The following is a 230,686-nucleotide window of genomic DNA, read 5'->3' as shown; positions in this document are numbered from 1 at the left end:
ACATCGAGTAAAGATATCTCGATGATGGAATTGAAAAACTTGGAAAAATTCGATGTGCTCGTCTTGAACAACACCAATTCCAAACCCGATCATCGAAATCTCTTTTGGGACAAGCTCAAAGAAACAGGTGCCGATTCTGCAACTGTTATGAAGCAGGCCTTGGAAATGGAGTCCAACTTAAGAAAGTTTGTCGAAAAAGGTGGAGGCTTATTTCTACTTCATGGTGCAAATACCACACTAAACAATTCCTGGGATTTTAGTCGGTTAACTGGCGGTAGTTTCGATTATCACCCCAAACAGCAAGCCATCCAGGTACGGTTGGAAGATCCAAAGCATCCTCTTGTCCAGGCTTTTCCAGCAGAAGGGTTTAATCATGTGGACGAACCCTATTTTTACAAGAATGCCTATGACGAACTTAATTTCAAACCTCTACTCTACTTCAATAACGCAGAGATCGAAGGCCAACGAAAAGGTCAGGAATTAACCGAAGGCAAAACCTATGTCGCTTGGATACGGGCTGAGGGCAAAGGAAAAGTGATGTACATCTCCCCTTCACACAATGCGCAAAGCTTCGAAAATCCCGATTTGCTACAATTCTATCTCGATGGGATGCAGTATGTGGCGGGTGATGTGGACTGTGATGAAACACCAATCAAGAAATAGTTCAACCACAGAAGACACAGAGAATTAGCGAGAGAAAGCAGAGGATTTGATAATCCAAACTCAAAGCATTTAGATCTTTATTGATTAAAAAAAAGCAGAAGCTTGTAACAAACTTCTGCTTTTTTTGCATCTGTGCCCATCTGAGTCATCTGAGAACTCAAATTTAGAAGAGCTTAGTGCCTTTTGGTCTTCGTGGCAAAAAGAGTTCATAGCATTCAACAAGGCTCTTCAATCCAGAAGGTTGCAACTTTTGAAGGGACAGGAAATGGCGAATAAAGGGCTAAACAGATACCATAAAAGTTTTCATCTCTTTTCGGGTCAAAATCCCTGATTCGGATAAATCCCCTCGTTGATTCTGGAATAGTTTCCAAAGTAAATACTTTAATCACATTAGAATAAGTTTCACCGTCATAATAGGAAATTGACTCACCCATTTCAACAGGGCTTTTGACTGAAACCAGCCATCCCCCACCACATCGATCTAATCCAATCATCTCAACCTCCAAGCATGCCGGATCAGAATCAGACTGACATCCCATGAGGAAACTTCCAACTAAGGCAATTGAAAAAAGTAAGATTTTCCTTACAAGGTTTGCGTGAATCATAATTTGAAAACGAATTACTATTGTAGTCCGCTACATGACCTAAATAAAAAAAAATCGTTCCTTCATCACTCGAAACAGTGCTATTTCCTTTTTATCCAGCAATTCATACTGGGCTTGCCTGAAGAAGGAAGGCTTTTCCAGGATGTGCCGTTGGCACTTGATGTAACACTCAAAAAGCGAAGCGCAAAATCTTTGTGAACTTGAAAAAGACCGATTGAGCCGAATAGTTTTAAAGTCCTAAGCAAGGTCTAATCTCTAAACTTTATTTGTTCAGTGTCCTCCGTGGTAAAAAATCAATGCGTCGGCATATAGCTATAAACCACCGCCTCTGCAGCTGTCCTTCCTGAGGTCATTGCAGCGTTGATCGAGCCATTGAGCAAGTAGTCCCCAGCCAAATATACATGATCTGTAATCTTGCACTCCGTCATCGGAATACTGTACTTCAGATCATCTACATTAGGCAATGCATACGAAATAGAATAAGCTTTGATAAACTTGAAGTAATCAGCTTTTATTCCTGAAATTTTCTCCAACTCAGCCTGAACAGCTTTGATCAGGTCTTTTTCTGCCAAATTGGATTCTAAAACAGATACAGAAAGCAGAGCTCTTCCATTGCTGGAATAGGCTTTGGACACATCGTCCATGAAGACAATATTATTGACTAGGTGATTTCCGGATACTAAGCCTATCATTGGCCGAAGCAAAAATGATTTTTGAGTGGAGAAATATAAGTTGATCACCCGGTGGGCAGGAGCAAATTGTCCCTGCAATTGTTTCATCACCTGATCCGGCTGCACAGCTATGATGATTCGGTCGGCTTGAAGTATCTCACCATTTTGGAGGTAGATGGTCTTGCTTTCTACTTTTTCCACTGGAGAATTGAAGTAGATCTGTGTCTTGCTGAGTTGACGCTGGATCATTGCTGGAATTTCACCCATTCCCTTTTCCGGAACAGCTGCATGTCCAAGGGAAAACATTTTAAACACAAACTCAAACATTCGTGAAGAAGTATTCAGGTTCTTTTCCAGAAAAATTCCTCTGAAGAATGGTTTGAAAAAGTTATCTATGATCTGGTCCGAAAAGCCGTATTCTTTCAGGTATTGATTCGTAGGAATAGAAGGCTCATTGAATATTTCTTCGTTGGTCTTCTTTTTGAGCTCCTGCGTAAGGGTAAACATTTTTACTTTATCCAAAAAAGTACCCACCTTAGAAAATGCCATCCCCACGATCTTCAGCGGGTTACGCATAGGATCTGTGATGATATAGGAATCTTTATCATCAAAAATGACTGCTCCAGGATCAAAGGTTTTCAGTCTCAAACTCTGAAAATCCAAATATTTCTTCGCTTCTGGATAAGCGGTATTTAAGACCTGAAATCCGTGATCCAACAAAAATCCATCTACTGAATCAGTCTTCATTCGTCCACCGATCTTATCTGTAGATTCTAGGATAATCGGTGAAAAACCAGCTCTCTCAAGTTCAAGTGAAGCAATCAATCCTGAAAGTCCTGCACCGATAATATAAATTTTTTCTTCTACCATTGATCTGCCAATTAGGGCAAAAATAGGTCATCAATCTTCCCAATCAAATGTGAAAATCAATAACAGGGCACAATTTAGTGAACCGTTGAGTCAAAAAAGTGTTTTTTGGATTTTTTGGTTTGGGAAAGTTTTATCTATAGCAGAACAATGCCCCGATTATTTACTAAAATCGCAAAATAACCTCCTTAAAATGATGAAATTCTTTTTCCTGCTTTGCTTTAGTTTTCTTTCATTTTCACTTTCGGCTCAGACTTATTTTCCCGATAAAAATAAATGGGAGGTAAAAAAACCAGCCGAACTCGGCTTGGACGAGGCACTGATCCAAAAAGCCATTGAGTTTGCACAGGACCATGAAAGTGACCAGGACCCAAATCTGAAAATTGCCCACTATGAGAGCGCCTTTGGTCGTGAGCCGTTTGGATATCCCATTGGTCCAATGAAAAAACGGGGTCCTGCTACCGGACTCATCATCTACAAAGGTTATGTCGTGGGACAATGGGGAGAACCTGAACGCGTGGATTTGACTTTCAGCGTGGCTAAAAGTTTTCTTTCCACCACTGCTGGGCTGGCAGTTGCAGAGGGATTGATCAAAGATGAAATGGATTTGGTTTACCCGGACATGGCGCCAATCTATCCTTACGACCCTGTAAAATCAATGATGAATAAATCGGATCATTTGTATGAAGATGATGTCTTTGAGCTATTTGACACCGAGCACAACCGAAAAATCCGATGGGATGATCTGTTAAGGCAAACATCCGATTGGGAAGGAAGCCTTTGGGGAAAACCCGACTGGGCAGATCGTCCAAGCGGTGAGGCCAACCAATGGAGAACACGTCCTCGAAATGCTCCCGGATCTGTATATGAATACAACGATACTCGAGTTAATGTGCTGGCTTTGGCCCTGATGAATGTATGGAGAAAGCCCCTTCCGGTAGTCTTGAAGGACAAAATCATGGATCCAATCGGTGCCTCAGACACTTGGAGATGGACAGGATATGAGAATTCCTTTGTGATTTTGGACGGACAAATCATGCAATCCATTAGCGGGGGGTCTCACTGGGGCGGTGGAATGATGCTTTCAGCTTGGGATCAGGCACGCTTTGGATATTTGACTTTGAGAAATGGAAACTGGAATGGAAAACAACTAATTCCTACCTCTTGGATCGACAAGTCCCGCACTCCTACTACTGCTCAGCCCGGATATGGATTTATGAATTACTTTCTCAACAATGACCAGAAAGAAGTCCCAGCTGCCCCAAAAACAGCATTTCTACATATCGGAGCCGGTACAAACATGATTTATGTCGATCAGGAAAATGATTTGGTAATTGTAGCTCGATGGATACCTAATGGAGACAAAGCAGAATTGGTCAGATTGGTATTGGAAAGTTTGAAAAAATAAATCGGGTAGCAGTATTGGCGGGGAAAAACTGAAAAACAAAGTAATTCCATCCTTTTTTAAACCTTACTCCGAGCTGTTTGTTAGGTTATTATAAACTCCAACAAACTATCAACATGAAAAATCTAAAAACTTTATCTTTTGCTGTGCTCGGCTTTGCCGCAGTTACGCTGATCAGTTGTAGCGCTCCAAAAGAAGAAACAGTAACTGAAGAGGCTGTAGTAGAAGAAGTAGCACCTGCAGAAGCACCCAAGACTGTCGTAGATATCGCTGTAGGGTCTCCAGATCATTCTACTTTGGTAACTGCCGTGACAGCTGCAGGATTGGTAGAAACGTTGAGTGGAACTGGTCCATTTACCATTTTTGCTCCTACTAATTCAGCATTTGAGGCATTGCCGGCAGGTACAGTAGAGAATCTATTGAAGCCTGAGAGTAAAGACCAATTGACTTCAGTACTTACCTATCACGTAGTGGCTGGAAACGTACTTGCAGCTGACCTTAAGGATGGACAGAAAGTAACTACCTTAAACGGACAAGAATTGACCGTAGCAATTAAAGATGGTGTAGTCACTATCAATGGCGCAAAAGTAACTGCTGCTGACCTAACGGGAAGCAATGGCGTCATTCACGTAATTGATGCAGTTCTACTGCCAAATTAATTTTTGGATTAGTTTAGTGTAAAAAGCCAATCGTATGATTGGCTTTTTTTATGGATTCGGCAATGCAATATTTTCTCTTATTTACCGAGGGTGTAGATTCGTAGCCCAAAGTTTGTGGGAAGAATCTGAATCAGAAAAAAAATGGAGACCTTATGATCTCTAGATTTTCCGTCACCCAGACCTCTATTTTTTCACCAAAGTCATTTTTCCGGTGACATCGATCTCTTCGGCAATTTTGGTAATCACTAGTGAGGGCACTTCAATATTATATGCCTCGGGTCTGATTTGGAATTTAAAATCCAATTTCAACGCACTTTCTGTTGATACGATGGTTCCTTTTACCGATACTGGCTTTGTCACTCCATGAATAGTCAGGCCACCTTCTGCCGTCACCACATAGGAGCCAGCCACAGTCAGATCTATTTGCTCCTTGATTTTCCCTTTGAAGACTGCCGTAGGATACTTCTCGCTTTCGAGATAGTTCTCGTTGAAATGCTCCTGCATTAACTTATTAGGAAAAACAAAATCTGAAATTTTCATCTGCACGGCCAATTCTCTGGAGCTAACATTGATGATGCTGCCTGTCTTTTTATTGACTGCTTCGATCGTCTCCAAAGGTGTATCCGAATAGAAAGAGACTTCACCGGCCGATGTACCATATAAGGTCTGCCCCCTGACAAAGCTAACTTGGACTACAAGCAGCAATAGAATTAAATTTACCTTGGTTCTCATTTGTCTTTGTGTTTGGCCCCTTTGTCAAAACTGAATGTCCTAGCAATATTAAATCCGTAAAAGATGTCTCCATCTCCCCAAGAGCCTGTAGTTTGACCAATAAAATGCCTTTCGATCATTCCTCGGGAGTTTGTGAAGTGTAGCTGAAACACATGACCACCTGTTTCGATATCCACTCCTAAAGAAATCGCGTCATGGTAGGGATAGGCTTTTCCTGTGCTTCCTTCAAATGCACCTGGATCTGCGAAGGAATGGTAATATTCCCCTGAAAGGGTAAATCTTTTTGTCAATTTATAGCGGCCACCTATTCCTAAAGCCACCAAGTTATTTGCTATAGAGGGGTCTTCCACTTTATTGTAATGGAGGTAGGTGGGCATGACTTGAAGGGAAAGATTCTCATTGAATTTTCTGGCGATTAGGACTTGCCCCCAGTACGAATACCTTTCCAGATTATCATTGAATCGCATTTCTGAACCTGACTCCATCACATACCCGGTCGGCATCGTATTGATAGCCCAGCCTCCAATACCCGTTACCGTGACTGGAAATTTGTTGGATTGCCGCAATACTTTGTACTTGGTGTAGAAGTCATAGGTCTTTTCCAGCGAACTCCTCCCCGCTCCAATCAACCAATTATCCGTAAGTCCATACTCCAATCCCAACCTGATTTTTGCCTCGTCTAGACCAAAAAAATTAGCCAAAAACCCGCTGTTAACAGCACCAAACCGGTGAGAAATCCAGAAGTTGAGGTGATTTTTTGAAATGGTTTCGATGGTTTGACCATTGATCAAGCGAGATGCTTTGAAGGTGGCAATGGTATAAGTAGGTTCTTTGGATTGTTCTGCTTCCAGCATTTGAAGCAGATCATCTTGAGCAGTAGCTTCTGCCACCCAAGTCATGGTAATCAGTCCGGCCAGACCAACGGTAAGCAGGAATTTTCTCACTACACCCATCATCATCCCAGTGTTACTTTAAGCGAGGTACCGGTTAATTCAGTAGGATAGGTTTTGAGACCTTTCTTTCCAGCAGAGTTTAGGCCTTTTCCATTGGTATCAAATTTCGCCCCATGTTCAGAGCAGTAAAATTCCCCAGATCGAAAGGTGACTTTTCTTTTTCCTTCATGGGAGCAAACTTGTGTGACGGCGGCAAATGCCGTTGTTGAAATCCTGGCAATGACGATTCCACTGACAATGACGTAGCTACCGGTGGTATTCAATTTGGAATAATTGGAGTCATTGAGATCCAGGATTAGCTCATTTGCATTTCCTCCAGTACCGGGTGGCAAAGTAGGATCCATACTTTCGTTGATACAACTACTCAATCCAGAGGCTGCACAATAGACGGCAAATAGAGATGCCCCTTTTAAACCTAAGGATTTTAAGAATTCGAGGCGATTCATTTTCTCATTCATGATTTTTTCATTTCGGGTGTTTGGTAAAATTGGTCTTAGCTTCCTTTGATTTTCCTTAGGTGGATCTTAAGATTTACTTAAAAGAAATTAAGAAAGGATCCGAATTTGCCTTTGGTACTCCCTGATCTCCGATTTGTAATCAGAATTTTCCTTTTTGTTTACTATTTTCTAATATCAGGGCTTTTGATAGAATTATTTTCTACCACTTCAGATGCGAAACTGAAGGTATATCCCAAAGCCACAACGGCCCCGATTTCTAGATCACATAAGTAGGTATTCTCAAAAAGAAAATTGGTATTGAAGGACTAGCATCCCTTTGCGGGGATCTGCAGCATTTTTTATCAGTTTTTCACTAGTTCCTTGGGTTAATACAGGTCTGCTTTGGTAATCCAATGAAAGTTTAGACCGATGTCCAGCCTGAAGCCAATTGATGCCGATATCGTAGACGGCCAATGGCTTTTCTACCCGCTCGTAGTCTGATAGGATGAGTTGCCCATAGGGTTGTAGGGTACCTAGTTTTCCCAAAAGATCCTTTTTCATTAGGTATCCGATCTGAGAATAATAGACTTGGCCGGTACCAATTAGTGGTATGTTATTACCGGGACCATTGAATGTCCCGCCTTGATTGACTCCGTTGGCAGGGTTCATTGCGCCGGCCACCCGGAGGTAGTTGGGACCAAAATCATAGTCTATTACTGCCGCATAGACCGTTAGCGCAGTGCCGGTTTGCTTATTCAGCGGAGTATCGTAGAAGAGATCCAATCCAAATTGATTCAAGGGTTTTTGAAGAACTTGGCTTGAACCAGATTCACGGTATTCTACCGCATGATCTTGAGTAGAAAACCCAGCCCCAATATTCAATACCCGTTTTTTACCCAAATAGGTACCTGTCATATAAGGGATCTGAGTAGTCTCACGATCCCAAAATTGCCAAAAGAAATATCCCTGGTAATTTAGAGCTGGAGCAGCAGTACTGAAGTATGCTGTATTGGTTACGTTTTCTGGTAATGTAGGCACAGGACTCAGGGCGGTTTGGATCGGAAAGGGATTGGAAGCCGAAACCCGATAATTCAGCCCACCTAATTGACCGTGGGCATAGATCCCCAATTTTCTTACAAACTGATCGGTAAGGTCATTGGTCGATTCCTCGATGTAGGGAAGATCCAAACCCAATATTGAACCGACGGAGGAGGAAGAAAATCTCACAGTCCCATTCCATCCATGAAGTCCTGCACCGAGATTGAATTTTGTCTTCACCACCGCATATTCAGCAGTCACATCGTGAAGAAACAAACCAGGCTTTCTCCCGGAAAGCGACCCAAAACTGTTGATTCCAAACTGGGTATAGACGAAGATCTGATCTGTAATTTGCCCCATCACTTGGTACCGGACTCTTCGAAGTCCCACATCAAATGTCTTGTCTTTGGGAGTGCCAAAAATGGTAGATCCGGGATTTAGGTCCGTGTATCTGACCCAGATTTGACCAAGCCCTGTCCCTTTTACCCAGTGTGTTTGTTCCTCATTTAGGAAAAGTTTGACTTCTTTGTCTGTTTGGGCTATCGCTGACAGCACGAAAGCCATGACTATCATTCCTGCCAAAAGAAGAATTTGAAGTATTTTTTTCACGTTTTTTTTCTTTAGGTTAGAAAATACGGTTTCAGGCTACTGTAAAACAGTACCCGATTCCGATTAAATAGGATTGGATTATTTCTTGTTGTAAGCTGGAATAGGCCTCAGGCTAACACGGCTAAAGTATCAGCTCCTCTGAGGATTGGGAGACCTATTCCTACCCACTTTATTGCCAAGCGTCAGGAATTGACCAGTTTTCTGGAAGCTAGTTTATGATCAGAGACAGGTCTATGGTTTTCCAGTCCGATGATTCTGACCGTTCCTCCATTTTCTTCGTATTCGTGTTGGAAATGGTGGAGATTTTCCATCACAGAATGGTCCACTAGTTTGGTGTTTTTGAGGTCGATGGTCACATTAAATCCGGCAGGGATTTCTTCCAATTTTCGTTTGATTCCGAGGAAATTGGAGAAAATGGCAGCTTTGTCGATCTCTACCAGATATTCATTTTTATCAAAAGAAACCACGGTCGGTGCTTTGAAGAAGGAACTGATCGGCGTACCGTTGATCACGTGTAGGATCATTTTCAGGAGTATACCTGCTCCGATACCAATCAGCAAATCTTCGAAAATAGTGAAGGCAATCGTGACAAGGAAAATAGCCAATTGCTCTTTTCCAATTTTGAAGGTGTTGACAAACTCTTTTGGATGAGCGAGTTTGATCCCCACCGTGATCAGCATAGCCGCCAAGGCTGCATTTGGAATCATTTCAATTACTGGAGTTGCGATAAGAACAAACACCAGAATGAAGAAGCCATGAAAGAAGTTGGCCCAGCGTGTTTTGGCTCCGTTATTCACATTGGCAGAGCTTCGGGCCACTTCTGAGATCATCGGCAATCCCCCCAAAAATGCACTCACCGTATTTCCCAAACCAACCGCAATAAGATCCTTGTCATTGTTTGATTTTCTTCGGAAAGGATCTGCCAAATCAATAGCTTTTACCGTAAGGAGTGACTCCAATGTGCCCACCAGGGCAAACATGATCACATATTTTACAAAAACACCTGTCTGCGAAATACCTGAAAAATCAGCGTTGTACTTCACATTTTCTACCAGATTCCCAATATGAAGCAAAGCATAGGGTGGTTCGGTGTGTGCAAAATCCATGGCCAATTCTGAAGGAATTGCCACTAATAGGACCATCAGAGGTGCTGGAATTTTACCCAACTTGAAATCTTTCAGATAAGGCCATCCCAGCATGATTGCTAAACTGTAAAACCCAATCAAAGTGGCCCGTGGATCAAAATTGGCAAGGAACGTAGGGATTGCTGAGATCATACCCACGATACTCATTCCTTTATACAGGTCAGGATTGACATCCAATAAGACTGGAATCTGCTTGACTATGATGATAATCCCAATGGCTGCCAGCATCCCGTGAATAGCTGAAAGCGGAAAGATATCTGCCAATTTGCCCAATTTCAATACCCCAAATAGCATCTGTACCAAACCAGCCACGACCATCGCTCCCAAGGCAAGTTTCCATCCGGTCTCTCCCCCACCAAAATCAGTCACCGAACCCGCTACCACTACGATTAATCCTGCGGCAGGACCCTTGATCGTCAGACGGGATCCGGAGATAAAACTCACCAAGATCCCACCGATGATCGCTGTGACCAATCCCATAATTGGAGGAAAATCTGAGGCCTTTGCAATGCCCAAACTCAGCGGCATGGCCAACAAAAACACTACAAATCCGGCACTTGCATCAGCACCGATATTTTCTATAAAACCTCTCCAGCCATCGCTAGGGGGTTGAATTTTGGTTTCTTTTTTCATGATAGTTATTTTTTTAGAGGCAAAATCCTCAAGATGATCAAATCGAATTTTTGAAAGTTGATTTTTTGAAGTTCACAGATGGACTTCCATAAAGCCTGAATCGACTGGAAAGCGAATCGCCAAGAGAAACCTCAGATTCCTGCCGCTTATTGCCTAAGAATAGGCGGGCAAAAATCCGGATGGCAGCGATTCCTTCCATGACAAATGCCAAGGCAGCAAAAAAGGCCAAAAGGTATTGGTCTTCATGAATATGACTGAAGAGCAAATCCTCTCCGATGAATGTTGGAGAAAGTGGAAAGCCCATCAATCCCAACACACTCAGGAGAAATAGAAATCCTAGTGCTGGGAACTTCCGGATGTAGCCGTGATAGGAAAAGAGCCCAGATTGACCGGTGTGGTTTTTCATCCAAGAAATCACCAATAGACCCGAAATCCCAAACAGAATAATCCCACTGAGATACATGGCTATTTCTTCGCCGGAAAAATTTTCATTTTCAGCTATCGCAAGGACCATCCAGAAATGATTCATAAGCAACATGATCCAGGCAAGCCGAGCGGACTTTCGCTCCGTAAAGGACTTGAGGACCATGAGCAATGCGATGAAAGCAAAAACCAAAGGAAGAAAGGAATGGATCTCAGGGGGAATTTTGTACCCTATCACCAGCAAAACCAAACCCACTAAGTAGCTGGGAACGAAGTATATCAGGACAGTTTTATAACTCAGGAAATCCAGACGGTGTCCGAGAGACTTCAATGGTCTAAAGACCAATTGATTGACAAATCGATCCAGATTCCACTCTTTCAAACTCCACACATAAAAGGAAATTTTCAATCTGGTAGCAAAACCGGATTTCTTCGTACCGAGCTTAGGTACGAATCCATAGAATTGCTCGCGAATCAAATAGCTCACCACAGAGGGAGACACCAGCAATTGATAGGTCCTTAGAAAGGCATTCCCTGCAAAGTGAATCAAGGCCAAAGCTTCAAGTCCAGCAGCCACTTCGATAAACATGATCCCGATTTGTGTGAGTGAGGCATAGCCAATCTGGGTTTTGACCGATGTCTGCACCCGGGCAATCATGGTGGAAACTATTGCTGTAAACAATCCCATGAGGGCTATGAGGATACGGACGATCATTTGATTTTCCCAAAATGGAAAAGTCCGCATCAATAAGAACACTCCCAAATGAACAGAAAGTGATCCATAGAAAATCGCCGAAGATGGAGTCGGACCTTCCATAGCACGGGGAAGCCATGATGAGAACGGAAACTGGGCAGACTTGGCCGCAGCTGCCAAAAGTAGCATCAGTGCAATGAACATCCCTATCCCAGAATGTCCTGCCAAATGCTCCGAGACCAGCTCTGCATTATTCAGTTTCAAAAACGTGATGTTTTCGTGCCAAAGGTGGTGACTGGCCCACATTGCCAGAATCAATCCTACATCCCCTATCCGATAGATCGAAAACACCTTGATGGCATTACGTGTCGGCAGATAATTTTCTCGGTAGAATGCCACCAACAGAAAGGAAGACAATCCAAGAATTTCCCAACCGATAAACAACGTTTCGAAATTGCCCGCGAGAACAGTGATATTGAATCCGAGGTAGAAGAAGAGCACCGTATTGAAAAACCGCTTGTAGCCACTTTCACGATGGAGGTAATACCGACTATAGAATGTAATCAGGAAAGTGAGCATCGCTCCGATCACCACATAGACAGCCGATACTCTGTCAAAGAAAAAGTCTACCAAAAACTCAAAATGCGAAGTTTTATACAGAAGAAATTCCTTGAGATTCAATGCTTCAAAACCTGCTATGGCCCAAAACACCAAAAACACCATCACACTGAGTAAATTAAGTCCAGCAGTGTAAAAGGCTACTTTGGAAAGCGCGGTTTCCTGTTTCTCAGGAATCAAAACACTGACAATAAAACCGACAAGAGGTATCCCAATCATCAGTTGGATCCATGCTGATAATTCCATCAGAGTGAGTCAATTAAGTAAACGGGAAGATTCTCTTTGGTACTCAAAAGCTTATCCTTGAGGTGATCGAGGTGCTCGATATTCGATTCAGGTCGATAGGCAATGAATCCTTCGTCTTTGAATTTCAAAAATGCCTTAGTACTTGGGTCAATGACCACAAAGTGCACCCAGTAATTTTTGATCCACTCGTAGGTTGCAGGGTTGGATTGAATCACGTTCAATACCACCTGTGGATCTTGCTCTACGATCATCAACAATCGAATTGGGTCATGTATTTCTACCATTTGGTAGGGAAGACCAGTTCTCAGATCACCATCTGCCCCATTGGCTACGCCGATGAGTCCCATGACATTGTGCGGAAGCTTGGTGCCTGCCCCGAGTTTGTCAGGATCCATTCTGGAGAAATAATATTCCAGATTGATTCCTCCGCAGACTGGAGCAGCAGCGCCTAGGATTTTGGTCAGCGCTTTCCCTTCAGGATCTTTTCTGTAATCATAGGAATTAAGAAATGCCCTTCGGTCAAAAAACAAACCTTTGATAGTCGATTTTCTAGAAATGATGCAAAGCGCGTTCGTGGCGTGATTGTATTCCGGACGAGGTTCAAACAGGGAAAAAGCCCGCTTTTTCACCGCTTCATGGATTGCATTTAGCGGTTTGCCCTTTTCCAAGGTGTCAAATCTCCGCGAGCGCTCCAAGGCATTCAAATCCAAGGCTTGAGTAAACTTGAGCTTATTCTTCTGATGCAGTAGCAGATTCTCAGGAGAAAGAACATCCTCATCAAAGTATTCGATTTCATCCTTAGTCGTATCATGCAATCCACCGATAAACTGGGTAGATGAAGGAATTTCAATACCTCGTAGGCTGAGCAATTGACGAACCTTGGCATGGTTGGCCATGGTAGCCGCGACGCGGGCATTGACCGAACCTGGTCGACCACAGCATGCTCCGCAGTCATATCCTGCATAGTGCGTATTGTTAATACTAGAAGCTCCGTGACCTATGAGGTACACTAAGGGTGAAAACTTCTCCAGCAGTCCAATGCTCCGAAGTAATCCCTCTACCCGATCGGCCATCTCTTCTACTTTGAATCCCACTTGCAGCCCATTTTCTTCCACTCCGCTGTATTCTACAGTCAGGGTTCCTTTTGGATCCATGTGTTTGAAAGAAGAAACCTCCAATGCAGAACTGGAAGGCTTGAGGATATTTCCCACCAATTTAAATGCTGACCAAAACCCAAGTGTCTGTGCGCTGACCCATCCTCGAACCAGCGAATGGCTGTTCTGATTGAAATGGGCATCTTTTCTTAGCTTCTTGTGATTAGCTGATTCTTTGATCAGGTATTTGGGGGTGACAGGTGCCGGGCAAGACTTGGTATGAAACCTGCCAAATTCAGGCTGGAAATAAAACTCGACATTGAAGAATCCCGGTGTTCCATAAGTAGCACATGCTGGATCAATGTATTCCAAATGTCTCCTGGTTGAGCATTCGCGGTCATCGATGCAAAACATCGCCTGAAAACTGGGTAATCCGGATGGCTTTGACTGTCCGTCTACGATAGAGATCCCAGCCAATACTTCATCGTAATAACTCCACTCATAGGCTTCCTGCCAGCATTGTAGCACCAGATCCAACTCTTCAAATGGACTGTTTTCAAACAATTCAGCTGTTTTGAAAGGAAATCTGTGTCCAATTGGATTCCAGTTTTGCTCAAACTTTTGATCCAACGCATCAATCTCCAAGAGGCATTCAAAGAGAATGACCTCCTTCAGGCAGATTGTTTTAGCATCAAGAAGGGATTCGGGCTGGGATTCCAAAACAGACACCATACCTGACCAGCCGGGATGCGCAAACTGCTGGTCAAATAAATACCAGCCGTAGCTTTCCTTATTTCCTACCAAAATCTCCAAAAGCATCTCCAGATTCAAATCCGGGTGAAACAGCAATTCCGAGGCTCGCTTTCCTCTAATGATGGACGATAAACTCTGAGCTTGCAGTTTTTTGATGGCATCTAGAAAACCAGTAGCCTCCACCGGAAATGACCAAATCGAAATCCCCTGGTCGAGGTAGGCAGACAGGATTCTGAAAAGAAATGGATGTACAACTTTATCTAAGTTGAAGTGATAGTCAGACTTCCAATGGGCTCTCAATTGACCAACTTTAGGAACTGAATTTTCCTCATAGGTTTGATCCAAGAGTTTGACTATCCAATGAATGGAATCTATCTCTCCAAAGTGATCTTCCAGCACATTTTTGAGAATATTCCCCTTTATTTTTCCTTCTCTATACAATTCTCGATAGGTTTCCAAAGGAAGAAAACCCCTGTACCCCATTTGATTTTTGGATTGCTTCAGGGCTTGGAAGAATGGCAAATGCTGAAAAGCATGCAAGGTATTGTGGTGGACAAAGTCCTTGAGCGGCGCTTGGGCGGGAAGAAAATGCCTGAGTTCTTGCACGATCTCCTCCACACCAAAAGCGTGACGCTTTGTGTGATGTTTCATGGTAATTATTCCTGAGTAAATGATTTGAAAATGGCTTTAGCGCCAAATGCACAGGCATTTCGCCTGAAAATCATTGCCTATTCGGCAAAAAAATTAACTCAGATGAGTCTTCCAGGAATGAAAAAGGTCATAAAGATGCTGGTTTCCCTGCAGGGCTTTATTTCCAAAAAAGGGATTGTAAAACGTTTTCGAATTTTGAGCAAATCCTGACTCATCAAATTGGTCACCGAGATCAGCTAGGGACTCTGTCTCTGATTCACTTTTTTCCTCTTCTTCAGCTTCGCAAAGGGCAAAGGGATCAGTTCCATCAAGATTTAAAACCGAATGAACCTGAAAATCATCGGCCTCGAGGGCATGGCAAACCTGATCTCCTGCTTGTTCTCCCGGCAAAAAAGACATCACTTGAGTCTGCAGAAGCAAAGTCAAGCGAAGTAAGAATGTTATCAAGCCGATTAGAGAAATCATTTGTTATTGAAAAACTCCGAAAGCTACATTATTTTGATATAAACCTATACTTTTTCAGATATTTTATGAATTCGAAAACAAATTCGTCAATTTTTTTCCAAAATTTCATCATAACTGAAATCCACATCACTCCTATTCAGCACCTTAAAAAAATAAAACCCCGGCTGATATCAACCGGGGTAAGGGGATTTTTACAACTTTTTCAGATCCTTTGATTTTCTCAGACTGACTAATTTCAAGGGAAATCTTCCTGATGAAATATTGACTATCGGTTCTTTTTTTAAAGGAGGTGCAAAGGTAATATTTATAATTATTTATTAATCAACAGATTAGAATTTTTTGACAAATATCAAACTGCTATAGAACTTACGTTCCATTCATGACTGGGGATTGATTGATCCTGATTTTGGCAGGTTTAATTTTTGATTTCAATTCTCCCACTTGAAACCGAACCGGAAATAGTCGCTGGTGCTCCATTGTCTATTCGTAGTGAACCCGTAGAAACACTTTGGCCCACGACAACTTGACCACTTTCGGCTTCAAAATCGAAATTGAAGGATTTAAGATCTGAAAAAGTCTGAATCAGAATTTTCCCTGAAGAGCTGATTAATTTAGTTTTCGGTCCCAATCCTATTCTATTGCCGGAGATAGCACCAGAACTCACCTTGAGGCGTTCGATTTCAGAGACTTCGTCCATTTGGAGATTGCCAGAGCTCAGCTCCACGTTAAGTTTCCCCATAATCCGCTTGACATTCAGTGATCCACTGGAAGACTCCACGTCCAGATTCCCCTGCAGCTGATCTATTTTCACATTCCCAGAAGAAATTTTCGTCTTAAGATTTCCAATCAATTGATTTCCCTCGATAGACCCAGAACTGGCGTGAAGGTAGATCGCTGAGGAATTGACATTGAAAAGTTCTATGGATCCAGATCCAGAGTTCAAATCCAACTTGGGAAACTGGATTCCCGAAACCACAGTTTTACCAGAACCAGAATTTACGATAAGATCCAGTTCTTTTGGTCCGATGAGGGTAATAGATGCTCGATGGTTGCCAGATCCTATCAAGTTTTTTCTATCCAGTTCGATCAAAAGCGAATTTCCTTCTTGTGAATAGCTAATTCTAAAATTTCCAGATCGGTTTGATTCCAAAATCCCATCCAATTCCACTGTGGTCTGACCTTCCTTTCCTTCGTAGTTTACATCCATAAATTCAGCATCTACCTCTATTCGTTCAATTCCCGAAAATTCTTCGTCAATGCGCTGAACTACTTCCATTTCTCCCTCGCAGGAAGTCAAAATTACCAAGGTACCTAGTACCATACCGAAATTTTTTGCAGTGTTTTTTAAGTTGATGAATTTCATAATTCGTTTGTTTTTAACTAGTTGGTTTGCTTTGTTTCAATCATTAATTCTAGGTTGATTTTACCTATTGGGTCATTTCCCAATCGAAATAATCCTTCCTATTTTAGCTAAGACAAGTCAAGTCCTTTTTACCCCTATTCGTGAAGAAAAAAAATGATTGCAAAAACTCCCTCCCCGCCCTACTATGCTGTAATCTTCTCCAACTTGCGCACTGAGATCAATGATGGATATGGAGAAATGGCCGAAGAAATGGTCCAACTAGCCGAGCTTCAGCCGGGATACTTGGGTCATGAAAGTGTCCGGGATGGACTTGGCATCACGATCTCCTATTGGGAAAGCATAGAATCCATCAAAAATTGGAAGGCGAATACAGACCACATGATCGCTCAGAAATATGGTCGTGAAAAATGGTACGCTGCTTACAAGACCCGAATCGCATTGGTCGAGCGGGATTATGGATTTGAAAAATAAAAGGGAAGATTAATTCCCTTTTTCCAATTGTAGCTTGAGTTCCTTTACTCTGTCTCTGATATTCAACTGTGCAATATCTCGGTTTCCTGAGGTGGCTTTCAAAAAGTCTAAAACAGCACCGGAGTGATCTGTGGATTTCCCTTCTGCCAAAGTAACATATCGCATGGTGGACCAGAGGACGGTTTTCAATTCTGTTTTAGAATCATCCGTCATGTAGTATTCCACCACAATGGTGTTGTGATTATGCCATAGAATCCTACTCATGATCCTGACCCACTCTCCGACCATCGCAGGTTTGACATAGCTGATGTTATGATTATAGACCACCCAGGCAGCCTTGTACGTTTTGATGAGATCGATGATTTCCAGACCGTAAAGTTTGGGAACTTGGTCTTCTCGGGCATTGAAAAAGTAATCAAAATACTTTGCGTTATTCAGGTGGCGGAGCGGATCACAATCCTGGAATCGGATGACGACACGGCTTTCTGTTTCTGAAGGATAATGTTTCTCCGGATTATAGTCAAACATGGCCTAAAGGTTTTTACTTGTTACAATTCGTATTCCTGCTTCCCTCATTTCTTCGATTGCTGATTCGCCATCCTTCGGTTGAAGATTCACTGCACGGGTAGCATCTGTGATCAAAAATGTGTCAAACCCCAAACTTTTAGCGTCAAGAGCAGTGAATTTGACACAATAATCCAATGCCAAACCACAAACAAATATTCGACGAACGCCTATGGATTTTAGGTAATTCCCAAGTCCGGTATCACCTCTTCTGGCATTGTCAAAGAATCCTGAGTAGGAATCCACCTGCGGATTTTTCCCTTTTTGAAAAATCTTCTTCCAGTGACTTTGGTTCAGATTGGGATGGAAGTCTGCACCCTGTGAACCCTGAACACAGTGGACGGGCCAGAGGATTTGCTTCAATCCGGCCAACTCAATGAAATCCCCGGGATTTTTCCCGGGATGATTCGCAGCAAAACTTCCATGGTCAGCAGGGTGAAAATCCTGAGTTGCGATGATCGTTTTGAAGTTTCCTTGCAATGTATTGATCACTGGCACCACCTGATCCCCTTCGTGCACTGCCAATGATCCTCCCGGAAGGAAATCATTTTGGACATCCACGATCAGAAGCGCGGAAGATTCATCAATCCAATTCATTTTCAAATTTTTTTGCTTTTAAAACCAAATCCATCCTCAAATGGTGCAGGTTTTCTTCTAAACCGACTGGATAAAGATGCGGATTAACCAATCGCTTGTGGGTCTTATCCAGAGATTCGAGTTGGTCTCCAGCACGTTTTCGGATTTGATCCAAAGAAGGAATTTGATAGACAAGCTGCCCTTTCTTAAAGATCGGCTTCAACAATATTTCCTCCTGATAAAAAGCCGGCATCAGCCGCTTCCTTCGTGTAGCATCTACTGGATCAATGATTATGACACTCTTGGGATCGATCACTTCATCCTCGAGGAAAATCATGTCTGCGACAGCCTTGTCTCTACTGAAATATCGCTTCACATTATGAAAACCTGGTATGTTGATTTTAAGTGATTGCTGTGAAACCTTGACTTTGGGCTCCCAACTGCCATCTTCCAATCTGATGGCAGAGAGCTTATAGACCGCACCCAAGGCAGGCTGGTCGTAAGCAGTGACTAGCTTAGTCCCAACTCCCCACACATTGATGTCTGCCTCCTGAGTCTTAAGTGACGTAATGATATGTTCATCGAGGTCATTGGATGCCACGATTTTTGCATCCGGGAATCCTGCCTCGTCGAGCAGCTGTCTGGCTTTAGTACTGAAATAGGCCAAATCGCCTGAATCGATCCGGATTCCGATCATTTCTTTTCCTTTGCTTCGCAAAATCTCCCCTACTTTGATCGCATTTTTTACTCCATGAAGTGTATCATAGGTATCTACCAAAAAGACACATTGGTCCGGAAAAGCATCTGCATAAGCCTGGAAAGCCTCCAATTCTGTATCGAAAGACATGATCCAACTATGGGCATGAGTACCTGCCACTGGAATACCAAATAGCTTACCAGCCATGACATTGGAGGTAGAAGCACAGCCTCCGATGTATGCAGCCCGACTTGCTGCCAAAGCTCCGTCTATCCCTTGAGCTCTTCTCAGTCCAAACTCCAAGACCGGCTCTCCTTGTGCTGCAATATTGATCCGGGCAGCTTTGGTGGCGATCAGGGTCTGGAAATTAATAATATTCAATAGCGGAGTTTCTAAAAGTTGGCATTGGATTAAGGTCCCCCGAACCCGGACCAAAGGCGCATTTGGGAAGACGACCGTTCCTTCTTCCACCGCATCGATGTCGCAGGTGAAATTGAGATTTTGGAGGTAATCCAGAAATGCAGATTCAAAAACCGGACTTCCATCCTTATTTTTCATCACTTCGAGATACTCCAGGTCTGCCTTTTCGAACTTAAAATTGCTGCAGAAATCTATGACATAATCCAATCCTGCAGCTAATGTAAACCCGCCTTCAAAGGGATGTTTTCTGAAAAAAAGATTGAAGACCGCTTCTTGTTCGCCCTTGCCGGACTTCCAATAGGCATACGCCATGGTAAGCTGATAAAAGTCAGTCAACAATACCAGATTACTTTGATAGAGGTCTTTGGTGATTTTCATAAATTGATGCAAAACTAAACTAAAGGTAGCCTGATCCGATTATCTGAGCAAGAAGTTGGCATTTTGACAAAGGATTAAAAAAAAATATCCATTTTGGGTTACATTTTTCCATCCACTTAAGACATAGCATTGACTAGCAGATGAAGCTACACAGAAGCCTTACTGATCAGGAAATTTTAAATCAAATCAGTACAAAAAAAGATCCTAATCAGGCAATCAGTCAGTTGTATTCCCAACACTATGGAATGTTGGAACACTACATATTACAAAACTCTGGTTCTGGTGATGATGCTGCTGATTTGATCCAAGAAGTTATGCTTGTTTTTATCAAAATGGTAACCGAAAAAAAATATCGTGGTGAGGCTTCACTCAAGTCCTTTCTCTACAGTATCTGTAGGAATCTCTGGATTACCGAACTCAGAAAACGGAAAAGTACCGCCGCCCGACATGACCGATACGAAGGTGAAAAGGATCAGCTGGACAGCAATATCAGCGAGCAGATCCAGCGAAATGAAAACCTGAAATTTGTAATGGATCTGTTTGAAAAACTCGGAGAGAAATGCAAGCAGATCTTGACACTCTTTTATTTTGAAGAGTATTCTATGAAAGAGATTGTAGAAAAATTGGACTTCAGTTCAGATCAGGTATTGAGAAATAAAAAATACAAGTGTCTACAAAGCCTCACTGACCAAGTCAAATCCTCTCCCGTCCTTCTGAAAAACCTCCAAAAAGCACTACGTCATGAATGAAAAATATACCATTGAAGAACTGGAAGCCTATCTCGTTGGCGATTTAGCTCCCGATCGAAAAAAGGATCTGGATGCAAAACTAGCGGCAGATGCTACTTTGCAAGAAGACCTGGAGGCGCTCAAAATCAGTCGGGAAGCAATTGAATTGGTTGGTTGGAAAGCGTTGATCTCCAAAAATCAAGAAGAATATCTAGCAACCCGTGAAGACTCAAAAGTAAAACAGATCCAATCCAGACCGTCTTCAATTGGCGTATGGCTGGGTAGAATTGCAGCATCCCTACTTTTTGTCCTGATCGGTTCTGTTTCGGTTTTGTTTTTCTCCACTACCCCTGACAGCATCATATCTGATCAATTGGAGTATAGTATCCCTGTTCTGAGATCTGCAGAATCTAATCTGGATCAGATCGAAAAAGCATTTCAGGCCAAGGATTTCGATCGAGTCTTGTCACTTTCTTCCTCGGTTCAGGAATTTGATGCTAAGACTTATTTTTTGATAGGACTCTCCTATCTAGAAAGTCAAAATGGTGAGAAAGCAGAAGAATTTTTGACACAAATCGAATCAAAAAATCTCCAATCCTCGGAAAGCAACTATGCCGACCAAGTGGATTATTATCTGGTAAAGGCCTACCTACTTCAGGATAAGCCGGAGGACGCAGAGATGCGGATAGAAAAGATTATTGACGATGAAAACCATACCTATCACGGTAACTTCAATCTATTCGATCGCTTACAAATCAAAATTCTGAAATTTAAATAATCTTTTTAAATCGCTATAAATGAGACAAATCCATTCGAAATGAATGGATTTTCTTTTTTTTATCCGAAACCTGGTTACAATTATTTCGGTTGCTTCTACCAATAGGAAACAAACCTAATCAAGTATGAAATCGAGCGTGACCGATAAAAAACATCAATGTAAAAATCGGACAAGCGAGATTCCATGTAACCATCAAAAAATAACTAAACACATGAAAACTTCAATCAGCACGTATTCAGTAGCACTTGCCATCACCAGTCTCGGTTTTTTTTCCTGTTCTGAAAACAATGATCCGGATGTGATCGGCGAAGGAGCTGTGCGAATAGGTATGGGTGTAAAACTTAAAAATGACGGAAACGCTGGAGCCAGAACATTGAATTCAGGCATCGACATCCAAAGCGGATTTCTTCAGATTAAAGAAATCGAACTCGAAACCGAAGGAAGAGATGAAAACGGAGACGATTTTGAACGAGAGCTGGAACTCAAATTCAATGAGATCAAAAAAATCGATTTTAATGAATTTGATGCTGGCGTGGATTTTTTCATCAATATCCCCGCTGGAAATTATGAAGAAATTGAATTTGAAATCGACCTGATTGACAACAGAAATCAGCCAAGCATCCAGTTGGACGGCATTTACAATTACCAAGATGGCACCTCTGTCCCCTTGAGATTTGAAGTGTTCGGCAATGACGATGATGATTTTGACTTTGAGGTCGAATTGGAAGGAGACGACGACGATGACTTGTTTTTTCTGGATGGGATCAATAACCCCCTTGCCCTCTTTCAGATCGATGCTAAAGGTTGGTTTAGAAACGTAAGCAGCTCCGAGTTGGAAAATGCCGAACTTACCAATGGGGTTCTTCTGATCAACAAGAATGTCAATTCCTCAATCTACAGAAAGGTAGAGTCTAGAATTAAGGATTCTACAGACATCGAATTAAAAATGAATTAATCATAACATTCCCCTTGGATAAGAAAAACCGGCCTCTACTCCAGGCCGGTTTTTTTGATTTCAGGCCTTCCGAATTGGAGCATTCCGCAAGTTTTTTTATCTCTCCCCCAGTTTCTACCTGAGCGACCAAGTATCAGGGTAAAAACTCATAAGTCTAATTCCAAAAAAGAAGAGGTAAAACCCTGGCAAATCAGTGGTGTCACCTCCTCAAGGGCATATATAAATAGGGCCCCAAAGCGGGGGAAGCAATATTTTCCAGCTAAAAACATTTTTTAATCATTTTTCTAAAAAATCTTTATTCTGGCGATTACATCCGGTGAATCCAGTGCGACAAAGTGTAGATTTTAACCCAACATCGGATGAAAAGCAACATCAAGTTTTCTCTTTTATTTTCTGTTTTTACACTGCTAATCGCACAGGAATCTTTTGCCCAATACAAGACCAGGCTTTGGAACAGTCTCAGTGTAGGGGCTCCACTTACTGAAAATCTAAGTATCAAAGCTTCCTATATGAAATCCCTTGATCTATCGAGCCCACAGCTCGAAACATCCTTCAATTGGTATTCATTAAAGCTGGGCTACCAAATCGACAAAGATTGGTCTGTAGACTTTGGCACCGCCTGGATGAACTTACCCGGATCAGGAAGGACAACCAACCGCATTTTTGCTGAAGGAAATCACCGAATCAAACTCAATAAAAAATTCAGCCTTCGAAACAGCCTTCAGGTTGAACGGCATAATGATCAGGAAGAGCGCTTTGATTACCGGTTTATTTTATCCTCACGAATCGGATTACGAAAACGCCTGGATTTCCTAAAGGTCGCACCATCCCTAAGCTACAGTCTTTTCTACAACATCGGCGGAGCACCAGTCCGATATTTCAACGAACAGGGCGAAGAGATTGCCAGAGATGCTGCTAATGGCTTTCACAGGGGCAGGATTCTGGCAAACTTCAACTTTAAAGTTTCCGATCCGATCCGTCTTTCAGTCTACTACATGAATCAGCACGAGTTTAACCTCGTCTTATCAGAAACTAATAAAATCAATGTAACCAATCCCAATACCGGCAGAGTCCAGCGGCCTTTCAACAATCAACACATCATTGGAATCTCACTTTCCTATCAATTCAAAGGACTCGATGGCGATGGCTTTTTACCTATCAACTTCTAAAACGAACAATCACTCTTAATCACCTGAAAAAATGGAAACTCGTATTAAAAAAGGAATTATCTGCTCCCAAGTTACCTATGATCAACTCATTGAACCTAGCGAATTACCCTCCACCTTTCCAATCAAAGCCGGAGATGTTGCCATCTTTGAAGTAACGGAAATTGGCAAGCATACCCAGATCCAGACAATAGGCCGAAACATGACTCTGGCTGTCGGAGACAGAATCATGGGCGCTTTTGGAGCCCGCTATGCGACCAATCAGTTTGAAGGCTATGTGCCCGAAAGCCTTCAAAATGAATATCACATGCTTGGAGGAGGCGGAGTGATCGGCATCTTGGAATCCTCTCATGCCAAATTTGAAAAAGAAGGGCCTACACGACTGAAAATGATCGGTTTTGCTGCTTCAGCTTCAGGATCAATCGTGAATACCATCAACGAAGGAGCACCAAAATTGAAACGGTTTGACGGTTCCAATTCTGCAAAAACCAAAGTAATCCTCTCCTTGGGTTCGTCCATGGATAGTGGCAAAACCACCACTGCCGCCTACCTCTGCCATGGTTTTGCGAAGCAAAGAAAAAAAGCAGCATACATCAAACTGACTGGAACTGCCTATCCTAAAGACAGAAATCTTGTCTACGATATGGGTGCTTGTATTGCTATTGATTTTGCGAAGTATGGTTTCCCGTCCACCTACCTCAGGAGCGAAATTGAACTGCTCAACCTCTATGAAACGCTGTTGGGAGATGTCTTACATGAAAATCCTGAGTACGTGGTAGTTGAGATTGCAGATGGATTATTTCAGCGGGAAACACGCATGTTGCTGAAAAACCCAGTATTTATGAGCACTGTTCACCAAGTGGTTTTTTCGGCAAGTGATAGCCTTGCCGCGGCTCAGGGCATCCATACACTTCAGAGCTGGGGAATCATGCCTGCAGCGCTTTCAGGACTTTTCACGGCCAGTCCCCTGCTTATCAAAGAAGTAAAAGAATACCTCTACGAAATGCAGGAAATTCTATTCATGCCCATTCTTAATCTGGAGGATCTTTCTCTGGGCAAATGGCCAATTCTACATGAGAATTTGGGCTTGCTTCAAGCCTGAATAAAAACCTAAGATCCACCATAAAATCAGCAGCCATGAATTGGTTTTCAAACAAAACACTAAGATTACATTGGTTTGGAAAAGACCTGAAAGTGGGTTTGTGGCTAGCATTGGGTTGGCTGGCCAGTCTCAGCACCTTTTTTCTCAGCTTGATGATCGGTTGGTTTTACGACCTCAAATTCCAAGAGGGAATCAGCAAATCAGAACTACTGAAGCGATTCGGACTTAATATTCAGCGCATTGACCTGTTTTTCCTCTTTATGGGAATAATTATTCTGTTAAAATTCAGTCTGCAATTTGCTGAGCGAATCGGAATCAATCGATCTGCTGATTTATTTATCCATCGGTTAGCTAGTCGACTCTACAGAAAACAAATTAATTGGCAACCGGAAGTCTTTGAAGGAAGACCATTCGGAAAGTACCTGCTCAGGTATAGCGGTGACATGACAGCTGTGAGAAACATGCTGATCCAGGGAATCCATCGAGGCTTGAGGGATGGATTGTTCCTTATTACAGGCTTAGGATTGCTTCTTTGGATCAATAGTACCTGGACCTTGTGGCTTTCTGCTTTAGCTCTTTTGGCCCTTCCTCTGTTTTTATATTTGGACCAAAAGCAGTTGGAAACCATTCCAGAAAAACGAAACAGCAAAAATGAATTGTTGAATTATGTGACCACGAGTTTTTCAAAACACCGGATCATTTCTGAAAAAGGCAATTCGGAATATAACTTTAGAGGATTTCGCAGGCGAAACAAGCGCGTCCTTGCGGCAGCAAATCAGTACCAAAAGTGGGAATCGATCCGACATGCGCTGATCAATGTGACAGGACCTGTTTTAATCGCATTTCTACTGGGGATATTATATTTCTCAAATCAGGTGACCACAGCCGGTGAGCTATTGACTTTTCTTTTGGTTTTGGCCGCTTTGGTACCGGCCTTTAGAAATGTAATCAAAGCCCCTAACCTAATTCAAAAAGGACTAATCTCCCTGTTGAAAATCGAAAAGCTGATTCGGAAAAATGGAGAACCTCAACTCCCCGTCAACTCTGCCGGTAGAATACCAGCCATACCCATATCCCGACGAACAGCAGAATTATAAAGCCTACCATGGGATAAAGCCACCCGCTAGAAGAAGAGGCTACACTTGGCTGTCCAATCAGTCGATAGTTTGCCCAGAAAAAAGGATGATGAAATTGGGCCATTTCTGGATCTCTTAGGAGGTCTAGTTTGGCCATCCGCAAAGCATTCGAAAAGCTCTCTCCATCAAGCGCATAGGCATAAAACTTATTGGCAAGATATGCAGACACTCGATCTTCGCTTACCCAAAGTGATATCACCATTTGCTCCGCACCGGCGAAGGAAAGACTTCTAGCCAAACTGATTAAACCTTCACTGTTGCTCAATTTGCCCACTCCAGTCTCACAAGCACTGAGGTAAATCAATTTTGCCTGATCCAAAGATTGGTAAGCAAGCTCAGGGGCAAAAAGTCTAAAATCATCTTCTTCACCATAGAAGGTAATAAAAGCCTGATTAGGATCCTCTGAAGAAGCTACTGCATGGGTAGCCAAATGTATCACTTGAGCACTTGGTGCATTGCCCATGAAAGAAGCTTTGGTGGCCTGTGGTCCCAACAAGGCACGGTCTCCAAAGGGCCGAAGCTCATCGGAGGAAGTTTGGAGCGATGCAAATCCATTTAATGAACCTGACTGGGAAAAAGGTGCATATCCAAGCATCCTCGACTGTTCAAATCCCAATGCTACAGGCTGGACAAACTGCGCTGAAAACTGATAACTCACGGGAAGCTTTTCAAGCAAAAGTTTACCCTCATGATCCGGTAAAAGCTCGAATGGAAGAGAATTAAAAATCCCTTGGGGAATGATAATTAACTCCTTGGCTGAAGATATCTCCGTAGTCAAATCGCCAAGTAATACATTAGAAAATTCGGTGATGCCTTCAGTCAATTGATACCGATTTCCACCTGAAATTTTAGCAATATCCTGAATCCAGGCATCGATTGCCTGAAGCTTAATCTGCTCCACTGAAATGGCTTTCCAGCTGAAATCTCCATCCAAAACATAAAAAGTGAACAGAAAATTTTCACTCATAAAAATGGACAAGAGTGCAGTTCCCGAAGGTAGGGAGACTATAAAAGAATCAGGATCAAAAAGGCTCTCCTGTTTCCCATCAAAGCCCGGAAACTCTTTAAACTTCTCCCTCAATCTGGAGAGCTTTACCTGAAGATCTACCATTTGACTTTCCAGTGCTTTGCGGGTTTCCGGACTCAATTCACCATACTGTTTTTGGTTTATCCTTGATATCGAAAAAAGAAGATTGCGTTCTTCTTGGATGAGCGCTTCGGGCAAGCCATGTGCCCGCTTAATGGACTCTTGCTTCGCTCCTACCTTTAACCCATTTGCCTTACTTTGCTCAGCCCATGCAAAAGCCTCACGCATGAGATCGGGCTGATTGGTTTGAATTGCAAAATGGTGCAGCAGTTCTATACCTTCTTCAAAGGCTTCCAAGGCCTTTTCGCCTAAAAATACACGCGCTTCATCATTGTCAAAATTCACAGCTATAAACTGCGCCAAGCCAAAGGCTGCCCTCCAAGTCTGAAGGCCCAGGTCAAAATAATTGGAATCCTTTTCTGCCAGCCACCAGGCAGTTTTAGCTTTTTTTACTAAAATCTCGAAAAGTGTAAATGAAGAGATTCCCATTGAAAATTCTGCTGGATTAGTCAGGACAGATTCGTCATCAAATCCAGGAAGCAATTGAACAATTGCTTTCTGATAAAATTCAAGTGCCAGCGGGAATTCACCGCGTTTTTGATGATAATCTCCCCAAAGAGACAGGAAAATGCCTCTCTGTAAACTGTGTCTGGAGATTTTGTCCTGTTCAAAGACTACCTCAGCCAAATCAAGGGAATTTTTGATTTGATCCATTTCATTCCTTTGCAGCAATGCTTTGATCATCAGGTTATGATACGAGGTAGATGCTTCGGCATAGGATCGGGAGACTGCTTCCAAGACTTGGATTGCTTTCTCGGTCTCTCCTGCCTCGATGAAAGTATTTGCTAAGTTAATTCGGATTTGTTCGGTATTGATTCCCAAATCCAGCAGGTGCGAATAGATTGATTGTGCGGAGTCAAACTTTTCCAATCGATACAATGCAGAGGCTTTGTTACTCAAAAAACTATACCTCGCGTATTTTTCATATTCACCCTGATCGGATCGCAAGTAAGACTCGGCCTTTTCGAAATACGCAATGCTTCTGATGTAATTGCCAGTTTCGAAAAAATAAACACCCAAGGCATTATTCAATCGTTCGGGCTGAGCAGAGTCGGTAATTTTCTCCTGCAATTTTTCAGCTTGTTGCAGATGGTAAAGTGAGCTGTCTAATTTGCTTAGACCAAATAATGCCTCGCCGAGATAAAGATGATGCGCATAGAGCAAGGTATCGGAAAGTTGATAAGCTCGCTTGAGAGTGAAACCTTTTCGATAAGATTTTACCGCCTCCTCTACCTTGCCATACGTTTGATACAGATTGCCGAGTCGCTCGGCAGCTTCTACAAAAGCTGAAGCCTCCAAAGGATCTGGAGCCAGGTCCAAAACTTGCTCATAAAGTAAAATAGCCAGCGAATCATCTTCCACCGATGGGGAGTCGGACAAATACAATAGATTGGCTTGATCCAGCTTTGGATTTTTATTTTGCGAGAATGACAACACCCAAACTGTCAAAAACAGTAGAATGAAAATCGAAACTGATCCGCATATTTTTAACATCCTAGAGCCTCATTCTACCGGCCCAGAAGCGTTATTGTAAGCTTGCCACTATAACCACAAATGGTGGGCGTGGTTTTCCTGCCGGTCTGACATTGTTTAAAAGTCTAAAATTAGAGTTTTTATCCAAGGGCAGCTGATTAATGAGATTACTTTTTTCTTCAATATCATCTAAAACTTCCTGCGGAACATCCGACAGCTTATCAAAGTAAAATACTCTAAGCGGAATCCTATTTAAGGCTAAAGCACTTAAGTCATTCAACTTATAGTATAGCTCCACATCTAAAACTGTCCCATTGACGGGCGTCGATCCAAAAGTGCCATTTTCTACAGTCTTCTGCAGGTCAATCACACCTTTACTTGATATCTCAAACCCAAGGTCTTCTAGCAGTTGTCCTGTAGGATTGTCCGCGTCAAAATCACAACTGCTATCGTCATCGTCGTCGTCATCGTCATCATCATCATCATCATCATCACACGGTAGAAGAAGGCCAGGCACTCCATTATAAACTGGTGCAGCAGTGGTCTCATTTTGACTCAAAACGTAGACTCCATCCAAGTAATTGACTCCTCCAATGGTTACAAAGGTCTCACAAACCTGGTCTGTACCCGTAGGTGTGAATGTTATTTTATATTTCAAGCCTGTTTCACTGGCATTGACATCTATTGCTCCAGTACTGGGGTTGATGGCCAATCCATCAGGAACTGAGGAATAAGTACCGTTTAGGGAATTTACTGGATTGATGGTATTGGCCTGTCCCGGTTTAATAAAATAAAGCGTATCTGGATAGGACAATTCATTGCAATCAATCTCAAGTGTAGGATCGATGGTCTCATCTGGATCCGAGATACAGGAGACTGCACTTAATCCGATAGCTAGTACCAGCAAAAGAACTCTAGCGGGTGAAGAATGGGTCATGGTGACAAGTTTATTGTTTTGTCGAATACGAAAACCGGATTGTAACCACATCTTGCAATTATTTTACCTTAAAATTCAATAAAATCCCCACTAACACCAAGCCCATCCCTACATAGGAAAGCAATTGGAAGGTTTCTCCGAAAAAGAAAAACCCAAAGATCAATGCATAAATAATTCCAATGTAACTGAGGCTCGAAACTTTAGCCACATTGGCATTTTGGTAAGCCAAGGTCATAAAATATTGGGCTGTTTGGGTACATATTCCAATCCAGAGGAGAAAAACCCAATCCCAACCCTGAGGTTGAACCCAGCCAAAATAACTGACAAGTGCCGCAAATGGCAAAGTAACCAAAGGGAAATAAAAAATGATTACCAGTGGATGCTCTGTATTCTTTAGCTTTCGGATGACATTGTAGGCAAGTCCTGAAAAAAGGGCAGAAATAATTCCTATTCCAGCATAGAGCAGATTCACTCGGGAATCGAACCCCTGAAGCACCAAAACTCCGGCAAATGAAATGGCGAAAAATAAAAATTGAATGGGCCGTACCCGTTCTTTCAAAATAAAAATGCCAAGGATTGATGTAAAGATGGGTGAAAGGTATTGCATCGTGACCGCACTGGCCAAAGGAATCTTTTGGAGGGTGTAAAAAAATGAAATCAGCCCAATTGACCCGACTACTCCTCTGATGATCAATAATTTTTTATTATTCCCAAATACATAGACGCCCTGACTTTTGAGTACAAAATAGCTGAAAATCAAACTGAAAACTGACCGAAACAGAATGATCTCGATCGCAGGAATATGAGGAATGTACTTCACAGACACATTCATCATAGCAAAAAAAATTCCTGCCAGAAGCATGGCTTTCACACTGGAAATTTTCAATTTGTTTGAGGTTAAGGCGGTTTTATCAGAAAGCTTCGGTGTTGTTCAAAAAGTTCAACAATACAAAAACTTGAGCATACTAAACCAATTCCAATTCTGAGAAGTTTAACCTGAAAAGATTCATCCTATGGCATTAGCCCTTGGAGCAAAAGCTCCGGACTTTACTCTTCCGTCTACTTCTGGTACTAAAATGAACATTACTAAGGATTATGCCGGTAAAGCATTGATTTTATATTTTTATCCTAAAGATTTCACCCGAGTCTGTACTGCAGAAGCCTGCGAATTTAGGGATCAGTTTGAGGCATTTAGAAACTTAGACATTCCTGTTTTTGGTATCAGCAGAGACGACATCCCTACCCATGAGCGGTTCAAGAAAGAATATAAACTCCCTTTTGATCTGCTATCTGATCAAACTGGGAAGGTATGTCAAGCCTATGACGCCTTGATTCCTCTGATCAAAATGCCCAAACGGGTCACTTACCTGATCGATCAGAGCCATAAAATCGCCGGTGTGTTCGCTGATATGTTCGAATCAAAAGGTCATATCGAGTCGATGCTTAAGAAGCTCCAGAAATAATCAACCTTGCACGATTAGACCGTCTTTCATCACCACTTGCCGGTCAGCCATTCCTGCCAACTCTTCATTGTGGGTGACGATCACGAAAGCCTGACTCAATTCGTCTCTGAGTTTGAAAAATAGCTCGTGCAGTCCTTTTGCATTTACTGTATCCAAATTCCCACTGGGTTCATCAGCAAAGACGACTGCCGGACTGTTAATCAACGCTCTCGCCACTGCTACTCGCTGCTGTTCACCGCCTGAAAGCGTGGAAGGCTTATGATCTAAGCGATGACTTATACCCAGGATTTCGGCCAGTTCCCCGGCTTTTGTCGCCAATTGAGTCTCTGCTGTACCTTTGATCAGACCTGGAATCTTAATATTCTCCAAAGCTGTAAACTCTGGCAATAAATTATGGAATTGAAAAATGAAACCGATCTGGCTGTTTCGGAAATCTGCCAGATTATCTCCCCTTAGGTTCAGAAGGCTTTTGCCATTCATACTCAACTCTCCATGATCAGGATGATCCAGAGTTCCTAAAATATGCAGAAGGGTACTTTTTCCTGCACCTGATGAGCCTACAATGGAAACAATCTCTGAAGTTGAAATTTCGAGATCGACTCCCTTCAATACATGTAAACTTCCGTAGGATTTGTGGATCTCTTTGGCTATCAGCATAGTACTATTTTTTGAATTTTTAAAAGTAAAACAAATCTCTCAAATACAGGAATTAAAGGCTTTTCTTGTAGAAAATTGAAAATTCTTGGCTTGATAAATCCACATCAGTACCTTATCTTCGCACAAAAATTTTGAAAGGATGAAATCTTGCATGGCCGAAAGGTATGCTCCCAAAACATCGGAAAGCAATGCGGGATTCCATGTGGCTCTTGATAAGAAAAACCCATACACATGAATATTCACGAATATCAGGCTAAAGAAGTATTAAAAGGTTACGGAGTCAAAATTCAGGAAGGAATCGTTGCAGATTCTCCGGAGGCTGCTCACGAAGCTGCAGTAAAACTTAACGCTCAAACCGGTACTTCCTGGTATGTGATCAAAGCACAAATTCACGCTGGAGGACGAGGAAAAGGTGAAGTTCAAGAAACCGGATCCAGAGGTGTAGTCCTTGCAAAAAAACTGGAAGATGTAAAGGAAAAGGCTGCGGCCATTCTTGGAGGCACTCTTGTCACGATCCAGACTGGCGCTGAAGGCAAAAAAGTAAATAAAGTGTTGATCGCTGAAGACGTGTATTATCCTGGCGCATCAGAGCCAAAGGAATATTACATGTCCATCCTTTTGGACAGAGCTACTGGATCCAATGTGATCATGGCTTCTACCGAAGGCGGTATGGATATCGAAGAAGTAGCTGAAAAACATCCTGAGAAAATCATCAAAGAATGGATCGATCCTAAAGTCGGACTTCAAGGGTTTCAAGCCCGAAAGGTTGCTTTTAAATTAGGATTGAGTGGCACGGCATTTAAAGAAATGGTGAAATTTATCACTGCACTTTACAATGCATATGTAGGCACGGATTCTTCGCAGTTTGAGATCAATCCAGTCCTCAAAACCTCCGATGATAAAATTCTTGCTGTAGATGCTAAAGTAAATATTGACGACAATGCGCTTTATCGTCATCCAAAATTGGCTGAACTGAGAGATTTGGCTGAAGAAGATCCATTGGAAGTAGAAGCAGGCAAGTCCGGTCTCAACTATGTGAAGCTAGACGGAAACGTAGGTTGCATGGTCAATGGTGCAGGTCTTGCTATGGCTACGATGGACATGATAAAGCTTTCGGGTGGAGATCCGGCCAACTTCCTTGATGTTGGAGGAGGAGCTAATGCAACCACAGTAGAAGCAGGGTTTAGAATCATTCTTCAAGATCCTAATGTCAAAGCTATCCTAATCAATGTTTTCGGTGGTATCGTACGATGTGATAGGATTGCTAATGGCGTGGTGGAAGCATACAAGTCTATCGGTGACATCAAAATCCCTATAATCGTAAGACTTCAAGGTACCAACGCCGAAGAAGGCGCCAAAATCATTGACGAGTCAGGTTTGAAAGTGCAATCTGCCATCACATTGAAAGAAGCTGCTGAAAAAGTACAAGCTGTACTGGAAGGCTAAAAATAATAGTAAGCACTCGTAGTTCAACTGGATAGAATATCGGATTTCGGCTCCGAGGGTTGAGGGTTCGAATCCTTCCGAGTGTACAAAGCTCAGACGAAAGTCTGGGCTTTTTTTTTGCCATTTTTTATGCTCTTTTTCCTTTGTGGCGACACAGCAGCCGAATGAAAAACTTTCGGCAACGGTAGAAAAAACCCAGATTCAATTGAAAATCAAAATCAAAATTACTTTTCTCCTAAATGGGATCTTACCACGGGAATTTAAAAAAAATTGAATTATTCCATGACCCAAAACAAAAAAGCAGGAGAAAATCTCCTGCCCTTTATTTGAAAACTAAACCAACTATTATTTAACTACCACAATGAATTCAAAAATAATACAAATCTGATTAAATCAAAATTCAGAATAATAATTTGTGTTTTTTTTATTTGGGGTCAGGAAAGTTTCCCCGCTTAAAGGCTACACCAAGTGAAAGTCCCTGGCTAAATTGGATTTTTTCGTCCTGATCAATATCATAAATGATTAAGGAACTTAGGCTGACGTTTACTGCCTTGGTGATTTTGGCGACCAAACCTAAATCTAGGCGATGATCCAGCGAATTAAACGCCAAAGTCTCCAGGTTGGCATAGAGCGAATAACGCATGGTAAATGTGAGATTTTCCGAAATTTTCTTATTCCAATCTGCCTGGACATTCCAAGCCAGCCATTCATAGCGAATCTTCTCTCCTATTTCCACGCCGTAATTGCTGGGTACCTGACGGTAAATAGTAGTATCGGTCATAAAGGTGATCCTAGGGGAAAATGGAGATAACCTTAGGCTGAATTCTGAATTGGGTTTATATTCAAAACCCAAACCAGTAGTCAGGTAGCCTGGATTAAGCCATTTAGAAATCAGTGCCTTGGGATCCTCATCAAAATTATATCCCGGCGCAAATTGCGAAAGGAAATTGGCCGCGAAATACACATTCCATTTGGAGCTCAGCTTATGTCCTAATTTTGTATCCAGGTAGATTCGGTCATTTGATTTCCTTCCATCCTCGTCTTGGTTTTTGACCACACCATAGATCAAGTCCAGCGTATTGTCCCAAGTCCACTTTCCCTTGGCATAATTAGCCCTTACTAGCAAATTTGTGCTGAAAGCTATTGAATTAACGCCCCCTCCAGTCCAGTTTCCACTGAATGAAGCTTGGTTGATGTTGAGCCCTCCAGATATTTCCTTTAGCCAATAACTGGTGTCTGATTTAGCAATTCCGAGAGAATCTTGCGCCTGGGCAATTCCTACTGAAAGGACAAATAGAAAAATTGTAAATACTTTTTTCATCTAGGTATAAGGTTAAGGTTTTAGGAATTACGCGGCCATAAGAAGTAAATTCACATCTTTTACCTGAGAGACCAATTGAATTTCACGGTTTTTGAGAAGGACTTTTCAACTTAAGGAACTTCACTATTTTTAATTTTAAAATAAGTAATCAAAAATAAGAATAGAATGACAGAAAAAAATTTTGAGCAGGAACTTATAGTCAGGGATTACCTGGCCCGTCAGCGGACCTCTCTGGCAAATGATCGCACATTACTCTCCTTCATAAGAACTTCTCTCTATTTCTTAGTCTCTGGGACGGCATTATTTGAAGTCAACAAACTTTCGCATGTTCGCCAACTCGGATACTTAGCTTTTGGATTGAGTTTTGCCTTTTTATTGGTAGGATTTATCAGCTATTTCAAAGTGAAGAAGAAACTAAAAAAGGGAAATTACCTGAACATGTAACTTATGCTGGAAGAAGTTTGGATTGTTTTTGGGATCATTTTACTAGCCGTAATTTTATTTTTTACAGAAAAATTCACGATCGACACGGTGGCCATCGGCGTGATGGTCCTTTTCATGGTGTTTGGTATTTTGGACTTGGAAGAGGGCCTGTCAGGGTTCGCCAATTCGGCAACGATCACTGTAGCAGCCATGTTTGTGATATCCCAAGCCATATTTCGGACGGGAATTTTAAACCAATTCAGCATCTACCTGAGCAATCAGGCAGAAAAAAGTGAGACAAAATTGATCCTCACCCTGATGGTCAGTTCGGGTTTGCTTTCCGCCATTATCAACGATACTGCCGTCGTTGCACTACTTATGCCCTCAGTGATTCATATCTGTCAGAAAAACGATATTCCCCCTTCGAGGCTACTCATGCCACTTTCTTTTGGGGCATTGATGGGGGGAATTTGTACCCTTTTGGGTACTAGTACCAACATATTGGTGAGTGGAATTGCTCAAAAAGCAGGATTACCAGCTTTTGGAGTTTTTGAAATGAGTGCCATGGGATTGATTTTTTTGGGTGCCGGAATTGTCTATATGGTTTTAGTTGGAAAATGGCTCCTTCCACGCAGAAAATCCAAATCAGGACTTTCTGATACCATGGATTTGGGGAATTATGTGGTAGAAATTTTCATTACCGAGGAATATGAAAGATTAAACGAGCCCATTTTAAACGAAAAAATTTTTAAAAGCGGGAATGTAAAAGCGCTGCAAATCATCCGTGAAACTGGCCAAAAAATAAAAGTATACCCCAATACTGCCATTCAATCCGGTGATGTAATCCGGATCATTGCAAATAAGGAAAACCTGAAGAAAATAAAAGAATTAAAAGGAATAGAGATCAAAGCAGAGCTTGACTGGAAAGAAGAATCCGTAACTGATGAGGAAGCTAAACTCTATGAGGCGGTCATCACCCCACATTCCTTTTTAATCAACAAAAGCATCAAATCCATCAATTTCAAACAACTATTCGATCAGGTTTTTGTGATTGGTATTCGACATAGAGCGGGGCTTTTTGATACGCTATTGTCAAAAACCTCCCTGAAACCCGGGGACATCCTTTTGCTCCGATCCACCGAGGAATCGATACAATCCGTGAATCAATCTGAAGATCTACTACTGATTTCGGCCAGAAAAGAGGAGAATTTGAACAGAACCCAAGTTATCCTAACCTTGACTACCTTGGCCTTGGTGGTGGGATTGGCGGCTTTTGGAGTTTTCCCAATCACCCTAACTGCAATGGCTGGAGCAATAGTCATGATCATCTTGCGGTCGATCAGTCCCGATGAAGCATATAAAGCCATTGACTGGAAGGTCATATTCATGCTTGCCGGAGTCCTTTCCATGGGTACTGCCTTGGAAAAAACAGGCGGAGCCGAAATGATTGGACAGGGAGTAGTAGATGTTTTTGGTTCGTTTGGGCCTCAGATTGTACTCGCCGTGATTTTTGGGCTGACATTTTTATTGACCAATATTATGTCCAACAATGCCACTGCGGCACTTCTCGCTCCGATATCGATCAGTATTGCCATGGGATTGGGTGTGGATTCCAGGCCTTTCTTAATGGCTGTGACTTTCGGGGCAAGTCTAAGCTTTATGACTCCGATGGGTTACCAGACCAATACCATGATTTACAACCCTGGAAATTATCGGTTTACAGACTTTGTAAAAGTCGGCACTCCGTTGAATCTGCTTTTCTGGATTTTGGCAACCTTACTTATTCCGGTATTCTTTCCATTTTAGAACTACATTTAACCCAAACTTCACTATACCCCAAATTACTATGAGAACTTTTGGAATTGTTATGGTCATTATTGGCCTGATCATGCTTTTTGTGCCAGGAATAAATTTCATCACCAAAGAAAAGGTCATCGACGCAGGCCCTATCCAAGTCACAGCAGACAAAAAAAATGAAATCGGCTGGCCAACTTATGCCGGTGGAATTGTCGCAGCAGTAGGGCTAGTGCTAGTGGTGATCGGAAGGAAAAAATAGTTTCCTGTTCTATACTTCAGTCTTTTGGGTTTAGGCCTTAAACTCCTTGGCCGAAGACATAAAAATCAAACTCATTTTGCATAAAAAAGCCCATTCGACTGATCGAATGGGCTTTTTTATTGGTGTCCATAGGCTTTAGACCAACTTCACATTCGCAACTTCCTCTGCATCAACGTTGAAGAATTCCTTGTGGACATTAAACTCAAGTTCATCCCCAGTGGGAAACTTGGCCTTGTAAGTTCCATCTTCCTGCATCACATAGGAATTGACATTGTCTCTCAAGTTATAGGAAAGAATGTTCATCAGTTGCTTTTCCAGTAATGGAGATTCTACTTTGAATAAAGATTCGAGCCTTTTATCAAAGCTTCTCACCATCATATCTGCACTACCAGAGTAGGTTCTAGTTTCTCCATTGTTGTGGAAATGGTAGATTCTACTGTGCTCTAGAAAGTCCCCAACCAAGGACAAGACTTCTATATTCTCACTTAGTCCTACTCTGCCTGGTCTCAGGCAGCAGATTCCCCTTACGATCAGTTTGACAGTGACACCCGATTGGGATGCCCTATACAAAGCATAGATAATTTCGGAATCTTCTAGGGAATTTACTTTGATAAAGATCCCTGAAGGAAGTCCATTTCTAGCATTTTCGGCTTCCGCTTCGATGTATTCAATCAATTGATTACGCATGTCACGGGGAGCAGTGATCAGATTTCGGTAGGTATTGGGTACCGAGTGGCCTGTGATAACATTGAAAAATTCGGAAACATCATTTGCCAAGGTCTCATTTGTAGTCAACAAACCGATATCAGTGTAGAGCCGTGCTGTATCCTCGTTGTAATTACCAGACCCCAAATGAACATATCGGGTAATTTCTGAATCATCTTTTTTGACGATCAAAAGTAGCTTGGTATGAGTTTTAAGATTGGAAATCCCATAAATAACAAAGCAGCCTGCCTTTTGAAGCTTTTTCGCTTCCCGGATATTGTTTTCCTCATCAAATCGCGCTTTTACCTCGAAAAGTACCGACACGTGCTTGCCATTTTCAGCTGCTCTTAGGAGTGTTTTGGTAATTCTGCTTTCCTTGGCGAGACGGTAAATGGTCATTTTGATCGCCATGACATCGGGATCATCTGCCGCCTTTTCGATCAAATCGAGAATAGAATCAATGTTATTATAGGGATGATGAAGCAGAATATCTTTTTCCTTCAAAATATCAAAAATATCTGCTCTCCCCTCTTCTGGATAAGAAAGTGGTTTGACAGGTTCGGGAATCTGAGGAAGCCTCTCCCGAAAACGTTTATTACCAACTATCTGCCACAAGCCGGTAAAATCAATCATACTCGATCTGGCGACTAAATACACGGAGTCAGTCTTGAGATTCCAACGCTCCAGAAGTGAGTTCAGCATCCATTTAGAATAGCCCTCCTCGATTTCGATACGAACCACCCGACCTGTCTTCCGCTCCATGAGTTTTCGCTTCACTTCCTCCAGAAAATTGGCATCCATGTCCTCGCTTTCTTCCAAAGTAAAATCCCCATTTCGGGTGATTCGGAAGAGACTGATGGATTCGATTTCTACATTTCGAAAAAGGGAAATAATATTTTCACGAATCACCTCTTCAATTGGAATCAGTAAGAGGGAGTTTTCCCGTTCGATTTCAAAAAAACGCGGAATATTAGCTGGAATCTGCACAAAACTCATCTTGCGCATGTCCTTGCGTTCTCCGGGACTGGTCGTGACGACCCCAAAGACCAATAGCTTATTCATCAAGATCGGAAATGTCCTATATCCATCGTAAACCATCGGCGTAAGCATGGGATAGATGGCTTTGAGAAAATATTGTTTGACGATCTCCTGTTCCTCAGCGGTCAGTTTGGAAACATTGTACAGAGAAATCCCCTCTTGATGCAATTCCGGTAATACCACTTTGGTAAAATGCTCATGTTGATCACGATGAAATCGCTGACAGTCCTTCATGAGCTTCTCTTTGAAAGGTTCTTCACGAAGCCCAGAATAGTCTACACGTTCCTTTTCGTAATCTAGATAATTGTACAGCGAACCCACTCGAATCATAAAAAACTCATCAAGATTTGATGCTGTAATTGCTAAAAATTTCAGTTTTTCAAAAATACTCCTACCAACCTTTTTAGACTGGTCGAGTACGCGTTCGTTGAATTTAACCCAACTCAAATCTCTGCTGATGAGATTACTTTTTTGGATTATGGATTCATATTTATCTCCAACTGCCAATTTCATAGTGTTCCAAATTCAGTTTAAACAAGGCTCGATAAAATTCGATTTTTTAGGTAATCGTTAAAAAAAGGGGCCAAAAAAGCCCCCATTTTTATGTGTCTATTTTTGCGTATTTCGCATTCTTCTCAATAAAATCCCGTCTTGGAGCTACCTCGTCTCCCATGAGCATGCTGAACAGGTGATCCGCTTCAGCAGCAGAATCGATATTTACTTGCTTGATGGTCCGGACGTTAGGATCCATGGTGGTCGTCCAAAGTTGCTCAGGATTCATCTCTCCAAGACCTTTGTATCGCTGGATACCTACACTGTCTTCCTTGCCATCCTTGGCCATTTCGGCAGTGAGAATTTTTCGTTCTTCCTCAGTCCAGCAGTATCGTTCGTCTTTTCCGCGCTTCAATAAGTAAAGTGGCGGCAAAGCAATGTATACGTAGCCTTTTTCGATAAGGGCCTTCATGTATCTGAAGAACAGTGTCAAAATCAAGGTCCTGATGTGAGATCCATCGATATCCGCATCCGTCATGATGATGATCTTATGGTATCTCAAGCCAGTCAAATCCAATTCCTTGTCATCGTTTGCTGTACCGAATTTCACCCCTAGAGCAGTGAGAATATTTTTGATTTCCTCGTTGTCGTAGATTTTATGCTCATGGGCTTTTTCGACATTTAGGATTTTGCCTTTCAAAGGCAAAATTGCCTGAAAATCCCGATCACGTCCCTGCTTGGCAGATCCACCCGCTGAGTCCCCTTCGACCAAGTATAATTCACAGACCGTAGGGTCAGAATTGGCACAATCGGCCAACTTACCCGGCAGACCTCCTCCACCTAGAACGCTCTTTCGCTGAACCATCTCCCGCGCTTTTCGTGCAGCATGACGGGCTTGTGCTGCAAGGATCACCTTACCCACAATAGTTTTTGCCTCTTTGGGATGCTCTTCCAGCCAGCTTTGCAATGTGTCTGAGACAGCACTGTCTACCGCACCGACTACATCGGAGTTACCAAGCTTGGTCTTGGTCTGACCTTCAAATTGAGGCTCAGCAACCTTAACAGAAATTACTGCAGTGAGTCCTTCACGGAAATCATCTCCAGATACTTCTAGCTTAAGTTTGTCCAACATTCCGGATTTATCCGCATAGGATTTAAGTGTCCGAGTCAATGCTCTCCTGAAACCTGTGACATGTGTACCTCCTTCGTAGGTATTTATCGTATTGACGTAGGAAACCACATTTTCAGAATAGGAACTGTTATAGTTCATAGCAACCTGAACAGGAACACCATTTTGATCTGATTCGATGTAGATCGGATAATCGATGATTTTTTCACGGGTTTCATCCAAATATTGAACGAATTCCACCAAACCACCTTCTGAGAAAAACTCATCCTGCTTAGGCGCTCCATCTTCCATTTCCCTCATGTCTGTCAAGGTGATGCGAATTCCTGCATTCAGGAAAGACATCTCTCGCAGACGGTTGGCTATGGTTTCGTATTTGTACTCCGTAATGGCAAATATGCTTGCGTCCGGCTTGAAATGGATCGTTGTACCACGTTTGTCGGTGGGTCCGATCTGTCTAGCAGGATATTGTGGTACACCTATTTTAAACTCTTGTTCAAAAATGACCCCATTTCGATGTACAGTTGCTTTAAGGTCACTGGACAATGCATTGACACAGGATACACCCACACCGTGAAGCCCCCCGGAAACTTTATAAGTATCCTTATCAAATTTGCCCCCAGCGTGCAATACAGTCAAAACTACTTCAAGTGCAGATTTCTTCTCTTTGGGGTGCATGTCAGTCGGAATCCCCCGACCATTGTCCTCTACTGTCACTGAATTATCCTCATGCACAGTCACATGTATCGTATCACAATGACCAGCAAGTGCCTCATCTATTGAGTTATCTACTACTTCCCAGATCAGGTGATGAAGCCCTTTGATACCAATATCCCCGATGTACATTGCAGGTCTCTTTCGAACTGCCTCCAGGCCTTCTAAAACCTGGATATTATCTGCTGAATAATCGGCAGAATTTTTAGCTTTTTCTTCACTCATATTTTTTGGAGAAAACCCTCAAATCGGGCTTAGAAAGGTGATTTTGTGTTCAAAATTACAAGTTGCAAGATAGGTAAAAAAAGTGACTTATGAGCAGTTTTTTCTCCGATCAGAGCGGAAAACTAGCCAGATGTGAAAATAACACAAGACGAAATTAAATTCTGATTTCAAGAAAAGGATCAAAATTATTTTTTGCTGTTCATCGTAATTTTTAGTGAGTATAAACTCAGAAAGAAACCATTGATATCGTTTTGTTTAATTTAAAGTTATAAACGTTAAACAAAAATTAGCAATTGAATCTTTAAGTGTTTGATAATTAACCAATTCTTAAACACAAAAATAACCCTTATGTATCTTACCCTAGCAGCGGAACTAGTAGGACTAGACCGCATTATCAACAGTGATCCTGTAGCGATCACATTCTTTATTGGCTATATGGCCATGTTTGCATCCTCCGTATTCTTCTTTGTGGAGCGAGGATCGGTCGACGGGAAATGGAAACTCTCTCTGTTGGTCTCAGGACTGATCACGGGAATTGCGGCGGTCCATTACTATTACATGCGGGATTTCTACATGCAGACCGGAACCAGTCCAACAGCCTTCAGATATGTGGATTGGACCTTGACTGTGCCTTTGATGTGTGTGGAGTTTTACCTGTTGACCAAGCCATTTGGGGCTAAAGGTTCCACCCTGTTTAAATTAATCCTAGCATCCTTGGTAATGTTAATTACCGGATATATCGGAGAAACATCTGGAATCGACAGCAACATCATGTGGGGCATCATATCTACCCTGGGCTACCTCTACATCGTGTATGAAGTTTTTGCGGGTGATGTAGCCAAATTAGCAAAGGAATCCAACAGCCCTGCTCTTGGCAACGCCATGTTCCTCCTCAAAATCTTTATCACTTTGGGTTGGTCTATCTATCCCATCGGGTATATGGTATTGCCCGGCAACTTATTGTCAGGGGCTTTTGAGGTAAGTTCCATCGATCTTTTCTACAACCTTGCAGATGCGATCAATAAGATCGGATTTGGTTTAGTAATCTATTCCGTAGCAGTGGCAGAGACTGCCAAAGGAAGAAAAGTAGCTGCATAAAATAACTTGGCTGTCTGCTCCATTTCAGCAGGCAGCCATTTGTCTACTTCCATGAAACATTACACTTACATTTTTGCAGGTGCTGGCTGTGCAGGGCTCAGCCTTGTGTATTACCTTCTGGAAAGCAGTTTGAAGGATGCCTCGATTCTATTGATCGAACCGCTGGGCAAATCCATTCCCAAAAAAACCTGGTGCTATTGGGCCGAAAAGCCTCTGGAAATACATCCGAAAGACCAGATCCATTCCTGGAAAAATATCAGCCTGAGCTCTGGGTCAGCCAAAATAACCGGAAGCATGGGAAGGTTAGCCTATTTCCACCTTAATTCTGAGGAGTTCTACACCTTCATTTATCAAAAAATTAAAAACCATTCGAATGTGACTTGCATCCAGGATGAAGTTTTGGATTTGCAGGAATTCGACAACCAAGTCAGGGTGAAAACTGAGAAAAACGGTCTCTTTCTGGCCTCCTTGGTTTTTGATTCCAGATTACAAAGAGCAGCCTCTGCAGAGCTATCCATTTTAAATCAAGAATTTACCGGGTGGAAAATAAAAACCGAACAGCCAGTATTCAACCCGGAAAGTGTGGTATTGATGGAGTTCCCTACTCTACCTTCTAAGACATTTGACTTCATCTATATCCTTCCCTTCTCATCCACTGAGGCTTTAGTAGAATATACGGCCTATACCCAAAAGTCAATTTCTGAGCCTGAATTAGCCTCCTCACTCCGGAAATATCTGAATGAAAACTTAAAAGAAATCCCTTACCAAATCACATTCAAAGAGCATGGCGTGATTCCAATGAGTACCCGGAATCAATCGTTCAGTTGCCAAAAAAATGTGATAAAAATTGGTACAGCTGCGGGATGGACTAAGGCTTCTACTGGTTTTACCTTTCATACTATTCAAAAGAATTGTCAAAAACTGGTCAAGGAAATGGAGACTGGGAAATCAAATCCAGCGATTTTACCAAGTTCAATTCGATTTTCATTTTATGACAATATTCTTTTAAACATTGCTTTCAAATGGCCCGAAAAGCTTCAAGGTCTATTCCTCAACCTTTTCGAAACCTCTTCTGCCGAAACCGTCCTCCGGTTTTTGAGTGAGGATACGAGTTTAGGTGAAGAATTTGTACTACTCATGAAGCTGAGATTTTCTATTTTCGTTAAAAGCTTGATGAACTATGAATCGCATTGAGCTGATTTTCAAGGTACTGGGACTAATTGTCTGCGTTGGGTTTATGCTTTTACCTGCTGACAACTCAACACTTCAATTCACGCTTTTTGGAACAATTTTACTCGGCATAGGCATCCCTCATGGAGCTATCGATCACCTGATATCCAACCCTAGCATAGACAAACCTGGCCTTTTGAGGTTTCTCCTGATCTACATTTCCCTGATTGCAGGCTATTTGGTTCTTTGGTATATTTTTCCTCTATTTTCCTTATTCGCATTTCTTCTTATGTCCTCCTATCATTTTGGACAATCGCATTTTTTGAATATCCAATCCCCAAAATCCAATCACTGGTTTCTCTACATTAGCCGTGGAGGATTTTTTTTGTTTGCGATCTTATTGGGCGATTGGGAGGCAACCAAATTAATTTTATCTGCTCTTGTTGATTTGAATTACTTAAATCAATCAAGAGCAGCAATTTTGGTTGTGCTTTTAGTTTCAACCCTCTTTTCCCAAGAAATATCTGGCCCAAAAATCACAAAAAACACGATTTTGGAATTGGTCATTTTGGGGCCAATATTATACATGAGCCCCTTGCTTATTGGTTTTATAGTCTATTTTGGATTTTGGCATGCCCTCCCAAGCATGCTGGAGGAGTATCGATATCTCAGAAAATTCGAGTCCTACAGTTCTATCAAAAAGTTTTCACTCCACCTGATGCCTTTTTCGCTGATTAGCTTTGCAGGCATTGGGTTGATTTTATTTTTAGGAATGAAATTCCTTGATAGCAACGAATTAATTTTGGTCTTTTTTGTGCTGATTTCGTTGATTTCTTTCCCACATATCCTCTATATGGATCACTTTCTGAAAAGTAAAAATCAAAATTGACCGGTACTGAGCATCACCAAATTGCAAGCTGGAACGACCTCGATTCCGGCAGCTTTGGCTGCTGTAAAAAAAAACGGGTTTTCTGTACCGGGGTTAAAAATGATCCGCTTTGGATTTAGGCTGATCAGGTAATCCATCCATTCATCTTGATGGGAAGGACCAATGTAAAGCGTTATGGTATGAATATCCTTCAGATCTGGTTTGGCTCGTAGATCAAGAATTTCCCGCCCAAAAACCTCTCCTTTTTTAATGCCAATCGGAATAAACTCCAACTCACGATCAGCAAACATTCCTGCAGCTGTGAAGGCATACCGGGTTTGATTGGTGGTAGCTCCTACAATGAGCGTTTTTTTATATTCTAGATTATCTTTCGCCATAATTCCTATCCCGGACAAAGGTATCCATGTGCCGGTGTTTTTTACTTTCGTAGATATCCGCCAAGGTGATCATGATACCCGTCTCTTCCACTTCGCCAAACTCATCATTCAATGCCGTACCAAACGTGCGCATCGTTGGGGATAAGTTCATGTAGGTATTGATCAGCGGAGGAATATTTTCTCCCAAGGATCTGATTTTTCCATTCAGATACTTATATCCTTCCTTATAATTCAGATTAATGAATGGGTTGGGGAGCTGCTCAATGCCGGTTTCATAGGTTAATTTAAGATTCACCTTTGGAGTGACAAGTGATTCATTATCAGGGAAATAATGATTCATAAAATAAAGCAAAAGATCTCGCCCTTCCCTATTGTAATGTGGGTACATGGTGACTTTACCAAAAAGGTATTTGACATCCGAATTGAGTAAAACCACTGCCCCAAGACCATCCCAGAGGTTGTCCAGACTGAAGATTCCCTTGCGGTTGTCTAAGCTTGGCTGATATTGTGGCTGTACAAAAGAGCGACCTAGTTCTAGGGTGTAGGGAATATATTCTTTGATAAATTTATCTGAAAAGTCAAAAAGATGGGTGGTGGAGAGATTGATCGAACCATCTGGATTTACGGCATTTTTACACATTATTACTCGATACCCAGCCACAATTTCTTCATCCTCAGGATTCCAAGTGATCAATTGATCGTAACACTTTTCGCAGGTATCGTTATCATCGAGATCCAGAGGCATGCCTGTACCTCCACCGGCAGCTCTAAAGGTCAGCTCCCGGAGGCGTCCGATCTCTTGGACCACATTGGGAGCATTATGGTGATTGACCAAGTAGACCAGGTTATCTCCATTATTGGCATATCTGAGAAAGCGATCTGGGCTCAACTCCTTTTTCAGAAGCATTCGATCCACAGCTGGTATGATCGGTAGAGTCTTAGTCATTCGCTTCGCCTAGTTTGTATACCAAATCTTTCATATACGCTGCCCATTGGGTGTCATTTTTTTCAGAATTAAAATACTGGTAAGATACCGGGTCGCCAACACGGATTACAACTTTTTTGCCCCGCTGCTTATACATTTCATCCACCAACCAAAACATTTCGATGTTTGCTTTAATCCCGATTTTTTTACGCCAGTTAGCAAGATTGTAAAAAAACTTAGAATTCTCCCCCTGTATATGGCAGGGAAGAACCTCCAGCTGATATTTTTTTGCCTTTGAAATAAAGCTTTTTTTCCATCCCAGATCTTTCACTATTCCCTCCTGCTTTCTCGATACAAGGCCGGCAGGAAAAATCAACACGGGATGCCGATTCGCAAATGCTTCCTCAATCTTCAGATTGGCATTCACAGAATTCTTCCCTAGGGTATTGACTGGCACGAAGATCGGTTGGAAATTATCAAAACTCATAAGCAGATCATTGACTAGAAATCGAATATCTGGTCTGATTTTGCCTATAGCGTACATCAATGCTATCCCGTCCATTCCTCCAAGGGGATGATTTGACGCAAGTATAAAACCTCCGACTTTTGGAATGTTTTCTTCTCCCATCAATTGAACATCCATTTGAAATTCTGAAATCAATGCGTTGACAAAATCCAATCCCTTAAGGTCAATGTGCTTGGTAAGTACAGAATTAAGCCATGTTTCGTGTGTCACCTTTTTGACATAATTCAACAAAAAACCCGGCATCCATTTCAAGAGCTTTGGGTTTTTGGAAGCAATGGCTTTTTCGATATCTATAAATTTCTTGGTCATTGGCCAAAAAAATTGTGCTATTCGGTTATAATTCGGAGTAAAAATTAAAATTTTCACAACAGATCAGTTCAAAAGTACGAAAATAAAGCCTCAGCTTTTCTACCAAAAAAGAGTCAAAAATTAGTTTCCTGAAAACCAAGCGCCTAGATTTTCAGTAGTCTCAATAAACTACGTAAAATATGAATTTAGTACTAACAGGAAGCACCTCCGGCATAGGCTGGGAAACTTTGAAGGAAATGTTGCCGCTGTGTGAGGTAGTAATTCTTCCGGTCAGAAATGAGGAAAAAGCTCAAAAAATGATTGGGACGCTATCTGGAAAAGAAAAAATCCGGATTGTCTCCATGGATCTCAGTATCATGAAGTCAGTCAAAAAGGCAGCAACCGAAATCTTAAAAATAACTGACCGAATCGATGTCCTGATCAACAATGCAGGCGGAATGTTTCCTGCTAAGAAGCTCACGGAAGAAAATCTTGATTTGACTTTTGCGACGAATCACCTCGGGCACTTTTTATTGACAAAGCAACTCCTTCCTGCGTTGATCCGTGGTAAAGCAAAAATCATCAACCTCAGCTCAGAAGCACATCGTATTTCGGGGAATCCAAAGCCTGATTTAAGCCTTAAAAAATCAGCCAATACAGTCACTGCATATGGAAAGGTTAAATTGTATAATATACTGTTTACCAATGAATTGAAAATCAGATTTGAAAGCGATGGAATAAGTGCTTATTCACTTCATCCTGGAGCAGTGAAGACCGCTTTTGGTTCAGAGACTTCTGGACTTGCCAAGGCAATAATACGCGTTACTCAACTGCTATTTATCAGCGCAAAAGCCGGCGCTCAAACAACCCTATTCCTGGCAAAAACTCCGAAAGAAAAACTCCGAAACGGTAGCTACTATGATCGAAAAAAACCAAAAGTCCCATCTTCAGCAGCCCTAAACCAACAGTTGGCCAAAGAGCTTTGGGAATATAGCGAGTCCGTTTTGGACGATCTGAAAATCTAAAATATCCAACCAAAACAGAGGCTGTAGCGCTTCAAAACCGGTAGACTCTTGCCTAAAAAGCCTAAATTGCGCCAATGAAAGAAACCATTCTCTCGCTTTGCCCTGGACCTTGGGCAGATTATGAACTCATCGATACCGGAGGATTTGAAAAACTGGAGCGCTTTGGCAAATTTATCTTGAGTAGACCGGAGCCTCAGGCCATCTGGGACAAGTCGCTACCAGAAACCGAATGGAGAAAGTTGGCGCATGCACACTTTGCCAAGGAAAAAAACAATCCAGAAAAAGGTCACTGGCAGCAAATCAAGCAGATGCCGCACAATTGGTCCATTGACTATAAAAATGAAGACGGACTGAATTTGACCTTGAACTTGGCGCAGACCTCTTTCAAACACATTGGATTATTTCCCGAGCAGGCTGTAAACTGGGATTATTTGTTCAAAAAAATCAAAGCTTTCCCGGGGCAAAAGCCAAAAGTCCTCAATCTTTTTGCCTATACGGGTGCAGCAAGTGTGGCTTGCAGAGCTGCCGGGGCTGATGTGACTCATCTAGATTCGGTCAAGCAAGTGGTCACCTGGTCCAAACACAACATGGAGTCCTCCGGATTGGACGGCATTCGATGGATGGTGGACGATGCAATGAAATTCATCAAGCGGGAAGCCCGACGAGGGAATAAATATCACGGAATCATTCTCGATCCGCCAGCCTATGGTCGAGGACCTGAGGGTGAAAAATGGATTCTCGAAGAGCAGATCAACGAAATGCTGAAAACCTGTGCAGAATTACTGGATCCAAAAGATCACTTTCTCCTGCTCAATATGTACTCTTTGAGTTTCTCATCATTAATCGCGGCCAACCTTATCCGATCCAACTTTGGAGAGGTCAAAAATCCCGAGCAGGGTGAATTGTATTTGGAAGAAAAACAGGGAAAAAAGCTTCCTTTGGGCATTTTCTTCCGTTTTTCAAGTTTTTGACCTGTATTTAAAAAATGAATAATCGTCAACTTTTTCTATCTCATCTGGCTCAGACTACGGATTTTCCTTTGCTTATCGAGGTAGAAAAAGCAGCGGGAATCTACCTCTATGGTCCAACCGGTGAGCGATACATCGATCTAATTTCCGGAATCGGAGTCAGCAATGTCGGCCATAGGCATCCTCGAGTAGTTGAAGCCATTCAAGCACAACTCGACAAATACCTCCATCTTATGGTATATGGAGAATATGTGCAGACTCCGCAGACTCGTTTGGCAAAAGCGCTTTGCGATACGCTTCCCGAGCACCTGGACAATGTCTACCTCGTCAACAGCGGTTCGGAAGCCATCGAGGGCGCGTTAAAACTTGCCAAACGCTATACCAATCGTCGGGAATTGATCTCTTGCGTAAACGCTTACCATGGTTCTAGCCATGGTTCGCTGAGTGTGGGTGGAAATGAAGTTTTCAAGCGGGCTTACCGCCCCCTTCTACCCGGCATTTCCCATATTTTTTATGGAAGTTTTTCTGATTTAGAAAAAATCACTTCCGAAACCGCAGCCGTAGTCATCGAAACGATTCAAGGTGAAGCGGGAATTCGAGTTGCATGTAGGGAATATTTTCAGGCATTGAGGAAGCGGTGTGATGATACTGGCACGTTGCTAATTCTGGACGAAATCCAGGCAGGATTTGGTCGCACGGGTAAATTTTGGGCTTTTGAGCATTTTGATATCGTCCCGGATATGATTGTGTGTGCCAAAGGAATGGGAGGCGGAATGCCAATTGGAGCTTTTATTGCCAATAAAAAAGTGATGGGCGCTTTCAAGAATAATCCACTTTTGGGTCATATCACCACATTTGGTGGGCATCCGGTAAGCGCAGCTGCATCATTGGCTACCATTCAAATCCTCCTGGAAGAAAAGCTTATTGAGCAGGTGGAAGGAAAAGCAAACCTTTTTAAAAGGTTATTAATTCACCCAAAAATCAAAGGTTTTAGGAATAAAGGCCTGATGATGGCGGTGGAATTTGAGTCCTTTGACGTGCTCAAACCTATCATTGATCGGGCAATTGAGTTGGGTGTAATCATTGATTGGTTTTTGTTTTGCGATGATTCCATGCGTATCGCACCGCCTTTGATCATTACTGAAGTTGAAATCCAAGAAGCCTGCGCCATTATCCTGAAAGCAATCGAAGAAAGCTAAATTCGTTTTTTAACCCTAAGTCAAAGAAATGGATCAGAAAAAGTGCCCTCACTGTGGAAACTGGTCATCGTGGAACCTCAACTTAAGTGATATCTGCGATCACTGTGGAAAAACGCTAGGCGGAAAGGATCTGGAAAATCAGGAAAAAAGGCTAGCTGATAAAAAGACCAACGAAGAAAACTGGATGTTCAATGTCAAGGAATCTGACTCTGACTTCAAAAAGGGTCTAAAGAAGGTCGGGAACTTCTTCTACACCATTTTCATGGCTATCATCAGCTTCATCCTTTGGCTGATTGCAGCCTTACCGGGTTGAGTACATGAAAGTCTTCAAAAACCCGTATTTTATCGTTCCAGTCCTGCTTTTTTCCGTCAATCAAATTCTGGAGCGATTCTTTAAGCTCTTTATTCCCTGGGTCCACTCCTACTTGGATGATCTTTTGGCTATACCGCTCATTTTGGGCATTACCCTTCAGATTTATCAAAAAATCCATCCAAAACGAAATGCGTTTTCATTTACCAAAGTCCAAATCCTGGTAGCCATAACCTATGTTGCAATTGTATTTGAATTGGTTTTACCCAGATTCTCTACAACCTATACCGGAGACTTGCTCGATGTTTTCTGCTATTTTTTAGGAGGATTTTATTTTTACTTTTTAATCAATCCACCTTTGGATATGGATTTGAATTAAAGAATAAACTGCAAAAGCCGACCCCTCACTTCTAGCTTTTTAATCTTTCGCTTATCTTTTCTTCAAATTTCACCCAATGAAATCGCGCTCAGCAAAAAAGCCATATTTCCTAAGATTTAATGACTTCGCAATAGGCTACCGAGGAAAAAATAGGACTGGCTATCTGACCTTTAAAAATCAAATTTAAACCCCATGAAAAAGATCCCGGCAATTTTTGGCTCATTACTATTAATCCTGATACTCGGAGTATTGCTATTCATCTTTTGGCTAAGCCCTCAATATGACGGAGAGGTAAAAATAGCCGGGTTAAATGAAAAGGTTGAGGTCCACTTTGACAAGTTTGGAATCCCGCACATCTACGCCCAGAATGAAACTGATGCCTACCAAGCTTTAGGATATGTGCATGCACAAGACAGACTGTTCCAACTGGAAATGATGCGGAGGGTCGGTTCGGGAACTCTTGCTGAATTTCTTGGAAAAGACCTCCTAGAGGTGGATCAATTTTTCCATACACTTGGCATTCCTAAACATGCAAAGGAAAGTACGGATGCTTTGCTGAGACAAGGTGATACCCCATGGAAAAAGGCCACTGAGGCCTATCTGAAAGGAGTAAATGAATTTATCAGTGCGGGAACGCTTCCTGTGGAATACCTCCTTCTGGGTGAAAAACCACGTCCGTACACACTGGAAGACATGCACTCCATCATTGGATATATGTCCTTTACATTTGCCATGGGTCTAAAAACCGATCCCTTGGTAACTAAAATGGCAAATGAATTGGGACCGGATTATTTAAAATCTCTCTCCGTCCAAACCCTTCCCGAGCACTACCGAATCCCAGTAAATTACCCGGATTCATTAAAAGGTCCAGACAATCAAATCCAAACAACATTCACCGCAATGCTGGAAAAATTACCCGTACCCATGCTTGAAGGAAGCAATGCCTGGGTGATCTCCGGAAGTCGGACCAAATCAGGAAAAGTTCTTTTCAACAATGACACCCACATCGGGTTTTCTTCACCATCTGTTTGGTACGAGGCACACATCGAATACCCGGGATTCAGTTTTTATGGCAATCACTTAGCCGGAATTCCCTTTGGCTTGGTGGGTCATACGCGACATCATAGCATCGGCCTGACCATGTTTGAAAATGACGATCAGGATTTCTTTGAAGAGAAGGTTAATCCAGCTAATCCCAATGAGATTTTAGTAGGGGATTCCATTTTCCAAATCACCACCCGAAAAGAAATCATCCAGGTGAAAGGCCAAGGTCCTGTGGAGTTTGAAATTCGAGAAACCCTCCATGGGCCTATCATGAACACCGTGGTGAAAGAAATTTCCGAACTGACGTCTAATCCAGTTTCTTCTTGGTGGGTTTACACTTTAGAGCCGAGCAAGGCGCTGGAGGCTATTTTCAAACTGAATCATGCCAATACAATCCAAGAAGTGGCAGAAGGGGCAGGCTTAATCCACGCTCCAGGGCTGAATATCATGTACGGGGATAGCTCAGGCAATATTGCCTGGTGGGCGGCTGCCAAACTTCCTATCCGGAGTGAAAAGGTCCATTCAAAGGTCTTTGCAGATGGGTCGGATCCTGAAACTTTGCCAGAAGGCTGGTATCCATTCACTGACAATCCTCAAAGTATTAATCCCGAAAGCGGCTTTGTCGCTACTTCCAACAATCAACCAGACACGATGCGAAATGGTGTCTTCTTTCCCGGCTATTATTATCCTGGAGATCGCTGGAACCGGATAGCGTCAACCATTACATCACGACAAGATTGGGATCTGGAGTCTATCCAATCTCTTCAGCTGGAGACCATCAACGAGACTCATCCCAAAAATGCACTTTTCATGCTCTCCCAAATCAATAAAGCAGATTTCTCAGGAAATGAAGAAATCATTGAACTACTTCAAAATTGGAAAGGGAATCATGATGTGGATGAAGTAGCTCCAACCGTCTATTACAAATGGCTATACCATACGCTACGGCTTGCGATGGCAGATGAGCTGGGTGATGCGGGATTCAAGACTTATTTGGAGACATTTCTGATGATACGGAGCACGTCACATTTTCTTAATCATTCGGAAAACCGCTGGTGGGATAACCGCTCAACTGAAGCAACAGAGACTAGGCAGGAACTAATCAGTGAAGCGCTGAAGATTTCGCTCGACGAACTTTCAGTACAGTTTGGCGAAAACGCTAAAAATTGGAAGTGGAAAAATGCAGTAGTCATAGCGCATCCACATCCACTCGGAAGCCAAAAGCCCCTGGATAAGATTTTCAATGTCCGGACCGAAGCAGTTCCTGCAAATGAAGAAGCGGTCAACAAATTAGCCTTTGATTTGAATGGTGAGGGAATCTATCGAGTTACTTCAGGACCTGCCATGCGGATAATTCTTGATTTCGGAAATGTAGAGGAATCTGTTTCCGTTCTTCCCACCGGGAACTCTGGCAATCGATTCAGTAAGCACTACGCTGATCAAAAGGAGATTTTTGCAAAGGGAAAATACCGGGCACAACTGATGAATGAACAGGACATCAAAGAGAAATCTAAAGGAAAACTTGTTTTTATCCCATCAAATTAACCCTATGAACCAATCCATCAAAGCTGCACTTTGGTGCCAATTCGGAGCAAGCATCGACATGTTAGAAAATGCGATTCGGATGTGCCCTGAAGAATTCTGGAATTCTGATCTATCTTTTTCCGGCAACGCTTACCATACCCTATTTTTCCTGGATTATTATCTGACCCTAGAACCAGTAGGATTTGGAGCTAGGTCTCCCTTTACACATTCAGAGTTTGAGGATGAGCCACCTTCGGTTCCTTTTTTGAAAATTGAAATCCTTAACTACTTAGAATTCAATCGAAACAAATGTCGTCACTTAATCATGGGTTTAACAGCTGAATTGAGTGAAAGTCGTTGGATTAATGAATCAAAAACGATGGATTACTCCATTTTTGAAATTCTACTGTATAACATGCGTCATGTACAGCATCATGCCGCACAGCTAAACATGATGTTGAGAAATCACCTAAATGATGCTCCCAATTGGGTGTATCGTGCCCAAGAGAATACTAAACTTTAATCGGAAATTATGGGTTTTGTAAAAAATGTCACTTATGAAAAAGAAAGAGCCTAAGAACTTCGAAATACAAAAATCAGATTCCGAATGGGAAGAAATTCTGGATCCTGAGTCTTTCCGTATCCTACGTGAAAAAGGCACAGAGAGACCTTTCACGGGGCAATATTACCTGAATAAAGACACTGGAATCTATGAGTGCAAAGCCTGTGGAAATGAGATTTTCCATTCGTCCGATAAATATGACAGCGGCTGTGGCTGGCCGAGTTTTACCAAGCCAGTAAATCCTGAGGCAATCGAAGTCACTATGGATTACAGCCACTTTATGATCCGGGAAGAGATCCTTTGCGGCAAATGCGGCGGACATTTAGGCCATCGCTTTCCCGACGGTCCCAAAGATCAGGGAGGCATCCGATATTGCATCAATTCCCTGAGTATGGATTTCAAAAAAGCATAAAATGAAAATGGGCTGAGCTTTGGTAATGGTTTTCCAATCCTCAGCCCCTCGTATTCCTTTTTCCTGCCTTAAATTTCAAATAATTCCTTTTTCAGGATGTTTCCCTGTGACCGTCCTTCCAAATGCTTTTAGTTCTTCTATTTGTCCATCCATGTCTCCATTTGGATAGATACAAGGGCCGATACCAGCTTCCTTTTTCTTATAATCCAAGTATCCAACAATGATCGGAACATTTGCTCCAAGAGCAATGTGGTAAAAACCTGATTTCCATTTCTTTACCGCACTTCGAGTCCCCTCGGGAGTCACCATGATGACGAGCTCGTCCCGTTCATTCAGCATATTGACCATTGCCTCGGTATAGGTTTGCTGCCGACCACCCGGGGTCCGCTTTCGGTCAATGGCAATAGCTCCGAGTCCTTTCAGCAGCCAACCCAAAGGGCCGACCATTACCTCTTTTTTGATAGTGAAACGCACCGGAATATCCATCAGGAAAAAGGCAGCCCGAGCATATAAAATGTCCCAATTGGACGTATGGGGGATGGCTATTAGAACAGCCTTTTTTAGACCTTCTGGCCAATTGTTGTTCAATGACCAACCTGAGATCCAAAAAACGAATTTGGAAAGGGACTTCATCATACGGATAAATGTTTTGCTTTGGGTTTGGCTAAATCTAAAATTGAAGGATTTTGCTCGATCACTTTCATTGCATGGTCATAGCCAGCCTGAAATAGCTCGGGTGCTTTTTTAATGTCAAAAACACCGTATTTTCCCAATCCCGGTGCTTCGATAAAGTAGTCACATTTTGCCTTTCGGCTGTAGACATTGTAATTCATCGACATGATCACCGCACGCTCGATCAGTTTTTTCATATTGCTGATGTTACTTTCCTCAGGCAAATGATTGCAATTGACCCCAATGACATAATCACAAATGCCCTCCAGCGGTTCGACGGGAAGATTGTTTAACACACCTCCATCGACCAGATGCTTCTTATTGATCAGAATCGGCTCAAACATCCCTGGAATGCTGCTCGAAGCCATGATCGGCTTGATCAGTTCACCCTCATCAAAATAGACCACCTTGCCGCGCTGAATATCCGTAGCAGCTACGGCTAATTCTATTTTAAGCTGCGCAAAGTCGTTGTGGGGAAGGTATAGTTTATACAATTCTCCAATACTCTCCATTTTCAAAATCCCATTCCAAGAAATGGCAGGGCGCATAAACTTGAAATAATTGGTCTCCAGAATGATTTTTAGGATTTCCTCCGGCTGGTATCCCTGGCAAAACATGGCACCCACAATAGCTCCTGCTGAAGTTCCGGAGATCTTGGAAGGTACAATCCCGATTTCATTCAGGGCTTTCAGGACTCCCAAATGGGAAATACCGCGAATGCCTCCACCTGACAGTGCTATTCCGACTTTCAATTTAGATTTCATAGGAGTACAATCTGTTTTAATAAGCCATATGGCCTTTCCCTATTTTTCCTCTGGAGAATCTCACTAAGCTACTAATCATATCAATAGAAAGTATCTCAGATTTACTCGATTTCATCGAGTCTGAAGGTTTGGTCAAGTCGTACTCCTTTGTCAGTCATTTTCACTGTACAGCATTCATTGACCGGATCGTGTTGGAGAAAAAGAATGTATTCCTCCCGAGCAGCTTCCTCTAGGAAGGTCTGCTTTTCGCTCATGGTGAGCAAAGGTCGTGTATCATACCCCATTACATAAGGTAAGGGAATATGACCAACTGAGGGAAGCAAATCCGCCATAAAAACGACCGTTTTCCCTTTGTATTTGATCTTAGGAAGCATCTGTTTATCGGTATGTCCATCAGCAGTTATGAAGTCAAATCCGGGAAACAGACTTTTTTGACCCAAGTCCAAAAACTGCAATTGTCCCAATTCTTGCATGGGTAGGATGTTGTCTGTGAGAAAAGAAGCCTTTTCCCTAGGATTAGGTATTGTTGCCCATTTCCAATGCTCAGCATTGGACCAATAAGTAGCCCGTGGGAAAGTCATTTCGTATTGACCATGTGATCCATAGCTTACTCCACCCCCACAATGGTCAAAGTGCAGGTGGGTCAGGAAATTGTCTGTGATTTGATGGAAACTGACCCCAAGTTTTTGAAGGTTTCCTTTCAGAGAATCATCACCATGAAGGAAATAATTAGAGAAAAATTTAGCGTCCTGCTTATCACCTATTCCATTGTCTATCAACACAATGCGATCCCCATCTACTGCTAGCAGGCTCCGCATTGCCCAGGTACAAAGGTTATTTTCGTCAGCGGGATTTGTTCGTGACCAGAGCGTATTGGGAACAACTCCAAACATTGCACCACCATCCAACTTAAAAAACCCCGTATTGACGCTGTATAATTCCATTTTGGGTTTGATCTTTTTGGGTTAAAAACTAAAAGCAACCTTTCCCAGGGTGGATAGATTGCTTTTAGTGTTATTTAAAGTATATGCGTTCCCGCAATCTCTAATTCTAGTGTTGACACTTCCACTACGCTCTGTGTGACAGTAGTCGAAACATCAAATTTTCAAGTTCTCACTCCACAACTACGCCCATGGAACAGAATTTCTCGATTCGGTTTTCAATCCGTTTTTCAGGTTTCTGTTTGTCGAGTTCTTTTAGGGACTGAATGATGGTTTCTTTAATCGTTTTGCCCATCCATTTCAGGTCTCTATGTGCTCCGCCAAGTGGTTCAGGAATGATATCATCAATGAGTCCGTTGCCTTTCATATCCTTGGCAGTAAGCTTCAGCGCTTCGGCAGCTTGCTCCTTGTAATCCCAAGATCTCCAAAGGATCGATGAACAAGACTCAGGAGAAATTACAGAATACCAAGTGTTTTCCAACATGAATACCCGATCTCCTATCGCAATACCCAACGCCCCGCCTGATGCACCTTCACCGATGATAATACAAATGACAGGCACTTTCAGCATAAACATCTCTTTAAGATTTCTTGCTATCGCCTCCCCTTGTCCTCTTTCTTCAGCTTCCAAACCAGGAAATGCTCCTGGAGTATCAATCAGAGTGACGATTGGTTTACCAAATTTCTCAGCCATTTTCATCAGCCGAAGTGCCTTACGGTAACCTTCCGGATTGGCCATTCCGAAGTTTCGCTCTTGACGCTGCTTGGTGTTTCGGCCTTTTTGCTGACCGATAAACATCACTGTGCGGCCATCAATATCACCTAATCCACCAACCATTGCTTTGTCATCTTTCACACTGCGATCTCCGTGAAGCTCGATGAAATCATTGGTGATCTCATAGATGTAATCCAGCGCATACGGTCTATCTGCATGCCTGGATAGCTGCACTCGCTGCCAGCGGGTGAGATTTTCAAAAGTCTCTTTTTTCAAAGCAAGAATTTTATCTTCTAAAGACTCAATATCACTGGTCAGATCAATGTTTCGACCTTTGGCAAGGTCTTTCATTTCCTGTAGTTTTTGCTCTAAATCAGCAATGGGTTTCTCAAATTCTAATACCATTTTGTTGATTTTTGGAAGGGACAAAGATAAGGATTATCCCATAGTGACAAACCTCAGATCGATGACTAATCACTTTCTATTGATTTAAAAATTATTCAACTGAATCCTAACCATATAGAAGCAGCTTTGAAAAATATTAATTTCTTGTATTGCAGAAAAAGATCAAATCCATACCTTTGCACCACTTCAAACGAGAAGTAACAAACGGAGTGGTAGTTCAGCTGGTTAGAATGTCCCGACACGTCGGGAAGGTCGCTGGTTCGAGATTAACGTTCTAAAATAGTACAAACAAAATGGAGTGGTAGTTCAGCTGGTTAGAATGCCTGCCTGTCACGCAGGAGGTCGCGGGTTCGAGTCCCGTCCATTCCGCATACGATTAAATTATAGTTAAACCATTAGGAGTGGTAGTTCAGCTGGTTAGAATGTCCCGACTTATCGGGAAGGTCGCTAGTTGGAGTTAATGACTCAAAAAAATTGGAGTGGTAGTTCAGCTGGTTAGAATGCCTGCCTGTCACGCAGGAGGTCGCGGGTTCGAGTCCCGTCCATTCCGCTTAAAGCCTTAGAGAAATCTAAGGCTTTTTTGTTTTTAAGGCTCAAGAATAAAAAAACCGCTAAGTCGAACTTTTCATTTTTTACTGAATCAAAGAGGGATATTCACAAATAATTCATTCCGGAATCTGCTTTTGATCCTCACAATTAGTAGCTTGTAAAAGCTTGCACGTAAATACATTACAGTTCTTTTTTTTAAAATTTGCCAATGAAAACTCTGCTCACTTTTGTCTTTCTTTTACTAGCCTTAGCCGCTGAGGTTTTTTCGCAGGAATCACCAGAAACCAAATTCTCCGGTACCTACCAAAGCACAGACATTCTCGAGCTTTCTTTGTCTGTCAAAAAAATGGAACAAACCTTTGAAGTGCAATTCATGACCAATGATCAACTTTACCTAGGTGCGGCGCGGCCTTTTCTCGGTGTACTTTCAGGGTCTTACAATTTTAACGGCAATCTGGTTCAGTTTACGATTTCGAGAATTATGGGACAATACCTCCTGACCTCTGAGGGGTACGATATTCCATTATCTAAAACTTCAGAAATAAGCGCTGATTTGTCACAATTGATTTCTAAACCAACGGAAACCGCTCCAAATCCATCTTCAAACCATCCAAAACCAAGAATCGAAACCGAGTCGACTCGACAAGTTCACCAACGAATCGCCGGAAAAAGATTGCTTTACCTTCACACTGCTAATGGAGGTTCGGATAAGAAGTTTTTTGATTTGTGCAGTGACGGTACTTTTTACTACTATTCGTATTACAGCTACCTCAGTGGAGAATTTTCCCAATCAGTAAAAGACGAAGATTTTGGGACATGGGAGGTAAGCGCCATCGGAAATGAGCTAGGATTGCTCATTTATACTCAAAAAGGTGAAAATTTCGAGATCATTCTATCACAGGGGAGTTCGGAAAATGAGCTGATAGGCAACGGAAGACGGTATTTTCTGACTACGAATGAAACATGCAAGTAAGCTGAACGCCACAAAAACTTATTTTCCTCTAATAAAACCTGCTTTTCAAATCAAATCACACTTTTATCGACCAGAACATCGACATTGGGATGCAGCCAAAGGAACGAAGCTGGAAATTGAAAATTGATTTCGGGATTTAGCAACTTTTGGAATGCATCTTTCTTTCCTGAACCAGAAATAAACAACAAGATCTTTTTAGACTTCAAAATCTCCCCCACTCCCATTGTCATTCCAAAAGTCGGTGGCTGTTTTAACGATTTAATCATCCCATTGGCTAAGGTAGACCCAGCCAATTCAGCGACATGAAATCCAAGCTGGAATACATCCGAAGGTTCATTTAGCGCAATATGTCCATTTACTCCTATCCCTAATATACAAATGTCCACGGGAGACTTTTCGAGCGCTGTTTTCATACGTTCACATTCCTCAGAAGGATTTGGAGTAAACGGATCTATTGTCAGATATCGATCTGCAGCAATTCCTAATGGCTGAATAAATTTAGTCTGCACGTCCACTTCTGATGTAAACGTGGAGCCCGGTTCCAATCCTCCCCATTCATCCAACTTTACCACTTGAAGTCTGGAGCAAAACCCGGGATTTTGTTTTTGATGACTGACCATCTCTGCATACAATCCAGAAGGTGAGCCACCACTAGCCACGCAGAACAATAAATCAGGCTTTTTCTCGATTTCAGACCTCACGATCTCAAATCCAGCCTTGCTCATGTCAAGGAAATTTGAAAAATATTGAATATTCATCTCGGTTGGCAGTTTACTAGTGCTGTCTTCTTTACTACTGATAAGTAAATCCTTTATTCCATCGAAAGGATTTCCTCAGGTCTTTGGCTACTTTTCTCTTCTTGGCTCTCTGCTCCCTTCAAACAATTCATATTTCAGGAGTCGGCAATCTATCGTACCATTCCAAAACTCAATTCTCCGACTGGCCTTCAACCCTACCTTCTTTGCCAATTCCAAGTTTCCGGTGAAAATATATCCTCTGTATCCAGCACACTTTTGCTTCATGAAGTCCCCCATACGCTTGTAGGTGATTTCCAATTCATCGTTTTCACCTAAACGTTCGCCATATTCTGGATTGAACATGATCACGCCCCGAGGTTTTTCTGGGATCTCGGTTTCAGCAAAATCACAGGTCTGGAATTCTATCATATGGTCAACACCCGCATAGGCTGCATTTTCCATAGCAAAAGAGATGGCTTGAAGGGAAATATCTGAAGCAATGATTTTCACTTCTATAGCCTCTACGATTTTACTTTCTAGTTTTTTCTTTTTTGCCAGAAAAGCCTCTTCCTGATAGCCCAAAATATGCTGAAATGCATACTGATCCCGAAACAATCCAGGGTACCGCTTAGTGGCCATCAAAGCCGCCTCTATGGCCAAAGTCCCCGATCCGCACATCGGATTGATAAATGGCACTCGTGTATTCCACTCGGTGGCATAGATGGTCGCCGCTGCCAAAGCTTCCATCATGGGAGCTTTTCCGGGAATCTTGCGGTAGCCATGCTTGGCTAGGGTTTCACCGGAGGTATTTAGGTAAACGGAGGCCTGAGTTTCTTTCCAATACACCTGAATCACCAATCCTGAAAAATCAGACCCTGAGTCTGGTCTCCTCCCCTTCAATTCCCGAAACCGATCCACAATCGCATCTTTTACTTTGACATTTACAATCAAAGGAGTGGTAATCGATTCATTTTCTGCTATTGAGTTTACCGAAAAGTACCCATCCACATCCAAATACTCTTCCCAAGGAATCGATTTGAATTTTCGGTAGATATCCTCAGCATTTTGCAGGTAAAATGATTTCAGCTCATAAAGCACATGGGAGGCGGTACGCAAGTGCAGATTGAGATCCATGCAATCCTCTAGGCTGGCTCGCAATTCGATTCCTGTTCGGATTACAGCTGTAGGCACAAAACCCAATTCACGGACTTCCTGCTCCAGATAGCTCACCGAGCGATCCTTGCAGGTGATGAAAACTTTTACTTTTTGGTTAAAATCAAGCATGCGCAAAAGTAAGAAAGTCGATGGGAGTTTTTCCGATAAAAAGCTCCAAAGCACCATTTATCCCATTTTTATAAAAAATACTCGCAATCGTTTCCGTAAATTGGAAATTGGACCTGTTGTCCCCCGTGGCATTTATGGGGAATTTTAACTTCAACCCAAAAAACAAAACTCAATGAACTATTCACTACGAAAGAGTCTCTTCTTTCTTTCCAGTCTTGCACTGATCAGCTGTTCCCAAGAACCAAAAACTGAAAATAATTGGACCGAACTATTCAACGGCAAAGATCTCAGCGGATGGAAAGTAGTAGCGGGAACTGCACCTTATGAAGTTGTCGGTGAGGAAATCATCGGCACCTCCGTTGCAGGTTCGCCAAACACATTTCTGATCACCGAAGCCACCTATGGTGATTTTATTCTGGAACTTGACCTTAAAATCGAAGATTTATCAAGCAATTCCGGAGTGATGGCCCGAGGTCAATATGATCCAGCGGCCCGAGACGGCAAGGGACTGGTTTTTGGCTATCAAATCGAAGCAGATCCGACCGAGCGAGCCTGGTCAGGCGGGATCTATGATGAGGCAAGAAGAGGTTGGCTGTATCCTTTGGAATTAAATCCAGAAGCTAAATCGGCTTTCAAAATGGGCGAATACAACCACTACAGAATAGAGGCGATCGGGGACGAACTCAAAACCTGGATCAATGGACAGGAAGTCGCCTATGTGGTAGATGACATGGACAAAAATGGGTTTATCGGCTTACAAGTGCACAGCGTAAGAGATTCTACTGAAGCAGGTAGAAAAACTTATTTCAAAAATGTTAAAATCCAAACTGAGAATCTTCAGCCCCAATCGTTCAATAAAGACCTATTTGTAGTCAATAACCGTCTCAACGAGCTGACAGATTATGAAATCGCAAATGGATGGAGACTACTTTTCAACGGTAAAACTAGCGATGGATGGAAAGGTGCCTACAAGGAAACCTTTCCTGAGTCTGGATGGAGTGTAAAAGATGGAATTTTGACCATTGCAAAAACTGACGGAAGCGAGTCCCAAAATGCAGGAGATATTGTGACTGAGGAGAAGTTTTCTGCCTTTGATCTAGCATTTGAATTCAAATTGACTGAGGGCGCAAATAGCGGTTTGAAATATTTTGTCACACTTTCTGAAGGAAACAAAGGCTCGGCTATTGGTCTGGAATATCAGATTCTAGACGATGAAAAGCATCCCGACGCCAAGATGGGAATCGATGGGAATCGTACACTTTCTTCGTTGTATGACTTAATTAAGGCCAATAAACAACCGCGTTTCATGAAGCCAATAGGCGAATGGAACAAAGGCCGTGTAGTGGTCTATCCAGACAATAAAGTAGAGCACTACCTCAATGGTGTCAAAGTCGTCGAATATGTCCGTGGCTCACAGGAATTCAGAGATTTGGTAGCCATCAGCAAGTATAAAATCTGGGAAAATTTTGGTGAAGCGGCAGAAGGTCATATTCTTCTTCAGGATCATGGCGACGAAGTGAGCTTCAAAAACATCAAAATCAAGACGCTTAACTAAATCAATACAAAATGAGTAAGCAAAACAGAAGAGCATTTATAAAGAAAAGTACAGCAGCCACTTTGGGGATTTCAGCACTTGGTGCAGTTGGATTTTCTGCAAAATCTTATGGAAGAATAGTCGGTGCCAATGAACGGCTGAATGTAGCTATAGCCGGTTTGGGAAGAAGACTCGGTGCTTTTTATGAGCCGATTGGACTAGAATCAAGCAATGTAAACTTACTTTACCTCTGCGATGCGATGCAATCCCAGATGCCAAAAGCAGCCAAAAACTTCGAAAAATACATCAGCTATGCTCCGAAACTCGAGCAGAACATAATGAAGGTATTGGACGATAAGGAAGTAGACGTTTTGATCAACGCAACTCCCGATCACTGGCATGCACCAGGTACTTGGTTAGCTTTGGAGCGAGGTAAACATGTATATGTGGAAAAGCCCTGCTCACACAATCCACGGGAAGGTGAATTACTCATTGCACTCCAGAAAAAGTACAACAAAGTTGTACAAATGGGAAATCAACAGCGATCAGCTCCGGAAAGCAGGGAAATCATCTCAGCGATCCACAACGGCGCCATAGGTAAAGCGTATATGGCTAAAGCATTTTACAGCAATAATCGGGGTGTAGTTCCCAATCCCAAAGCTCAGGCAGCCCCTACTGGATTGGATTGGGAGCTTTTTCAGGGGCCCGCTCCGCGAAAGCCCTACATGCATGATACTTGGGACTACAACTGGCACTGGTACGGCTGGGACTATGGCACTGCCGAGACTGGAAATAATGCCACCCACGAACTCGACGTGGCCAGATGGGCTCTTCAAGTAGATTATCCCAGCGAAGTAATGGTCGTGGCTGGCAAAATGCACTACCCCGAAGATGGATGGACCATGTATGACACCATGGACGCCACTTTCAAATTTGGGGACAATAAAGTCATCCAATGGGATGGTAAAAGCCGAAACAGCTATAAAACCTATGGGACAGACCGTGGAACAATCATCTATGGGACTGAGGGCTCAGTCTATGTAGACCGGGGTGGATACAAGCAGTTTGACCGAAGTGGAAAACTAGTCAAGGAAAACATGGGCGGAGGTTCAGAAGGTGGTACCCAACTTGGTGGCGGTGGAGACATGAGTACCACCCATGTCGTCAACTTCTTCAATGCTGTTAGAGGTTTGGAAAAACAAAATTCAAACATTGAAGATGGCGCCGTATCGACGCTACTGTGCCACTTGGCAAATATCAGTAGTAGAACTGGCGAAACCTTGATCTGTGATCCAAAAAATGGACATATTCAGAATTCCGAAAAAGGAAAGGCACTTTGGACAAGGGAATATCAAAAAGGCTGGGAGCCACCAAAAATCTAAAACAGAAAGTAAAAATTGGTTTTCTTTATTTTTAAACACCTGCATTTGGCTCAACTGCAGGTGTTTTTTTATTTAACCTTCAGGATAATTTAAAAAATTGAATACTTACAAAGGGCATTATTCTATTTAAAGAACTTTCTTTTTTTGACATTCATCCAACTCTATAAAACATACTATTTAATAGAATCCATTATTAATTATAAGAATTTTGGCTTTTAGGTGAAAAAATTATCTTTTTTCAAATGAAACGCCCATAAAATAATCGTTTTTAATTCTCCCCACCTAGTACATCATCTACCGAAATCCACTCGCAATCGATTCCGTAATTACAAGACGAGAGAATTTGATCATGGCTATCCTTCTGTCTACCTTTTATATTGAAAAATGATTGAATTTTTCCACTCATCATTTTTAAAAGCTTACCCAATGATCGAACCAATTCTATCTATAACAATAACCCCTTTTACTTATGCGTACAAAATTTTACACCTACCTATCGGTGGTGTTGATGCTGCTGCTTAGTGTAGGCTATACACAAGCACAGAATGTCCAAGTGACTGGTACCGTTTCGGATGAAACAGGATCTCCCTTACCAGGTGTGACCATTCTCCTCAAAGGAACCACAACAGGAACCACCACAGATTTAGATGGAAAATACTCCATCTCAGGTCCAGCAGATGGCGTGCTGGTATTTTCATTCATCGGGTATAATGCCGTAGAAGAAGCCATAGGAAATAGAAGTCAGATCAATGTGGGCCTCACCCCTGATCTAGCTGACCTAGACGAAGTAGTGGTAGTAGGCTATGGAACGCAGAAAAAGAGTCAACTTACTGGAGCTATTTCATCTGTGGGCAATAAAGAAATCCAAGAACTCCCAATCACAGATGCGAGACAAGCCCTTCAAGGAAGGGCAGCAGGTGTGGACGTAACTCAGGCAGGTTCCAAACCAGGCTCCGCTCCTCAGGTACGTATCCGAGGACGCCGTTCTTTCAACGCTTCCAATGAACCGCTATATGTAGTCGATGGAATACCTACTGTAGGGGGATTGGAAGATATCAATCCTCAGGATATCACTTCAATGGAGGTTTTGAAAGATGCTTCTGCAACCGCCATATATGGTTCAAGAGGTTCTAACGGTGTAGTACTGATCACGACCAAAAGAGGCAACGTAGGCAAAACGGTTGTTTCGCTGGACTCTTATTATGGTATCAATCAAGAGTTGGGTAGAATTGAGGTTTTTGACGGTCCTGCATTTGCAGAATATAAAAGAGAGTCTCGAAGAGCTACAGGAAGATATCCTGAAGGGCCTGCCACCACCGAAGCCGATGAAAAGATTTTTGAACCTATAGAACTTGAAAGTATTGCTTTGGGTAGAAGCACCGATTACGTAGGTGGACTACTTCGCACAGGCAACATTCAAAGTCACCAAATAGGGGTAAGTGGAGGAAGTGATAAAACCACCTTCTTTGTATCTGCTAACTATTTCAAAGACGTAGGTATCATTTACAACCAAGATTTCACACGGTATACATTCCGTATAAACTTGGACCATGCAATCAATAAGAAAATCAAAATTGGTACCTCTACACTTTTCACACGAAGTGATAGAAACGGGGAAAACTTCAATCCTATCGGGGGAGCCTTAGCAGAAAACCCATTGGGAAAACCCTATGATGATGAAGGTAATTTGATTTTCCTTCCTACTACAGACGGATTGCGAACTAACCCGTTTGCAGAGATTGTCCCAGGGGCACAAGTAGATGAAACTAGAAGATATCGTGCTTTCACAAGTTTCTATGGCAGCTGGGATATCGCAAAAGGACTTAACTACCGCGTAGTATTTGGTCCTGATTTGAATACCCGAAGAATAGGCCGATTCACCGGTTCTCAAACCAATGCCAGACGAGGCGGACCACCTACAGGAGCTGTAGAAGATCGATTCCAATTCAATTACACCATAGAAAACATCCTGAGTTATACCAAAACATTTAATGAAGTTCATAATTTAAATGTTACGGCATTACAATCTTTCCAGCAGGATAGAGAAGAGTTTACAGCAATCAGTGTTCAAGGAATCCCTGCCCCTTCTCAACTTTACCATAGATTAGGCGATGCTGCTCAGATCACAGGGGCCAATACCAACCTGATTGAGTGGTCGCTACTCTCTTACATGGCAAGGGTAAACTATACCTACAAGGACAAATTCCTCCTTACCGGTACCATCCGTGCCGATGGTAGTTCCCGATTCGGTGAAAACAACAAGTTTGGCTACTTCCCATCTGTAGCTGTGGGCTGGAATATGCATCAGGAAAACTTCCTGAAAAATTCATCTAAGGTGGATTTGATGAAGCTGAGAGTAAGCTATGGATCTATCGGTAACCAAGCGATTAATCCATACCAAACCCAGGCTTTGCTTGGAAGAACTTCTTATGCTTGGGACAATACCGCTGCCTTTGGCTACAGACCAAATACAATCGGAAATCCAGATCTAAGATGGGAAACCTCTACCACCTTCAATACGGGGGTTGACTTTTCCTTTTTCAAAGGTCGCATAATGGGTAGTTTGGAATATTATGTCACCAATACATCAGACTTGCTGGCTCCTCAGCCACTACCTAACTCCACTGGATTCGGCGGATTCACCACAAATATTGGAGAAACCCAAAACAGAGGTGTAGAACTTTCACTATCTACCCTGAACATTGAGAGTGGGGATTTCTCTTGGTCAACAGACATTATTTTCACCAAAAACAAAGAGGAAATCATATCTCTTCCTAATGGTGATGACATCGCTGCAGGAAGATTTATTGGGAAACCATTGACCATCTTCTTTGACTTGAAAAAAATTGGCATCTGGCAGCTTGATGAGGCGGATGAAGCCCAATCATTTGGCGATAAGCCAGGTGAAATCAAAGTTGAAGATCTAAACGGAGACGGAAGAATCAACTCCTTGGATCGTCAGTTCCTTGGTTCTGCTGTTCCTGATTTCACTTTGGGTATGACTAACAGATTTTCATACAAAGGATTTGACCTCTCCTTCTTCATCTTCACCAGACAGGGTTCCATGATACGCTCTCTGTTCCATCAGAGCAATAACAACCTATTTGGTCGATATAATAACTTGGATGTGGATTATTGGACACCTACCAATCCAACCAATGCTTATCCAAGACCAAATGAGAACCAAGAATTCCCTAAGTACAATAGCTCCATGTCTTTATTTGACGCGAGTTTTGTAAAGGTGCGAAATATCAACTTTGGGTATACTTTTGGAGAAAATGTGTTGAAAAAGATAGGAGTCAGCAGCCTAAGATTATACAGCAGTATTCAGAACCCGTTTATTTGGTCTGAATACCGTAGAGTTCACAAAGGAGTAGATCCGGAGACATTTATCGATGGTGAGCAGGGTGTAGAAGCTGGTGCAATTACTGCAAACGTGACTCCACCGGTAGTTCAGTACACTTTCGGTGTGAATGTGAAATTTTAATCTTTAAGCAAATTGAAATATGAAATCGAGCAAGGCCCACTTGTCAAAAAGCAGGATGAACCTAAAGCATTTGAGATTTCATATGGCCAATAAAAAATCAATCAGAAACACATGAAAAAAATAGCTAATATCTATCATATCAAATCCTGGATCAAAACCAGTGCATTGGCATTGACGCTTTCATTTGCGTATTCATGTCAGGATGCCCTCCAGGAGGACGTAATCTCCCAAATCGGGAATGATTACCTCAATACAGCAAGTGGATTCAATGACGGAGTAAATGCAGCCTATACCTCGCTTAGGTCTTGGTACGGAACTGAAAGAGGACATAACATGACTGAATTTGGTACGGACATTTATACCAATGGCGCCGATGGTTCTTGGAAATTTATGAATACCTATACGAATCAGTTTGATTCACAAAACGGTCACGTAAGAGAACTTTGGGACGAATTATACCGAGGCATCAATACCTGTAATGCCGTGATTGATCGAAGTGAAAATGTGACAGGTGTCAACGATGCCACAAAGAAGCAGCGAATTGCAGAGGTGAAATTTATCAGAGCACATCACTATTTCCTGATGGTTCAGCTTTTTGGTCCAATTGATCTTCAGCTATCGGAAAATACTGTACCAAACAAAGTGGTTTCCAGAGCTCCAGTATCTGCAATTTATGACGCAGTTATTGCTGACTTGCAGGCAGCTATTCCTGACTTGGAAGCCGCAAAGGCCTCTAGTCAATATGGTCGAGTTACCAGACCTGCTGCCCAGCACTTATTGGCCAAAGTATATCTCACCAGAGCTACCTCAGAAGCTGCTCAGGGGAGTGATTTTGCAAGTGCGGAGCCTTTGCTGAAGAGTGTGATTAACGATTATGGCTTTACTCTTCTACCTCAGTTTAGCCAAGTACACCAGTTTGGAAACGAACGAAACGATGAAGTGATCTGGGCCATCCAATATACCCGCGACCCATTGACAAATGGAGGTGGAAATAATTCTCACGTATTCTTCCTGATGGAATACGATGTCCAGGCAGGTATGCGTAGAGATACCCAAAACGGTCGTCCTTTCAAGCGGTACAGAATGACAGATTACGCGATCAATACCGTATTTGCTGATCGGGAAAACGACAGTCGATATAAGGCCTCGTTCATTGATGTTTACTATTCCAATAGACCCGGAACATTTAACACAAGTTTTGATCTTTCAAAGCCTTCTGTGACGTATGCTCTCGGAGATACTGCGATCTATATTCCAGGATTTGAAATGTCTCTAGAGGAGCGGGCAAAAAAGCCCTATCAAGTTTTGGTGCCAAGCCGATACGATGAGCGATTGTTTCCTGGATTGAAGAAGCACCTTGATCCAGGAAGAGCGGATTTGACTCAGTTTGAGGGAGGACGTGATTTCATTGCAATGCGATTAGCCGAAACTTACTTGCTATTGGCTGAGTCTCTCCTCCGCCAAGGAAAAGTAGCCGAAGCTACCGAGGCTATCAATGCGGTCAGAAGAAGAGCAGCATTCCCAGGCAAAGAGTCTGAAATGGAAATCACAGCAGCTGAAATGACCTTTGATTTCTTAGTGGAAGAGCGAGCACGTGAGTTGATCGGCGAGCAGTTCAGATGGTTGGATTTGAAGCGTTGGGGATTGCTTTTGGAGCGAGTAAGGCTTCACAATGCACAGGGAGGTCCAAATATTCAAGATTTCCACGTACTGAGACCAATTCCTCAAAATCAGATCGACAGAGCTGAAGGGGGCGCGTCTGGATTCCCACAGAACCCTGGCTATTGATTTGAAAAAACGCTTGAATTAGATTCAATAGAAAATTTTGACTTGTCAGGTTTTGTAAATCTGACAAGTCATTTTGAAATAGTTGAAAAAAAAAATGGCCTCGAACTTCGAGGCCGTTTTTCGTATTAAGAAAACCAAACAAATTATACTGCGATCGTGGAAGATCGAATTGTAATTTTCGAAGGAATACTGATCAGTTGATTTGGCAAATCCGGCTGACGGGGTTTGGTCAGCTTTTTAATCAACAGTTTAGCACATTCCTCACCAATGGTAAATGCCGGTTGGGTGATTGTAGTCAGTGAAGGTGTTAACAGACCTGCGATACTTAAGTTTGAAAAGAAACTGATAATCTTCAGGTCCTCAGGAATTTTTATGTTGGTTCGCTTGACAGCGTGATAAGTGGCCAATGCTAATTTTTCCACCGAAGAAACAAGCCCGTCCGGCCTGTCTTCAGACATAAGCATGGCCCGGATCGCTTCAATGTTGTTTTCTTCCTCATGCGCACAGGTCACTTGAAGAGAGGGTGTGGGAGAAAGTCCGGCTGCCTTCAATGCATCCAGATAACCACGGTATCGCTCTTTTGTAATAGACAGTTCTTTAGAAAGCATTAGAAAGGCAATTTTGCGACAACCCTGCTGGATCAGGTGCTTGGTACCCTCATAGGAACTTTCGTAGTCATTGGTGATGAACTTGGTGGTTGGAATTTCAGAGCAGATTCTGTCAAAAAAAATCAGTGGAAATCCACGCTCATGCAATCTCGCTAGGTGGGATATATCACTGGTCTGACTGGAGACCGACATCACGATGGCATCGGCTCGCCCATTCATCAGGAGGTTGACGATTTTCTTTTCCCGCTCCACATCTTCGTGTGTACTATAGACCAAAAGGTGATAGCCGTGCTGCTGGGTGACTTCTTCGATGCCGTCAATTACCTTTGCAAAAAAACTACTCATCCGCTCAGGCATCACCACTGCTATGGTTTTGCTTTTATTTTCCCTGAGACTTCTGGCAAACGGATTAGGCTGATAGTTAAGTTTTTCAGCCATAAATACGACCTTCTTTTTGGTCGCCTCACTGATCTCATAGCTATCATTTAAAGCTCGGGATACAGTGGATGGAGAAAGTTTCAACTCCGCGGCGAGCTCTTTTAGGTTGACACCTGTACTCATAGGAATTTTGGGTTAATAGTGCTTTTGACTTTGTCGAATAAATTCAACAGTTCTAAAATAAGGAAATTTATCCACTTAAATAATATCGCAAACGTTTCCGTATTTTAATGAAGCTTAGGGACTATTTCAAGGTAAATTTAGGATAGTATTACTAGCACAGAACCCATCCAACCTGTACCATGCTTTCTACTCAAACGCAAAATTCTTTCTTGACTGAGGATTTTTTACTGCAATCTGACTTCGCTAAAACACTCTATCACGATTACGCCAAAAACCTCCCCATAATCGATTACCACAATCACCTCCCACCTGCAGAAATCGCCGGAAACCGACAATTTGAAAACATCTCCAAGGTCTGGCTAGCCGGTGACCACTACAAATGGAGAGCAATGCGGACCTTGGGAATCAATGAGCATTTCATTACCGGTGGGGCATCAGATGTGGAGAAATTTGAAAAATGGGCAGGAACTGTCCCCTACACCATGCGAAATCCTTTGTACCACTGGACTCATATGGAATTGAAGCGATACTTTGGGATAGACGATCTGCTTACTTCCGCCAATGCAGAAGAGATTTTTCACTACACCTCACAGCAACTAAGGCAAGCAGACTTTAAAGCACAGGGATTGTTGGAAAAAATGAATGTTGAAACGGTATGCTCTACCGATGACCCCTGCGATAACCTGGAGTATCATGAAGACTATATCAGATCAGGAAAACCTGTGAAATTATATCCCGCATTTCGTCCGGATAAATCCTTTGCAATAGAAAATCCAGAAACCTATCGAGCCTATCTTCAAAAATTAGGTGGATTAGTCGGATTCGAAATCAATTCTTTTGACAAACTGATTGAAGCCTTATCCCTTCGAGTGGATTTCTTTCATAGCAGAGGCTGCCGGCTTTCCGATCATGGCTTGGAAAACATGGTGTACTCAAAGGATGAACAGCTTTCTTCTGATAGCATTTTGGTCAAAGCCCTTCGAGGCAATTCCCTTTCAAAAGAAGAAATCGAGCATTTCAAATTCAAAACGCTCCAAAAGCTTTGCAAAATGTATCATGCGAAAGGCTGGGTGCAACAGTTTCATCTGGGCGCTTTGCGAAATACTAATGTTCGAATGCTCGGAGTTTTGGGTCCGGATACAGGATTTGACTCTATCGGTGATTTTGACCAAGCAAGTGCTTTGGGAGCATTTTTGAATCATTTAGACACAACTGATCAATTAGCTCAAACGGTAATCTATAATCTCAACCCACGTGATAATGAAGTATTTGCCACGATGATCGGCAACTTCAACGATGGATCGATCAAAGGAAAGATCCAATTTGGCTCGGGCTGGTGGTATCTTGACCAAAAAGATGGGATGGAAAAACAAATCAATACCCTCTCCAATATGGGTTTGGTGAGTTGCTTTATCGGAATGCTGACCGATTCACGGAGCTTCCTCTCCTTTCCCCGACACGAATATTTCCGGCGGATTTTGTGCAATATTTTTGGAAAGGACGTCGAAAACGGAGAGCTTCCTTGGGATGAAAAATGGCTCGGAAAGCTCATCACGGACATTTGCTATCAAAACGCAAAAGATTACTTCAACTTCTCCCCTACTAACTATAAGATTTAATGTCGTTTACCAACCTTTTTTCGCTCGAAGGAAAAAAAATCGCCTTTTCGGGGGCTACAGGAGTTCTGGGTAAAACCATGGCCATGCACCTCGCCGATGAAGGCGCCGAGGTTCTAATTATCGGCCGTACACCTGACAAGGTCAATCAACTCGTTGATGAAATCAAAACCACGGGAGGAAAAGCCTTCGGCTATTTTGCAGATGTGACCGATGAAGAATCATTGGAAAAAGCTGCGAAAATCATTGCCTCCCAACATGGACATATTGATGTCCTTATCAATTCTGCTGGTGGAAATATGCCTGGCGCAGTCATCCGACCCGATCAGAATTTTCTTGATTTGAATACTGTTTCGCTAAGGAAGGTCATGGATCTAAACTATCTCGGAACTGTACTTCCTACCAAAATCTTACTTCCATTGATGCTCAAAGTAGGAAAAGGAAATATCCTCAATATCAGCTCAATGGCTGCTACTAGACCGATGACTCGAGTTATGGGATATGCATCTGCAAAAGCTGCTATTGACAACCTCACAAAGTGGCTAGCTGTCGAATTGGCCCAAAAACATGGCCCGGAATTCCGTGTGAATGCTATCGCGCCGGGCTTCTTCCTCACTGAGCAGAATCGAACCTTGCTGACGGAAGCAGATGGCAGTCTGACGCAGCGCGGAAACCAAATTAAATCCCATACGCCGATGAATCGCTTTGGAAAACCTGAGGACTTATTGGGCGCTTTGCAATGGCTTTGCAGTGATGCATCGGCATTCGTCACAGGTACCATCATTCCTGTGGATGGAGGTTTCAGTGCGTATTCAGGTGTATAAAAATCGTTAAAGGTTAAACGTTCAGCGTTAATTGTTCTCCCAAGTTCTTTTACGATTAACGTTTTAACGCTTAACTTTCAACACTCAACAACTAACTAATACCCATTTCCCAATAACCAAATCCCCCTCTTCCATGAGCTACAGAATGGAACAAACCATGCGCTGGTATGGCCCAAAAGACCCAGTAAGTCTACGAGATATTCTCCAATCAGGTGCTACTGGCATAGTCACTGCCCTTCATCACATACCAAACGGTGAGGTTTGGAGTCGGGAAGAAATTCAGATCCGCAAAAAAACGATCGAAGATGCCGGCCTGACTTGGTCTGTAGTCGAATCGGTGCCAGTTCATGAAGTGATCAAAACCAGAACAGGCAACTTCGAACAGATCATCGAAAACTACAAAGAGACGCTACGCAATCTTGCTGCAGAAGGTATCTTCACCGTTTGCTATAATTTCATGCCGATTCTTGACTGGACCCGCACTAATCTTGAGCATGAACTTCCAAACGGAGCCAAAGCACTATTTTATGAGAAGAAAGCCGTGCAAGCTTTTGACCTATTTATCCTACAGCGACCTGAGGCTTTTGAGGAATATTCAGAATCAGAAGTTCGGGAGTTAAAAGAATACTACGAGGCACTGACTACAGATGCCAAACAACTGATTATTGACAATATCTTAAAGGGACTTCCAGGGTCCGAAATCGGCTATACCATGGATGAATTCCGAGAAATGCTGAAAACCTATGAGGGTATCGATGCCAAAAAACTCGGAGAACATCTCAGACTTTTTTTGGATGCAGTTACTCCTGTAGCCGAAGAAGTTGGCGTTTATCTTTGCATTCATCCGGATGATCCACCGTTCTCATTGTATGGACTTCCAAGAGTGGTCAGTACCGCGGCGGATGCTCGAAGGATTTTGTCCGAGACACCAAGCCACCACAATGGATTGACATTTTGTACCGGTTCCTACGGAGTTCGGGCTGACAACGATCTTCCTGCTATGGTGCGTGAATTTGGGGACCGAATTCACTTTATCCACTTGCGAAGTACCAAAAGAGACGAAGCAGGCAACTTTTTCGAAGACAATCACTTGGAAGGGAATGTACCCATGGTAGCCGTCATCGATGAGATCCTGAAAGTTCAGGAGAAGCGGGGCAAAAGCCTTCCGATGCGTCCTGACCATGGGCATCAGATGCTGGATGATCTTCACAAAAAAACCAATCCGGGCTACTCTGCCATTGGTAGACTCAAAGGATTGGCTGAAATCAGAGGTGTAGAGGAAGCTTTGCTTTGGGTTAAGAATAAATAAAAGACCATAAACGAATGATGCATATTAGCAAGATTTGAAGCCTGATTCCATTTTTCGATTTGTCAACTCGAAAAAAATTGCTCAAAAAAATAGAACCCTTATAGATTGGACTAAAAAGATGACTTTTAAAATCCACTTGAGATTAATTCCAAGTGGATTTTTTCATTTTGAATTAAATTCAAATCCAGGCCCTTTAACTTTAAAATTAATGATTGAAATTATCAAACCTTTACCCAAACCCTATCTTGAAATCCAAAAGGCTACCGAAGAGAGTGGATTTACCATGGCTTCCGATTTAGCAGCAGGTTCCCTATTGCGCACATTGGCAAGCAGTAAACCTGGGGGTAAATTCTTGGAATTAGGAACCGGAACGGGTCTTTCTACAGCTTGGATTTTGGATGGGATGGACAACGGAGCCGTCTTGACTTCTATCGATTTTGATGAATCAGTTTTGTCGATTGCGGACCAATATTTAGGAATTGACCCAAGGTTAAAATTAGAGCTGATAGATGGAGAAGAATGGGTCAAAAACAACACAGCAGCACAATTTGACTACATTTTCGCAGATACTTGGCATGGAAAATACCTGATGCTGGACGAAGTGCTTTCGATGCTGAAAATCGGGGGACTTTACATCGTGGATGATATGTTGCCACAGCCTAACTGGCCGGAAGGACATGCTGAAAAGGCAGTGAAGTTTGTAGAAAAATTGGAATCCTTGCCGTTTTTGAATATCACCAAACTCAATTGGTCTACTGGGATCATCGTGGCGACAAGGAAATTTTAAGAAGTTCATTGATCATCCTGATTTTAGCAGATCATTAAATTTGCCTATGCCTATCCGTGAAATCTGTGAGAGATTTACCTAATGGAATCATGCAGAGATTTCCCCATATTTATCCAAAGCCCTAATCCTGATGACCTTATTTTATTCAAAACGAGATCTTCTTTTCCAACTTTTTGAAAATCAAAACTGTCTTGAATTAACCCAGATCCCCTATTTCGCGGATCATTCTGGGGAGACGTTTAGATTAGTCCTGGATTCGGCCGAGCAAATTGCCATAAAATCTCTCCGTCCGCTTCTCACTGAGATGGATCGAAATGAACCGCAACTTATTGACGGACAAATCCGGATTCATCCAGGAATGAAGGACATTATCCGTCAATTTGGTCAGGACGGCTGGATCAATGCACTTTTTTCCTATGCCGAAGGCGGTCAGCAGCTTCCTTGGACCATCCACATGGCAGCGGGATTTATTTTTCAAGCCTCAAATTACTCAGCAAGTGTTTTTCCATTTTTGACAACCGGTGCGGCAAACCTGATCCGTACCTTTGGATCCAGAGAATTGGTAGAAAAATTCACTCCAAAGCTCTATTCAGGTCTTTGGCAAGGAACAATGGCACTGACCGAACCAGATGCTGGAAGCTCGCTTTCAGACATCAGCACCACGGCTTATCCAACTGATAAACCAAATATTTTTCGGATCAAGGGCCAGAAAATCTACATTTCTGCAGGAGATCATGATGCCTGCGAAAACATCATCCATCTCATGTTGGCGAGAATTCAGGGGGCGCCTGCAGGCACCAAGGGTATTTCACTTTTTGTTGTTCCCAAAAATCGGATTTCCGGTGAACCAAATGACGTCCTGACTCAAGGAATTTACCATAAAATGGGATACAAAGGCGCTCCGATAGCCCATTTGATGATGGGTAGCAGTGATGGATGTGAAGGATATCTGGTCGGCGAACCTAATCAAGGCCTGAAGTACATGTTTCAGATGATGAATGAAGCCCGATTGGGTGTGGGAATGAATGGAGTCGCAATCGCATCAGCTGCCTATCAAGCATCTCTGGCGTATGCTAAGGAGCGTCCTCAAGGAAGAAAAGTAGGCGAAAAAAACCTAAATCAGCCGCAAGTTCCGATCATTGCCCATGCTGATGTCAAGCGGATGCTGCTATTCCAAAAAAGTGTGGTCGAAGGCTCTCTTTCACTTTTGATTTATTGCGCAATCCTTTCCGATAAAATCGCCCACCATCTTGATCCAGACCAAAAGAATCAAATGGAATTACTGTTGGATCTTTTGACTCCCATTGCCAAAAGTTATCCTTCGGAAATGGGCGTTCAGAGTACTTCCGCAGCGGTTCAAGTCTTGGGGGGAGCAGGTTACACCACCGACTTCCCTGTGGAACAATATTACCGGGAGGCTCGAATTCATCCTATTCATGAGGGTACGACAGGAATTCATGGCTTGGATCTTTTAGGCAGAAAAGTATTGATTCAGGAAGGATTGGCCTGGAAACTCCTCCAAAAAGAAATCCAACAAACTATTGATTCCTCAAAAGAATTCTCAGAATTGGATCAGATTCGCGGAAAATTTGAAGCTCAGCTGCGGCGGTTTACCCATGGTGCTGCGCAAATTCTCTTCAAAATGAATCAGGGACCAGAGGAGTTTTTGGCGGATGCCACGCTTTTCCTAGAGGCTACCGGAATCGCCTGTTTAGCTTGGATGTGGCTCAAGCAGGCACAATCGGCACAAAAAGCCTTGAATACTGGAGCTACTGAACAAGACTTTTACTTTGGAAAAATAGAAACTGCCAGATACTTCATGGACTACGAACTTCCAAAAATTAATGGCCTAATCGAGCGTTTTCATTCCAAGTCTTACCCCACGATCAAGATGCAGCCTTCTTGGTTTTGAACTTGAAAGAAGGACAAAATCCAGATACCAAACAGAAAAAAATCTCCTTAGTCTCATCATTTTCAAATTCTAAGCAGAATTGGCGAAGCATAATCCTTTGCTTTTCTGCCTGATCCACTGCCCAAAATCAAGCCTTTCTGCTTAAATTACCACAAATTCAAGGAGACAGAATCGTAGAAAATGAATAAAACCACCCCTATTTTCATCTTTTCATTTTTCATTTTTTTTTCACTAGGAACGCTGGCGATGGTTTCTTACCAGCCTGAACTAACAGAACGATTTAAAGAATCCTACGCCGACTTTCTCTCAGAACCCGTACCCACTGAACCTGCTGTTTTACCTGAACCTATTGCTCCAGTAAAATTTGATATCAGTCAACTACTGCCATTCAAAGGAAGGATTAAAAAGGACACTTATGAAGATCATTTGATTGCAGCTGAGGAAACAGGTGTTGGGACAATCAAAGACGAGGATCAACTCTTCAACTTGGTATGTGGAAACTTCCTGGTAGAAGCCAAAGTTGGCATTGGCTATAAAGTGGAACAGCTTACCCATAGTTTTCCTTACATGACCCCGAATTCGAAAAAAGTACTCGAAGAGCTTGGCGCAGCGTTTCAGGCCTTGTCAGGAGAGGGAAATTATTTCACAATCACTTCAGCTACACGCACGGAGGAGCAGCAAAAGAATCTAAAGCGAAGAAACAGAAATGCTGCTGATGGCAATAGTTCTCATTCATTCGGAGTATCCTTTGACATCTCCTATATCCGGTTTAATGGAATCAGGGAATGGAACCAAAAGGCCCAGAAAAATCTGGAAACAGTATTGAATCATTTTCAGCAGACTGGAAAAATCTATGTCATCAAAGAAAGAAAACAGAGCTGCTACCACGTGACTGTAAGGTAAACCGTCAAAAGGTAAGCGTCTGAAAAGTCCTCTAAATTTAAATCTCCATAAAAAAACCGCCTTCCAGCGGTTTTTTTCTTCTGTTTATTTTCTAAAGACAATTAATACCCAAGCACTTTTAGCATACTTTCCTCAGTCTGATCTTTTGCAAATAGGCGATGAGTAATTTTCCCTGTTTCATCCCGATCGATCAGCACGTGTTTCGGTGCAGGTATCAGGCAATGCTGAATGCCTCCATAGCCTCCCAATGATTCTTGGTAAGCTCCGGTATGAAAGAAGCCTATGTATTGCTTCTTACCAGGTTCGATTTTTGGGAGGTAAATATTGTATTGGTGCGCTTCTGAATTGTAGTAATCCATGCTGTCACAAGTCAATCCTCCAAGCGAAATTCCCTGATAGGCCTCATCCCAATTGTTCACTGCCAGCATGATATACTTCTGATTGAGTCCCCAGCTATCCGGCAGTTGAGTAATGAATGACCCATCGATCATGTACCAGAGTTCCTTGTCGTTTTGGAGCTTTTCTTCCAAAATCGAATAGAGCACTGCCCCACTCTCTCCTACAGTGTAGCTACCAAATTCAGTGAATATGTTCGGCTCAGTCGTGTTGTTTTTGGCACACATCCACTTGATGTTTTTGACGATCTGATCGGCCATGTATTGGTAATCGTAGTCGAAAAACACATTGGTCTTGATCGGCCAACCACCACCGATATCCATGGTATCCAGGGATGGAGCGATCTTTTTCAGATCGACATATTTCTGGATAAATCGGGTCAATTCTGACCAATAGTAGGCAGTATCCTTGATCCCGGAGTTGATGAAAAAATGAAGCATCTTGAGGCTGACCAAGGGGTGATCTTTAATTTTTTCCTCGTAAAGCTTCAAAATATCATTGTATCGGACGCCTAGACGAGAAGTGTAAAAGCCGAATTTTGGCTCCTCATCTGCTGCTATCCGTATTCCTACTTGGAAAGGCACTTTCACATGTTCTAGGTAGTAATCTATTTCACCGATGTTGTCCAGGATTGGAATACAATTGGTAAATCCATCATTCAATAGCTCGGAGATGTATTTTTTATACAATTCCCGTTTGAAACCATTGCAGATAATGAAGGTGTTTTTGTTGATTTTCCCTTTTGCATAGAGACTACGCACCAATGGAATATCAAAGGTCGAGGAAGTCTCAATATGGATGTCATTTTTCAGCGCTTCATCCAGTACAAAGCTGAAATGCGAGGACTTAGTGCAATAGCAGTAGGTGTATTTTCCCTGATAGTTGTGCGTTTCCATGGCGTTGCCAAAAAAAGTCTTGGCATTTTGGATGCTTTCCGAAATCTTCGGCAGGTAAGTCAGCTTGAGCGGCGTGCCGTAAGTTTCGATGATTTCCATCAGATTGACCCCGTTAAAGAAGAGTTGGTCATTTTCTACATGAAACTCTTTGGTTGGAAAGTCAAATGTCTGTTGGATAAGGTCAATATATCGGTTCATTTACCAGGGATTTTATTTCGTAAAGTAGGCTGCAAAAATTGCGCTTTTATTGGGGGATATCAAATGATTCGCGGTTAAATCCATCAGCGGGAGAGCTTGACGGGAGGAATTTAATATTCACATAATCTCAATTCAGGGGTTTTTATCCAAAAGACTTCTGTCCCATATCCGGAAAAGACAAGGCAGGAAAAGTTATTGAATTCAAAAAAGTGTCAAAATTGAATTCCGGGGGCTTTTGACTAGTTTTGGGCTTTGGTAAATCGCCCTGTTTAAACCCAAATACACTCAGAGATGAGAAAAATAAAACTAGTAGAAGTAAGATCCGAAATCGCCGCGGGCACCCGTGGAGCAAGTATGGGGATCGATGCACTCAAAATCGCCAGCTTGGACAAAAAATCGGGATTTTTCACCCAATTTGATCCTATAAACGTCCCCGATGCCAATAGTTTCCTCTGGAAAGGCAATAAGCATCCCCATGCGAAATACATTGACGGAGTATATCAAGTGCTAAAAAATGTCTACTCCACGATTGAGTCTTTGCGGTTGGAAAAACAATTTCCTATCGTATTGGCTGGAGATCACAGTACTGCTGCAGGTACCATCATGGGTATCAAGGCAGCTCATCCTGAGAAGCGTCTCGGTGTCATTTGGATCGATGCACATGCGGACTTGCACACCCCATTCACCACTCCCTCTGGCAATATGCACGGCATGCCACTTGCCATGACTGCTCAACTGGACAACCTCGAGTGCAAAGTCAATGAAGTTGGTCCTGAAACCATCACCTATTGGGAAAAAATTAAAAAAATCGGCGGAGACTTTCCCAAAATTGAACCCCAAGACATCGTTTTTATCACGGTAAGAGACACGGAATCTCCGGAAGATCATATCATGGTCAAATACGGAATCAAAAATTTCAGCACGCAGGAAGTCCGTGAAAAAGGAATTGAAAAAGTAGCAAAAGAAGCCTTGGAAGTACTCAAAGACTGCCAACAGATTTACATTTCCTTTGATGTGGATAGCCTGGATAGCTCCATTTCAGTCGGTACCGGTACTCCGGTTCCCAATGGATTGACGGTAGAAGAAGCCATCCACCTAAATGCCGCATTGATCAAGGACAAGCGCGTTTGCTGCTGGGAAATCGTGGAAGTAAATCCGACCCTAGATACCGAAAACACCATGGCCGAAGCCGCCTTTGAAGTCTTGGAGGTCACGACAAAGTCTTTGGTGGATAATTATTGACTTTTTTTAACCACAAAGACCGCAAAGGTTAAATTAGAGTTCGCAAAGTTTTGATTATGAGCTATTCGGATTTTTCAGAAGATGAACTGGCATCAAAAGTTATTGGGCATGCCATCCAAGTGCATTCCGCTTTGGGGCCAGGACTTCTTGAAAATGCATACAAACAGGTCTTAGCGAAGAAATTACTTAAAGAAGGATTTCAAATTGAAGTAGAAAAAATTCTTCCACTTGAAATGGAAGACATAAGAATCGAGGTTGCTTATAAAATTGACATCTTGGTTGAAAGGAAGCTTGTCTTAGAACTTAAGTCAGTCGAATCATTGTCAGACCTTCACATGGCTCAAACTATAAATTATCTGAAGCTTGGGAATTATAAACTTGGTCTTTTAATGAATTTCAATGTAACCCGCCTTAAATTCGGCCTCCAAAGAGTAATAAATGACAAAACAAGAATTGAATAACTAATTCACCCATCCAAGAATTTGAAGAAACTCGAGGCGTCGGATATTCACATAACCTTCTCTGCGTCCTCTTATTTACTCTCCGTGAACTTTGTGGTAAAAAAAAATGAACATTCAAGAATCAATCATACAAGGCATTCAGCTCGCATTTCAGAACATTTACAATCATGAGCTACCCCTGGATCAAATTGCCCTTGCCCCCACCCGAAAGGAATTTAAGGGAACATACACATTTGTTGTTTTCCCGTTTTTGAAAATATCACAAGCCAATCCTGAAGCTACTGCAACCCAAATCGGGGAATACCTCAAAGGAAATGTTTCGGGTATCACCGGTTTCAACGTGGTCAAAGGATTCCTCAACCTAGAGCTAAATGAACTCGTTTGGGTGGGCCTTTTCCAGCAAATCTATTCCAATCTGAACTTGGGTCAACTTCCGGCAAATGGGCAGAAGGTAATGGTCGAATATTCCTCACCTAATACCAACAAACCGCTTCATTTGGGTCATTTGCGGAATAATTTCCTTGGATTTTCTGTTGCAGAGATCCTCAAAGCCACCGGGTATGAAGTAATCAAAGCCAACTTGGTCAATGACCGGGGCATTCACATCTGCAAATCCATGGTAGCTTACCAGCATTTTGGAAATGGAGAAACCCCCGAGTCCTCGGGGTTGAAAGGTGATCACTTGGCCGGGAAATATTATGTAATTTTTGACCAGGAATACAAAAAGGAAATCAAGGAATTGGTAGCCCAAGGCCAGACTGAGGAAGAGGCAAAGAAGCATGCACCACTTCTACTTGAAGCTCAGGATATGCTTCGCAAATGGGAAGCAAATGATGAGGAAGTGGTGACGCTCTGGAAACAGATGAATGAATGGGTCTATGCAGGCTTTGATGCGACTTATAAAAAGATGGGAGTGACTTTTGACAAGTTTTATTACGAGTCAGACACTTATCTTTTGGGAAAAGACATTGTGGAAGAAGGCTTGGAAAAGGGAGTTTTCTTCAAGAAAGAAAACGGTTCAGTCTGGGTGGATCTGACTGATGAAGGCCTGGATGAAAAGCTAGTGAGAAGAGCAGACGGTACTTCAGTTTACATCACGCAGGATCTGGGAACAGCCGACCTAAAATATAAGGATTTCCAAATAGATAAATCTGTATATGTCGTTGGAAATGAACAAGATTACCACTTTGAGGTCTTGTTTAAGATCATGCGAAAATTAGGCAGATCTTATGGCGATGGCTTGTATCATTTGTCCTACGGAATGGTGGATTTGCCTACCGGCAAAATGAAATCCCGTGAAGGAACTGTCGTCGATGCGGATGACCTCATGCAAGAAATGATCGATACTGCAGCGCATCATACCAAAGAATTGGGTAAGATCGAAGGTTTCACAGAGGAGCAGGCGACAGAACTGTATGAAACATTGGGCTTAGGTGCGTTGAAATTCTTCCTGCTTAAGGTAGATCCTAAAAAGCGCATGCTCTTCAACCCTCAGGAATCCATCGAATTCCAAGGCTACACTGGTCCATTCATCCAATATTCCCATGCTCGGATAGCTGCCATTTTGAGAAAAGCCGATCAAATCGGGGTGAATTATGAAACGCCGGATTACTCGGGAATAGCTGAACTTGCAGAATCAGAATCCGCCTTGATTTTACTTTTGAATGATTTTGAAAAGAAAATAAAATTGGCTGCTGAAGAATTCTCACCGGCAGTCATTGCCCAATATTTATTCGATTTGGCAAAAGAATACAACAGATTCTATGCAGATGTTCCGATCTTTCATGAGAAGGATTTGGCCATTCAATCATTTCGGGTTGCACTTTCTTCCTTGACTGCCAAAACAATCAAAAAAGGAATGAGTTTGCTCGGTATAGCTGTCCCAGAACGAATGTAAATGGTTTATTGCAACTCCTCGCTTCCGCATAGATTGAAATCAAAAAATGTAAAAAATGAAAACACTACTTCTAATCCTCAGCATCACCTTTTTCGCTTGCGGCAAAACTTTGGAAAGGCCAGTTGATCAAGCGGAATTTCATCCCTCATTTGACCAAACTATGGAAAGTTCATTTTACGATTTCAAGGTAAAAGACATCAACGGAAAAGAAGTTGATTTCTCAGAATTCAAAGGCAAAAAACTATTGGTGGTGAACGTTGCGTCAAAATGCGGCTACACCAAGCAGTATGCACAATTGCAGGAATTGTATGCTACTCATGGCGATAAAATCCTCGTTTTAGGATTCCCGGCTAATAATTTTGGGGGCCAGGAACCGGGCTCTAATGAGGAAATCGCTGCCTTCTGCGATGCCGAATTCGGAGTGACTTTCCCAATGTTTGAGAAGATCTCAGTCAAAGGTTTTGACAAGCATCCGCTGTACAGGTGGCTATCTGATGCCTCACAAAATGGCTGGAACAATGAAGAACCAAGCTGGAATTTCTGCAAGTATTTTGTAAATGAAAAAGGGGAATTGGTGAAGTTTTTCCCATCTTCTGTGACTCCATTGGATGAGGAAATCCTCAAATTAATCGAGGCCTAACCGAAGCATTTTTCCATTGAAAAAAGAGATAAATTCCAAAAAAGAAGCCTGGCTGCATGCAGTCAGGCTTCGTACTTTACCCCTTGCTCTCGCCAGCATTTTTGCAGGATCTTTTTTGGCTGCGTGGAAAGATGCATTCCGGTTAGAAATTCTCCTGCTAGCTTCCCTGACCACAGTTTTTCTCCAGATCTTATCCAACCTGTCCAATGACTACGGAGATACCGTGCATGGAGCCGATTCAGCAGAGCGGCAGGGACCTGTCAGAGCGGTACAGTCCGGTTTGATTTCTCTAGCTGAAATGAAGCGTGCCATGTACATTTTTGGAGGACTTTCGATAGTCTCAGGACTTCTTCTTCTCTATTTTGCTGTTCAGAATTGGATTGTATTCACACTATTTTTGGGCTTGGGTCTCGCGGCCATTTGGGCTGCGATTTCCTACACCTCGGGTAAAAAACCCTATGGGTATGTCGGTTTGGGTGACATTTCAGTCTTTCTTTTTTTTGGTTTACTCGGCGTTTTGGGAACCTTTTTTCTGCATACCCTGAGTTTCGAGCCGCTTACTATTCTGATTGGGATCTCGATCGGATTGTTCAGCACTGCTGTTCTTAATATCAACAATATCCGAGACATCGAATCAGACCAAAAAGCTGGAAAACGCTCAATCCCCGTTCGAATTGGAAGGACGAGAGCAGTTCAATACAACTGGGCGCTTCTTGCAGGTGGCTACCTCAGTCTCTTTGTTTTTGCACTTTTCAGCGATCATTTGTTTTCTTTATTGGCAACTTTGGCCTGGCCAATCATGATGAAAGTAGGCTACGGTGTCCAGCATGCCAATAGCTCAGCTGAAACAGATCCCTACCTGAAAAAAATGGCCATGAGTACATTGCTTTGGGTGATTCTTTTTGGAATCGGTTTAATTATCTGATCAAAACCTGACGAAAATTAGTTTATTCATCCCCTATTTTGGCTAATTTGGTAGAAACTAAAAACCCCTAGCAATCATGATAAAAGTCTTGGTTCCCTACGATTTTTCACAAACTGCAAATCATGCTTTGAATTTTGCAACCGGATTATCCTCGAATTATTCCGGAATAGAAATCACCGTGCTTCACATCATCGAAACACCCGTCACCACTGGAATGGGTACGATGGGTGGAGGATTGGAGTCTGTACCTGAGTTTGAAAGCCAGATATACTTCATGGAATTGATTGAGACCCGCAAAAAGCAGCTCAAAGAGATCGATGAAAAATATGCAGATTCCATCTTTAATTTGAAAACCAAACTGGTCCTCGGGTCAGTCTTCAAAGGAATATCGGAGTCTATTGCTGATCAAAACCCCGACCTGATCGTGATGGGATCCAAAGGTGCCTCTGGCCTTGAGGAAGTCATCATCGGTAGCAATACGGAAAAAGTAGTCCGAACAGCTTCCTGTCCTGTAGTGACTATCAAAGCTGAGACGGATGTAACCAAGATGAAAAAGGTCGTATTTGCCTCTGATTTCCGGGATTCTGATGAAAAAGTGGCCAACAGGATCAAACGTATCCAAGCTGTATTCCATGCCCAATTTTACTTTGTCATCGTCAATACTCCGGGGAACTTTGAAACGACACGAGAGTCTATGAACCGCATCCGGACTTTCGTCCAAAAGCATCATTTCGAAAATATCAAAGCAGAAGTGTATAACTCGCTCTCCGAGGAATCCGGAATCATCGAATTTGCAGATGATATCGATGCCGATTTGATAGCTATGACGACACATGGACGTACGGGATTACTACATTTGATCACAGGAAGTATTGCTGAGGATGTGGTCAATCATTCCAAAAGACCCGTGTGGACTTATCGAGTTAAATAATTCACTAGCCTTATTGAAGCCTGCAGGTAGCTGTGGGCTTTTTCTATTTAATAATGAGCAAAAAAAACAACGACTGGAAAAAACGAGATGGTGTGGTCTACTCTACCAGTGATTCCTTTGAATACGATCAGGGAGATCAGGAGGAACAAGAAACACTCCCTTCTTCTCAACAAAAGCTAAAAGTGCTCCTGGATAAGAAATCCCGGGCAGGAAAACAAGTCACGCTAGTAGAAGGATTTGTGGGTTCGGATGAAGATCTGAAAGAGCTAGGAAAGCTTCTCAAAAATAAATGTGGCGTAGGCGGATCTACCAAAGATGGTGAAATTCTCATCCAAGGAGATCATCGGGACAAAGTTCTTCAGGTACTTTTAGCAGCAGGATATGGAGCTAAAAAATCTGGGGGTTGATGGTCGCTGAATACCACTTATTCAAGGCAAAACTCTATCCGGTTTTGCCTTTTTTGATTTTTCAGGCATTTCGAATCCGACAAATACGACCCCAACTTCCAGCATTATCCGAAAACTTAACTCTAGGAAATGGCAATCGGAAGCTTTTGATCCTGGGAGAATCCACTGCTGCGGGAGTGGGTGCATCAGCACAGAGATTCACTTTGGCAGGACAATTTTTCCAACATTTGGGGTCTGAATTTCAGGTGAAGAATCTTGGCAAAAATGGATTGCAAGTTCATCAGGTGACCTCACACTTCAACAAAGAATTGAATGCGATCCAAGATAGATTTGAAGGTATTATGCTATTCCTCGGTGCAAATGATTGTTTTAAATTAACGGCTCCAGATAAGTTTAGAATTGAATTGGACAAGCTCATTTCAGATTTGAAAAATCGGTTTTCACCGGACTGGATTTATTTGGCTGATATTCCTCCCGTCCACCTTTTTCCGGCATTCCCAAAGCTCATGCAATACTTCCTACAAGGCCAGCGAAATTTTTTACAGAAAGAAATGATTTCCATCTCTCAGAGCCAAAAAGAGGTTTTATTTGACAAAATAACACTCGATATAAATTCTGATTTTTTTGCCAGTGACTTGATTCATCCCGCTGATGAAGGTTACCAAAAAATTGCAAAATTCACTTTAGACGGCTTGTCAACTCGAGGGCTTCTCAAATTGGCTTAATCCTTTTCACCCTCGATCTCTGCCAACAATTCCTCATACCAGGCTTCTCCATATTTTCGGACCAAAGCATCTTTTAGAAAGCGATATAGCGGAACTTTCAGACTTTGACCCAATTGGCAAGCCGGATCACAGAGATGCCAGCGATCGTAATTCAGCGCATCAAATTGATCATATTTCGTAACTCGAATCGGATAGAGGTGACAGGAAATCGGCTTTTTCCAGGAAATTTTCCCATCCAGATACGCTTGCTCTATCCCGCATTTGAGAATGCCGCGTTCATCATATAAAGCATAGGCACACTCCCGATTGTCTCCAATGGTGGGCGTACCTTTATCCCCGTCCTTATCGATTACCCAAACGCCCTGATTTGCAATAACTTGCCTTCCTTCCTCCGTAATGTAATCTTTAACGATCGGATAGATCTCTTCAAGGATTTTGGTCTCCTCGTCTTCCAATGGCGCACCAGCATCTCCTTCTACACAGCAAGCCCCTTTGCAAGCTTCCAGGTCACAGACGAAAAAATTTTCCTTGATATCATCCGACAATACCGCATTTCCAACCAGAATCATAACCGCGTTTTTTTGTAAAAGTAATTCTTTCTACTCAAAGCTTCATTTTGAGTCAGACTTCCAGTTTTTTCTTTTTACATAGACACCTTTGGTAAGTTTCGCTATCAGTTGACCCTCAGCGCTTTTTACCTCGCAGGGAAATTCAAAAACATGTTTGCCTTTTTCATCGACAATATTTTTCACCTCAGCGATTTGATCAGGTGTCAGCTTAAATTCTGTAAAAACGGTTCCTTTACCCGGTTTGACAAAATCGATACTCGCATGCTTATCCCACACGATATATTCTTCACCCAAATGAATGATCAGAATAAACATGAAAAACGGATCGCACATCGAATACAGTGAACCCTCAAAAGCTGTCCCAAGCAAATTGCGATTGTACCAAGTCAGCTTAAGTCGGGTTTTGAAGCTAGAAAAATCTGCTGCATGATCGACCACTTTGATTCCTGAAAATAAGTAAGGTGGATACCAATTGATCGCCCGGATCAATCGCTTGAATTTTCGCTGAGTTGATTTTTCCATAGAAAAAGATAGTAGAAAAGGGGCAAAAAAAGAACCGCTCCTTTCGGAGCGGCTCAACCCAGCACTATGAAGAAAAGCTATTTAAAGCCTTTAATGATGTATAAACACCCAGCTTCAAGGATTGTTTTGAATTCTTGAAAAAAAATAAAAAAAGGCCTGAGCAAAGATCAATCTGTAATTCAAAAGAAAACCAATCGTTAAAATTGCCGTTCTTTGCAGCGTGCAAGTCGGCTTGTCGCTGTCCTGAAAACTATCAGGAGAGAGGAAAGTCCGGGCAACATAGAGCGCCATACTTCCTAACGGGAAGGATTTCTGTTGGTGACGACAGGAAGACAGACAGGGCCACAGAAACAAACCGCCAATCGACTTTGTCGGTGGGTAAGGGTGAAAAGGTGGGGTAAGAGCCCACCGTCCGAATGGTGACATTCGGGGCTAGGCAAACCTTATGGGTTGAAAGATCAAATAGGCCCCGGGCAAAGAGCTGCTCGTTCGATTTCTGCTTCGGCAGGATTCCGGGGTGGGTAGATCGATGGACCCCGATCGCGAGGTCGGGGCTAGATAAATGACAGGTATCGCTCAATTCTTTGAGAGAAACAGAACCCGGCTTACAGACTTGCACTTTTTTCTTTACTTTACACTATGCCAAAGATTCTCATTATTGACGACGAGCGGTTTATCCGCGCCTCCCTCAGGGAGATCCTCGAGTACGAAAAGTTTGATGTGACCGAAGCCCAAGACGGAGAAGAAGGTTTGGCCAAAATGCAAGAAGAGGACTTTGACCTGGTCCTTTGTGACATCAAAATGCCAAAAATGGACGGGATTGAGGTTTTGGATCAAGCCAAAGCGTTGGGACGCTCACCGCAGTTTATCATGATCTCCGCTCACGGAAGCATAGAAACTGCAGTAGAAGCTACCAAGAAAGGGGCTTTTGACTTTATCCCAAAGCCACCTGATCTCAATCGCCTACTTCTCACCGTACGAAATGCACTCGACAAAAAACAATTGGTCACAGAGACCAAAGTCCTGAAGAAAAAGCTATCGAAGAAATTCGATATGGTAGGACAATCTCCAGCTATCGCAAAAGTCAAGGAAACCATTGAAAAGGTAGCACCAACTGACGCCAGAGTACTCATCACCGGCCCAAATGGAACAGGAAAAGAATTGGTAGCACACTGGATTCACCAGAAAAGCAATCGTCAAGCAGAACCCTTTGTGGCTGTAAACTGTGCCGCTATCCCATCCGAATTGATCGAGTCAGAACTTTTTGGCCATGAAAAAGGTGCATTTACCTCTGCGCACAAGCAGCGGAACGGGAAATTTGAGCAGGCACAAGGTGGCACCTTATTTCTGGATGAAATTGGCGATATGTCGCTTTCTGCACAATCCAAGGTCTTGAGAGCACTGCAGGAAAACCTAATCAACCGTGTAGGTAGTGACAAGGATATCAAAGTAGATGTTCGTGTCCTCGCCGCCACAAATAAAGACCTAAAGAAAGAGATCGAAGGTGGAAGGTTTCGCGAAGATTTGTATCACAGATTGAGTGTGATCTTGGTTCAAGTACCTGCACTGAAAGAGCGAAAAGAAGACATCCCGCTGCTGGTGGATAAGTTTCTCGATGATATCGCCCAGGAAAATGGGGATGCAAAAAAAGGAATCACCAAGGAGGCCCTTCAAAAACTACAAGAATTCCCTTGGACAGGAAATATCCGAGAGCTTCGTAATGTTGTGGAGCGGTTGGTAATTCTCGGAGAACCGATAATTAGCCTAGAGGATATAAAAAAATATGCTGACTATTAAGGTCAGCATATTTTTTAGCTATTGGCTTTCTGTGCAGCAGGTGCTTTGGCATAAGCCGGGCAAGGTTTGCTGGAGGCACAAGCGCCCAAAGCTAAAATCCCAACCAATAGTGCAATTGTGGCTAATCTTTTCATTTGTATTTAGTTTGTTTTTTAATGCCAAATGGAATCTCGCATAATGATTTTCCACTTTTTAAGTTGGGAATGCGCGATTTCATGAGTTATTTTTTATCCTTTTCAAATATGTCTATTAAATTTTAAGATAGCAATTACTGCACCAACAAGTTGCAGCCACGAATTTCTGAATTGTCAAATCTGCCCAAGACTTCCAGAAACCCATCTGAATCAAATCTTCCCAAATCCTGTGTTTCGATAAATGCACACGAGTGAAAGTTTGCTAGATCAATCACATTGATACCACCTTGAGATCTCGAAGACCAACTCAAGGGATCATTCACATCCCGAAGCATAACATGCATAGTGGGGGGCAGCGTATATTTCCCCTCCCCTTTTGAATAGGCCTGCGACATGAGTTCGGTCATTCCATATTCTGAATGAATGCATTCGACTTTGAAATAGGCCTTTAAAATATCGTGAACCTCCTCCCGGATCATTTCCTTGCGTCTCCCTTTCATCCCTCCAGTTTCCATCACAATCAGGTTTTCCATTGGAAAAAAGTCTTTGCCAGATTCTGCCAAATCAAGCAGGCCAAATGTAACCCCTAGCAGCAAAACCTTTTTCTTGTCAGCACTAAGGAATTTCAATTTGCTAAGCAGCTCATCTTGGTTGTATAGGTAAAAACCGGAATGAACCGATTGAGAAGTTTCAATAAAATGCTTCGCCATGGAAACCAGACTACTGCCAGGTCGCTCGAGATAGGCTGGCAAAAGCGCCAAAACATGAAATTCAGATAAGTTATCGTATTGGGATTCAAATATTCGCTTTGCATGATCCAAATACCAAGCCTCTGACCAAATGTAATGCTTACTTGTAATCATCCCGGTGGTACCACTGCTGGAGTAAAATGCGGAATAGTCAGAAATCTTCCCAGAAACCACAGGGAAATCCTTGAAAAAGCGTATGGGTAGAAAGGGAATGTCTCTGATAGATTTAACCGCCTTAGTATCTATCTTTCTTGCTTTCAAATAGCTATTATACACGTCATTTTCCATTGCTTGATACTGAAACAATTCAAGTGCAAGATTTTCAAAATGACCGAAATCAAAAAAGGTCAGACTTTCCGAAAAACTTTTAAAATCCTGCATCGTTTTATAATTTGCGTTCACTGAAAAAAAACTAATGTACTTTTCGGAAGTAAATTTACCCTGAGCCAATGCGATTCAAAAACTATTCAGGATTAATGTTTGTCACAGCTATTGGCTGGACCTCCTGTATCAGTCCCCCTGATAACTTTCCGAGTACCCCCGAAATTGAATTTTCGACTATCGAATATGTTTCCACTTCAAGTCAGGATTCACTGATTGTAAGCGTTAATTTCAAAGATGCAGAGGGAGATTTAGGCCTTTCGGCCACAGACATCAATCCGCCATTCAACCCACTGATATACAAAAGAGACGCTGCTGGAAACCTAATCACTTACACCAATAGGCCTCCACAAGCCCCAAGTTATAATCCAATCGATTGGGTGATTGATCCAATTATCAACAACACGGTAGTTAAGGATACGATCTGGGTGGAGCAAAATGAGAATCAGTACAACATTTTCATTCGCTTTTATATTAAAAGAAATGGTCAATTCACTGAATTCAGATGGCAGGACCCTCCCTTTTTCACCACTTTCAATGGTAGATTTCCTCGGATTCTTATCTCTGAAGAAGGTCAATCTGTAGAAGGAAACATCAAATACCGAATGCTCTCATCAGGCTGGGAATCTATTTTCAGAACAGATACACTTCGAGTGGATGTTGAAATTCAAGATCGGGCGCTAAATCGAAGCAATCAAGTATCAAGCCCGGAAGTCACCCTAAGGCAAATCACAAGAAATTAATAATAAAAAAGCCCTCTCATCGAGGGCTTTTTTATTAGATGGCAGGAAATTTTTTGGGATTTGCCTCATGCATGATGCCGTATACTTTTTCCACCACATCGTCAACACTTGGCTTAGAAAAGTAATCTCCATCAGAAGAATAGGCGGGTCTATGAGGCTTAGCTGACAAAGTCTGCGGTTCAGAATCAAGGTACTTAAAGACCTGTTGACCTTCTATGACTTGCTGAAGCATAAAGGCAGAAGCGCCTCCAGGGACATCCTCATCAGCGAAGAGTACTCGATTGGTTTTCTTGATTGATTCCCCGATTATGCCATAGTTGTCAAAAGGAAGAAGGGTTTGAACATCAATTAATTCAACGGAAATACCCAGTTCTTCCAAATCTTGGGCTGCCTCTTCTACGATTCTGCACATACTACCATAGGTCACAACCGTGACATCATTTCCTGTCCTAAGAATTTCAGGTTTACCCAAGGCCACTTTATATTCTCCTAAATTCGCCGGCTTTTTTTCTTTCAGACGGTAGCCATTGAGGCACTCAATCACTATTGCTGGCTCATCGGAATCCAATAGCGTCTTATACATACCCGCTGCCTGAGTCATATCCCTTGGCACACAGACGATCATTCCTCGAAGTGAGGACAGAATCATGCCCATCGGTGAACCGGAATGCCATACACCTTCTAGCCGATGTCCTCTGGTCCTGACAATTAAAGGAGCTTTCTGCCCCCCTTTTGTTCTATATAGCAAGGATGCCAAATCATCAGAAAGCATCTGAAGTCCATAAAGTAAATAATCGAGATACTGAATTTCGGCCACAGGTCTTAATCCTCTGAGTGCAGTTCCGATTCCCTGACCAATGATCGTACACTCTCTAATCCCGGTATCAGCTACTCGATTCTCCCCATATTTTGCCTGAAGACCCGAGAAAGCTTGGTTCACATCTCCGATTTTACCAACATCTTCACCGAAGGCGAAGAATCTTGGGTCTTTTTCTAAGGTGTAATCAAAAAATGCCTGCAAAATCTCCCGGCCATCCACTAATGCAGACTTTTCATTGTAGAGGGGAGGAACCTCCTCTATTTTTTCTACTGCCCATTCTGTTTGGCTGTATAGATGACTATTGTATCGGTCAAAGTTTTTCTTCTCCTGAGATTGGTACCAGGCTTTCAATTCGCTCTTGATACTTTCACTGTCGAATCTCAACAATAACAAGGCCTTTCTTACTACAGTAATTGTATCTTTTCTAATCGGATTGAGCGTCTTGGAAAGATCGTCGGCCATTTGGTTGAGAACAACTTTTCGGGTGCTTTTCTCTGCAGCAGACTTCAAGAGATTGACCACCTCTTGAATTTCCTTTTTTATTTCACCTGAAAATTCATTCCAAGCCGCTTCTTTTTGTCTTTTGACTTCAGCCTTGGATTCCGCTTCGATTTGGTCTAGCGTATCGTCATTGGCAATTCCATTTGTGATGATATAGTCTCTGAACTTGGCAATACAATCCCAATCTTTTTCCCACTGAAGGCGTTCGGCTGATTTATATCGCTCATGTGAGCCCGAAGTGGAGTGTCCTTGAGGTTGAGTCATCTCTTCCACATGGATCAAAACTGGAATATGTGAAGTTCGGGCAAGACTACCAGCTCTAGTGAAGGCATTTTTCAATCCCTCATAATCCCAGCCTTTGACACGGATGATTTCAAAACCTTTTTGGCTCTCATTCCGCTCAAAGCCCATCAAAACCTCAGAAATACTTCCCTTAGTGGTATGAAACTCCTGAGGCACTGAGATGCCGTAGCCATCATCCCAAACTGAAATAACCATGGGAACTTGAAGTACTCCAGCCGCATTAATCGACTCAAAAAACATCCCTTCGGAGGTCGACGCATTGCCAATGGTACCCCAGGCGACTTCATTTCCATTGACCGAAAACTGCGTTAAACCTTTCAGTTCTTTCGTATTTCGGAAAAGCTTGGAAGCATAGGCCAATCCCAAAAGCTTTGGCATTTGAGCAGCCGTCGGAGAAATATCCGCAGCAGAGTTGTACATTTTGGTGAGGTCTTTCCAGGCACCAAATTCGTCAACTGATCGAGTAGCAAAGTGCCCGTTCATCAGTCGTCCGGCACTTGCAGGCTCTGCTTCTACATCAGTATGTGCGTAGAGTTGCGCAAAATATTGCTGAACAGTCAACTCACCAATAGCCATCATGAAGGTCTGATCACGATAATACCCTGATCTAAAATCCCCAAGTTGAAATGCTTTCGCCATGGCAATCTGCGCCAGTTCCTTTCCATCACCGAAGATTCCAAACTTGGCTTTACCCATAAACACCTCTTTCCTTCCCATCAGAGAAGCATGTCTACTGGTCACAGCCACCCTGAAATCGTTCAGGATTTCTTCTTTTTGGAGTTCGGGAACTTCCGGAAATTCAGTCTGAGTATTGCTTATTGCCATTTGCGAGTTTAATCTAATGGTTACTTTGGGTCTATTATTCTGCACTTAGCTTATCAAAAATAGCCAAAATTGAATTTGATACAAATTTCGGGTTTAGATTTACACAATCAAAAATTTTGATTCAATTGCCAAATTTTCATCCAAGAGAAATATTATACCGAAAATCGACAACAAACCACCGAAATGTTTGAAAATCTAGAATCGAGTATATTTGCACTAGGAAAAGTTTTTCAGAAATATTTTTCAAAATTTTCATCTTTTAAAAATTAATTTTTGGAATATTCTTAATCTGACAGAAGATTTATGAAATAAACTTTGGAAAAACTTCCTTTATCCAAATTAGCACCAAATACTATTTTAAAAACCACTTTTTGGATTCTCTTTGCTTGTTATCTTTGCATTAAATATTAAATCCAAATACGCTAATCATGATTATAGGTGTTCCAAAGGAAATAAAAAACAACGAAAACCGGGTAGCTCTTACTCCGGCAGGGGCAAAAGAATTGATCAAAAAAGGCCACACGGTATATGTACAACATACCGCTGGTGAAGGAAGTGGTTTTCTTGATGCTGAATATGAAGCGGCAGGTGCAAAAATCCTCCCAACCATTGAAGCAACCTATGAAATCGCTGAAATGATCATGAAGGTCAAAGAACCGATTGAGTCAGAATACAAATTGATCAAGGAAAACCAGTTGTTGTTTACCTATTTTCACTTTGCTTCCTATGAGCCTTTGACCAAGGCAATGGTGGAAAGCAAGGCTGTCTGCTTGGCGTATGAAACTGTCGAAAAAGCGGACAGAAGTCTTCCGCTCTTGATACCTATGTCTGAAGTGGCTGGAAGAATGGCCATACAAAAAGGAGCCAACTACCTTGAAAAGCCTTTGAAAGGTCGCGGAATCCTCTTAGGCGGCGTTCCAGGTGTACTTCCAGCCAAAGTTTTGATCCTTGGTGGTGGTATCGTTGGGACTCAAGCAGCTTGGATGGCTGCAGGTTTGGGTGCTGATGTGACGATCATGGATGTTTCGCTACCTCGAATGAGGTACTTGGCAGATGTCATGCCTGCCAATGTGAAGACCATGATGTCCAACGAATTCAACATCAGAAAAATGATCAAAAACCACGATTTGATCGTGGGTGCAGTTCTTATCCCAGGAGCAAAAGCCCCACACTTGATCACTCGAGATATGCTTAAGGAAATGCAACCCGGCACTGTCCTAGTGGATGTGGCAGTAGATCAGGGAGGTTGTATTGAAACCTGCAGACCTACTACGCACGAAAACCCAACCTACATCATTGATGATGTTGTTCACTATTGCGTAGCCAATATGCCGGGTGCGGTTCCTTATACTTCTACCTTAGCCTTGACTAATGCTACCCTACCCTACGCCATTCAACTAGCAGACAAGGGCTGGAAAAAAGCAGCTCAGGAAAATCCTGATTTGGTACCAGGCCTGAATGTGATCAACGGAGATATCGTTTACGAAGCAGTGGCTCAGGCTTTCGATATGCCATATACCCCTGTGATTAAATATTTAGCTTAAATCCAGACGATCAAATTCATTTGGATCTAAATACTTATAGCCCCCAAAAAGTTGAATTCTTTTTGGGGGTATTTTTTTCACCTTCCTTCGGCAGGACTATTTTTCAAATTTTGATTTTTGCTGTAATCCATGGAAAAATCCAAGGTTTTGATCCAAGAAATCAACCTAGTCAGTATTGGGAGCATAACCAACAAGCCTCCTAGCGCAAAAACCTGAGATGGCTCAGTAAAATAGTCTCCTGAGCTGAAGATTCCCAAAATTAACAGGGTGCTGAAAGGCAGCGAAACAGCTAGAATATTTATTCCCAATTCCAAATCGAAAGTTTTTCTTGACTTTCCTTCTTCTGATGCAATTTCCAACTGCCGGACCGCCGACATGTGGGCAAATGGCCAAAACGAACAACTTGAAAGCGGAAATACCACTGCCAAAAGGATAGCTGAAGAACTAGAAAATGAAAAAAAACTAATCAATAGCCCACTAAACAGTAAACTTACCCCTGCCCTAAGCATTAAAAGACTAAAAATGGACTGAATCTGCTTCCATTTCAAGATTACCGACATCCCAATAAACAGCAGAATAAGGGGAGTCATAATATCTTTTAGGCTTACAATAGATTTACCAATAAAGCCAGGAAGGCTATCCATATTCCAACCGAGCCCCAGCAACACAATTGCCAAGATCAAGACGACATTTATGGGTTCTCGAAGCATCGCAATCAGTAATTGTTTTACTTTTTGTCCATTTGATCTTTTACCCAAAGCATGTACTCTGTAATACCAAGTCATAGCCAAAAGGTAGGCACAGATGAGAACATAGATTTTATTTCCAACATCCGCTAGCGCACCCCAAGCCAAAGCTTCTTCGCCTAAATATTCGATTAGAAAGGGAAAACATGAAAGACCTGGCGCCAATGATGGCCACAACATGAGCCAAGTTCGGTGCTGCGGGCTATTCCGGTCCACGCCCATCCAAGGCAATCCAACATATCCAGCTAAGACCATAACCCCATTCCACACGAAGACCAAAACAGGCAGAATCAAGAGTTCTGCATCCATTTTGATCCCCAACAAAGCCACAAAAATCATGGCTGGTAATGCTAAATCTAAAATTATCACTTTCAAACCTTTGCGATGCGCATCACTATCCAGCTTTTTCCTCAAGGAAAAGCCCAGTAAAATCATCAGCAAAAGCGAAAGAGACGTTTGAATCGCTAATGGCATAGTGTAAAGTAGATCAGGCTTTGGTTACTTTTTTGAAAGTTTCAACGAAGTATTCCAACTCCTCATGGGTCCCCATACTGACTCGACACCATGGCTTATCGTACATTTCGTAGGTCCTGATTCCCACACCTTCATCATACATGGATTTCATGAAGACTTTGGCATCCATAGCGATTGGGAAAATCATAAAACTGGTATAGGATGGAATAGGATTATATCCCAGATTAATTATTTCTGAGGCTACATATTCTCTACATTCCGTATTTTGAGACTTGCACTGTCCTAGAAAAGCTGACTCTTTCATGCTGGCAATTGCTCCTTTTAATGAAGTCACACAAAGTCCCATCGTACTTCTGACTTTACTGGTAATACTCTCGATACGCTCAGGAGTGGCTACGATATAGCCTATTCTCAACCCAGCCATACCGTGAATTTTACTAAATGTGCGAGCTACAATCACGTCTTTACCCTGAGCTACTAGTCCCACCATACTTTGAGATTCCGGATTTTCCAAAAATTCCAAATAGGCCTCATCGACGAATACAGGCACTTTTGAAGATGCCTCGATGCAGAAATCCTTCAATGACTCAGCTTCAGTGATGGATCCAGTTGGATTATTTGGATTGCAGATATAGACTAGGCGAGTATCCCCATCTATGGCAGCTCTCATACCAGCCAAATCATGTGAATAATCCGCCGCCAAAGTCACTGGCTTCCACTTTCCTCCCATAGCTTGCGCAGTACTCATCACGGACATGTAGGAAGGATCGGCAGAAACAATGTTTCCACCGTGCTGAAATCTGGTAATAGCCACTTTTTCCAGAAGGTCCGTAGAACCTGGCCCAAGCATAATGCACTCTTTGCTCACTCCTTCTTTTTCGGCGATCATAGTGATCAAAGTAGCAGCATCACCATGCCCATACCGATTACCTTGACTCACTGACTCTGCAATAGCTTGAATCACTTTTGGTGAAGGACCATAGGGATTTTCATTAGCATTGAGTCTAGCCAAGATCCTGCTTTCGTCAATTGGAAAAGATGGAGTCACTTCCCGAATGATACTGGATGGTACTAAACTGTGGTTTTTCCCAGAATTAAAGGCTAATGATGGAGATGCTATCAATCCACCTGCTGCGACTAGACTGGATTTTAACCAATCCCTTCTGTTTATATTTTTGATCATACTAGTTGAAATTGGGTTAATAGATATTTTAATAGGTTTCTGTCAAAACATTGATCGCTAGGAAAATGGCCTGAGTTTAAAAATCAGGATATGTGGAAATTACTTTCCTTTTTCAGGCTATTTGGGGAGGGAAGTCCTTTTGAGAACCTCAAGTTGACATGAAGTTAAATGAAAAAATCAATTCGACTCACTTTTTAAACCAATTTTATAATTTTTTTCATTTTTATTTCTGATAATGATCTTATTTTAAACTGATTTTTTTCGAATTATACATTTACAATAGGATACACCCCTTTATTTTACCCTACTTTTTAAAATTTAGAAAATCTAATGTTTATCCTTTCCATCTTTTCAAGCCTTCTAATCAAAAGCAACTTTATTTTATTCAAGTAGCTGACTAGCAGGCAAAAGGACATTAATCCATTATCCTTTTCTTTTGAATACGCTTTTCTGTCTTTTGCAAATAAGGAAATGAATAATATGTTGTAATTACATTTTTTTCAAAATTTTATTTTGATATCTCCATAATTCCACCTAGTTTTCGATCATTATTTCCGTTATTTAAGAAATTTTACTACCTATAAATACCAAAGTCGAGAGTTAAACGATCCCACCTTATAATCAGATCAAATTCTATGAAACTAGGAATACTTGGAGGCACGATGCTTTCCAAAACATTGGGAAAAAAATATCTTGAGGCCGGTCTTTCGGTTGTTTTTGGGGTAAGAAGTGATTTTGACACCGAAAATATCGAGTGGAAGACACTAAATCGGCTTTACAATAGAATCTGCCCGTTTGAATCCGCAATTATTCAATCCGAAATCCTATTGATCTGCTGCGAAAATGCTTATCTCCCAGAAATCTGCGAAGCACTCAAAAGGGTCGAGTTGGACGGAAAACTAATCATAGACTGCACCAATGCGAATTATGACAAAGCACTGGCAAGCAACAACACGCAACAAATAGTTCAAGCTGCACCCAAGGCTTCAATTTTTAAAGCATTTAACAATCTAGGGATCGACTATCCCAATTCAGATGTATTGGGAATCATCAAGGAAACTTATTTCTGCAGTGATAGTGAAGCCGAAAAAATCCGAATTAAACGATTGATCGAACTGATCGGGTTCCGAGCCATCGATGCCGGTAAAATGGACAATGCCCCCCTACTTGAAGCATTTTATCATTTAACCAAAGAAATTGGCTGGAATAAGAAAGAACATTCCAACTACCATTTCAAACTAATTTCAGCATAACGCTATTTTTTATATCACCCTTTAAAGGAAAAGTGAGATCCAACAGTCTCACTTTTCTCGTTTTATTTAGCACATTGAAAGACTGGATGTTTGTAAACCTAGGAAATAAAAAAACCGCTTTGAGAAATATTTTTTCTAAAGATTCAATGAAATCGTTTCAGTCGAAAATTTCAAAACCTTAAATTTTCTTTCGTCATAACAAATATTTTGAAATAATATTTTAAATAATGGACTTCTACCTCTAACTTATTCCTAACTAAATCCCATAAAAATCCGGGGTCATTGACAAATCATGCTGTAATTCGTCCCATGCAAGCCAAAGGTTTGATTATCTTTAACCTCTGATTGGATTTATTCCTAAAGAAAAAAGACGAATTAATTTTTATGCGGATTTTTAAAATCTCTGTAAAACCTTGATTTATACCAATTGAAATTTCAAGACCTGAACACCTATTGAAAAAATGAAAGTACTGGTAATCGACATTGGTGGATCCAATATTAAAATCCTCGCTACAGGCCAACCTGACCGGATCAAAATTCCTTCAGGAAGTGGATTTACCCCCGAGCAGTTAGTCCCATTAGTGAAAGAACATGCCAAAGACTGGGAATATGAGGCAATTTCTATAGGATTTCCAGGGGTGGTAAAGGATGGAAAAATAGCAGCCGATCCAGTCAATATGGGGACAGGTTGGAAAGGATTCGACTTCGAAGCCAAGTTTGGTCTTCCGGTAAAACTGATCAATGACGCGGCTATGCAAGCTTTGGGAAGCTACGAGGGGGGCAAATTACTTTTTATGGGTTTTGGAACAGGTCTGGGTACAGCCATGGTGTTTGAGGACTTGATCCTTCCTCTGGAAGGCGGGCATTTGCCATTTAAACTCGGAACATTTGAAACGCATGTGGGGAACGCCGCAATGAAGAAACTTGGAAAACCTAAGTGGAAAGAACACGTGTATCAAGCTATCGCTCATTTTACACATTGCTTCCAGCCAGATGAGATTGTGCTTGGCGGAGGCAATTCCAAACTGCTCGATAAAATTCCTGATAATTGTAGGTTAGGATCCAATAAAAACGCTTTTACCGGAGGCTTTAGACTTTGGGAAAAATCATACAAATACTAGTATAATACGTTACGCATAGCACTATGGCTTTGCTAGAATGCTAATTCCTCTACTATTCTACTCATCCAATTCCCCCTTATTTCATGACTCAAGTCAAATCAGATGCTTTGGTTTTTTATGGTGCTACTGGAGATCTGGCTTACAAAAAAATCTTTCCTGCCCTCCACATGATGGTCAAACGAGGAAATCTTGATTGTCCTATAATCGGCGTCGCCAGAGGGGATTATGATCTGGAAAAACTCCGTGCCAGAGCAAAAGAAAGTATCCAAACCCATGGCAAATTCGAAGAGGAATCCTTCAAAAAATTCTGTAGCCTTCTTGCATTCGTGGGAGGAGATTATACTGACCAAGAGACCTTTTTGAGGATCAGAAAAGCGCTGGGAGATGCAAAAAATCCCACACATTATCTTGCCATCCCACCTGTGCTTTTCCCAAAAATAATCGCGCAATTGGATCAATCCGGATGTGCAAAGGGTGCCAGGGTAATTGTAGAAAAGCCGTTTGGAACTGATCTGGAATCTGCCAAATCCTTAAATAAAATCCTTTTGGACAAGTTTGCCGAAGGAGATATTTACCGTATTGATCATTATTTAGGAAAGCGCCCGGTCAACAACATTGTGTTTTTTAGATTTGTAAATTCATTATTGGAACCAGTCTGGAATAACAAACACATCGAAAGTATTCAGATTACAATGGCTGAGGACTTCGGTATCCAAGGCCGTGGAGCATTCTATGACGTCACCGGAGCGATCAGGGATGTGATTCAAAACCACCTCTTTCAGATCTTATGCAATCTGACCATGGAGCCACCGAAAGCCCTCGACAGTGAATCCATCCGTGACGAAAAAGTAAAAGTGCTCAAGGCCATTCAGCCACTCAGTGAAGACGATGTCATCTGTGGACAATATGAAGGTTACCTGGGTGAAAAAGCAGTTAAAGAAGACTCAAATACTGAGACTTTTGCAGCAATGCGGCTCCAAATAAATTCTCCAAGATGGGAAGGCGTGCCACTTTACATCCGCGCTGGTAAAAATCTACCGGTCACCTCGACAGAAATTCTAGTGAAATTCAGACACCTGCCTTCTGCCTACTCTTCGATTGCCACTCAACCCAATCATATTCGATTTAGAATAAGTCCTGATGTCAAAGTGGCTTTTGGAATGCTAATTATGGCACCTGAAGAAGACATGAAATCCGTTTTGTCGGAAGTCCAGGGTAATCCTACACCGTTTCCAAATGAAAAGGAAGCCTATGAACGGGTTCTGACCGATGCAATGGCGGGTGATCCTACCCACTTTGCCAGAAAGGATTATGTAGAAGAAGCCTGGAAGATTGTCGATGATTATCTTGCTAAGGATCGGGAGGTCTACCCTTATGAAAAAGGTACTTGGGGGCCTGAACTAGTCAGTCAAAAAATCAATCCTCCTGGAGGATGGAATAATCCTATAGTCAACAAAAGCAAATAAATGGAAATACGGACTTTTCAATCTGCAGAAGATGTAGCGAAAGAGGCTGCGATTTTTATAGCAGATCGGATACGAGAAAACATCATCAAAAAAGGGCATTTTACATTTGCTATCAGTGGAGGACGCACTCCTTGGGCGATGATTAAGGAGTTAGCCAAGCAAGATTTACCATGGGAGAAAGTATTCTTATTCCAAGTGGATGAACGAAAGGCTCCAGACGCCCATCCCGATCGAAACCTGACCCAACTCTTCAAGGCAATCGAAGGAACAAAGCTTGTCCTGAGACTGAATATTTTCCCGATGCGGGTCAATGCTGAAGATCTGGATGAAGCCTGTGAGGAATATGAAAGTCACATCAAACGCTTGACTGAAAACGGTAAGCTTGATTTGATTCATCTTGGTATAGGCACGGACGGCCATACGGCGTCTCTGGTGCCTAATGATCCGGTCCTGGAAGAAAAAATAAAAGGAGTAGCACTCACTGACTCCGAATACCAAGGAAGAACAAGAATGACGCTCACCTACCCTCTGATCAATCAGGCAGAAAAAATTCTTTGGGTTGTCACCGGCGAAGAAAAAGCTGAAATGCTGGACAGATTACTTCATCAAGACACTTCCATTCCAGCTGGGAGGATTGAGCAGCATCATGCCATTGTCTTCACAGAAGAAAGCGCAGCAATCAAAATCAACTGACAGAAAACCAGCCTAGAGCTGGTTTTTTTTTCATGGTAAAATTCCAGTTGAAAATAGTTTTGCGAATGCACTATATTATCGCCTCTAATCACCTATCCCAAAATTTCTGTAAATGGAGTTGTTGTTTCATCAAGCGATTCAAAACCCTTCAAAAATCGCAATTAAAGTTCAGGAAAAGAGCTTCACCTATTCCCAACTCATCCAAAATGCTAAATCTGTTGCAGCACTATTACTCAATGGAAAAGCTGATCTAAATGAAGCCCGTGTCGCCTTTATGATCAATCCGGGCTTTGATTACGTAGCAGTGCAATGGGGTATTTGGATGGCAGGAGGTGTGGCAGTGCCACTTTGCATCACTTATCCATTTCCATCTATTCAATATGTCATCGAAGATACTCAGGCTGAGCTAATTGTAACGGCCAAGGAATATGAGGAACTATTAAAGGTTTATTCTGAAGATCCCACCAAGCGATTTATCCGATTTTCTGATGATTCTCTTGAGGAAATGCAAGGTGACTTGCCCTCGATCTCTTACGAAAGAGGCGCCATGATTTTATATACTTCAGGTACGACCAGCTTACCAAAGGGAGTTTTGACAACCCACGGAACTATTGAAGCTCAAATCAGGACATTGATCAAGGCCTGGAAATGGACGGCTCAAGATCATACTATTTGCTTGCTTCCTCTTCATCATGTGCATGGGATTATCAATGTAGTCTCCTGCGCACTTTGGGCGGGTGCTACAGTGGAATTTGTCCATCCCTTTGATGCTAGAACTGTTTTTGAAACAATCCTCAGTGGCCAAGTCACCGTTTTTATGGCAGTTCCCACAATCTATTTTAAGTTGATTTCATATTTTGAATCAGAGTCAGATTTAAGAAAAACCGCCATCACAGAAAGCCTGAATAAACTCCGGCTGATGGTCTCAGGATCTGCGGCCCTGCCTGTTTCAGTAATGGAAAAATGGAAGGAAATCTCCGGACACTACCTCCTAGAGCGCTACGGAATGACGGAAATAGGGATGGCTATCAGCAATCCCTATAATGGGGAAAGAAAAGCAGGCTATATCGGCCAGCCCCTCGCTGATGTGGAAGTCAGACTAGTAGATGAGAACAACCAGGAAGTCAAAAAAGGCGAACCTGGGGAAATCCAAGTGAAAGGACCTTCTGTTTTTAAAGAATACTGGGGTAAAAACGAAGCAACCCAAAAGGCATTTACTTCTGATGGGTGGTTTATGACAGGCGATATTGCTGTGATCGAAGATGGATATTTCAGAATTTTAGGAAGAGATTCGGTAGATATCATCAAGTCTGGTGGGTATAAAATTTCGGCACTGGAAATCGAAGAAGTCCTCCGAAAACATCCCGAAATACAGGACTGTGGAGTCGTAGGAATTCCTGATGAGGAATGGGGAGAGTTGGTAGCTGCTGCATTGATTTCTGCTCAAGATCTTGAATCAAAAGAACTTAACACTTGGCTCAGAGAACGTATGCCCGCCTATAAAACTCCACGCAGATACCTCTTCCTTAATGAGTTGCCAAGAAATGCAATGGGAAAAGTCGTCAAGAATGAATTGAAAAAACTTTTCATCGAAACTCCACAATGATCAAGGGACTGGCTTTACTTTCTTGCGCATTTGTCCTTGGCATGTGGACCGGAGAACTTTTGGGTACTTGGCTGGGAATTCGAGCAAATGTAGGCGGAGTAGGTTTTGCGATGCTTTTCCTAATCCTCACTAAAGAATACTTTGTGAAGAAAGGATGGTGGAAGGTTGAGATGGAATTTGGAATGGAATTTTGGAATAAACTTTACATTCCTGTGGTGATCGCAATGGCGGCGAGCCTAAATGTCAAATCAGCCATTTCCTCTGGGCCACTGGCCATTTTTGCAGGAATTGTTCCAGTCATTTTGGCTTTTGTTGTATTCCGCTTCCTTATCAAATCCTCCAAAGTAAGCTAGCATGGAGGAACTCATCAAAGTTGTCGATAAAAACGGCCTGATCATCGCCTTTATCTTGGTCGGATTACTCACCTGGCTAACCGACCTTTTCTCCAAAAAAATTCTTGACTCCAAAATACCGGGTTCAGCAATTGCCATTTTTCTGGCTTTAGTTTTTGGGTATTTGGGAGGAGTTTGGGCAGAGGGAGAAAATGGGTTGGCGGATTTGAAATGGTTCAAGGGGCTGGCTTTACTCGGAGGATCGATGTTCCGTGACTTTGCCATTGTTGCCACGGCCATTGGCGCTAGTTTCGTTTTGATTCGAAAAAGCGGCATCCTAGGGTTGATTTCTTTGGTATTAGGGATAGCCGTTTTCTTTTTGGCAGGTGTTGGCTTGGCTTGGGCTTGGGGATACCGGGATGCGATCAGCCTTTGCACGATTGGGGCAGGCGCTTGTACGTATATTGTAGGTCCTGTCACTGGAGGTGCACTTGGGGCCAGTTCGGAGGTGATTGCTTTAAGTATTGGTACCGGTGTAGTCAAAACCATAGCAGTGACTATTCTCACGCCTATTTTCGCAAAAAAAATCGGGCTGGACAGCCCATCAGCAGCCATGGCATTTGGAGGAATCATGGGTACTTCCAGCGGTGTGGCGGCAGGTTTAGCTGCCACAGATCCCAAATTAGTTCCATATGGAGCCGTCACCGCTACTTTCTACACAGGCTTGGGATGCTTGGTTTGCCCTTCACTTTTCTACCTTCTATTGGAAAGCCTATTTTGACAAGAATTTTAAAAATCAGTGGAAAACAAAAAACCAAGCCAAAAGCCTGGTTTTTTGGTTTTTTCATTAAACCAAAATTAACCAAATGAGCCTTCTGGACTCATGTGATTTAGTTGACTAACGAGTATTTTTAAATTTCGGTACGATTTTTTAGTAATATTATTAAATTAATACATTAACCTACTGATTTTCAAGGACAAAAATTTGATTTATTTTATTTAAGGCACTTCTTGAATGATTGGAATTATTGGGTTGTCAGGAACCCTTTTTCATTTTGTTTAATTAAAGTCTTATGGAAATCCTGGTAAAAAATATGGTCTGTCCACGCTGCATAGAGTCTGTAAGACAATCACTGGATGGGTTAGAAATAAGATTCCGGCATATTGAACTTGGAAAAGTAAGACTAGAAAACTCTATTTCAGAAGACAAAAAAGAACTATTGGCAGAAGCCTTACAATCCAAAGGATTTGAACTTTTAGAGTCAAAATCAGCACAGTTAATCTCGCAAATCAAATCCTTGATCATTAGTCAAATTCATCATCATGATCAGTCTAGAGCCGAGAACTTTTCCACCTTGCTCTCAGAAAAACTCAATCAAGAATATACGTCCTTGAGTCGTCTTTTTTCGCAGGTAGAAGGCCTAACCATCGAAAAATTCACAACCCGACAGAAGATTGAGCGAGTCAAAGAACTTCTCCTATACGACGAAAAAAGCCTCACTCAAATTGCCTTTGAGCTGAACTACAGCAGCGCGGCCTATCTTTCTTCCCAGTTCAAAAAAGAAACGGGCATGACTCCCTCAGAATTCAAAAGAAATAAGGATTATTTCAACAGAAAAGGTCTGGATCAGTTTTGATGATTTGATTTCTGTTGACATTTCCTTGATAATATCTAAAAGCAGGATTCCAAGGTAAATTCGAATCAAAATCAGTACACATCAGCGGGAAACTTCGGTATATTTAGCTACAATCCACATATCCAATACAATGAATAAGTACCGTTACGCTTTGCTTCTTTTGACTTTTTTTAGTCTCTGCCTTTCCTTACCAATCTTTGCGCAGCAAAGAACAATTTTACTGACCAACGTAGAAATCTTCACCGGGAAAGATGAAAAAACCATCCAAGGAAATGTGCTAATCGAAGGCAACCTCATTAGCAAAATATCCACCGCTCCTATCCCAACCAACCGAAGTGCGAACGTACAGATCATCGATGGTAAGGGGAAATTTTTAATGCCCGGTCTGATCGATGCACATTACCACGCCATGTTTTCTAATCTTTCTCAGGTTGCCTTACTTACTGGGAATTTGGGATTTGTAAATCTGGTGGCAGGTAAAAATGCCGAATCCCTACTCATGAAAGGATTTACCAGCATCAGAGATCTTGGAGGCCCTATTTTCGGACTAAAACAGGCCATCGATGCTGGTGTGGTGGCAGGACCCCGAATCTGGCCATCAGGTGCATTCATTTCTCAGACTGGAGGCCATGGTGATTTCAGGCTGCCAAACGACATACCTAGCGATCCGGACAGAGGAATCAGCTATGCAGAGCGAATCAATGCTGCTGCCATTGCAGACAGCCCCGATGCAGTGCGGCTGAGGGCTCGGGAACAGCTTATGCTTGGAGCAAGTCAAATCAAACTTATGGCTGGTGGCGGTGTTTCCTCGATCTATGATCCACTGGATGTCACCCAATATACCGAAGCAGAAATTCGTGCAGCAGTAGAGGCAGCCGAAAACTGGGGAACGTATGTCACTGTCCACGCTTATACTCCCAGAGCTATCCAGCAGGCCATTCGTGCTGGTGTCAAGTGCATCGATCACGGTCAGCTGATCGATGAAGAAACGGTGAAAATGATGGTGGAAAATGACGTTTTCTGGAGTCTCCAGCCATTTGTCGACGAAGGGGACAAAGGCACATTAAGTCCGGAGAGTCGCGCCAAGCAGTTGGAAATGTATCAGGGTACAGACACAGCCTTTGAGCTTGCAAAAAAATACAAACTCAAAATCGCCTATGGTACTGATGTCCTCTTTGATGCTCAGAAAGCAGCAGCACCCGGATTACAATTAATGAAAATGAAGCGATGGTTTACCAATTTTGAAATTCTGCAAATGGCTACCCGAAATAATGGGGAATTATTGGCCCTCTCAGGTAAAAGGAGCCCTTATTCTGGCAAATTAGGTGTGATTGAAGAGGGTGCTTTGGCAGACTTAATCCTAATCGATGGGAATCCTATTCAAACTCTGGAACTGCTTACTGAGCCAGAAAAAAACCTGCTCCTAATCATGAAAAATGGAATTGTCTACAAAAACCAAATCGACAATTAATCTCCCAATTCCCTTCAAAAACTTATAATTTTTTATCGGAATTCCATAAGACAAAGGGGCTAGATTTCCTCAATTTTACTGCACCTAATCGGGACTTTAAAATGACTGAATCCAGTTCTAAAATACAAAAGCGAACATTTCCCGTCACAGGAATGACCTGTGCAGCCTGCGCATCCAGTGTAGAGACTATTTTGAAGTATACCGATGGAGTGAAATCCGCTGCCGTCAATTTTGCAAACAACACTTTGCAGGTAGAATGGGACGAACGTATCACTCCTGAAGGAATTGATCTTGCCCTGAGAGATGTAGGCTACGGATTAGTGATCAATTCCAAGGAAATCAATGAATCTGTTCGAGAGGAACAAGAAAAAAAATATGACCAAATAAAAAAGCAAACTATCGGTGCAGCTTTGTTGACTCTGCCCGTCTTTGTTTTAGGGATGTTTTTCATGGATTGGATGCCGGGGCGCTGGATTAGTATGGCGCTGAGCATACCGGTACTTTTCTACTTTGGTCAGCACTTCTATGTCAATGCATGGAAGCAAGCCAAACATCGTAAAGCCAACATGGATACCTTGGTGGCTTTGAGTACAGCTATCGCCTTCCTTTTTTCAGTTTTCAACACTCTTTTTCCTAAGTTTTGGTTGAATCAAGGAATTCAGCCTCATGTTTATTATGAAGCGGCGACTGTCATTGTGGTTTTCATTTCTTTCGGAAAACTGCTAGAGGAACGTGCAAAATCCCAAACCGGAACTGCACTGAAAAAGCTCATAGGACTCCAACCCAAAACCTTGACTCGGATTCAAAACGGTCAGTCCCAAGAAATCAAAATTGAGGAAGTCCAACTGAACGATCGAATTCTGATCAAACCAGGCGAGAAAATCCCAGTAGATGGCCAGGTGCTATCCGGCAGCAGTTTCATCGATGAAAGCTTGATCACAGGTGAACCTATTCCCGTAGAAAAAAAGCAAGGTGACAAAATCTTCGCTGGCACAATCAATCAAAAAGGAAGCCTCGAGATTTCAGCCGATAAAGTGGGAGCATCTACCCTACTTTCTCAAATAATCCAACGGGTGCAGGAAGCTCAGGGAAGCAAAGCACCTGTTCAGAAATTGGTAGATAAAATTGCCGGAATTTTCGTGCCGGTAGTCATATTAATCGCCCTCCTGACTTTTGTGATTTGGATGACTTTTGGGGGAGAAAATGCTTTTTCTCACGCTCTTCTGGCTTCTGTATCGGTTTTGGTCATTGCCTGCCCTTGTGCATTGGGACTGGCCACTCCTACCGCGATCATGGTGGGAATAGGAAAAGGTGCCGAAAATCAAATTCTCATCCGGGATGCCGAAAGTCTGGAACTGGGCTATAAAATCGACACTATCATACTAGACAAAACCGGAACAATCACCGAAGGAAAACCAACTGTATCCAATTATTCAGCTTTAGTCCACAAAAACGAGTCCTTAAATACTGGAACGGAAACTCCTATCGTCAATCGACTCTCAACCAATGAGGAAGAAATTCTGTTTTCTCTCGAAAGCAAATCCGAACATCCCTTGGGAGAAGCTGTAGTGAAGTTTCTTGAAGGGAATAAATTGCAAACTGTGAATTTGGACAGTTTTGAAAGTATTACCTCCCGAGGAATAAAAGGAGTTTTCAAAGGGAAAACTTATTTCGTAGGGAATACCAACATCTTAAAAGAAAACCGGGTTGCCATACCGGAGGACTTACAGAAGCTTGCAAAAAGCTGGAGCGAAGAAGCGCAAACCGTGATTTGGTTTGCGGATCAAGATCAGGCATTGGCTATTTTGGGAATTCAAGATCAAATCAAAACAAGCTCCAAATCTGCTATCCAAAAGCTCCAGCAATCGGGTATTGCCATATTTATGCTCACCGGTGACAATCACCAAACTGCTACTGCTGTGGCAAAGGCTGTAGGCATAAAGGATTTTCGAGCAGAAGTCATGCCCTCAGACAAATCTCAGTTTGTGAAAAACCTTCAGGAAAAAGGCAAGATAGTAGCGATGGTTGGCGATGGAATCAATGATTCGGAAGCTTTGGCTCAAGCTGATGTAAGTATCGCAATGGGGCATGGTTCGGACATCGCCATGGATGTAGCTAAGATCACCCTGATCACCTCTGATCTGGAAAAAATCCCTCAGGCGTTTCATTTATCTCACTTGACAGTCAATGGGGTGAAACAAAATCTCTTTTGGGCATTTATATACAACCTGATCGGGATTCCAATCGCAGCCGGAATCCTTTATCCGATCAATGGCTTCCTACTGGATCCGATGATCGCGGGCGCAGCTATGGCATTTAGCTCGGTATCGGTGGTACTGAACAGCTTGAGGCTAAAAGCGAGGAAATTGTAGATGAATTATTGAATTATGACTCCGAAATACGTTTAATCAAAGTACGATTTACGAGGCTAAACTAAACTCCAATCCAATAAATCTTAATCAGGCATTATTCAAATTTGAAAATGTCTTGATCCTTGGATTTAACTTCTTTCACCTAACACCTAAACTATGAAAACGCTAAAATTCAAAACCAACATTCAGTGTACCAATTGTCTTTCCAAAGTAACCCCTAAACTGGATGGGGAAGCAGGTATTTCCTCCTGGGAAGTTGATCTATCGGATCCTGATCGTATCCTGACTGTGGAAACAGAAAACCTGACAGAGGAGGATATCTTTAAAACAGTCCTTAAAGCTGGATTTATTGCCAAACCGAAGTAATTTTGGCACAACTAGATAACTATGATCAAAATCAAAATTGCACTTTTCTCGCTGTTGGTGTGGATGAGTATGGTCGAGATTCAGGCTCAGGATCGATTGAAAATGCTTCCAATTGAATCAAGCATTCAGGGAATTCGCGTTTTTGGTAAGCCAGTGGACAACCAAACCCGTTGCATTCATTGGCATTCCGACTTGGATATCATCGCAATCAAATTCAAATGCTGCGATAAATACTATCCCTGCTTTTCCTGCCATGAGGAAGAAGCCGATCACGAACATCAAGTTTGGCCCAAGGCTGAATTTGATCAGAAAGCAATTCTCTGTGGAGTCTGCGGTAACGAGCTGAGTATTGCCGATTATATGGCTTCCAATAACACATGCCCACATTGCCAATCGGGCTTCAATCCAGGATGCAGCAAACATTACCATCTCTACTTTGAGACTGGGGATCAAAAAATCGAACTTCCACCCCTCAATTAGCATCCGTCGGTCAGGGCTTCCAGGTGCGGTTTGCTTTCTTTTCTGCCTGAGCTTTCTTGGATTTTAACCGATCCTCAATGGCACCTTTACTTGGTTTGGTCACTTTTCGGATCTTCTTTTTGTGAAACGCTTTTTTCAGCAAATCATAGAACTTCCTGATCACCAATTCTTTATTCTGAATCTGGGAGCGTTTTTCCTGACAGGATAAATTCAGATTTCCCTCCTGATCGATCTTGTTTTTCGCTTTTTGAAGCAAAGTCAATTTTTCCTCTTCATTCAAAACCAAAGAGTTATTCACATTGAAACTCAGCTGAACTTTCGTCTCCACCTTATTCACGTTTTGACCACCTGGTCCGCCACTTCGGGCAGTTTGGAATTGAAGTTCAGGTAAAAAATCACCGTTGGCTATTCGTTTTTCTATGGACATTTTATTGTAAAATTGAAAGATTGCAAGATTGGAAAATTATTCACGTATTCGTCTAGAGTGCCAATTTTTCAATTTTAAAATTTTTCATTCTTTCAATTCTATACTTTTACGAACTTATTGAATCCAAATCGGCGTTTCATGCCCGTAACCTAATGGACCTTGAATCCATTAATTATTACTTATGAAAACAAAACCTAGAGTTGTCGTCGGTCTCTCCGGCGGTGTAGACAGCAGCGTCGCTGCAAAATTATTACTCGATCAAGGCTACGAAGTCATCGGCATGTTTATGAAAAACTGGCACGATGAAACCGTCACCATCTCCAACGAGTGCCCTTGGATGGAGGATTCCACTGATGCGATGCTTGTAGCCGAAAAGCTCGGTATTCCATTCCAAGCCATTGACCTCAGTGAAGAATACCGCGAACGGATTGTGGATTACATGTTTTCGGAATACGAAGCCGGGCGCACACCTAATCCGGATATTCTCTGCAACCGTGAAATCAAGTTTGATATATTTTTGAAAGCTGCGCAAAAGCTTAAGGCTGATTTTGTCGCTACAGGACATTATTGCCAAAAAGGCGAAATCGAGGTCGATGGTAAGCCAGTTTACCAGCTCCTTGCAGGTGCAGATCCAAACAAAGATCAGAGTTATTTTCTTTGTCAACTGTCTCAGGAGCAATTGGCAAAGGCACTTTTCCCTATCGGTCATCTGCAAAAACCGCAAGTTCGGGAAATTGCCAAAGCGGCTGATTTGATCACAGCAGATAAGAAAGACTCGCAGGGACTTTGCTTTATTGGAAAAGTACGGCTGCCTGAATTCCTTCAGCAGCAACTCAAACCAAAAAAAGGCCAAATCATTCAGATTCCTGAGCATTTGGAGGTGTATCAAACCCTTCAAATTCCTGCTGGAATCGAACCTTCGGATTGGGATGATGCAATTTTGGATGCAGTTTCCTTACCGATTCATTATTCTGTCAATCAGGGAAAAGTCTTGGGTGAGCACAATGGCGCACATTATTTTACAGTGGGCCAGCGAAAAGGTCTCCAAGTCGGTGGTACAGGAAAGCCCCTCTTTGTAATCGCCACCGACACGAAAGAAAATGTGATCTACACCGGATTGGGAGAAGAGCATCCAGGCTTAAATCGCTTCGGTTTGTTTGTGAAAAAAGATGAAATCCATTGGATTCGTGAGGATTTGGCTTTGAAACCTGGCGAATCCGCAGAATATGTTGGGAGAATTCGTTACCGTCAGCCGCTTTCCAAAGCGACATTGATGATGCGGGAAAATGGCTTGTATGTGATTTTCGAAAATGCTCAAAAAGGAATCGCTTCAGGACAATTTGTGGCTTGGTATCAGGGTGAGGAGTGCATTGGTTCTGGAACCATATTTTAGTTTCCCGATGATTAACGCAGAAAAACTCTCAGAGAATCGCAGATCTGAAAAAAATTTAAACTAAATAGAATTTAGATTCTTTGTGCCTTTGTGGCAAAACACAATGCTAAACATCCTTTTTGAAGACGAACACTTAATCATCATCGACAAGCCTGCCGGATTGCTGGTTCATCGTACGCGCCAAGCTTTTGGTGAAGATGAAAATGCCTTGATACAACTGCGCGATCAGATCGGTTCGTGGGTGGCTCCGGTGCATCGATTGGATCGGGCGACAAGCGGAACTCTGCTTTTTGCAAAGAATGAAGAGATTCTGCCATTGCTAAAAGCGCAATTCAGTGATCGAAAAGTAGAAAAAACTTACCTATGCATCGTGCGAGGAATTCCTGCTGAGAAAAAAGGATTAATTGATCATCCCTTGACCAGCGAGCGATCCGGAAAACTTCAGGAAGCTCAAACCCAGTACCAAGTGATTGCCGAATCGGAAATTCCTTTCAATTCAACCGGTCGCTATCCTACCAGTCGATATAGTTTGCTCGAAGTCGACCTGATGACTGGAAGAACGCATCAGATCCGAAGACATTTGGCCCATATTCGCCATTACATTATCGGGGATAAAAAGCATGGAGACAACAAGCAAAACATCTTTTTTGAAAAGCAGTTTGGTCTCAACAACCTCCTACTCCATGCTTGGAAGTTGACTTTTGAACATCCACTTACGGAAAGCAAAATTGCTGTGACCTGTCCAATACCTGTACACTTCCGAACAATCATGCAAGAATTGTCTTGGAAACCGAATGAAATTTTACAGGCTTCGAATTGAAGTCGAGAATTTGCGTTATTTTCCCCCTATTAATTACCCTATGAAATTTATCGTGACCTTCTAAGCCAATTAGGCTGATGATTTGTGTCAGGAGAGATTCCATCTGATCAATAAAATCAAGTAAAAACAGATGAAAAATTTAACAGTAAGCCTAAGTCTTTTGCTTGCCTCTGGTTCATTTTCTTTTGCTCAAAAGCAAGACATTGAAAAAACCTTTGATGGGAAAGCGGCCATTTCAGAATTCAAATATTTGGCATCCGATGAATTGATGGGTAGAGATCCGGGAAGACCCGAGATGAAACTTGCCTACACATTCATCGCAGACCAGCTCGAAAAAGCAGGTGCTAAACCCATTCCAGGGGCTGATGGATACTATCAAAATATTCCATTTAGACTTTCCTCTCCTCCGAAGTCAGGCTCAATCAAAATAGGCGAAACCGAGTTTACCCAAGGCCAAAACATGTTGGTATTGGATGGAAAATCTTTCGCTGGAAGTTTTGAATTGATTGATGTTGGATTTGGAACGGAAGAGGATTTTGCAGGAAAAGATCTAACTGGGAAAATAGCAGTAACGAATGTCGGAGCTCCTGATAAGTTGAATCCCAATCAGCTTTTTGCCGAAGGCAGAAGTAAAACCCTCAGAGCCAAAGAAGCTGGAGCTATTGCCTTGATTGAGCGATTTAATGTTCCCTCTATTCCGTGGCAGTTGATTTCTGGCTTCCTCAATAGACCTCAGATGACCATAGATCAGGGTTCCGCCAGTGATCTGCCTTATGTATGGATCGAAGATCTGAAAAATCAAATGACTAGTGATAAGCTTAGCACGGCTTTAGTAAACGTGGAAGGAAAAGTCAATACACCTGTAGAAGGTAAAAATGTGGTGGCTTGGATCGAAGGAACCGATCCAGAATTAAAGAAAGAATATATCATGCTCTCAGCTCACTACGACCACGTCGGTGTGGGCGCTCCGGATGCTGAAGGTGATTCTATCTACAATGGCGCAAGAGATAACGCAGTAGGAACTGTGGCAGTGATCAATGCTGCAAAGTATTTTGCAGAAAATCCTCCCAAACGATCCGTTTTGTTCGCACTTTGGACAGCTGAGGAAAAAGGTCTTTTAGGAAGTGGATACTTTGCAAATAATCCCTTGGTTCCATTGAATCAGATCATTTACAACCTGAATATTGACAATGGAGGTTACAATGATACGTCGATCATCACAGTTATTGGACTAGGAAGAACTAGTGCCGATTTCTTAATCGAAGAAGCAGTAGCGGATTTTGGTGTAAAGGCTGTTTCAGATCCCTCGCCTGAGCAAGGTTTATACGATCGCTCTGACAACGTGAATTTTGCCAGAAAGGGAATTCCAGCTCCGACTTTCTCTTTGGGATTTACCGCATTTGATGATGAAATCAATAAGTATTATCATAAAGCAGCTGATGAGGTTGACAGCTTTGATTTAGAATACGCACAGATCTATTGGAAGTCCTACATTTTGGCAGCACAAAAAATCGCCAACTGGAGCGAGCGTCCAAAGTGGGTTGAAGGCGATAAATATGAAGGCGTCAGCAAAGAACTTTATGGAGATAAGTAGTTCTTCTTAGACATTAGATTTAAGACAAAAGCCCGACTTCGAAGTGAAATCGGGCTTTTTTGACTTTAGGATATTCTAGAAATTAGTACAAGGCTATATCTTTTTATTTTTTCTCTCTTATTTCTAGCATCTTAAATCTTAAGTCTAGACACTAAATTCTATCAAAAAAGCATTCCCGCTATCGTTGCCGTCATCAGACAAGCTAAGGAAGCAGCTGCCAAGGATTTAAAACCCAATCGACTTAAGTTTCCTTGTTGATTAGGTGCAATGATGGAAATCCCACCCAGTTGGATAGCAATGGAACTAAAATTGGAGAAGCCACAGAGCGCATACGTAGCGATCACGACTGACTTGGTGCTCAGAGTTCCAGCTTCTTTCATATCAGCAAGACTGAGGTAGGCCACAAATTCATTGATAACGGTCTTTTGTCCCAAGAGACTACCGACTTGCAAGGTATCACTCCATTCTACTCCGATTACCCAGGCAAAAACCCGGAACATTTGCCCAAAAATATATTCCAAAGAAAATCCTTTAAACTGACCGCTGGTAGAGCTTTCCACAAAGGCATTTAATCCAGTGTATTCACCGATCAATCCACTCAGTCCGAAGTTGATCGCTGCAATCACTGCAATGAAGGCGAGGAGCATCCCCCCTACGTTGAGCGCAAGTTTGAGACCTTCTGCAGCACCGATCGACATAGCGTCGATTAGATTGACTCCCATGGCTTCTTCATTGACTTCGAGCTTGTCTTGCTTGATTTCTTTTTCAGTTTCCGGGATGAAAATCTTAGATAGGACAATCGCAGCTGGCGCATTCATGATACTGGCACCAAGAAGGTAAGCGGCAAATTTGCTTTGCTCCTCCAGACTATCTCCACCCAAAAACGCTACGTAGCCGGCCAAGACTCCACCTGCTATCGTCGCCATTCCTCCGGTCATCAGACACATCAACTCTGATTTACTCATGGTTGGGATAAAAGGCCGAACCAAAAGCGGGGCCTCTGTCTGTCCGAGAAATATATTTCCTGCGGCAGAGAGTGATTCAGGTCCTGAAAGCCGCATTGTCCGTGCCATCACCCAAGCGATGCCATAGACGATCTTTTGCAAGATCCCCAAGTAGTATAAGCCCGAAGAAACGGTAGAAAAGAAAATAATCGTAGGCAGTACTTTGAATGCGAAGATGAACCCAAAGCTGTCTCCGGCTAAATCCCCGAAGATAAAGCTTGCCCCTGCTTCGCTAAAGCTCAAAAACTTTACAAAACCTTCCGAAAGTAATTCAAATCCTGCACGGACGAATTCCACTTTGGTAATCAAAAAACCAAAAACCAGCTGAAGGGAAATCCCAATCGCTACCAGTCTCCAGTCGATCCTTTTTTTGTTACTTGAAAAAATATAGGCCACCAGTACGATAACCGCCAAACCAAAGGCTCCTCTCAAATAGTCCATGAAATCCAGTTAAATAAACGAAGCGCTAAAAATAGCCCAAAGCATGGCAAGAAAAAAGCCCGAACGAGTCCGGGCTTTAAATGAATTAATTTCTCTTGTTTATTTCGTCACGAATTCGGGCGGCGCGCTCGTAATCTTCGTTGTTGATCGCTTTTTCAAGGAGTTGATTAAGCTTGTCCAGACTGAAATCTTTGAGTGAACCTTCCTTCTTTGAAGCTACTTTCTGGGGTTCTGGTTTGGTCTCCTGCTTACTCTCTAACTTCTTATCCTCTTCAGTAAATTCTATGGCTGCCTCTGACATCACTTTCTCAGCACAGAAAATTCTCGCAGAAAACCGCACTGCAATCGCAATAGCATCGGATGGACGGCTGTCAATCTCCACCACCGATTTATCACCTTTGCAGTTAATTTTGGCATAGAAGACCCCTTCTTTCATATCAGAAATGACAATCTTGTCAATTTTGAAATTGAAACTCTCCGCAAATGACCGAAATAAGTCATGCGTCATCGGACGGTTAGGGATGATTTTCTCTATCTCAATGGCGATCGCCTGAGCTTCAAACATACCTATCACGATGGGCAATCTTCTACTTCCCTCCACTTCTCCCATGACCAAGGTAAATGACCCTGATTGGGAATGGTTGGACGAAAGTCCCAAAATTTCCAGTTCTACTAGTTTTTCCACAAAAATTAAAGTTCTGCTTTAAGCGCTTCCGTAAGTTTTGGTAACACCTCAAAAGCATCTCCTACTATCCCATAATCGGCAGCTTTGAAAAATGGCGCCTCAGGATCTTTGTTTATCACCACGATGTACTTTGAGGAATTAACTCCTGCAAGATGTTGAATCGCGCCTGAAATTCCTACAGCAACATATAAACTAGGTGCTACTTTTACACCAGTCTGGCCTACGTGCTCATGATGTGGTCTCCAGCCGATATCAGAAACAGGCTTTGAACAACCTGTGGCTGCACCCAGTGTTTTAGCCAAATCCTCAATCATTCCCCAGTTTTCTGGACCTTTCATACCACGCCCACCAGATACCACAATATCTGCCTCTGGCAACAGCACTTCTCCTGTTGCACGCTCCGTGCTAGTGATTTTAGATGCAAAATCAGCATCGGTCAGATTTACCGCAAACTTCTCTACAGCAGCATCACTGCCGTCAGTTTTCAAGTCCACGGCGTTTTTCTTCACGGCCAAAATCTTATTATCGGTGGTGACAGTCGTCTCAGCAAAAGCTTTTCCAGTATAAATACTTCTTTTTACCACATATCCTCCGGAAGTGTTTGGCAGCTCGACTACGTTTGAAACCAGACCTGCGTCCAATTTGATCGCCAATCTTGCGGCAACAGCATCACCTAAAGAGGACTTGGCGAGCACCAAGGTTTTTGCGCCAACAGCGGCAAAGGCTTGTGCTACCGCAGAAGCATGGGCTTGGATCACACCATCAGTCAGCCTCGAATCATCTGCATGCAAAACTTTAGTGGCGCCAGCTTTCCCTGCTGCTGCCAGCTCAGCGCTATCAATCGTGCCCAATGCCACAGCTACGACATCACCTTCGCCTGTCTGCGCCGCAAGTGCATTTGCATAAGAAATGGCTTCCAAACTGGTCTTTTTCACTTTACCTTCCGCGTGCTCTATATATACTAATATTGACATATTTTCTTGATTTAATGAGATTTACCACTTGTTGATTAAAGTACTTTTGCTTCGTTTTTAAGCAATTTTACCAGTTCAGCGACATTGTCCTTGTCGATGAGCTTCACCGCTCCTTTAGCCGGAGGAAGTTGGTAACTACTGGCTTCAGCTTGGGTCACTTCAGATACTGGCTCCACGACTTTCAGCGGTTTGGTACGGGCTGACATAATGCCTCGCATGTTTGGAATTTTCCACTCTGCGATTGGCTCCTGACATCCGGCGATCAAGGGTAGTTGTGCTTCGAGCATTTCTTTCCCACCTTCGATTTCACGGGCCATTTTGACGGTAGTTCCTTCTACCTCCAGCTTCATGACTGGCGAAAAAGAGGGCATCCCCAGCAATTCTCCAACCATACCGTGCACCATTCCTCCATTAAAGTCTATCGATTCACGACCCATCAAGATCAAATCGTATCCACCTTCTTTGGCATAGTGTGCGATTTGTTTCGCTACAAAGAATGAATCTTTAGGAAAAGAATTGACTCGGATCGCATCGTCAGCACCTATGGCCAGTGATTTCCTCAAAGTAGGCTCAGTTTCAGCTTCTCCCACATTGATTGCAGTCAAGCTACCGCCAGTTTGATCTCTGAGCTCAACAGCCCTAGCCAAAGCATAATCATCGTATGGGCCGATGATAAATTGGACACCGGTAGTATCAAATTTGGTATTGTTGGCAGTAAACTGAATCTTGGAAGTCGTATCCGGTACGTGGGTGATACAAACAAGAATCTTCATTGGTTTAGAGTTAGGTTATATTAAATTTATTTGCGTGAAAATAACAGGCTACATTCAATAAAAAAACTATTCATGAGCAATTCGGAAAGGGTAAGACTTCTGCGGAAGTTCATTCAGGAAGAGCCCGAAAACCCATTCAATCGGTATGCTTTGGCTCTGGAAATCAAAGAGATAAATCCAAATGAAGCAGCTGAATTGTTTGCTTTCCTACTACTAAACTACCCAACCTATCTTCCTGTTTATTTTCCATCTGCCCACTTCTTTTTTGAGCTAGGTCAAATAGAAAAAGCCCGGGAAATTTTTGAACGGGGAATCGCTCTGGCTAGGGAAAAGAATGAGCAAAAAACACTTCAAGAGCTTAAAAACGCTTACCAGAATTTCCTTTTTGAAAATGATTTGGATTGATTGGCAAAACCTTGGGATTTTATAAAAATTCCAAATCGGATTTGAAAATCATTTTCTTAATTTGATAAACCTATCACTACCTCCGGCTCCACATATGATTTCTCAGAAAGAAATGCTTGACCATTTTCTTCCAAAAATGGAAATTCAAGGCAAACGCTATAAAAAGAAAAGCTTAATCCGAGCTAAAAAGGCTGAGCCCGGGTTGGTCGTCATAACCCGAACCAGTGATGGGATTGAAACCAAAAATACAGCTGAAAAGGGCGACTGGCTGGTAGAAAACCAAACTTCTGCAAAAGAAAGTTACCTGATTAAGGCTGAGACTTTTGAAAAAAAATATTCCTTGATGGACTCTCTGGGCAATGGCTGGGGCTGTTATCGGCCAAAAGGTGAAATCATCGCCATAATTGTATCAGAGGAGGAAATCAAAAATCTCGGCGGTGGGGAAAATTTTGAATTTCAAGCTCCATGGAAAGAATCTATCGTCCTGAAACCAGGGGACTATTTGGTTGCATCGTTGGAGAAAAGTGAGATCTACCGGGTTGCCAAAAAGGAATTTCAGGAGACTTACGAGTTGGTCAAGGGATAAGAACAATTTTCCCCAGCTGATCTCCGGCTTTCATCCGGTCAAAGGCTTTTTCTGCTTCCTCCATAGCAAAGATCTGATCGATCACTGGATGGATCTTTTTTTCCTGAACAAAAGCCAACATATCCAGAAAATCCTGATCTGAACCCATGGTGGAGCCCATGATTTTCAGTTGGTTCCAAAAAATCTTTCGAGCTTCGACTTTACCAGGATTTCCCATGGTTGCTCCGTAGATCACAATTCTCCCTCCAGGTTTGCAGATCGAGATGAGTTGGCTTAAGGTATCTCCTGCTGCACTGTCGATGATTAAATCAAAACCACCATTGGTAGCCTCAATGGATTTTTGGGTCCAATCTGGCTCCAAGTAATTGAATTGAAAATCAGAACCTAAGGTTTTCGCTTTTTCTAGTTTTGAACTTCTACTGCTACTGACAGACAGGATGGCTCCTTTAGCCTTTGCAAACTGGGCAGCAAATTGAGCAACTCCACCCCCGAATCCGGTCACCAATACCTGCTCACCTTCTTGTACATTCCCTTGATAGGTCAATGCCCGAAAGGCAGTAAGTCCTGCAAGAGGAAGTGCTGCAGCCTCTTCCCAGCTCAAATGGGGAGGTTTTGTATGGAGTCGATCGACTGGAATTGCCAAATACTCAGCGAAAGTGCCATTTTCAGGCATTCCCAAGATTTGAAAGTCTTTGGATTGAGCCTTTTGATTTGGTCCCCAATTTTTACTAGGATTGATGATGACCTCTTTGCCTACCCAGAACGAATTTGCCTCATCAAATACCCGCTCCACGATTCCGGAACCATCTGATCCTAGGATTACCCCATCCTTGAGGTTGGGATAAAGGCCTTGCCGACTCCATTCATCCCGGTGATTTAAAGCCGCCGCTTTGATCCGCACCAAAACTTCTCCAGACCTCAAGACTGGGTCTGCAACGGAACCAAATAAAATCTTTGAGGGGAATTGTTGGTTGAAGATTAGGCCTTTCATCGTCGATTAAAACACGGCTGGTCCGCTGTCACCATTAAATAGTTTGTCGATATCATCCTCATTTGCTTTGCTGGGAAGCTTCACTGTCTGACCAGAATCAAATGCATCTGTTCCAGAGGCAATTGAGGTAAATCGCTGATAATTTACAGCTTCAATGGCTTGATTAGCAGGATAATTGATCCCTGAATCCAAGTCGGTAAACTTGGTGTATTTCCCGATAAATCGAAGCTTGACGTTCTCCAGCGATCCATTTCTGTGCTTGGCGATAATTACCTCACCGACTCCAGCTGTTGAGGCTCCGCCTTCGTCCTCAGTGATCCCATAGTATTCCGGTCGATAGAGGAACATAACCATATCTGCATCTTGCTCGATCGCTCCGGATTCCCTGAGATCCGAAAGTTGCGGTCGCTTGTCTCCACCACGGGTCTCTACCGCTCTGGACAGTTGAGACAGTGCGATAACTGGAATACTGAGCTCTTTCGCAATTTTTTTAAGTGCACGGGAGATACTTGCGATTTCCTGTTCCCTGTTTCCACCGCCCCCACCTTTGGAGTCACCGGACATGAGTTGAAGGTAATCTACGACCACCATCTGAATGTCATGCTGGGCCTTGAGCTTACGACACTTAGCCCTCAATTCAAGAATTGAAAGTGCCGGCGTATCATCTACAAAAAGTGGTGCTTTGGACAGTTTTGCAGTTTTGTGTACCAGTTGAGCCCATTCGTGATCGGCCAAAGAACCTTTTTTGATTTTCTCGGAATCCAATTCTGCTTCAGATGAAATCAAACGATTCACCAACTGAACTGAGGACATCTCTAGCGAAAAGATAGCAACAGGCCTACTATGGTCAACAGCTGCATTCCTCAACACTGAAAGTACAAAGGCCGTCTTACCCATAGCCGGACGGGCTGCGATGATGACCAAATCTGACTTTTGCCAACCTGAAGTGACCCGGTCCAAAGCCGTAAAACCGGAAGGTACTCCGGTGAGTCCGTCCTTTTGATTTTTTCGGGCTTCCAATTCGGTAATTGCTTCTCGCATGATGGATTTCATGTCGGAATAATTTTTCCGAATATTTTTCTCAGAAATCTCGAAAAGCGACTGTTCCATTTTATCCAAAAGCTCAAATACGTCGGTCGTATCCTCAAAAGCATCCTTTTGGATTTCACCGGAGATCCTGATCAATTCCCGCTTGATGGATTGCTCGGTGATGATTCGAGCGTGGAATTCAATATTGGCTGCAGAGGCTACCTTGGAAGTCAATTCTGTGACATAGAAGGCCCCACCCGCGATCTCCAAGGCACCATTTCGGCGTAGCTGAGAAGTGACTGTCAACAGATCAATGGGCTGACTTTCAGAGAACAAATCCAAAATGGCCTGAAAAATAACCTTATGCGAATCTTTGTAGAAACTTTCAACTTTTAAAATGTCAATAACATTCGTCAGGGCGTCTTTTTCAAGCATCAAAGCTCCCAATACAGCCTCTTCCAGCTCTACAGCCTGAGGCGGGACTTTGCCCAAAAAATTGGTGGGATTATCGTAAGAAGGTTTTTTACGTGTGATTCTAGGTTGGTTGGTATTCTCGGTCATAGAACAAATGTATTGGCTGGAGGGCAAGAGTTTTGAACAAGTTTTACAAAACTTATCAACATCCTCTTTTAAGCAAAAATTAAGCCTCGATTAGGTGCTTTCTTTGTAATAGACCCCATTCCGATAGCCCCGAAACATGGAACATAGCACCGCCCAACTCGAATGCCAGAGGATTTCTGACAGGGGAATCCCGATAATTTTCCATCCCAAAATCGGTTCGTCCAGCATCCCGTAAGTATCCCAGAAATGCGGAAAAAGCAGCTGGAAATTAATGTAATAGATGACCAATGTGATCCCCAGTGTAGCTACTCCAGACACTAAAGATAGGTAAATCAAATCCGGTCTTTGGATCCAAATGTAAATCGATAATGACATGAAAGTCAGGAAAGTAACATATCCTGAATGAACTTTTAATACAAGGCTAAAAACAGTAAGGCTGGCGCAACCGATCAACCAGAGAAAAAAGAAATCCCTGTTCCTCGCCTTGGTCTGTTTATCGTAATCAATTTCTTTTCGGGTAAAGGAAGAATGGATATATCCACCCACCCCGAACAGTGCAAAACCAATGATGTAATCTTCGATTCCTACAATGCCAATCCCGAAAAGTGTCGGCGGCCTCCAATAGTCCTGAAAATACCAGACTTCAGCGATGACCCCCATGATTCCACCCACTGCCCCAACTTTGATCATCCCGCTTTTCCATGGATTGTTGATGAAAACCACCAACCAAGCCAGCATATACAGCAGTGAAAGTGTCAAATAAGCAAATCTGTCGTCAAGCATGGCTGAAAAATTCAAGCTCGAAAATAGCTAAAAACATTCCGCCCAAAAAAACCAAAAAATGAAAAAGACTTGAAACAGGGCCTCCCATATTTTATAAGTAAGTTTGGGCGAAATATCCCTCATTTTAACCTATGCAAAAGTACCACTTCATCGCCATCGGTGGGGCTGTGATGCACAACCTAGCCCTCGCACTCGTCCGAAAGGGTGATCAAGTCACTGGTTCTGACGATGAAATCTACGAACCTTCACGAACCCGACTGGAAGCTGCCGGAATCCTTCCAGCAGCGTATGGTTGGTTTCCAGAGAAAATTACAGCCGATCTGGATGGGATCATTCTCGGCATGCATGCACGCATAGATAATCCCGAGTTGATCCGAGCACAGGAATTGGGCATTCCCGTTTATTCTTTTCCGGAATTCATTTACAACCAGAGTCAAAACAAGAAGCGTGTCGTGATCGCAGGATCCCATGGCAAAACTTCAATCACTTCCATGATCCTCCATGTTTTACAGGATCAAAAAGTTGATTTTGATTACTTGGTAGGAGCTCAGATTGAAGGATTTGACTTGATGGTAAAGCTCTCGGATGCTCCCGTCATCGTGATTGAAGGTGATGAGTACCTCACCTCCCCGATAGACCGAACGCCCAAATTTTTCCATTACAAGCATGATATTGCTTTGGTCAGTGGGATTGCTTGGGATCATTTTAATGTCTTCCCTGATTTTGAGGTCTACAAGGAACAGTTTCTTAAGCTTATGGAGCTGACTCCAAAGTCAGGAGAATTGATCTATTGTGAAGTGGATCCACTGGTAAAAGAATGTGCTGAAAAAGCGCATACTTTAGGCAAAAAACAACCCTATCAAGCCCATCCAGCCGAAATCAAAGAAGGAAAAACCTTTCTTCAAACCGATCTTGGCTTATTGGAAATCGGAATCTTTGGAGATCACAATCTTCAAAACCTCCAAGGAGCAATGGAAATCTGTCGCGCATTGGGCATCTCGACTTCTGCGTTTTACCGTTCGATTCCTACTTTCAAAGGAGCCGCTAAGCGTCAGGAAGTTCTAGCATCGGGCCCTTCCTCCATCCTGTTCAGGGATTTTGCTCATGCCCCATCCAAACTGAAGGCCACAGTGAATGCGGTCAAGAATCAGTATCCCGAAAGAAAACTGATTTCTGTGCAAGAACTCCATACCTATTCCTCTTTGAATAAGGATTTTCTTCCCAATTATGCGCATTCTATGGAGGAAACCGACGTGGCTATCATCTATTTAAATCCGCATGCTGTGGCCTTAAAAAAGCTGGAGCTGATGGATGAAGCGACACTTCGTGAAGGATTTAAAAGGCCGGATTTAATGCTTTTTACAGAAAGTCAGGTATTAAAAGACTACCTTTTAGGCTTAAATTACTCCAATACTAACCTGCTTTTGATGAGTTCGGGCAATTATGACAATCTTGACCTCGAGCCGCTGAAGGCAAAATTCAATTAAACAAATGAAGCTGAATCTCAGAAATTCCATCGCATTTTTTGATCTGGAGGCCACCGGAACCAACGTGGGCACCGATCGGATCGTGGAGATATCCATCGTAAAACTCCACCCCGACATGGGAAGAGAAATCTATACTAAAAAAGTCAACCCCGGAATTCCGATTCCTCTGGAAGCATCACTGATTCATGGAATTTATGACAAGGATGTCAAAAACGAACCCTCGTTCAAAGACATTGCAAAGGAAATTCATGCTTTCATCGGAAAGTCGGATTTGGGCGGATTTAATGTTTTGAAGTATGACATTCCTCTTCTTGTTGAGGAGTTTCTCAGGGCTGGAATTGACTTTGACATTGACAACCGTAACCTGCTAGATGCCCAGAAGATTTTTTTCATGATGGAAAAGCGAAATCTCACCGCAGCATATAAGTTTTACTGTGGCCAAACACTGGAAAATGCCCATAGTGCTGAGGCAGACACGCTTGCCACCTTGGACGTTTTTCAGGCCCAAGTGGAGCGCTATTTAGGGGAGGAAATGGAAGATCTGCAGGGAAACAAAGTGGGGATTTTCCAGAATGACATGAAGAAAATCCACGACATGGTTAATGAAAAAATGGTGGATTTGGCCGGTCGATTTGTCTTCAATTCCCAGGGCCAAGAGATATTCAACTTTGGCAAACACAAAGGAAAAACCATCGAACAAGCACTCAAGGAAGAGCCAGGATATTACGATTGGATGATGAAGGGAGATTTTCCACTGGACACCAAACGAAAGCTGACTCAAGTGAAACTGAGGGGGTTTGGTTTGAAGTGATCAGTGATCCCTCTCAGTAGGCAGGAGTTAAATAACAATTGAAATTTGGTGAGTAGTAAGAAGTAAGTGGTAAGCTGCAACTATTAATTACCACTTACCATTTTCTACATACGATTTACTGCAAACTGCAATAGATTACTTATTGTAATATTCTAAAGCTTTCGGCATTTTGGAGTTCAACCTTTCGATTCGACGATCCGGACCTGGGTGAGTTGAGAGGAATTCGGGCGGCGCTGCTCCACCTGCAGCAGACATTCTTTCCCAGAAAATCGGGGCTTGGCGAGGATCGTATCCAGCCATTGCCATGAAGATCAGCCCCATTTCGTCAGCTTCCAGTTCATGTTTTCTTGAGAAACTCAGCATGCCAAGTTCACTTCCCATACCTACAGACTGGAGCAAAATCTGCTGTGTCAAAGTAGGATTTTGACCCATAGCTGCAGAAACAGCAGAAAGTCCAAAATTAATAGCCAAACCATTGGACATTCTTTCCCGAGCATGAGAGGCGACTGCATGGGCGATTTCATGTCCCATGACCACGGCAATTCCCGTTTCGTCTTGAGTGATTGGTAAAATTCCCGTGTAAAAGGCCACCTTCCCTCCCGGCATACACCAGGCATTGACCTGCTCGCTTTCCAGCAGATTGAATTCCCAAGCAAATCCATCCACCAGATCCTGGTATCCTTCCGCTATTAGGTAACTTTCCACAGCTTTGGCCATTTTTTGCCCCACTTTGACCACAAGTTGACCATCTGCGGTTTTGGTCAGGTTCTTCGACGCAGTAGTCGCCTTTTTATATTCTTCATTGACCAGAGGCTGAATCTCTTCATTTGAAACTACAGCTAAAGACCTTCTACCTGTCAAGGGTACAGTGGCACATGAATACCCCAAAAGACTTATACTAAAAATCACGATTAACTTTCTCATTGTTATTTTTTTTCTTTATGACCTATTTTCAAAAACAATACCAAGGTAAGGTGACCAAATTTAATTTAGTAATTTGGATCAAAATCAGATTTATGGAATCTCAACTTAAACTAAGAAAACTTACTGAGGCAGCCCTTGACTATCAGCGGAAAATGACTCATCCGATCATTTTTTGGTTTGCCATGCTTGCTAAGCTCCCTTCCGCCGTTTTTTGGAGACTAAAGATAAAAACTTTGGACACTGAAAAATGCGAGGTCACCATTCCTTATTTCTGGAGATCTCAAAATCCATTTAAGTCTATCTATTTTGCCGCTTTGGCAGGAGCAGCTGAACTCAGTACCGGAGCGCTTTGCCAGCTTGCTTTGGCTGGCAATGGTCAATTCAGCATGCTGGTGGTGGATTTTAGGGCGGAATATTCCAAAAAAGCCAATACAAAAACCACCTTCTCCTGCCATCAGGGTTCAGAATTATTTGACTTAATCGGAGGAATGCAAATCGGAGAAACAGCTCAATTGACGATGATCTCTGAGGGTAAAAATAGCAGCGATGAAACTGTCGCTAAGTTTTATGTCACCTGGTCATTCAAGCGAAAAAATTAATCCCGAAAAGTGGCTTCTAAGCGGATAAATTCACTCAAGCTTGCAGAAACCCGAGCTTTAGGCCAATCCAAAAACTCATGCTGAATATGAAATTCATTAAATCGGATAATGATTTCATCCCAATCCTGCCTACTCAATCCATATTCTGCCATCAATTCAGCACGGATTGAATCAGAGTCAATCACCTCTAGGTATCCAGATCTACGCCTGATATGTTCCAATTGCTCGGCATACCTCCTGAGTTGCGTATTTCTTTTGGAGAAATAACTAATAGGCCCATAAATAGTCACTCCGCCTCCCCCATCTGGAGTTCCCAAGCCAGCACTTACTTTTTGATAAATGCTTTTCTCCTGCTCAGGTTCATCCTCGGAGAGATAGAGCTTTCCATCTTTGAACCTAAATCGATACGGTTCCGCATCTACTTGAAAGGTAGGAAGCAAGCGGGCACGATCCTGAATCTGTAGCAATAAAAACCGATCGGAATCAAGAATAACCCGTTGATCAAAAAAACCAGGAAATGACAGATATAAGGTATCTCCGGCCATTCCTTTTATAGAAAAATATCCCCTTGAATTGGTCAGGGTTGACACTTTCCCGTTAACAGAAATCGATACGCCTTCCAAATATTTTTTGTCAAAAGAATCGAGCACATTGCCTGAATAGGTGGACTGGGCAAATCCAGGAAGTGCCAAGAGGAAAATCAGAAACAGGAAAACAGCATCTTTCATTAGTCCTGCAAATTACCTCCTGATTTTCTATTGCGGAAAATCCGGGCGTTAAAGAACCTAAAGCGAAGACTTACTCCTGAGATTTGATTTCAAGTAGCTGGTCAGTACCCAAAAACTCCGGCGTCTCAGTCCTGTACCAGGATCGGTTGGCAGGGATTTTCAAGCCTTGAAATTCAACTTCTCCTTGCAAGTAGATGATTTCGCCTTTTTGCTTGGGTTCATCTTGGTAAAACTTATATGCGGCCATACGGTATGTGTCTGGCTCAATATAGAAGTACCAGACATCTTTTTCGTAGGGCACTCGGACGACATGGTAGCTCATCCCGTCCATTAGTTCCGTTTTGACCGAGTCTTCAATTTCAGTTCCCGGATCTAGCAATTTCATCGGCAAACCCCAGAGATAGGAATAGTAATTTCGCATCCGAAGTGCACGCTCTTTTTCAACTTCTCCATTAAAAACCTGAACTGAGTCATTCCAAACGATGTAGTGAAGTCCCTCGATTTTATAGACTAATTTACTTTGGCTATTGTCAAGTGAAAACTCATAAAATCGGGAATCGCGACCCGCTGGAAGACTGTCCTGTATAACAAATGTTGCCTTCAACTCCGGCCAAATCCCTTCAGGATCATGGTACTGGATGGATTTCAAAATGAAATCACGTCCTGTCACGGGAGCATTTGGTTCAGAAGTGCAGGCGTATAATCCAAGGACTACTAGGATCAGAAGAATTCTTTGCATGACTTTTTTATACCTAATCTAATTAATTTTGCCAGATGAACTTCAACCTCACCCGAATTGCCCCTACTCCGAGTGGTTTTTTACATCTGGGAAATGCTTTTTCTTTTTTGAAAACCAAAGCCCTTGCTGAAAAACACGGAGCTAAAGTATTGCTTCGAATAGATGATCTAGATCGGGAAAGATTCCGGGAGGAATATGTGGAAGACATTTTTGCAACGCTGGACTTTTTAGAAATTAAAATTGACCTCGGGCCAAAAAATCTGCAGGAGTTTGAAAATGAATGGTCTCAGCTCCATAGAATGGAGATGTACCAAGATGGACTGAACCAGCTTATTGAAGAAGGAAAACTATTTGCCTGTGACTGTTCTAGGAAAAAAATCCAGCAACTTGATCCATCTGGGTATTATTTAGGCCAATGTTTGGAAAGAAAACTAGACCTTACTAAGGCTGAGGTAGCCTGGAGGATGGATACCTCAGAGTCTGATTTCCTTCCTTTTTTCGACTATCCAGATGTGATGAAATCAGGTTTGATCCAGCAGGATTCGATGTTTTATGTAGTCCGAAAAAAAGATGGCATGCCAGCCTATCAGTTAACTTCACTCATGGATGATCTTCATTTTGGAGTGGACCTGATCGTCAGAGGCAATGATTTATTTCCTTCTACCTTAGCGCAGCTTGATCTGGCTCGAAATCTGAAAAAAGATAAATTCAAGCAAATCACATTTCATCATCATCAATTGATCAAAAGCCCAAAACAGGAAAAACTGTCCAAATCAGCGGGTGCAACTTCCATTCAAGCTTTAAGAAAAGACGGGAAAAAGCTGCCTGATATATTTGAAATGATAGGAAAATGGCTGGGTCAGGAAAAGCCGATTACATCCATCGAAGACTTCAAAATGGCCCAAAAAATTTAGGCCCGAGCAAAAGCCCGGGCCTAGGTCTACTTTTTAAACTATGATTTTCAATATTTTGCTGGCTGTCCTGGCTTTACTGAAGATTTCTGGATAAACTGTCGAATATCCTCATTTGATGTGGCCAAATCCTCAGCACGCAGATACATCATGTGGCCAGACCTATATCCTTTGAATTCAATTCTATCTTTCATTTTGCCATTTGGATCAATGTGCCAAGTGCTGTATTTCGCATTGAAATAATCAGTACCTCCATCGAAGTATCCTGACTGAACCATCAGATGCAGATAGGGATTTTGACGCATGGCTGTACCCAAGTCATAGCCGGTGGTTTCATTACTTCTATCCCAAGGATTGACCGGCCCGAAAAGGTTGTACGTCAGGTCCGTATTGTATTTGAGGACATTTTTTGCGTAGATGTTGAATGCCGGAGCGAAAGCATGGTTCCAGCTAGTCAATGCTGGATCAAAATCGTATCGCTCTCCGCCTTCCATCCGATCAAAACCTTTGTATCTACTGTCCAACCGTCCAATGGTCATTCCGTCTCGTTCACGAAGTAATTCTTTCCAGAAAAAACTCGTCGGTACCATCAGGTTATGATCCAATATGGACTGTTTGCTCAATCCTGAATAGTAGGCCATCTTAGTCGCTATGGCGTCTCGCTCTGATTCGCTGAGCAATCCTCCTTTTGACATCGCAGGCAGCACTTCATTCAGCGCAAATGGCTCCACTATCGCTAGCAATTCATCCAAATCCTTGCTTTGAAGATCAGCTGGAAGGGCTTTGTGATACCATGCTGTGGCCGCATAGTAGGGCCAGTAGTTAGCCATTTTCACTGGACCTCCCCGCTCGATTCCCATGTCAGTAGGAGACACTAAAATCACTCCATTGAAATACATCCAGTGGGAATTTTGAAGCTGGGAAACCAGGCCTGCTACTCGGGTGGTGCCATAGCTTTCTCCGATCAGGTATTTTGGCGAAGCCCAGCGATTGGCACGAGTCACAAAGGTGTTCACCCAATCAGCCAGGTATTTGATGTCGGAGTTGATTCCAAAAAAGGTAGATCTTGGCGTGTCTTCTTTTACAATACGGGAATAGCCCGTGTTCACTGGATCGACGTAAACGATATCTGCGACATCGAGAATAGAATGCGGATTGGCTTTGGTGCCATAAGGCTGCACCGGGTAGCCTTCGTCGTCAATATTCAAAATCACTGGGCCGGTATAGGCCAAGTGCATCCAAATGGAAGCCGAGCCTGGTCCCCCGTTGAAACTGATCACCAAAGGTCTGGAAGTTTTGTCCGAGATGTCGGTTCGTTCATAAAACGTATAGAAAAGTGACGCAATTGGTTCGCCCTTTTCATCCCAAACCGGCTGGGTTCCTGCGGTTGCCTTGTAGGGAACACGTTTGCCTTTGATGGTCACCTCGGCGGTTGTTTCCACTTTGGATTCGACCTCTATTTTTCTGACTGATTGACCAAAAGTCACGGATAAGCAGAGGAAAAACACAAGGGTAAAGTATAATTTTCTCATAGGTAGAAGATGGTTTTAAAAGGAAATAACAAATTTTGAGAGTTGGCCGAGCCAACAATTACAGGAATGGAAATAGAGTTGGATTTACTTTGATGTACTGTATCCGACCAACTTGGCAATAACTACAGCTGGATATAAAATCCCTGTGGTGGAAAGAAAGACAGCCAGCATTTTGGACATGATATTGATAGGCGTATAATCACCAAATCCCACTGTGGTCAAACTCACCAGACTGAAATAAATGTAGGTAGAAAAGTCCTCATCCAGCCCGGAGAGTTCTTTGGCCTCCACAATCTCTGAGATCCCAATGATGGAACTTCCCAACAACAAATGGATAACTTCAAAACCAAAGGCTCCGAGTATTGCCATCAGCAAATAGACATTGATCGCTCCGATGACCCGGTAGAGATTAACTTCTTGATTTCTAAACAATAGACGAAGATTGACAAAGATGAAAACAGACATATTGGCAAGTCCAAAAATCCGCTCCAAGAGGTAAAACTCCACGGGCAATTCACTAAATCGAAGGACTCTAAGTGCCAGCTGACAAAGAAATAAGAACAATGTGAGGATGATGATCACTTTTTTATCAGAAGACCATATGCCCGTGAAAAACAGAAAAAGAAACACTGAATTCACATAAAACATATTGATATGACCGTACTCTATCAAAATCGGAAGGATAAATACGGTAAATACCAAGGCCACCAATAGCACCACAAAACTGAAATCATTCAGCCAATACTCGTTAAAGTTTTTTATGGCTTTGCTGAACCCGATTCTCCTCAAAATTCGGTTTTCCATCAGGAATTCAAATAAATAGACCCAGTCAGTACTGCTATCGCCTGACCTTTGATCATCACCCGATCGTCATGTTTTTCCAGAAATAGCTCTCCTCCACGCTTACTGGCCTGAAAGGCTTTCAGTTGGGTTTTTCCGGTCTTTTGATTCCAATAATCCATCAATGCGCAGTGCGCAAATCCTGTCACAGGATCCTCCGGAACACCGACATTTGGACCAAAAAATCGACTCACGATATCGTAGGCTCCATGTCCAGACGCGGTGATGATAAAACCCTCTTCACTGTTTTTGGCTATTTCACCAAAATCGGGAATAAGTTGCCGTACTGCATTTTCATCTTCCAACTCAAAAATCCAATTCTTTCTCAATTGAGCTGCCTGAACGATGGAGTGTCCGAAGATTTCTTTGCTAAACGTAGGATGGACATCAGTATAGGTGGGAATCAGTGGGAAATCCATAATGAGCCAATCCCCCTCACTTTTCACTCGCAATTCACCGCTTTTGGTTGCAAAATGCATTGTCTCTCCAGCTTGTGCCCATCCTGACTGAAGCATCCAAAAAGATGATGCCAAAGTCGCATGGCCACAGAGATCTATCTCCAAGGTAGGTGTAAACCAGCGAAGTGAATAGAACCCGTGCTGCTCAGTTTTCAGGATAAAGGCCGTTTCGCTTAGATTCATTTCCATGGCGATGGATTGCATCTGCTCTGCTGAAATGGGATGATCAAGCAAGCAAACTCCTGCGGGATTCCCCCCAAAAGTCCTATCTGTAAATGCATCAATGACTGCTATTGGGATTTTCATCGCTTAATATCTTTCGTTGAGTATGTTGAAGTGATGGATAAAATGACCTGAAATAATCCAAAGCAAAGCTCTAGGGGTAATCGGTCGTCCATTGGCATTTCCAGAAAAATCCAGTACCGCTTCGTTCAACGTTTGGATAAAAGTCAATAGGGCGTTACGCTGCGCTTCAAAATCCTGAAGAAGCAAATCAGTAGAGATCTCGTTAAATTTCCCGGCAACGACATACGGATCCTGATCAAATCCCGGAAGTGCCTTTTCCTCTCCGCGAGCAAAACACAAAGCACGAAAAGTCATAATTCGCTCCGTATCAATGATATGACCCAAAACTTCCCTTGGCGTCCATTTACCCGCCTCATACGCGGTCGTATCCCATCCCGGAGCTTTTGCTGAAAATAGACTTTTCACCTCAGTAATTTGATTTCTGATTTGATCAGCAAAGTTTTCATCGGGAATTTTTGAAATGTAGGTTTCATAGAAGACGGGATAGTCCCCTTTTTGGGGTAAAGCAAATTTGTTCATGTAAAATTTGATTGAGATAAATTCCTAAGGGATAAATTTAGGGCTAAGCTTATAACCAAACTTACGATGTATAAAATTTTATTTACCCTTTTCTTTGGCCTACTCTTATCCCATGCATCAGCCCAAAGTGCAATCATCCGAAATCCTCAAATTGAAAAACTAGTACAGGAGGTATCGGCTGATTCACTGAAAAAATACATTTATGACCTGACGAGTTTTCATACCCGTCATACTTTGAGTCAGGATGAAAAAAATGGGATGCCAGCAGCCCAGCGGTATGTTCTTTCCAAATTCAATGCTTTTGCAAAAAATTCAGAGGGCCGCATGACTGCTGAAATCGAGCAGTTTACTATTCCATCAGATGGAAGGCGGATTACGCAAGACTCTCCAGGAGCCAATGTGATCGCCACCCTCAAAGGCACCAATCCTGAAGATGACCGGATTTTTATCATTTCTGGACATCTGGATTCTAGGAATAAGGACGTGATGGATGCTGAAGGCGGAGCTCCCGGTGCAAACGATGACGGAAGTGGTGTCGCAGCAGTGATTGAATTAGCTCGAGTAATGGCAAAAATGGAGTTTTCAGCCACAGTCCTTTTTGTCGCTTTCACAGGTGAAGAGCAGGGACTAAAAGGAGCGACCTATCTTGCAGACAAGGCGAAAGCAGCAGGATGGAATATCGCAGGTGTCCTCAACAATGATATCATCGGCAACAGCAACTCGTCCGACACGCATATCAGCGACAACACTAAAGTTCGTGTCTTTTCTGAGACCATTCCGCTTTCTGAAGATGAGCGACAGGCCGCAGTTCGTCGGTATACCAATGCCGACAACGACAGCAAGTCACGTCAACTTGCACGCTACATCAAGGAAGTCGGCGAGCGCTATGTGGATCAGATGGAGGTCAAATTGATTTATCGAAGCGATCGTTTCCTACGAGGCGGTGATCAGACACCGTTTTTGAGAAATGGCTTCACAGCCATCCGGATGTCAGAAATGAACGAAAACTTCTACCATCAGCATGAAAATGTCCGGGTGGAAAACGGCATCCAATACGGCGATCTTCCTGAATTTATGGACTTTGAATACCTGCGAAAAGTCTCCGCCGTAAACTTGGCGGCTGCGGCTTCTTTGGCAAATTCTGCAGGAATGCCTGAGGAAGTCCAAATCGATGTCAGAGGACTGAGCAACAAATCCATTTTACTCTGGAAAGCTCCCAAAATCGGCAAACCCAAGGGATATTACGTGTTAATGCGGGAGACCTCATCGCCAGTCTGGGAAAAGAAGTTTTTCACCACCGAGACAACGTTGACTTTGCCATATTCTAAAGACAACTATTTCTTTGCCGTACAGTCCGTCACTGACACCGGAGAGGAAAGCCTGGCGGTATTTCCATCTCCGCTTTCAAGATGATAGCTAAATTAAACCAATTCTAAATTTTCAGATCTCCTCTTTTTCAAGGAACTTATAAAAACTGAATTAGTTAAGTTTATACAGGTAACAACTCAACATATGAAACAGAAAGAAATAGTCACGCTGCAGCGATCTCTGCTACACGACACCGAGGCCCTACTCAATAAGCAAGTAGAAATGGAGGGAAAATCCTCAGCATACTACCTATCCATGGCTTCTTGGTGTCACATGATGGGCTACGCTAATGCTGCCCAATACCTCTATACCCATGCGGATGAGGAGCGAATGCACATGATGAAAATCTTCCAGTACATCAATGAGGCCGGAGGACATGCCATTCAACCTGAAATCACGGGTATCCGTCACAATTTCAATTCCTTACGGGAGGTATTTGAATTGATTCTTGAACATGAAATCAAGGTTACCAAATCCATCAACAACATTGTAGACCATGCCTTTTCAGTAAAGGATTTCGCTACATTCAGTTTTATGCAATGGTATGTAACCGAGCAACGAGAAGAAGAAACCATGTCAAGACGTGCACTTGAACTCTTTGAAATCATTGGTGAGGAGGGAATTGGACTCTGGACAATTGATCAAGAGCTGGGTAAGCTTCATGCAGCAGCAGAAGGTGGAGCATAGAAAATTAATTCAAACACGAAAAGCGGCCAATGCCGCTTTTTTTTTGCCTTGGTTGTTCATAAAACCTTTCATATCTGCTCTGTTTCACTGAAAAAACCATTGTTCATTGATTAAATCTCCGTCATTCATTACTTTGGATATACCCTTATCAATTGACCAAACTCTTCTCGGCAAAATGACCTTATCCTCGTCGATTCAAGCACTGTTTTTCAACAGTCTAAAATCCACCATACCGTCCTATTCTTCTCTGGTGGATGAAGTAGCGGAAACGCTAAATGTCAGTTTGGATAGTGCCTACAGGAGGATTCGCGGAGAAAAACTCCTTGATTTTGAGGAGTTACGAATCTTGTGTCAGCGATTTAATGTCTCCTTGGACAAGTTTTTCAGTCTGAATTCAAACTCGATTCTTTTTCAGGGCAAAACCAACTCCTATCACGAGGACAGTTTTATGGAGTGGATGGAAGATGTCCTGGCACAGTTGAATCTCGTCAATAGTTTCAGTCACAAGCATGTGTATTTTTTGGTCAAGGATATGCCCCCATTTCATCACTATTACCATCCTGCATTGGCTGGATTTAAGTTTTTCTTTTGGATGAAATCCATTCTTTTATTCGAAAATCTCCAGTCAGTCAAATTTTCAATCGCCGACAACCACTTTGAAAAATACAGGGAAATCACCCAGAAAACTCTTAAGGTCTACAACAGGGTACCTACCTCCGAAATCTGGAATGAGGAAAGCTTGACTACGACTCTTCGGCAAATTGAAGTCTATCACGAGATGGGACTGATCAAAAACACTGAAGATACGGTCGCCCTGTACCACTGTGTCTTCGAAGTCATCGATCATCTCGAGAAAATGGCCGAAACAGGCAAAAAGTCAATTTTGGGCCAACCTCCCTCTCCCGACAGTGTAGAATACAAGATGTACCTGAATGAAATCGTGTTGGGTGACAATACCTTCATGGCAGAATTGGGTGACACCAAAATCACCTATCTCAACCACAGCGTCATGTATTTCATCGGATCTACCGATCAAAAATTTAATGAGTCGATGTTCAGAAATCTGGAAAACCTCATGAAAAGGTCTACTTTGATCAGTGAAACCGGAGAAAAAGAGCGAAAACAGTTCTTTAATAAATTGAGGAAAAAAGTAGAGTTGAAGCTTTCTAAAATTGACCTCAATATCAATATCGGCAGTTAAGTTTTAGGAAAAGTACTATTTGAATTATCTTGGCAAAATGAAAAACCCACTGATTCAGTTTCTCCTTATCGTTTCATTTTTTATCTCTTCATGCGATTCATCTAAAGAATCCAAAAAAGAAAATCAGGAAGATTCCGCGCAGATTACATTTTCGAATCCTGAACCACCCATTAAAGAACCAGGAATGATCTGGATACCAGGAGGGAAATTCACTATGGGCACCAATGAAGCAGATGCCTATCAAGCCGAAAAACCCGCTGTAGAGGTAGAAGTTAAAGGATATTGGATCGATACCCATGAAGTGACCAACGGAGAGTTTGCAGCTTTCGTCGAGTCGACAGGTTACGTCACTGTGGCCGAACGAAAACCTGATTGGGAGGAACTCAAAAAACAACTACCTCCAGATACGCCAAAACCAGATGATTCAATCTTAGTCCCCGGATCGATGGTCTTTTCCCCTTTACCCTATCCTGTACCGACCGACGACATTTCCCTTTGGTGGAAATGGGTTGATGGAGCCAACTGGAAGCATCCAGAGGGACCGGGAAGCTCCATTGAAGGAAAAGAAAACCATCCGGTGGTACATATCGCTTTCGAAGATGCGGAATCCTATGCCAAATGGGTTGGAAAAAGACTTCCGACTGAGTTTGAGTGGGAGTTTGCTGCACGTGGTGGCATGAATGGAAAACGATTCGCTTGGGGAGATGAGCTCACGCCAAACGGACAATATCTGGCTAATACTTTTCAAGGGGTATTCCCACACCAAAATGAAGGTACGGACGGTTACTTAGGCACTGCACCAGTGGGCACTTTCGCCCCAAATTCTTTTGGTCTCTATGATATGATCGGAAATGTCTGGGAACTGACTGCAGACTGGTATGATGCATTGAAGTATGCCAGGCTAGCAGGACAAGCTCCAAAACTCGACGCGGGAATGAATCCTTGCTACAATCCTGACAATCCCTACGCAATGGAGCGAGTCATGAAAGGCGGCTCTTATCTCTGCGCTGCCAATTATTGTGTCAACTATCGTCCATCTGCCCGCCAGGGAACAGCCTATGACTCCGGAACTTCGAATGTGGGATTTAGGCTAGTAAAAGACCCGACTGAGAAATCGATATCGCTTAATCAATAAGTTTTTTCTCAAATTCGCTGTGCACTCCTGACCACATTTAATCAAGACTATGAAAAGAGGTGCTATCATTCTCCTACTGTTTTTTATAGTGGTGCGGGTGAATTATGCCCAGCTTACTCCGGGCTTTTCTCCAAGTGAGTACAGGGATTTTTTGGGAATCACAGCAGGAAGTGTACAGGATACAGCATTCATTAAAGGAATTCCCCAGAATGCTAGGCTGAAGCGCGTCTATGAGTCTCCCTTGGTCGGCCTTGAAAACAAGTGGTACCTGTGGATAGATCAGACTCAAAAAATAGCTTGGCTGACCATCCGTGGAACTGCTAACAATCCCACCTCATGGCTAGCTAATTTCTATTCAGCATTGATTCCTGCTCAGGGAAAAATGAAAATCAAAGAAGAATACATGTTCGAATATCAATTCAGCGATGATCCCAAAGCGGCAGTTCATGTAGGCTGGACGCTGTCTACAGGAGCTCTTGCGGAAACTATGGTCCCCAAAATTGACTCCCTGTATGCAGCCGGGTATCGGGATTTCGTAGTCTCAGGACACAGTCAGGGAGGCGCAATTTCCTACCTGATGACTGCGCATTTATACCATTTAAATGATTCCGGCAGATGGGGTGAGCCGATTCGGATCAAAACCTATGCAAGTGCCGCACCCAAACCTGGCAATCTCTATTTTAGCTACCATTACGAATTTGTCACCCGGGGTGGCTGGGCTTTCAATGTTGTTAACGCTGCCGATTGGGTTCCAGAAACTCCATTTTCAGTGCAGACAGTTAATGATTTCAATGTGACCAATCCCTTTTCTGACGCAAAGGGTTTCATCAAAAAACAGAAGTTTCCCAAAAATCTGATCTTCAAAAAAGCCTACAATAACCTCGACCACCCGACCCAAAAAGCCAAAAAAAAGTTCCAAAAATACTTGGGCTATTATGCAGGTAAAGAGGTCGTTAAAACATTACCTGCCTACCAAAGTCCTGACTTTTTTGACAGCAACCATTTCACCAGAGCAGGCGCCTTCGTTATACTATATCCGGACGCAGAGTACTACCGGATTTATCCCGACGAGAAAGAAAAAGTATTCAAGCACCATGCGCTTCAGCCCTATCTTTATCTCCTAAACAAACACTATCCTGAATAAGATTTTCACAAGAAAAATATGGAAATCAGCGGTTTAGTAGCCTTTAATCATTCTGGCGATGTATTTTCCCACAATATCAAATTCAAGATTAACCAAATCGCCTACCTGAAGCTGGTGAAAATTGGTATGTTCGTAGGTATAAGGAATAATTGCCACAGAGAATCGTCCCGGTGCGGAATTGAAACAGGTCAGGCTTGTGCCATTGATAGTAATTGAACCCTTTTCGACAGTCACATTTCCTGTGGCTTGATCAAATTCAAAATCGAAAACCCAAGATCCATTTTGATCCGAAATTGACTTGACTACACCCACTTGATCTACATGGCCCTGTACGATATGTCCGTCAAACCTTCCATTTGCAGGCATACATCGCTCTAGGTTCACCTTCTTCCCTTCTTTCCAGCCTGAAAGGTTAGTCTTCTCAATCGTCTCAGCTATGGCAGTGACTCGATAGCTCTCCGGTATGACTTGAACCACAGTCAAGCATACACCATCATGAGCAAGGGATTGATCTACTTTGAGCTCAGAGGCAATATTCGAACTCAGATCAAAATGTACATTGCTGCCCTCTTGGGTTATTTTTTCGATCGTACCGAACGACTCAATTATTCCTGTAAACATGACGTAAAATTAAACTTCAATGGATCAAAGGAATAAGCAAAAAATGCCAATTCCGGTTCAAAGTAAGGCAAATATTCATTTAACTTCGACCACCAAACCTTCCCAACATGCTAAAACTTGAAGATACCTACCTGCACAAAGGAAAGCGCCGCGCCTTAGTCGCTGAGCTCCGGGCAAAAGGTATCAAAAGCGAACGGGTACTTGAAGCCATCAATAACCTGCCCCGTCATTTTTTCTTTGATTCTGCACTCATTTCCCATGCCTACGAGGACAAAGCGTTTCCGATTGGCGAGGGTCAGACTATTTCACAACCCTACACGGTTGCATTTCAGACTGAGCTTTTGGATATCAAATCTGGTGAAAAAGTACTCGAAATCGGAACAGGATCTGGATACCAAGGAACGATTTTACACCTTTTGGGAGCGGAGGTATTCACGATTGAGTATCAAAAAAAGCTCTTTGAAAACACCCAACGTTTTTTGAAGCGACTCGGAGTAGAATTGCATTTATTCTACGGCGACGGTACAGGCGGGCTACCCCAGCATGCACCCTATGACAAAATCATCGTCACGGCAGGAGCGCCAGTAGTCCCAGAAGCTCTTATTCAGCAGCTCAAAATCGGAGGAATATTGGTGATTCCCGTAGGGGACCGCAAGCGCCAAGCCATGGTGAAAATCACCAAAAAGTCTGCAAAGGACATAATTCGAGAAGAATTTGATGGTTTTGCATTCGTTCCGCTTTTAGGTAAAGAGGGTTGGAAATGAAAAATTTGAAATTTTGGAAGTGAAGAAATCCGGAATAACAAAGCTTATGCTTGACTGGAATTATTTTCAGAATAAAATTCTGAAATTTTAATTCGTCTCTAATCTGACCAAATTTTATTTCTATTTTTGTTAAAATTCAATTTCATGACAAAGCAAAAGTCGGCAAAAGAATCGGTCACCATCATGACCGAAATGGTACTTCCCAACGACACCAACACCCTAAACAACCTCATGGGAGGTAGATTGATGCATTGGATGGATATCGTGGCGGCGATTGCAGCACAGAAGCATTCCAACCGAATAGTAGTCACAGCATCTGCTGATAGCATTTCGTTTAAGCAGCCGATCAATTTGGGAAATGTGGTCACACTGCGCTCTCAAGTGACCCGGGCATTCAACTCATCTATGGAGGTGTTCATTGAAGTGACAGCGGAAGATATCCCTGCCCGGAAGAAAATCATGACTCATCGTGCATTTTTCACCTTTGTAGCTGTGGACCAAAATGGCAGACCAATCGAAGTCCCTGAAATTATCGCAGAATCCGAGGAGGAAAAAGATCTATACGAAGGTGCCTTGAGAAGAAGGCAACTCAGATTGGTCTTGGCCAAACGCATGAAGCCGGAAGATGCTGTGGAATTGAAGTCCATTTTCAATCTGGATATCAAATAAATAGCAGCGAGATCTCTGCTGCCTGTTCCATTTGCCCTTCATACTTCCGTTGATTTGGTATAGTTACCTAGCAAAAATCAACAGGTAATATTCTCACTTCTCCTTTGCCATACGGCAATTTTTAGCCAATTTCCTCCCATGGAAAATGACAGTATCGAGGAACTTCAGTCACTGCTTACCGAAGAGATTTATTTAATTCCACAAGATCGGGAGGATATTTTGAGACAGTTGGCTGAGGCTGAAGTTAGCCCAACAAGACCCGTCCAAGCAGAACCAATCCTGGATCCTATAGCCGTAAGGGGGAATTTTTCCAAGGGTATCTTGGTCCTGCACGAAGAACCAACACTCAATCCAGAAGTGATGGAAATGCTGGTCAATATGATCAAAGCCGTGGGGCATTCGATGAATGAAGTGGGAATGGTCTCGTCTGCAAGATTGGAAAACCGCAGTATGGAGGAATTCCAAGCATTGAATGCACATGTCGTACTCAAATTTGGAGTCATCAAGCATCCTGTCAATGCATTGTTTGATCAGTCTTATGAAGTTCATGCTATAGATGAAACGGAATACCTTTTTGCGGATTCTCTCAGTTCGATATTCGAAGACAAAAAACTGAAAGTGAAACTTTGGAATTCACTTCAAATTCTATTTAACCTCTCGACAAACAAAAAATGAACGCAGAACAAACCACCTGGGCCAAGCGATTTAAATGGATCAGCCTGATCGAAGGGATATCATTTTTGGTGTTGCTGTTTATTGCCATGCCCCTGAAGTACATGTTTGACCAGCCATTGGCAGTGACCTATGTCGGATGGGTTCACGGAGTTTTGTTTATCCTGTATATCTACATAGTCTTCCCTACAGCCAGCAAGCTGAAGTGGGAATTTGGAAGAACATTCTTTGCATTGGTGGCCTCTGTTTTACCGTTTGGACCATTCATTTTTGATAGAAATCTGAAAAAGAGTCAGCATGTAGACCTCTGAGGTATGGCTTTGATCAGTAGAAAAAAGCAAATTTACTCCATCAGCGAAGGGCTCCGGAGCTACTTGGTCGACTATGCACGGGAAGTGGATATTCCCATTCACTACCACGAACTACTCCGCTATACAAGTTCGATCGCACTTTACGATTCCAAAGAACAGGATACGCTTTGGGAAACGGTTTTTTATGATCAGAGTGACCGGGAAGAGATACATCTAAACGTCAAAAAAATCTATGCCCTGCTCAAAGCTGGAGGCGATATGAGTGTGATGAACCACCTCTATGTGGACAGAATAGACCTCTGCATCTACGGCAATACCCAACCTTTCCGAGTTCGAATTGTCAATCGGATCAACGATAACTTTGATTATTTCTACATCAAAAATGCAGATGCTTCTAGAGTATATGGGCTCGAATTGGAGCACCTGCTTTCACCCAACCGCATCAGCTACCTTGTACATCGAAATACCCTGATTGAGGAACACATCGCTGGCATTCCTGGAGACAAGTTTATGCGGCAAATGAACGAGGACCCTAATCTGAATCCTATCCGTCTCTCCAAAGAGTTTGTCAAATTCAATGAGCGCTGTTTTGTCAGGCTTCTGGGAGACATGCATAGCTCAAACTTCGTGGTAGACGTCACTCCGGATTTTGAGGAAACACACTATCGGATACGTGCGATTGACTTTGACCAGCAGTCCTATGAGGGGAAAAAATCAATTTACCTCCCACAATACTTCAAGGAAAATAATATCCTAATTGAATTGGGGATGAAATACATCACCCCGGAATCTATGCGCCAATATCAGCGAGAGGAGCGGGCACTGATCGCTACGAGATTTAAATCCTCACACAAGGAGATGGAGGACGTCCTCCAAGCTATGGAGAAAGACCGTATCGCCCCGATTCAGAATGTGGAACAATTACGGGATGAATTAGCTAAGCATTACAAGAATCCCGATTTTTTGCATTGTAATAATATGGCAGAGATTCTGCGACTCAGCTTGGAACAGATCATGCGATAAGAAGTTGGGAGGATTTATCAAGAGATCGGATAAGTACAATTTTTCCTAAATTGAAAAAAATCACAGCTTCATACCCAGCCGCAAATCTCCCAACCCAATGAGCCAAACCTCCAAAAAATTTGAATCCTTTGAATGGCTAGATCTAGAGAAACCAAAGAAAAAAGATCTGGTCGATCTGACAGAACCCGAGCACATTCAAATCAAGCTTTTAGAGGATTCGCTACAGCATGGTCACCTACCCAAAATCGAAAAGCAGGATGGTACCACGTTTGTGATTATTCGGGCTTATTCGACTGAGCCCAGCCACAACTATGCGGAAGTTACCAAGCTGACTAATAAAATCGCCTTCGTTCTCAGTGCGGATCGATTGATTACCATCCACCAGAAACCATTCGGCTTTTTAGAAGACCTGTTCAAGGAAGAATTTGATGATCCGGAAGACTTGATGCTTAAGATTCTACAGCAAATGTTGTCTACCTATCAGGCACCTTTGGATTGGTTGAGTGACAAAATGGACGAGTATGAAAAAGAAATTTTCTTAAATAAAACCGGAAAAATCTCCATTCAGGCACTTTACTTTCAGAAAGCCAAATCCCGAATCAGTAAAAAAATCCTCCAACTGACACTGAATGTATTGAATCAGATTCAAGTGAAAGAGATCCATGATTCGGCCCTTCAGGATCTGAAAGAAACATGTGTCAATCTTATCCTTCACTTTGACGAAGTAACCGAAGATGCCACTTCCATTCTAAACACTCATCTCAACCTCACCTCTCAAAAAAGCAACGAGGTCATGAAGCTATTGACGGTTTTTTCGGCATTTTTCCTCCCGCTGACTTTCATTGTAGGAGTCTATGGAATGAATTTCGAGCACATGCCCGAGCTGCAATGGTCTAATGGCTATTATTTCACCTGGGCCATGATGATTGGCATATCAGTGATGATTTACATTTGGTTCAAGCGGAGAAAAATAATGTAATCCAATCCAATTTTTGGTCAAAAAATAAAAGCGTATTTCCCTTTGACCAAATTGAGAAATACGCTTTTACGATTTTTTATTGTACCAATTTCCTCAAATATCCCCCATAGCCACTTTTGCCTAGTTTGTCTGCAGCTTTGAGTAGTTCTCCTTTTCCAATAAATCCGTTTCGGTAGGCAATTTCCTCTATACAGCCAATTTTCAAGCCTTGCCGCTCTTCAATGACTTCTACAAACTGAGCGGCCTGCAAAAGTGACTGGTGTGTTCCAGTATCCAACCAAGCTGTACCACGATTCAAAATAGCCACCTGTAGTTTTCCCCGCTTGAGATATTCATTATTGATATCGGTGATTTCCAATTCGCCACGTGGGCTCGGCTTGATGTTTTTGGCGATTTCCACTACCTCATTGTCATAAAAATAAAGTCCCGGAACAGCATAATTCGATTTGGGCTTTGCTGGCTTTTCCTCGATGGATATTGCCTTCTGGTTTTCATCAAATTCCACTACGCCATACCGCTCTGGATCATTGACGTGATAGGCAAATACAACCCCTCCGTCTGGATTGGTGTTTTCCTGTAGCGTTCGGTGAAGTCCAGATCCGTAAAAAATATTGTCACCCAATACCAGGGCAACTTTATCTTCTCCAATAAACTTCTCACCAATGATGAACGCCTGTGCTAGACCATCAGGACTCGGCTGAATGGCATATTCAAAGCGGCATCCTACCTGAGATCCATCACCAAGCAACTTTTGGAATGAGGCAGAGTCATCTGGAGTAGTGATGATCAGCACCTCACGAATGCCCGCCATCATCAATACTGACAATGGATAATAGATCATGGGCTTGTCATAGACAGGCATGAGTTGCTTGCTGACTGCTATGGTCAAAGGGTATAGCCGTGTGCCGGATCCCCCGGCTAAGATGATTCCTTTCATATATTTTACTTTTCTCAAAAAAAGGTCAGACAAAACTAAGACTTATAAGTTAAAATTGACACTAATTTGTAGAACAGTCCCAAGGCTGTATTATTTGATAACAAATGAAAAAATTTGCCAAAATATTCACCAAAAGCCTTTGGGCACTATTTCTACCGATCCTTATTTCCTGTAGTACACGTCCCGAGGTCTCGTTCACTGCTTCGGAATCAGAGCCTTTCCGGCCTGAGTATCATTTCACACCAAAAAAGGGCTGGATGAATGATCCCAACGGAATGTTTTTTCTAGATGGGGAATACCACCTGTTTTTTCAGCATATTCCAGATTCTACCGTTTGGGGGCCAATGCATTGGGGACATGCAGTTTCTACCGATTTGGTTCACTGGGAGGAATTGCCGATCGCCATTTACCCTGACAGCTTGGGGTATATTTTTTCAGGCAGCGCAGTATTTGACCGGGAAAACACCTCAGGACTCGGAACAGAAGACATTCCTCCTATCGTGGCTATCTTCACCTACCACAATATGGCAGGAGAACAATCAGGCAAGACAGATTATCAAAGTCAAGGAATCGCTTACTCCACTGATAAAGGCCGAACCTGGACAAAATATAAAGGAAATCCTGTCTTGCCCAACCAGGGAGTGCGGGACTTCCGGGATCCAAAAGTCATGGAAATTCTAAAAGCTGATGGCAGCAAAGCTTGGAATATGACCCTCGCAGCGCAAGATAGAATCCAGTTTTTTGAATCTACAGACTTAAAAACCTGGAAATTTAGCGGAGAATTTGGACAAGGGATCGGTGCCCATGGTGGTGTCTGGGAATGTCCGGACCTTCTACCATTTACAGCTCCTAGCGGGGAGCAAAAGTGGGTCTTACTTGTAAGTATCAATCCAGGTGGCCCACAAAAAGGATCAGCTACCCAATATTTCATCGGAAACTTTGAAAACGGAACATTTACCCCAGACGACACGATGATCCGATGGCTGGACTATGGTCCGGACAATTACGCAGGTGTGACTTGGTCCAATCTTGAAGAAGATGACAATAGGACACTTTTTATAGGTTGGATGAGCAATTGGCTGTATGCGCAGGTTGTTCCTACCGACACTTGGAGATCGGCAATGACACTAGTCCGGGAGCTGAGCCTGATCGAGGTGAATGGCGTCTTGCTCCTCAAGTCCTCCCCTGCCAAAGAACTCGAGAAACTCCGTATTGATCCTATCGAGGTCAATCAGGTAAGCAATCTCCCTTCTCAGTCAGTAGAAATTCAGATGGAATTGGACGGATCGGATGCTTTTTCGCTGGTACTATCCAATGAAGTCGGAGAAAAAGTTACGATCTCAAAGGAGATGGGCTTAGTATCCATAGATCGAACCTATGCTGGAAAAAACACTTTTCACCCAGATTTTGCAGCCATGCATTCCGCACCGATGAGTTGGAAAGCTGAAACATTGAGGATCTTTCTGGATGCGAGTTCGGTGGAGCTTTTTGTAAATGATGGCGAATTGGTGATGACTTCTTTGCTCTTTCCAAGCGCTCCTTGGAAGACGGTAAAATTGACCAATGGTATCGACGAAGCCTTGGTTTTTGACTTGAAATAATTGCTGACTATCTCTTTGATTTATCAGCAGAATATCGATTACATTTGTCGACTGATTGGAGTATAAAAAGATGAAAAAACAGAAAATCGCCTTACTCTTGAGCTGCTTTTGGCTGCTAAGCTTGGCGATAGCTTTTTCATTTCCTCCTACCGCAAAATCGGTAAAAGATCATACGGGCAATCAGTCTGTCCTGAGTGAATTACCTGCTATTACATTTGCATTTCGCAATTCAGCAGAAAATCCCGAAGTCCCAGGATTCAAAGCGGATATAGGCCTTTCTGGTTTTATCAATTCCATTGAAAAAATCGAATGGCTGACTTCCCATTCGCAGTACCTCTCGCCTGCTTTTTTCAAAAAGTCCAGGCCACTTTTTGATGTACTAATTACCTTTTTCTATTTCTTTCATACTTGGTAGATGGTGTTTTGATTCCAAGCCTCATGGCATAAAAACACATTTCTTAATTTAATCTACCCATTATCATGTTTGATATTGATATTCCTACGCTTGTAGTGACAAGCGTATTGATGGCGGCTGTATTCGCTATATTCTTCTATTATTCACTCAAAATCAGAAGGACCCGAAAGGAGCTCTCCGCAAAATATAACCACTTCATTTCAGAGCGAAACCTTAAGCCTACCCTGCGTGAGGATTGGCGAAATAGATTTATCCTTGGTATAGATCAGCCAAACAAAACATTAGTCTATTGCAACTTTGGGGAAAAGGAAGAAAAGCTCGCGATTTCATTACCTGAAGTCAGCAGAGTGGAGGTTTTAGAAGATTTCCAAGAAGGAACCAATGGAACAAAGTCATTTAAAACCCTGGAAAATTTGGCTTTGAAAATTCAATTCAAAAATCCAAGCAAAGCAGCCCTTCAACTGCCAATCTACTCGGCCGAGGATTATTCGGATCTGCTTGGAGAAACAGTTTTGGCCTCCAACTGGAGTAAATTGATCAATTCAGAATTAACTAAATAATAATTAAGAGCTCCCTATTCGGTAGGAGCTCTTTTTTTTTCCATCACAAATTTATGACTGCAAAAAATGAATCTTGGGGTTCGCGAGTCGGACTGATTTTGGCCATGGCAGGCAATGCCGTCGGTTTGGGAAATTTCCTGCGATTTCCCGTTCAGGCCGTACAAAATGGAGGAGGTGCCTTCATCATTCCCTACCTCATCTGCTTTTTGCTGATGGGTATTCCTCTGCTATTCACTGAGTGGTCGATTGGTAGGTTTGGAGGAAAAATGGGGAACCACAGTACTCCTTACATCCTGGATTCGATGGGCAAAAAGTCCATCTGGAAATATGTGGGCGTTTTTGGGATTTTCACCAACATAGCGGTAGTCGCCTACTATACTTACATCGAATCCTGGACCTTCATTTATGTGTTCCATACCATTTTTGGGACTTTCACTGGGATGAGCAAAGAGGAAGTAAGTTTGTTTTTTGAACAGTATGTGAACCTCACAGGGTCTGATTTGGGCATTCAATTTCTTCCAGTGTTTATTTATGTCCTGATATTGGGAGTGAACGTCTACATCCTATCCACCGGTCTTGGTGGGATCGAAAAAGTGGCGAAAATCGGTATGCCACTTTTGGTGCTGTTCGGAATTATTCTCGCCTATCAAGGATGGACAATGGGAGCCAATTATGCTTCTGCCGAATTCCCAAATGCAAACGCATGGGACGGAATAAACTTCCTATGGACCCCACAGTATTCCTCTTTGGCAGATCCCAAAGTTTGGCTAGCAGCGGCAGGGCAGATTTTCTTCACACTCTCTGTGGGAATGGGATCGATCCAATGCTATGCTTCCTATGTGAAAGAAAACGAAGATATCGCACTCAATTCCCTATCTGCCGGATTCACCAATGAGTTCGTAGAAGTTTTGCTTGGCAGTGCAATCGTAATTCCCATTGCTGCTGGTTTTCTTGGACTTGACTGGGTGATGGAGAATGCAGGTTTTGGAATGGCTTTTCAGACAATGCCGTATTTGTTTCAGCAATGGGGTTCCGTCTTCGGAGCCATTGCAGGGGTGAGCTGGTTTGGACTTCTGTTCTTTGCCGGAATCACTTCTTCGCTCGCCATGGGTACACCTTGGATGGGATTCATGAAGGATGAGTTTGGCTGGAGCAAAGTCAAAGGCGCGGTTTCATTTGGAGTGATTGCCCTTGCAATGGGTCTTCCAACAGTCTTGTTTTTCCAGTATGGCTATTTCGACGAATACGATTATTGGGCAGGCACGGTGAGTTTGGTCGTCTTTGCCTTATTAGAAATTATCCTGTTTGCTTGGGTATTTGGGATAAATAATGCTTGGTCAGAACTAAACAGAGGAGCTGACATCCATATTCCGGTCATCTATAAATTCATCATTAAGTATGTGACTCCGGTATTATTGTTACTGGTTTTTATAGGTGCATTATTTACCCCTGAGGGAAATGATTGGTCAGGTGCCATCTCGGCTTTGCTTAACGGTCACTTATTCTCTCTCGATTCGAGTTCATTGATTTCTAAAATAACGCATGAGGACATCAAAGCTCAAATCCTGTCAAATCCTGAAAACAGTGAATTTCTAGAGAAAAAAATGTGGTTTTCCAGTTTAGCCAGGACACAGCTGATCGTTCTTTTCTTGGCTATTGCTGCCATTGTTTGGTATTCTACTATTAACCGTAAAAAATCCTTTCTATGAATACATCAGCTTTGATTCTGTCCTTGATTACCCAAGGTTTAATTTTGGGTACCACTTGCTACTGCTTTTATCTCGTCCTGAAAAAACCCAAAACAGAGTAAACCTCAGGAAAGAAAAAATCAAACCTGCACGGAAATATCCTGCAGGTTTTTTCTTTTTCGCTCAAAATTAAAGGAACTAGTCCTCAGTTTTTGGTATACTAGAGGAGCTAAAATCCTATCCACCATGAATGACAGCACAACAAAAGAATACGACAACGGCGAAGTAGTCATCACTTGGCAAGCCGAAAAATGCATCCACTCAGGCAACTGCGTCAGAGGGCTTCCCCAGGTATTCAAACCAAAAAACAAACCTTGGATTGAAATTGGGAACGCCAGCACAGATGAATTGGTTAATCAGGTGAAAAAGTGTCCCTCTGGAGCACTTGGGTATTATTTCAAGGAAAAAGAATAACCTTTTAGCCAATCGTCATGCGTAAAATTCTGGTGCTTTTTGCCCATCCCAAATACGAGCATTCAGATGCAAACCAAACCTTAATTAATTCAATCAGAAATCTGGAAAATGTCCAGATTAGGGATCTCTATGAGCTTTATCCCGACTTCAATATCAATATCCAAGAAGAACAGGAAGCCCTTTTTGAGCACGAGGTGATCATCTGGCAGCATCCACTGTATTGGTATTCTTGCCCTCCATTGCTGAAGCAATGGATCGATCTTGTGCTGGAATATGGCTGGGCTTATGGTCCGGGGGGTATTTTCCTAAAGAATAAATATGTCTTCAATGCCATCACCTCTGGAGGTGCCAAAGATGTTTATTCCAGTGAAGGAAGAAATCGATATTCCATGGAGGAATTTTTAAGGCCTTTTGAACAAACAGCTTATCTCTGCAACATGCGCTACCTGCCGTATTTCCAACTAGGTGGCACTCATCGGATTTCTGATTCTGAACTTCAAGGGGTGGCTGGAGTCTACCGAAACCTCATTTTGGATCTCCGTGACTCAGAGGAAATCACTTATCCCTACATCCAAAAAAGCTGAGCCATGGAAAGTTTTTTTGCACAGAGTATTATCTACATCGTTGCTGCTATTATCTGCGTCCTGATCACGAAGAGACTGGGGATGAGTTCCATTCTCGGTTACCTTTTTGCAGGAGTTTTGATCGGTCCTTACCTGTTGAAATTCATCACCAACGAGAGTGAGGGACAGGATATCATGCATGGGACAGAGTTTGGCGTGGTAATGATGCTCTTTCTGATCGGCCTCGAGCTGGAGCCTAAAAACCTCTGGAAAATGAAAGACCTCATCCTCAATGTCGGTCTTTCGCAGGTATTGCTCACAGCGCTTGTTCTTTTTGGATTAAGCATTGGCTTGGGGGTCAGTTGGAATGTCAGTTTGGCTGTGGCGCTGTCTATGGCGCTGTCTTCCACAGCTATCGTGCTGCAATCGCTCAAGGAAAAAAATCAACTGGACAGCAAGGAAGGAAAAATGTCCTTTGGGGTCCTTCTCATGCAAGATATCGCAGTCATTCCCATTCTGGCGATTCTTCCGCTATTGGCGATTGTCCCTTCCATGCCTACAGCGGACCATGCTAATTTCCTGAGTGATTTTCCAAGTTGGGTCCAAACCTTATTGATCTTTGGGGCCATTGGAGTTGTCATTTTGCTCGGACGATATGCTTTTGGCCCCCTGCTGCATTTGGTGGTGAAAACAAGACTTCGGGAGCTTTTTGTGGCAGCGGCACTGTTGATTGTCACCGGAATTGCTTTTTTGATGGAAATCGTTGGACTCAGTCCGGCATTGGGAACTTTTCTGGCAGGGGTTATTTTAGCAAATTCCCCCTACAAGCATGCTTTAGAAACTGACCTTGAACCCTTCAAAGGCTTGTTGCTTGGCTTGTTTTTCATGGCAGTTGGGGCTACGATCAACTTTGACCTGATTGGAGCAGATCCGATCAAGGTGATTTCCTTGACCTTGGGAGTCATGGCATTTAAAGCCTTGGTATTGTTTGGTATTGGGTATTTTAAAAAGCTGAACACAAAAGAAAATTTAAACTTCGCAATTGGCTTGGCTCAGGTCAGTGAGTTTTCGTTTGTCACCTATTCCTTTGCTTTTCAGTTGGAGATATTTACCAAAGAAACTACTGATCTCCTGATGGCTGTCACCGCATTGAGCATGGCGCTGAGTCCTGTTTTGATGCTGTTATTTGAGAAGGTATTGTTCAGCAGATTGGGCAAAGCTGAAGATAAAAAAGAGCTTGTGGCTGATCCCATAACAACAAAGAACAAGGTCATTTTACTTGGATTTGGAAATTTTGGATCCACAGTGGGTCGGTTTCTACGTGCCAATGGTGTGGAATCGACCATTCTGGACTCCGACCCAGACAGAATAGAGAATCTCCGCAAAATGGGCTTCAAGGTCTACTTTGGAGATGGAACCCGGGTGGATTTGTTGGAATCAGCAGGTGCAGAAGATGCCAAAATCCTGATCTCTGCCATCGATAGTACAGAACACAGCAAACGAATCGTGAAAATCTGCCAAGAACACTTCCCAAATCTGGAGGTATTGCTGAGAGCCCGAAACCGATTTGACGCTTATGAACTGATGGAACTCGGCATCAAAAATATTTACCGCGAACACCTCGACACGTCCATCCGAATGGGTGTAGATGCTTTGACCAAGCTGGGCTACCGGGCGTATACTGTCAACCGTCTCGCCCATCAATTCAGAGAGTACGATGAAAAGGCGCTTCAAGTGCTGGTAAACTATCGTGCCGACAAAAAAGAATACATCTCCAAAGTGAAAAAAGAAATAGAAATTCAGGAAGCCCTACTCGGAGGCGAGCTTTCCAAAAAATTCTCTCTGAATGATCATGCATGGGACAGCGATCAGATGAAAGACCAATCCAAATGAGGTTTTGAATTTTTTTTAAAAAAAAAAAATTTTGATTTTGTTTGTAAAATTAAACAGTGTTTAATTATTTTTGACTGTTCAAATTATTATCATGGGAATAGCAGATCGAAAGGAACGAGATAAGGAAGAATTGCGAGATCGAATTTTGGTGGCAGCCAAATCACTTTTTTTGGAAAAAGGTGTGGAAAAAACCTCTATCCGCAACATCGCCGATCGGATCGAATACAGCCCTGGGATCATATACCATTACTTCCGGGACAAGAACGAGATATTTCATGCGCTTCATCAGGGTGGTTTTATTCAATTGATGGAAAAAATGCAAGTCCTCGCTACCGTCCGGCATCCTATGGAGCGGTTGAAGGCTATGGGAAGTGTCTATATAACCTTCGCCATGGAAAACCCTGATATGTACGATCTTATGTTTATCAAAGAAGCTCCTATTGATCACGTTTTCAATTCTGAACATGATGCTTGGAAAGAAGGTGGCGGAACGTTCAACTACCTGAGGATGACTATTGATGATTGCATCAAAGTTGGGCACTTCGCAGGACATGATCCCGAGGCGCTCTCCTACATGGTCTGGGCTACAGTTCACGGTTTGGTATCACTCAGCATCAGAAAGCGCTGTGAAGTAGTACTTCCGCATAGACAGGATCAAATCGTGAAAGATGGTTTGGAAGAATTTTACAAAATTCTGGATCGGCTCTAAAAAAATTTACCCCATTATTAAACACTGTTTAAAAATAAAACATCGAACAATAATGAAAAAGGCTATACTTCTACTCTCGGGCTGCCTGCTTTTCTATTCCGTGCCTCAAGCTCATGGACAAACTGTTTTGGAGCAGTACATTCAGGAAGGTCTGGAGAATAATTTGGTACTGAAGGATAAAAACATAGACCTGCAGCGAGCAATCCTGACCCTCAAAGACGCCAAAAGTTACTTCCTTCCTAGCCTCGATTTTGGGGCAAGCTACACGTTAGCCTCCGGGGGTAGAACCATTGACTTTCCTATTGGTGATCTGCTCAATCCCGTCTACTCCACCTTGAACCAACTGACAGGAACTTCTGCATTTCCCCAGCTGGAAAACGTCTCAGAACAATTGCTGCCGGACAACTTCTACGATGCAAGATTTCGAGCCTCTATGCCTTTGGTCAATACAGATCTGATTTACCAGCGAAAGATCCGAGAAAAGCAAGTGCTTCTTTCTGAATTTGAGCTAAAAACCTACGAGGCTAATCTCATTCAAGACATCAAGGTAGCCTATTACAATTACTGCACGGCCTACACTGCGATCGGAGTCATCCAAAGCAGCCAAGGATTGGTGGAGCAAAACCTTCGCGACAATAAATCCCTGCTGGAAAATGGCAAAGGCCTCCCCGCTTCTGTTCTTCGTGCCGAAAGTGAAGTAGAAAACATCAATGCGCTCCTGATCGAGGCAGAAAGCCGCAAACGAAATGCAGCACATTATGTCAATTTCCTTTTGAATCGACCTGTAAATTCCGAAGTAATTTTCGAAGAGCAATTTGCAGATTTGGCCATCCTTGATGAACTACTCCGGGGCCAAGATCTAAGTGGGAGATCAGAAATTCTCCAAGTTCAAACTGCCGAAAGTATCCAAGAGACTCTCATCAAAGCCGGCAAAAACTATTGGGTCCCCAAAATAAATACCTATGCAGACCTAGGTTCACAGAGTTTTGATTGGGCTTTTGATGAACAGTCGCGGTATGCAATTTTGGGAATCAACCTCTCGATGCCGATTTTCCAAGGAGGAAGAAACAGAAATCAGATTTACCGAAGTGAACTTGGGCTACAGTCCGTCCAAAATCAAAAATCACTTCTGCAGAATAAATTATCCCTCGATCTCCAGCTTGCCAAAAACGAAGTGATAACCAATCAGGCAGCTTTAAAATCTGCGGAGAAAAAACTGGAGTCCTCTGCAGCCTACTTCAGACTGGTGGATCGGGGATTTAAGGAGGGAACAAACTCACTCATTGAATTCATCGATGCCCGAAATCAACTGACTCAAGCCTCACTTCAAAAAACCATATCCTCCTACGATCTGCTCAAGTCGCTTGCTATCCTTGAGCGTCAACTAACCTCCGAAACTTTCTAAGCCATGAGATATCGCACACATTATTTCATCCTTCCCCTTTTGATTCTTTTTGCTGCTTGCAGTAAAAACGAAACCGAAACGCAAACCCCGACTCTAGGTGAATCCATCCCTGTGAGGGTCATCGAACTACAGCAAGACACCTTTTCCCTGCCAATCAACGCCAGCGGTACATTTTCTACGAAGGATGAAACCATCCTTTCGTTTAAAGTCGGGGGTATCGTGTCCAAACTCCTCGTGCAAGAAGGCGATGCAGTAAAAAAAGGACAACTATTGGCAGCGGTGGATTTGACCGAAATCCAAGCCGGCCTCAACCAATCCAAACTAGCCTATGAAAAGGCGCTACGGGATTATGAGCGTGCAGGTAGGCTGTACAGGGACAGTGTGGCTACGTTAGAACAATTTCAAAACAGCAAAACTGCTTTGGACATCGCTGAGCAGCAAGTCAAGACTGCAGAATTCAACCTATCCTACTCCCAGATCCGTGCAACTCAAAATGGTTTTGTTCTCCGAAAATTTGTCAACGCCGGGCAGCAAGTAAGTTCTGGAGCTCCAGTCCTTCAAATTAACGGGGCTAATCAGGGGAATTGGGTCCTTCAGGCTACAGTCAATGATCAAAACTGGAATATCATTTCCGTAGGTGATCAGGCAGTGATTTTGAACTCTTCTTCAGACAGCATACCAGGTCGCGTGATACGCAAAAGTCAGGCAGCTGATCCGATGACTGGAGCCTATTGGGTGGAGATTTCTTCAGAAACCAAGGAGCATTCTAACCTTGCCTCGGGCATGTTTGGCAAGGTGGTGATTCTTCCTGCCAGACAAAAATCCGGTTGGGAGATCCCATACGAGGCACTTTTAGATGCGGAAGGTTCGGGTGGGTATGTTTTTGTGACCGATGATGATCAGCAAGCCAAAAAAGTAAAAGTGGTTCTTGGAAAAATCGGACAAAATACTGTGCAGGTTCTCAGCGGCTTGGAAAATCACAAAAAACTGATTGCCTCCGGTAGTGCCTATTTGACTGATGGTTCAAAAATTCAAATTCAGAACTGATGCGTATCTCTGATTTTGCGGTAAAAAATTACCAATTCACACTGGTCATCTTCCTGATGACCGTAGCGGTAGGGCTGACTACGTTCTTCAATATGCCCAGAAGTGAAGATCCGGTCATCGAGTCTCCTCAGTTCCCCGTGATCGTAATTTATCCCGGTGCAAGTCCTGAGGATATGGAGGAACTGGTAGTGGATCCTCTGGAAGAAGTGATCTACGGTCTCGAAGACATCAAACGAATCAAAACCGAGATCAAGGATGGTGTGGCAGTCCTGTTTGTGGAATACAACTACAATGAGGACGTCAATGAAAAGTACCAGGAGCTGGTGCGCGAAGTCAATACCCTTCGTCCAGAGCTTCCTGAGGACATTTTCTCCATCAGAATCAATAAGGTTCGTCCCTCTGATGTCAATATTCTTCAGATAGCATTGATCAGTGAAAATGCCTCCAGAGAAAGTCTGAAAAAGTATGGGGAAAGGCTTCAGGATAAATTGGAGAAAATTACTGAGCTAAAGAAAGTGGAGCTTTTCGGACTCCCTGAGCAGATTGTCAGAATAGACCTCAAGCTGGATGAAATTGCTGAAATGAATATTCCACTGAATGCCATCATTGGGAATATCCAAAGTGAGCTCAGCAATATTCCTGGAGGTCAAGTAGATGCTGGAAGCAAAAGCTTCAATGTGAAAACCAGCGGAAATTACACTTCTGCAGAAGAAATCGCTGAAACTGTAGTCTTTTCCGTGCAAGGGAAATCCATCCAGCTCAAAGATGTAGCTGAGGTAAGAGATGACTTTGAAGAAACTAAACACATCACGAGACTAAATGGCTACAGATCCATTTTCGTCACCGCCGCTTTGAAGGAAGGGAACAATATTTCTTCAGTCCAGTCCAAATACCTGACGGCAATCGAAGAAGTAAAAAGCGAGCTGCCAGAAAATATCGATTTGATCACAGCCTTTGATCAGGCCGACTATGTCAATCGACGCTTGAGTGGTTTGGGAATTGACTTCCTGATAGCGATTGGCTTGGTATTTATCACGCTTCTTCCATTGGGTAATCGGGCATCCATCATCGTGATGATCTCTATCCCACTTTCGTTAGCAATTGGCTTGGTTTTGCTTAATGCACTTGGTTACGGACTCAATCAGCTAAGTATTGTTGGATTGGTGGTCGCCTTGGGTCTTTTGGTGGATGACAGTATTGTAGTCGTAGAAAACATTGAACGATGGATCCGAGAGGGATATTCCAAGCAGGAGGCGGCACTGAAAGCTACCAAACAGATTTCATTATCCGTGGTAGGCTGTACCGTGACCTTGATCATCGCATTTTTACCTTTGGTTTTCCTACCGGAGGGATCCGGAGATTTCGTCCGGAGTCTTCCAATGGCCGTGATCATGAGCGTATTGGCATCTATGTTGGTTTCGTTGACCATTATTCCTTTTCTGTCCACGTGGATGCTCAAGGATAAGGGAGCAGGTCATTCCAACAAGGTTTTTGACTTGTTCCAAAGAGGAATCCATGCCACCTATGCCCCACTTTTGGAGCGAGCTTTGCGAAAACCATCGCAAACTTTGATCCTGGCAGGAGTGATTTTCATTGCTTCCTTGGGGCTGTTTCCATTGATTGGGTTTAGTCTTTTTCCTCCTTCGGAAAAACCAACTTTCCTGATCAATATCACCTCCCCACTTCAGTCCAACCTCAGCACAACAGATGAAATTTCCAAGCAGGTAGAAAAAGAACTGATCCAAATTCCGGAACTGAAAAACTTCGCTTCAAACATTGGCAAAGGGAACCCACGGATTTATTACAACGAAATCCCGGAAAACGAACGAACGGATTATGCCCAAATTTTTGTCCAACTCAATCCAGAAACATCGCCACCACGCAAGCTGGAAGTGATCGAAGCCTTAAAGGCTAAATTTTCAACCTTTGTGGGAGCAAAAGTCGAAGTGAAAAATTTTGAACAGGGCCCCCCCGTTACCGCGCCGGTGGAAGTTCGTCTATCTGGTGAAAATCTTGACACACTACGTACCCTCGCTGCCAAAGTAGAAGAATTGGTCAAGTCTACACCGGGAACGATCTATGTAAACAATCCCGTAGCCAACCTCAAAACAGATGTTCGGGTAGCTATTCAGAAAGATAAAGCACGACTTCTTGGCATAAACATTTCTGAGGTGGATCGCACGGTCAGACTGGCTTTAGCGGGTCTCAATCTGGGTTCATTTACAGATCCAGATGGGCAAGAACGGGATATTTTGCTTTCCTCTCCAAGAGAAGAAAAGGCCACACTTGCCAACCTCGATGGGTTGTACATCACCAATCAACAAGGCGCAGGTGTTCCGCTCTCCCAAATCGCCAATCTGGAATTGGAAAGCAGTACGCTCACTATAGATCACTACAATAAAGAACGATCGGTCTCTGTATCGGCCTTTGTGGATCAAAAGTTTCTCGCCGATGAGGTCATCAACGAAGTGATCACCAGAATGAACCAAGTCGAATTGCCGGAAGGCTATGATTTCAAAATGGGAGGAGAATACGAGACCCGAAAGGAGTCTTTTGCAGGATTTAACACCGTGATTATTGTCACTGTATTTCTATTCATTGCGGTCTTAATCTTGCTTTTCAAAACCTTCAAAAGCACGATTATCGTCCTCTCGGTAATCCCGCTTGGAATGGTGGGAGCCCTCATAGCGCTCTGGATTACAGGAAATTCACTTTCTTTTGTCGCAATCATCGGGTTGATTGCGTTAGCAGGTATAGAAGTGAAAACTTCGATCCTCTTGGTAGATTTCACCAACCAACTCAGGCAGGAAGGAAAACCTTTGGATGCTGCAATACGTGAAGCAGGAGAAATTCGATTTTTGCCGATCGTTTTGACAACTATTACAGCTATTGGAGGTTTGATTCCTATAGCTTTAAGTACCAATCCGCTGATTTCTCCGCTTGCCATTGTATTGATTGGGGGATTGATCAGTTCCACAGTATTATCGAGAATCGTCACCCCGGTGATGTATAAGTTACTACCACCAAAAATTTGAAATATGAACCAACATTACGCACAACTCAAAAAAGCAGTGGAAGTATTCCACTCCTATGGCATCTCGCTCTCAGGCCAACGAAAGAATGACCATTTTATCCAAAAATTGAACATGGACCCTGTTTTCATCAATGGGCTCATTTTTGAATTGGAATACAATCTTCAGGTATTTCTGCAGGATGAAATGTTGGGCAAGGCCTGTACACCCAAGGAAGTAATTCAACTGCTGCTTACTATCCCTCAGGACAACTGATTCAGGTCGACAAGGATCTTGGCAAAGGGTGGTCGCAAGTAGACCAAAAAATAAAAATCAGGGTTACCAAAAATAATTCAGAATCGACTACGTCCTAAGAAATAACAATTCGACGGGATGAGAAAATTATTGGTTTTTGGGTTTACCCTGATTTTTCAATTTACAATGGGCCAAACTTGGACTAAGGATTCCTATTCCAAGTATGACGAATTCACTTTTTACAGAATAGAGGCACTCTATGAGCAGATAGACTTCAATCAGCCAGATGCTGCACTTTTGCAGGCTGCTATATTTTTTGTGACAAATGAAGAGCGGATAAAAGCCAAGCTGCCAAGGTTCAAATACAATTCAAAAATCGAAAATGTAGCTGCCGGACATGCATCTGATATGGTGAAATATGGCTTCTATTCTCATACGAGTAAGATTCGGATCAAGCGCACGGTGCAAGATCGATTTCATCTAGAGGGGCTGAATCCGGAATTTTATGGGGAGAATATCTGCTCGACCTATGGTCTGCAATATGAAAATGGCCGAAAGGTAAATCCCCCCTATCCTTCCGGTGTTTTCACTTATGCTTTCACTTCGAAAAAAGAGACCATTCCGCCTCACACTTACATTTCCTTTGCAAAAGAGGTGGTGAAACTTTGGATGAATTCACCCGGACATCGGCAGAATATCCTCAATCCAAGCTTCCAATCACTGGGATGCGGAGTAAGCCTTTATTTGGAAAAAAATTTTTACAATATGCCTTATTTCAAAGTGGTGCAAAACTTCGGAAGTGATTGAACAGCAGATATTTTCACTCTGCACCCAATCACTTCTTTAATTTTCAATTCACTTAGGTCAGATTATTCTCCTATGAATCATTTGTAAAGGCTCTCGTGTATTTTTCTGAGGTCTTCCAGTGCAATTTTTATGACTTTTCGGTCATAGGTCATGAGCCCATTCGTCTCCACTTCCACATCTGTGGTCTGCGTGTAAACGGCCGCAGCCAGACCTTTAGGAATCATCTTGAGTAAATCTTCCATTAGAATCATGTATCGAGCCTTCAGTTCCTCGGGAGAAGAAAAACTTTGGTATCCCCAATTGTCCTTTAGCTGCCAAGTATGACCTTCCAGCGGTAATCCCAAGCCTCCAAATTCCCCCAGAACCAGAATATTTTCTTTGCCAAATACCTGCGGGTCGGGCATGACTGGATCGGGGTAATTGTGCAGATCGAGGATATCCCCCACGACTTTTGATCCGGTCATTTCAAAGTTCCCGCCACTTGCGGAGTTGATCAATCGACTGGGATCCAACTCTCGGGTCAGTTTGGTGATTTCGGCAGTTTTGAATTGCCCCCAAGCTTCATTGAACGGAACCCAAGCTACGATTGAAGGGAAAAACCGGAATTCATTGATGATTTCCTTCCACTCGGCTTTGAAAATCTCCTCTGACTCCTCGGTTCGGTTTTTATACATTCCTTCACGGATGACTCCCGGTCTGACCTCCCAGCGATTTCCCATATCCCCGCTAGGCATGTCCTGCCAAACCAGCATCCCCAATCGATCCGCATGGTAATACCAGCGCGCAGGTTCTACTTTTACATGCTTTCGGATCATGTTGAAGCCCATCTCTTTGGTTTTTTGGATATCAAAAAGTAAAGCTTCGTCAGTAGGTGCTGTATATAGCCCATCAGGCCACCAGCCTTGATCCAGTGGGCCATAGTGAAATAGCGGCTTTCCATTCAGAAACATTCGTTGATGGCCATTTTGATCTTTGGCCATTCTGATATCCCGATAGGCTGCATAAGATGTGACTTGATCTATGATTTTCTTTCCTTCGAGAATTTTGATGGAAACATCATACAAGAATGGGGAATCCGGCGACCAGGTTTTAGGTTTTTCCAAGCGCACCGGAAGTGGTTTATTGGGTTGACCTTTGAAAGTCGCAACAAGATTTCCTTGATCCAAAACAGAAACTTCCACTTCCTGTCCAGCTTTGGGATTGGTGACTTCAGGATAAAAGACCTGAACAGAATTTTCCCAATCCGTCATCGAATACACTGAGGAAATATACTCGGTTGGCACCTCTAGCATATAAACGCTTTGCCAAATACCGGTGACCGGCGTATACCAAATCCCTTTCGGATCTTGAACTTGCTTCCCGCGAGGTTGTGGACCTGCATCGCTTGGATCCCATACCCGCACTCGAATTTTTTGCTGCTTCCCTTTTACCAAAAAATCGGTGATATCGAAGGAAAATGAATCGAATCCACCTTGATGCTTACCCACTTGCTTATCGTTCACCCATACTTCGGCTTCCCAATCCACTGCACCAAACTTGAGCAGGATTCGCTTGCCTTTCGGGCTTAATTCCAAATCGAAATTCCGTTCGTACCAAAGTTCATTTTCGGGACCAACAGTTTTTTGCACTCCCGAGAGAAAAGATTCTACAGGGAAAGGCACGGTGATTTTTCCTGCAAATCCAGTCTCCGGACTGCTTCCTTTTGGCAAAATCGCAAAATCCCAAGGTCCGTTTAAGCTTTGCCATTTATCCCGCACCAGTTGAGGCTCTGGATATTCCGGATGCGGATGAGTTGGATCTACCTGATCACTCCAGGGGGTTTTCAGAATGGTTTGTGAAAAAGCCTGAAGTTGAACTAAAAAAAGACACAGAAATAAAAAGATTCTCATAGTAAGACGGGTATGTTACGATTAAACTTATCGAAAATGAAACCAAAGCACAAGCTGTTCCTTTGGTTGGTTGGGACGGAAGGATGATTGGTCTGAAGGAGACTGGAGTGGCTTATCAATTTCCTGCAAAGGAGGATTAAAATAGAACACCAAGTCTGAGACCGCAGTGGGATAGGAACTATCTGGATTTTGATAATCTCCCAAGCCCAAAAAAATGTCTGATGTCTCAGTACTCACATCCAGTATCACCGATTCAAATTCCATCTTGACTGAGCGAATCTGCATTAAAAAGCCTGTAGGATTTCCCTCAATTTCTAGTGTAGGGTCAGCCATGGGTGTAAACTGTAGGTTTTTCCAATTTCCCGATTCCGAATCCGAAGAATTCCACGAAATCTGGTTTAATAGTTGATCCGGATAATTGAATCCAAGACCGGCCCATTTCGAATTGGATATCTCCGAGGATGGAGAAGAAACTTCCAACTTCAGTCGGCCATCAGCAAATACTGTCCAAGACAAGGAATTTGGCCAAGGTTTGTAGGAGGATTTGATGAGGATGGATCCATCCTTTTGTTTTTTCCACATCACTGTAGAAAATTCATTTGAACTGGCCTCATCCATGGAAGACTGTGAAAAATGTAGGACATTCATTCCCACTTTTAGCTTATCGAGCGTCCCTTTGGCTTTTCCGAATACAAAAATTTTATTTCCCACTGCCACTTGCAATTCGACATTGGATTCCCTCACAGAAATCTGCCCAGGTTTTGGATCTTCATGTTGAGTAATGGACTCTTTTGAAATAGAAAAAACACCAAAGTCCGAATCCCTACCTGTACAGAATAATAAAGGAAAAATCATTGTGGCAAGAAAATATCGAAATGGCATGGAGAGTCTCAGACTTTTAAAGACCTAAAGTAACTGATATCTCAGGATTTAAAAACCTGCCAAAGTAAATCTCAATCCTCCTTTGGATCATTTTCAAAAGTGAAGTGGCATTTTTTGACATTTTATCTATCTTAGAACCACACAGAAATTTTTAAAAAAATGAGTTCAATCGACCCTGCAATTCTTAGCAAAGCGCAAAGCTGGCTGGATGGAAATGTTGATGCTGAAACTAAAGCATCAATCAAAAAATTAATGACGGACAATCCTACCGAATTGGTGGATTCCTTTTATCAGGATTTGGAATTTGGAACTGGTGGTTTGAGAGGTTTGATGGGAGTAGGCACCAATCGGATGAATGTCTACACGGTAGGCATGGCTACTCAAGGCTTGGCCAATTACTTGTTAAAATCCTTTCCAGGACAAGAAATCAAGGTGGCCATCACTCATGACTGTAGAATCAACAACACGCTTTTTGCTAAAACTACAGCCGATGTATTCACTGCTAATGGCATCAAAGTCCTTTATTTCAAGGAAATGCGACCGACACCGATGTTATCTTTTGCAGTTCGGCATTTTGGCTGCAAAAGCGGCGTAATGATCACTGCATCACACAATCCCAAAGAATACAACGGATACAAGGCCTATTGGGAAGATGGCGCTCAGGTAGTCGCCCCACACGATACCAACATCATCAAGGAAGTTCAAAAGATCACCTCCTTTGATCAGGTGAATTGGAATAAGAATGATGCGCTGTTTGAGTATATTGAGGAGGGCTTTGATAAAATTTATCTGGATTTGGTCAAAGGATTGAGTCTTTCTCCAGATGCCATCCAGGCCCAGAAAAGTATGCCGATTGTCTTTTCTCCTATTCATGGAGCCTCCGGTAAGATGGTGCCTGCTGCATTGAAGGCTTTTGGATTTGAAAATGTCCATATTGTAAAAGAACAAGCTGAACCAGACGGCAATTTCCCGACAGTTATTTATCCCAATCCTGAAGAAGCAGAGGCTTTGACCATGGCTATTGAATTGGGTAAAAAAGTAAACGCTGAGCTAGTCTTGGCCTGTGACCCGGATGGAGATCGTTATGCTGCAGTAGTTCCCAACGAATCAGGTGAATTTGAATTGCTGAATGGAAACCAATCTGGAGCCATGATCAGCTATTACCTGCTGAACAAATGGAAGGAAGCTGGCAAATTGGACGGCAATCAGTTTATGGTCAATACTATAGTGACCACGGAGTTGATCAATGAAATCGCAGCCGGATTTGGAGTGAAGTGCTTCAATGTATTAACCGGATTTAAAAATATTGCCTCCATTATTCTACAGCTGGAGGGCAAAGAAACCTACATCGGGGGCGGTGAGGAATCGTATGGCTACCTAGTTGGAGATTTTGTTCGGGACAAAGATGCTGTGAGCGCAGCGGCTGTTTTCGCCGAGCTGATCGCCTACTATAAAACCCAGGGTAAAAACGCGATCGATGTTTTGGCTGAGATCTACACCCAATTTGGCTTTTTCAAAGAATCTCTAATCTCAGTGACGAAAAAAGGAAAAGATGGTGCCGAGCAAATCCAAGCTTTGATGAATGGATTCCGAACCAACCCTCCTTCGCAAATGAATGGGATCGATGTGGATCGGATCGTAGATGTGAAAAACTCTACTATTACGCATCTCAAGTCAGGCAAAGTGGAAAAACTGGATATGGACAAGTCCAATGTGATGCAATTTTATCTCGTAGACGGAAGCAAAATCTCCGCTCGTCCATCCGGTACAGAACCGAAAATCAAATACTATTTTTCAGTAAGCGCTCCTCTTGCCAGTGCAAGCGAATATCGAAAAATAGAAGCAGAATTGGTCACAAGATTGGAAGGATTGAAAAACTATTTCAGTTGATAACTGATCAGAAGAAAATAAGAAAGCACCGGGTGATCGGTGCTTTTTTTTGTTTTTGTTTCAAGGCAAAATCAGCCAAGAACTTGACTATTCCCTTCCGATATGAATCAGTGCATCTCCGACATTGACCACAGGATTGTTATTTAGTCCAATCACATGACCATTCGCATTTGCTTTGACAGGTACAATCACCTGACCATAAGGATCTGAAATCCGGGCTATGATTTGTCCCTTTTTGACAGATTCACCAAGTTTTACTGACGAGAAAAATATCCCCGAAGCCTTACCCCGAGTCCATTCGCTGTCCTTCATTACTAGCGTAGCCTGAGGTGCAATAGGTGCATAGATCATCCCAAGATGGTTTAGGAGTCTTTTGGTACCCAATATCCCTTCATCAATGGCGAAATTATCCAATCGCATACTTTCTCCTCCTTCGAAAACCAGGAGGTGTTTCCTAGCATTGTAGGCGGTCTTCCTGAACGACTTCTCAATATGTTTGGAATTCACCACAAAATGAGTCCCAAAGGCTTTGGCCAACTCCAATGCAACTTTGTCCTTAAAATCTACCCGGATTTGCGGTTGATTGGATAGCATTCTACCTCCAGTATGAAAATCGATCCCAAAATCAATCTGGGGAATAATCTGCTCACTCAGGATGTAGGCAATCCTGGACGCCAAAGAACCTTTTTTATTGCCAGGGAAGCTCCTGTTTAGATCACGGCCATCTGGAAAAGTCCTGCTATTGGAAAGAAATCCATAAATATTCACCAAGGGAATAACGATCAAGGTTCCTTTGAGGAGCTCTACACCCGAGTCAATTTCTTCCAGGATTCGTTTGGCCGTAAAAATCCCATTAATCTCGTCTCCATGTACTCCCCCGCTGATCAGGACTACTGGGCCTTCTTCTTTTGCTGATCGAATGAAAATTGGCAGATCGATTAACGTATGCGTAGGAAGTTTGGCAATTGGTAACTCTATGTTGACAGATTGCCCGGATCTGATCCGGACTCCATTGATCAGCACTTCTTTCATGAAATGGACAGCAAGATTGGTGGTTTCGTTTCACTTTGGCTCAAAATCTTGCTTATTTCGCAAGTCAAAACCAAGTGCATGAATATACAAGAAAACATTTCGCTACAGCGACTGAACACTTTTGGAATTGCTAGAAATGCACGATTTTTTACCATTGTCGGGAGTAGTGAAAGTCTGGCAGAAGCACTGAGTTGGGCAAAAGATCGCAACGAGAAAGTTTTAATTCTCGGCGGTGGAAGTAATATTCTGCTGACAGCAGACTTCAATGGTTTGGTAATAAAAATGGAAATCCAAGGAATCGAACTGATTGCTGAAGACGATGCACACTATTGGGTTAAAGTGGGTGCCGGGGTGATCTGGCATGACTTGGTAAGTTATGCCATCGATCACAATTGGGCTGGATTGGAAAATCTCTCGCTAATCCCAGGAACTGTGGGGGCTTCTCCCATGCAAAATATCGGAGCCTATGGTGTCGAAATACAAGATGTCTTTGAAAGCTTGGAGGCTTTGGAAAAAGCCACTTTACGCATCAAAACTTTTTCAAAGCAGGATTGTAAGTTTGGCTACAGAGAAAGTGTCTTCAAAAATGAATTAAAAGATCAATACATTATTTGCTCGGTGATTTTCAAACTGAAGAAAAAACCGGATTTGAATATAGAATACGGAGCTATTCGAGATGTTTTAAAGGAAAAAGGCATCGATCAGCCAGGCATTCGGGAGATCAGTGAGGCTGTCATTGCTATCCGTACATCTAAGCTTCCAGATCCCAAAGTGATCGGAAATGCGGGGTCATTTTTTAAGAACCCAACCATCCTTACTAGTCAGTTCAATGAATTGAAGACAGTTTTTCCTGAGATTCCTGGCTATATTTTAAATGAGGGGGTAAAAGTCCCTGCAGGATGGCTGATCGAGCAAGCTGGCTGGAAAGGAAAAAGATTCGGTGAGGTAGGTGTCCATTCCAAACAAGCGTTGGTTTTGGTTAATTACGGTAATGGTAAGGGGGAAGATATAATTTCCTTAGCTCAACAGATCCAACAGTCCGTGATGGAGAAATTTGGCATTCAGCTTCAACCCGAAGTCAATTTCATTTAGATCAGCTGGTCAGATACCGCCAGTTCTTTTCGGTAGCGTTCCACTTTCACTCCGAATTTCTTCAGGAAATCCACCCCTTCGTCCGACCCGATTCCTTTGTATTCTGCATAAGAAAAGAGGTAAACTACCTTAGAAATCCCCATAGAAAAGATAATTCTGGCACAAGCCAAACAAGGGGACAAAGTTACGTACAATGTGGAGCCTTCCACGGAAGTGTTGTTTTTGACAGCATAAAGAATCGCATTCTGCTCTGCATGGAGGGCCAGCGAGCAGCTTCCCTTGCTATCGCGTGCACAGCCGTGCTCCGGAAATTCCAAATCACAATTATGGGTTCCCGCGGGAGGTCCATTATACCCGATCGAGATGATCCTGGTTTCTTTAGTCAAAACTGCACCAACGTGCTTTTTGATACAGTGCGAACGTTTGGCAAGATTAACTGCCAACTCCATAAAAATATCGTCAAAATCAGGTCTGCTCATAACTTTCGGTTGGCAAAAATAACAAACCAGCTCATTCGAAAGAAAATTTCAGGAATAAAGACTGATGTTTTTTCGTTTGAGAAGAAAAAGTAACTTTCATCAATGAAGAACTATCCTAATGTTCAAACCCAACACCCAATGTTTCGGAAATTTCGGCCTTCTCTAATGCTGCTGGCAGCATCATTTTTTGTCTCCTGTACCGCAATCGACGTATTCAATGAAAACAATGAAATTCCTATTGCGCGTCCCTATCAATCCTTCGTCATTATCAATAAAGAGATCGGCATGCGGGGATTTTCTGCACAATTCCTTGATGAGCTGGTTCAATCTCAGATACAAGAAACACTTGAAAGTAACGGAATGACCTATGACCCTATAAAACCGGATGTGGTCATTCGATACCACTCGAATGAAGATCTCAGACAGCGGGAAACCGTCACCAATAACAATCCCTACCCATTTTGGGGATATAGAGTATATAACCCTTGGATATACAATCCATTTGAAACTAACCGAGTGACTACCAGTAATTATGAGCTTCTGCAGGTAATCGTAGATTTTATTGATCCTGTCCAGGACAAATTTTTGATGACTTTAACTGGAGTTACAGAGGTCAGCAGTCCAAAAACAAAACAAAAAAAAGTCGAAAAAACTCTAGATGCAGTCTTAAAGACGTTTCTAGAACAGAAAAACCAAAGATGAAATGGAAAAGAAATATACAACCCTTAAGGAATTCTATCCTTACTATTTGGAGGAGCACCAGAACACGACCTGCCGCATCCTTCATTTCATTGGAACAGGCTTACTGTTTGTGATTTTGGGTGTAGGATTCACGACTGGAAACTACCTTCTCTTTCTTTGCATCCCGATTGTTGGCTATGGTTTTGCGTGGGTTGGCCATTTCTTCTTCGAAAAAAACAAACCCGCCACTTTCCAATATCCCCTCTTCAGCCTCGCGTCGGACTTCATTATGTTCTTTGATTTATTGAAAGGCAAAGAAAAATTCAAAAAAAGAAGTCAAATTCTTTGAATAGTGACATGATTTCTGGCAAAGTATTTGAACAATAAGAAAAAGATTGTAGTTTTGTATGATTATTAATGTATTTCAAAATCAAATTTTTGCACTTCGATGCTCACAATAGTTCTGATAGACGATGACCCAATTAGCACTTTCGTGACAGAAAAGCTAATTTTGAAAAATGTCAAGGAACCTTGTACATTTCACAAATTCCAAAGTGCAAAAACTGCATTGAACGAAATAAATTCACTTCGGCCCAATTATCTTTTTTTGGACCTCAATATGCCAGAAATGAACGGTTGGGATTTTTTAGATCACTTTCAGCCAGAAAACAACGATGCTCAAATTTATATCTTGAGTAGCTCAGTAGATCAGCGGGACATTTCAAAGGCTAGCCAATACGATCTTGTAAAAGATTACCTCTCCAAGCCATTAATTAAAAAGTACATCAAGTCCATCTTCAACTGATCCAATTTCGATCAGTTTTTTTTTGCCTTCTTGAACATTTTCAAACTTAGAATCCCGAAATTGGTTAATACCAAAAAAAGAGATTATGGCAAGTGCAAATCCAAGTTTGATAGATGCAATCGAAAAAACAGTTCAGAAATTATCCAATGGGGCAGCTTACCAATGGGGTCATATGGGAGCTTGTAATTGCGGTAATTTAGCTCAGGAACTTACGCATCTCAGTAAAGCTGATATTCACCGATACGCTATGCAAAAGCATGGGGACTGGAATGAACAACTCCTTGATTATTGTCCCAGCAGTGGATATCCAATTGATTTAATGATTTCGACAATGTTGGATTTTGGACTTACGCTGGAGGACTTGGCCAATTTGGAAAAACTCTCAGACCCGCTGATTCTTGCTCAAATACCAATAGAAAAAAGAGATCAACTGAATAAAAATTCAAGAGAAGATGTCATACTATACATGGAAACTTGGGCAAAACTTTTGAGAGAAAAGTGGATCACTGAAAATTATAGTCTGATTGAATCTGAGTTGGAAAAAAAATTAGAGTTACCTGTATTGGTGTAATTAAAATTTTGTCTTATTTCGTGAAGAATAAAATTTAACCCCTTTTGAAACAGCTATGGAGGATTTTGAAGATGATTTCGATGAAATTGAAGATTTCGAAGAAGAAGAAGATGAATTCGAAGATGACTTTGAAGATGGATACGATCTAGATGAAGACACAGAATTTCTGGATGACAACATCGTAGATTTTGGGGAGGATGAGGATGACTTCGGAGATGATGAGGATATTGAAGAAGATGATTTTGAAGACGATCTGGATTAATCACTAAGGTTGCTTTAGATTCAGTATTTTACTTTTGTAAAATCGACTTCCTACCCTATCTTCGTGCATTCATGTGAATCACAAATTATAGCAAATGACACTACTAGATATTTTCAGTTCTCCAATTATGCCAGGTGCTCAGCTTTTTATACTGATTGTCTGTATACTAATTGGACTTGGAGCAGGTCTATCTGCAATTGATGCTCGAAGTACTTTCAGCAAAAAGAAAAAGGCTGATCATTAATTTCTACAAATCTTATGAAAGGAGGCTAAGCCTCCTTTTTTTTTTTAGCCAAAAATTTACCCATGAAAAAACAAAATTTCAGCAATCACGCCAGATATTATCCATTACATCATTTTGTCCTGACACCCTTGACTTTGATTTATTTGGGATGGACCATTTCCAAAATGGATTTCAGCACCAGCGAAAGTCTCTATTCAAGTCTATATTTCTTACTTGGAGCAATTATTTTGGTATTGCTTCCCCTGTTATCTAGAATTTATGCCCTCAAAAATCAGAATCGAATTATTCTGATGGAGATGAGACAGCGGTATTTTCATTTGACTGGACAATCATTCTATCCCCTGGAAGATCAGCTTAAATTAGGTCAAATTATCGCGTTAAGATTCGCCAGCGATCCCGAACTTATCGATTTGATTGAAAAGGCCATCAGCCAAAAATTAACCGCAAAAGAAATCAAACTTCAAGTGAAAGATTGGCGTGGAGATTATCGGAGAGTTTAATTAAATTTTCCTTCAGTAAGAGCCTGATGCATTAGCCTGACGAGATTTTGTCGGGCTTTTTCTTTATAATCAAAATCTGAAAAATCAAGTGGAGGGAGTTCTAGTACCAAATCAAAACCTGATTCCATTCCTCCTTTACCCGATGTAATCAAAGCAACTTTTTTTCCAGCCTCCTTTGCCAATCGTAACAATTCAAAACTGGCCTTACCTTGATCACTTTGGGAATCGTACTGTCCCTCACCAGTGATGATCCAATCGGCAAATTCAATTTTTCCCTTCAATGCAGTTTGTTCAAAGAAATATTCAGCACCAAACCGAATTTCAGTGAAAAAAAACAAGTCCAAACCCAACGCAATCCCTCCTGCTGCACCGAATCCGGGAGAATCCTTCCAATCTCTTTTTGATTTCCTGATCATTTGAGAGAGTAGCGTCTTGCAGGATTCTTCAAAATCCAGCAGATCCTTTCGTTCCAGTCCCTTTTGGGGGCCAAAAACAGATATGGCACCATTCTCTCCAAAAAATGGATTTCTAACATCACAAAGAAGGGTGAATTTTACTTTTGGGATAAAAGTACTGAGCTGAATGTGTTTGATTTTTTCTAAAAATCTGGCCGAAAAAGCGGAGAGTTCTCTTCCATGCTCATCCAAAAACAGAACGCCTAAGGCATATAAAATACCAGTCCCCATGTCTATCGTTGCGCTACCTCCCAGTCCCAAGACAATTTCCTTGGCACCAAAATCAACAGCACTTCGAATCAAAAGTCCCGTGCCAAATGTCGATGTGGTATGGGGATCCTTTTGGAAGGTCTCAAGCGTGCCCAAGCCAGAAGCTGTAGAAACGTCGAGATAAGCTGTATTTCGCTTCCCATCCCATCCAAAATACCCCAAACAGGGCTGTCCCACAGCATTTAGCGTCCACTTATGGATTTTGTCCAGATTTAACGAATCGATTAATAATGAACAAGTCCCATCTCCCCCGTCCGCTACTGGCTGCAATTGGACTTGGGAATCTGGGAGTGTTCGGATAAGTTCAGCGATTATTTTTGCTGCTTCTGCTGCCTCTAGTGTTCCTTTAAATGCATTGGGGGCAATCAGAAAATTCATCCCTTTTTGGCTTTCATCCTGGCAAAATAATCCTTCGAAGCAGCCCGGACTTTTGGAGCTAAATAGAGTGCGGCAATCATATTGGGAAATGCCATCACCGCATACATCCCATCTACCAAACTCACCACTACTTCCAGCGAAGCTACTGCTCCCACGACTATTGTAGCCAGGTAGAAATAATTGTAATAATTCGCCTTATCCGCGCCAAAAAGGTAATTCATGCATTTGTGACCATAGTAGGAATAAGTAAACATTGTGGAAAGTGCAAAAACCAAAACAGAAAGCATCAACAGGTATTTTCCATACACCGGAATTCCCACTTCAAAAGCTTCCAAAGTCAAACGCACCCCGTCATTTTCAGCATTTTCCCATACCCCTGTAAGAAGAATTACCAAGGCGGTAAGTGTACAAACCACAATAGTATCCACAAATGGACCGAGCATTGCAATCAATCCTTCTCGGATCGGTTCATTATTTTTAGAGGCTCCATGCACCATCGGTGCTGTACCAATTCCTGCCTCGTTGGAGAAAGCAGCCCTGCGTGCACCGATCACGATAACTGATCCAACGGCTCCTCCTAACACAGCATTTCCTGTAAATGCATCCACTACAATGAGTTTAAACATAGCTGGTACATTACCCAAATATTGATAAATTATGATCAGCACCGTGATCATGTAAACCCCAACCATGAATGGGACCATTTTGGAAGCGACTGAAGCGATCCTTTTGATTCCTCCCAAAATGACAATCGCAGTGAGACCCATCATACCAAAGCCTATAATCCAACGATTTCGGACAGTTTCTTCAAGTGTATCTGGCTGAATCAAAACTGCCTGAATTACAGCCGTAAGCTGGTTTGCCTGAAATATTGCTAAAAGCCCAATTACACCGGCTACACAAAATATTACTGAAAGGAACCTCCATTTTTTACCCATTCCTTCTTCAATGACATACATAGGACCGCCTTGGATCTCACCTGAACTGTCTTTCCCCCGATACATGATGGCTAGACTGCAGGTATAATACTTCGTGGCCATACCTACAAAAGCAGCTACCCACATCCAAAACAAAGCCCCCGGACCTCCCATATTGATAGCAATAGCGACTCCAGAGATATTCCCTAATCCTACCGTAGCGGCAATGGCCGCTGAAAGTGCCTGGGCCGAGGTGATTTGACCGGGAGCATGCTCCTGATCATGCTTTCCTCGCAAAAGCCCAATGGCATGACCAATTTTAAGGATTGGAACAAAGCCCGAATGAATGAAAAAAAATGTCCCTCCACCTAGCAACAAAACCAAGATAGGCGGACCCCAAATCCAATTACTAAATTCAATGATAATGTCTCCCATGAATAATTTTAATTTCTAGAAAATGTCAAATTCCCCGAATTGAACTCGATTATAGGCCCATTTTAGCCAAATTCAAAAGGAATAAAATTTAAATAAAAAAACCGAAGCCATTTCTGACTTCGGTTTACCAATATAAGCTACTTTACCAATTGACTTTAGGTGATTTGTAAAATCCGATACCTTGAATTTCCCATCTCTTCCCATGAGAGGGGATTCTCCTACTGAAGCTCTCCCAATTTCTTCTTTCCTTTTTAGTCCAAGCTACCTCAGCTATAGCTGGAAGTCTAGGAAAGGTGAGGTAGTCAATATCCTCCCGGTTGGTCACAGTCTCTGTCCATAATGGAGCTTCAACGCCCAGGATGTTTTCGGCTGAGATTCCTTTTGCATAGGATGTTGGCTCCCAGAGATACGCAGAGTCCAATTCAATGTAGGCAGCCCAGTGAAGTCCAATTCTAGAGGTGCTGTCATATTGCATATCCAGATAGACTTTTTTGGCTGGTGACATGAGCACTTTGTTTCCCTGCTCTTTGGCTAGTATTGCATTTTCTTCCAAAGCCCAGAATTGCGCCACATTACCTGGAAGTAATTTGGCTGTAGCCACTTCATCCCATCCGATACTGGTTTTTCCATATTTGGAAACGATGTCTTGTACCCGCTCTACAAAATAAATGTAGTCATCCTTTTCTGTCACATGAGACTCATCTCCGCCAATATGAAAATAAGGACCTGGCGTGATCTCTGAGATTTCTTGTACTACACTGTCTACAAATGCATAGGTCAATTCCAATTCTGTGGAAAAGGTACTCCAACCTACTTCAATGCCTGTATAAAGTTCCGAAGCAGTTGGGTTTTTCTTTGGCATCTCATAGTCCAGTGGTGCATGGTTTACAGAGTCAAGCTTTCCATTGGGCAAATTGACCCCAGGATTCAACTCTGCATAAGAAGCCAACGCCGAATTGGTATGGCCTGGCATATCTACTTCAGGAACAATGGTTATAAAGCGATCTGCAGCGTAAGCTACGATTTCTTTGTATTCTTCCTGGGTGTAAAATCCTCCTTCTCCTCCTCCTACTTCAGTACTTCCTCCTATTTCAGTCAGTTTTGGCCAGGATTTGATCTCGATTCTCCATCCTTGATCATCCGTCAAGTGCAGATGAAGGTAGTTTAGTTTATAAATCGCCATCTGATCGATGAAATATTTCACATCTTCTACCGGAATAAAGTGTCTTGCTACATCCAGCATAGATCCGCGATAACCAAAAGCCGGAGCATCTTTGATCGTACCGACTGGCAAAACCCAATCCATGGTCTGTACAGATGTATTGGCTAATTGGGCCGGGAACAACTGCAGCAAAGTCTGGACACCATAGAAAAGGCCAGCTTCTCCTGAAGAAGTGATTTTTACCTCTGTATCAGAGATTTGAATTTCGTATCCTTCTGAATCCTCAGAACCCGTGAGTTCCAAAATAACTTCTCCCGAATCAAAGGATACAGGAATATCAAATCCAGTAGCAGGTCTCAGCTTTTCTGCCAAATGCTCGCCGATTCTGGTCAAATTTTCACCTGAACCAATTAACCGAATACCGATTTCGCTGGTAAGCTGAAAACTTCCCGAACCATCGGTTATTTCCTGAGGAAGCGGAATAAGTGCCGATTCACTCAATACAGGCGACTTTTCGCAAGCTCCTAATGCAAAGGTCGCCCCTAGGATTGCAGCCAAAATGTGTTTCTTCATGATTACTGATTTTGCCTAAACTTACTTGAATTTTTTGCAAATCTATTTTCCTAAAATCAAATTATTCTAAAAATCAGATTTGTTGCCAGTCATTTCGAATCGCAGCTTTCCTCTATTTAATGCCAAACAAAATTACCTATCACGGAAATCCAGTACGGAACTATAGACAGTTTTTAATATTTTGGCGTGTGATTAGCATAAACTCAAACCATAGCATATGAAAAGTAAAGATTCTACGGAGACAAACAGTCGGAGAAATTTCATTAAAGGTTCTGCCTTGGCTGTAGCCGGATTTTATATTGTACCTAGACACGTTCTGGGAGGCCCAGGTTTTGTAGCACCAAGTGACAAACTAAGGGTAGCCAGTATAGGTATAGGCGGAATGGGTGCCAGCGATGTCAGCGGTGTATTCAGAAGTGGAAAAGTGGACATGGTAGCCCTTTGTGATGTGGATGATTCGAGGGCAAAAAGAAGCCGTGAAGAGCATCCAAAGGCTGCTTACTACAGGGACTACCGGATCATGCTAGAAAAAGAAGACAAGAATATCGATGCCGTGACTGTCTCAACGCCTGACCACATGCACGCCGTACAAGCGATGATGGCCATGAAAATGGGCAAACATGTCTATGTTCAAAAGCCAATGTCCCATGACATCTACGAGGCTCGGATGCTCACCGAAGCTGCAGAAAAATATAAAGTCGTTACACAAATGGGAAACCAAGGCTCCTCTGGTGATGGCGTTCGTCAAATGGTCGAATGGTACAATGCAGGACTGATCGGAGAAGCAACCAAGGTGTATTCATGGACCAATCGCCCAGTATGGCCACAGGGAATAGAGTGGCCCAAGACACCGATAACTCCACCTTCGGATTTGGATTGGGATCTCTGGCTTGGAACTGCTCCCTACAAAGATTATGTAGGAAATTTGGTTCCGTTTAATTGGCGTGGTTGGTGGGACTATGGCACAGGAGCTTTGGGAGATATGGCCTGCCATATTATGGAACCGCCATTCCGAGTATTAGGATTGGGATATCCCAAATCTGCCGAGTGTTCGGTAGGATCGGTGTATGTTGGCGAATTTACGAGAGGTTACTTCCCAGAAAGCTGTCCTCCCTCTTCGCATATCACCCTTCGATTTGACAGGCCGGGTAAAGATGACCTGGAATTCCACTGGATGGACGGGGGAATTCAACCGACTCGACCAGAGGAGCTCGAGCCAAATGAAATGATGGGTGATGGAGGAAATGGCGTCATCATTGAAGGAACTGAGGGAAAGATGATGTGTGCAACCTATGGTGCTGATCCAAAACTCCTTCCAACTAGCAGAACTGCCGAGGTGAAAGTTCCCCAAACTGAATACAGAGTACCTGGTGGAGATCGAGGTCATTACAATAACTGGGTGGATGCGTGTATTGCCGGTCATGGCTCAGAAGAATTTAAAAAGTTGAGTTCACCATTCTCAGTAGCTGGACCTTTGACCGAATCTGTTCTCATGGGTAATCTTGCTATCAGAAGCTACGATTACAGAATAGCACGTGACGGATCAAGCACTCAGTTTGACTATCCTGGAAGAGGCATCAAGCTGGTATGGGATGGTCCAAATATGAAAATCACCAATTTTGAGCCTGCAAATCAATTTGTACGACGAGAGTATCGCGGTGATTATTCTCTTTGATTAGTGAGGTTAGCATATAAAAAAAAGGGCTTCCGATTTGGAAGCTCTTTTTTTATTGCTCAACTGCAAGTTCTACTCTTCGATTTTTAGATCTTCCTGCTTCAGTAGCATTTGAAGCGATCGGTCGAGTACCACCCCAGCCTGAAATTCGCAGACTTTCGAAATTCACCCCTTGATCCACCAAAAAATCCCGCACGCTTCCGGCCCTTTCTAGTGATAACTGCTTATTCAATCCTGGATCCCCTACATTATCGGTATGTCCATTTATACGGATTTTGATTTCAGGATTCTCTTTGAGAAAAGCCGCCAAATCGGATAGGCTTGCTTCAGTCGATTCACCCTCCAGTTCTGCCGTCCCTCGTTTGAAATTCACATCCTCCAAAAGGACGATGCTCCCAGGTTCAGCTTTGGTAAGAAGGATCACAGTTTTACTTTTGGAGTCAAGATTTTCTAGCAAAATCTGTTTTGGGAAGTAGCCTTGGGCAGAAATTTTTATTTGAGTTACTCCCTTTTCCTTTAATGAAGAAATAAGCTGATCATGTTGAAAATCAATTATTTCAGAACCTTTAATAAAAGTAATGGTGTAAGGAATCTCCACCTTGTTTTTACCATCAATGACTACCCAAGAAATCGGCTGTTCGGCCTCTACCGGTTTTTCTTCGATTGGAGTAATGACAGGCATTGGTAGGTATACATTGGTTGAATCCGAAAGAGGAATCGCTCTTGTTTGTGGTATTTCTGTCGCTACCCGAGTAGGTCTTGATGAAGTTCTTCTTACAGCTTCAGGTTTAGCTTGAGGCGCAATCGGTGCGACAAAGTCTGTTGGGATCACTAAAGGAACTGGAGTGGAAAAAGTCAACAGATCAGCAAATCCGTCACTGTTTTGGGTACTAGTCCAAACTACCTCATCTTTGCTGATGAAGGTAATCGATGCCTCCGATCCTCTAGTGCTGATTTGTTCCCATTTTTCTGGTTTGCTCCAGCTGGTCCAATCTTCTTCAAGTTTTTTTGCAATTAAAATGTCTTTTCCATTGGCACCGGGATGCGAATTGGATGAAAAATAAAGTTGTGAAGAATTTGGATCAAAAAATGGCCCCATCTCCTGCCCAAAGCCATTTATCGCTGGCCCAAGGTTTTTCAATTCAGACCAATCAATCAATCCAGATTTTTCACTGACATAGATGTCCTCGTTTCCCAGACTATCTTTTCTTTTGCCTGCCAAAAAAATCAACTTACCACCTTCGGCCACTCTTCCTGTGACATTTCCTTCAAATGAATTTAGATCGGGAAAATTAACTTTCCGAAGGTAATTCCAATCCTGACCAAATTTTGAAAACTGATGAAGTGACAAATCATGTGCTTCCTTGCGAAGGACAAGCAAAGTCAATACATCTTCCAATCCCAATACCAAGTCGTACCCAGAGGAACTCAAATCAGGCCGATGGGTCGCGAGTCCCCATTCACCTGACTCGTCTTTTCGCGTTTCCCAGATATCTCCGGGGTCTGATTTACCACCAAGGTTATCAGGATGGAATGCACGGGTAAAAAGAAGGGTATTGTTTCCGATCCAAACGGGATTGGTGTCATCATTTGGGCTATTTGCACCAGAAAGCGAGCGCAATTCCTGAGCCTGAGAAGTGAAAATAAAACAAAAAGCAAGCAGCACCAGGCCACTTGCTTTGAAAAAGAAATCTTTACTGTTTTTCATACTTATTGATCCAACACGATGGCGAAAATCAGTGGCGCCACAATTGTTGCATCAGATTCGACAATGTATTTTGGTGTGTCCTGACCTAGCTTACCCCAAGTGATTTTTTCGTTGGGTACTGCTCCCGAATAGGATCCATAAGAAGTGGTCGAATCGGAAATTTGGCAGAAGTAGCCCCAAAGTGGCACATTGGTCCGCTGTAAGTCTTGATGCAACATCGGTACCACACAGATTGGGAAGTCTCCTGCAATTCCCCCGCCAATCTGGAAAAATCCGACAGTGCTTTCTTCTGTGGCATTCTGGGTATACCAATCAGCTAGGAACATCATGTATTCAATCCCAGTCCTAACTGTATGTACTTTTTTTACATCACCAGAGATCACATGACCAGCAAACATATTTCCTAATGTGGAATCTTCCCATCCCGGTACAATCATCGGAAGGTTTTTCTTAGCCGCTTCAAGGAGCCAGCTGTTTTTAGGGTCGATTTGGAATGAGGCGTCCAATTTTCCTGATAACAGGATTTTGTAGAAAAATTCGTGAGGAAAATAAGCCTCATTGGCTTGGTCAGCTTTCACCCATTCTTCCAAAATCACGTTTTCGATTCTACGCATCGCTTCCATTTCTGGAATACAGGTATCAGTTACCCGATTCATGTGTCGCTCCAACAGCGCCTGCTCATCGGCAGGTGTCAGCTCACGATAATTGGGTACTCTCTCGTAATAATCATGAGCCACTAGGTTAAACACATCTTCTTCTAGATTAGCACCTGTGCAGGAAATGATCTGAATCTTGTCTTGACGGATCATTTCGGCCAAAGAAATGCCCATCTCGGCGGTAGACATTGCTCCTGCTAGTGTTACCATCATCTTACCCCCTTTATCCAAGTGAGTTTTATAACCTTCTGCAGCATCGATAAGAGCAGCAGCATTGAAGTGCCGATAGTTGTGTTTTAAAAATTCAGTGATTTTCATGTGTTTATTTTTTGTTTATCATTTGCTATTGAGCTATCCATTTTTGGTTTACCAAGCGTACGTGCCGTATGAGAACTACAATTGTGTATGTGCACCCATTATTCGCCAAATCACATGCTGGATGGGTTATCAATAGCGACGCAAAAGTACCCAATTTTTTGGGCACAAAAAAACCCGAACTAGGCCCGGGTTCTAAAGTTAAGTTTAGCTTTTTGTTATTTTTTTGCTGTAGTATCTGCGGCAGCTGGAGCAGCGGTAGAGGTGTCGGCGTACTTCTTGTTTAATCCTTCCACCACAGAAGCAGTCACATCCATAGCGTCACTTGCGTACCACATGGCTCCACCTCTGGTGTAGCTTAGGATGATGTCAATTCCGTTTTCGGCGGCATATTCTTTCATGTAACTCTGCACCTGCTCGTAAATATCAGTCATCATTTTTGCCTCGTCAGCAGACAATTCCTGCATGAGGTTATTTCTGTAGGTCATCAGATTTTGCTCTTTCTGTACCAATTCATCCTGCTTGGCTCTTGCCTGATTAGGAGTCATATTGCCACCTGTTTGCTGGAAAGTCGCAACTTCCTGCTCAAAACCTCTGGCTCTTGACTGAAGATCAGAATCAAATCTTTGGCCTTTGGCGGTGATTTCTTCTGACATTTTTTTGAAGTAATCGTATTTGTTGATCACTGAATCAGTATAGACGTAAGCTACTTTGAGGTCACCGGTAGCTATACCTTCACCTGAAGTCTCCGCCTCAGAGGTGGTAGATGCTTTTTGATCACAAGAATAAAATAGCACAGAAGCCAGTGCAAGTACTCCGAAGATTTTCAATCCTTTTTTCACTTTAAATTTGTTAAGGTTCACGAGGCGCAAATATATAGAAAGTATTCATTTTGTAAGAATTGCACTTTATCAAGGAAGTTAAAATCAGTTAAGTCATTAACCATAAAGTGATTGTGCAAGTCGAAAAACCTGAGCATGGGCGTCAATTATCACTTTTATTTGCTTAGAGTACCCTCCACCCATACAGCACATGATGGGAATTTCCCGACTTTTCGCATTGGAAAGCACTAATTCATCCCTCATTTTAACTCCGATTTGACTCATGTTTAACCTCCCCAATTGGTCAGTTCCCAAGACATCTACGCCACATTGATAGAGGATGAAATCCGGATAAAAAGTAGTGAAAATGGAGAACAGGTTTTGCTCCAACAGGTTTAGATATACTTCATCGCCAGTCCCATCCGGAAGACCAATGTCCAAGTGAGACTTTTCCTTGCGGTGGGGATAGTTTTTGGCTCCATGCATGCTGAAGGTAAATACATCCATCCGATGTTGAAAAATTTGGGCTGTGCCATTTCCCTGATGAACATCCAGATCCACTATCAAAATCCGCTTTGCTAAATTATTTTCCAGCAGGTAGTTGGCAGTGATGGCCAGATCATTCAGCAGACAAAACCCCTCTCCACGATCCGAAAAAGCATGGTGGGTTCCACCAGCTATATTCATCCCGATACCGTGGTCCAATGCAAAAACGGCCGCCTGAACAGACCCGCTTGCAATTTGAATTTCCCGCTCGACCAGCTCTTGAGATAGAGGGAAACCAGTAGCCCGAATTTCTGACCTGGTCAACTCAAGATCCTTCAGGCGATAGAAATAAGCTGAGTCGTGGGTGTTCAGAATCCATCTTTCATCCAGTAGCTCTGGGATAAAGAAATGATCCTCAGTCAGCGTCCCTTCATAGATCAATTGCTCAGGAAGGAGCGAATACTTTTCCATTGGAAAGCGATGGCCAGGAGGCAAAGCATGAGCATAAGACGATGAATGGGCTACTTTAAGCATAAAAAAAACGCTGATTAATTAACCAGCGCGGAATAGGCTATGTTTTCAGATTCAGCGCTATCAGGACTCATCGTCCTCAGTCTGAAAAGCATACAGTGTCTCGTCCAGCACGATGGTATCGTCATTGAATTCCTGAATGAATTTAGAAATTACCTGCTCAGTAATTTCCTCAACGTTCAATGCTGCATCTAATCCGACACCATAATCATGGTGTGTATCTATATCGATAAATTCCTGCACCTTGACCGTCTCTTCCTCTTCTATCTCCATGATGATCTCGGTAATAAACCAACCTATTTCCTCCTCTTCACTGGAAAGTGGCTTCATATTACCGTTTTCGTCTTCTTCATAGGTGATTCCTTTGAAATTAGGAAACTTTTTGGCAGCCTCATGTTCGGCCAATTCGTAAACCTCACTGGCATGATGAAGGCGAAGTGTATAAAGGGCTGCATCATAGATGGCTTCTTTTCCCTCAAACATTCCGAGAAAGTAAAAATTTACAAATTCCTCAGAATTCTCCTCATCGGGAATGATCTTGAAGTTCTTTCCAGACTTTTGAAGTTCTGATTTAAGGGATTCAATATTTTTTGGGTCAAATCCTGGGTTGTCAACTGGCATAGCTCAAAAATTCAAATAAGTTGTAGATTAAATAGGGGATTAATTAGCAATTCAAAACATTAATGATAATTCGATAAGAAAGTAAATGAATAAAATCAAATCAGCAAAATTTGACAAAGAATTTGTCAAGGGACTTTTAGCACAAAAGGAGGGGTCAAAACTAGATTTTAAGCAGAAAATCACCTCCAAAGAAAAGATTGCCAAAACCTTATCTGCGTTTGCTAATTCTGAAGGAGGATTCATCATCATCGGGATGTCTGACAAAAAGAAACTAATCGGAATAGATGTTGACGAAGAATGGTACATGATTGACGCTGCCAACGAAGAATTTTGTTTGCCCCGGGTCTCATTGACACTTGATGAGATCAAGATATCAGGTGATAAAAACCAAGAAGAAGAATTTTGCGAAAAGTCACTACTACTCGTTGAGGTGAAAAAATCGCAGGGTCCCACCGTTTTTTGCAAATCTAAAACAGGCGAATTGAAAGCTTACCGGAGAGTCAATGATCAAACCCTGGCACTATGAATTTAGACTATTGCCAAAAACTCCATTGATCAAACTCAACACCAGAGAAAAGCCCAAAGCCCACCAAAAACTGTCAACGGTAAATCCAGGTATGAAATAGGCTGCGATCAAAATAACTCCCGCATTGATTACCAGCAAAAACAAGCCTAGGGTAATCAGCGTTATGGGTAAGGTAAGGATGATCATGATTGGCTTGAGTGTGAAATTGATCAATATGATCACTGCAGCCAATAGAAAACCAGTAGACCAAGTGTCTATGCTTACGCCATTCAATAAAAAATCAGCAATCAGAACAGAGATTCCACCCAATAGGATTTTGGTCAGAACGGATGAGGCTTTATTGGTTTTTTCCATGTTTATTAAGTTAAAGATTCGGAGCGATTTTAAGTTAAATCTGACAAAAATCAGGATATAAACCCGCCGCTAGTCCGATTTCCTTACAATTTGTTATTTACTGAGTCGTATATTTGCACATCTAAAATAAAGTTTCCTAAGTGATTATTATTATCTTCTTCCTACTTCATTGGTATTTCTCCCTGTTTTGCCAAAGTTTCTTCCTTCACCGATATGCAGCCCATCAGATGTTCGTCATGAACAAATATTGGGAAAAGTTCTTTTACTTCTTCACTTGGATGTGGCAAGGAAGCTCCTACCTCTCTCCTAGAGCCTACGCCATTTTGCATCGAATGCATCACGCCTATTCGGACACGCCCAAAGATCCGCATAGTCCACATCACACAGAAAACTTATTTACCATGATGTGGAAGACCAAAAATATTTACAACGATTACTTCAGCTTCAAACTCAAGCCGGAGGAGCGTTTTTCAAAAGATATTCCTGATTGGAATAAGTTTGACAGATTCGCAGATAATATGGGCGTACGTGTAGCGTGGATTCTACTCTATGTAGCTATATATGTTCTGAGCATCTCGGTATTCGAATTGCCAGGCACACATTGGTGGATGTATTTTCTGCTTCCGATTCACTTTTTGATGGGACCTGTACATGGAGCTATTGTAAACTGGAGCGGACATAAGTATGGCTACGCAAACTTTGACAACAATGACAAGTCGAAGAACTCCCTGTTATTGGATGTTTTGATGCTCGGTGAGTTATTCCAAAACAATCATCATAAACTTCCCAACAGGCCAAACTTTGCAGTCAAATGGTATGAATTTGACCCAACCTACCCTATCGTAAAGCTTCTGCATGCGACAGGGATTATACGCCTCAGGGCAATTTAAAAGAACCATTATCGACAAAGACCTCCAAAAGAGGTCTTTTTTTTATTTTTATCTCGCTCTAAATCAGATTTTTAATTATCTCGATCAACTAAATAGTAAAAATATTTTATGGATTTCTTTGGAATTAAGAAACTAAACGAATAATTTTCTATCGAATTAAAACTTAACACCTTATGAAACCATTAACCAGAGCAGAAGAGGAGATTATGCAGATCCTCTGGGATATTGAGCGAGGCTTCGTGAAAGATATCCTGACTCCTATGCCAGAGCAAAAACCGGCATACAATACAGTATCAACCATCGTGAGAATCCTTGAGCGAAAAGGATTTGTAAGTCACAAATCGTACGGCAAAAGCCACGAATACTTCCCTATCGTTTCTAAAGATGAGTACCGCACATTCATTATCAAAAGAATGTTGGAAGGTTATTTCGAAAGCTCATTCGCTAAACTTTCTTCATTTTTCAAAAATGATGAATCTTTGAACACGAAACAGTACCAATAATTGCGTAAAAAATAATCAAGAAAAAAGCCCGACTATCTAGTCGGGCTTTTTTATTAGTCGATGTCTTTGAGTAGTTCTTCGACTGCTTTTTCCAATTGTTGATCGATGCCCTGATCAATTTTTCCCGGCATATTTTTCACCTCAAACTGAGGTTTGGTTTCATTGTTCTCCAGCCATTCTCCTGCCTTGTTTTTGGCAGAGATTGGGACAGCTCCCCATCGGGTCCCATCAGGCAAACCCTCCCATCCTGCAAAGGAACAAGTCCCCGGTGTAGGCATTCCCACAGTTTTTCCGATTTTCAGATCGGTATACCCGCAGGCAAAACAGTGCCCGTCAGAATAGTTGGCTTCGTTAAACATAGCCAGAGTAGGTTTAGTCCATCTTGCTGTAGGCTCCCCTCCAACTACTTTGTCCGCTGTGGCATAGGTCAAAAACGACTCGCCCGTGAAGAACATCGCCAGATCAGCCACCAAATCTCCCCCACCATTGAACCGGGTATCCACGACAATTCCTTCTTTTTCGAAGTATTTTCCCATCATGTCTTCGTAGACATTGCGGTAAGGACCATCGCTCATGCCAGGAATATGAACATAGCCCAATTTACCTCCGCTGAGTCGCTCCACTTCCTCTTGATTCATTTTCACCCAACGCTTGTATAGCAATTGGTTTTCAGCGCCGAGAGAAATCGGCTTCACTGTGTATTGCTTCCTACTTTGATCTGCTGGATTGAACACTTCGATCAGCGTGAACTTATCCGCTTTTCTATTCAAAAGCTTCGCAAAGTCCAGATCGGCTGTGATCAGTTCTCCGTCGATCTTCTCGATGATCATACCGGATTTCACTGCGATATCTGATTTGTCCAAAGGCCCACCTTTGATTACCTCTGTGATTTTCACACCGTCACCTTCATACGAATAGTCAAAGAAAATACCCAAAGCACTGGTTGCATCAGCCATGGGAATGGAGCGTGAATAGCGAGCACCGGCATGGGACACGTTCAATTCCCCAATCATTTCAGAGATCATTTCGGCAAATTCATAGCTGTTTCCAATATGTGGCAGATATTTCTGGTATTCCGGTTTGATGGCATTCCAGTCGATTCCGTGCATATCCGGCGTGTAGAATATTCCTTTGGTACGAAGCCAAATGTGCTCAAAAAGGTGAGCAGTCTCCGCTGTTTTGTCAAAAGTCATCTCTCCTGCAATCTTGATACTTTCCCGCTTCATACTTTCAGGATTGATTTTGGAAATACTGCCTGATGCAAGTAAAAAGAGGTTCTTTTGATCCTTATCCCATACCAACTGTCCAAAACTGGCATCTAAGGCTAATTCTTGTTTGGTATCTTTGGTTCGTAGATTCGTGCTCCAGAGATTCATCCCTTTCTCAAATCTCGCCAAGTAAAAGAGCTTCTCGCCATCTTTGGATAGCACTGCATCGCCCATGATAGACGAATGAATCGTCAGCCTTGCCTTACGGTCCTCAAAGCCATCCCAGGTGAATTCGATCGGCTTTGCCTCCTTTGATTCAGGTTTGTCCGCTTTAGATTTGTCCGTAGACTCAGCAGGTTTTTTTGACTTTTCGATTTCTTTCAAAAGATCAAATTCGTCTTTACTCAGTCTAAACTTATCCCAGGCTGCCTGGTCAAAAAATAAAGTATAGACGTCATCTTCATTTCGTCCACTGGTGGCATAGCTTCTTAAACCGTCCCGATTGGTAAACCAAATCATTTGCTTACCCTCATTGACCCACTTCGGTGTGTTGTCTGCATAGCCGCTTTGGGTAAGCTTGCGCATAGCTTCCTTGCCTGAAGCATCCAAAAGCACCACTTCTGAATTGGTCATAGTGGGTCGGTAGGTGGCTAGGAGCCACTTGCTATCCGGGCTCCAGGTGTAATATTGGTCTCCATCCCGCATGTGAAAGAGCAAATCCGGTCCCATCAGCGTCACAGTAGATTTCGAAGCCAGGTCCAATACTTTCAGACTTCTCCGACCCTCCACATAGGCCAGTTTTTTTCCGTCAGGAGAAAATTTAGGAAGATAGGCGTCGCTCTCAAGTGTGATCAGTGATTCTTCTTTGATTAATGTAGCTGCAAAGAAAAATGGCTCTTCAGCACGAACCTTGGAACTTTTGAAGATCTGCCACTTTCCGTTTCTTTCGGAAGAATAGACGACAGACTTGCCATCTGGAGCAAACTCCACAAAACGCTCTTGTTCTGGAGTATTGGTGATTCTTTTGGTCAGAGATCCGTCCACCGAGGTCACAAAAACCTCTCCTCTGGCGATGAATGCGATTTCTTTTCCGTCAGGAGAAAGTGACATTTCCTGTACTCCTCCATTTATTGAAATGAAATTGTCAGGATTGGAAATGGATTGCGTGGCGATCGAGACTTCCAGTTTTTTGGGCTGCTCTCCTTTTTTCAGCGTATACAGTTCTCCATCAAAACTGAAGCTCATCAGCCCATTATCCGAAATGGAAAGAAAACGCACTGGAAAACCCGAGAATGTGGTCAATGCTGTAGTTTGGACTGGATTTGCCACGGGCATGCTGTAGATATTGTAGCTTCCGTTGGCTTCGCTCAAGTAAAAAATCTCGGTCTCATCTGGAGAAAAAACCGGATTTCGATCTTCGCCATAAAATTTGGTAAGCATGGTGTGTTCATTTTTAGCAGCATCATACATCCAAATGTCTCGCGCTATACCGGACTGGTGGTGTTTTCTCCATTCATTTTCACCTCCTTTTTTGTCGTGGTAGATCATTTTTGATCCATCCTTGCTGGTCTGCACATATTCTGCCGGAATCGTCCAGATCTGATCAATCCTTCCACCTGATTTTGACACTTGGTAAAGTTCAGGTTGAGATCCAGTTGGAAACTGACGATGTGCTGCAATATCCATTCGGGCCGCGCCAAAGATCACTTTCTGATCATCAGAACTGAAATCAAAAGGCATCTCGTCCGTGCTGTGATAGGTCAATCGGGTGGCATTGCCTCCCGCGGCATTCATGATAAAAACATCAAAATTACCATAGCGATCGGAGGCGAAGGCCAGATGCTTTCCATCAGCACTCCACACGGGCTTGAAATCATGCGCTTCGTGAAAAGTAAGCTGTGTGGCTTTTCCTCCTGAGCTTGGGACAAGATATAAATCTCCCTTGTAGGTGAATGCGATCTGGTTTCCATCGGGAGAAATCTCAGGATATCGAAGCCAATTGGGCGCAGTTTGCGCCAAAACAAAGGAGCTCAAAGTCAGTCCAAAGCTTAGCAAGAAAATGAATAGTCGTTTTTCCATAGGGTGTGAAATGATTTGGCCGAAAGTAAACAAAATTTATATGTGGTAATTCTCCATTAATGGAATAGTGCCGCAACCTTGTTGCAAAAAAAATGTTCGCAGAACCAAAAGTAAATTCCAATTTTATCCTACTCATCGAGCCCCTATATTTGCACGCTAATAAAAAGACCCTTTTTCAATGACTTCATTTATAGAAGAGCTCAAGTGGAGAGGCATGCTGCAGGACATGACTCCAGAGATCGAAGAACATCTCACCAAAGGAATGGCTTCTGCTTATCTGGGCTTTGACCCTACCGCTGATTCTCTTCATATCGGACATTTGGTCGGTGTGATGACCTTATTGCATTTTCAGCGTGCCGGACACAAACCTTTCGCGCTTGTAGGGGGTGCCACCGGTATGATCGGTGATCCGTCTTTCAAGTCAGCTGAGCGAAATCTGCTGGACAAAGCTACCTTGGATCACAACGTGGACTGCATCCAAAGCCAATTGTCTAAATTCCTGGATTTCACCGGCGGAACTGCCAACAAAGCCGAACTCGTCAACAATTATGATTGGATGTCAGAGTTTTCCTTTTTGGACTTTATCCGGGATGTAGGCAAGCACATTACAGTGAATTACATGATGTCCAAAGATAGCGTAAAACGACGTTTGGAGGAAGGAAATGGCCTTTCATTTACCGAATTCACGTATCAGCTAATTCAGGGATACGATTTCTTTCACCTTTGGAAAAACAAAAATTGCTCCATCCAGCTCGGAGGTTCGGATCAGTGGGGAAACATCGTCACCGGTACCGAACTGATCCGAAGAATGGGAGGAGGAAGTGCCTATGCACTGACAGTTCCATTGATCACCAAAGCTGACGGAACCAAGTTTGGCAAAACCGAGGGTGGTTCGGTCTGGTTGGATCCGGAGAAGACTTCTCCGTATGCATTCTACCAGTTTTGGCTGAATGTGTCCGATGAGGATGCGTCCAAATACATTCGCATTTTCACTGTTTTGGATCAACAAACGATCGAAAGTTTGGAAAATGAACATTCCCAAGCGCCTCATTTGAGATTGATTCAGAAAGAAATTGCGAAGCAAGTCACCACAATGGTACACAGTGAGGCAGACTATGAAATGGCTGTAAAAGCCTCGGAGATTCTGTTTGGCAAATCCTCGACAGAAGATCTGGCATCATTGGATGAACGAACCTTCCTGGCAGTCTTTGAAGGTGTACCTCAAGTACAGCTCAGCCAAACTGACTATGAGTCCTTAGAAAACGTTCTGGATCTGTTTGGCGAAAAGACTCAGGCTCAGATTTTCCCTTCCAAAGGCGAAGCCCGCAAAATGATCCAAGGTGGTGGCGTGAGTATCAATAAGGAAAAACTCAGCGATCCGAATGCCGCTCTCAAGTTCAATTTGCTCCAGGGCAAATACCTCCTGATCCAAAAAGGGAAGAAAAACTATTACATCCTTGAAGTAAAATCAAGCATAACCTAAAGCTCAAGATCGATGCATTCCGAAACGGATGCGAAGTTACCTTGTGTCCAAAAGGAAATACTCTAACAAGAAGAAATAATCACTTGACCACCAATCGAAAAGGCCTCAAAATAATTTTTGAGGCTTTTTTTATTCCTTTGCGGCTTAGATTTTACCTGCTCTTTTGACCCTGATTTAATATCTTTGTGGTTGACTTTTAAATCTTGATTTCAATTATATGGCAGGGGAAAAAAATAAAGAAAAACTAATTCTAGACTCAGCAGTAGCACTTTTTACCACCAAAGGATATAATGCCACACGCATGGAAGATGTGGCCAAACGCGTGGGAATCAGTAAAGGTCTCACTTATTTTTATTACAAAAACAAAGAGGATCTTTTTATGGCATTGACCAAAAAGGCCTTCGACCAGTTTAAGGAAGAATTCAGAGAGGTTCTCAGATCCAAAGGGAAAAACGGGCTGGAAATGCTCACCGATCTGATGGAAAAGATCATAACTTTCTCCAAAGAACAGCCGATGTACTACTATGCGGTCATCAACTTTTTGGATGTTCTCAAAAAGTACAATGATTCTGCGACAAGGAGAGAAATTGACCCCTTGATCTTGGATTCAATCCATTTTCACAAGTTGCTGGAAATCCACCACGAACCGGTAAAACTCGGAATTCAGATGGTTTCCCTGGGAATCAAAGATGGAAGCATAAGACCTGAACTTCAGCCAGAAATCACCTTCTACGCGGTCTGGAGCATGATTATTGGTTTTGAAAAAATGAGCGGCCCTGTAGGTTTTGAAGGAAAAGAAACCAAAGTCAGTGCCGAGGCTTGGAAGCTTGGATACATCAAACTGATGCAGGATATGCTTCGTGGAACCATTCAGGCCAGTCGTCCGGCTATTGTTCAGACAAGCTTATTCTAATGCGAAAATCAACTTTCCCCCTCCTAATTCTCATCCTGTTTTTGGCCTGCAAGCCAAAAACCGAAGTGAGTATTTTACTTCACCAAGTTTCTGTGATCGACTTGAAATCGGGCCAGATTTATCCCGATCAGGTAGTTTTGATTCAGGGAGATTCTATTTTGCTTTCGGGGGGTGACAGCTTACGCTCAAAATATTCCGGCAAAATTGAAATTGATGCCGAATCGAAATTCCTCATGCCGGGACTTTGGGATAATCATGTCCACTTTGGTGGTGCCGAATACATCGATGAAAATGAGCAACTTTTACCTTTATATATCGCATTTGGTGTGACTGCGGTAAGAGATGCTGCCGGTGATATCCCCATCGAAGTCCTTCAGTGGAAAGCTGAAATCAATTCTGGTAAGCGAATCGGTCCCAAGATTTTCACCTCTGGGCCAAAAATTGAGGGAATTAATTCCGTTTGGCCGGGGGATTTGGAAATTGGTTCAGAAGAGGAGCTGGACCAAGCTTTGGATTCTCTCGAAAAGCTTGAAGTGGATTTTGTAAAAATCACAGATAATACGCTTTCCGCACAACTTTTTCGCTCTGCCACTCAAAAAGCCAGAGCTCGTGGTTGGTCTGTTTCTGGCCATGTGCATCCGGAAATTACCTTGGACGAAATTTCAAAGGCTGGCCTGACTACAATTGAGCATCAAAGCTACCTGCTCCGTGCCGCCACTCCGGAAGTAAAGCAAATACGGGATAGGAGAATCTCAAATAAGCTTTCGTCCAAAGAAGCGAATGAATTACAAATCAATACTTTATCTGATTCAGTAGCAGAAATTAACTTCAAAAAATTTGCGGCTCAGGGTACCGGGATTGTACCCACCCTGTTGATCAGCTACAACATCGCATACTTGGATTCTTTGGATTTTTCAGGTGATACGATTCAGGATTACCTTGGACCTAAGCTAAAAGAAAGCTACCAGTGGAGAATCGATAGATACGCGTTGGAAGATTCAGCGAGTAGAAAAATGCGAAAATTGATTTTTGAAGCCTCTGCTAGATTGCTGCCAATGGCTCAGAAAGCCGGGATGAAAATCATGGCTGGAACAGATGCCGGTTATCTTAATACTTATGATTATCCGGGATTAGCCATTCATAGGGAATTGGCATTGATGGTCAAGTATGGATTGACTCCCCTTGAAGCCCTTCAGGCCTCCATGATCAATGGTCCAGCCTACTTTGGATTGGAAGATAAATACGGCTCGATTGATTCCGGAAAAAAGGCCAGCTTAGTCTTATTGAATTCTAATCCTTTGGAAAAAATCGAAAATACACTTTCTATTCAGGCTGTCATCGTAGAAGGCAAGTACTATTCCAGAGCTGACTTGGATAAAATACTTTTGGAAATAAAGAATTGGGTCAGGGACAAACAAACTGGAAAATAATACCAAAAAAGGCTAGTCCGTTTTTGGACTAGCCTTTTTTGCTTCCAGATACTTCATGGAAACTATTACCTACTTCTCCACAGATCTTTCATCTGCTTGCCATTCATGACTAGGACAAATCTGGCAGGATTGGGAATCAAGACAATGCGAACATCGAGTTTTTCAAATTGATCTGACTCGATAGGCACTCCTACTTTTCCCGCTACTTCATACGTCACGATCCCGTTTGCATCTGGCAGCATTTCCTTGTAGGCGTTAGCCAGATATGCGGATGGCAGTAAAATATCGGTGTCTGATTTCAGCTTGGAGTATATTTTTTCCAACTGAGGCTCAAGTACTTCCTCATAAGCTTCATTAAAATCATCTTCCAAATCGTGAAGTTCTTCCTCCAGATCATCATAGCTTTCGTCGCTGTAATCCATCTGACTGAGTTGATTTCTTTTTTGTACTATTTCGGTGAGTTGCTTGTCCAGCTGATCCCAATTCATTGAATAATCCATTTTGGTTGTGAATGCAAAGATGACCAATACTTCTTTTTTTCCCCGAAAAATATCAGAGAAATTAACTAACAAGTAGGATTTTGCCATTTCGGCCGGGCTGTGCATAGGCTTCCAATGCTGCTTTGAAATCCTTCAAAGGAAATTTTCCAGCAATGTCGGTTTTGGAATTTTCCTGCATCAAAAATCCAAACACAGTTTTAAACGCCTTGGATCTGTCAGTTTCGTTCATCTCATCCATCCAGGTGGAAAGCCAAAAACCAGCTATTTTCAGGTCTTTAAAGATCAACAACCCACTATTGATCGGCATGTTATCCAATGCTAGTGCACCAAAAACCATCATTTTTCCTTTGGATCGAAGACATGAAAGCGCTTTAGCTCCAAGCATCCCTCCTACGGCATCAAAAACGACATGGACACCACCTTCGGTTTTTTCCGGAATGACTTTTTGGAGTTTCTCAGTTTCGGTATTGACTACCAAATCTGCGCCCAAAACTTCCAAAACTTCTTTTTGAGTATCATGCCGGACTGTAGCAGCCACTTTTATCCCTTTAGCTTTGGCCATCTGAATGGCAAATTTTCCAAATGCAGAAGCTCCAGCGGTGATCATGAGCCATTCTCCAGCCACCAAACCTGACTTTTCGATCATGGCATAGGCTGTCATGGGATTGACGAAAGCCTGACAGGCCACTTCATCCGACATTGCTTCGGGAACAGGAATCACAAATGCTGCAGGTAGGCAAATGTATTCTCGCCAAGTACCGATTGCCGTGAACATCACCCGAGTGCCGGTTTTGAGTATACCGGATTCATCCTCTTTCTCTACCACGCCACATGCCTCAAAACCAGCACTGCTGGGAAGCTTTGGCACGATGCCATACATTCCTCTGACGAACATGATATCTGATGGATTAATATTGCGGGCTGTGATCCGGATCAATACCTCATGAGATTTGGGAATAGGAAGTGGTGAATCGACAAGTTGAAGTACTTCCTGTGGTTGGCCGGTTTGTTCAAAGAGTAGTTCTTGCATTTTTGGATTTTGACGGTGAATAAATCATGGATGTGAAATAATGCCTTTGAAAAGAAATCATTCTCTCAGGCAAATTTTCCTATCTTAAGGTTCAATATAAACCTAAACTTATGGATTTGTCCACTGTTTTTTCCCTAGAAGGTAAAGTCGCCCTCATCACAGGAGCTAGCAAAGGAATCGGATTTGCAATTGCTGAAATTTTTGCTGCAGCCGGTGCCAAAGTTGTCATCTGCAGTCGAAAACAGGATGTGTTGGATGAGATGGCCAATCAGCTGAAAAGCAAGGGATACGAGGCTACTGGGATAGCTTGCAATGTCGGCAACATGGCAGAGCTTCCTTCATTGGTAGAAAAAACTGTTGAAAAATATGGCACCATCGACATTTTGGTAAATAATGCCGCGGTAAATCCTGTATTCGGACCTGTACATGAGACAAGCCTGGACGCATTTGATAAGATCATGGCAGTCAATGTCAAAGCGCCATTTGAGCTCTGCAGATTGTGTTTCCCTTACCTAAGACGATCCTCAGGAGCATCTGTGATCAATATTAGTTCGATTGGTGGCCTGACTCCTGAAACAGGCCTGGGAATCTATTCGGTATCTAAGGCGGCACTTATTTCCCTGACCAAAGTTTTTGCGAAGGAATGGGGGGAGGCAAAAATCAGAGTCAATGTCATTTGCCCGGGCTTGATTCAGACCAAATTTTCTGAGGCCCTCTGGACCAATGACAAGATCATGAACTCGGTCATGAAACAGCTGTCAATCAAGCGGGCTGGAACCTCCGAAGAAATCGGTGCCATGGCGCTCTTCCTTGCTTCACCTGCTTCATCCTACACCACCGGAGCAGTATTCACGGCAGATGGTGGCTTTACGATTTAATCCATTTTCATGCATTCTACCCAAAATTTCCCTCAAGAATCGCTATCGGCCCTTCTAGATAACTATCAGAAATTCGTAAAAACAGAGCTTTTTCCTATAGACTTGGCAGTAGTGACAGGGCCATTTCGCACCTACCTTCCCAAACTGGAATCTCTTAGGGAAAAGGCTAAAACTCTTGGACTTTTTGCACCGCATCTCTCAAAGGAAGAGGGAGGTGTAGGTCTGAATCTCGTGGAGTTTGCTCAGGTTTCAGAGATTTTGGGACAAAGCCCCATTGGCCACTATGTATTCAACTGCAATGCTCCGGACATTGGAAACATGGAGTTGCTTCATCTATTTGGCACAGCAGAGCAAAAAGAAAACTGGCTCAAGCCACTGCAGGAAGGAAAAATCCGGAGTTGTTTTGCCATGACCGAACCTGAGCATGCAGGTAGCAACCCGATCACGATGAGTACTGTAGCGCTTCGCGAGGGAGATCATTACCGAATCAATGGACACAAATGGTTTACTACAGCGGCTGACGGAGCAAGCTTTACCATCGTGATGGCAGTGACCAATCCGGAAGCAGCTTCACCCTATCAGCGAGCAAGTATGATTATCGTGCCGCTTGATAATCCGGGATTTCGCTTTATCCGAAATATCCCCATCATGGGCGAAGCAGGTGAAGATTACCTTTCTCATGCAGAAGTCAGATTCGAGGATTGTCTTGTCCCCGTCTCCAATCTGATCGGAACAGAGGGACAAGGATTTGCACTGGCGCAGGAAAGACTCGGACCCGGACGAATCCATCACTGCATGCGGTGGATCGGGATATGTGAGCGCGTTTTTGACCTGATGTGCAGACGTGCGGTATCGAGAGAATTGGATCCAGGAAAGCCCTTGGCTGAGAAGCAAACCATCCAAAACTGGATCGCCGAAAGCCGGGCTGAAATCAAAGCCAGTCGCCTGATGGTACTCGATACTGCCAGAAAAATGCAGGAATTGGGTGCAAAAGCTGTTCGAGAGGATATATCTACGATTAAGTTTTTTGTAGCGGATGTGCTGTTGAAGGTTATTGATCGGGCGATTCAAGTCCATGGTGCCTTAGGAATTACAGACGACACTCTTCTTTCATTTTGGTATAGGCATGAGCGTGGGGCAAGGATTTATGATGGACCGGATGAGGTACACAAATCTGCTTTGGCAAGAAGTATTCTGAAAAATTATCAGTCAAATGGACAATCCGCTTAATTTTTACAAATTAAAAAAATACCTCGCAGAGACGCTGTATTGGGATCCTGAAAAAATTGAAATCACTCAGATCGCAGGTGGGTATTCCAATTTGACATTTTTGGTCCAAACCCCATTGGGGAAATTTGCGATGCGAAGAGCTCCGTTTGGGGACAAAATCAGCAAGGCGCACGACATGTTTCGAGAAAGTCAAGTCTTGGAAGCGCTTCAAAAAGCAGGATATAAAAAATCCCCAAAACCCATCGTGCTCTACGAGGATGAAGATATCAACGGTTCGCCTCTTTTAGTCATGGAGTGGATCGATGGAATTGTCTTAGGAAACAAGATCAATAAGGATGTCATTTTGACGGCGGATGAATTTCAAAAGCTCTCACAGAACGCCATAGACAGTTTGATCGAACTCCATCTCCTCGAACTGAAAACCTCAGGCTTGATCAATCTAGGCAAACCTGAAGGCTATGTGGAGCGGCAGGTCATAGGTTGGACAGATCGCTATTATAAGTCAAAGACCAATGAGCTTCCTGAAATGGAAAAAGTTTCGGACTGGCTAAAAGCTAACATTCCCAGCAGGGAAAATGTGGGATTCATTCACAACGACTATAAGTATGATAATCTCGTATTGGAAAAAATAAATCGATCTGAAATCAAATCAGTGCTGGATTGGGAAATGGCTACCGTAGGCGATCCCTTGATGGACTTGGGGACGACACTGGCCTACTGGGCGCAAGCGGATGATCCGGATATTCTCAAGCTCTTCAACATGAGTCACCTTCCGGGAAATATGACCCGAGCAGAAGTCATCCAGTATTATGACCTCCGAACTCCGTTTGATCTAGCCAATATCCTGTTTTACTATGTTTTTGGTCTATTCAAAGTCGGAGTCATTGCCCAGCAGATTTACAAGCGATACATTCAGGGAATTGCCAACGATCCTCGATTTGCAAATTTGATCCATGTAGTAGATGCAGCAGGCAAAATGGCTGAGAAAAGTATTCTTCAAGAAAAAATCTAACTGAAATGACAATCAAAACCATTTGCATCCTGGGTGCGGGTACTTTAGGTTCAAGAGTTGCATTGCAATCGGCGATCTCTGGCTTTCAAGTCACCGTCTATGATATTGAACAAAAATCGCTGGACTTTTCCTTGCAAACAATGCAGAAGATCCTGAGGCATTTGTTCAAAGCCAATCAGATTCCGGAAGGTGCTGATCAAGAAATCTTAGCCCGAATCATATTCACCCTCGATCCTCTGGTGGCAGTCGAAAACGCAGATTTTATCAACGAAAGCGTGACTGAGGAACCGGAAATAAAGAAAAAAGTCTGGAAGCAATTTGGCGCAATCGCGCCTGAAAAGACCATTTTCACCACCAATACATCTTACATGCTCGCGTCCATGTTTGCAGAGGATTCAGGACGGCCCAATCGGTTTTGTGCCTTTCATTTTCACGATGTATTCTATTCGCGAGTCGTGGATATCATGCCGCACCCAAGCACAGACATGGCACTGATACCTATTTTGGAAGACTTGGGGAGAAAGCTGAATCAAGTACCTGTCCTAGTAAAAAAGGAAAACCCGGGGTATATATTTAATACCATGCTGATGGCCCTGCTTGGAGCAGCCGGCAAACTACTCACCGGAGAGGTTGCCTCTATTGAAGATATCGACCGATCTTGGATGGTCAATTTTCACATGCCGATGGGGCCTTTTGGCATCCTTGATTCCATTGGCTTGGACACTGCCTGGCATGTCACCCACAAAATGCCGGATCGCGCTTCAGTGGCGTTTGCAGCATTGCTGAAAACATACATTGATCAGGGTAAACTGGGTGAAAAAACAGGGGAAGGATTCTACACCTATCCTCATCCAAAATACAAAGAGCAGGATTTCGTCTTGTAAATCCAAAAAAGGGCCTTTCACCGTAATTGGGGATGATCTAACTTTCATCCTATGGGAAAGCCGCTACTGACACTACTCTTTTTAGTCAATTCAATCCTTGTTTTTGGACAAAAAATTGAGGTAAACGCCATCCTCACCTACCCTTTTTCGATACATGCTCAGGCAGAAATTCTGGATATGAACAGAGAAGATGTCGAGCTGGAGCAAATCCTTGCTAACCCAAATTCCTATCAATTTACAAAGCTTGAAAATGAAAACACCAACCTGGGATTTACTGATCACCACTACTGGGTAAGGTTCACATTAAGCAATGAATCGGCTGTCAATAAAACATTTTTTCTAAAAACTGCCAGACCGATCACCGATATGGCGGATCTCTATGAAGTGCATGCCGGGCAGGTAGTGGCCATCACAAGAAATGGTGATACTTATCCTTTTCATTCCAGAAAAATCGCACATCGAGACTTACTCTACCCGATTTCCCTGCCTCCCAATTCCTCAAGCTTATTTTATCTTCATCTCAAAAGTGACGGCGAAGTTATCAACTTGCCACTTGCTATTCATGACAGCACATCTTTGGTCGAGTCGACATTTCAAGACCAGCTGGTCTTTGGGGTTTTCTACGGCATTTTATTGTTGGCAGGGATCACTTATCTCTTCTTCCTTTTTGGGATCAAGGAGAAAAGTTTCCTACTCTATGTCGCGTATGTGATTTCAATTGGGCTGTTGCATTCGTCTTTGGATGGCTATTTTTACCAATACATCTTGAAGACGCCGGGTTGGTTTGCTGACCGAAGTTTATTGATTTTTGCTACAGTCTCTGCGATTTTGCTTAACCGGTACAATCAGGTCTTTATTAAAGTCCGGAGCTTTTCTAAAGGTCTAGACTTAGCTTTCATCGGTATCAATATCAGTCTTTTGGTCCTACTACTGGGGATAGTATTGGTCGATGAGGGTCGCCCATTTTATTACCCCTTGGTGAATGGATTGGGATTTTTGGGAGTGATTTTCATCATTATCTCGATCCTAATGAGTTATGTCAAAGGAAAACCTGTTGACCCATTCTTCGCGCTGGGCATCACCTCACTCACCATAGGATTTATCACTTTTATTTTGAACAATTTCTCCTTAATCGAGAACTCTTTTATCACTGAAAATGCATCCAAATTGGGGACAGGTCTAGAGATAATTTTCCTTTCCCTGTCCATGGCAAACCGAATTCGGAACTTAAGGAATGAAAAAGAAAAGGCTCAAAATCTTGCTTTGCAGCGATCTGAAGAAAGCAATGAAATCAAGTCTTTTTTTCTTTCGAACATGAGTCACGAACTCCGAACTCCCCTGAACGCCATCTTGGGACTTTCTCAATCCATCATGGCGGAAATTTCAGACGAAAAAATCAAGGAAAATCTCGAGGTGATCAAGTATTCCTCTGTATCCCTCCTCTCTTCGATTGATGATATCCTGGATTATTCCAAAATCGAGAAAGGTGAATTGAATTTGGAGAGAAAGCCTTTTGATCCTCAAAAAACCCTGACAGAAATCAAGGCATTAGCCTATCAAAAAGCCAGAGACAAGGGCCTTTTGTTCTCTTACGAAGAGGAAATTGAACTACCCAAGCGCCTCATAGGGGACTCCATACGCTTTGGACAGATCATGAATAACATTTTGGACAATGCCATTAAATTCACCCCTGCGGGAAAAGTAAAACTCAAGGTCACCGGGGTCCAGGATGAAGGGGAAAAACAGGTGATCACCTTTTTGATCACAGATACGGGTGTTGGCATCAATCCTAAAAAACTGGAACGCATTTTCGAATCCTTCATTCAGGAACGAATAGATGACAAACGGAAATTTGGTGGATTTGGGCTTGGGCTCTGCATCGTAAAGTCCCTGACGGATCTCTATGGCGGAAGCATAGCTGTAGAAAGCCAACTTGGCCAAGGAACTTCGATAGAAGTAAAACTCCCCTTTATCAAAGCGCAAGAAGAAACCTTTGATCTGATCAAAAAGGACTCCGAAGCGCTTTTGACCGGTAAATCCATTTTGGTAGTGGAAGACAATCCTGTCAATCAACTTGTCTTGAAATCCATTCTACGTAAGTGGAAAGGTATTACCTATGACTTTGCAGGTCATGGTCTAGAAGCGCTGGATAAAATGAATACCCAAACATTTGATTTGATCCTCATGGATCTTCAAATGCCCGAAATGGATGGATATGAAGCAACATCAGCTATCCGCATGGGCCAGGCCGGAGCTCAACACAGCAATATTCCGATTATCGCAGTCACTGCTGATACTACTGAAAAAAGCAAAATCCGGGCAAATAACGTGGGGATGGATGATTACATGACCAAGCCTATAGATGCTGAGCTGCTACGGGAGAAAGTCTTGAAAGCATTCTACCTAGAGAAAATCGAACTTGGACCTATTCAGCCTTAAATCGAAACTTCAGGTATTTGATTTTCTCACCCTTATCTGAGAACAGCTTTTCATACTTCGTCTTAATACCGTGGTGGTCGTCCTTCATCTCACTTTGATAGAAATCAAATGTGTAAGCGAGCACATTGATATCCTCACGGGACTTAACCAATTCCAAGGTGTAGTCAAATAGTCCGGTATTATCTGTCTTAAAGTGCACAAGACCGTTAGCCTTCAGCAAGGGCTTGTACATATCCAGAAAACGCGGTGAGGTAAGTCTACGCTTCTCATCTCCATCCCTCGGGAACGGATCAGGAAACGTGATCCAAAGCTCTGAAATCTCGCCTTCGGCAAAAAACTGCTCCAAATTTTGGATTTGCGTACGCAGGAAAGCCACATTGGTAATCCCTTCAGCAGTTGCTGTGGAGCTTCCTTTCCAGATTCTACTTCCTTTGATGTCCACTCCGATGAAGTTTTGGTCACGATATTCTCGCCCTAGACCAACGGTGAATTCTCCACGGCCACAGGCCAATTCTACGACTATTGGATTTTGATTTTGGAACTGCTTCTCGTGCCAGTTGCCTTTGATTTCTTCAAAAATTGGTTTTCCAGCCTGGATTACATTGGGATTCTCTTCGTTTGCTGCGAAGCGAACCATTTTTTTTCTACTCATTTAAAGCTCGTCGATTTCTGCGACCACAAAAGTACTGCCTCCCACAAATATCAAGTCATCTCCTTTGGCATTTTTTCGGGCAAAGTTTAATGCGTCATTGACCTTTGGGATTATTTCACCTTTAAGTCCTTGGTTGGCTGCCTTTTCTGCCAACTGATCTGCAGGTAAAGCTCTGGGTAAATCCGCTTGACAAAAAACATAATGAGCGTCTTTTGGGAGGAGCGCAAGAATTTTGGAAATGTCCTTGTCTTGGACCATACCAATGACCATCCAAAGCGACTGGTAAGTGTACGTTTTGAGCTGCGCCAAAATCTCCCGAATACCCGGCTCATTGTGTCCTGTATCTGCAATCACGGTTGGATTTTGTCCCAATACCTGCCAGCGACCTTTTAAACCAGTCAAAGAGGTAACTTCTTCCAGACCTTTTCTGACGGCTTGATCGGGAATTTTCCACCCTTTTTTCCGCATTTGATTCACTGACTCAAAGATTCCGGGAAGATTATAGCGCTGATAATTTCCGATCAATCCAAAGCTGATAATTTTAGAGTTTTCAGTCTCGTTAACCTCAAATTCGGCGAAAATCGCAGCACCTTTTTTCGTTTCTCCAAGTTTTTTCAAAGAAAAAATCTCTTCTGCAAAAACAATAGGCGCATTCATTTCTGAGGCTTTTTGGAGAAAAACAGCCGTGGTTTCAGGTTGTTTCTGACTGATCACCACTGGAATGCCAGCTTTAATAATACCGGCTTTTTCCCCGGCAATTTCGGGTAAAGTTTCACCCAAAAACTGCATGTGGTCATAACCGATATTGGTGATCACACTCAGCTCTGGAATAATGACATTGGTGCTGTCCAGCCTCCCACCCATTCCTACTTCAATGATCGCAACGTCCACCTGCTGCTGGGCAAAATACCAGAACGCCATACCCACAGTCATCTCAAAAAAACTTGGCTTTAGCTCATCCAGAAAGCCTTTATTCTCAGCAACAAATTGAACTACTGCCTTTTCAGTCATCTCTATCCCATCAATCCGAATTCGCTCGGTGAACGACTTGAGATGTGGTGAAGTATAGAGCCCTGTCTTGTATCCAGCAGATTGAAAAATCGCCGCCAGGCTGTGGGATGTGCTTCCCTTACCATTCGTGCCCGCTACATGGATTGATTTGAATTTGCGCTCAGGATTACCCAGTCTGGCACACAGAGCTAGGGTATTGGAGAGATCCTTACGAAAGGCGCTCGCACCTACCCGCTGAAACATGGGTAAGGAATTGAAAAGATAGTCCAGCGTCTCCTGGTAATTCATCTTTTAATCCACCTTGATGATAAATGTGATTTTTCCTGATGAAAAATCAGCTGCAGCTCCACCTTGTTTTTTGAAATTGATCTGATTGACAACTTGGCGATAGTAAGCCAATACGTCATTGGAGACGTTGTATTCCAAAGGAACTGCTTGAACGATTCTGCCTGAATCATCCACCGTAATCTTAAAAACTATCCTCCCGTTTCGGGTAGAGACTTTGTCATTGATATTTGGTCTGGATGCAAAATCCCACCCGGCAAGATCCAAGCTATATCCTGCTCCAGAATTTGTTCCTTTACCTGAACCTGCGCCCATTACTGCACGCCCGTCTACCGTCCCAGTTGGTTTTCCTTCGTCACCTTTGGCATTGGAGCTTCCTTGTGCTCCACCAGAAGCAGGTTGTGTACCTTTGCCGGAAGTTCCACCTGCACCCATGACAGCGCGTTGATCGATTTTTGGCTTCTCGGGTGCTTTTTGCGTAGTCTCCTCTGCTTTGGATTCTGCTGGGGTTGTGACGGTTTTGGTAGGTTCCACCTTTGTTGGCTGAGGTTTTTTCGTTTCCACAGCAGCTTTTTCCTCTCCTTTGATGGGAGAAGGTTTTGTGGTAACTGCCTGATTGGCGGCTGGCTTTGAAGCAACTTTTGGTTTTGCAGTTTCTGTTTTCGGACTTGGAGCTGGAGTCGCAGGCTTGGTGACAGCTGGGGAAATCTCCCCCGGTGCTGCTGCTTCTGTCACATTGGTTTGCACTTCTGAAGGTGCATTTGGACTATTTCGCTCGCCGGACCCAGTCTCTGTGAAACCCAGGTTCAGCTCTAAACCAAAAGTAGGCAAAGGTGGAATGGGCTGCTTCCAAACCACAATAAAATAGAACGCCAGAAGCAAAAGGATATTCAGCACTATCGTGATGATGGCTGATTTCTTTTTACTGTCCTTTTCGACCTCGTCTGTGTTCCAAGTCTGCATGATTAATACGGTTTAGTTGCAATGGAGACGTTCGCTTCCAATCCAGCGGCTATTCCTCCGATCTCTACTAAGTATTCAACGGGCACTTCCTTGTCAATGTGCAAAACTACCTGGCCTTTTTTTCCCTCAAGTAAGGAAGTCAACTCAGCTTTTATCTGATCCCGACCTACAATTCTGTCGTTGACAGAGTATTTCAAATCCTTCGTCACCGTCACAGTAACCTCCTGCAAAACAATATCAGAAGTCTCACTTGAAGGTAAATTAACCGGCAATCCGGATGGGGTAATGAAGGATGAAGTCAGCATGAAGAAGATCAACAACAGAAAAATAATGTCTGTCATGGATGACATGCTGAATGCCGGATCTACTTTGTTTTTTGACTGAAGTCCCATGATTATTTATCCTGAAGTAGGTCAATAAACTCCACCGAAGTGTATTCCATGTTGTGCACCAATTTGGAAACCTGTGTTACGAGATAGTTATATCCCAAATAAGCAATAATACCTACCACCAAACCAGCAGCAGTGGTGATCATGGCTTCATAAATCCCCATAGAAAGGAGCTTTGGAGAAACCATCCCCTCTTCCTGCGCTATGGCAATGAAGGCTTGAATCATTCCTGTCACAGTTCCTAAGAAACCGATCATCGGTGCCGCACCTGAAACTGTAGCCAGTAGGCCGAGATTCTTTTCGAGTTTGTAAATCTCGATTTTGCCCACATTTTCGATCGAGACCTCGATGTTTTTAAGTGGTGAGCCGATTCGTTCTATCCCTTTTGCTATCATGTTTGCTACGGGAGTATTTTCACCGGCGCAGAGCATTTTTGCTTTCTCAATTTGACCGCTCTGGACCAAAATCTTCACTTGGTCCATGAGGTGGCCGGAGGTTTTGGAAGCCTTGTTGAGCGTTATGAGTTTTTCGAAGAAAATGAAAATCGCCAATACAAGTAGAATGTACAGCGGAATCATCATGTAGCCTCCTTTGATCAGGAGGTCCAAAAGACCAATGTTTTCGGCGCCTGCGGCTGATGCCAGGCTGTCCATAGAAGTTAAACTGTCTGTCGAGAGGGTTTGGAGCAACATATTAATATTTCAAAATCCACAATTCTTCGGTGTATTGGGATTTGATTCGTTCGAGTTCCTCCGCTGCCAGTCTGAAGCTTCCAAACTTGGACAATGCAATGCGATAATTCCGACTGCCCTCCTCGGGACTTATCAGAAAAAGCTCTGCCGATCTGTTGAAATATTGATTGGCTTCTTGTATTGCTAAGGCTTCATTTGGCAAGCTTCCCACGATAATAAAATACTGTGGGCGCTCAGCTTTAGATTCTATTCGGATCAAATTCCCTGAAGCAGTATTGGCAATAGTTGTACCAGTTTCAGCAGGTTTGGAAATATTAGGATTTGAATTAGCAACAACAGGTATAGAATCCTGATTTACAGCAGGTTGATTTTGATCACTTGGTGTAGATTCTTCTAGTTCTTTGGCACTTGAAACTGGCTCTTCTGCGGGAGTTTTTTCTGCTAGTCCTGCCTGAGAAGGTTCGAGTTTTGTTCCATTCTGCGTTTGCAGCTGCCAAATGATAAACGAGACCAATGCAACAGCTAAAACTACTACCATCCAAACCCAAGCCGGTGAGGCTTTTTTCTCTTTTTTTGTAAGACTTGGAGATTTGGTAAGTTCTGATTTTTTCTCAGTCTGGGTCGATGGAGCATCCTGCTTCACGTCGGGTTTTGCCTCAACAACTTCAGAACTTGCAGCAGTGGATATCGGTTCTTTTTCAGCAGGATCAGGCGCTTGTTCTGTTACTTTTGGTTTCGCAATTGACTTGGCACGCAGCGGGGCGATTTCCACAAAGGGAAGTCCATAATCCTTAGGATCAGTCCATTGTCTTTTTTCAGAATCTTTTGCAGCCATAGTCTTCAAGGAAAGCTACGAAACTAAGCCAATTGAGGCGAAAGGCCAACCCCAAGTCCAAACTATCTCAGAATTTGAAGCTTGCTCCACCGATAAGTTGAATTCCTCGCACCGGATAATTAAGCCATCGAGTGTTATTTCCATTCAGGATATTATTGCCTTCGGCAAAAACTGAGATCCGATCTGTGATTTTGAAATCTACTTTGAGCTGGAGATCCGCAATGGTTTTGAGAGGAACATCAAGTCGAGTTGGTAATTCTAAAGGGTCGAAAATTCCATATGCTTTAATCCCTCCCATGAAATTTAGGTTAGCTTGAATCAGGAGATTTTCTACTGGAGTGAATTGGTTATTTACCCCTAACTCCCATATGGGTCTGTGCCAAGCTTCAAGCTGAGTACTCAAGTCATATTGATACAAATCCAATCTGCTTCCAAGAGTATAGGTGTCTGAAAATTTGAATCCTAACTCCGCATTGATGTTGAAGACTGTTGTTTTTTCATCATACACAAGTTCAAATCTTGCCGAGTCTGCCAATGAATTCACGAAGAAATGCATCTGATTGAATCTGGAGACATTCACTCCGGCACGATAATGAAAAGCTTCCTGAAACTGGCCTTCTATCCCACCCTCGATTTTATAATTGTTGATGGTGTTCAGTAACTGCTCGCTTGGACCAAGAAATGGATTTTCATTAACAAAACTGAAATAGGTATTTCGCTGCACATCGCCCGAGAATTCTCCATAGAAACCAAACTCATCGGCAAATTGATAGCTTGCTTTGAGCACCGGGAAAATTCGGAAATCGCTTGATTTATCGGCAATCGAATCATTTTCAGATACCAAATTCAAACCAGCAGTAAATTGAAACGCCTCATAAGTATAGGAAATGCGTGGGCGAATGGAGAAGTAATTTCGCTTCTCCTGGTAATTGACATCGTTGGGATTGGTATGGAAATAATTCAAGTCCACCCTACCCGACCAATCGGAGGCTGTCCTGAATTTTGCGCCAGCTTGAATACCCACCTCATTTTCTTTGACAGCGTAGCTATCCTTGAAGTTGCGGAAACTCAGCTGTCCTTCGTACGAAATCGGCCCTGTCTTCTCGATATCGCGAATACCTGCATGGATCTGAACGGTATTCATCACATTGTTTGCAATGACCGGGCCGATGAAATCCACTTCATTTGGGATAGTGAAATTCGGGTCTTCTCCATAGAATGAGTATTTATCCTGAGCCCAGTTTAATCCCCCAAATACTTCAACGAGCTCGGTGAAGTAACTTCCATCCGCTCCGAAAGCAGTATGGGATTCTGGGCTTTCCTCTCCAAGAATCTGCACAGGTCCTTTTCCAAAACTTTGGTGTTTAAACTTTAGTGCATAGTTAAAAGGATCTGCTGTAGTGGACATGTATCGGGCTTCCAACAACGGAGACGCATAATTTCCATAACCAGCCCTGATGAATCCATTGTACAGCTCCCTTCTGGGTTGGCGGTAATCTTTGTCCAAAGCCGTAGGCTGCAGATTCAATGCCGGAATCGTCAAAAAGAATGGCGTAACCCCATAATTAAATTCACCGATTCCTTTGGGTTGAGGCAACACCGGAAGTCGCTCAAACGATCTCGGCTGCGTAGGCACGGTCAAAACACGATCCTTTCGGATGACAAATTCCTGATCGGTGACCTCACCGCGTTGTTGTGTCTGCGCCGTTACTTCTGAATTTCCGAAGTAAACTGCACCGGCAAAGAGTAGAATTACAGGTAGTTTTTGCATGGTTTAGTTCAGCGTTTTGAGTTTGGCTTCAGCTTCAGCTTTAATTTCCTCATTGGTAGATTGGGCGACGATGGATTCCAAAGTAGCTTTTGCCTGAAAATCTTCTCCTGTCTTTTGGTAATTGTCAGCCAGCAAAAGAAACATTCGACCATACCAATAATCATAGCCGGAGAAAGGTCCAGAATCCTCAAATATTACACCATTGGAAGTATTGAAATCACCTTTTTCCTGATGCGAAAGTGCCAGCAAATACAGTCCCTCTGCTCCTTGGATCGTTTTGTGATCTTTTACCAAACGCTGTAAAGTCAGTTCTGCCTGAGCTTTTTGATTCGTTTCCCGCTGTGATTTTGCTTTGATCAGCAAGGCTTTCGGTGTGGACTCAGGGTAGATTCCATCCAAGGTCATCAACTTATCTGCGTTGGAGATCGCCTGCTGGTACTTTTTGATTTCAAAATTTGCAATCATCAATCCCTGCACAGCCTCTACCTCCTCCACTTTGTTGCGAGCATTTTGCGAAGCAGACTCTAAGTAAGGAATCGCCGCAGCATAGTTGCCTCGCTCCAATTCAATGCTTCCAATTTTCTGCATGGCTCTGGCACGCTGAGGCGAAGATGGCTCCCGCTCCAATTGCCTCAGGAAGCTCAAGCCTCTATCCTGATCCCCCGCCTGGACATAGGCGTCACCTGCGAAATAGAGTGCATCCGCTCGCTGAGCAGATTGAGGGTAACTCCTCAGATAGCTATCAAATGCCCTTGCAGCCTGAGCATAGTTTTTATCAAAATACAGGCTCTTCGCCGCTTCAAACTCGAGAGACTGTACATTTCCTGAACCGGGGTTTGCCCCTTTGTATTTGGCGAGATAGTCTCCAAACTCCGCCGATCTGCCTTGTAGCGCCAAGGTTTCCTGTAGACCTTTGAGGGCAGTTTCGGAATTTTCAGCGTTGGGATGATTGTCCAAAATCATTTTGTAATCCGCAATCGTCTGCTCGTAATTCTGGGTAGAAAAATTGGCCACTGCACGGCTTTCCAGTGCAAAAGGAATAAATGGCGAATTAGGACGGCTGGAGATCAAGTCTGAGAAGGCTCGGGATGCTTCATTGTACCGCACTTCCTCCAGATAAATCTGTCCCCGCTGAAACATTGCATCTTCAATATAAAGACTGCTTGGAAATCCAGTGATCAGTCGCTCGAGATTTGCCAGAGCTTCATTGTTCAGTGATTGAAAATTCTGAACAACTGCAAGTCTGAAGTATGCATAATCCACTCCTGAATTGGATTCAGCAATGGCTCGCTGAAATGTCGACGCAGACTCTCCAAACTTCTTCTGCACATAATAACAGTCTCCCAGTCGCAATAAGGCATCATCATAATATTGCTTCTCCTCTGCACCTCGGAGTTTTTCGGTATAGGATCGGAATTGTTCTTCTGCTTTGGGATAATTCTGGGAATTGAAATAGGCATAACCCAATCCATAGTGGGTTTTGATTAAAAAAGGATGGTTGCTGGCTGGCTTAAGCGCTCGAAGTGCCTCATAGGATCTGATGGCCTGAGGAAGATTTCCATCAGCAGCATGAATTTCACCTTTCCAAAAATGGGATTCCAAAAGCAGATCCCGATCCTCTGGAAAGGTCTGCGACTTGTCCAAGAGTGCCAGCGCCTGTTTGAATTTTTGATCGCGGTAATACACCATGGCTTGATAAAAAGCCACTTTTTGGTAAGCAGATCTGATTCTAGCTGACTTGTTTTGGATCCGATCCATCTGCTCTATGGCTCTTAGGTAATCGCTGGAATTGACCAAGGCCTCCGAAAGCAATGTTTCAGCTTCCTGACGGTTTTTTCCCGAAGGGTAAGTCTCGATGTATTCATCCAAGGCAGAAATCGCCGTAGAAAAGGTTCCTCGCTGGAGGTTAGTCTTCGCAAAATTGAAAAGTGATTCCTCTTGAATCTGCTTGTTAAAACTGGATTTGGATGCTGCCTGAAAGCTTGTGGTCGCAAACTGATAATTCTCCAACTTGAGATAGGCATGACCAAGATAGTAACTGGAGGATTGGCCGATCTCATCTGTGGCTGATGCAGATACTTTCAGGTAATCGGTAGCCCGCTGGTAGTTTCCGATTTCAAAAAACGAAATTCCAGCCTTATAGACTTCCTCTCTGGATAGCGTTCCTTTCTTGGAGTTGATAAATGCATCGTAATTTTTGGAGGCATTCGCAAAATCCTTTTTGGCATAATACGCCTCAGCGAGATAGAGATGAATGGTTTCTTTTCGATCCAGGTTTTGTCCAGAAGCCAAAAGCGGCTCGGAATAGCTGATCACCTGATCGTAATTTCCCTCCTGATAATAGAGCGCAGTCAGTAGATAAGGGACTTTGGTGGCATAGAAAGTTGACTTTCCAGCAGCCTGTAAATCTGCAATTGCCTTTGGATTGTTCCCATTTTGCATCGCAATAAACCCACTGTAATAGTATGCATCAGCACTAATCGGTTGATTCAGGACTTTTGCCTGATCAAAAAATGGTGCCGCGGCAGCATTATTTTTAAGTTGGAAGTGCGCATATCCTTGCTTGAAAAACACCTCGGCCCGAGTGGCTTCGGACAGACTGTTGGATTTCACAAGAGAATACCCTTCTATCGCTTCTTTGTAGTTCTTTTTGTAGAAAAAATGATCTCCCAGGTACGATCCTGCAGTTGCTACCGTGGGATGATTTCCATTTTCATAAATGTAGGATTTCATCAAACCGGGACCATCAGGACTTTCGATCTCCAGCGCAGCCATCGCCCGATGCAGTTCGGCGGATCTTTCTTGCTCACCATTCAGCGGATGATCGAGTAGTCGGCTGTTGTCATATAGCGAGGCTGAAAAAAGCTGCTTGTCAAAAAGCTCCAGATTGTAATCCAAAGCTTGCTGGGATCCCGTCTGATAAAGGGTGGATTGAGAAAAAGCCTCCGCACTTATCACCAGTCCTGCAAGCATCACCAGGTAATTTTTCATCTATTTTTAGTTGGTTTATTGTGGTCAGATAACCTAAGCCGTTCGCCGAGGCAGATCCGGATAATCACTTAAAAGAATACTACCATTACGTTGAACTACACATCACGGCTTGATATGATGTGGCTTTAAATGGGTCAATAAAATCAAATTTCCTACTTACCTACTCTCAAAAAGCAGGCTAGCTTCAGCTCAATCATTTCCCTGTGGAATAGGTACTATTCCTCAGCAAATGATTGACTTCATACGCGATTTGTTAGTTTGGTTTTGGGTAATCAGTGTAAAATCTTGTACACCAGTTCGCGGAGGATTTCACCTTCGTCCATGCTTCCGGAGTCAACTCCTTTGAAACGAAGATCTGCCTCTTTGATGTATGCGAACACCTCAATTACCTTGCCCAATTTGTAGTTTTTGGCAACAGCCACATATTCTTTGACGCCATAAGGATGAACGCCAATCAGCCCTGCCAGCTGATTTTCAGGAATAGTGCCAGCTCTATGGACAAGGGCAATCTTGCTGAAGTAATTATAGAGCAGCGAAAAAATGGGAATTACAGGATGTGCTTTCGGGTTTTGGATGAAATAATGAATAATCTGATTGGCCTTCACTGAGTCCCTAAAGCCTATCGCTTTACTGAGTTCAAAGTTGTTGTATTCCTTGTTTATCCCGATATACTTGGAAATATGCTCGGTGGTAAACTTGGTTGGCTCGGAGAAGTTGATCAGCATTTTTCCCACTTCATTCGCGATCACTTCCAAATTATTTCCTATCGAATCTGAGAGCAGCTGCGCAGCTTTGATATCGATCTGATGCCCCAATTCTTTGAAATATCCTTCGACCCATTCGGTGAGTTTCCAGTCTTTTACTTTTTCTGAATTGACAAAAACCGACTTTTTATCCAGTTCTTTTTTGAGCGAACTCCGACCATCCAGCTTCTTATGCTTGTGTGCAAAAACGAGAATTGTACTCGGAAGCGGATTGCTGAGATAGCTGATCAGGAGCTTTTGCGCATCTTCTTTACCCAGATCAGGGATACTCTGGGCTTCTTTGACAATCACTACCTGACGGTCAGCCATCATGGGAAATTTTCGGGCATTGCTCAAAATCACATTGACTGGAGAATCTTTCCCGTACATGATCAGTTGATTGAATCCTTTTTCATGTTCGGCGATGGCGTGCTTCTCTATGTAGTCCGTGATCAGGTCGATAAAGTAGGGTTCGTCACCTTCCAAAAAGTAAATTGGAGCAAACTTTTTCGCTTTCAGGTCTTTAAGAACGATGTCAGGAGATTGGGGCATAGATTGGAAAAACTATCGGCTTTAAAGATAACAGCCGAAAATCAACTGGCGTAAAATCCATTTAAAATATTCGCCTGCAAAACTATTCCCGGCCTAATTTTGTATTTCTATAAACGAAAAGAAAAATGAGTTTCGAAAAAGGATTGGCACTATACAAAGCGGGAAAATTTGAAGAGGCATTGAGCTGTTTTGATGCGTTGATTGTTTCTCATACGGGTCAGGCTGAACTTCACCTTTACCGTGGAAGAATTCTAACTAGACTTGGAAAAGGCGAGGCTGCTTTGGAGGATTTTGACTTTTTGGTATCCCTTGAGCCCTACAATACCGATTACATCAGCGACCGTGGCGTCGTATTGCATTTGATTGGAAGAAATGAAGAAGCGCTCAGCGAACTGGACCGAGCAACCAATCTTGACCCAAAAAACCCCTATCGCTACAGCAGCCGGGCATTTTTGAAAGACCGACTCGGAGATTTTCAAGGCGCAATCGAAGACTATGAAAGAGCCATCGAACTGGATCCCGAAGACGCTATTGCCTACAACAATAAAGGTTTGGTCGAAGAAAAAATGGGAAATATCGCCCGATCCAAGAAAAGCTTCGAAAAAGCAGATGATTTGATTGGGTATAAACCAAAAACCACAGATTCTATGCCCCCCATTGGGCAAGAAAAATCTGAGAAACCGGCATTTGAGATGCCAGACTTCAGCGCCACCAATCCCCCCAAAAAGGTAGATACCGCTCATTTTTTTGAAACACTCAAAGGTGTTTTTGGAAATAAGGAAACCAGAAATGAGTTTTTGAATTTTATCAGGGGATTTTTCTCAGGGAAAAAATCTTAAAATGATTTGATCACCCAAAGCGGCTTATTGAGGAAGTAAGACATTTTTTTTGAAAGGTTTTGTGAAAAAATCTGATCAAAAAAACTCTTCTTTTCACTTAAAGTAACCAAAATATCACCCTTTGCCATCTGTAGATAATTCTCCAGTCCCAAGGCTAAGTTGTCCCGATAGGATTTGAGTACGTAGTTTATTTTGTCGTAGTGAACAAATGGCTTGATCTCCTCCACCATCGTCATGTGGAGTGACTTGTCGATGGCTTTGAGACTGGATGAAATATGGACTAGATCGATCTCTGAATCAAAAAATCCCGCCATTTCCACTACTTTCTGAATAGCCAGCTTGTCTTCTTCCATATAATCCGAAGCAAAAACAACCTTGCGGGGCCGCTTGAAAAAGACCTTGCGGGGCACAATGATAATGTCTCGTTCTGATCGCTCTACCATACGGCTTGCTCTGCTTCCAATGATATTTGCCCGGAGATCATTCATGCCCTCCGTGCCGGCTACGATCAGGTCTACCTTCATATCCTCTGCAAATTCAAGGGCTCCACTGACAATTTTCCCCTCTTGGATTGCTATTTCACAACCTTTCAGGCCATTCAGGAGACTCTCCTCCATCACCGCACGCTGCAGGTTTTTTAATTTTTCCTGAACAAACTCCCGCTGATACCTGCCTGTACTGTCCATCGGGGATAGTTTAAGGTAATCCTCCTTGTTTAGCACGTGAAAAAGAATCAGAGTTGCATTAAACTTCTCGCCCAAGCGAGCCGCATATTCTATCGCATTCAAGGAACATTCCGAAAAATCAGTGGGACAGAGAATTTTAAAAGTCTTTTCCATTAGCCAAAAATTAATACCCTTTTTTTCGGTCTACGAGATTCAGGAGTGGCTGGTTTGATCGGAGCCGTCTGAAATTCTCAATAATCTGAGGACTTGCTGCCCTTGGATTGGTCACGCTGGCAATGTGAGGCGTAATCTGAATCCGCTCTTCTTCCCAAAACGGATGCGTATCTGGAAGAGGCTCTTGGCGGTATACGTCCAACATAGCTCCTGAAAGAAATCCTTGATTCAATGCCGGAATCAAATCCTCCTCCACCAAATGCTTCCCTCTGGCCACATTGATAAGATAAGTCCCTGTCTGGCATTTTTTGAAGAACTTCAGATCAAGGATACTTTCTGTTTCTGGAGTCAAAGGAAGCAAACATACCAGAACATTGATTTCATTGAGAAAATCCTGAAGATGATCTTTTGAGAAATAAGGATAGGGAAAGTCATCCTTTTTGGTAAAACCAAAACCAAAAACCGGAAATCCAAGGTAATTCAACTTGTCCAAAACGTCTCCTCCCAATGCACCCACTCCCATTACCCCTACTTTGACAGGAATCTCCGGATTTGACATGTCCCAAACTTTCCTTTTTTGATCCGCTTGGTAGCGGGTGATCTGACGGTGAAAGTTGAGCACGCCCATGACCACATAATTGGTCATAGACCAAGTAAGCTTTTCATCAACTATCCGTACGATGGGCATCGATGCCGGTACTGCCGGATCACTTAGAATATGATCCACACCTGCACCTAGAGAACTGATCAGCTTGAGATTGGGGAACGTATCCAAATAACCGGGAGGGTGCTGCCAAAGTAAAGCCATCTCGACATCCTCGGGCCGCTTGATGTCAGGGTAGATCTGGATATCAATGTCAGGCTGATGAAAAATAAGGGCATCGATCCAGACCTGAGGATTCCGGCCTGGGCTAATAATAGCTAAACTCATAAGTAGTGCATTTGGGTTGCTCAAGTAAAAATACCAAGTTCAAAACGTGAATAAAGTCCGCTAATCAAAAAAGCGCAGCGATTTGATAAATGGGAAAAGGCTTAAAATTCTTCACGGTGTAGTTGAAATAAATTACATGACTTTTCAACATGGCATCGAAAGACTCTGATTGGTAGCAGTTACCCTTAAACGGCATTGTTTTTTGCAATACGATCCCCACAATAATCTTCAATAAATTAATGAAATTGCGAAGCGAAAGGAACCTAATAATCCCAACTCAAATTATACCTCAAAACATAATCAATTCAGAAAATGACAAGAAAATTTTCCCTAATCCTTCTGACCTTTTTAATGGCCAGTTTTATGAGCTTTGCGCAGCAAATCCAAATGCCGCAAGCTAGCCCAAGTGCCAAAATCATCCAAAAAGTCGGATTAACAGATGTAAGTGTAGACTACAGCAGACCAAGTACCAAAGGGCGAAAAATTTTCGGAGAACTGGTCCCTTTTGGCCAAGTATGGCGAACTGGCGCTAATAATGCAACTGTTTTGACCTTCTCCACGGATGTGACAGTAGGTGGCCAACCCGTACCGGCAGGCTCTTATGCACTCTACTCCATCCCGGGTAAAAGTGAGTGGACGATCATCCTGAGCAAGAAAACAGAACTTTGGGGCGCAATGGGATATCAGCAGAGTGATGATCTCGTGAGATTCGTCGTGCCCGCCTCCAAGACCAGCAAGAAATACGAGACCTTTGAGATCGCCTTCAATAACTTCACCGACAACAGCGCCGTGGTGTCTATGAAGTGGGAAACTACCCGAGTAGATTTCAAAATTCAAACAGAAGTGGATCCAATCGTGATGGCTGAGATCAAAAAGTTGGTCATCGACACCCAGAGCACAGATCCGGCATTGTTGTTTCAGGCAGCCAGCTACTATTTCACTAACTCCAAAGACTTGAATCAGGCGTATGCCTGGGTGAAAGCATCCACCGACAGTGATCCGAAATACTGGACAGTTCACTTGAGAGCAAAAATTGAATTGGCATTGGGCTTGAAAACAGAAGCATTACAATCTGCGACCAAGTCCAAAGAAATGGCGCAAAAAGAAAATAACCCAGATTACATCGCACTCAATGAGCGATTGATTAAGACAATCAAGTAAGTTGATTTTCAAAAACAAAAAAGGCCTTCAAATTGATTTTTGAAGGCCTTTTTTGTATTGGGAAAATGACTATTGAATCTTAAATCCAGTAGTTGGTCTTATTGCACATCCAATTTCAATTCAGGATATCCTCCAATTTTTTCAATCTACTCAAGGCTTCTTCAAGCTGATCATTTTCCTTGGCAAAGCAGAATCGGATGATCTTGTCATCCTGCTTGTCCGAATAAAACACGGAAATGGGAATGCAGGCTACCTTAAGTTTCTTAGTCATCTCGATGGCAAGTTTCTGATCCGCCATTGAAGAGAGATGTCCGTATGAGGCCATTTGGAAAAAACTCCCCTGGCTCGGAATGATTTTCAAGGCCGTTTTTGCCAAACCCATTGCAAAAAGATCCCGCTTCTTTTGATAAAATCCAGGAATTGAAAGGTATCGGTCAGGTGCTTCAAGATATTCAGCAAGTGCAAACTGAATCGGCGTCACAGTGCTGAAAGTGACATACTGATGGATTTTTCTAAATTCCGCTGTCAAAGTCCTCGGTGCAATGCAATAACCGATTTTCCAGCCAGTGACGTGAAAAGTCTTCCCAAAAGAACCACAGACGAAAGTTTTTGACCTCAACTCAGGATGTCCTCCCAAAGAAAAATGAGGTTTCCCATCAAAAGTGATGTGCTCGTATACTTCATCACTGATCACGTAGATTTCTCTGCCTCTGATCAAATCTGCAAGGGTGTCCAGATCACTTTTATCCCACACAAAGCCACTGGGATTATGCGGGGTATTGACCAGAATCGCTCTGGTTTTTGGCGAAACGGAAGCTTTCACTTTTTCCCAATTCACAGAAAAGTCAGTAGAATTCAACCTTACATACACTGGAATTCCTCCATTGAGTGTCACCGCAGGTTCATAACTATCATAAGCCGGCTCCAAAATAATGACCTCATCACCACTCCGTACTACTGCTGATACCGCTGAAAATATCGCTTCTGTAGCTCCCGAAACGATTGTGACTTCAGTTTCAGGATCGGGGAAATATCCTTGAGTAAGTCGGGTTTTCTCAGCTAAAACTTCACGCAAAGCAGGGATTCCTACCATGGGTGCATATTGATTCATTCCATCTCTGACATACTTCGCGACCATTTCCAGAAGAAGAGGATCGGCCCCAAATCCCGGAAATCCTTGGGAAAGGTTGATCGCATTTTCTTCTGTAGCCAACCGGGACATTACCGTGAAAATGGTCGTTCCGATGTGCGGGAGTTTAGATTGCAGAGTCATAGGTAGTGCTTTGAGATTGTTCTTAGCGATATAGATTTCAATAAAGTAAATAATCCTCAAATCCGGTAAACGAAAAAAGCCGCAGTTATGACTGCGGCTTTCCTATTTGACTACTTTCTTGGCTTAATTCAGCTCGGAAGTAGCATTGGCTATAGTTTTTTTGCCTTTTTCGATTCCTTCAATACCAGCGTCTTTCAGCTTTTTACCAATCTGCTCACTGGTCTTTTGCAACTCACTGAGTAGTTTAAGCATTTTCTCTTTTTGCGGGCCCAGTTTTTCTCGATTCTGATACAGATAATATCCTGCAAAAATCCCAGAAGCCAATCCTCCAAGCCAAAGCGTCATTGTTAATTTTGAATTTTTCATAGGAGTAGTTTTTAGTGGTTTACTTTATTATTTTTCTTAAAAATAAAGGTTAGATTTTGAAATAAAATTTCTTAAAATCCAACTTCTATTAATTTATAACACGTAATTTATTTTTTAGGGTTTATTTAATTTTGAAAATTTGAAATAAAATCCCCAAAACAGAATTCCTTTTCGATAATTATAAGTTCAAAACCTATGCCCCATTTCAGAGGAAGTAAAATACAGCTCAGAAATCGAAAAATGGCCTTTTCCAATGAATTAAGCGGTTTGCAAAGTCTGGCGAATGTTCTCCCCCTACCCAAAATGGGTATTTTTTCCAACACTTGAAATTCCTTTTTGAATATCAAAATCGAATAAAAAAAGTTGAAATTTAAGCCTGTTTAATTCGTTCAAACCTCAAAAAATAACGCAATGGAGTTTTACGGCAAGTTGGATAAGTTTGACTTCAACCATTGGCATTTTCATATTCCTGTCCCCTTACCCATCTCAGAGCAAATGATGGATGAGCAGCACAGGAGAGTATTGACCTGGATCAAAGGAACCGGGCCCTATCACATGGCCCTCATGAAATCCAAAGAATATTGGTATATCCTAGTCAATCAAGATCTTCGCAAAAAGCTGGAATTGGATGAGTCAAACGCTTTTGCTGTTCGAATTGAGCGGGATCATAGCGAATTTGGACATGAAGTCCCAGAAGAGTTACAGGTGCTTTTGGATCAGGATGAAGAAGGAAATGAATTTTTCAGAGCTCTGACACCGGGCAAACAGCGGAGTTTGATCTACCTGGTCACCACAGTAAAAAATCCGGAATCCCGGATGAAAAAATCTCTCGCAATCCTCCATCATTTGAAGCTGGCCAAAGGAAAGCTTGACTTCAAACAATTGAATACCTGGATCAAGCACTACAACAATCTTTAAACATCAAAACCCTGAAATTCAGGGTTTTGATGTTTAATAATCAGACATAGATTAATTCCACGAATTGTCATAGGCATTTCTCAATACCAAATTTAATCCATTGGTATTGTCCAGGTTTCCTCCTCTCGCATTGGCCAAAAAGACTACCTCAACTTTGTTTTTGGGAAAAGTAATGATCAGCGTCCTTACACCCTGACCTGCATTATTCTGAAAACTGCCCTGCTTCACATAGTAGGTTCCATGATCCCCGATAAGCGGGTTGACCAAAGGATCATTTCCATCAGACCATCCAAGGAAATTTGTGTACATAAAGGTTCGCTCCACTGGATTCAGCAAGGTTTGTGAATTATTTAAAAAAGCCTGAAATCTTGCCAAATCCAGCGCACTCAGATAAAATCCCCCACTGCCCAGTCGATCCTTGGTATTGCCGATATTCCATCCTGCTGTAGAAGACGCATCCCCAACCTGGTAATACAGCACAGCTTGACTTTGGACCGTTTGACTGCTAATTCCAATCTTGTTGAAGATTCGTGAGGTCACGTATCCTTGGTAATAATTATTGACCTGATCCTCTTGATCCTGTTCCAACAGTCCATTGATCACCTGACCTTTCAATCCAAACAGCGCATATTTCAAAAGAATAAAATTGACATTGGAATAGTTGTATGCACTGTTTCTGGCTACTGCATTGGTGTTTACCAGGACTTTCATATTTCCCAAACTGGGATCCATATTCTGCGCAAACCCCGATCTGTGAGTCAATAAATCTCGGAATCTAAGGTTTCTCACTTGCGGACTAGCACCCAAAACAGCCGGAAGGTAAGGCCCTATCGCTTGATTGAGCATATTCACGACCCCATTTCCACTTTCACGCATGGCGATCAGCAAGGCAACCGTTGCGATACTTTTGTTTACACTGGCCAAATAAACCGGAGAATTGAGATCTGCCGGAGAATTTTGGCGTCCTTGAATCCAATTCCCAAACACCCCTGAATGAGCCAAATTGCCGTTTTGATTGATCACATAAGAATAACCCACCCATTGATTGCCTAATCCGGTGACTAGGTTATTTTCAAATTCATCAATGTCAAACTTTTTTTCATTCGGATTAAACTTATCCAATCCACCCGGCTTAGGAATAAACGGTGCCAATTCACATCCTGAAAAAAAGACCATCATCGTCATCATTATCAGAGCAAACGATTTTAAACTGTTGATTTTCATAGCTTTTAAATTAAGTATGATCAAATCTATACTGCTCAAAATTCACTTGTCCGGGCAAATTGACGGATCGAGCTTCTCAATTGACAGAAGCGATAAATGATTTAAATTCGATTGTTTTTTCAGCAAAAAACCCAAGATTTGAATCAGGACAGTAACATTGGAATCCTATGACACGTCCTCCTGAATAAACCTCCATTCATCATGTCAAAAAATTATTTCCTAGTCCTCGTCCTTCTTTTACTTTCTGTTTCCTTTGCCTGTGTAGAGCAAACTGATGAAGATCCACTTGATGTTTATCGGGAGATTGCCTACAACGCTTTGCCATCAGACGTCAGAGCCACTGTAATCGGAGAATATCAAGATGCAGAAGTCAGCGCCTGGGTCGATGGAAACTATCTGGTGATTTTTCAGACAAGCGACCAAGCACTAGGCCCGGTCAAAGTAGTGGTAGATCCTGTCTTGGGTGTGATGGTAGAAATTCTCCCAAGACCCTAAATTTTTGGCTTTTTCCCACTAAAACTGATACATGCCGCGATCTTCCTATACCATCAACTGCGATCTTGGAGAAGGTATTCCAAATGAGGAGTTGATCATGCCCCTGATCGATGTGGCAAGCGTGGCTTGTGGAGGACATTTTGGCGATCGAAGTACGATCCAAGACACCCTGACACTAGTCAAGCGATTTGGCAAAAAAGCTGGAGCTCATCCATCCTACCCTGATCAGGAAAACTTTGGCCGAAAGTCGCTTCAACTCACTCCTACAGATCTATTGCTGAGTATCAAAGCACAGTTGCGTCTTTTTGAAGAAGTAGCTCAGGAAAAAAATCTGGAGATCAACCACATCAAATTTCATGGGGCACTATACAACGATGCCGCTGAGGACGCAGAATTAGCCACCATTTTGGTTGATTTCCTGAAAACGGAGTTCCCTTACGTTCCGCTTTTTGTACCTCCTCGATCCGAACTGGAAAAAGCCGCAAGAGAAAAAATGCTTCCCATCCAACTGGAAATTTTTGGGGATAGGGCTTATTTGGAGAATTACAAACTGGTAAGTAGATCTCAAGAAAATTCGCTCTTTCAACAAAAAAACGAGGTAATTGCACATCTGGAGCCACTGTTCGCTCAGCAAATGATCAGAACGATAAACGGACAATTGATCCCTGTCGAAGCGGATACGATTTGTTTTCATGGTGACAATTCTGGGATTCTGGAATTTTTGCCTGCTATACTAGATCAGTTTTGGACTTAAAAGCACATTATATCGCCATCACCCCAACCCTGGGAGAAATAAACTGGGCTACCAGTCCGGATGACTTTCTTTTGGCCATTCAGTTAGGGTGGCTTGACTTTTTGGAAAAAGAATGGAGAGAACACTACTATGAGGCGAGGCAGGGATTTACCACCCTGAACATCCTGTGGAAGTCAGAGCAGGCCCAACTCACCTTTCAAAAGCAGTTTCAAAGCTTCAAAATCAAACCAAAGGTGCTTTCCTCCCAAATCTGGGAGATCCCTGTCTGCTATGCTCCAGAGTATGGATATGATTTGGGTGCTTTGGCACTTGCGCACCGCATTCGAGTCAGTGAACTGATCTCGATACATGCCTCAGTCACCTATCGCCTTCATTTTTTCGGATTTTTGCCGGGATTTCCCTATTTGAACGGGCTACCAGAGATACTTCACACGCCACGAAAGCCTGTTCCCGACAGAACAGTGGATGCCGGATCAGTAGCCATTGGCGGCAAACAAACTGGAATTTACCCTCAGGAAAGCCCCGGGGGATGGCATGTCATCGGCAGAAGCCCTGTGCAACTCTTTGACATTCAACGCGACCCTCCTGTCATAGCTTCACCCGGAGACCGGCTGAAATTTGAGCCGATTGACTCGGATGAAATGGAAAAAATGTTGATTTCGCCTCCCTATCCACGAAAGCGATGAGTAAGGAAATGGCGATAGCAACCCTGATCAAATCGGGGCCCGGCTCCTCTATTCAGGATTTGGGAAGAATAGGATTAGCCAGATACGGTGTACCCCACTCAGGTCCAATGGATATGAAATCCTTTGCATGGGTCAATCACATTCTCCAAAATGAAGTGTACAATGCGGTCTTGGAGATCGCACAGCCCGGATTTTTGATTCGATTTGATTCTCCCACTTGTCTGGCCCTAGCCGGTGGGCAAGCGACGATCTCGCTAAACGGACAAGAAATCGAAAAATCCACAATGCTATCTGTCAAATCGAATGACGAGCTGGAAATAGGCGGTTTCCAGACTGGGGCTCTGATTTATATTGGAATTCGATATGGATTTAAATCTCCTAAGGTGATGGGATCCAGAAGTTTTTACAGCGGTCTCACTGCCTCGGGTTTTCTGCACAAAGGAGACAAGCTGACCTATTTCAATGATTCCAATGCGACTCCTCTGTTCAATGCAAAGGCAAAATGGTCAACAGACTGGTTTCAAACTGATCGAATTGACGTATATCCGGGGCCTGATTTTCATCTCCTAGAGGATAAAGTCAAAGAAAAACTTTGGTCTCAGGCTTTCAAGATTTCCCAACAATCCAACCGGATGGGGACTCAATTGCTGGAGTTAGTGGAAAATTCGCTGCCCGAACTCCCGACCAATCCGGTTTTCCCAGGCACGGTGCAATTGACTTCCGGAGGCAAAGTCATCATCCTCGGTCAGGACGCTCAAGTCACTGGTGGTTATCCTCGTATTCTTCAGTTAACCGATCTTGCTAAAAGTATTTTGGCACAAAAAAAACCGGGTCAGTCGATCCGGTTTTCCTTGATGAGAAAGTAGCGATTACCTGCCTGGTGCTGTGCCTGAACTTTTGGAAGCAGCCCATTTGCTCCAGAAGAGCCACATTTCAAATTCAAATTTACGTCGGTTCAACTGGATAGCTGCCCAATCCAAATCTCCCGAAGCGTCATATTTTTCATTGATCAATCCAAATATTGACCCGCCCGCTCCAAAGGCTAAGAATGTCCCTCTGGAATCACCAAGATTTACTCCATATCTCCTGGCCATGCTTTCGATAATTATCCAGTCCTTGTGATCCCCGTTGGATTGAGTAGGAGCAGGATTGTCAGCAATTTTCTGAACGGCAGGCAAAATCAAAGCAATGGCAACTGGATCAAGGTCTGTACCCCACTTCAGGTCATTGAGCGCAGCAGCAGTAGGAACTGATTTACCTTCAGCCCTTTTCAAGACCGGTAAAAACTCCACCATTTCTTCGAGTTGAGGTGCCTGGATCGGAGGAATACTATCACAGGCTGGATTATTCCGATCTGGGCATCCTCCCATGGCGTTGCCAGGTCCATTCTTTCCAATGTATTTCAATAAATGATACGCCGATTTATTATCCGTCGATTCGCCCTTGATATCCCCTATTTTTAGATATCCGGCCATTGAAGCCAGTGCATCGTCATCGTCACGGAATTTCGCAGCCACAAGGTCATATTCAATCTCATGTTCATCACCTCTCATCGCCTGATGATTTCTCCTGGCGAGGGGACTGAGAAACCGGCCATTTCGCTCAATATTGGAATCAAAAATTTTCAATGATTCATTGATCATCTCTGCCACAAACTGATCCGCTGAACGACTGCTCTCAAAGGTCCGGTTGACCTTATCCAGAGGAAGGTATGAAGGCAGCATCTGGTAGGTAATTTCCATCAGCCGATGTGCTTTGGTTGCCTCTTCTACCTTCCACTGAGTTTCTACCTTCCCTTTACTTTTCCTCAAATTCTCTCCATTCGAATCATTTTCTGCCAAAAGTTCTGCCTCGGCAGATTCCGGAGTTAACGCCTCCTGAATGATGGGATCGCAAGCTGAGCCAAGTAGCAAGGCTCCAATTCCAAAAGCTAAAATGTACTTTTTCATGTTGTTATTAAGTTTGATTTGGTTACCGTTTTCAAAGGGGACTTCCCTTTGGACGAGTCAAACTTAGCCTCAGCTTCTCTTTTCATTTTTGCTCAATTCATAGATTGGCCCTGTGAATTGACGGATCGACTGGGGGATTTTATTTTTGCCAAAAAAGGCGCTTAACACGTTCAAAACCCATTTTTTAGGCCTATTTCGAATTTCCTTTATCCAAGCTTCAAATCCGTCAATTGAGAAAGCCCATCTGTCAATTGAGCCGGATTATTCCACATCTGCACCCTAGATTGCAGATTATTCCTTGCTGATATTTATCGAAGAAAATTGCCTGCAAGCTTTACCTTATTCAAGGCAAACAATGAAATCCGTGAATTCCATCCGTCCCCAAGACATCGAAGAGATTCTTTTCCATTTTTCCACCTCCATGTTTTCAATGGAGACGGAAGAGGATATTCTCTGGGACATGGTCAAAAACTGCATTTCCATCTTAGGATTCGAAGATGCAGTAGTCTATCTCTTGGATGATTCAGGAAAGTATCTGGTACAGAAAGCAGCTTTGGGACCCAAAAATCCTGAAGGGGAGCAATTGCTTAATGCCATCAAGATTCCTCTCGGAAAAGGTGTGACTGGACGCGTGGCTGCTTCAGGGCTGCCCTTAATCATCGAAGACACCCTGTTGGAGTCGGATTACATTCAGGATGATCAATTCCGCCTTTCAGAGATCGCAGTTCCCATTCTTTTGGAAGGCAAAGTCATTGGCGTGATAGACAGCGAAAACTCCCGCCGGGGCTTTTTTACGGATCAGCATCTTCGGATTTTGCTCGCTGTGGCATCTATCTATGCTGGTCAAATCGCACGTATTAGAGCCGAGCAAAAAGTCAAATCGGAACAATTTGAACGCTGGAAAATCCAACAAAAAGCGACCAAACTCCAGATAGAGGCCATCTCTGCACAGCTCAGCCCACATTTTGTCTTTAATTCGCTCAATGCAATCCAGCATTTCATTATGACCGAGGACAAGAGATCTTCACTCCGGTTCTTATCCATTTTTGGTAAGTTGCTACGGTATTTTATTATGCAACTAAGTCAAGAGACCGTGTCTGTAGCACAGGAGATTCAGATGATAGAGTGGTACTTACAGCTACAAAAACTCCGGTATGGCGAAAAACTTAAATTCCAGATCATCTCTCATGGGTCCAAGCTTCACCCTAACTCGAAAATTCCCGCAATCATCGTCCAGAGCCTTATCGAAAACCTCCTGGAAGAACAGATCCATTCCTCGAACGGCGATTTGGGAATTCGAATAGAATTTTGGCTTGAGAAAGAAATAATCGAACTTAAAGTATGGATTAACAATAAGGTTAAGGAAAATGAATCCGGAGTGCAGACCGACTACTTCAGATCCATTACCCCTTGGCAGGAATATATTTCTCTCATCAATGAAATCCGGCCTTTTGAAATAAAGAGCGCTATTAAAATGCAGGCATGTCCTGATGAAAAAGAAGAATGTAAAGTGGTCCAAATCACCTTTCCCAACCTTGCCTGATGTCGAGTAAAGCCTGTTTTTTAGTTTTGTTTTGCCTTGTGAACGGGATGAAAACATGGGCTCAGGACCTTTCTTCAGAATATCAATTAACTGTAAATCCCAAAATACTCCGACTGGAAAATCCTGCTGGAATTGATTCCATCCTACAGATCGCAGCTCAGGGGCACTTTGATCAGTCAGCGGATCTTGGCATCGCTGACCATGAATTCGAGTATTGGTTTGAGATAGACTTCGCTGCGTATGCAGATCTTCTTGTCCGGGAAGATTCTATTTATTTCTATCCTGGAGCAGTAGAGATCAGTCATCTATATCTCAATCCAGCAGGACAGATCCGAGAACTCAGCCTGACCCTCATGGGTGATCATGACTTGAAGCGCAATAAGTACCAGAATATCCATTACCTCCCGATAGCGGTCAATGATCTTTTTGATGGTTCCAAAATCTATGTGAAATCCAGGTATCTCCGGGCCACACCCGATTTGAGTAAAAAGATTTTTGCTTTTTCCACTCCGGAGGCCCATCGGTTATTTGCGGGTTTTATCAGTCCTACGTCATTTAAAATCCAAGTTTTGGCTTATTTTTTCTTGGGTGTGGCGGCTGTTTTGATGGTTTTCAATCTGATTCTTTTCTTCTATGTCAAAGAATACCAGTTTATCTATTATGGTGCTTTTCTACTGTTCCAACTGATCTATTATTCACGGATCAGTCCCAGCTTGGCGGACTACTTCGGCTACGACTTTCCCTGGTATTACTTTTGGCTGACGACCGTTTCCCAGCTGTTGATCAACCTCTTTTATCTTCTTTTCATCAGGCATTTTCTGGAATTCAAGCGAGTTCTACCAGCCTTTGACCGGATCGTCAGAGCCATTGCCTGGCTCCTGATCGGCTTAATAGTGATCAATTCTTCGATTATCTTTTTCAATCCATACAGCTTGTTGCAATCCCAACTGATGGATGGGCAGCGCTATTTTATGGCGGGATTTGCCTTTGTAGGGATCATTTACCTTTGGTTCAGATATCCCAACAGGCTCAAATACTTTGTCATCGCAGGCACCTTAATTTTTACCACCGGAGCCTTGATGACGATGTTTCTGCTTCGATTGGACTACATGATCACCGGTTCGGCGATCGAAAGCACCATCTTTGCCCTTGGGCTTTCCTACAAAATCAAAACCATCAATCAGGAAAAACAAAATGCTGAAAAGGATGCTTTCAAAACCAAATTGGGAGCACTGAGAGCCCAAATTAACCCGCATTTTATATTCAACAGTCTGAGCTCTATCCAGCACCTGATCAATAGTGGCCAAAAAGAAGCCGCCCTCTCCTATCTGAGCAAGTTTAGCAAATTCGTCCGGCAAGTGTTGGAAAACTCCATCGATGTCCAAGTGACACTGGATAAGGAAATCGAACTGCTCCGAGTCTACCTCGATCTGGAATCGCTACGCTTTGACCATAGTTTTTCTTTTCAGATTGACTTCCCTGAGCACTCCGACCTGCGCTATCAGGAAGTTCCGATGCTGATCGTGCAACCCTTTGTAGAAAATGCGATTAAACATGGCCTGATGCCAAAGCAAACCGGCGAACGGAAGGTCTGGATCAGGTTCCAGGATAGAATAGATCATATCCTGTGTGAAGTAGAGGATAACGGAATCGGAAGAGCCGCTTCTGCAGCGGCAAAAGGCACCAATCAACGTCCATCCAGAGGAATGACGCTGACAGAGGAGCGCCTCAAAATGGTGAATGGAGTCGAAAATCAGCCTCAAATTCTGATAGAAGACTTGCCTCAAGGCACGAAGATCTCCATCAAACTGCCCAAATTATGAAAGCCAGAAGTACATCTGGGAAAATTGTGACACCAACTATTCTTCATCCTGACCGCTATTTGCTTTGCTCTTGGAATGAAGAAAATCAAAGAAAAATGAGAATCCTATGCCAATAAAACTAAACGCTATCATCGTTGAGGATGAATTCCACAGCAGGGAGACTTTAAAAAGTTTTCTGAAGGAATATTGCCCCGAAGTAGCCGTCGTAGACACCGCTGCTACTGTGACTGAGGCCGTAGAAAAGATCTCACAGCTTCATCCTGATTTGGTATTCATGGATATCGAACTCCAGACTGGGACAGGTTTTGATGTATTGCAAAAAGTACGTCACCTTGATTTCCATCTCATTTTCACTACGGCCTTTGAGCACTATGCCATCAAAGCCATCAAATTCAGCTCCATTGATTACCTCCTGAAACCGATCGATTTGGACGAATTGATCCTGGCAGTGCAGAAAGCCAAAAACCTCATCGCTTCTGAAAATCATCAGCATCTACTGGAAAATCTCCTGAGCAACATGCAGTCAGGTTCTCTGGAAAACCGCAAAATCTGCCTCTCGACTGCCGAAGGAGTAGAATTCATCCCTACCAAGGAAATTCTCTTCTGTGAAGCAAATGGATCCTATACCGACTTCCATCTCTCCGACCGGCGAAAACTCGTCGTCAGCAAAAATCTCAAGGAATACGAAAATATGCTTCAGGACGCCAATTTCATGCGTGTTCACAACAGCTTCCTGATCAATCTTGGTGAAGTAAAGAAGTATATCCGGGCTGAGGGGGGATATATCGTCATGAACAACGACAGACAGGTAAGTATTTCTCCCGGGAAGCGGGAAGAGTTCCTGAAACGAATGGGCTTTTGAGGGCAATCTTTTTGAATTTGATTTTTTTTCAAAAAAATAAACAAGGGGATTTGAGCAAAGCAAAGAAGCCTGCTATCTTACCTCTGCAACTTTTATAACCCAAAAACCATGGATACTACGCTAAAAAGCAAAATAGAGGCACAGGGAATGAACCCTGAAACAGTAGCGCAGCAGATTGATAATTTCAAAAACGGCTTCCCTTTTCTGAAAATCACCGGCCCGGCTACTCCACAAGATGGAATCAGAGTCCTCAGCGAAACGGAATTGGCACATTTCACCCAAACCTATCCGGAAAAAGCGGCGAAGATTGACGTGGTGAAATTTGTACCCGCTTCTGGAGCTGCCTCCCGGATGTTCAAGGATTTGTTCTCTTTTTTGGAAGGTGACGGTGACTTGTCTAAAAGCAGTTTTGTACAGAAGTTCATCGCCAACATCTCAAAATTTGCTTTTTATGCTGATCTGGATGAATCGTTACAGCAAAAAGGAAGCAGCATTCAGGCCTGTTTAGATTCCGGAGATGCCAAGAAGATCATTTCAGAATTGCTGTCCGAGGATGGATTGGCCTACGGCAGCCTTCCCAAAGGACTCCTGCGCTTCCACAGCTATCCTACCGAAAACCGTACCCCAGCACATGAACATCTGGTGGAAGGCGTGCAGTATGGCATCGGGAAAAATAACACTGTCAAAATCCACTTCACGGTTTCTCCCGAACATGAAGAAAAATTCAAGCTCGAAATTGATTCCGTCTTGGCGGGCCTTAAGGCCTCAATCGGACTGAAGTTTGAAGTCAGCTATTCCCAGCAGAAAAAATCCACCGACACCGTGGCGGTCACCATGGCGAATGAACCTTTCGAAGAATCCGACGGAAGTCTGCTCTTCAGACCAGCAGGTCATGGCGCGCTTTTGGAAAATCTCAATGACATCAAAGCGGATCTGATTTTCATCAAAAATATTGACAATGTCGTACCGGACCGCCTGAAAGAACCCACCAAAACCTACAAAATGGCCATTGCAGGATTGCTTTTGGAGGTACAGGAGAAGGTTTTTTCGGCCCTCAGCGGAATGGAAAGCGGAGTGAGTGATTCTTTCGTAGGCATGGCGGAAAGCGTCTATACGGGAGATTTGGGAGGTAAGCTTCCTGCTGATTTTGATTCACTTTCGCTCGAGGAAAAAGCAGCGTTCCTACAAGCCAAACTAAACCGACCGATCCGAGTCTGCGGCATGGTTAAGAACACCGGCGAACCCGGAGGCGGACCTTTTTGGATCTTGGAAGCGGATGGTTCGCAATCCCTTCAGATCCTCGAAACTGCCCAAATCGACCTTACCGATTCGGAATCCAAGAAACACTTCCAAGCCTCTACCCACTTCAACCCCGTGGATCTTGTCTGTGGAACCAAGGATTACCAAGGCAATTCCTTTGATCTCCTGAAATTCAGAGATATGCAGACTGGATTTATCACCGAGAAATCGAAAAGCGGTCGCGATCTTAAAGCACTCGAACTTCCAGGCTTATGGAATGGCGCCATGGCAGGTTGGAACACACTATTTGTCGAAGTGCCACTGATCACCTTCAATCCGGTAAAAACTGTCAACGACCTTCTTCGGGACGAGCATCAGGGATAACCGAATTTGAGATTTGGGGTTTGAGATTTGAAAATTCGAATCTCAAATCTCAAACCCTAAAACACTCCTCGATCAAGCTGCTCCTTCAGGTAAGCACGCATTTCCTCCCCTTCTTCTAGTTTGACCTCACCGGGAAGTCCCAGGATAAATCGAGCTAAGCCCGGCAATTGGGCCACTTCACCAATGAAATAGTAGTGATTTCGGTTTTTGATCGTCATAAAAGGCAAAGCATTGGGGTGCTCCTCCAGCATGAGCTGATACGCCTTTTTGCTGAGCTTTAATTTGACCGGGAATTTCCGCTTTCCAGTATATCCAAAAAGCGCCTGTCCAGGCAGCTCGTGTTTGCTTTCGTATTTCCATGCCTCCGAACCGAGCACCACATCTCCTATCCGCTCTATTTTGAAAACTTTCATGCTTTTGCTCTCCAATTCAAAGGCATGGATATTTTCATAATCCGAAGAGAATCCGACCGGTTCCACCAAGCGATCCGAGACCGTATCGCTGCTGAGTGAATAGTAATCCTTGAGCCAGAGTTGCTTTTTCAAGGAAATCCCCTGCCCGATCAGGTCGACAAATCGGCCCAAGTTGGCCTTGAAGAGTTGCTCGGAGCCTTGCTTGACTTCGGACTTGAGCTGGAGTTTTTGCAGAAGGGAATCCCGGAGCAGATTGGATTTCCCTTGGCTCTCGATCAGGCTTTTGAGCCAGACATTTTCCTCTTGGGAAAAAGTCCCAAAAGTCGAGGCAGCGGAGAGGTATTCGGGCCGTTCGTTAATTTTGTACTTGTTAAATTCCTTGATCACCACAAAACCCAAGGCTTCCAAAAGTTTGAAATACCGGTAGATCGTGCGCTCATCCGTCTCCAAAAGTTCCGCTAGCCGATGAACCGGCTTGCCGATTGTTCCCTGTAGGAGATTAATCAATTTAAATACCCGAAGAATTTTCTGCTGTTCGATTTGTCCCGATTTGGCCATGGCATGTCTTGATAAGGAACTAAAAATAGGAAATTGCCTTTTGGTATCCGAAAGTAATGACAGCGATTGTCGGGGAAAGGGGTACTTCGGAAATACCCTCTTTCCTCTTTGATATCCTCCAAATGAAAAAAATGACCCGGTACGGGTCTGATATCGGTAGAAAACATCGCTAGATAGAACAATACGACCCCTATCGAGTTCGAATATATTTGGGTACATGATTTTCTCTACCCAGATATCATCCCTACGGGATGGGAATGAACACGGCCAATAATTCTAAAAGATAGTAAAGTGTAAATCTACACCTAGCGCCAAGAGAACCTCAAAGAAGAAAGGCATTAGACTACTCAGAGGTGGGGCCGATTTATCGGTCAAGTCTAGTTACAAAACCTTTGAACCTAACTCTAATTCTACAGTCAGTATGGTGCTTTTATGATGGACACTTTCATTCCTTTTATTCAATTCTTAAATTAAATCGCTCAATATGGAAATTTGGGTATTCATTATTAATAGTGGTCAGATCATATGCTCCAACTTCTAAGATATAATTTCCAGGTTTAAAATTTGAAGAAAATGAAATTAGAGATTTTTCGTCTACCAATGCGAATTGATCTTGCCATATTTGGATATAGTTCGAATTTTCCTCCTTCTCCAAAATTGAAACATAAAAAGGACTTAATTCAATTTCCCCTTTTTTGTAAAATGTCTCAACTGTAACTTCAATTTTTTCATTTCTTTTAAATTCATTTGAATTTAATCTTATTACTCCAATTGAATTAAAAGGAGAATTAATATACCCCTTTACATTTTTCGGTAAGCTAAACAACGGCCTATTTAAGCTAGCTAAAGCCTTCCTTGAAATATCCGGCTTCTTTGAAGAAATAATATTAGTTGTAATATCTGGTCTAATTATACTTAAATTATTTAGTTTCAAGGAATCAATTTTGCTTTTTAAATCTTCCTCAATTTTTGAATAAATGGAATCAATTGAAAGATTGATTTCTGTATTATTTTCATGATTCTTATTTCTCCCAATCTGTATATTTAAAAAATTTTTCAAAAAATCATAGTCAGGAACTATTTCAACTATTGTAATTGTGGTGTCTTTGGCTTCATTTTGGTTAATTACATACACTTTCTCTGGCTATTTGTAGGAATCAAAGATTTGCTGAAAAACAAATAAAATAAATCCTCCAACTAAAGCCCAAATAAATGGATGTATTTGATTCTTACTAAAGAGCTCCTTAATATGTTCGCTGAAAAATAATTTGGATTTTTTCATCCCTCACCCTCCTTCCACTATCCTTATCTCCTCTTCCGTCAATCCAAATTTTTCATACATCAAGGCGTCGATTTCGCGGTAGAGGCTTTTGGTGGAGAAATTTGAGCTAGATGACTTTTCCATTTGCAGTTCTTTTCTCTAAAGATATCTGTTTACCTGAAAACGAAAAGCAATTTTGTGGATGTGGACGGGAAATGTCGGAGGAATTCTATTTTTCTTTTCGGAATAAAATCGCCAAACCTTACCATAAACCGGGTAAAAAAGCTCACCTTCGTTGATTGAGCCCTGATTGTAAAAGACTTTTGGCAAAAGCGGATGAGATTATCGATGTCAATATCATCGAAGATCCGACTTACAAGCTTGTAGTGGACGATTTAGCCTAAAAATCCCAGAGAATTACCCCGTGGAATTGATTTCCCGTTTCGGGTGTTGTCCTTGTGTGAATACCAAATAAAAAAGAAAGAAGATGATCGAGAATGCAACAAATGAAGAAGTTCAAGGACAAATTGAAACCGAAAAAGAAAGAGAGGGGCTGAAAGTTCTCATCACATCAGAAAACCCACAGGAAGATCTGATCGCCAAACTGTCAAATCTAGAAATTGACGTGCAGTGGCAGAAAATAGCCGAACCGCTTACCGGACTGGAGGACACATTTACGTTTAGACACCTCAAGCCGGTATTTGACTATGCTGAGAAAAACGGCATCGATCTGGTCATTGCGGTGGATTCCACTTACGATAAGTTTACACTGGGTGTGCGAAAGCTTGTATCTGGAAGCTTTGTGCTGCTCAATATTCACCATACTTCCCTGATTCTTGCCAAGCTTTTGCTTGAAAATCATGGGTCACTGAGTTGCAAAAAGTCGATTTTCATCACCGATTTGTTGGAAAAACTCTTTGCAAAGCATGATGCGTCGATTACCACCATTCCCAACTTGCCTACTCCACTGAAGGAGCATGCGGATTTTTTGATGTCGGAACCTGACGAGACGCTCTTCATTTCTGAAAATCAGGAAATCCTACTTAAAGGACAGCAAGACAGCTTGGGCTACTTACTGTCGAGATTGATTTTAGCTGCGAAAAAGGCAAAAAGTGAGGACCATACCCTTTTTGACAGCTTGATAGCCATCTACACGGATTATGGATTTCAGCGCGAAAAAAATCTGGCTGTTTCCATTGAAGAACCTTCACAGAAGCTCTTTTTCAAAAAGGTAATCGCCCGACTGAAAAAGAAACCGCCTTTGACTCTAGGCATGACCGAGATCACCAGCATCGAAGACCTGAGCAACGGGACGCTGAAAAATCTCCTGAGCGGAAGAATCATTCCCTCCAAATCTCCGGCCGCCAATGCACTTCAGGTGCAATTGGGCAACAATAGCCGATTCCTCATTTTTCCAACAGAGCAGAAGATCAATTTTTTCTTCACCAGCCATGGCAAATTGATCAAGAAGGACGACTTCACGACCCTGAGCCAGCAGTTTGATCAGCGAGTGGTAAAGCTCCTATCCGAGATCAACAGACTTGGATTGGAGAATTAGTAGGATGTTAGGGAGCTAGGAGCTCAAGAAGTTGGGTGGATTGGAAAATGTCATTGACCATTTCCTCCCCTTTCTATTCCCATTTTTGAATCCAACAGGATAGCTAAGTATGCTTTCCGGTTGGATTTTTTTTATTCAAAAAAGCCCGATCTAAAATCGGGCTTCTTGGATTTACTTTCGCTGACCTGGACGATAGCGCTCTTTTTCTCGTTTCTCCACATCTTCCTTATAAAATGCCACCTCTTTGAATTCCACATCGGCATAGCGCTGGGCCTGGTCAAAGAAGTGAGGGCTATTTGGATCGGCGCTTTGACCGCCAGCGAGGATGGTCTTGGCTTTTACTTTTTCGCCAAATTCCACTACAGTTACAAAGCTATTTCCACGATAGCCATAGAGTCGCTTGGTTCCTTCAAAAGTTCTGGCTCCAAAAGCAGCCAAAGCTCCCCAATTGCCGGAAGCAAGACCTATGGGGACGTATGGTGCACTGTCATCATATTTCAGCTCGATATCCCCGGAGAGACGCTGGAAGCGGTTGATCTCTGACCAAGGCTTATTCCAAGTGCCAAAGTCGGCATTCATCTGGGCAATGGTTTTTTCAAACACTGCTACAAGCTCAGCTGTAGTAGGCACTTTCGCATCCGGCATCGGATTGATGAACCGGTTCATGCTCCGGAACTCGCGCTGGTAATTTTCCCCGTAGAAATGGGCCACTGACATTGCCACCGATACCTTGGAAGTCCGATAATCCCAGGCCTTCAACAGCTCAATAACCTCTTTCTGCTCAGATTTCCCACTTTTCTCCAAAGCGGCAATCAGCTCAGGCATCAAAAACTCAAAGGCAGGCAAATACGGATCATACGCCAATTGAAGGAAGCTGTCCAAATTCAATTTCTCCACTTCCTGAAGAACTTTGATTGCATGAACACCCCGGAAATTTTCTGCATCCGGAGCCATGTAGGCCGGATAATCTTCCTTTTTGGGACTGAATTCCGCTGCTGCAGTAAAGGGCGTTGAGTTGCAGTTTTGGATCCATCCATTCTCAGGATTGAGGATCAGAATACTTTCATCTACGGTATGCAAGCCTTGCCAATCTGTCGCCGGATTGCTACCGTCCACTGGTTTTGAAAAGTCAAATTCGGGGTTTCGCTTCGGTATAAAGTTGCCATGGAAATAGGCAATATTGCCCTCAGCATCCGCAAAAACGGTATTATTGGAGGAGTTGGTACGGATATCCATCATGTCTTTAAACTCCGCGTAGTTGTTCAATTTGGTTCGGGTATAGCTTTGTGAAAGGGCTTTGACCGGATCCCAATTGATTTTGGTAGCGACCCACTTATCGCCGTTTTTGTGGGTAATCGGACCGTGGTGCGTTCGGTAGAAGGTGAATTCTTTTTCTTTCAGTTCGGCTCCTTCTTTGTATTTCAAGACCAAGGTTTGTTGCTCCACATCCCGGAGTTCTTCCCCGTATTTGTATTGGAACTTGCCAGCTGTCTCCACGATCTCTTCTTCAAATTCATCCTTGAAATCGACAAAAGTAGAGGTATGGATAAATCCGGTTTTCTCATTGAAACCTTGATACACAAAAAATTGGCCCCAGATTACCGCAC

At 42.8% G+C, this 230,686-nt stretch carries 214 protein-coding genes, 3 tRNA genes and 1 other RNA gene (2 of these 218 only partly in view); 129 read left to right on the top strand and 89 right to left on the bottom strand.

The genetic code is table 11. The features are described from left to right. Positions 1-663: the 3' portion of a ThuA domain-containing protein gene (locus DK188_RS04920; protein ID WP_111669684.1), read on the top strand. Its footprint begins 258 nt before the window's first position; the window shows 663 of its 921 coding nt (coding positions 259-921); its start codon lies beyond the left edge, outside the window; it ends in the stop codon at positions 661-663. A gap of 215 nt (positions 664-878) precedes the next feature. Here the strand turns inward: DK188_RS04920 and DK188_RS21425 are convergent, their stop codons facing one another. Together DK188_RS21425 and DK188_RS04905 are read right to left on the bottom strand one after the other, a co-directional pair. Next, on the bottom strand, positions 879-1,097 hold the full coding sequence (locus DK188_RS21425) for a hypothetical protein (RefSeq protein ID WP_157963164.1): 219 nt from the start codon (positions 1,095-1,097) through the stop codon (positions 879-881). Positions 1,098-1,561: 464 nt separating this feature from the next. Beyond that, positions 1,562-2,809: an NAD(P)/FAD-dependent oxidoreductase gene (locus DK188_RS04905; protein WP_111669681.1), complete on the bottom strand. Its 1,248-nt coding sequence runs from the start codon at positions 2,807-2,809 to the stop codon at positions 1,562-1,564. A 190-nt stretch (positions 2,810-2,999) separates the two neighbouring features. Here DK188_RS04905 and DK188_RS04900 point away from each other — a divergent pair, with 190 nt between their 5' ends. Continuing rightward, entirely contained in the window at positions 3,000-4,214 is a 1,215-nt protein-coding gene (locus DK188_RS04900; RefSeq protein WP_111669680.1) for a serine hydrolase domain-containing protein, read from the top strand. 113 nt (positions 4,215-4,327) lie between these two features. Beyond that, positions 4,328-4,870, top strand: coding sequence for a fasciclin domain-containing protein (locus tag DK188_RS04895; RefSeq protein WP_111669679.1), 543 nt, complete (start codon positions 4,328-4,330; stop codon positions 4,868-4,870). 183 nt (positions 4,871-5,053) lie between these two features. Here the strand turns inward: DK188_RS04895 and DK188_RS04890 are convergent, their stop codons facing one another. From DK188_RS04890 to DK188_RS04850, 9 genes are all read right to left on the bottom strand, one after another. Further along, positions 5,054-5,602, bottom strand: a complete 549-nt coding sequence (locus DK188_RS04890; protein WP_111669678.1) for a YceI family protein — start codon at positions 5,600-5,602, stop codon at positions 5,054-5,056. Further along, positions 5,599-6,561, bottom strand: coding sequence for a DUF5777 family beta-barrel protein (locus tag DK188_RS04885; protein ID WP_232825661.1), 963 nt, complete (start codon positions 6,559-6,561; stop codon positions 5,599-5,601). Before DK188_RS04885 ends, DK188_RS04890 begins: the two co-directional genes overlap by 4 nt. Next, complete coding sequence (locus DK188_RS04880; protein WP_111669826.1) at positions 6,558-7,001, bottom strand: Rieske 2Fe-2S domain-containing protein; 444 nt, start codon at positions 6,999-7,001, stop codon at positions 6,558-6,560. Before DK188_RS04880 ends, DK188_RS04885 begins: the two co-directional genes overlap by 4 nt. Positions 7,002-7,292: 291 nt before the next feature. Further along, the gene (locus DK188_RS04875) at positions 7,293-8,639 is read right to left on the bottom strand and encodes a hypothetical protein (protein ID WP_111669677.1); all 1,347 of its coding nucleotides are present in this window, start codon (positions 8,637-8,639) and stop codon (positions 7,293-7,295) included. Positions 8,640-8,821: 182 nt separating this feature from the next. Next, entirely contained in the window at positions 8,822-10,417 is a 1,596-nt protein-coding gene (locus DK188_RS04870; protein ID WP_111669676.1) for a SulP family inorganic anion transporter, read from the bottom strand. A 37-nt stretch (positions 10,418-10,454) separates the two neighbouring features. After that, positions 10,455-12,398 (bottom strand): proton-conducting transporter transmembrane domain-containing protein, encoded by a 1,944-nt coding sequence (locus DK188_RS04865; protein WP_111669675.1) that lies wholly within the window; start codon positions 12,396-12,398, stop codon positions 10,455-10,457. After that, positions 12,398-14,896, bottom strand: coding sequence for a YbcC family protein (locus DK188_RS04860; RefSeq protein ID WP_111669674.1), 2,499 nt, complete (start codon positions 14,894-14,896; stop codon positions 12,398-12,400). Before DK188_RS04860 ends, DK188_RS04865 begins: the two co-directional genes overlap by 1 nt. A gap of 93 nt (positions 14,897-14,989) precedes the next feature. Then, positions 14,990-15,361, bottom strand: a complete 372-nt coding sequence (locus tag DK188_RS04855; RefSeq protein WP_111669673.1) for a hypothetical protein — start codon at positions 15,359-15,361, stop codon at positions 14,990-14,992. A gap of 415 nt (positions 15,362-15,776) precedes the next feature. Continuing rightward, entirely contained in the window at positions 15,777-16,724 is a 948-nt protein-coding gene (locus tag DK188_RS04850) for a DUF4097 family beta strand repeat-containing protein (RefSeq protein ID WP_111669672.1), read from the bottom strand. 153 nt (positions 16,725-16,877) lie between these two features. On the opposite strand from DK188_RS04850, the gene DK188_RS04845 reads away from it, so the two are divergent. Beyond that, the gene (locus DK188_RS04845; RefSeq protein WP_111669671.1) at positions 16,878-17,195 is read left to right on the top strand and encodes an antibiotic biosynthesis monooxygenase family protein; all 318 of its coding nucleotides are present in this window, start codon (positions 16,878-16,880) and stop codon (positions 17,193-17,195) included. A 9-nt stretch (positions 17,196-17,204) separates the two neighbouring features. On the opposite strand, the gene DK188_RS04840 is transcribed toward DK188_RS04845, so the two are convergent. Genes DK188_RS04840 through DK188_RS04830 form a run of 3 tightly spaced genes read right to left on the bottom strand, consistent with a single transcriptional unit; the run spans position 17,205 to position 19,830 of the window. Next, positions 17,205-17,723, bottom strand: a complete 519-nt coding sequence (locus DK188_RS04840) for an acyl-CoA thioesterase (RefSeq protein WP_111669670.1) — start codon at positions 17,721-17,723, stop codon at positions 17,205-17,207. A gap of 3 nt (positions 17,724-17,726) precedes the next feature. After that, positions 17,727-18,356, bottom strand: coding sequence for a bifunctional nicotinamidase/pyrazinamidase (gene pncA / locus DK188_RS04835; protein WP_111669669.1), 630 nt, complete (start codon positions 18,354-18,356; stop codon positions 17,727-17,729). Further along, a complete protein-coding gene (locus tag DK188_RS04830) occupies positions 18,343-19,830 on the bottom strand; it encodes a nicotinate phosphoribosyltransferase (RefSeq protein WP_111669668.1) in 1,488 nt (495 codons plus the stop codon). The genes pncA and DK188_RS04830 overlap by 14 nt, the downstream gene beginning before the upstream one ends. 140 nt (positions 19,831-19,970) lie before the next feature. On the opposite strand from DK188_RS04830, the gene DK188_RS04825 reads away from it, so the two are divergent. The 6 genes from DK188_RS04825 to DK188_RS04800 all read left to right on the top strand — a co-directional run bounded on the left by DK188_RS04825 (position 19,971) and on the right by DK188_RS04800 (position 25,656). Then, positions 19,971-20,579, top strand: coding sequence for an RNA polymerase sigma factor (locus DK188_RS04825; RefSeq protein ID WP_111669667.1), 609 nt, complete (start codon positions 19,971-19,973; stop codon positions 20,577-20,579). Then, the gene (locus DK188_RS04820; RefSeq protein ID WP_111669666.1) at positions 20,572-21,336 is read left to right on the top strand and encodes a hypothetical protein; all 765 of its coding nucleotides are present in this window, start codon (positions 20,572-20,574) and stop codon (positions 21,334-21,336) included. The genes DK188_RS04825 and DK188_RS04820 overlap by 8 nt, the downstream gene beginning before the upstream one ends. Positions 21,337-21,547: 211 nt before the next feature. After that, on the top strand, positions 21,548-22,291 hold the full coding sequence (locus DK188_RS04815; protein WP_111669665.1) for a hypothetical protein: 744 nt from the start codon (positions 21,548-21,550) through the stop codon (positions 22,289-22,291). Positions 22,292-22,650: 359 nt separating this feature from the next. Next, the gene (locus tag DK188_RS04810) at positions 22,651-23,460 is read left to right on the top strand and encodes a DUF2490 domain-containing protein (RefSeq protein ID WP_111669664.1); all 810 of its coding nucleotides are present in this window, start codon (positions 22,651-22,653) and stop codon (positions 23,458-23,460) included. A 31-nt stretch (positions 23,461-23,491) separates the two neighbouring features. Continuing rightward, positions 23,492-24,559, top strand: a complete 1,068-nt coding sequence (locus tag DK188_RS04805) for a P-loop NTPase family protein (protein WP_111669663.1) — start codon at positions 23,492-23,494, stop codon at positions 24,557-24,559. Positions 24,560-24,594: 35 nt separating this feature from the next. Next, entirely contained in the window at positions 24,595-25,656 is a 1,062-nt protein-coding gene (locus tag DK188_RS04800; protein ID WP_111669662.1) for an ABC transporter transmembrane domain-containing protein, read from the top strand. On the opposite strand, the gene DK188_RS04795 is transcribed toward DK188_RS04800, so the two are convergent. The 3 genes from DK188_RS04795 to DK188_RS04785 are packed head-to-tail and all read right to left on the bottom strand — an operon-like array spanning position 25,598 to position 30,114. After that, positions 25,598-28,336, bottom strand: coding sequence for a CHAT domain-containing protein (locus DK188_RS04795; RefSeq protein WP_111669661.1), 2,739 nt, complete (start codon positions 28,334-28,336; stop codon positions 25,598-25,600). The genes DK188_RS04800 and DK188_RS04795 overlap by 59 nt on opposite strands. Positions 28,337-28,367: 31 nt before the next feature. Further along, positions 28,368-29,252: a hypothetical protein gene (locus tag DK188_RS04790; protein ID WP_157963163.1), complete on the bottom strand. Its 885-nt coding sequence runs from the start codon at positions 29,250-29,252 to the stop codon at positions 28,368-28,370. Positions 29,253-29,310: 58 nt separating this feature from the next. Further along, positions 29,311-30,114: a DMT family transporter gene (locus DK188_RS04785; RefSeq protein WP_111669659.1), complete on the bottom strand. Its 804-nt coding sequence runs from the start codon at positions 30,112-30,114 to the stop codon at positions 29,311-29,313. 151 nt (positions 30,115-30,265) lie between these two features. Between DK188_RS04785 and DK188_RS04780 the strand changes: the two genes are divergently transcribed. Further along, a complete protein-coding gene (locus DK188_RS04780; RefSeq protein ID WP_111669658.1) occupies positions 30,266-30,715 on the top strand; it encodes a peroxiredoxin in 450 nt (149 codons plus the stop codon). Here DK188_RS04780 and DK188_RS04775 read toward each other — a convergent pair whose 3' ends face one another. Next, positions 30,716-31,372 carry an ABC transporter ATP-binding protein gene (locus DK188_RS04775; protein WP_111669657.1) on the bottom strand — a complete coding sequence of 219 codons (657 nt, stop codon included), beginning with the start codon at positions 31,370-31,372 and terminating at the stop codon, positions 30,716-30,718. It abuts the gene before it with no gap. Between the two features lie 231 nt (positions 31,373-31,603). On the opposite strand from DK188_RS04775, the gene sucC reads away from it, so the two are divergent. Both sucC and DK188_RS04760 read left to right on the top strand, forming a co-directional pair. Then, complete coding sequence (gene sucC, locus DK188_RS04765; protein ID WP_111669655.1) at positions 31,604-32,818, top strand: ADP-forming succinate--CoA ligase subunit beta; 1,215 nt, start codon at positions 31,604-31,606, stop codon at positions 32,816-32,818. Between the two features lie 12 nt (positions 32,819-32,830). Then, a tRNA-Arg gene (locus DK188_RS04760) sits at positions 32,831-32,904 on the top strand. A gap of 338 nt (positions 32,905-33,242) precedes the next feature. Here DK188_RS04760 and DK188_RS04755 read toward each other — a convergent pair. Beyond that, entirely contained in the window at positions 33,243-34,139 is an 897-nt protein-coding gene (locus DK188_RS04755; protein WP_111669654.1) for a DUF3078 domain-containing protein, read from the bottom strand. A 165-nt stretch (positions 34,140-34,304) separates the two neighbouring features. On the opposite strand from DK188_RS04755, the gene DK188_RS04750 reads away from it, so the two are divergent. Genes DK188_RS04750 through DK188_RS04740 form a run of 3 tightly spaced genes read left to right on the top strand, consistent with a single transcriptional unit; the run spans position 34,305 to position 36,618 of the window. Beyond that, on the top strand, positions 34,305-34,583 hold the full coding sequence (locus DK188_RS04750) for a DUF202 domain-containing protein (RefSeq protein WP_111669653.1): 279 nt from the start codon (positions 34,305-34,307) through the stop codon (positions 34,581-34,583). A gap of 3 nt (positions 34,584-34,586) precedes the next feature. Next, a complete protein-coding gene (locus DK188_RS04745; protein ID WP_111669652.1) occupies positions 34,587-36,368 on the top strand; it encodes an SLC13 family permease in 1,782 nt (593 codons plus the stop codon). Between the two features lie 40 nt (positions 36,369-36,408). Beyond that, complete coding sequence (locus tag DK188_RS04740) at positions 36,409-36,618, top strand: hypothetical protein (protein ID WP_111669651.1); 210 nt, start codon at positions 36,409-36,411, stop codon at positions 36,616-36,618. Positions 36,619-36,753: 135 nt separating this feature from the next. Here DK188_RS04740 and ppk1 read toward each other — a convergent pair whose 3' ends face one another. Both ppk1 and gyrB read right to left on the bottom strand, forming a co-directional pair. Further along, positions 36,754-38,874 carry a polyphosphate kinase 1 gene (gene ppk1 / locus DK188_RS04735; protein WP_111669650.1) on the bottom strand — a complete coding sequence of 707 codons (2,121 nt, stop codon included), beginning with the start codon at positions 38,872-38,874 and terminating at the stop codon, positions 36,754-36,756. 88 nt (positions 38,875-38,962) lie between these two features. Further along, entirely contained in the window at positions 38,963-40,918 is a 1,956-nt protein-coding gene (gene gyrB / locus DK188_RS04730) for a DNA topoisomerase (ATP-hydrolyzing) subunit B (RefSeq protein WP_111669649.1), read from the bottom strand. Between the two features lie 348 nt (positions 40,919-41,266). On the opposite strand from gyrB, the gene DK188_RS04725 reads away from it, so the two are divergent. From DK188_RS04725 to DK188_RS04715, 3 genes are read left to right on the top strand one after another with little or no spacing between them, the layout of a single operon-like run. Next, positions 41,267-42,016 carry a bacteriorhodopsin gene (locus DK188_RS04725; RefSeq protein WP_111669648.1) on the top strand — a complete coding sequence of 250 codons (750 nt, stop codon included), beginning with the start codon at positions 41,267-41,269 and terminating at the stop codon, positions 42,014-42,016. Between the two features lie 51 nt (positions 42,017-42,067). Next, entirely contained in the window at positions 42,068-43,210 is a 1,143-nt protein-coding gene (locus DK188_RS04720) for a lycopene cyclase family protein (RefSeq protein WP_111669647.1), read from the top strand. Next, positions 43,197-44,075 carry a Brp/Blh family beta-carotene 15,15'-dioxygenase gene (locus DK188_RS04715; protein WP_111669646.1) on the top strand — a complete coding sequence of 293 codons (879 nt, stop codon included), beginning with the start codon at positions 43,197-43,199 and terminating at the stop codon, positions 44,073-44,075. Before DK188_RS04720 ends, DK188_RS04715 begins: the two co-directional genes overlap by 14 nt. On the opposite strand, the gene DK188_RS04710 is transcribed toward DK188_RS04715, so the two are convergent. Genes DK188_RS04710 through DK188_RS04700 form a run of 3 tightly spaced genes read right to left on the bottom strand, consistent with a single transcriptional unit; the run spans position 44,066 to position 46,212 of the window. Continuing rightward, positions 44,066-44,452 carry a CoA-binding protein gene (locus tag DK188_RS04710; RefSeq protein ID WP_111669645.1) on the bottom strand — a complete coding sequence of 129 codons (387 nt, stop codon included), beginning with the start codon at positions 44,450-44,452 and terminating at the stop codon, positions 44,066-44,068. The two genes, DK188_RS04715 and DK188_RS04710, sit on opposite strands and share 10 nt — an antisense overlap. After that, complete coding sequence (locus DK188_RS04705) at positions 44,439-45,398, bottom strand: GNAT family N-acetyltransferase (RefSeq protein WP_111669644.1); 960 nt, start codon at positions 45,396-45,398, stop codon at positions 44,439-44,441. The genes DK188_RS04710 and DK188_RS04705 overlap by 14 nt, the downstream gene beginning before the upstream one ends. Further along, on the bottom strand, positions 45,391-46,212 hold the full coding sequence (locus DK188_RS04700) for a 1-acyl-sn-glycerol-3-phosphate acyltransferase (protein WP_111669643.1): 822 nt from the start codon (positions 46,210-46,212) through the stop codon (positions 45,391-45,393). Before DK188_RS04700 ends, DK188_RS04705 begins: the two co-directional genes overlap by 8 nt. A 179-nt stretch (positions 46,213-46,391) precedes the next feature. Between DK188_RS04700 and DK188_RS04695 the strand changes: the two genes are divergently transcribed. From DK188_RS04695 to msrB, 8 genes are all read left to right on the top strand, one after another. Beyond that, positions 46,392-47,216: an SDR family NAD(P)-dependent oxidoreductase gene (locus tag DK188_RS04695; RefSeq protein ID WP_111669642.1), complete on the top strand. Its 825-nt coding sequence runs from the start codon at positions 46,392-46,394 to the stop codon at positions 47,214-47,216. A 74-nt stretch (positions 47,217-47,290) separates the two neighbouring features. After that, positions 47,291-48,187 (top strand): class I SAM-dependent methyltransferase, encoded by an 897-nt coding sequence (locus tag DK188_RS04690; protein ID WP_111669641.1) that lies wholly within the window; start codon positions 47,291-47,293, stop codon positions 48,185-48,187. Between the two features lie 14 nt (positions 48,188-48,201). Next, positions 48,202-49,383 carry an aspartate aminotransferase family protein gene (locus tag DK188_RS04685; protein WP_111669640.1) on the top strand — a complete coding sequence of 394 codons (1,182 nt, stop codon included), beginning with the start codon at positions 48,202-48,204 and terminating at the stop codon, positions 49,381-49,383. 28 nt (positions 49,384-49,411) lie between these two features. After that, on the top strand, positions 49,412-49,696 hold the full coding sequence (locus DK188_RS04680) for a hypothetical protein (protein ID WP_111669639.1): 285 nt from the start codon (positions 49,412-49,414) through the stop codon (positions 49,694-49,696). A gap of 4 nt (positions 49,697-49,700) precedes the next feature. Further along, complete coding sequence (locus tag DK188_RS04675) at positions 49,701-50,072, top strand: magnesium citrate secondary transporter (protein ID WP_111669638.1); 372 nt, start codon at positions 49,701-49,703, stop codon at positions 50,070-50,072. A gap of 192 nt (positions 50,073-50,264) precedes the next feature. Then, positions 50,265-52,661: a penicillin acylase family protein gene (locus DK188_RS04670; protein ID WP_111669637.1), complete on the top strand. Its 2,397-nt coding sequence runs from the start codon at positions 50,265-50,267 to the stop codon at positions 52,659-52,661. A gap of 4 nt (positions 52,662-52,665) precedes the next feature. Beyond that, the gene (locus tag DK188_RS04665; RefSeq protein ID WP_111669636.1) at positions 52,666-53,163 is read left to right on the top strand and encodes a DinB family protein; all 498 of its coding nucleotides are present in this window, start codon (positions 52,666-52,668) and stop codon (positions 53,161-53,163) included. A 34-nt stretch (positions 53,164-53,197) separates the two neighbouring features. Then, on the top strand, positions 53,198-53,614 hold the full coding sequence (gene msrB, locus DK188_RS04660) for a peptide-methionine (R)-S-oxide reductase MsrB (RefSeq protein WP_111669635.1): 417 nt from the start codon (positions 53,198-53,200) through the stop codon (positions 53,612-53,614). Positions 53,615-53,689: 75 nt separating this feature from the next. Here the strand turns inward: msrB and DK188_RS04655 are convergent, their stop codons facing one another. The 4 genes from DK188_RS04655 to DK188_RS04640 all read right to left on the bottom strand — a co-directional run bounded on the left by DK188_RS04655 (position 53,690) and on the right by DK188_RS04640 (position 57,111). Next, a complete protein-coding gene (locus tag DK188_RS04655; protein ID WP_111669634.1) occupies positions 53,690-54,250 on the bottom strand; it encodes a 1-acyl-sn-glycerol-3-phosphate acyltransferase in 561 nt (186 codons plus the stop codon). After that, positions 54,247-55,050 (bottom strand): patatin-like phospholipase family protein, encoded by an 804-nt coding sequence (locus tag DK188_RS04650; protein WP_111669633.1) that lies wholly within the window; start codon positions 55,048-55,050, stop codon positions 54,247-54,249. The genes DK188_RS04655 and DK188_RS04650 overlap by 4 nt, the downstream gene beginning before the upstream one ends. 101 nt (positions 55,051-55,151) lie before the next feature. Next, positions 55,152-55,994 carry an MBL fold metallo-hydrolase gene (locus DK188_RS04645; protein ID WP_111669632.1) on the bottom strand — a complete coding sequence of 281 codons (843 nt, stop codon included), beginning with the start codon at positions 55,992-55,994 and terminating at the stop codon, positions 55,152-55,154. A 169-nt stretch (positions 55,995-56,163) separates the two neighbouring features. Next, entirely contained in the window at positions 56,164-57,111 is a 948-nt protein-coding gene (locus DK188_RS04640) for an acetyl-CoA carboxylase carboxyltransferase subunit alpha (RefSeq protein WP_111669825.1), read from the bottom strand. Between the two features lie 295 nt (positions 57,112-57,406). Here DK188_RS04640 and DK188_RS04635 point away from each other — a divergent pair. The 3 genes from DK188_RS04635 to DK188_RS04625 all read left to right on the top strand — a co-directional run bounded on the left by DK188_RS04635 (position 57,407) and on the right by DK188_RS04625 (position 58,633). Continuing rightward, positions 57,407-57,480 (top strand) — tRNA-Asp (locus tag DK188_RS04635). A 107-nt stretch (positions 57,481-57,587) separates the two neighbouring features. Continuing rightward, positions 57,588-57,661 (top strand) — tRNA-Asp (locus DK188_RS04630). Positions 57,662-57,868: 207 nt separating this feature from the next. Further along, positions 57,869-58,633, top strand: a complete 765-nt coding sequence (locus tag DK188_RS04625) for a hypothetical protein (RefSeq protein WP_111669631.1) — start codon at positions 57,869-57,871, stop codon at positions 58,631-58,633. 50 nt (positions 58,634-58,683) lie between these two features. Here the strand turns inward: DK188_RS04625 and DK188_RS04620 are convergent, their stop codons facing one another. Then, positions 58,684-59,358, bottom strand: a complete 675-nt coding sequence (locus DK188_RS04620) for a 6-phosphogluconolactonase (RefSeq protein WP_157963162.1) — start codon at positions 59,356-59,358, stop codon at positions 58,684-58,686. Positions 59,359-59,478: 120 nt separating this feature from the next. Continuing rightward, positions 59,479-60,654 (bottom strand): THUMP domain-containing class I SAM-dependent RNA methyltransferase, encoded by a 1,176-nt coding sequence (locus DK188_RS04615; RefSeq protein ID WP_111669629.1) that lies wholly within the window; start codon positions 60,652-60,654, stop codon positions 59,479-59,481. A 172-nt stretch (positions 60,655-60,826) separates the two neighbouring features. On the opposite strand from DK188_RS04615, the gene DK188_RS04610 reads away from it, so the two are divergent. From DK188_RS04610 to DK188_RS04595, 4 genes are all read left to right on the top strand, one after another. Next, a complete protein-coding gene (locus DK188_RS04610) occupies positions 60,827-62,209 on the top strand; it encodes a 3-keto-disaccharide hydrolase (RefSeq protein WP_111669628.1) in 1,383 nt (460 codons plus the stop codon). Between the two features lie 11 nt (positions 62,210-62,220). Continuing rightward, positions 62,221-63,570: a Gfo/Idh/MocA family protein gene (locus DK188_RS04605; protein WP_111669627.1), complete on the top strand. Its 1,350-nt coding sequence runs from the start codon at positions 62,221-62,223 to the stop codon at positions 63,568-63,570. 469 nt (positions 63,571-64,039) lie between these two features. Continuing rightward, positions 64,040-67,057: a SusC/RagA family TonB-linked outer membrane protein gene (locus DK188_RS04600; RefSeq protein WP_111669626.1), complete on the top strand. Its 3,018-nt coding sequence runs from the start codon at positions 64,040-64,042 to the stop codon at positions 67,055-67,057. A gap of 111 nt (positions 67,058-67,168) precedes the next feature. Continuing rightward, entirely contained in the window at positions 67,169-68,845 is a 1,677-nt protein-coding gene (locus DK188_RS04595; protein WP_111669625.1) for a RagB/SusD family nutrient uptake outer membrane protein, read from the top strand. A gap of 143 nt (positions 68,846-68,988) precedes the next feature. Here the strand turns inward: DK188_RS04595 and DK188_RS04590 are convergent, their stop codons facing one another. Continuing rightward, entirely contained in the window at positions 68,989-70,014 is a 1,026-nt protein-coding gene (locus DK188_RS04590; protein WP_111669624.1) for a LacI family DNA-binding transcriptional regulator, read from the bottom strand. Between the two features lie 179 nt (positions 70,015-70,193). On the opposite strand from DK188_RS04590, the gene uxaC reads away from it, so the two are divergent. The 6 genes from uxaC (at position 70,194) to DK188_RS04560 (ending at position 77,365) form a co-directional block, all read left to right on the top strand. Then, a complete protein-coding gene (gene uxaC / locus DK188_RS04585) occupies positions 70,194-71,633 on the top strand; it encodes a glucuronate isomerase (protein WP_111669623.1) in 1,440 nt (479 codons plus the stop codon). Beyond that, complete coding sequence (locus DK188_RS04580; protein ID WP_111669622.1) at positions 71,633-72,454, top strand: SDR family oxidoreductase; 822 nt, start codon at positions 71,633-71,635, stop codon at positions 72,452-72,454. The genes uxaC and DK188_RS04580 overlap by 1 nt, the downstream gene beginning before the upstream one ends. 133 nt (positions 72,455-72,587) lie before the next feature. After that, positions 72,588-73,763: a mannonate dehydratase gene (uxuA, locus tag DK188_RS04575; protein ID WP_111669621.1), complete on the top strand. Its 1,176-nt coding sequence runs from the start codon at positions 72,588-72,590 to the stop codon at positions 73,761-73,763. 208 nt (positions 73,764-73,971) lie between these two features. Beyond that, entirely contained in the window at positions 73,972-74,550 is a 579-nt protein-coding gene (locus tag DK188_RS04570; RefSeq protein WP_111669824.1) for an O-methyltransferase, read from the top strand. Positions 74,551-74,680: 130 nt separating this feature from the next. Next, positions 74,681-76,462: an acyl-CoA dehydrogenase gene (locus tag DK188_RS04565; protein ID WP_111669620.1), complete on the top strand. Its 1,782-nt coding sequence runs from the start codon at positions 74,681-74,683 to the stop codon at positions 76,460-76,462. 180 nt (positions 76,463-76,642) lie between these two features. Next, the gene (locus DK188_RS04560) at positions 76,643-77,365 is read left to right on the top strand and encodes a DUF5715 family protein (protein ID WP_111669619.1); all 723 of its coding nucleotides are present in this window, start codon (positions 76,643-76,645) and stop codon (positions 77,363-77,365) included. A 101-nt stretch (positions 77,366-77,466) separates the two neighbouring features. Here DK188_RS04560 and DK188_RS04555 read toward each other — a convergent pair whose 3' ends face one another. Then, complete coding sequence (locus tag DK188_RS04555; protein ID WP_111669618.1) at positions 77,467-78,855, bottom strand: arginine decarboxylase; 1,389 nt, start codon at positions 78,853-78,855, stop codon at positions 77,467-77,469. A 291-nt stretch (positions 78,856-79,146) separates the two neighbouring features. Here DK188_RS04555 and rocF point away from each other — a divergent pair, with 291 nt between their 5' ends. The 8 genes from rocF to DK188_RS04515 all read left to right on the top strand — a co-directional run bounded on the left by rocF (position 79,147) and on the right by DK188_RS04515 (position 86,083). After that, complete coding sequence (gene rocF, locus DK188_RS04550; protein ID WP_111669617.1) at positions 79,147-80,097, top strand: arginase; 951 nt, start codon at positions 79,147-79,149, stop codon at positions 80,095-80,097. Positions 80,098-80,153: 56 nt separating this feature from the next. Beyond that, on the top strand, positions 80,154-80,558 hold the full coding sequence (locus tag DK188_RS04545; protein ID WP_111669616.1) for a GxxExxY protein: 405 nt from the start codon (positions 80,154-80,156) through the stop codon (positions 80,556-80,558). A 106-nt stretch (positions 80,559-80,664) separates the two neighbouring features. After that, positions 80,665-82,455 carry an arginine--tRNA ligase gene (gene argS / locus DK188_RS04540; RefSeq protein ID WP_111669615.1) on the top strand — a complete coding sequence of 597 codons (1,791 nt, stop codon included), beginning with the start codon at positions 80,665-80,667 and terminating at the stop codon, positions 82,453-82,455. Between the two features lie 55 nt (positions 82,456-82,510). Beyond that, entirely contained in the window at positions 82,511-83,095 is a 585-nt protein-coding gene (locus DK188_RS04535) for a glutathione peroxidase (protein ID WP_111669614.1), read from the top strand. A 16-nt stretch (positions 83,096-83,111) separates the two neighbouring features. After that, positions 83,112-84,020, top strand: a complete 909-nt coding sequence (locus tag DK188_RS04530) for a 1,4-dihydroxy-2-naphthoate polyprenyltransferase (protein WP_111669613.1) — start codon at positions 83,112-83,114, stop codon at positions 84,018-84,020. Between the two features lie 76 nt (positions 84,021-84,096). Further along, entirely contained in the window at positions 84,097-84,951 is an 855-nt protein-coding gene (locus DK188_RS04525) for a universal stress protein (RefSeq protein ID WP_111669612.1), read from the top strand. 53 nt (positions 84,952-85,004) lie between these two features. Then, positions 85,005-85,358, top strand: a complete 354-nt coding sequence (locus DK188_RS04520; RefSeq protein ID WP_111669611.1) for a translation initiation factor — start codon at positions 85,005-85,007, stop codon at positions 85,356-85,358. Beyond that, entirely contained in the window at positions 85,358-86,083 is a 726-nt protein-coding gene (locus DK188_RS04515; protein WP_111669610.1) for a GDSL-type esterase/lipase family protein, read from the top strand. Before DK188_RS04520 ends, DK188_RS04515 begins: the two co-directional genes overlap by 1 nt. Here DK188_RS04515 and DK188_RS04510 read toward each other — a convergent pair. Beyond that, positions 86,080-86,652 carry a DUF3109 family protein gene (locus DK188_RS04510; RefSeq protein ID WP_111669609.1) on the bottom strand — a complete coding sequence of 191 codons (573 nt, stop codon included), beginning with the start codon at positions 86,650-86,652 and terminating at the stop codon, positions 86,080-86,082. The genes DK188_RS04515 and DK188_RS04510 overlap by 4 nt on opposite strands. Positions 86,653-86,694: 42 nt before the next feature. Next, the gene (locus tag DK188_RS04505) at positions 86,695-87,174 is read right to left on the bottom strand and encodes a DUF4442 domain-containing protein (protein WP_111669608.1); all 480 of its coding nucleotides are present in this window, start codon (positions 87,172-87,174) and stop codon (positions 86,695-86,697) included. Between the two features lie 219 nt (positions 87,175-87,393). Here DK188_RS04505 and rnpB point away from each other — a divergent pair. Both rnpB and DK188_RS04495 read left to right on the top strand, forming a co-directional pair. Further along, positions 87,394-87,798: RNase P RNA component class A (gene rnpB / locus DK188_RS04500), an RNA gene on the top strand. Between the two features lie 15 nt (positions 87,799-87,813). Beyond that, the gene (locus tag DK188_RS04495) at positions 87,814-88,971 is read left to right on the top strand and encodes a sigma-54-dependent transcriptional regulator (RefSeq protein ID WP_111669607.1); all 1,158 of its coding nucleotides are present in this window, start codon (positions 87,814-87,816) and stop codon (positions 88,969-88,971) included. Positions 88,972-89,239: 268 nt separating this feature from the next. Here the strand turns inward: DK188_RS04495 and DK188_RS04490 are convergent, their stop codons facing one another. Beyond that, positions 89,240-90,235, bottom strand: coding sequence for an acyl-CoA synthetase family protein (locus DK188_RS04490; protein ID WP_111669823.1), 996 nt, complete (start codon positions 90,233-90,235; stop codon positions 89,240-89,242). A gap of 68 nt (positions 90,236-90,303) precedes the next feature. On the opposite strand from DK188_RS04490, the gene DK188_RS04485 reads away from it, so the two are divergent. After that, complete coding sequence (locus DK188_RS04485; protein ID WP_111669606.1) at positions 90,304-90,978, top strand: hypothetical protein; 675 nt, start codon at positions 90,304-90,306, stop codon at positions 90,976-90,978. A 34-nt stretch (positions 90,979-91,012) separates the two neighbouring features. Here DK188_RS04485 and DK188_RS04480 read toward each other — a convergent pair whose 3' ends face one another. Next, the gene (locus DK188_RS04480; protein ID WP_111669605.1) at positions 91,013-93,427 is read right to left on the bottom strand and encodes an alpha-ketoacid dehydrogenase subunit alpha/beta; all 2,415 of its coding nucleotides are present in this window, start codon (positions 93,425-93,427) and stop codon (positions 91,013-91,015) included. 428 nt (positions 93,428-93,855) lie between these two features. Here DK188_RS04480 and ald point away from each other — a divergent pair, with 428 nt between their 5' ends. Next, a complete protein-coding gene (gene ald / locus DK188_RS04475; RefSeq protein WP_111669604.1) occupies positions 93,856-94,971 on the top strand; it encodes an alanine dehydrogenase in 1,116 nt (371 codons plus the stop codon). A 77-nt stretch (positions 94,972-95,048) separates the two neighbouring features. On the opposite strand, the gene DK188_RS04470 is transcribed toward ald, so the two are convergent. Next, a complete protein-coding gene (locus DK188_RS04470) occupies positions 95,049-96,191 on the bottom strand; it encodes an AEC family transporter (protein ID WP_111669603.1) in 1,143 nt (380 codons plus the stop codon). A gap of 13 nt (positions 96,192-96,204) precedes the next feature. Next, positions 96,205-97,374, bottom strand: a complete 1,170-nt coding sequence (locus DK188_RS04465) for a pyridoxal phosphate-dependent aminotransferase (RefSeq protein WP_111669602.1) — start codon at positions 97,372-97,374, stop codon at positions 96,205-96,207. A 635-nt stretch (positions 97,375-98,009) separates the two neighbouring features. Between DK188_RS04465 and DK188_RS04460 the strand changes: the two genes are divergently transcribed. The 12 genes from DK188_RS04460 (at position 98,010) to DK188_RS04405 (ending at position 110,171) form a co-directional block, all read left to right on the top strand. Beyond that, positions 98,010-98,627 (top strand): NADPH-dependent F420 reductase, encoded by a 618-nt coding sequence (locus DK188_RS04460; RefSeq protein WP_111669601.1) that lies wholly within the window; start codon positions 98,010-98,012, stop codon positions 98,625-98,627. Between the two features lie 461 nt (positions 98,628-99,088). After that, entirely contained in the window at positions 99,089-99,748 is a 660-nt protein-coding gene (locus DK188_RS04455; protein WP_111669600.1) for an ROK family protein, read from the top strand. Between the two features lie 83 nt (positions 99,749-99,831). Beyond that, entirely contained in the window at positions 99,832-101,214 is a 1,383-nt protein-coding gene (gene zwf / locus DK188_RS04450) for a glucose-6-phosphate dehydrogenase (protein WP_111669599.1), read from the top strand. Then, positions 101,215-101,907, top strand: coding sequence for a 6-phosphogluconolactonase (gene pgl, locus DK188_RS04445; protein WP_111669598.1), 693 nt, complete (start codon positions 101,215-101,217; stop codon positions 101,905-101,907). 112 nt (positions 101,908-102,019) lie between these two features. Further along, complete coding sequence (locus tag DK188_RS04440; RefSeq protein ID WP_111669597.1) at positions 102,020-103,513, top strand: acyl-CoA synthetase; 1,494 nt, start codon at positions 102,020-102,022, stop codon at positions 103,511-103,513. Next, positions 103,510-103,866: a malonate transporter subunit MadL gene (gene madL / locus DK188_RS04435; protein WP_111669596.1), complete on the top strand. Its 357-nt coding sequence runs from the start codon at positions 103,510-103,512 to the stop codon at positions 103,864-103,866. Before DK188_RS04440 ends, madL begins: the two co-directional genes overlap by 4 nt. A gap of 1 nt (position 103,867) precedes the next feature. Continuing rightward, on the top strand, positions 103,868-104,626 hold the full coding sequence (gene madM, locus DK188_RS04430; protein WP_111669595.1) for a malonate transporter subunit MadM: 759 nt from the start codon (positions 103,868-103,870) through the stop codon (positions 104,624-104,626). A 292-nt stretch (positions 104,627-104,918) separates the two neighbouring features. Beyond that, complete coding sequence (locus tag DK188_RS04425) at positions 104,919-105,482, top strand: helix-turn-helix domain-containing protein (RefSeq protein WP_111669594.1); 564 nt, start codon at positions 104,919-104,921, stop codon at positions 105,480-105,482. A 130-nt stretch (positions 105,483-105,612) separates the two neighbouring features. Beyond that, entirely contained in the window at positions 105,613-106,953 is a 1,341-nt protein-coding gene (locus DK188_RS04420; protein ID WP_111669593.1) for a metal-dependent hydrolase family protein, read from the top strand. A gap of 101 nt (positions 106,954-107,054) precedes the next feature. Beyond that, positions 107,055-109,325, top strand: coding sequence for a heavy metal translocating P-type ATPase (locus DK188_RS04415; RefSeq protein WP_111669592.1), 2,271 nt, complete (start codon positions 107,055-107,057; stop codon positions 109,323-109,325). A gap of 156 nt (positions 109,326-109,481) precedes the next feature. Further along, on the top strand, positions 109,482-109,691 hold the full coding sequence (locus DK188_RS04410) for a heavy-metal-associated domain-containing protein (RefSeq protein ID WP_111669591.1): 210 nt from the start codon (positions 109,482-109,484) through the stop codon (positions 109,689-109,691). A gap of 21 nt (positions 109,692-109,712) precedes the next feature. After that, positions 109,713-110,171 carry a CHY zinc finger protein gene (locus DK188_RS04405; RefSeq protein WP_232825660.1) on the top strand — a complete coding sequence of 153 codons (459 nt, stop codon included), beginning with the start codon at positions 109,713-109,715 and terminating at the stop codon, positions 110,169-110,171. 10 nt (positions 110,172-110,181) lie between these two features. Here the strand turns inward: DK188_RS04405 and arfB are convergent, their stop codons facing one another. Then, the gene (gene arfB / locus DK188_RS04400) at positions 110,182-110,598 is read right to left on the bottom strand and encodes an alternative ribosome rescue aminoacyl-tRNA hydrolase ArfB (RefSeq protein ID WP_111669590.1); all 417 of its coding nucleotides are present in this window, start codon (positions 110,596-110,598) and stop codon (positions 110,182-110,184) included. A gap of 181 nt (positions 110,599-110,779) precedes the next feature. On the opposite strand from arfB, the gene mnmA reads away from it, so the two are divergent. From mnmA to DK188_RS04385, 3 genes are all read left to right on the top strand, one after another. Further along, complete coding sequence (mnmA, locus tag DK188_RS04395; RefSeq protein ID WP_111669589.1) at positions 110,780-111,991, top strand: tRNA 2-thiouridine(34) synthase MnmA; 1,212 nt, start codon at positions 110,780-110,782, stop codon at positions 111,989-111,991. A 103-nt stretch (positions 111,992-112,094) separates the two neighbouring features. Beyond that, positions 112,095-112,811: a pseudouridine synthase gene (locus DK188_RS04390; RefSeq protein WP_111669588.1), complete on the top strand. Its 717-nt coding sequence runs from the start codon at positions 112,095-112,097 to the stop codon at positions 112,809-112,811. 130 nt (positions 112,812-112,941) lie between these two features. Continuing rightward, positions 112,942-114,405 carry a M28 family peptidase gene (locus tag DK188_RS04385; RefSeq protein ID WP_111669587.1) on the top strand — a complete coding sequence of 488 codons (1,464 nt, stop codon included), beginning with the start codon at positions 112,942-112,944 and terminating at the stop codon, positions 114,403-114,405. Positions 114,406-114,566: 161 nt separating this feature from the next. Here the strand turns inward: DK188_RS04385 and DK188_RS04380 are convergent, their stop codons facing one another. The 4 genes from DK188_RS04380 to DK188_RS04365 form a co-directional block, all read right to left on the bottom strand. Continuing rightward, complete coding sequence (locus DK188_RS04380; protein WP_111669586.1) at positions 114,567-115,850, bottom strand: NupC/NupG family nucleoside CNT transporter; 1,284 nt, start codon at positions 115,848-115,850, stop codon at positions 114,567-114,569. Positions 115,851-115,935: 85 nt separating this feature from the next. Further along, positions 115,936-116,535, bottom strand: coding sequence for a bifunctional nuclease family protein (locus tag DK188_RS04375; RefSeq protein WP_111669585.1), 600 nt, complete (start codon positions 116,533-116,535; stop codon positions 115,936-115,938). Positions 116,536-116,540: 5 nt separating this feature from the next. Further along, the gene (locus DK188_RS04370; protein ID WP_111669584.1) at positions 116,541-117,509 is read right to left on the bottom strand and encodes an electron transfer flavoprotein subunit alpha/FixB family protein; all 969 of its coding nucleotides are present in this window, start codon (positions 117,507-117,509) and stop codon (positions 116,541-116,543) included. 35 nt (positions 117,510-117,544) lie between these two features. Then, the gene (locus tag DK188_RS04365; RefSeq protein WP_111669583.1) at positions 117,545-118,282 is read right to left on the bottom strand and encodes an electron transfer flavoprotein subunit beta/FixA family protein; all 738 of its coding nucleotides are present in this window, start codon (positions 118,280-118,282) and stop codon (positions 117,545-117,547) included. A 72-nt stretch (positions 118,283-118,354) separates the two neighbouring features. Here DK188_RS04365 and DK188_RS04360 point away from each other — a divergent pair, with 72 nt between their 5' ends. Both DK188_RS04360 and DK188_RS04355 read left to right on the top strand, forming a co-directional pair. Beyond that, entirely contained in the window at positions 118,355-118,687 is a 333-nt protein-coding gene (locus DK188_RS04360; protein ID WP_111669582.1) for a tetratricopeptide repeat protein, read from the top strand. 136 nt (positions 118,688-118,823) lie between these two features. Beyond that, the gene (locus tag DK188_RS04355; protein ID WP_157963161.1) at positions 118,824-119,273 is read left to right on the top strand and encodes a hypothetical protein; all 450 of its coding nucleotides are present in this window, start codon (positions 118,824-118,826) and stop codon (positions 119,271-119,273) included. Here DK188_RS04355 and DK188_RS04350 read toward each other — a convergent pair. The 3 genes from DK188_RS04350 to DK188_RS04340 form a co-directional block, all read right to left on the bottom strand. Further along, a complete protein-coding gene (locus DK188_RS04350; RefSeq protein WP_111669580.1) occupies positions 119,263-120,264 on the bottom strand; it encodes a zinc-binding dehydrogenase in 1,002 nt (333 codons plus the stop codon). The genes DK188_RS04355 and DK188_RS04350 overlap by 11 nt on opposite strands. Positions 120,265-120,270: 6 nt before the next feature. Next, entirely contained in the window at positions 120,271-121,854 is a 1,584-nt protein-coding gene (gene dnaB, locus DK188_RS04345) for a replicative DNA helicase (RefSeq protein ID WP_111669579.1), read from the bottom strand. Between the two features lie 90 nt (positions 121,855-121,944). Next, a complete protein-coding gene (locus tag DK188_RS04340) occupies positions 121,945-122,637 on the bottom strand; it encodes a lycopene cyclase domain-containing protein (RefSeq protein ID WP_111669578.1) in 693 nt (230 codons plus the stop codon). Between the two features lie 131 nt (positions 122,638-122,768). Here DK188_RS04340 and DK188_RS04335 point away from each other — a divergent pair, with 131 nt between their 5' ends. Both DK188_RS04335 and DK188_RS04330 read left to right on the top strand, forming a co-directional pair. After that, complete coding sequence (locus tag DK188_RS04335; protein WP_111669577.1) at positions 122,769-124,124, top strand: UDP-N-acetylmuramate--L-alanine ligase; 1,356 nt, start codon at positions 122,769-122,771, stop codon at positions 124,122-124,124. A gap of 4 nt (positions 124,125-124,128) precedes the next feature. Continuing rightward, on the top strand, positions 124,129-124,935 hold the full coding sequence (locus tag DK188_RS04330) for a 3'-5' exonuclease (RefSeq protein WP_111669576.1): 807 nt from the start codon (positions 124,129-124,131) through the stop codon (positions 124,933-124,935). A 135-nt stretch (positions 124,936-125,070) separates the two neighbouring features. Here DK188_RS04330 and DK188_RS04325 read toward each other — a convergent pair whose 3' ends face one another. Continuing rightward, positions 125,071-125,859, bottom strand: coding sequence for a M48 family metallopeptidase (locus DK188_RS04325; protein ID WP_111669575.1), 789 nt, complete (start codon positions 125,857-125,859; stop codon positions 125,071-125,073). Between the two features lie 92 nt (positions 125,860-125,951). Here DK188_RS04325 and DK188_RS04320 point away from each other — a divergent pair, with 92 nt between their 5' ends. Next, on the top strand, positions 125,952-126,458 hold the full coding sequence (locus tag DK188_RS04320) for a DUF4442 domain-containing protein (protein ID WP_111669821.1): 507 nt from the start codon (positions 125,952-125,954) through the stop codon (positions 126,456-126,458). Here the strand turns inward: DK188_RS04320 and DK188_RS04315 are convergent. Together DK188_RS04315 and DK188_RS04310 are read right to left on the bottom strand one after the other, a co-directional pair. Then, on the bottom strand, positions 126,455-127,186 hold the full coding sequence (locus tag DK188_RS04315; protein WP_111669574.1) for a peptidase associated/transthyretin-like domain-containing protein: 732 nt from the start codon (positions 127,184-127,186) through the stop codon (positions 126,455-126,457). The two genes, DK188_RS04320 and DK188_RS04315, sit on opposite strands and share 4 nt — an antisense overlap. A 70-nt stretch (positions 127,187-127,256) precedes the next feature. Then, a complete protein-coding gene (locus DK188_RS04310) occupies positions 127,257-127,925 on the bottom strand; it encodes a DUF6503 family protein (RefSeq protein WP_111669573.1) in 669 nt (222 codons plus the stop codon). A 35-nt stretch (positions 127,926-127,960) separates the two neighbouring features. Between DK188_RS04310 and DK188_RS04305 the strand changes: the two genes are divergently transcribed. After that, positions 127,961-128,839 carry a glutamate--tRNA ligase family protein gene (locus DK188_RS04305; RefSeq protein WP_111669572.1) on the top strand — a complete coding sequence of 293 codons (879 nt, stop codon included), beginning with the start codon at positions 127,961-127,963 and terminating at the stop codon, positions 128,837-128,839. Between the two features lie 47 nt (positions 128,840-128,886). Here DK188_RS04305 and DK188_RS04300 read toward each other — a convergent pair whose 3' ends face one another. The 4 genes from DK188_RS04300 to DK188_RS04285 all read right to left on the bottom strand — a co-directional run bounded on the left by DK188_RS04300 (position 128,887) and on the right by DK188_RS04285 (position 132,491). Beyond that, complete coding sequence (locus DK188_RS04300; protein WP_111669571.1) at positions 128,887-130,368, bottom strand: S10 family peptidase; 1,482 nt, start codon at positions 130,366-130,368, stop codon at positions 128,887-128,889. An 84-nt stretch (positions 130,369-130,452) separates the two neighbouring features. Further along, positions 130,453-131,172 carry a potassium channel family protein gene (locus DK188_RS04295; protein ID WP_111669570.1) on the bottom strand — a complete coding sequence of 240 codons (720 nt, stop codon included), beginning with the start codon at positions 131,170-131,172 and terminating at the stop codon, positions 130,453-130,455. Further along, complete coding sequence (locus tag DK188_RS04290; protein ID WP_111669569.1) at positions 131,172-131,972, bottom strand: PhzF family phenazine biosynthesis protein; 801 nt, start codon at positions 131,970-131,972, stop codon at positions 131,172-131,174. The genes DK188_RS04295 and DK188_RS04290 overlap by 1 nt, the downstream gene beginning before the upstream one ends. Positions 131,973-131,975: 3 nt before the next feature. Further along, positions 131,976-132,491, bottom strand: coding sequence for a DinB family protein (locus tag DK188_RS04285; protein WP_111669568.1), 516 nt, complete (start codon positions 132,489-132,491; stop codon positions 131,976-131,978). Between the two features lie 66 nt (positions 132,492-132,557). Here DK188_RS04285 and DK188_RS04280 point away from each other — a divergent pair, with 66 nt between their 5' ends. From DK188_RS04280 to DK188_RS04260, 5 genes are all read left to right on the top strand, one after another. Then, complete coding sequence (locus tag DK188_RS04280; RefSeq protein ID WP_111669567.1) at positions 132,558-133,904, top strand: M20/M25/M40 family metallo-hydrolase; 1,347 nt, start codon at positions 132,558-132,560, stop codon at positions 133,902-133,904. 99 nt (positions 133,905-134,003) lie between these two features. Then, positions 134,004-134,546 (top strand): ferritin, encoded by a 543-nt coding sequence (locus tag DK188_RS04275; RefSeq protein WP_111669566.1) that lies wholly within the window; start codon positions 134,004-134,006, stop codon positions 134,544-134,546. 175 nt (positions 134,547-134,721) lie between these two features. Further along, positions 134,722-135,747: a hypothetical protein gene (locus tag DK188_RS04270; RefSeq protein ID WP_111669565.1), complete on the top strand. Its 1,026-nt coding sequence runs from the start codon at positions 134,722-134,724 to the stop codon at positions 135,745-135,747. 37 nt (positions 135,748-135,784) lie between these two features. Further along, positions 135,785-136,882, top strand: coding sequence for a formylglycine-generating enzyme family protein (locus DK188_RS04265; protein WP_111669564.1), 1,098 nt, complete (start codon positions 135,785-135,787; stop codon positions 136,880-136,882). Positions 136,883-136,931: 49 nt separating this feature from the next. Then, positions 136,932-138,026: a lipase family protein gene (locus DK188_RS04260; RefSeq protein ID WP_111669563.1), complete on the top strand. Its 1,095-nt coding sequence runs from the start codon at positions 136,932-136,934 to the stop codon at positions 138,024-138,026. A gap of 33 nt (positions 138,027-138,059) precedes the next feature. On the opposite strand, the gene DK188_RS04255 is transcribed toward DK188_RS04260, so the two are convergent. Next, positions 138,060-138,647, bottom strand: a complete 588-nt coding sequence (locus DK188_RS04255) for a riboflavin synthase (RefSeq protein ID WP_111669562.1) — start codon at positions 138,645-138,647, stop codon at positions 138,060-138,062. 107 nt (positions 138,648-138,754) lie between these two features. Between DK188_RS04255 and DK188_RS04250 the strand changes: the two genes are divergently transcribed. The 6 genes from DK188_RS04250 to DK188_RS04225 all read left to right on the top strand — a co-directional run bounded on the left by DK188_RS04250 (position 138,755) and on the right by DK188_RS04225 (position 143,065). After that, positions 138,755-139,411 (top strand): protein-L-isoaspartate(D-aspartate) O-methyltransferase, encoded by a 657-nt coding sequence (locus DK188_RS04250; RefSeq protein WP_111669561.1) that lies wholly within the window; start codon positions 138,755-138,757, stop codon positions 139,409-139,411. A gap of 144 nt (positions 139,412-139,555) precedes the next feature. Then, a complete protein-coding gene (locus DK188_RS04245) occupies positions 139,556-140,080 on the top strand; it encodes an acyl-CoA thioesterase (protein WP_111669560.1) in 525 nt (174 codons plus the stop codon). Positions 140,081-140,218: 138 nt separating this feature from the next. Continuing rightward, positions 140,219-140,755: a hypothetical protein gene (locus DK188_RS04240; RefSeq protein WP_111669559.1), complete on the top strand. Its 537-nt coding sequence runs from the start codon at positions 140,219-140,221 to the stop codon at positions 140,753-140,755. Then, positions 140,752-141,063, top strand: coding sequence for a DUF3817 domain-containing protein (locus tag DK188_RS04235; protein ID WP_111669558.1), 312 nt, complete (start codon positions 140,752-140,754; stop codon positions 141,061-141,063). Before DK188_RS04240 ends, DK188_RS04235 begins: the two co-directional genes overlap by 4 nt. Before the next feature lie 3 nt (positions 141,064-141,066). Beyond that, positions 141,067-142,086, top strand: a complete 1,020-nt coding sequence (locus DK188_RS04230) for a hypothetical protein (protein ID WP_111669557.1) — start codon at positions 141,067-141,069, stop codon at positions 142,084-142,086. 97 nt (positions 142,087-142,183) lie between these two features. Continuing rightward, complete coding sequence (locus DK188_RS04225) at positions 142,184-143,065, top strand: CorA family divalent cation transporter (protein ID WP_111669556.1); 882 nt, start codon at positions 142,184-142,186, stop codon at positions 143,063-143,065. Positions 143,066-143,141: 76 nt separating this feature from the next. Here the strand turns inward: DK188_RS04225 and rfbA are convergent, their stop codons facing one another. After that, complete coding sequence (rfbA, locus tag DK188_RS04220; RefSeq protein WP_111669555.1) at positions 143,142-144,002, bottom strand: glucose-1-phosphate thymidylyltransferase RfbA; 861 nt, start codon at positions 144,000-144,002, stop codon at positions 143,142-143,144. 104 nt (positions 144,003-144,106) lie between these two features. On the opposite strand from rfbA, the gene DK188_RS04215 reads away from it, so the two are divergent. From DK188_RS04215 to DK188_RS04150, 13 genes are all read left to right on the top strand, one after another. Continuing rightward, the gene (locus DK188_RS04215; protein ID WP_111669554.1) at positions 144,107-145,603 is read left to right on the top strand and encodes a glycoside hydrolase family 32 protein; all 1,497 of its coding nucleotides are present in this window, start codon (positions 144,107-144,109) and stop codon (positions 145,601-145,603) included. Between the two features lie 70 nt (positions 145,604-145,673). Beyond that, on the top strand, positions 145,674-146,018 hold the full coding sequence (locus tag DK188_RS04210; RefSeq protein WP_111669553.1) for a hypothetical protein: 345 nt from the start codon (positions 145,674-145,676) through the stop codon (positions 146,016-146,018). A 65-nt stretch (positions 146,019-146,083) separates the two neighbouring features. Further along, entirely contained in the window at positions 146,084-146,578 is a 495-nt protein-coding gene (locus tag DK188_RS04205) for a hypothetical protein (RefSeq protein ID WP_111669552.1), read from the top strand. 53 nt (positions 146,579-146,631) lie between these two features. Continuing rightward, positions 146,632-148,287: an SLC5/6 family protein gene (locus DK188_RS04200; RefSeq protein WP_111669551.1), complete on the top strand. Its 1,656-nt coding sequence runs from the start codon at positions 146,632-146,634 to the stop codon at positions 148,285-148,287. A gap of 225 nt (positions 148,288-148,512) precedes the next feature. Then, positions 148,513-148,740 carry a (4Fe-4S)-binding protein gene (locus DK188_RS04190; RefSeq protein WP_111669549.1) on the top strand — a complete coding sequence of 76 codons (228 nt, stop codon included), beginning with the start codon at positions 148,513-148,515 and terminating at the stop codon, positions 148,738-148,740. Between the two features lie 17 nt (positions 148,741-148,757). Further along, positions 148,758-149,324 (top strand): NAD(P)H-dependent oxidoreductase, encoded by a 567-nt coding sequence (locus DK188_RS04185; RefSeq protein ID WP_111669548.1) that lies wholly within the window; start codon positions 148,758-148,760, stop codon positions 149,322-149,324. A gap of 3 nt (positions 149,325-149,327) precedes the next feature. Continuing rightward, positions 149,328-151,196: a monovalent cation:proton antiporter-2 (CPA2) family protein gene (locus DK188_RS04180; protein ID WP_111669547.1), complete on the top strand. Its 1,869-nt coding sequence runs from the start codon at positions 149,328-149,330 to the stop codon at positions 151,194-151,196. Positions 151,197-151,287: 91 nt separating this feature from the next. Continuing rightward, the gene (locus DK188_RS04175; protein ID WP_111669546.1) at positions 151,288-151,905 is read left to right on the top strand and encodes a TetR/AcrR family transcriptional regulator; all 618 of its coding nucleotides are present in this window, start codon (positions 151,288-151,290) and stop codon (positions 151,903-151,905) included. Between the two features lie 52 nt (positions 151,906-151,957). Next, entirely contained in the window at positions 151,958-153,310 is a 1,353-nt protein-coding gene (locus tag DK188_RS04170) for a TolC family protein (RefSeq protein WP_198672963.1), read from the top strand. 3 nt (positions 153,311-153,313) lie between these two features. Next, entirely contained in the window at positions 153,314-154,357 is a 1,044-nt protein-coding gene (locus DK188_RS04165; RefSeq protein ID WP_111669544.1) for an efflux RND transporter periplasmic adaptor subunit, read from the top strand. After that, positions 154,357-157,392, top strand: coding sequence for an efflux RND transporter permease subunit (locus tag DK188_RS04160; RefSeq protein WP_111669543.1), 3,036 nt, complete (start codon positions 154,357-154,359; stop codon positions 157,390-157,392). Before DK188_RS04165 ends, DK188_RS04160 begins: the two co-directional genes overlap by 1 nt. 3 nt (positions 157,393-157,395) lie before the next feature. Continuing rightward, complete coding sequence (locus DK188_RS04155) at positions 157,396-157,644, top strand: acyl carrier protein (protein ID WP_111669542.1); 249 nt, start codon at positions 157,396-157,398, stop codon at positions 157,642-157,644. Between the two features lie 117 nt (positions 157,645-157,761). Next, positions 157,762-158,430: a CAP domain-containing protein gene (locus tag DK188_RS04150; RefSeq protein WP_111669541.1), complete on the top strand. Its 669-nt coding sequence runs from the start codon at positions 157,762-157,764 to the stop codon at positions 158,428-158,430. 77 nt (positions 158,431-158,507) lie between these two features. On the opposite strand, the gene DK188_RS04145 is transcribed toward DK188_RS04150, so the two are convergent. Both DK188_RS04145 and DK188_RS04140 read right to left on the bottom strand, forming a co-directional pair. Continuing rightward, the gene (locus tag DK188_RS04145; RefSeq protein ID WP_111669540.1) at positions 158,508-160,319 is read right to left on the bottom strand and encodes a glycoside hydrolase family 2 protein; all 1,812 of its coding nucleotides are present in this window, start codon (positions 160,317-160,319) and stop codon (positions 158,508-158,510) included. A 27-nt stretch (positions 160,320-160,346) separates the two neighbouring features. Further along, positions 160,347-161,063 carry a hypothetical protein gene (locus DK188_RS04140; RefSeq protein ID WP_157963160.1) on the bottom strand — a complete coding sequence of 239 codons (717 nt, stop codon included), beginning with the start codon at positions 161,061-161,063 and terminating at the stop codon, positions 160,347-160,349. 297 nt (positions 161,064-161,360) lie between these two features. Between DK188_RS04140 and DK188_RS04135 the strand changes: the two genes are divergently transcribed. Further along, a complete protein-coding gene (locus DK188_RS04135) occupies positions 161,361-163,091 on the top strand; it encodes a phospho-sugar mutase (protein ID WP_111669538.1) in 1,731 nt (576 codons plus the stop codon). An 87-nt stretch (positions 163,092-163,178) separates the two neighbouring features. On the opposite strand, the gene DK188_RS04130 is transcribed toward DK188_RS04135, so the two are convergent. Continuing rightward, positions 163,179-164,123: a succinylglutamate desuccinylase/aspartoacylase family protein gene (locus DK188_RS04130; RefSeq protein ID WP_111669537.1), complete on the bottom strand. Its 945-nt coding sequence runs from the start codon at positions 164,121-164,123 to the stop codon at positions 163,179-163,181. Between the two features lie 78 nt (positions 164,124-164,201). Here DK188_RS04130 and murB point away from each other — a divergent pair, with 78 nt between their 5' ends. Further along, entirely contained in the window at positions 164,202-165,215 is a 1,014-nt protein-coding gene (gene murB / locus DK188_RS04125) for a UDP-N-acetylmuramate dehydrogenase (RefSeq protein ID WP_111669820.1), read from the top strand. Here the strand turns inward: murB and DK188_RS04120 are convergent. Then, positions 165,212-165,694, bottom strand: a complete 483-nt coding sequence (locus DK188_RS04120) for a deoxycytidylate deaminase (RefSeq protein WP_111669536.1) — start codon at positions 165,692-165,694, stop codon at positions 165,212-165,214. The genes murB and DK188_RS04120 overlap by 4 nt on opposite strands. Before the next feature lie 138 nt (positions 165,695-165,832). Between DK188_RS04120 and DK188_RS04115 the strand changes: the two genes are divergently transcribed. From DK188_RS04115 to DK188_RS04090, 6 genes are all read left to right on the top strand, one after another. Continuing rightward, positions 165,833-166,396, top strand: coding sequence for a DUF4136 domain-containing protein (locus DK188_RS04115; protein WP_232825659.1), 564 nt, complete (start codon positions 165,833-165,835; stop codon positions 166,394-166,396). A gap of 1 nt (position 166,397) precedes the next feature. Further along, entirely contained in the window at positions 166,398-166,724 is a 327-nt protein-coding gene (locus DK188_RS04110; protein WP_111669534.1) for a DUF962 domain-containing protein, read from the top strand. A 99-nt stretch (positions 166,725-166,823) separates the two neighbouring features. Continuing rightward, positions 166,824-167,180 carry a response regulator gene (locus tag DK188_RS04105; RefSeq protein WP_111669533.1) on the top strand — a complete coding sequence of 119 codons (357 nt, stop codon included), beginning with the start codon at positions 166,824-166,826 and terminating at the stop codon, positions 167,178-167,180. An 85-nt stretch (positions 167,181-167,265) separates the two neighbouring features. After that, the gene (locus tag DK188_RS04100; protein WP_111669532.1) at positions 167,266-167,751 is read left to right on the top strand and encodes a hypothetical protein; all 486 of its coding nucleotides are present in this window, start codon (positions 167,266-167,268) and stop codon (positions 167,749-167,751) included. 55 nt (positions 167,752-167,806) lie between these two features. Continuing rightward, entirely contained in the window at positions 167,807-168,013 is a 207-nt protein-coding gene (locus tag DK188_RS04095; RefSeq protein WP_111669531.1) for a hypothetical protein, read from the top strand. Between the two features lie 306 nt (positions 168,014-168,319). Further along, positions 168,320-168,757: a DUF6526 family protein gene (locus tag DK188_RS04090; protein ID WP_111669530.1), complete on the top strand. Its 438-nt coding sequence runs from the start codon at positions 168,320-168,322 to the stop codon at positions 168,755-168,757. Here DK188_RS04090 and DK188_RS04085 read toward each other — a convergent pair. From DK188_RS04085 to DK188_RS04075, 3 genes are all read right to left on the bottom strand, one after another. Continuing rightward, positions 168,754-169,860, bottom strand: coding sequence for a glycerate kinase family protein (locus tag DK188_RS04085; protein WP_111669529.1), 1,107 nt, complete (start codon positions 169,858-169,860; stop codon positions 168,754-168,756). The genes DK188_RS04090 and DK188_RS04085 overlap by 4 nt on opposite strands. Then, complete coding sequence (locus DK188_RS04080; protein ID WP_111669528.1) at positions 169,857-171,212, bottom strand: alanine/glycine:cation symporter family protein; 1,356 nt, start codon at positions 171,210-171,212, stop codon at positions 169,857-169,859. Before DK188_RS04080 ends, DK188_RS04085 begins: the two co-directional genes overlap by 4 nt. Positions 171,213-171,354: 142 nt before the next feature. Next, positions 171,355-172,947: a beta-N-acetylhexosaminidase gene (locus DK188_RS04075; protein WP_111669527.1), complete on the bottom strand. Its 1,593-nt coding sequence runs from the start codon at positions 172,945-172,947 to the stop codon at positions 171,355-171,357. 217 nt (positions 172,948-173,164) lie between these two features. Here DK188_RS04075 and DK188_RS04070 point away from each other — a divergent pair, with 217 nt between their 5' ends. Continuing rightward, positions 173,165-174,622: a Gfo/Idh/MocA family protein gene (locus tag DK188_RS04070; RefSeq protein WP_111669526.1), complete on the top strand. Its 1,458-nt coding sequence runs from the start codon at positions 173,165-173,167 to the stop codon at positions 174,620-174,622. A 52-nt stretch (positions 174,623-174,674) separates the two neighbouring features. Here DK188_RS04070 and DK188_RS04065 read toward each other — a convergent pair whose 3' ends face one another. The 5 genes from DK188_RS04065 to DK188_RS04045 all read right to left on the bottom strand — a co-directional run bounded on the left by DK188_RS04065 (position 174,675) and on the right by DK188_RS04045 (position 179,760). After that, positions 174,675-176,330 carry an OmpA family protein gene (locus DK188_RS04065; RefSeq protein ID WP_111669525.1) on the bottom strand — a complete coding sequence of 552 codons (1,656 nt, stop codon included), beginning with the start codon at positions 176,328-176,330 and terminating at the stop codon, positions 174,675-174,677. Positions 176,331-176,332: 2 nt separating this feature from the next. Continuing rightward, a complete protein-coding gene (locus DK188_RS04060; protein ID WP_111669524.1) occupies positions 176,333-177,304 on the bottom strand; it encodes a deoxyhypusine synthase family protein in 972 nt (323 codons plus the stop codon). 215 nt (positions 177,305-177,519) lie between these two features. Then, a complete protein-coding gene (locus tag DK188_RS04055) occupies positions 177,520-178,143 on the bottom strand; it encodes an OmpH family outer membrane protein (protein ID WP_232825658.1) in 624 nt (207 codons plus the stop codon). Positions 178,144-178,239: 96 nt separating this feature from the next. Beyond that, positions 178,240-179,142, bottom strand: a complete 903-nt coding sequence (locus tag DK188_RS04050; protein WP_111669523.1) for a histone deacetylase family protein — start codon at positions 179,140-179,142, stop codon at positions 178,240-178,242. Positions 179,143-179,202: 60 nt separating this feature from the next. Further along, positions 179,203-179,760, bottom strand: a complete 558-nt coding sequence (locus tag DK188_RS04045; RefSeq protein WP_111669522.1) for a hypothetical protein — start codon at positions 179,758-179,760, stop codon at positions 179,203-179,205. Between the two features lie 85 nt (positions 179,761-179,845). Between DK188_RS04045 and DK188_RS04040 the strand changes: the two genes are divergently transcribed. Continuing rightward, the gene (locus tag DK188_RS04040) at positions 179,846-180,286 is read left to right on the top strand and encodes an AlbA family DNA-binding domain-containing protein (RefSeq protein WP_111669521.1); all 441 of its coding nucleotides are present in this window, start codon (positions 179,846-179,848) and stop codon (positions 180,284-180,286) included. On the opposite strand, the gene DK188_RS04035 is transcribed toward DK188_RS04040, so the two are convergent. Next, complete coding sequence (locus tag DK188_RS04035) at positions 180,281-180,640, bottom strand: phage holin family protein (RefSeq protein WP_111669520.1); 360 nt, start codon at positions 180,638-180,640, stop codon at positions 180,281-180,283. The genes DK188_RS04040 and DK188_RS04035 overlap by 6 nt on opposite strands. Positions 180,641-180,780: 140 nt before the next feature. Between DK188_RS04035 and DK188_RS04030 the strand changes: the two genes are divergently transcribed. Both DK188_RS04030 and DK188_RS04025 read left to right on the top strand, forming a co-directional pair. Next, positions 180,781-181,530 (top strand): acyl-CoA desaturase, encoded by a 750-nt coding sequence (locus DK188_RS04030; RefSeq protein WP_111669519.1) that lies wholly within the window; start codon positions 180,781-180,783, stop codon positions 181,528-181,530. Between the two features lie 173 nt (positions 181,531-181,703). Next, positions 181,704-182,033 (top strand): BlaI/MecI/CopY family transcriptional regulator, encoded by a 330-nt coding sequence (locus tag DK188_RS04025; protein ID WP_111669518.1) that lies wholly within the window; start codon positions 181,704-181,706, stop codon positions 182,031-182,033. 53 nt (positions 182,034-182,086) lie between these two features. Here the strand turns inward: DK188_RS04025 and DK188_RS04020 are convergent, their stop codons facing one another. Then, the gene (locus DK188_RS04020; RefSeq protein WP_111669517.1) at positions 182,087-185,320 is read right to left on the bottom strand and encodes a S41 family peptidase; all 3,234 of its coding nucleotides are present in this window, start codon (positions 185,318-185,320) and stop codon (positions 182,087-182,089) included. Between the two features lie 178 nt (positions 185,321-185,498). On the opposite strand from DK188_RS04020, the gene tyrS reads away from it, so the two are divergent. The 3 genes from tyrS (at position 185,499) to DK188_RS04005 (ending at position 189,146) form a co-directional block, all read left to right on the top strand. Beyond that, complete coding sequence (gene tyrS, locus DK188_RS04015) at positions 185,499-186,803, top strand: tyrosine--tRNA ligase (protein ID WP_111669516.1); 1,305 nt, start codon at positions 185,499-185,501, stop codon at positions 186,801-186,803. 217 nt (positions 186,804-187,020) lie between these two features. Beyond that, positions 187,021-187,716, top strand: a complete 696-nt coding sequence (locus DK188_RS04010; RefSeq protein ID WP_111669515.1) for a TetR/AcrR family transcriptional regulator — start codon at positions 187,021-187,023, stop codon at positions 187,714-187,716. Continuing rightward, the gene (locus DK188_RS04005; protein WP_111669514.1) at positions 187,716-189,146 is read left to right on the top strand and encodes an amidohydrolase family protein; all 1,431 of its coding nucleotides are present in this window, start codon (positions 187,716-187,718) and stop codon (positions 189,144-189,146) included. Before DK188_RS04010 ends, DK188_RS04005 begins: the two co-directional genes overlap by 1 nt. A gap of 65 nt (positions 189,147-189,211) precedes the next feature. Here DK188_RS04005 and DK188_RS04000 read toward each other — a convergent pair whose 3' ends face one another. Together DK188_RS04000 and DK188_RS03995 are read right to left on the bottom strand one after the other, a co-directional pair. Next, positions 189,212-189,634: a hypothetical protein gene (locus DK188_RS04000; RefSeq protein WP_111669818.1), complete on the bottom strand. Its 423-nt coding sequence runs from the start codon at positions 189,632-189,634 to the stop codon at positions 189,212-189,214. A 73-nt stretch (positions 189,635-189,707) separates the two neighbouring features. Then, entirely contained in the window at positions 189,708-190,676 is a 969-nt protein-coding gene (locus tag DK188_RS03995; RefSeq protein WP_111669513.1) for a zinc-dependent alcohol dehydrogenase family protein, read from the bottom strand. Between the two features lie 110 nt (positions 190,677-190,786). Here DK188_RS03995 and DK188_RS03990 point away from each other — a divergent pair, with 110 nt between their 5' ends. From DK188_RS03990 to DK188_RS03970, 5 genes are read left to right on the top strand one after another with little or no spacing between them, the layout of a single operon-like run. Further along, a complete protein-coding gene (locus DK188_RS03990) occupies positions 190,787-191,554 on the top strand; it encodes an SDR family NAD(P)-dependent oxidoreductase (protein ID WP_111669512.1) in 768 nt (255 codons plus the stop codon). 9 nt (positions 191,555-191,563) lie between these two features. Next, positions 191,564-192,784 (top strand): acyl-CoA dehydrogenase family protein, encoded by a 1,221-nt coding sequence (locus DK188_RS03985; protein WP_111669511.1) that lies wholly within the window; start codon positions 191,564-191,566, stop codon positions 192,782-192,784. Then, on the top strand, positions 192,768-193,796 hold the full coding sequence (locus DK188_RS03980; protein ID WP_111669510.1) for a phosphotransferase family protein: 1,029 nt from the start codon (positions 192,768-192,770) through the stop codon (positions 193,794-193,796). The genes DK188_RS03985 and DK188_RS03980 overlap by 17 nt, the downstream gene beginning before the upstream one ends. A gap of 5 nt (positions 193,797-193,801) precedes the next feature. Further along, positions 193,802-194,680 carry a 3-hydroxyacyl-CoA dehydrogenase gene (locus tag DK188_RS03975; protein ID WP_111669509.1) on the top strand — a complete coding sequence of 293 codons (879 nt, stop codon included), beginning with the start codon at positions 193,802-193,804 and terminating at the stop codon, positions 194,678-194,680. Positions 194,681-194,731: 51 nt separating this feature from the next. Further along, entirely contained in the window at positions 194,732-197,119 is a 2,388-nt protein-coding gene (locus DK188_RS03970; protein ID WP_111669508.1) for a hybrid sensor histidine kinase/response regulator, read from the top strand. Here the strand turns inward: DK188_RS03970 and trmB are convergent. The 9 genes from trmB to holA all read right to left on the bottom strand — a co-directional run bounded on the left by trmB (position 197,106) and on the right by holA (position 208,003). After that, positions 197,106-197,771, bottom strand: a complete 666-nt coding sequence (gene trmB / locus DK188_RS03965) for a tRNA (guanosine(46)-N7)-methyltransferase TrmB (RefSeq protein ID WP_111669507.1) — start codon at positions 197,769-197,771, stop codon at positions 197,106-197,108. The genes DK188_RS03970 and trmB overlap by 14 nt on opposite strands. Continuing rightward, positions 197,772-199,070, bottom strand: a complete 1,299-nt coding sequence (locus tag DK188_RS03960; protein ID WP_111669506.1) for a bifunctional folylpolyglutamate synthase/dihydrofolate synthase — start codon at positions 199,068-199,070, stop codon at positions 197,772-197,774. A gap of 3 nt (positions 199,071-199,073) precedes the next feature. Then, the gene (locus tag DK188_RS03955; RefSeq protein WP_111669505.1) at positions 199,074-200,030 is read right to left on the bottom strand and encodes an energy transducer TonB; all 957 of its coding nucleotides are present in this window, start codon (positions 200,028-200,030) and stop codon (positions 199,074-199,076) included. A 2-nt stretch (positions 200,031-200,032) separates the two neighbouring features. Next, the gene (locus DK188_RS03950; protein WP_111669504.1) at positions 200,033-200,422 is read right to left on the bottom strand and encodes an ExbD/TolR family protein; all 390 of its coding nucleotides are present in this window, start codon (positions 200,420-200,422) and stop codon (positions 200,033-200,035) included. Positions 200,423-200,424: 2 nt separating this feature from the next. Further along, entirely contained in the window at positions 200,425-201,111 is a 687-nt protein-coding gene (locus DK188_RS03945) for a MotA/TolQ/ExbB proton channel family protein (RefSeq protein WP_111669503.1), read from the bottom strand. 1 nt (position 201,112) lies between these two features. After that, positions 201,113-201,946, bottom strand: coding sequence for a hypothetical protein (locus DK188_RS03940; RefSeq protein WP_111669502.1), 834 nt, complete (start codon positions 201,944-201,946; stop codon positions 201,113-201,115). A 67-nt stretch (positions 201,947-202,013) separates the two neighbouring features. Beyond that, positions 202,014-203,717: a TonB-dependent receptor gene (locus tag DK188_RS03935; RefSeq protein ID WP_111669501.1), complete on the bottom strand. Its 1,704-nt coding sequence runs from the start codon at positions 203,715-203,717 to the stop codon at positions 202,014-202,016. A 3-nt stretch (positions 203,718-203,720) separates the two neighbouring features. Further along, entirely contained in the window at positions 203,721-206,708 is a 2,988-nt protein-coding gene (locus DK188_RS03930; protein WP_111669500.1) for a tetratricopeptide repeat protein, read from the bottom strand. 272 nt (positions 206,709-206,980) lie between these two features. Further along, positions 206,981-208,003 carry a DNA polymerase III subunit delta gene (gene holA, locus DK188_RS03925; protein ID WP_111669499.1) on the bottom strand — a complete coding sequence of 341 codons (1,023 nt, stop codon included), beginning with the start codon at positions 208,001-208,003 and terminating at the stop codon, positions 206,981-206,983. A gap of 125 nt (positions 208,004-208,128) precedes the next feature. Here holA and DK188_RS03920 point away from each other — a divergent pair, with 125 nt between their 5' ends. Beyond that, positions 208,129-208,842, top strand: coding sequence for a tetratricopeptide repeat protein (locus DK188_RS03920; protein WP_111669498.1), 714 nt, complete (start codon positions 208,129-208,131; stop codon positions 208,840-208,842). Here the strand turns inward: DK188_RS03920 and DK188_RS03915 are convergent. Together DK188_RS03915 and DK188_RS03910 are read right to left on the bottom strand one after the other, a co-directional pair. Next, positions 208,839-209,681, bottom strand: a complete 843-nt coding sequence (locus DK188_RS03915) for a universal stress protein (protein ID WP_111669497.1) — start codon at positions 209,679-209,681, stop codon at positions 208,839-208,841. The genes DK188_RS03920 and DK188_RS03915 overlap by 4 nt on opposite strands. 10 nt (positions 209,682-209,691) lie before the next feature. Then, a complete protein-coding gene (locus DK188_RS03910; protein WP_111669496.1) occupies positions 209,692-210,612 on the bottom strand; it encodes a 2-hydroxyacid dehydrogenase in 921 nt (306 codons plus the stop codon). 312 nt (positions 210,613-210,924) lie between these two features. On the opposite strand from DK188_RS03910, the gene DK188_RS03905 reads away from it, so the two are divergent. Further along, positions 210,925-211,773 carry a DUF2911 domain-containing protein gene (locus DK188_RS03905; protein WP_111669495.1) on the top strand — a complete coding sequence of 283 codons (849 nt, stop codon included), beginning with the start codon at positions 210,925-210,927 and terminating at the stop codon, positions 211,771-211,773. Between the two features lie 115 nt (positions 211,774-211,888). Here the strand turns inward: DK188_RS03905 and DK188_RS03900 are convergent, their stop codons facing one another. After that, complete coding sequence (locus DK188_RS03900; protein WP_111669817.1) at positions 211,889-213,046, bottom strand: methionine aminotransferase; 1,158 nt, start codon at positions 213,044-213,046, stop codon at positions 211,889-211,891. A gap of 123 nt (positions 213,047-213,169) precedes the next feature. After that, positions 213,170-213,412, bottom strand: coding sequence for a hypothetical protein (locus DK188_RS03895; RefSeq protein WP_157963159.1), 243 nt, complete (start codon positions 213,410-213,412; stop codon positions 213,170-213,172). Positions 213,413-213,823: 411 nt separating this feature from the next. On the opposite strand from DK188_RS03895, the gene DK188_RS03885 reads away from it, so the two are divergent. Next, positions 213,824-214,330 (top strand): YdeI/OmpD-associated family protein, encoded by a 507-nt coding sequence (locus DK188_RS03885; protein WP_111669492.1) that lies wholly within the window; start codon positions 213,824-213,826, stop codon positions 214,328-214,330. 51 nt (positions 214,331-214,381) lie between these two features. Here the strand turns inward: DK188_RS03885 and DK188_RS03880 are convergent, their stop codons facing one another. Continuing rightward, entirely contained in the window at positions 214,382-215,554 is a 1,173-nt protein-coding gene (locus tag DK188_RS03880; protein WP_111669491.1) for a serine hydrolase domain-containing protein, read from the bottom strand. 201 nt (positions 215,555-215,755) lie between these two features. Between DK188_RS03880 and DK188_RS03875 the strand changes: the two genes are divergently transcribed. From DK188_RS03875 to DK188_RS03860, 4 genes are read left to right on the top strand one after another with little or no spacing between them, the layout of a single operon-like run. Next, a complete protein-coding gene (locus DK188_RS03875) occupies positions 215,756-216,049 on the top strand; it encodes a hypothetical protein (protein WP_111669490.1) in 294 nt (97 codons plus the stop codon). Positions 216,050-216,080: 31 nt separating this feature from the next. Next, on the top strand, positions 216,081-216,803 hold the full coding sequence (locus DK188_RS03870; protein WP_111669489.1) for a LamB/YcsF family protein: 723 nt from the start codon (positions 216,081-216,083) through the stop codon (positions 216,801-216,803). Further along, a complete protein-coding gene (pxpB, locus tag DK188_RS03865; protein ID WP_157963158.1) occupies positions 216,794-217,489 on the top strand; it encodes a 5-oxoprolinase subunit PxpB in 696 nt (231 codons plus the stop codon). The genes DK188_RS03870 and pxpB overlap by 10 nt, the downstream gene beginning before the upstream one ends. Then, positions 217,486-218,355, top strand: a complete 870-nt coding sequence (locus tag DK188_RS03860) for a 5-oxoprolinase subunit C family protein (protein WP_111669487.1) — start codon at positions 217,486-217,488, stop codon at positions 218,353-218,355. Before pxpB ends, DK188_RS03860 begins: the two co-directional genes overlap by 4 nt. A gap of 3 nt (positions 218,356-218,358) precedes the next feature. Here the strand turns inward: DK188_RS03860 and DK188_RS03855 are convergent, their stop codons facing one another. Beyond that, on the bottom strand, positions 218,359-219,438 hold the full coding sequence (locus DK188_RS03855; RefSeq protein WP_111669486.1) for a hypothetical protein: 1,080 nt from the start codon (positions 219,436-219,438) through the stop codon (positions 218,359-218,361). 355 nt (positions 219,439-219,793) lie between these two features. Here DK188_RS03855 and DK188_RS03850 point away from each other — a divergent pair, with 355 nt between their 5' ends. The 4 genes from DK188_RS03850 (at position 219,794) to DK188_RS03835 (ending at position 225,289) form a co-directional block, all read left to right on the top strand. Beyond that, a complete protein-coding gene (locus tag DK188_RS03850; RefSeq protein WP_111669485.1) occupies positions 219,794-220,981 on the top strand; it encodes a histidine kinase in 1,188 nt (395 codons plus the stop codon). Then, positions 220,981-222,804, top strand: coding sequence for a sensor histidine kinase (locus DK188_RS03845; RefSeq protein WP_111669484.1), 1,824 nt, complete (start codon positions 220,981-220,983; stop codon positions 222,802-222,804). The genes DK188_RS03850 and DK188_RS03845 overlap by 1 nt, the downstream gene beginning before the upstream one ends. Positions 222,805-222,910: 106 nt before the next feature. After that, positions 222,911-223,666 (top strand): LytR/AlgR family response regulator transcription factor, encoded by a 756-nt coding sequence (locus tag DK188_RS03840; protein WP_111669483.1) that lies wholly within the window; start codon positions 222,911-222,913, stop codon positions 223,664-223,666. A 108-nt stretch (positions 223,667-223,774) separates the two neighbouring features. Beyond that, the gene (locus DK188_RS03835; RefSeq protein ID WP_111669482.1) at positions 223,775-225,289 is read left to right on the top strand and encodes a DUF4301 family protein; all 1,515 of its coding nucleotides are present in this window, start codon (positions 223,775-223,777) and stop codon (positions 225,287-225,289) included. 56 nt (positions 225,290-225,345) lie between these two features. Here DK188_RS03835 and DK188_RS03830 read toward each other — a convergent pair whose 3' ends face one another. Both DK188_RS03830 and DK188_RS03825 read right to left on the bottom strand, forming a co-directional pair. Further along, positions 225,346-226,260, bottom strand: coding sequence for a helix-turn-helix transcriptional regulator (locus tag DK188_RS03830; RefSeq protein ID WP_111669481.1), 915 nt, complete (start codon positions 226,258-226,260; stop codon positions 225,346-225,348). A 454-nt stretch (positions 226,261-226,714) separates the two neighbouring features. Continuing rightward, positions 226,715-227,395, bottom strand: a complete 681-nt coding sequence (locus tag DK188_RS03825; protein ID WP_111669480.1) for a hypothetical protein — start codon at positions 227,393-227,395, stop codon at positions 226,715-226,717. Positions 227,396-228,008: 613 nt separating this feature from the next. Between DK188_RS03825 and DK188_RS03820 the strand changes: the two genes are divergently transcribed. Then, entirely contained in the window at positions 228,009-229,079 is a 1,071-nt protein-coding gene (locus tag DK188_RS03820) for a hypothetical protein (protein WP_111669479.1), read from the top strand. Positions 229,080-229,250: 171 nt separating this feature from the next. Here the strand turns inward: DK188_RS03820 and DK188_RS03815 are convergent, their stop codons facing one another. After that, positions 229,251-230,686, bottom strand: partial view of an acylase gene (locus tag DK188_RS03815; RefSeq protein ID WP_111669478.1) — the 3' portion only. Its footprint extends 715 nt past the window's final position; 1,436 of the gene's 2,151 nt are visible here — the last part of the coding sequence; the start codon falls outside the window, past its right edge — the gene reads right to left on this strand; the stop codon is at positions 229,251-229,253.

The sequence above is a fragment of the Algoriphagus litoralis genome, from assembly GCF_003259255.1.
Taxonomy (GTDB): Bacteria; Bacteroidota; Bacteroidia; order Cytophagales; family Cyclobacteriaceae; genus Algoriphagus; species Algoriphagus litoralis.
This window is presented reverse-complemented; position numbering and strand designations above follow the sequence as displayed.

Bases quoted from the DNA above. Each gene is read 5' to 3' on its own strand.
- DK188_RS03840 (WP_111669483.1), top strand. From the start codon at position 222,911: ATGCCAATAAAACTAAACGCTATCATCGTTGAGGATGAATTCCACAGC.
- DK188_RS04525 (WP_111669612.1), top strand. From the start codon at position 84,097: ATGATAAAAGTCTTGGTTCCCTACGATTTTTCACAAACTGCAAATCAT.
- DK188_RS04065 (WP_111669525.1), bottom strand. From the start codon at position 176,330: ATGAAAAACAGTAAAGATTTCTTTTTCAAAGCAAGTGGCCTGGTGCTG.
- DK188_RS04670 (WP_111669637.1), top strand. From the start codon at position 50,265: ATGAAAAAGATCCCGGCAATTTTTGGCTCATTACTATTAATCCTGATA.
- DK188_RS04370 (WP_111669584.1), bottom strand. From the start codon at position 117,509: ATGTCAATATTAGTATATATAGAGCACGCGGAAGGTAAAGTGAAAAAG.
- DK188_RS04110 (WP_111669534.1), top strand. From the start codon at position 166,398: ATGGAAAAGAAATATACAACCCTTAAGGAATTCTATCCTTACTATTTG.
- DK188_RS04260 (WP_111669563.1), top strand. From the start codon at position 136,932: ATGAAAAGAGGTGCTATCATTCTCCTACTGTTTTTTATAGTGGTGCGG.
- DK188_RS04535 (WP_111669614.1), top strand. From the start codon at position 82,511: ATGAAAACACTACTTCTAATCCTCAGCATCACCTTTTTCGCTTGCGGC.
- DK188_RS04305 (WP_111669572.1), top strand. From the start codon at position 127,961: ATGAACTTCAACCTCACCCGAATTGCCCCTACTCCGAGTGGTTTTTTA.
- DK188_RS04275 (WP_111669566.1), top strand. From the start codon at position 134,004: ATGAAACAGAAAGAAATAGTCACGCTGCAGCGATCTCTGCTACACGAC.
- rfbA (WP_111669555.1), bottom strand. From the start codon at position 144,002: ATGAAAGGAATCATCTTAGCCGGGGGATCCGGCACACGGCTATACCCT.
- DK188_RS03975 (WP_111669509.1), top strand. From the start codon at position 193,802: ATGACAATCAAAACCATTTGCATCCTGGGTGCGGGTACTTTAGGTTCA.
- trmB (WP_111669507.1), bottom strand. From the start codon at position 197,771: ATGAGTAGAAAAAAAATGGTTCGCTTCGCAGCAAACGAAGAGAATCCC.
- DK188_RS04310 (WP_111669573.1), bottom strand. From the start codon at position 127,925: ATGCAAAGAATTCTTCTGATCCTAGTAGTCCTTGGATTATACGCCTGC.
- DK188_RS04170 (WP_198672963.1), top strand. From the start codon at position 151,958: ATGAAAAAGGCTATACTTCTACTCTCGGGCTGCCTGCTTTTCTATTCC.
- argS (WP_111669615.1), top strand. From the start codon at position 80,665: ATGAACATTCAAGAATCAATCATACAAGGCATTCAGCTCGCATTTCAG.
- zwf (WP_111669599.1), top strand. From the start codon at position 99,832: ATGACTCAAGTCAAATCAGATGCTTTGGTTTTTTATGGTGCTACTGGA.
- DK188_RS04650 (WP_111669633.1), bottom strand. From the start codon at position 55,050: ATGAAATCTAAATTGAAAGTCGGAATAGCACTGTCAGGTGGAGGCATT.
- DK188_RS04755 (WP_111669654.1), bottom strand. From the start codon at position 34,139: ATGAAAAAAGTATTTACAATTTTTCTATTTGTCCTTTCAGTAGGAATT.
- DK188_RS04010 (WP_111669515.1), top strand. From the start codon at position 187,021: ATGGCAGGGGAAAAAAATAAAGAAAAACTAATTCTAGACTCAGCAGTA.
- DK188_RS04590 (WP_111669624.1), bottom strand. From the start codon at position 70,014: ATGAGTACAGGTGTCAACCTAAAAGAGCTCGCCGCGGAGTTGAAACTT.
- DK188_RS04085 (WP_111669529.1), bottom strand. From the start codon at position 169,860: ATGAATTTTCTGATTGCCCCCAATGCATTTAAAGGAACACTAGAGGCA.
- DK188_RS04625 (WP_111669631.1), top strand. From the start codon at position 57,869: ATGAAAACTCTGCTCACTTTTGTCTTTCTTTTACTAGCCTTAGCCGCT.
- DK188_RS04035 (WP_111669520.1), bottom strand. From the start codon at position 180,640: ATGGAAAAAACCAATAAAGCCTCATCCGTTCTGACCAAAATCCTATTG.
- DK188_RS04725 (WP_111669648.1), top strand. From the start codon at position 41,267: ATGTATCTTACCCTAGCAGCGGAACTAGTAGGACTAGACCGCATTATC.
- DK188_RS04290 (WP_111669569.1), bottom strand. From the start codon at position 131,972: ATGAAAATCCCAATAGCAGTCATTGATGCATTTACAGATAGGACTTTT.
- DK188_RS04335 (WP_111669577.1), top strand. From the start codon at position 122,769: ATGCAAAAGTACCACTTCATCGCCATCGGTGGGGCTGTGATGCACAAC.
- DK188_RS04695 (WP_111669642.1), top strand. From the start codon at position 46,392: ATGAATTTAGTACTAACAGGAAGCACCTCCGGCATAGGCTGGGAAACT.
- murB (WP_111669820.1), top strand. From the start codon at position 164,202: ATGAATATACAAGAAAACATTTCGCTACAGCGACTGAACACTTTTGGA.
- DK188_RS04235 (WP_111669558.1), top strand. From the start codon at position 140,752: ATGAACGCAGAACAAACCACCTGGGCCAAGCGATTTAAATGGATCAGC.
- DK188_RS04655 (WP_111669634.1), bottom strand. From the start codon at position 54,250: ATGATGAAGTCCCTTTCCAAATTCGTTTTTTGGATCTCAGGTTGGTCA.
- DK188_RS04115 (WP_232825659.1), top strand. From the start codon at position 165,833: ATGTTTCGGAAATTTCGGCCTTCTCTAATGCTGCTGGCAGCATCATTT.
- DK188_RS03915 (WP_111669497.1), bottom strand. From the start codon at position 209,681: ATGGAAAAGACTTTTAAAATTCTCTGTCCCACTGATTTTTCGGAATGT.
- DK188_RS04865 (WP_111669675.1), bottom strand. From the start codon at position 12,398: ATGGAATTATCAGCATGGATCCAACTGATGATTGGGATACCTCTTGTC.
- pncA (WP_111669669.1), bottom strand. From the start codon at position 18,356: ATGAATTGGATTGATGAATCTTCCGCGCTTCTGATCGTGGATGTCCAA.
- dnaB (WP_111669579.1), bottom strand. From the start codon at position 121,854: ATGACCGAGAATACCAACCAACCTAGAATCACACGTAAAAAACCTTCT.
- DK188_RS04470 (WP_111669603.1), bottom strand. From the start codon at position 96,191: ATGCCATTAGCGATTCAAACGTCTCTTTCGCTTTTGCTGATGATTTTA.
- DK188_RS03845 (WP_111669484.1), top strand. From the start codon at position 220,981: ATGTCGAGTAAAGCCTGTTTTTTAGTTTTGTTTTGCCTTGTGAACGGG.
- DK188_RS04830 (WP_111669668.1), bottom strand. From the start codon at position 19,830: ATGAAAATCACCAAAGACCTCTATCAAAGTAATCTGGTATTGTTGACT.
- DK188_RS03880 (WP_111669491.1), bottom strand. From the start codon at position 215,554: ATGAAAATCAACAGTTTAAAATCGTTTGCTCTGATAATGATGACGATG.
- mnmA (WP_111669589.1), top strand. From the start codon at position 110,780: ATGAAAACAAAACCTAGAGTTGTCGTCGGTCTCTCCGGCGGTGTAGAC.
- DK188_RS03850 (WP_111669485.1), top strand. From the start codon at position 219,794: ATGAAATCCGTGAATTCCATCCGTCCCCAAGACATCGAAGAGATTCTT.
- DK188_RS04775 (WP_111669657.1), bottom strand. From the start codon at position 31,372: ATGCTGATAGCCAAAGAGATCCACAAATCCTACGGAAGTTTACATGTA.
- DK188_RS04750 (WP_111669653.1), top strand. From the start codon at position 34,305: ATGACAGAAAAAAATTTTGAGCAGGAACTTATAGTCAGGGATTACCTG.
- DK188_RS04505 (WP_111669608.1), bottom strand. From the start codon at position 87,174: ATGGAAAAATCAACTCAGCGAAAATTCAAGCGATTGATCCGGGCGATC.
- DK188_RS04680 (WP_111669639.1), top strand. From the start codon at position 49,412: ATGGATCAGAAAAAGTGCCCTCACTGTGGAAACTGGTCATCGTGGAAC.
- DK188_RS04365 (WP_111669583.1), bottom strand. From the start codon at position 118,282: ATGAAGATTCTTGTTTGTATCACCCACGTACCGGATACGACTTCCAAG.
- DK188_RS04360 (WP_111669582.1), top strand. From the start codon at position 118,355: ATGAGCAATTCGGAAAGGGTAAGACTTCTGCGGAAGTTCATTCAGGAA.
- DK188_RS04190 (WP_111669549.1), top strand. From the start codon at position 148,513: ATGAATGACAGCACAACAAAAGAATACGACAACGGCGAAGTAGTCATC.
- DK188_RS03930 (WP_111669500.1), bottom strand. From the start codon at position 206,708: ATGAAAAATTACCTGGTGATGCTTGCAGGACTGGTGATAAGTGCGGAG.
- DK188_RS03905 (WP_111669495.1), top strand. From the start codon at position 210,925: ATGACAAGAAAATTTTCCCTAATCCTTCTGACCTTTTTAATGGCCAGT.
- DK188_RS03970 (WP_111669508.1), top strand. From the start codon at position 194,732: ATGGGAAAGCCGCTACTGACACTACTCTTTTTAGTCAATTCAATCCTT.
- DK188_RS04490 (WP_111669823.1), bottom strand. From the start codon at position 90,235: ATGCAGGATTTTAAAAGTTTTTCGGAAAGTCTGACCTTTTTTGATTTC.
- DK188_RS04675 (WP_111669638.1), top strand. From the start codon at position 49,701: ATGAAAGTCTTCAAAAACCCGTATTTTATCGTTCCAGTCCTGCTTTTT.
- DK188_RS04485 (WP_111669606.1), top strand. From the start codon at position 90,304: ATGCGATTCAAAAACTATTCAGGATTAATGTTTGTCACAGCTATTGGC.
- DK188_RS04825 (WP_111669667.1), top strand. From the start codon at position 19,971: ATGAAGCTACACAGAAGCCTTACTGATCAGGAAATTTTAAATCAAATC.
- DK188_RS04095 (WP_111669531.1), top strand. From the start codon at position 167,807: ATGGAGGATTTTGAAGATGATTTCGATGAAATTGAAGATTTCGAAGAA.
- DK188_RS03935 (WP_111669501.1), bottom strand. From the start codon at position 203,717: ATGCAAAAACTACCTGTAATTCTACTCTTTGCCGGTGCAGTTTACTTC.
- DK188_RS04580 (WP_111669622.1), top strand. From the start codon at position 71,633: ATGTCGTTTACCAACCTTTTTTCGCTCGAAGGAAAAAAAATCGCCTTT.
- DK188_RS04740 (WP_111669651.1), top strand. From the start codon at position 36,409: ATGAGAACTTTTGGAATTGTTATGGTCATTATTGGCCTGATCATGCTT.
- holA (WP_111669499.1), bottom strand. From the start codon at position 208,003: ATGCCCCAATCTCCTGACATCGTTCTTAAAGACCTGAAAGCGAAAAAG.
- DK188_RS04845 (WP_111669671.1), top strand. From the start codon at position 16,878: ATGATTGCAAAAACTCCCTCCCCGCCCTACTATGCTGTAATCTTCTCC.
- DK188_RS04245 (WP_111669560.1), top strand. From the start codon at position 139,556: ATGACAAAGCAAAAGTCGGCAAAAGAATCGGTCACCATCATGACCGAA.
- DK188_RS04805 (WP_111669663.1), top strand. From the start codon at position 23,492: ATGGAAACTCGTATTAAAAAAGGAATTATCTGCTCCCAAGTTACCTAT.
- DK188_RS04350 (WP_111669580.1), bottom strand. From the start codon at position 120,264: ATGAAAGGCCTAATCTTCAACCAACAATTCCCCTCAAAGATTTTATTT.
- ald (WP_111669604.1), top strand. From the start codon at position 93,856: ATGATTATAGGTGTTCCAAAGGAAATAAAAAACAACGAAAACCGGGTA.
- DK188_RS04165 (WP_111669544.1), top strand. From the start codon at position 153,314: ATGAGATATCGCACACATTATTTCATCCTTCCCCTTTTGATTCTTTTT.
- DK188_RS03895 (WP_157963159.1), bottom strand. From the start codon at position 213,412: ATGAAAAATTCAAAATTAACAATGACGCTTTGGCTTGGAGGATTGGCT.
- DK188_RS04355 (WP_157963161.1), top strand. From the start codon at position 118,824: ATGGAAATTCAAGGCAAACGCTATAAAAAGAAAAGCTTAATCCGAGCT.
- DK188_RS03995 (WP_111669513.1), bottom strand. From the start codon at position 190,676: ATGCAAGAACTACTCTTTGAACAAACCGGCCAACCACAGGAAGTACTT.
- DK188_RS04090 (WP_111669530.1), top strand. From the start codon at position 168,320: ATGAAAAAACAAAATTTCAGCAATCACGCCAGATATTATCCATTACAT.
- DK188_RS04705 (WP_111669644.1), bottom strand. From the start codon at position 45,398: ATGACTAAGACTCTACCGATCATACCAGCTGTGGATCGAATGCTTCTG.
- DK188_RS03990 (WP_111669512.1), top strand. From the start codon at position 190,787: ATGGATTTGTCCACTGTTTTTTCCCTAGAAGGTAAAGTCGCCCTCATC.
- DK188_RS04560 (WP_111669619.1), top strand. From the start codon at position 76,643: ATGAATAAAACCACCCCTATTTTCATCTTTTCATTTTTCATTTTTTTT.
- DK188_RS03955 (WP_111669505.1), bottom strand. From the start codon at position 200,030: ATGCAGACTTGGAACACAGACGAGGTCGAAAAGGACAGTAAAAAGAAA.
- DK188_RS04320 (WP_111669821.1), top strand. From the start codon at position 125,952: ATGGAATCTCAACTTAAACTAAGAAAACTTACTGAGGCAGCCCTTGAC.
- DK188_RS04105 (WP_111669533.1), top strand. From the start codon at position 166,824: ATGCTCACAATAGTTCTGATAGACGATGACCCAATTAGCACTTTCGTG.
- DK188_RS04295 (WP_111669570.1), bottom strand. From the start codon at position 131,172: ATGGAAAACCGAATTTTGAGGAGAATCGGGTTCAGCAAAGCCATAAAA.
- DK188_RS03940 (WP_111669502.1), bottom strand. From the start codon at position 201,946: ATGGCTGCAAAAGATTCTGAAAAAAGACAATGGACTGATCCTAAGGAT.
- DK188_RS04000 (WP_111669818.1), bottom strand. From the start codon at position 189,634: ATGAATTGGGATCAGCTGGACAAGCAACTCACCGAAATAGTACAAAAA.
- DK188_RS04860 (WP_111669674.1), bottom strand. From the start codon at position 14,896: ATGAAACATCACACAAAGCGTCACGCTTTTGGTGTGGAGGAGATCGTG.
- DK188_RS03980 (WP_111669510.1), top strand. From the start codon at position 192,768: ATGGACAATCCGCTTAATTTTTACAAATTAAAAAAATACCTCGCAGAG.
- DK188_RS04215 (WP_111669554.1), top strand. From the start codon at position 144,107: ATGAAAAAATTTGCCAAAATATTCACCAAAAGCCTTTGGGCACTATTT.
- DK188_RS04570 (WP_111669824.1), top strand. From the start codon at position 73,972: ATGATTGAAATTATCAAACCTTTACCCAAACCCTATCTTGAAATCCAA.
- DK188_RS04885 (WP_232825661.1), bottom strand. From the start codon at position 6,561: ATGATGATGGGTGTAGTGAGAAAATTCCTGCTTACCGTTGGTCTGGCC.
- DK188_RS04075 (WP_111669527.1), bottom strand. From the start codon at position 172,947: ATGAAGAAACACATTTTGGCTGCAATCCTAGGGGCGACCTTTGCATTA.
- DK188_RS04280 (WP_111669567.1), top strand. From the start codon at position 132,558: ATGTATAAAATTTTATTTACCCTTTTCTTTGGCCTACTCTTATCCCAT.
- DK188_RS04130 (WP_111669537.1), bottom strand. From the start codon at position 164,123: ATGAAAGAAGTGCTGATCAATGGAGTCCGGATCAGATCCGGGCAATCT.
- DK188_RS04420 (WP_111669593.1), top strand. From the start codon at position 105,613: ATGAATAAGTACCGTTACGCTTTGCTTCTTTTGACTTTTTTTAGTCTC.
- DK188_RS04330 (WP_111669576.1), top strand. From the start codon at position 124,129: ATGAAGCTGAATCTCAGAAATTCCATCGCATTTTTTGATCTGGAGGCC.
- DK188_RS04160 (WP_111669543.1), top strand. From the start codon at position 154,357: ATGCGTATCTCTGATTTTGCGGTAAAAAATTACCAATTCACACTGGTC.
- DK188_RS04690 (WP_111669641.1), top strand. From the start codon at position 47,291: ATGAAAGAAACCATTCTCTCGCTTTGCCCTGGACCTTGGGCAGATTAT.
- DK188_RS04255 (WP_111669562.1), bottom strand. From the start codon at position 138,647: ATGTTTACAGGAATAATTGAGTCGTTCGGTACGATCGAAAAAATAACC.
- madL (WP_111669596.1), top strand. From the start codon at position 103,510: ATGATCAAGGGACTGGCTTTACTTTCTTGCGCATTTGTCCTTGGCATG.
- DK188_RS03855 (WP_111669486.1), bottom strand. From the start codon at position 219,438: ATGAAAAAGTACATTTTAGCTTTTGGAATTGGAGCCTTGCTACTTGGC.
- DK188_RS04685 (WP_111669640.1), top strand. From the start codon at position 48,202: ATGAATAATCGTCAACTTTTTCTATCTCATCTGGCTCAGACTACGGAT.
- DK188_RS04385 (WP_111669587.1), top strand. From the start codon at position 112,942: ATGAAAAATTTAACAGTAAGCCTAAGTCTTTTGCTTGCCTCTGGTTCA.
- DK188_RS04325 (WP_111669575.1), bottom strand. From the start codon at position 125,859: ATGAGAAAGTTAATCGTGATTTTTAGTATAAGTCTTTTGGGGTATTCA.
- rocF (WP_111669617.1), top strand. From the start codon at position 79,147: ATGAGAAAAATAAAACTAGTAGAAGTAAGATCCGAAATCGCCGCGGGC.
- DK188_RS04645 (WP_111669632.1), bottom strand. From the start codon at position 55,994: ATGGAATTATACAGCGTCAATACGGGGTTTTTTAAGTTGGATGGTGGT.
- DK188_RS04200 (WP_111669551.1), top strand. From the start codon at position 146,632: ATGACTGCAAAAAATGAATCTTGGGGTTCGCGAGTCGGACTGATTTTG.
- DK188_RS03910 (WP_111669496.1), bottom strand. From the start codon at position 210,612: ATGAGTTTAGCTATTATTAGCCCAGGCCGGAATCCTCAGGTCTGGATC.
- DK188_RS04810 (WP_111669664.1), top strand. From the start codon at position 22,651: ATGAAAAGCAACATCAAGTTTTCTCTTTTATTTTCTGTTTTTACACTG.
- DK188_RS04640 (WP_111669825.1), bottom strand. From the start codon at position 57,111: ATGGTATTAGAATTTGAGAAACCCATTGCTGATTTAGAGCAAAAACTA.
- DK188_RS04700 (WP_111669643.1), bottom strand. From the start codon at position 46,212: ATGACCAAGAAATTTATAGATATCGAAAAAGCCATTGCTTCCAAAAAC.
- DK188_RS04050 (WP_111669523.1), bottom strand. From the start codon at position 179,142: ATGCTTAAAGTAGCCCATTCATCGTCTTATGCTCATGCTTTGCCTCCT.
- DK188_RS04880 (WP_111669826.1), bottom strand. From the start codon at position 7,001: ATGAATCGCCTCGAATTCTTAAAATCCTTAGGTTTAAAAGGGGCATCT.
- DK188_RS04025 (WP_111669518.1), top strand. From the start codon at position 181,704: ATGAAACCATTAACCAGAGCAGAAGAGGAGATTATGCAGATCCTCTGG.
- DK188_RS04710 (WP_111669645.1), bottom strand. From the start codon at position 44,452: ATGGCGAAAGATAATCTAGAATATAAAAAAACGCTCATTGTAGGAGCT.
- DK188_RS04040 (WP_111669521.1), top strand. From the start codon at position 179,846: ATGAATAAAATCAAATCAGCAAAATTTGACAAAGAATTTGTCAAGGGA.
- madM (WP_111669595.1), top strand. From the start codon at position 103,868: ATGGAGGAACTCATCAAAGTTGTCGATAAAAACGGCCTGATCATCGCC.
- DK188_RS03945 (WP_111669503.1), bottom strand. From the start codon at position 201,111: ATGTTGCTCCAAACCCTCTCGACAGACAGTTTAACTTCTATGGACAGC.
- DK188_RS04285 (WP_111669568.1), bottom strand. From the start codon at position 132,491: ATGAACAAATTTGCTTTACCCCAAAAAGGGGACTATCCCGTCTTCTAT.
- DK188_RS04315 (WP_111669574.1), bottom strand. From the start codon at position 127,186: ATGAAAGATGCTGTTTTCCTGTTTCTGATTTTCCTCTTGGCACTTCCT.
- DK188_RS04545 (WP_111669616.1), top strand. From the start codon at position 80,154: ATGAGCTATTCGGATTTTTCAGAAGATGAACTGGCATCAAAAGTTATT.
- DK188_RS03820 (WP_111669479.1), top strand. From the start codon at position 228,009: ATGATCGAGAATGCAACAAATGAAGAAGTTCAAGGACAAATTGAAACC.
- DK188_RS04210 (WP_111669553.1), top strand. From the start codon at position 145,674: ATGAAAAAACAGAAAATCGCCTTACTCTTGAGCTGCTTTTGGCTGCTA.
- DK188_RS04300 (WP_111669571.1), bottom strand. From the start codon at position 130,368: ATGAGAAAATTATACTTTACCCTTGTGTTTTTCCTCTGCTTATCCGTG.
- DK188_RS04340 (WP_111669578.1), bottom strand. From the start codon at position 122,637: ATGCTTGACGACAGATTTGCTTATTTGACACTTTCACTGCTGTATATG.
- tyrS (WP_111669516.1), top strand. From the start codon at position 185,499: ATGACTTCATTTATAGAAGAGCTCAAGTGGAGAGGCATGCTGCAGGAC.
- DK188_RS04495 (WP_111669607.1), top strand. From the start codon at position 87,814: ATGCCAAAGATTCTCATTATTGACGACGAGCGGTTTATCCGCGCCTCC.
- DK188_RS04415 (WP_111669592.1), top strand. From the start codon at position 107,055: ATGACTGAATCCAGTTCTAAAATACAAAAGCGAACATTTCCCGTCACA.
- DK188_RS03950 (WP_111669504.1), bottom strand. From the start codon at position 200,422: ATGGGACTTCAGTCAAAAAACAAAGTAGATCCGGCATTCAGCATGTCA.
- DK188_RS04800 (WP_111669662.1), top strand. From the start codon at position 24,595: ATGAATTGGTTTTCAAACAAAACACTAAGATTACATTGGTTTGGAAAA.
- DK188_RS04555 (WP_111669618.1), bottom strand. From the start codon at position 78,855: ATGAACCGATATATTGACCTTATCCAACAGACATTTGACTTTCCAACC.
- DK188_RS03900 (WP_111669817.1), bottom strand. From the start codon at position 213,046: ATGACTCTGCAATCTAAACTCCCGCACATCGGAACGACCATTTTCACG.
- DK188_RS03830 (WP_111669481.1), bottom strand. From the start codon at position 226,260: ATGGCCAAATCGGGACAAATCGAACAGCAGAAAATTCTTCGGGTATTT.
- DK188_RS04250 (WP_111669561.1), top strand. From the start codon at position 138,755: ATGCTAAAACTTGAAGATACCTACCTGCACAAAGGAAAGCGCCGCGCC.
- DK188_RS04890 (WP_111669678.1), bottom strand. From the start codon at position 5,602: ATGAGAACCAAGGTAAATTTAATTCTATTGCTGCTTGTAGTCCAAGTT.
- DK188_RS04840 (WP_111669670.1), bottom strand. From the start codon at position 17,723: ATGTTTGACTATAATCCGGAGAAACATTATCCTTCAGAAACAGAAAGC.
- DK188_RS04895 (WP_111669679.1), top strand. From the start codon at position 4,328: ATGAAAAATCTAAAAACTTTATCTTTTGCTGTGCTCGGCTTTGCCGCA.
- DK188_RS04150 (WP_111669541.1), top strand. From the start codon at position 157,762: ATGAGAAAATTATTGGTTTTTGGGTTTACCCTGATTTTTCAATTTACA.
- DK188_RS03835 (WP_111669482.1), top strand. From the start codon at position 223,775: ATGGATACTACGCTAAAAAGCAAAATAGAGGCACAGGGAATGAACCCT.
- sucC (WP_111669655.1), top strand. From the start codon at position 31,604: ATGAATATTCACGAATATCAGGCTAAAGAAGTATTAAAAGGTTACGGA.
- DK188_RS04390 (WP_111669588.1), top strand. From the start codon at position 112,095: ATGCTAAACATCCTTTTTGAAGACGAACACTTAATCATCATCGACAAG.
- DK188_RS04080 (WP_111669528.1), bottom strand. From the start codon at position 171,212: ATGGGAGACATTATCATTGAATTTAGTAATTGGATTTGGGGTCCGCCT.
- DK188_RS04410 (WP_111669591.1), top strand. From the start codon at position 109,482: ATGAAAACGCTAAAATTCAAAACCAACATTCAGTGTACCAATTGTCTT.
- DK188_RS03885 (WP_111669492.1), top strand. From the start codon at position 213,824: ATGGAGTTTTACGGCAAGTTGGATAAGTTTGACTTCAACCATTGGCAT.
- DK188_RS04610 (WP_111669628.1), top strand. From the start codon at position 60,827: ATGAACTATTCACTACGAAAGAGTCTCTTCTTTCTTTCCAGTCTTGCA.
- DK188_RS04720 (WP_111669647.1), top strand. From the start codon at position 42,068: ATGAAACATTACACTTACATTTTTGCAGGTGCTGGCTGTGCAGGGCTC.
- DK188_RS04440 (WP_111669597.1), top strand. From the start codon at position 102,020: ATGGAGTTGTTGTTTCATCAAGCGATTCAAAACCCTTCAAAAATCGCA.
- DK188_RS03960 (WP_111669506.1), bottom strand. From the start codon at position 199,070: ATGAATTACCAGGAGACGCTGGACTATCTTTTCAATTCCTTACCCATG.
- DK188_RS04850 (WP_111669672.1), bottom strand. From the start codon at position 16,724: ATGAAATTCATCAACTTAAAAAACACTGCAAAAAATTTCGGTATGGTA.
- DK188_RS04665 (WP_111669636.1), top strand. From the start codon at position 52,666: ATGAACCAATCCATCAAAGCTGCACTTTGGTGCCAATTCGGAGCAAGC.
- DK188_RS04405 (WP_232825660.1), top strand. From the start codon at position 109,713: ATGATCAAAATCAAAATTGCACTTTTCTCGCTGTTGGTGTGGATGAGT.
- DK188_RS04780 (WP_111669658.1), top strand. From the start codon at position 30,266: ATGGCATTAGCCCTTGGAGCAAAAGCTCCGGACTTTACTCTTCCGTCT.
- DK188_RS04425 (WP_111669594.1), top strand. From the start codon at position 104,919: ATGGAAATCCTGGTAAAAAATATGGTCTGTCCACGCTGCATAGAGTCT.
- DK188_RS04465 (WP_111669602.1), bottom strand. From the start codon at position 97,374: ATGATCAAAAATATAAACAGAAGGGATTGGTTAAAATCCAGTCTAGTC.
- DK188_RS03875 (WP_111669490.1), top strand. From the start codon at position 215,756: ATGTCAAAAAATTATTTCCTAGTCCTCGTCCTTCTTTTACTTTCTGTT.
- DK188_RS04230 (WP_111669557.1), top strand. From the start codon at position 141,067: ATGGCTTTGATCAGTAGAAAAAAGCAAATTTACTCCATCAGCGAAGGG.
- DK188_RS04855 (WP_111669673.1), bottom strand. From the start codon at position 15,361: ATGATTTCTCTAATCGGCTTGATAACATTCTTACTTCGCTTGACTTTG.
- DK188_RS04795 (WP_111669661.1), bottom strand. From the start codon at position 28,336: ATGTTAAAAATATGCGGATCAGTTTCGATTTTCATTCTACTGTTTTTG.
- DK188_RS04045 (WP_111669522.1), bottom strand. From the start codon at position 179,760: ATGCCAGTTGACAACCCAGGATTTGACCCAAAAAATATTGAATCCCTT.
- DK188_RS03985 (WP_111669511.1), top strand. From the start codon at position 191,564: ATGCATTCTACCCAAAATTTCCCTCAAGAATCGCTATCGGCCCTTCTA.
- DK188_RS04205 (WP_111669552.1), top strand. From the start codon at position 146,084: ATGTTTGATATTGATATTCCTACGCTTGTAGTGACAAGCGTATTGATG.
- DK188_RS04100 (WP_111669532.1), top strand. From the start codon at position 167,266: ATGGCAAGTGCAAATCCAAGTTTGATAGATGCAATCGAAAAAACAGTT.
- DK188_RS04520 (WP_111669611.1), top strand. From the start codon at position 85,005: ATGAGCAAAAAAAACAACGACTGGAAAAAACGAGATGGTGTGGTCTAC.
- uxuA (WP_111669621.1), top strand. From the start codon at position 72,588: ATGAGCTACAGAATGGAACAAACCATGCGCTGGTATGGCCCAAAAGAC.
- DK188_RS03920 (WP_111669498.1), top strand. From the start codon at position 208,129: ATGAGTTTCGAAAAAGGATTGGCACTATACAAAGCGGGAAAATTTGAA.
- DK188_RS04510 (WP_111669609.1), bottom strand. From the start codon at position 86,652: ATGATTCTGGTTGGAAATGCGGTATTGTCGGATGATATCAAGGAAAAT.
- DK188_RS04135 (WP_111669538.1), top strand. From the start codon at position 161,361: ATGAGTTCAATCGACCCTGCAATTCTTAGCAAAGCGCAAAGCTGGCTG.
- gyrB (WP_111669649.1), bottom strand. From the start codon at position 40,918: ATGAGTGAAGAAAAAGCTAAAAATTCTGCCGATTATTCAGCAGATAAT.
- DK188_RS04155 (WP_111669542.1), top strand. From the start codon at position 157,396: ATGAACCAACATTACGCACAACTCAAAAAAGCAGTGGAAGTATTCCAC.
- DK188_RS04595 (WP_111669625.1), top strand. From the start codon at position 67,169: ATGAAAAAAATAGCTAATATCTATCATATCAAATCCTGGATCAAAACC.
- DK188_RS04905 (WP_111669681.1), bottom strand. From the start codon at position 2,809: ATGGTAGAAGAAAAAATTTATATTATCGGTGCAGGACTTTCAGGATTG.
- pgl (WP_111669598.1), top strand. From the start codon at position 101,215: ATGGAAATACGGACTTTTCAATCTGCAGAAGATGTAGCGAAAGAGGCT.
- DK188_RS04815 (WP_111669665.1), top strand. From the start codon at position 21,548: ATGAAAACTTCAATCAGCACGTATTCAGTAGCACTTGCCATCACCAGT.
- DK188_RS04270 (WP_111669565.1), top strand. From the start codon at position 134,722: ATGACCTTATCCTCGTCGATTCAAGCACTGTTTTTCAACAGTCTAAAA.
- DK188_RS04120 (WP_111669536.1), bottom strand. From the start codon at position 165,694: ATGAGCAGACCTGATTTTGACGATATTTTTATGGAGTTGGCAGTTAAT.
- DK188_RS04870 (WP_111669676.1), bottom strand. From the start codon at position 10,417: ATGAAAAAAGAAACCAAAATTCAACCCCCTAGCGATGGCTGGAGAGGT.
- DK188_RS04070 (WP_111669526.1), top strand. From the start codon at position 173,165: ATGAAAAGTAAAGATTCTACGGAGACAAACAGTCGGAGAAATTTCATT.
- DK188_RS03870 (WP_111669489.1), top strand. From the start codon at position 216,081: ATGCCGCGATCTTCCTATACCATCAACTGCGATCTTGGAGAAGGTATT.
- DK188_RS04020 (WP_111669517.1), bottom strand. From the start codon at position 185,320: ATGGAAAAACGACTATTCATTTTCTTGCTAAGCTTTGGACTGACTTTG.
- DK188_RS04600 (WP_111669626.1), top strand. From the start codon at position 64,040: ATGCGTACAAAATTTTACACCTACCTATCGGTGGTGTTGATGCTGCTG.
- DK188_RS03860 (WP_111669487.1), top strand. From the start codon at position 217,486: ATGAGTAAGGAAATGGCGATAGCAACCCTGATCAAATCGGGGCCCGGC.
- DK188_RS04745 (WP_111669652.1), top strand. From the start codon at position 34,587: ATGCTGGAAGAAGTTTGGATTGTTTTTGGGATCATTTTACTAGCCGTA.
- DK188_RS04480 (WP_111669605.1), bottom strand. From the start codon at position 93,427: ATGGCAATAAGCAATACTCAGACTGAATTTCCGGAAGTTCCCGAACTC.
- DK188_RS04060 (WP_111669524.1), bottom strand. From the start codon at position 177,304: ATGAAAATCACTGAATTTTTAAAACACAACTATCGGCACTTCAATGCT.
- DK188_RS04005 (WP_111669514.1), top strand. From the start codon at position 187,716: ATGCGAAAATCAACTTTCCCCCTCCTAATTCTCATCCTGTTTTTGGCC.
- DK188_RS04455 (WP_111669600.1), top strand. From the start codon at position 99,089: ATGAAAGTACTGGTAATCGACATTGGTGGATCCAATATTAAAATCCTC.
- DK188_RS04145 (WP_111669540.1), bottom strand. From the start codon at position 160,319: ATGAGAATCTTTTTATTTCTGTGTCTTTTTTTAGTTCAACTTCAGGCT.
- msrB (WP_111669635.1), top strand. From the start codon at position 53,198: ATGAAAAAGAAAGAGCCTAAGAACTTCGAAATACAAAAATCAGATTCC.
- DK188_RS04185 (WP_111669548.1), top strand. From the start codon at position 148,758: ATGCGTAAAATTCTGGTGCTTTTTGCCCATCCCAAATACGAGCATTCA.
- ppk1 (WP_111669650.1), bottom strand. From the start codon at position 38,874: ATGAAATTGGCAGTTGGAGATAAATATGAATCCATAATCCAAAAAAGT.
- DK188_RS04515 (WP_111669610.1), top strand. From the start codon at position 85,358: ATGGTCGCTGAATACCACTTATTCAAGGCAAAACTCTATCCGGTTTTG.
- DK188_RS04900 (WP_111669680.1), top strand. From the start codon at position 3,000: ATGATGAAATTCTTTTTCCTGCTTTGCTTTAGTTTTCTTTCATTTTCA.
- DK188_RS04565 (WP_111669620.1), top strand. From the start codon at position 74,681: ATGACCTTATTTTATTCAAAACGAGATCTTCTTTTCCAACTTTTTGAA.
- arfB (WP_111669590.1), bottom strand. From the start codon at position 110,598: ATGTCCATAGAAAAACGAATAGCCAACGGTGATTTTTTACCTGAACTT.
- uxaC (WP_111669623.1), top strand. From the start codon at position 70,194: ATGCTTTCTACTCAAACGCAAAATTCTTTCTTGACTGAGGATTTTTTA.
- DK188_RS04715 (WP_111669646.1), top strand. From the start codon at position 43,197: ATGAATCGCATTGAGCTGATTTTCAAGGTACTGGGACTAATTGTCTGC.
- DK188_RS04265 (WP_111669564.1), top strand. From the start codon at position 135,785: ATGAAAAACCCACTGATTCAGTTTCTCCTTATCGTTTCATTTTTTATC.
- DK188_RS04785 (WP_111669659.1), bottom strand. From the start codon at position 30,114: ATGCTTCTGGCAGGAATTTTTTTTGCTATGATGAATGTGTCTGTGAAG.
- DK188_RS04225 (WP_111669556.1), top strand. From the start codon at position 142,184: ATGAGCCAAACCTCCAAAAAATTTGAATCCTTTGAATGGCTAGATCTA.
- DK188_RS04820 (WP_111669666.1), top strand. From the start codon at position 20,572: ATGAATGAAAAATATACCATTGAAGAACTGGAAGCCTATCTCGTTGGC.
- DK188_RS04240 (WP_111669559.1), top strand. From the start codon at position 140,219: ATGGAAAATGACAGTATCGAGGAACTTCAGTCACTGCTTACCGAAGAG.
- DK188_RS04180 (WP_111669547.1), top strand. From the start codon at position 149,328: ATGGAAAGTTTTTTTGCACAGAGTATTATCTACATCGTTGCTGCTATT.
- DK188_RS04605 (WP_111669627.1), top strand. From the start codon at position 62,221: ATGAGTAAGCAAAACAGAAGAGCATTTATAAAGAAAAGTACAGCAGCC.
- DK188_RS04790 (WP_157963163.1), bottom strand. From the start codon at position 29,252: ATGACCCATTCTTCACCCGCTAGAGTTCTTTTGCTGGTACTAGCTATC.
- DK188_RS04380 (WP_111669586.1), bottom strand. From the start codon at position 115,850: ATGGACTATTTGAGAGGAGCCTTTGGTTTGGCGGTTATCGTACTGGTG.
- DK188_RS04620 (WP_157963162.1), bottom strand. From the start codon at position 59,358: ATGAGCAAGGCTGGATTTGAGATCGTGAGGTCTGAAATCGAGAAAAAG.
- DK188_RS04175 (WP_111669546.1), top strand. From the start codon at position 151,288: ATGGGAATAGCAGATCGAAAGGAACGAGATAAGGAAGAATTGCGAGAT.
- DK188_RS21425 (WP_157963164.1), bottom strand. From the start codon at position 1,097: ATGGGTGAGTCAATTTCCTATTATGACGGTGAAACTTATTCTAATGTG.
- DK188_RS04615 (WP_111669629.1), bottom strand. From the start codon at position 60,654: ATGCTTGATTTTAACCAAAAAGTAAAAGTTTTCATCACCTGCAAGGAT.
- DK188_RS04460 (WP_111669601.1), top strand. From the start codon at position 98,010: ATGAAACTAGGAATACTTGGAGGCACGATGCTTTCCAAAACATTGGGA.